The organism is Rania fehmarnensis (assembly GCF_056494185.1).
Genome location: NZ_CM151398.1, coordinates 4,919,531 through 5,150,216, shown reverse-complemented (window position 1 = coordinate 5,150,216; position 230,686 = coordinate 4,919,531). Strand labels below are relative to the sequence as shown.

Annotated in this window: 143 protein-coding genes and 1 riboswitch (2 of these 144 cut by a window edge); of the genes, 88 read left to right on the top strand and 55 right to left on the bottom strand. The window is 55.4% G+C overall.

The annotated features are described in order from the left end of the window. Both argF and alaS read right to left on the bottom strand, forming a co-directional pair. A protein-coding gene (argF, locus tag SH573x_RS17370) for an ornithine carbamoyltransferase (RefSeq protein ID WP_479348916.1) crosses the window boundary here: on the bottom strand, positions 1-642 show its 5' portion. It extends 333 nt beyond the left edge of the window; only the first 642 of its 975 coding nucleotides appear in the window; it begins with the start codon at positions 640-642; its stop codon lies off the left edge, out of view. Between the two features lie 227 nt (positions 643-869). Next, positions 870-3,701, bottom strand: coding sequence for an alanine--tRNA ligase (gene alaS / locus SH573x_RS17365; protein WP_479348914.1), 2,832 nt, complete (start codon positions 3,699-3,701; stop codon positions 870-872). Positions 3,702-4,055: 354 nt separating this feature from the next. Here alaS and SH573x_RS17360 point away from each other — a divergent pair, with 354 nt between their 5' ends. The 4 genes from SH573x_RS17360 (at position 4,056) to SH573x_RS17345 (ending at position 11,890) form a co-directional block, all read left to right on the top strand. Next, complete coding sequence (locus tag SH573x_RS17360) at positions 4,056-5,273, top strand: efflux RND transporter periplasmic adaptor subunit (protein ID WP_479348913.1); 1,218 nt, start codon at positions 4,056-4,058, stop codon at positions 5,271-5,273. A 65-nt stretch (positions 5,274-5,338) separates the two neighbouring features. Then, the gene (locus SH573x_RS17355; protein ID WP_479348912.1) at positions 5,339-8,584 is read left to right on the top strand and encodes an efflux RND transporter permease subunit; all 3,246 of its coding nucleotides are present in this window, start codon (positions 5,339-5,341) and stop codon (positions 8,582-8,584) included. A 143-nt stretch (positions 8,585-8,727) separates the two neighbouring features. Beyond that, positions 8,728-10,182 carry a DUF1501 domain-containing protein gene (locus SH573x_RS17350; protein WP_479348911.1) on the top strand — a complete coding sequence of 485 codons (1,455 nt, stop codon included), beginning with the start codon at positions 8,728-8,730 and terminating at the stop codon, positions 10,180-10,182. A gap of 796 nt (positions 10,183-10,978) precedes the next feature. Further along, the gene (locus SH573x_RS17345; protein WP_479348910.1) at positions 10,979-11,890 is read left to right on the top strand and encodes a hydroxypyruvate isomerase family protein; all 912 of its coding nucleotides are present in this window, start codon (positions 10,979-10,981) and stop codon (positions 11,888-11,890) included. Between the two features lie 139 nt (positions 11,891-12,029). Here the strand turns inward: SH573x_RS17345 and ruvB are convergent, their stop codons facing one another. After that, positions 12,030-13,067, bottom strand: coding sequence for a Holliday junction branch migration DNA helicase RuvB (gene ruvB / locus SH573x_RS17340; RefSeq protein WP_479348909.1), 1,038 nt, complete (start codon positions 13,065-13,067; stop codon positions 12,030-12,032). A gap of 306 nt (positions 13,068-13,373) precedes the next feature. Between ruvB and SH573x_RS17335 the strand changes: the two genes are divergently transcribed. Together SH573x_RS17335 and SH573x_RS17330 are read left to right on the top strand one after the other, a co-directional pair. After that, the gene (locus SH573x_RS17335) at positions 13,374-21,830 is read left to right on the top strand and encodes an FG-GAP-like repeat-containing protein (protein ID WP_479348908.1); all 8,457 of its coding nucleotides are present in this window, start codon (positions 13,374-13,376) and stop codon (positions 21,828-21,830) included. Positions 21,831-21,928: 98 nt separating this feature from the next. Beyond that, positions 21,929-22,318 carry a DUF2721 domain-containing protein gene (locus SH573x_RS17330; RefSeq protein ID WP_479348907.1) on the top strand — a complete coding sequence of 130 codons (390 nt, stop codon included), beginning with the start codon at positions 21,929-21,931 and terminating at the stop codon, positions 22,316-22,318. A gap of 133 nt (positions 22,319-22,451) precedes the next feature. On the opposite strand, the gene SH573x_RS17325 is transcribed toward SH573x_RS17330, so the two are convergent. Further along, entirely contained in the window at positions 22,452-23,186 is a 735-nt protein-coding gene (locus SH573x_RS17325; protein ID WP_479348906.1) for a (5-formylfuran-3-yl)methyl phosphate synthase, read from the bottom strand. A gap of 65 nt (positions 23,187-23,251) precedes the next feature. On the opposite strand from SH573x_RS17325, the gene SH573x_RS17320 reads away from it, so the two are divergent. The 3 genes from SH573x_RS17320 (at position 23,252) to SH573x_RS17310 (ending at position 25,262) form a co-directional block, all read left to right on the top strand. Continuing rightward, positions 23,252-24,505 (top strand): ribonuclease D, encoded by a 1,254-nt coding sequence (locus SH573x_RS17320; protein ID WP_479348905.1) that lies wholly within the window; start codon positions 23,252-23,254, stop codon positions 24,503-24,505. Positions 24,506-24,747: 242 nt separating this feature from the next. After that, a complete protein-coding gene (locus SH573x_RS17315) occupies positions 24,748-24,966 on the top strand; it encodes an addiction module protein (RefSeq protein ID WP_479348904.1) in 219 nt (72 codons plus the stop codon). Beyond that, on the top strand, positions 24,963-25,262 hold the full coding sequence (locus tag SH573x_RS17310; protein ID WP_479348903.1) for a type II toxin-antitoxin system RelE/ParE family toxin: 300 nt from the start codon (positions 24,963-24,965) through the stop codon (positions 25,260-25,262). Before SH573x_RS17315 ends, SH573x_RS17310 begins: the two co-directional genes overlap by 4 nt. Positions 25,263-25,852: 590 nt before the next feature. On the opposite strand, the gene SH573x_RS17305 is transcribed toward SH573x_RS17310, so the two are convergent. Beyond that, entirely contained in the window at positions 25,853-28,333 is a 2,481-nt protein-coding gene (locus tag SH573x_RS17305; RefSeq protein ID WP_479348902.1) for an ABC transporter permease subunit, read from the bottom strand. 58 nt (positions 28,334-28,391) lie between these two features. Then, the gene (locus SH573x_RS17300; RefSeq protein ID WP_479348901.1) at positions 28,392-29,405 is read right to left on the bottom strand and encodes an ABC transporter ATP-binding protein; all 1,014 of its coding nucleotides are present in this window, start codon (positions 29,403-29,405) and stop codon (positions 28,392-28,394) included. A 561-nt stretch (positions 29,406-29,966) separates the two neighbouring features. Here SH573x_RS17300 and SH573x_RS17295 point away from each other — a divergent pair. From SH573x_RS17295 to SH573x_RS17285, 3 genes are all read left to right on the top strand, one after another. Then, the gene (locus SH573x_RS17295; protein ID WP_479348900.1) at positions 29,967-31,703 is read left to right on the top strand and encodes a S41 family peptidase; all 1,737 of its coding nucleotides are present in this window, start codon (positions 29,967-29,969) and stop codon (positions 31,701-31,703) included. A gap of 3 nt (positions 31,704-31,706) precedes the next feature. Next, positions 31,707-32,588 (top strand): 16S rRNA (cytosine(1402)-N(4))-methyltransferase RsmH, encoded by an 882-nt coding sequence (gene rsmH / locus SH573x_RS17290; protein WP_479348898.1) that lies wholly within the window; start codon positions 31,707-31,709, stop codon positions 32,586-32,588. Between the two features lie 1,511 nt (positions 32,589-34,099). Further along, positions 34,100-34,912 (top strand): SIMPL domain-containing protein, encoded by an 813-nt coding sequence (locus SH573x_RS17285; RefSeq protein WP_479348897.1) that lies wholly within the window; start codon positions 34,100-34,102, stop codon positions 34,910-34,912. A 32-nt stretch (positions 34,913-34,944) separates the two neighbouring features. Here SH573x_RS17285 and SH573x_RS17280 read toward each other — a convergent pair whose 3' ends face one another. Both SH573x_RS17280 and SH573x_RS17275 read right to left on the bottom strand, forming a co-directional pair. After that, positions 34,945-35,436, bottom strand: a complete 492-nt coding sequence (locus SH573x_RS17280) for a hypothetical protein (RefSeq protein ID WP_479348896.1) — start codon at positions 35,434-35,436, stop codon at positions 34,945-34,947. 96 nt (positions 35,437-35,532) lie between these two features. Further along, positions 35,533-37,464 (bottom strand): hypothetical protein, encoded by a 1,932-nt coding sequence (locus tag SH573x_RS17275; RefSeq protein WP_479348894.1) that lies wholly within the window; start codon positions 37,462-37,464, stop codon positions 35,533-35,535. A gap of 196 nt (positions 37,465-37,660) precedes the next feature. On the opposite strand from SH573x_RS17275, the gene dcd reads away from it, so the two are divergent. The 4 genes from dcd to SH573x_RS17255 all read left to right on the top strand — a co-directional run bounded on the left by dcd (position 37,661) and on the right by SH573x_RS17255 (position 41,163). Continuing rightward, the gene (gene dcd, locus SH573x_RS17270; RefSeq protein WP_479348893.1) at positions 37,661-38,221 is read left to right on the top strand and encodes a dCTP deaminase; all 561 of its coding nucleotides are present in this window, start codon (positions 37,661-37,663) and stop codon (positions 38,219-38,221) included. Between the two features lie 495 nt (positions 38,222-38,716). Then, positions 38,717-39,769 carry a hypothetical protein gene (locus tag SH573x_RS17265; RefSeq protein WP_479348891.1) on the top strand — a complete coding sequence of 351 codons (1,053 nt, stop codon included), beginning with the start codon at positions 38,717-38,719 and terminating at the stop codon, positions 39,767-39,769. A gap of 367 nt (positions 39,770-40,136) precedes the next feature. Further along, positions 40,137-40,343, top strand: a complete 207-nt coding sequence (locus SH573x_RS17260; RefSeq protein ID WP_479348889.1) for a hypothetical protein — start codon at positions 40,137-40,139, stop codon at positions 40,341-40,343. Further along, entirely contained in the window at positions 40,336-41,163 is an 828-nt protein-coding gene (locus SH573x_RS17255) for a PIG-L deacetylase family protein (RefSeq protein ID WP_479348888.1), read from the top strand. The genes SH573x_RS17260 and SH573x_RS17255 overlap by 8 nt, the downstream gene beginning before the upstream one ends. 5 nt (positions 41,164-41,168) lie before the next feature. Here SH573x_RS17255 and SH573x_RS17250 read toward each other — a convergent pair whose 3' ends face one another. The 3 genes from SH573x_RS17250 to SH573x_RS17240 all read right to left on the bottom strand — a co-directional run bounded on the left by SH573x_RS17250 (position 41,169) and on the right by SH573x_RS17240 (position 44,509). Further along, complete coding sequence (locus SH573x_RS17250; protein WP_479348887.1) at positions 41,169-42,443, bottom strand: aminotransferase class I/II-fold pyridoxal phosphate-dependent enzyme; 1,275 nt, start codon at positions 42,441-42,443, stop codon at positions 41,169-41,171. Between the two features lie 230 nt (positions 42,444-42,673). Further along, positions 42,674-43,642 carry a tRNA glutamyl-Q(34) synthetase GluQRS gene (gluQRS, locus tag SH573x_RS17245; protein WP_479348886.1) on the bottom strand — a complete coding sequence of 323 codons (969 nt, stop codon included), beginning with the start codon at positions 43,640-43,642 and terminating at the stop codon, positions 42,674-42,676. Between the two features lie 9 nt (positions 43,643-43,651). Beyond that, positions 43,652-44,509, bottom strand: a complete 858-nt coding sequence (locus SH573x_RS17240) for a lipase family protein (RefSeq protein ID WP_479348885.1) — start codon at positions 44,507-44,509, stop codon at positions 43,652-43,654. 259 nt (positions 44,510-44,768) lie between these two features. Here SH573x_RS17240 and mfd point away from each other — a divergent pair, with 259 nt between their 5' ends. Together mfd and SH573x_RS17230 are read left to right on the top strand one after the other, a co-directional pair. Further along, the gene (mfd, locus tag SH573x_RS17235; RefSeq protein WP_479348884.1) at positions 44,769-48,041 is read left to right on the top strand and encodes a transcription-repair coupling factor; all 3,273 of its coding nucleotides are present in this window, start codon (positions 44,769-44,771) and stop codon (positions 48,039-48,041) included. 41 nt (positions 48,042-48,082) lie between these two features. Further along, entirely contained in the window at positions 48,083-48,916 is an 834-nt protein-coding gene (locus SH573x_RS17230; protein ID WP_479348883.1) for a tetratricopeptide repeat protein, read from the top strand. Between the two features lie 445 nt (positions 48,917-49,361). Here the strand turns inward: SH573x_RS17230 and SH573x_RS17225 are convergent, their stop codons facing one another. Beyond that, positions 49,362-50,360 carry an IS110 family RNA-guided transposase gene (locus SH573x_RS17225; RefSeq protein WP_479348882.1) on the bottom strand — a complete coding sequence of 333 codons (999 nt, stop codon included), beginning with the start codon at positions 50,358-50,360 and terminating at the stop codon, positions 49,362-49,364. A 306-nt stretch (positions 50,361-50,666) separates the two neighbouring features. Here SH573x_RS17225 and SH573x_RS17220 point away from each other — a divergent pair, with 306 nt between their 5' ends. The 4 genes from SH573x_RS17220 (at position 50,667) to SH573x_RS17205 (ending at position 61,106) form a co-directional block, all read left to right on the top strand. Then, positions 50,667-51,971, top strand: coding sequence for an MFS transporter (locus tag SH573x_RS17220; RefSeq protein ID WP_479348880.1), 1,305 nt, complete (start codon positions 50,667-50,669; stop codon positions 51,969-51,971). Positions 51,972-52,182: 211 nt separating this feature from the next. Beyond that, complete coding sequence (locus SH573x_RS17215; protein ID WP_479348879.1) at positions 52,183-58,638, top strand: SDR family NAD(P)-dependent oxidoreductase; 6,456 nt, start codon at positions 52,183-52,185, stop codon at positions 58,636-58,638. A gap of 8 nt (positions 58,639-58,646) precedes the next feature. Next, positions 58,647-59,975 carry an aminotransferase class I/II-fold pyridoxal phosphate-dependent enzyme gene (locus SH573x_RS17210; protein WP_479348878.1) on the top strand — a complete coding sequence of 443 codons (1,329 nt, stop codon included), beginning with the start codon at positions 58,647-58,649 and terminating at the stop codon, positions 59,973-59,975. Positions 59,976-60,110: 135 nt separating this feature from the next. Continuing rightward, positions 60,111-61,106 carry a zinc-dependent alcohol dehydrogenase family protein gene (locus tag SH573x_RS17205; RefSeq protein WP_479348877.1) on the top strand — a complete coding sequence of 332 codons (996 nt, stop codon included), beginning with the start codon at positions 60,111-60,113 and terminating at the stop codon, positions 61,104-61,106. A gap of 587 nt (positions 61,107-61,693) precedes the next feature. On the opposite strand, the gene bshB1 is transcribed toward SH573x_RS17205, so the two are convergent. After that, complete coding sequence (gene bshB1 / locus SH573x_RS17200) at positions 61,694-62,395, bottom strand: bacillithiol biosynthesis deacetylase BshB1 (RefSeq protein ID WP_479348876.1); 702 nt, start codon at positions 62,393-62,395, stop codon at positions 61,694-61,696. Positions 62,396-62,413: 18 nt separating this feature from the next. After that, the gene (locus SH573x_RS17195) at positions 62,414-64,042 is read right to left on the bottom strand and encodes a PQQ-binding-like beta-propeller repeat protein (RefSeq protein WP_479348874.1); all 1,629 of its coding nucleotides are present in this window, start codon (positions 64,040-64,042) and stop codon (positions 62,414-62,416) included. 117 nt (positions 64,043-64,159) lie between these two features. On the opposite strand from SH573x_RS17195, the gene SH573x_RS17190 reads away from it, so the two are divergent. The 5 genes from SH573x_RS17190 (at position 64,160) to ppk2 (ending at position 70,369) form a co-directional block, all read left to right on the top strand. After that, positions 64,160-65,104 carry an AAA family ATPase gene (locus tag SH573x_RS17190; RefSeq protein ID WP_479348873.1) on the top strand — a complete coding sequence of 315 codons (945 nt, stop codon included), beginning with the start codon at positions 64,160-64,162 and terminating at the stop codon, positions 65,102-65,104. Positions 65,105-65,116: 12 nt separating this feature from the next. Next, positions 65,117-65,674 (top strand): YqgE/AlgH family protein, encoded by a 558-nt coding sequence (locus SH573x_RS17185; protein WP_479348872.1) that lies wholly within the window; start codon positions 65,117-65,119, stop codon positions 65,672-65,674. A 278-nt stretch (positions 65,675-65,952) separates the two neighbouring features. Beyond that, positions 65,953-66,753 carry an ATP-binding cassette domain-containing protein gene (locus tag SH573x_RS17180; protein WP_479348870.1) on the top strand — a complete coding sequence of 267 codons (801 nt, stop codon included), beginning with the start codon at positions 65,953-65,955 and terminating at the stop codon, positions 66,751-66,753. Then, positions 66,750-69,047: an ABC transporter permease subunit/CPBP intramembrane protease gene (locus tag SH573x_RS17175; protein WP_479348869.1), complete on the top strand. Its 2,298-nt coding sequence runs from the start codon at positions 66,750-66,752 to the stop codon at positions 69,045-69,047. Before SH573x_RS17180 ends, SH573x_RS17175 begins: the two co-directional genes overlap by 4 nt. Positions 69,048-69,157: 110 nt before the next feature. Then, the gene (gene ppk2 / locus SH573x_RS17170; RefSeq protein ID WP_479348868.1) at positions 69,158-70,369 is read left to right on the top strand and encodes a polyphosphate kinase 2; all 1,212 of its coding nucleotides are present in this window, start codon (positions 69,158-69,160) and stop codon (positions 70,367-70,369) included. Positions 70,370-70,637: 268 nt separating this feature from the next. On the opposite strand, the gene SH573x_RS17165 is transcribed toward ppk2, so the two are convergent. From SH573x_RS17165 to SH573x_RS17150, 4 genes are all read right to left on the bottom strand, one after another. Then, positions 70,638-73,352 carry an MGH1-like glycoside hydrolase domain-containing protein gene (locus SH573x_RS17165; protein WP_479348866.1) on the bottom strand — a complete coding sequence of 905 codons (2,715 nt, stop codon included), beginning with the start codon at positions 73,350-73,352 and terminating at the stop codon, positions 70,638-70,640. A 246-nt stretch (positions 73,353-73,598) separates the two neighbouring features. Beyond that, positions 73,599-74,615 (bottom strand): glutamine synthetase beta-grasp domain-containing protein, encoded by a 1,017-nt coding sequence (locus SH573x_RS17160; protein WP_479348865.1) that lies wholly within the window; start codon positions 74,613-74,615, stop codon positions 73,599-73,601. Positions 74,616-75,146: 531 nt separating this feature from the next. Beyond that, entirely contained in the window at positions 75,147-76,352 is a 1,206-nt protein-coding gene (locus SH573x_RS17155; RefSeq protein WP_479348864.1) for a 2,3-bisphosphoglycerate-independent phosphoglycerate mutase, read from the bottom strand. Between the two features lie 44 nt (positions 76,353-76,396). Beyond that, positions 76,397-77,041 (bottom strand): cytochrome c oxidase subunit 3, encoded by a 645-nt coding sequence (locus SH573x_RS17150; protein ID WP_479348862.1) that lies wholly within the window; start codon positions 77,039-77,041, stop codon positions 76,397-76,399. A gap of 249 nt (positions 77,042-77,290) precedes the next feature. Here SH573x_RS17150 and lpxB point away from each other — a divergent pair, with 249 nt between their 5' ends. The 5 genes from lpxB (at position 77,291) to SH573x_RS17125 (ending at position 84,630) form a co-directional block, all read left to right on the top strand. Continuing rightward, on the top strand, positions 77,291-78,469 hold the full coding sequence (gene lpxB, locus SH573x_RS17145) for a lipid-A-disaccharide synthase (RefSeq protein WP_479348861.1): 1,179 nt from the start codon (positions 77,291-77,293) through the stop codon (positions 78,467-78,469). A 396-nt stretch (positions 78,470-78,865) separates the two neighbouring features. Beyond that, a complete protein-coding gene (locus tag SH573x_RS17140; protein WP_479348860.1) occupies positions 78,866-80,140 on the top strand; it encodes a glutamate-5-semialdehyde dehydrogenase in 1,275 nt (424 codons plus the stop codon). Between the two features lie 72 nt (positions 80,141-80,212). Further along, positions 80,213-81,301: a flagellar motor switch protein FliM gene (gene fliM / locus SH573x_RS17135; protein ID WP_479348859.1), complete on the top strand. Its 1,089-nt coding sequence runs from the start codon at positions 80,213-80,215 to the stop codon at positions 81,299-81,301. A gap of 94 nt (positions 81,302-81,395) precedes the next feature. Beyond that, a complete protein-coding gene (locus tag SH573x_RS17130; protein WP_479348858.1) occupies positions 81,396-82,997 on the top strand; it encodes an arylsulfatase in 1,602 nt (533 codons plus the stop codon). Between the two features lie 160 nt (positions 82,998-83,157). Continuing rightward, positions 83,158-84,630 carry a sigma-54-dependent transcriptional regulator gene (locus tag SH573x_RS17125; RefSeq protein WP_479348856.1) on the top strand — a complete coding sequence of 491 codons (1,473 nt, stop codon included), beginning with the start codon at positions 83,158-83,160 and terminating at the stop codon, positions 84,628-84,630. A 181-nt stretch (positions 84,631-84,811) separates the two neighbouring features. Here SH573x_RS17125 and SH573x_RS17120 read toward each other — a convergent pair whose 3' ends face one another. Both SH573x_RS17120 and SH573x_RS17115 read right to left on the bottom strand, forming a co-directional pair. Continuing rightward, the gene (locus SH573x_RS17120; RefSeq protein ID WP_479348855.1) at positions 84,812-86,791 is read right to left on the bottom strand and encodes an outer membrane protein assembly factor BamB family protein; all 1,980 of its coding nucleotides are present in this window, start codon (positions 86,789-86,791) and stop codon (positions 84,812-84,814) included. A 56-nt stretch (positions 86,792-86,847) separates the two neighbouring features. Next, complete coding sequence (locus SH573x_RS17115; protein WP_479348853.1) at positions 86,848-88,194, bottom strand: Gfo/Idh/MocA family protein; 1,347 nt, start codon at positions 88,192-88,194, stop codon at positions 86,848-86,850. A 288-nt stretch (positions 88,195-88,482) separates the two neighbouring features. On the opposite strand from SH573x_RS17115, the gene SH573x_RS17110 reads away from it, so the two are divergent. Together SH573x_RS17110 and SH573x_RS17105 are read left to right on the top strand one after the other, a co-directional pair. Further along, the gene (locus tag SH573x_RS17110) at positions 88,483-89,802 is read left to right on the top strand and encodes an outer membrane protein assembly factor BamB family protein (protein WP_479348852.1); all 1,320 of its coding nucleotides are present in this window, start codon (positions 88,483-88,485) and stop codon (positions 89,800-89,802) included. A 212-nt stretch (positions 89,803-90,014) separates the two neighbouring features. After that, positions 90,015-92,795, top strand: coding sequence for a hybrid sensor histidine kinase/response regulator (locus tag SH573x_RS17105; RefSeq protein ID WP_479348851.1), 2,781 nt, complete (start codon positions 90,015-90,017; stop codon positions 92,793-92,795). A 377-nt stretch (positions 92,796-93,172) separates the two neighbouring features. Here SH573x_RS17105 and SH573x_RS17100 read toward each other — a convergent pair whose 3' ends face one another. Continuing rightward, the gene (locus SH573x_RS17100; RefSeq protein ID WP_479348849.1) at positions 93,173-93,889 is read right to left on the bottom strand and encodes a 4'-phosphopantetheinyl transferase family protein; all 717 of its coding nucleotides are present in this window, start codon (positions 93,887-93,889) and stop codon (positions 93,173-93,175) included. Further along, a complete protein-coding gene (locus tag SH573x_RS17095) occupies positions 93,889-95,289 on the bottom strand; it encodes a hypothetical protein (protein ID WP_479348848.1) in 1,401 nt (466 codons plus the stop codon). Before SH573x_RS17095 ends, SH573x_RS17100 begins: the two co-directional genes overlap by 1 nt. A 444-nt stretch (positions 95,290-95,733) precedes the next feature. Here SH573x_RS17095 and SH573x_RS17090 point away from each other — a divergent pair, with 444 nt between their 5' ends. Next, positions 95,734-96,972 (top strand): 2Fe-2S iron-sulfur cluster-binding protein, encoded by a 1,239-nt coding sequence (locus SH573x_RS17090; protein ID WP_479348847.1) that lies wholly within the window; start codon positions 95,734-95,736, stop codon positions 96,970-96,972. Between the two features lie 205 nt (positions 96,973-97,177). Beyond that, a complete protein-coding gene (locus tag SH573x_RS17085; RefSeq protein WP_479348846.1) occupies positions 97,178-97,666 on the top strand; it encodes an ATP-dependent metallopeptidase FtsH/Yme1/Tma family protein in 489 nt (162 codons plus the stop codon). Positions 97,667-97,669: 3 nt separating this feature from the next. Here SH573x_RS17085 and SH573x_RS17080 read toward each other — a convergent pair whose 3' ends face one another. After that, on the bottom strand, positions 97,670-99,484 hold the full coding sequence (locus tag SH573x_RS17080; RefSeq protein ID WP_479348845.1) for a PVC-type heme-binding CxxCH protein: 1,815 nt from the start codon (positions 99,482-99,484) through the stop codon (positions 97,670-97,672). Positions 99,485-99,826: 342 nt separating this feature from the next. Between SH573x_RS17080 and SH573x_RS17075 the strand changes: the two genes are divergently transcribed. From SH573x_RS17075 to SH573x_RS17060, 4 genes are all read left to right on the top strand, one after another. Then, complete coding sequence (locus tag SH573x_RS17075; RefSeq protein ID WP_479348844.1) at positions 99,827-100,708, top strand: DUF72 domain-containing protein; 882 nt, start codon at positions 99,827-99,829, stop codon at positions 100,706-100,708. A 36-nt stretch (positions 100,709-100,744) separates the two neighbouring features. Continuing rightward, positions 100,745-101,650 carry a polysaccharide deacetylase family protein gene (locus SH573x_RS17070; RefSeq protein ID WP_479348843.1) on the top strand — a complete coding sequence of 302 codons (906 nt, stop codon included), beginning with the start codon at positions 100,745-100,747 and terminating at the stop codon, positions 101,648-101,650. A 168-nt stretch (positions 101,651-101,818) separates the two neighbouring features. Beyond that, a complete protein-coding gene (locus SH573x_RS17065; RefSeq protein ID WP_479348842.1) occupies positions 101,819-102,379 on the top strand; it encodes a hypothetical protein in 561 nt (186 codons plus the stop codon). A 229-nt stretch (positions 102,380-102,608) separates the two neighbouring features. Continuing rightward, a complete protein-coding gene (locus SH573x_RS17060; RefSeq protein ID WP_479348841.1) occupies positions 102,609-103,421 on the top strand; it encodes a Nif3-like dinuclear metal center hexameric protein in 813 nt (270 codons plus the stop codon). A gap of 66 nt (positions 103,422-103,487) precedes the next feature. On the opposite strand, the gene SH573x_RS17055 is transcribed toward SH573x_RS17060, so the two are convergent. Then, positions 103,488-104,951 (bottom strand): APC family permease, encoded by a 1,464-nt coding sequence (locus tag SH573x_RS17055; protein WP_479348839.1) that lies wholly within the window; start codon positions 104,949-104,951, stop codon positions 103,488-103,490. Positions 104,952-105,045: 94 nt separating this feature from the next. On the opposite strand from SH573x_RS17055, the gene SH573x_RS17050 reads away from it, so the two are divergent. Both SH573x_RS17050 and SH573x_RS17045 read left to right on the top strand, forming a co-directional pair. Further along, the gene (locus tag SH573x_RS17050; RefSeq protein WP_479348838.1) at positions 105,046-105,357 is read left to right on the top strand and encodes a DNA gyrase inhibitor YacG; all 312 of its coding nucleotides are present in this window, start codon (positions 105,046-105,048) and stop codon (positions 105,355-105,357) included. Positions 105,358-105,397: 40 nt separating this feature from the next. After that, entirely contained in the window at positions 105,398-106,516 is a 1,119-nt protein-coding gene (locus tag SH573x_RS17045; RefSeq protein WP_479348837.1) for a hypothetical protein, read from the top strand. A 77-nt stretch (positions 106,517-106,593) separates the two neighbouring features. On the opposite strand, the gene SH573x_RS17040 is transcribed toward SH573x_RS17045, so the two are convergent. Then, entirely contained in the window at positions 106,594-108,063 is a 1,470-nt protein-coding gene (locus SH573x_RS17040) for an aldehyde dehydrogenase family protein (RefSeq protein ID WP_479348835.1), read from the bottom strand. A 305-nt stretch (positions 108,064-108,368) separates the two neighbouring features. Between SH573x_RS17040 and SH573x_RS17035 the strand changes: the two genes are divergently transcribed. Both SH573x_RS17035 and SH573x_RS17030 read left to right on the top strand, forming a co-directional pair. Then, positions 108,369-109,520: a DegT/DnrJ/EryC1/StrS family aminotransferase gene (locus SH573x_RS17035; RefSeq protein WP_479348834.1), complete on the top strand. Its 1,152-nt coding sequence runs from the start codon at positions 108,369-108,371 to the stop codon at positions 109,518-109,520. 1 nt (position 109,521) lies between these two features. Further along, complete coding sequence (locus SH573x_RS17030; protein ID WP_479348833.1) at positions 109,522-110,145, top strand: acetyltransferase; 624 nt, start codon at positions 109,522-109,524, stop codon at positions 110,143-110,145. A 1,065-nt stretch (positions 110,146-111,210) separates the two neighbouring features. On the opposite strand, the gene SH573x_RS17025 is transcribed toward SH573x_RS17030, so the two are convergent. Together SH573x_RS17025 and aroH are read right to left on the bottom strand one after the other, a co-directional pair. Then, positions 111,211-112,089, bottom strand: coding sequence for a hypothetical protein (locus tag SH573x_RS17025; RefSeq protein ID WP_479348832.1), 879 nt, complete (start codon positions 112,087-112,089; stop codon positions 111,211-111,213). 360 nt (positions 112,090-112,449) lie between these two features. Then, positions 112,450-112,878, bottom strand: coding sequence for a chorismate mutase (gene aroH / locus SH573x_RS17020; RefSeq protein WP_479348831.1), 429 nt, complete (start codon positions 112,876-112,878; stop codon positions 112,450-112,452). A 181-nt stretch (positions 112,879-113,059) separates the two neighbouring features. On the opposite strand from aroH, the gene SH573x_RS17015 reads away from it, so the two are divergent. From SH573x_RS17015 to gatC, 7 genes are all read left to right on the top strand, one after another. Next, a complete protein-coding gene (locus SH573x_RS17015; protein ID WP_479348830.1) occupies positions 113,060-114,574 on the top strand; it encodes a sigma-54-dependent transcriptional regulator in 1,515 nt (504 codons plus the stop codon). Positions 114,575-114,578: 4 nt separating this feature from the next. Continuing rightward, the gene (gene mutL / locus SH573x_RS17010; RefSeq protein WP_479348829.1) at positions 114,579-116,657 is read left to right on the top strand and encodes a DNA mismatch repair endonuclease MutL; all 2,079 of its coding nucleotides are present in this window, start codon (positions 114,579-114,581) and stop codon (positions 116,655-116,657) included. Between the two features lie 6 nt (positions 116,658-116,663). Next, entirely contained in the window at positions 116,664-118,739 is a 2,076-nt protein-coding gene (locus SH573x_RS17005; RefSeq protein ID WP_479348828.1) for an ATP-dependent DNA helicase, read from the top strand. 169 nt (positions 118,740-118,908) lie between these two features. After that, positions 118,909-119,577 (top strand): hypothetical protein, encoded by a 669-nt coding sequence (locus SH573x_RS17000; protein WP_479348827.1) that lies wholly within the window; start codon positions 118,909-118,911, stop codon positions 119,575-119,577. A 45-nt stretch (positions 119,578-119,622) separates the two neighbouring features. After that, positions 119,623-120,240, top strand: a complete 618-nt coding sequence (locus SH573x_RS16995; protein WP_479348826.1) for a sensor histidine kinase — start codon at positions 119,623-119,625, stop codon at positions 120,238-120,240. A gap of 176 nt (positions 120,241-120,416) precedes the next feature. Then, positions 120,417-120,686 (top strand): 50S ribosomal protein L28, encoded by a 270-nt coding sequence (rpmB, locus tag SH573x_RS16990; RefSeq protein ID WP_479348824.1) that lies wholly within the window; start codon positions 120,417-120,419, stop codon positions 120,684-120,686. Positions 120,687-120,745: 59 nt separating this feature from the next. Then, positions 120,746-121,030, top strand: a complete 285-nt coding sequence (gene gatC, locus SH573x_RS16985) for an Asp-tRNA(Asn)/Glu-tRNA(Gln) amidotransferase subunit GatC (RefSeq protein WP_479348823.1) — start codon at positions 120,746-120,748, stop codon at positions 121,028-121,030. 204 nt (positions 121,031-121,234) lie between these two features. Here gatC and SH573x_RS16980 read toward each other — a convergent pair whose 3' ends face one another. Next, positions 121,235-122,200 carry a sugar phosphate isomerase/epimerase family protein gene (locus SH573x_RS16980; protein WP_479348821.1) on the bottom strand — a complete coding sequence of 322 codons (966 nt, stop codon included), beginning with the start codon at positions 122,198-122,200 and terminating at the stop codon, positions 121,235-121,237. Between the two features lie 272 nt (positions 122,201-122,472). Here SH573x_RS16980 and SH573x_RS16975 point away from each other — a divergent pair, with 272 nt between their 5' ends. The 3 genes from SH573x_RS16975 (at position 122,473) to SH573x_RS16965 (ending at position 129,979) form a co-directional block, all read left to right on the top strand. Further along, entirely contained in the window at positions 122,473-123,738 is a 1,266-nt protein-coding gene (locus SH573x_RS16975) for a copper amine oxidase (RefSeq protein WP_479348820.1), read from the top strand. Positions 123,739-123,833: 95 nt separating this feature from the next. Further along, positions 123,834-126,446, top strand: coding sequence for a YidC/Oxa1 family insertase periplasmic-domain containing protein (locus SH573x_RS16970; protein ID WP_479348819.1), 2,613 nt, complete (start codon positions 123,834-123,836; stop codon positions 126,444-126,446). A 383-nt stretch (positions 126,447-126,829) separates the two neighbouring features. After that, a complete protein-coding gene (locus tag SH573x_RS16965) occupies positions 126,830-129,979 on the top strand; it encodes a PVC-type heme-binding CxxCH protein (RefSeq protein ID WP_479348818.1) in 3,150 nt (1,049 codons plus the stop codon). 171 nt (positions 129,980-130,150) lie between these two features. Here the strand turns inward: SH573x_RS16965 and SH573x_RS16960 are convergent, their stop codons facing one another. Then, the gene (locus SH573x_RS16960) at positions 130,151-130,534 is read right to left on the bottom strand and encodes a hypothetical protein (protein ID WP_479348817.1); all 384 of its coding nucleotides are present in this window, start codon (positions 130,532-130,534) and stop codon (positions 130,151-130,153) included. Between the two features lie 26 nt (positions 130,535-130,560). Next, entirely contained in the window at positions 130,561-131,592 is a 1,032-nt protein-coding gene (locus tag SH573x_RS16955; protein WP_479348816.1) for a M28 family peptidase, read from the bottom strand. Positions 131,593-131,766: 174 nt separating this feature from the next. Here SH573x_RS16955 and uvrA point away from each other — a divergent pair, with 174 nt between their 5' ends. After that, positions 131,767-134,553, top strand: coding sequence for an excinuclease ABC subunit UvrA (gene uvrA, locus SH573x_RS16950; protein WP_479356752.1), 2,787 nt, complete (start codon positions 131,767-131,769; stop codon positions 134,551-134,553). 164 nt (positions 134,554-134,717) lie between these two features. On the opposite strand, the gene SH573x_RS16945 is transcribed toward uvrA, so the two are convergent. The 6 genes from SH573x_RS16945 to SH573x_RS16920 all read right to left on the bottom strand — a co-directional run bounded on the left by SH573x_RS16945 (position 134,718) and on the right by SH573x_RS16920 (position 144,864). Further along, positions 134,718-135,812, bottom strand: coding sequence for a GTP-binding protein (locus SH573x_RS16945; RefSeq protein WP_479348815.1), 1,095 nt, complete (start codon positions 135,810-135,812; stop codon positions 134,718-134,720). Positions 135,813-135,826: 14 nt separating this feature from the next. Then, complete coding sequence (locus SH573x_RS16940) at positions 135,827-139,207, bottom strand: aminotransferase class I/II-fold pyridoxal phosphate-dependent enzyme (protein WP_479348814.1); 3,381 nt, start codon at positions 139,205-139,207, stop codon at positions 135,827-135,829. Between the two features lie 437 nt (positions 139,208-139,644). Next, positions 139,645-140,853 (bottom strand): iron-containing alcohol dehydrogenase, encoded by a 1,209-nt coding sequence (locus SH573x_RS16935; RefSeq protein WP_479348812.1) that lies wholly within the window; start codon positions 140,851-140,853, stop codon positions 139,645-139,647. Further along, the gene (locus SH573x_RS16930; RefSeq protein WP_479348811.1) at positions 140,850-141,107 is read right to left on the bottom strand and encodes a hypothetical protein; all 258 of its coding nucleotides are present in this window, start codon (positions 141,105-141,107) and stop codon (positions 140,850-140,852) included. The genes SH573x_RS16935 and SH573x_RS16930 overlap by 4 nt, the downstream gene beginning before the upstream one ends. A 139-nt stretch (positions 141,108-141,246) precedes the next feature. After that, positions 141,247-143,406, bottom strand: a complete 2,160-nt coding sequence (locus SH573x_RS16925; protein WP_479348810.1) for a hypothetical protein — start codon at positions 143,404-143,406, stop codon at positions 141,247-141,249. Between the two features lie 198 nt (positions 143,407-143,604). Beyond that, positions 143,605-144,864, bottom strand: coding sequence for a beta-ketoacyl-[acyl-carrier-protein] synthase family protein (locus SH573x_RS16920; RefSeq protein ID WP_479348809.1), 1,260 nt, complete (start codon positions 144,862-144,864; stop codon positions 143,605-143,607). A 335-nt stretch (positions 144,865-145,199) separates the two neighbouring features. On the opposite strand from SH573x_RS16920, the gene SH573x_RS16915 reads away from it, so the two are divergent. From SH573x_RS16915 to SH573x_RS16900, 4 genes are all read left to right on the top strand, one after another. Next, positions 145,200-147,488 carry a DUF1592 domain-containing protein gene (locus SH573x_RS16915; protein ID WP_479348808.1) on the top strand — a complete coding sequence of 763 codons (2,289 nt, stop codon included), beginning with the start codon at positions 145,200-145,202 and terminating at the stop codon, positions 147,486-147,488. A 5-nt stretch (positions 147,489-147,493) separates the two neighbouring features. Next, on the top strand, positions 147,494-148,807 hold the full coding sequence (locus tag SH573x_RS16910; protein ID WP_479348806.1) for a DUF1552 domain-containing protein: 1,314 nt from the start codon (positions 147,494-147,496) through the stop codon (positions 148,805-148,807). A gap of 277 nt (positions 148,808-149,084) precedes the next feature. Continuing rightward, positions 149,085-149,341: riboswitch (cobalamin riboswitch) on the top strand. Positions 149,342-149,483: 142 nt separating this feature from the next. Next, the gene (locus SH573x_RS16905; RefSeq protein WP_479348804.1) at positions 149,484-150,365 is read left to right on the top strand and encodes a DUF4465 domain-containing protein; all 882 of its coding nucleotides are present in this window, start codon (positions 149,484-149,486) and stop codon (positions 150,363-150,365) included. Positions 150,366-151,621: 1,256 nt separating this feature from the next. Then, positions 151,622-153,034: a phosphoglucose isomerase-related protein gene (locus tag SH573x_RS16900; RefSeq protein ID WP_479348802.1), complete on the top strand. Its 1,413-nt coding sequence runs from the start codon at positions 151,622-151,624 to the stop codon at positions 153,032-153,034. A gap of 263 nt (positions 153,035-153,297) precedes the next feature. Here SH573x_RS16900 and SH573x_RS16895 read toward each other — a convergent pair whose 3' ends face one another. Continuing rightward, a complete protein-coding gene (locus SH573x_RS16895) occupies positions 153,298-154,530 on the bottom strand; it encodes a PP2C family protein-serine/threonine phosphatase (RefSeq protein ID WP_479348801.1) in 1,233 nt (410 codons plus the stop codon). 352 nt (positions 154,531-154,882) lie between these two features. Here SH573x_RS16895 and SH573x_RS16890 point away from each other — a divergent pair, with 352 nt between their 5' ends. Beyond that, on the top strand, positions 154,883-155,551 hold the full coding sequence (locus SH573x_RS16890; RefSeq protein ID WP_479348799.1) for a PEGA domain-containing protein: 669 nt from the start codon (positions 154,883-154,885) through the stop codon (positions 155,549-155,551). Between the two features lie 405 nt (positions 155,552-155,956). Here SH573x_RS16890 and SH573x_RS16885 read toward each other — a convergent pair whose 3' ends face one another. The 4 genes from SH573x_RS16885 to SH573x_RS16870 all read right to left on the bottom strand — a co-directional run bounded on the left by SH573x_RS16885 (position 155,957) and on the right by SH573x_RS16870 (position 158,442). Beyond that, positions 155,957-157,417, bottom strand: coding sequence for an arylsulfatase (locus tag SH573x_RS16885; RefSeq protein WP_479348798.1), 1,461 nt, complete (start codon positions 157,415-157,417; stop codon positions 155,957-155,959). A gap of 48 nt (positions 157,418-157,465) precedes the next feature. Further along, positions 157,466-157,714 (bottom strand): hypothetical protein, encoded by a 249-nt coding sequence (locus SH573x_RS16880; RefSeq protein ID WP_479348797.1) that lies wholly within the window; start codon positions 157,712-157,714, stop codon positions 157,466-157,468. Positions 157,715-157,777: 63 nt separating this feature from the next. Beyond that, positions 157,778-158,317 carry a 3-hydroxyacyl-ACP dehydratase FabZ family protein gene (locus SH573x_RS16875; RefSeq protein WP_479348796.1) on the bottom strand — a complete coding sequence of 180 codons (540 nt, stop codon included), beginning with the start codon at positions 158,315-158,317 and terminating at the stop codon, positions 157,778-157,780. A 26-nt stretch (positions 158,318-158,343) separates the two neighbouring features. Continuing rightward, the gene (locus SH573x_RS16870) at positions 158,344-158,442 is read right to left on the bottom strand and encodes a 50S ribosomal protein bL37 (protein ID WP_479348795.1); all 99 of its coding nucleotides are present in this window, start codon (positions 158,440-158,442) and stop codon (positions 158,344-158,346) included. Positions 158,443-158,588: 146 nt separating this feature from the next. Here SH573x_RS16870 and SH573x_RS16865 point away from each other — a divergent pair, with 146 nt between their 5' ends. From SH573x_RS16865 to mqnE, 3 genes are all read left to right on the top strand, one after another. Next, positions 158,589-159,200, top strand: coding sequence for a hypothetical protein (locus SH573x_RS16865; protein WP_479348794.1), 612 nt, complete (start codon positions 158,589-158,591; stop codon positions 159,198-159,200). A 94-nt stretch (positions 159,201-159,294) separates the two neighbouring features. Beyond that, complete coding sequence (locus SH573x_RS16860) at positions 159,295-160,347, top strand: DNA polymerase III subunit (RefSeq protein ID WP_479348793.1); 1,053 nt, start codon at positions 159,295-159,297, stop codon at positions 160,345-160,347. A 409-nt stretch (positions 160,348-160,756) separates the two neighbouring features. Next, positions 160,757-161,917 (top strand): aminofutalosine synthase MqnE, encoded by a 1,161-nt coding sequence (mqnE, locus tag SH573x_RS16855; protein WP_479356751.1) that lies wholly within the window; start codon positions 160,757-160,759, stop codon positions 161,915-161,917. A 133-nt stretch (positions 161,918-162,050) separates the two neighbouring features. On the opposite strand, the gene SH573x_RS16850 is transcribed toward mqnE, so the two are convergent. Next, complete coding sequence (locus tag SH573x_RS16850; protein WP_479348792.1) at positions 162,051-164,708, bottom strand: protein-disulfide reductase DsbD family protein; 2,658 nt, start codon at positions 164,706-164,708, stop codon at positions 162,051-162,053. 377 nt (positions 164,709-165,085) lie between these two features. Here SH573x_RS16850 and SH573x_RS16845 point away from each other — a divergent pair, with 377 nt between their 5' ends. The 6 genes from SH573x_RS16845 (at position 165,086) to SH573x_RS16820 (ending at position 172,156) form a co-directional block, all read left to right on the top strand. Beyond that, positions 165,086-165,841 carry a 3-keto-disaccharide hydrolase gene (locus SH573x_RS16845; protein WP_479348791.1) on the top strand — a complete coding sequence of 252 codons (756 nt, stop codon included), beginning with the start codon at positions 165,086-165,088 and terminating at the stop codon, positions 165,839-165,841. Then, positions 165,831-166,622, top strand: a complete 792-nt coding sequence (locus tag SH573x_RS16840; RefSeq protein ID WP_479348790.1) for a 16S rRNA (guanine(527)-N(7))-methyltransferase RsmG — start codon at positions 165,831-165,833, stop codon at positions 166,620-166,622. Before SH573x_RS16845 ends, SH573x_RS16840 begins: the two co-directional genes overlap by 11 nt. Positions 166,623-166,809: 187 nt before the next feature. Continuing rightward, positions 166,810-167,721, top strand: coding sequence for a sulfate adenylyltransferase subunit CysD (cysD, locus tag SH573x_RS16835; protein WP_479348789.1), 912 nt, complete (start codon positions 166,810-166,812; stop codon positions 167,719-167,721). A gap of 67 nt (positions 167,722-167,788) precedes the next feature. Then, positions 167,789-169,696: a sulfate adenylyltransferase subunit CysN gene (gene cysN, locus SH573x_RS16830; RefSeq protein ID WP_479348788.1), complete on the top strand. Its 1,908-nt coding sequence runs from the start codon at positions 167,789-167,791 to the stop codon at positions 169,694-169,696. 6 nt (positions 169,697-169,702) lie between these two features. Further along, positions 169,703-170,530, top strand: coding sequence for a class I SAM-dependent methyltransferase (locus tag SH573x_RS16825; RefSeq protein WP_479348787.1), 828 nt, complete (start codon positions 169,703-169,705; stop codon positions 170,528-170,530). 42 nt (positions 170,531-170,572) lie between these two features. Continuing rightward, positions 170,573-172,156, top strand: coding sequence for a CehA/McbA family metallohydrolase (locus tag SH573x_RS16820; RefSeq protein ID WP_479348786.1), 1,584 nt, complete (start codon positions 170,573-170,575; stop codon positions 172,154-172,156). Positions 172,157-173,178: 1,022 nt separating this feature from the next. Here SH573x_RS16820 and SH573x_RS16815 read toward each other — a convergent pair. Further along, positions 173,179-173,724 carry a DUF2141 domain-containing protein gene (locus SH573x_RS16815; protein WP_479348784.1) on the bottom strand — a complete coding sequence of 182 codons (546 nt, stop codon included), beginning with the start codon at positions 173,722-173,724 and terminating at the stop codon, positions 173,179-173,181. A gap of 232 nt (positions 173,725-173,956) precedes the next feature. On the opposite strand from SH573x_RS16815, the gene SH573x_RS16810 reads away from it, so the two are divergent. The 4 genes from SH573x_RS16810 to SH573x_RS16795 all read left to right on the top strand — a co-directional run bounded on the left by SH573x_RS16810 (position 173,957) and on the right by SH573x_RS16795 (position 180,003). Continuing rightward, entirely contained in the window at positions 173,957-175,000 is a 1,044-nt protein-coding gene (locus SH573x_RS16810) for a Gfo/Idh/MocA family protein (protein ID WP_479348783.1), read from the top strand. 385 nt (positions 175,001-175,385) lie between these two features. Then, complete coding sequence (locus SH573x_RS16805) at positions 175,386-176,303, top strand: sigma-70 family RNA polymerase sigma factor (RefSeq protein ID WP_479348782.1); 918 nt, start codon at positions 175,386-175,388, stop codon at positions 176,301-176,303. A gap of 488 nt (positions 176,304-176,791) precedes the next feature. Then, positions 176,792-178,546: a hypothetical protein gene (locus SH573x_RS16800; protein WP_479348781.1), complete on the top strand. Its 1,755-nt coding sequence runs from the start codon at positions 176,792-176,794 to the stop codon at positions 178,544-178,546. A gap of 11 nt (positions 178,547-178,557) precedes the next feature. Beyond that, positions 178,558-180,003: a polysaccharide biosynthesis/export family protein gene (locus tag SH573x_RS16795; protein ID WP_479348780.1), complete on the top strand. Its 1,446-nt coding sequence runs from the start codon at positions 178,558-178,560 to the stop codon at positions 180,001-180,003. On the opposite strand, the gene SH573x_RS16790 is transcribed toward SH573x_RS16795, so the two are convergent. Genes SH573x_RS16790 through SH573x_RS16780 form a run of 3 tightly spaced genes read right to left on the bottom strand, consistent with a single transcriptional unit; the run spans position 179,996 to position 182,056 of the window. Then, positions 179,996-180,649 carry an ATP-binding cassette domain-containing protein gene (locus tag SH573x_RS16790; protein WP_479348779.1) on the bottom strand — a complete coding sequence of 218 codons (654 nt, stop codon included), beginning with the start codon at positions 180,647-180,649 and terminating at the stop codon, positions 179,996-179,998. The two genes, SH573x_RS16795 and SH573x_RS16790, sit on opposite strands and share 8 nt — an antisense overlap. Then, complete coding sequence (locus SH573x_RS16785) at positions 180,630-180,992, bottom strand: hypothetical protein (protein ID WP_479348778.1); 363 nt, start codon at positions 180,990-180,992, stop codon at positions 180,630-180,632. The genes SH573x_RS16790 and SH573x_RS16785 overlap by 20 nt, the downstream gene beginning before the upstream one ends. An 8-nt stretch (positions 180,993-181,000) precedes the next feature. Further along, the gene (locus SH573x_RS16780) at positions 181,001-182,056 is read right to left on the bottom strand and encodes a hypothetical protein (protein ID WP_479348777.1); all 1,056 of its coding nucleotides are present in this window, start codon (positions 182,054-182,056) and stop codon (positions 181,001-181,003) included. 12 nt (positions 182,057-182,068) lie between these two features. Between SH573x_RS16780 and SH573x_RS16775 the strand changes: the two genes are divergently transcribed. Beyond that, on the top strand, positions 182,069-183,457 hold the full coding sequence (locus tag SH573x_RS16775; RefSeq protein WP_479348776.1) for an outer membrane protein assembly factor BamB family protein: 1,389 nt from the start codon (positions 182,069-182,071) through the stop codon (positions 183,455-183,457). 74 nt (positions 183,458-183,531) lie between these two features. Here the strand turns inward: SH573x_RS16775 and SH573x_RS16770 are convergent, their stop codons facing one another. Both SH573x_RS16770 and SH573x_RS16765 read right to left on the bottom strand, forming a co-directional pair. Beyond that, positions 183,532-185,274 carry an RNA polymerase sigma factor gene (locus SH573x_RS16770; RefSeq protein WP_479348775.1) on the bottom strand — a complete coding sequence of 581 codons (1,743 nt, stop codon included), beginning with the start codon at positions 185,272-185,274 and terminating at the stop codon, positions 183,532-183,534. Positions 185,275-185,585: 311 nt separating this feature from the next. After that, positions 185,586-187,988: a diguanylate cyclase gene (locus SH573x_RS16765; RefSeq protein ID WP_479348774.1), complete on the bottom strand. Its 2,403-nt coding sequence runs from the start codon at positions 187,986-187,988 to the stop codon at positions 185,586-185,588. A gap of 491 nt (positions 187,989-188,479) precedes the next feature. On the opposite strand from SH573x_RS16765, the gene SH573x_RS16760 reads away from it, so the two are divergent. Further along, positions 188,480-190,426, top strand: a complete 1,947-nt coding sequence (locus SH573x_RS16760; RefSeq protein ID WP_479348773.1) for a TolC family protein — start codon at positions 188,480-188,482, stop codon at positions 190,424-190,426. Between the two features lie 127 nt (positions 190,427-190,553). Here the strand turns inward: SH573x_RS16760 and SH573x_RS16755 are convergent, their stop codons facing one another. Next, positions 190,554-191,819 (bottom strand): HEAT repeat domain-containing protein, encoded by a 1,266-nt coding sequence (locus SH573x_RS16755; RefSeq protein WP_479348772.1) that lies wholly within the window; start codon positions 191,817-191,819, stop codon positions 190,554-190,556. A gap of 591 nt (positions 191,820-192,410) precedes the next feature. Here SH573x_RS16755 and SH573x_RS16750 point away from each other — a divergent pair. Beyond that, positions 192,411-192,857 (top strand): YkgJ family cysteine cluster protein, encoded by a 447-nt coding sequence (locus SH573x_RS16750; protein ID WP_479348771.1) that lies wholly within the window; start codon positions 192,411-192,413, stop codon positions 192,855-192,857. Positions 192,858-192,996: 139 nt separating this feature from the next. Here SH573x_RS16750 and SH573x_RS16745 read toward each other — a convergent pair whose 3' ends face one another. After that, a complete protein-coding gene (locus SH573x_RS16745; protein ID WP_479348770.1) occupies positions 192,997-193,734 on the bottom strand; it encodes a ferredoxin--NADP reductase in 738 nt (245 codons plus the stop codon). Between the two features lie 383 nt (positions 193,735-194,117). Here SH573x_RS16745 and SH573x_RS16740 point away from each other — a divergent pair, with 383 nt between their 5' ends. Beyond that, the gene (locus SH573x_RS16740) at positions 194,118-195,728 is read left to right on the top strand and encodes a PAS domain-containing sensor histidine kinase (protein WP_479348769.1); all 1,611 of its coding nucleotides are present in this window, start codon (positions 194,118-194,120) and stop codon (positions 195,726-195,728) included. 841 nt (positions 195,729-196,569) lie between these two features. On the opposite strand, the gene SH573x_RS16735 is transcribed toward SH573x_RS16740, so the two are convergent. Together SH573x_RS16735 and SH573x_RS16730 are read right to left on the bottom strand one after the other, a co-directional pair. Beyond that, positions 196,570-197,735 (bottom strand): IS3 family transposase gene (locus tag SH573x_RS16735; protein ID WP_479348768.1). Its coding sequence is split into 2 segments (ribosomal slippage): positions 196,570-197,474 and positions 197,474-197,735, totalling 1,167 coding nucleotides; the frame shifts between segments, so codons are not numbered across the junction. A gap of 67 nt (positions 197,736-197,802) precedes the next feature. Then, entirely contained in the window at positions 197,803-200,715 is a 2,913-nt protein-coding gene (locus SH573x_RS16730; RefSeq protein WP_479348767.1) for a DUF1553 domain-containing protein, read from the bottom strand. A gap of 331 nt (positions 200,716-201,046) precedes the next feature. Here SH573x_RS16730 and SH573x_RS16725 point away from each other — a divergent pair, with 331 nt between their 5' ends. The 3 genes from SH573x_RS16725 to SH573x_RS16715 all read left to right on the top strand — a co-directional run bounded on the left by SH573x_RS16725 (position 201,047) and on the right by SH573x_RS16715 (position 207,268). Further along, positions 201,047-203,527 (top strand): DUF1549 domain-containing protein, encoded by a 2,481-nt coding sequence (locus SH573x_RS16725; protein ID WP_479348766.1) that lies wholly within the window; start codon positions 201,047-201,049, stop codon positions 203,525-203,527. A 131-nt stretch (positions 203,528-203,658) separates the two neighbouring features. After that, complete coding sequence (locus SH573x_RS16720) at positions 203,659-204,987, top strand: c-type cytochrome domain-containing protein (RefSeq protein ID WP_479348765.1); 1,329 nt, start codon at positions 203,659-203,661, stop codon at positions 204,985-204,987. A 316-nt stretch (positions 204,988-205,303) separates the two neighbouring features. After that, positions 205,304-207,268: a M20/M25/M40 family metallo-hydrolase gene (locus SH573x_RS16715; RefSeq protein ID WP_479348764.1), complete on the top strand. Its 1,965-nt coding sequence runs from the start codon at positions 205,304-205,306 to the stop codon at positions 207,266-207,268. Here SH573x_RS16715 and SH573x_RS16710 read toward each other — a convergent pair. Further along, complete coding sequence (locus SH573x_RS16710; protein WP_479348763.1) at positions 207,249-208,163, bottom strand: hypothetical protein; 915 nt, start codon at positions 208,161-208,163, stop codon at positions 207,249-207,251. The genes SH573x_RS16715 and SH573x_RS16710 overlap by 20 nt on opposite strands. A 315-nt stretch (positions 208,164-208,478) precedes the next feature. Then, complete coding sequence (gene hemC, locus SH573x_RS16705; RefSeq protein ID WP_479348762.1) at positions 208,479-209,408, bottom strand: hydroxymethylbilane synthase; 930 nt, start codon at positions 209,406-209,408, stop codon at positions 208,479-208,481. A 245-nt stretch (positions 209,409-209,653) separates the two neighbouring features. Here hemC and SH573x_RS16700 point away from each other — a divergent pair, with 245 nt between their 5' ends. The 6 genes from SH573x_RS16700 (at position 209,654) to SH573x_RS16675 (ending at position 223,766) form a co-directional block, all read left to right on the top strand. Continuing rightward, a complete protein-coding gene (locus tag SH573x_RS16700) occupies positions 209,654-212,056 on the top strand; it encodes a PAS domain S-box protein (RefSeq protein ID WP_479348761.1) in 2,403 nt (800 codons plus the stop codon). Positions 212,057-212,096: 40 nt separating this feature from the next. Beyond that, complete coding sequence (locus SH573x_RS16695) at positions 212,097-213,608, top strand: hypothetical protein (protein ID WP_479348760.1); 1,512 nt, start codon at positions 212,097-212,099, stop codon at positions 213,606-213,608. A gap of 381 nt (positions 213,609-213,989) precedes the next feature. Beyond that, complete coding sequence (locus SH573x_RS16690) at positions 213,990-215,336, top strand: DUF1501 domain-containing protein (protein ID WP_479348759.1); 1,347 nt, start codon at positions 213,990-213,992, stop codon at positions 215,334-215,336. Between the two features lie 93 nt (positions 215,337-215,429). Then, complete coding sequence (locus SH573x_RS16685; RefSeq protein ID WP_479348758.1) at positions 215,430-217,967, top strand: DUF1549 domain-containing protein; 2,538 nt, start codon at positions 215,430-215,432, stop codon at positions 217,965-217,967. A gap of 482 nt (positions 217,968-218,449) precedes the next feature. Then, complete coding sequence (locus SH573x_RS16680) at positions 218,450-220,945, top strand: hypothetical protein (protein WP_479348757.1); 2,496 nt, start codon at positions 218,450-218,452, stop codon at positions 220,943-220,945. Between the two features lie 4 nt (positions 220,946-220,949). Continuing rightward, positions 220,950-223,766: a c-type cytochrome domain-containing protein gene (locus SH573x_RS16675; RefSeq protein WP_479348756.1), complete on the top strand. Its 2,817-nt coding sequence runs from the start codon at positions 220,950-220,952 to the stop codon at positions 223,764-223,766. 1,183 nt (positions 223,767-224,949) lie between these two features. Here SH573x_RS16675 and SH573x_RS16670 read toward each other — a convergent pair. Continuing rightward, a complete protein-coding gene (locus SH573x_RS16670; protein WP_479348755.1) occupies positions 224,950-226,620 on the bottom strand; it encodes an RNA polymerase sigma factor in 1,671 nt (556 codons plus the stop codon). 252 nt (positions 226,621-226,872) lie between these two features. On the opposite strand from SH573x_RS16670, the gene SH573x_RS16665 reads away from it, so the two are divergent. Beyond that, the gene (locus tag SH573x_RS16665; protein ID WP_479348753.1) at positions 226,873-227,373 is read left to right on the top strand and encodes a DUF6960 family protein; all 501 of its coding nucleotides are present in this window, start codon (positions 226,873-226,875) and stop codon (positions 227,371-227,373) included. Positions 227,374-227,407: 34 nt separating this feature from the next. After that, positions 227,408-230,686 carry the 5' portion of a PVC-type heme-binding CxxCH protein gene (locus SH573x_RS16660; protein WP_479348752.1) on the top strand. It continues 273 nt past the right edge of the window, so only the first 3,279 of its 3,552 coding nucleotides appear in the window; the start codon lies at positions 227,408-227,410; the stop codon falls past the right edge of the window.

The following is a 230,686-nucleotide window of genomic DNA, read 5'->3' as shown; positions in this document are numbered from 1 at the left end:
TTCGGCCAGCGCCACTTTCGCTTCGGTAAATTGTTCGATGTCGGCTTGCGGATAGCTCTGACGAATCTTCTTGATCCAGTTCTCGTCCATGTAATACTCGCGTGGCCCAAGCAAGCGAAAGCGCATGCCAACCATACTGGCTGCCAGCGCCAGGGAGCGAGCCACATTGTTGCCATCGCCCACAAACGCCATGGTCCGACCGGCCAGAGGACCGGCCAACTCTTGCATGGTCAGCACGTCTGCCAAAGCCTGGCAAGGATGGGACAAGTCGGTCAGGCCATTGATGATGGGGACACAATCGTAACTGGCGAGGTCTTCAACTGCATTGTGTTTTTTCGCGCGACAGACAATCACATCAGCGTATTCAGCCAGCACTCGGATGAAATCACCGGTGGCTTCGCGACTCTGCCAGCCAACTTCTTGTCCCAAAAACATGGCCGCACCGCCCAGTTGCAGAATGCCGGCTTCGAAGCTGACGCGCGTGCGCAAACTGGGTTTCTCGAACAGCATGGCTAACACACGGCGAGCCAGCCAGGGCGGACGACGACCGGCAACCAGCAGTTGTTTGATCTGCTGACTAAGCGACAGGACCGTATGCAACTCCTGTTGACTGATCTCAAACAGGGTGAGCAGATGACGCACTTTATTGAATTCCCCCGACCACCAACAAAATAACGCACCGGTCCCACACTCAGGCTCTCACGACGTCGGATGCCAGTCTCGGAGAGACTGGCCTACGTGGTTGGACGTGAGTGAAGGATCGATGCGATGGTGTACTTTTGGGTTGCGCGTGGCCCGTAAACTAGTCACGGGCGATGCGATCTTGTTAACTTGAAAGGGTTGAAAATAACTGGGTTGAGGTGACGGTGTCAAGCTCTGCCGGGATTTTCGAGCATTTCGCGCATGGCTTGTTTTGCAGTTTGGATAGCTTCGGGCAACTTTTCCGGCTGCTTTCCGCCAGCCTGAGCTAAATCGGGTTTTCCACCGCCGCCACCACCAACCACCGGGGCGACTCGACTTATCCACGTGCCCGCGGACATGCCTCGGTCGACCAAGGCTCGGCTAATGCCGGCCACCAACAGCACTTTGTCATCGCCTTCGCGACTGGCCAATAGCACAGCCACTGGCGACGCGCTCTGCTTGCGAATCTGATCGATCCACTGGCGCATCAGGTTGGGCGTAGCCCCACTGGTCTCGACCACAATCACCGAAGTACCACTGACCTGTTCGGCCTGTTCCATCAAGCTGCTGGCCGACACATCGCCAGTGCTTGTTAGCCGACCGGCTTGATCGGTCAATTTATCGAGTTCTTGTCGCAGCGCGCCCAAGCGTGTGGCAATCTCTTGCGGAGCGACATTCAGCAGTCTCGCAATATCGCGCAAAGTCGCCCGCTGGGCTGCGTAGTCAGTCAGAGCAATTGGCTGACCACCCGTGGACGGGCCGGTTTCGCCGCCGCTGCCACCGCCGGCCAACTGCTTCTTGAGATCGCGAACGCGTTTGAGCAACGCTCGAGTTTCGGTGGCCAACTTGGCTGGTACGGTACCGAGCACCTGAGCGGCCTGGCCTAAAATTTCTTCAACTTGCTGGCGATGTTCCGCGGCCCGCACGCCAGTCAGGGCGACCACGCGACGCGTGCCCGATGATACGCTCTCTTCTGCGATGACTTCGAATTCTTGAACCTGATTGGTGTTGGTCAAGTGCGTGCCACCACACAACTCTTTGGAGAACTCGCCCATCGACACCATGCGCACCGGGTCGACGTATTTTTCGCCGAACAGCATCATCGCGCCGGCCTTGCGAGCTTCGCTGAGAGGGATTTGCTGCCAAGAGATCGGCGCCGCTTCTTTCACTCGCAAGTTGACGATGCGTTCCAGTTCATCGACCTGTGCATCGCTGAGCGCCGCTTGGTTGGTAAAATCGAAACGCAACCAATCCGCATCGACCTTACTGCCTTGCTGCTGAGCATGCGCACCAATGCTGGTCTGCAGAGCGTGATGCAACAAGTGTGTAGCCGAGTGAGCCCGAGCGATAGCAGTGCGACGGTTGACATCGACACGCGCGGTTACCTTCTGACCTTCTTTCAATTCGCCAGAGACCACGCGACCTTCGTGAACGATCAGTTCGCCCACGCGTTTGGTATCTTGTACTTCAAACTTTGTGTCACCGCTAACGATCTCGCCAGTGTCGCCAACTTGACCGCCGCCTTCGGCATAAAATGGCGAACGGTCCAGCACCAAGCGCACTAGTTGATTTGCGTCGCCCCCAGCCGACAGACGTCCTAGCAGGCGATCATTATCTTTGGGACCGACGATGATGCCCTTCAGCTCCGCAGAGGCTTCAATCGAGTCGTAACCCAAGAAATCGGTGCGTAATAGCGCCTCTTTGAGCGTTTCGATCGGCCCGGTTTGGAACAGTTCGCGTTGATCGCCACCACTGATACGCTCGTGTTCGTGCATGGCTTCGCGATAGCCGTCCCAGTCGAACGTCAAGTTGCGTTCAGCAGCGATCGTCTGGAATAGCTCGGGTGGTACACCGTAGGTTTGATACAGATTGGCCGCTTCGCGACCGTCGACCATCACGCGATCGCTCGTGGACATCGAATCGAAGACCGACTCGATACGATTCAGACCAGCATCAATGGTGGAGAAGAAGTCGGCTTCTTCGCGTTTGATTACATCAGTGACGCGCGAAATGGTTTCACCCAACTCTGGATAGCAACCCTTCATTGCCTCGGCGACCGCGGGTACCAATTGGTGCAGGAACGGTGCGCGCATGCCCATTTGATGGCCATCCAGCACCGCGCGACGCAACAAGCGTTTGATAACGTAACGCGCCTTCTTCGGTCCAGGGATTACGTTTTCGTGAACCGCAAAGGTACAAGCGCGAACGTGATCGGTAATACGTCGCAGGCGGCGACCATTATCGCTTTCATATTCATACCGTTTGGAACAAACTTCGGCAGCCGCTTGCACGATCGGAAACAAGATGTCGATATGAAAGTTGCTGGGGACGTTCTGCAACACACTGGCGGTGCGTTCCAAGCCCATACCCGTATCAATGTTCTTACTTGGCAATGGACGAAGATTATTGGGAGGCGCGCCAACGCGATTGAACTGGGTGAACACCAGATTCCAGATTTCGACCGACTTGCCGTTGTCCAGCTGGAAATAAATCTCGCTGCAAGGGCCGCACACACCATCAGGTCCTTGGCTGGGCGCGCTGGCTGGCCAGAAGTTTTCATCTTCTTCCATCCGCGAGATACGCGTAAATGGCAGACCGATCTTCTCATGCCAGAAGTTGGCCGCTTCGTCATCATCTTTGTAGACCGTCACGCTTAAGCGTTGAGGATCGATGCCCAGCCACTTCTTGCTGGTTAGAAATTCCCAAGCCCAAGTGATCGCTTCGGGCTTGAAGTAATCACCAAAGCTGAAATTGCCGAGCATCTCGAAGAAGGTATGGTGATAAGCGGTGCGCCCGACGTTATCAATGTCGCCAGTTCGCAAACATTTTTGGCAAGTGGTTGCGCGGGTGAACTCCAGTTTGACCTTGCCCAGGAAGTGATCCTTGAACTGGTTCATGCCGGCAGGCGTAAAGAGTACGGAAGGATCCCACGTTGGCACCAGCACATCGCTCGGTTGCCGCGTGTGCCCTTGAGATTGAAAGTAGGAAAGGTATTTTTCGCGTAGTTCGTCCGTTTTCATCGTTATCCGTCCTTGCCGTCCGTCATTATGGAGATCGTGGCTGTCGATCGCGTAGGTTAAGAAAAGTTGCCAATTGTAGCGTCGATATTAAAAAACGCCTATTCCGCTTCCTGCGTTTGGTTTTTCCCGGAAATCCCGGCCACCGGGTGGTAAAGAAGGTTTAGAATTGGCGGTTAACGCCTTCGGCCTCAATTAGAATGAAGATAGGGCCGCTCGAAATGTCCCACCCGCTCATCCCACCAACCCGACCTCTGGCACATGCAATATCTCAGACACCGGCCCCAAAAACTGGTTCGTTCTTCATTTGTTAGCTTCCAATCCAAGGCAACAGGCATCCTGCAGTGGCGATCCGCAGTGGCATTTTGGTGTATCGCGCTAGCGGCCGGTTGCCAACACTCGGCCCCTGAACCGGTCGCCAAACTGGAAGTCGCCCCTGAACCGCTGAAGGCTGAAGTCACCACCGTGGATCTGCAGTCGTGGCCAGCAGTGATTCGTTGCCAAGGCAGCCTGGTGGCGGACGATCAAACCGTGCTCGGTTCGCGAGTGGCCGGCCTGGTCAGCGACACGCTGGTGGATGTTGGTGATCATGTTCAAGCAGGTCAATTGTTGGTCTCCTTGGACGATACTGAATTCAAACTGCAACTAGAAGCCGCCGAAGCCGCACTGCTACAGGCTCGGGCTCTTATAGGCCTGAAACCCGGCGATCCGATTTCGAAACTCGATCCGCAAAACTCGCCGCCGGTTCGCGAATCCCGCGCTACACTGGAAGACGCCCGCGGTCGCCGAGAAAGATGGCAGCAGCTGCGAAGTCAAAATGCGGTTACTGAAGAGGAGCTGCAAACGCTGCTGGCCGCCGAGAAAGTGGCAGAAGCTAGATATGCGTCGGCCGTCAATGGTGTGAACAGCAATATCGCTCAAGTTGCCGTGCGCACGGCAGAAGTCGATCAGGCCAAACAGCGCATCCGCGATTCGCAAATCGTCGCCCCGTTTGCCGGTGCAGTTCAACAACGCTCGGTTGCCCGCGGCACCTTTGTGCAGATTGGCAATCCACTGCTGATGCTGGTTCGATTGGACGCCTTGCGTTTTCGAGGCACCGTGCCTGAGCGCGCAGCCACCAGCCTCAAGATTGGCCAGCATGTGCGTTTGCTGATCGAATCGATCGATGCGCCCGTTGATGCTGAGATCACGCGTATCAATCCGGCCCTGGACATGGCCAGCCGTTCACTGACCTTCGAAGCTTTACTGGATAATAAGGCCGGCACTCTCAAACCTGGTCTATTTGCCGAAGCGGAAGTGACCATCGACCCACATGCACGAGCGATCGTTATTCACGAATCTTCGCTGGTCGAATTTGCTGGCTCGCAAAAGATTTGGAAAGTCGTCGAGGGCTCGGCCAAGGAACAGATCGTTCGCCCTGGTCGTCGTCACAACAAGCTGGTCGAGATTCTCGAGGGCTTGAACGTCGGCGAGCAAATTTTGGTCGACGGATCACTCGGTCGAGTCGCCCAAGTCATACCTGCCAGTGGTGAAAACACCAAGCTAACTGCCGCCAAAGAATACGCGGCTCCGTAGCAGCCACAAACGGACAGACACACACCTGGCGGCCACAGGCCACACAATTGGGAGCGCTGTTGTAGATGTATTGGTTAGCCGAAGTATGTGTGCGCCGGCCGGTGTTTGCGTTGATGTTGATCGCAGCCTTGCTGGTGGCCGGAGTGGTCGCCTTTCCAAAGCTGGGCGTGGATCGTTATCCCAGCATGGACATGCCCACCATCACCGTGCGCACGACTTATCCAGGGGCCGCTTCGGTCGAAGTCGAAGCTGAGGTCTCGCAAGTGCTCGAAGACGCCGTGGCGACAGTCGCCGGGATTGAGGAACTGCGATCGATATCCTCCGATGGTAGTTCGCTGCTGCTGGTCACATTCAATCTCAACCGCAACTTTGATGCGGCGGTCCAAGACGTACGCGACGCGGTCTCTGGCGTTTTGAATCGCTTGCCGACCACAGTCGATCCACCCATCATTCAGAAGCAGGATACCGACTCTTCACCGGTAATGTCGCTGGCTGTATCTGGACCGCGCACATCTTCCGAACTGTACATGTTGGCCGATCGATACGTCAAGAACGTGATCGAGAGCGCGCCGGGTGTTGGCCAGGTCACGATCTCGGGTTCAGCCGATCGAGCCGTGCAAGTCAATATCGATGCGCGGCGGCTGGCCGCTCATCAGCTGTCGATCTTGCAAGTGCGCGAAGCCTTACAAAGGCAAAATGTCGAAGTACCAGGAGGCCGCGTCGATGAGGGACTCCGCGAGCGCTCGCTCCGCACGCTGGGACGAGTGACCTACGCGCGAAATTTTCCAGACTTAGTGGTCAGCAGCGGCAATCATGCCACGATCCGCTTGAGCGACCTGGGCGACGTTCAAGATGCAACCAAGGAAGTTCGTACCATTGCTCGCCTGAACGGCGCACCGGCTGTGGTCTTGCAAGTGCAACGACAATCAGGCGAGAACACAGTGCGCGTGATCGAGGCGGTCAAAGCACGCTTGCCACGCAGTGAAACACTGTTGCCCGATGATGTAAAGGTGGCTGTCATCCAGGATCAATCGCGCTACATCTTGGCCGCGCTGCATGAGATCGAAGGCCATTTGGTTTTGGGCAGCATCCTCGCATGTTTGACTGTGCTGCTGTTTATGCGTTCGTGGCGCTCGACCTTTATCGCGGCCGTAGCCATTCCTACTTCGATCATCGCTACCTTCGCGTTTATGAAGTTGTTCAACTTCACTCTCAACAACGTAACCATGTTGGCTTTGGTGCTGATGGTGGGCGTGGTGATCGATGATGCTATCGTGGTGCTAGAGAACGTTTTCCGCTGTATCGAAGAGGAAGGTCTGGATCCCTTTACCGCTTCGATTCAAGGCACACGCGAAATTGGTCTGGCGGTATTATCGACTACGATTTCGCTGGTCATCGTCTTTCTACCGGTCTCGTTTTTATCCAGCATTACGGGGCGGATGCTGTTTCAATTCGGCGTCACTGCTACCGTGGCCATTCTGGTATCGATGTTTGTCAGTTTTACACTGACGCCGATGATGTGCAGTCGTTTGCTGCGCAGCGTACCCAAGACGGGCGAAGCTGCGCAGGCTGCCAAGTCGCGCGGCGGATTTTATGCCTGGATCGAAGCTTTCTACCTCTGGTGTTTGCGACTATCGCTGCGTTATCGACCGCTGGTTATGCTGCTTTCAGTCGCGGTTATCGCTAGCAATTTTTGGTTATACACGTGGGTCAAGCAAGATTACATTCCCACGAACGTGGATGAATCGGAATTCGAAGTCAGTTTGTCTGCCGGTGAAGGCACAAATCTGGTTTCGATGAACGAATGTATGTCTCGGGCCGAAGAGCTGCTCAAGCAAGTTGACGGAGTTGAGACGCTCTTGACCACGGTGGGCACACGCGGCTTTGGTGGCGTGAACCGCGGCGACATCTATGTGCGATTGGAAGATATCGACCAGCGCAGTTTTTCTCCCTCGCGATTTGTACGTGGACTATTCAAGGGTGATCCGGGCGAAGCGTTTCGCGGCAACTATACTCAGCGTCAAAAGATGGACGAGATTCGCCAGCTGGTCAAACAGATTTCCGGCGTGCGTGCTTCGGTCCGCAATTTAACCTCACTGCGCACCGGTGCGCCCGTCGATATTGACTTCTCGATCACTGGTACGGATGTGCAGCAACTGTCGGAGTTCAGCGAGAAACTGCGACAGAAGGCGTTGGCCCTGCCGGGTATCGTCGATTTGGACACGACGTTGCGCTTGGACAAACCAGAAATGTTGGCCCGCATTGATCGTGAAAGAGCCGCAGCCCTGGGTATCGACGCTCAGGAGATCGCCGATACGCTGCGCATCGCGGTGGGTGGTGACGATCGGGTATCGCGCTACCGCGACCTGTCGGTCGATGATGCTTACGATGTTGAACTACGCTTGGTCGGCGTTGATCGCCGGGACATCGAATCCATTTCGCAGCTTTATGTGCGGGCCCGACCGAGTCTGTCGAGCGAACCTAGCGCGGGTACTCAAGGGACCTCGCTCGCACCACCGGCGACCGCCTTGTCGCGCATTGACAACGTGGTCCAGTTTGAGTTTGGTAATTCGATTGCCCGCATCGATCGACTGGACCGCCAGCGCATGGTCGCAGTGCGGGCCAACGTCGCGCCAGGCTTTGCGTTGGCCGACCGCATCGATGCCATGCAAGCGGCGGCTCGCGATATTGGCTTGCCTCCCGGATTTGAGACGCGTGTGATGGGGCGCGGACGCGAGTTGGAACGCACCCTATCGGACTTTACCTGGACCTTCGCGCTGTCGTTTGTGTTCATGTATATCGTGCTGGCTGCGCAGTTTGAGAACATGGTGCATCCGATCACGATCTTGTTGTCGTTGCCACTGGCGGTGCCATTTGGACTGATCAGTCTGTACTGGGGTGGTGAGACATTGAATCTCTATTCGGCGCTAGGCATCCTGGTGCTCTTTGGCGTGGTCAAAAAAGCTTCGATCTTGCAGATCGATCACACCAATAATCTGCGCGCCAAGGGCATGGATCGTACAGCCGCGACCATCCTGGCCAACCGCGATCGCTTGCGACCAATTCTGATGACGACCATTTCGTTTGTCGCGGGGTTGTTACCGCTCCTGATTGCCACAGGTCCTGGAGCGGAAGAGCGACGTTCGATTGCTGTGCTGGTAGTAGGCGGGCAAACGCTCTCGCTGCTGCTAACATTACTGGCCGTGCCAGTCATTTATACCTACTTAGATGATTTGGGAGCTTGGATGCTGAAGTTCGGGGTTACGCGACCTGCTCAGCCAACCTGCGACGTAGCCGAAGTCGCAACGTAGCCGATCTCGCCAGAGATTGGATGAATCAAACGTAACGCTTCCAAAGTCTGGCGACTTCGGCTACGGAGCTTTCCCTTAGCTGGCAAGCGATCTACAATATGTGGCAGGCCTTCCTACCTTTCCTAAAGAGCTGACCCCGCCTTATGCAGCCGCATCAAAATCCCGCTTTTGGACTTACGCGCCGCGAGATGCTCACTCGCTCGGGCATGGGCTTTGGTGCCCTGGCGTTGCAACAGTTGTTGGCTGAAAACCTGGCCGCTGAGACTCCATCGGCCGCTGGTGGTGGTTTAGGTGTCAATCCGTTGGCGTCTCGCCCACCGCATTTTGCCGCCAAGGCCAAACACGTAATTCACATCTTCGCCAATGGCGGACCCAGTCACGTCGATACCTTCGACCCCAAGCCGTCCATTGCCAAATACGCTGGCCAGCCGATGCCCGGCGAAACGCCCCGCACGGAACGCAAAACGGGTGCTCTGTATCCCTCGCCGTTCAAGTTCCGCAAATATGGCGAAAGCGGTATCGAAGTCAGCGAGCTGTTCGAGAAGACCGCTGCGCATATCGATGACATGTGTGTTATCCGCTCGATGCACGCGGACGTACCCAATCACGAACCATCGCTGTTATTGATGAACTGTGGCGAGCCGCGATTGGTGCGACCGAGCATGGGATCATGGTTGACCTATGGACTAGGCACCGAGAATCAAAACTTGCCCGCTTTTATCGCCATGTGTCCAGGTGGATATCCAATTCAAGAATCGCAGAATTGGCAAGCAGGATTCTTACCTGGTATCTTCCAAGGCACCTATATCGACACCCAGCATGAGTCGATCGACAAACTGATCGAGTACATCACCAACGAACGGATCAGTACAGCGGATCAGCGCCGGCAACTGGACTTTGTGCAGCGCATGAATCGTCGTCATCAAGCGGCTCGCGATGCCGATCCTCAATTGGAAGCTCGGATTCAATCCTTCGAGCTGGCCTACCGCATGCAGCATGAAGCAGCTGAAGTGTTCGATGTCGCTCGCGAGCCACAGCATGTGCTGGACGCTTATGGACCAGGCGTTCACGCTCGGCAACTACTGGTAGCCCGGCGCATGATTGAACACGGCGTGCGCTACGTTCAAGTCTGGCACGGCGAAGGTCAGCCTTGGGACAATCACGACGATATAGAAGTAAACCATCGCCGCCTGGCCAAGCAATGCGATCAACCGATCGCGGCTCTGCTGGCCGACCTCAAGCAGCGTGGCATGCTCGAGGAAACGTTGGTGATCTGGGGTGGTGAGTTCGGCCGCACACCCACAGTTGAGCTGCCAAAGGAAGGCAGCAATGCGGGTAAGGTCAACGGACGCGACCACAACCACTGGGGCTTTTCTATGTGGTTAGCCGGTGGCGGAGTTCGAGGAGGTTATGTACATGGTGGCACTGATGAATTCGGTTTCAAAGCCATCGAGAATCGCATGCACGTTCACGATCTCCATGCCACGCTGTTGCAACTGCTCGGCTTCGATCACGAACGCTTCACCTATCGCTACGCCGGTCGCGACTTTCGCTTGACTGATCTCTACGGACGAGTCGTTAAAGAGTTGATTGCCTAAGCGCCGTCAACTCCACCGCGCAGCTGGGGGAGGTCGCCGACGCGGCGTTCAGCCGTCGTCGGCGGGAGGGGGCAGTGCGCTGGGCAAGACTCCTGCTGTACTAACCACCTGCACTGCCCAGACCCCTCCCGAATCTCGCGAAGCCTCGATTCGACCTCCCCAAGGCAAAGCCTTGGAGAGGTGACCGTCACCTCCCCCGCGCAGCGGGGGAGGTCGCAGACGAGGCGTTTAGCCTTCGTCTGCGGGAGGGGGCACTGCGCTGGGCAAGACTCCTGCGGTACTAACCATCTGCACTCCCAGACCCCTCCCGAATCTCGCAAAGCCTCGATTCGACCTCCCCAAGTCAAAGCCTTGGAGAGGTGACCGTCACCTCCACCGCGCCGCGGGGGAGGTCGCCGACGCGGCGTTCAGCCGTCGTCGGCGGGAGGGGGCAGTGCGCTAGGCAAGACTCCCGCGGTATTAACCACCTCTACTTCCCAGACCCCTCCCGAATCTCGCAAAGCCTCGATTCGACCTCCCCAAGGCAAAGCCTTGGAGAGGTGACGGTCACCTCCACCGCGCAGCGGGGGAGGTCGCCGACGAGGCGTTTAGCCTTCGTCGGCGGGAGGGGGCAGTGCGCTAGGCAAGACTCCCGCGGTAATAATCACCTCTACTTCCCCGACCCCTCCCGAATCTCGCAAAGCCTCGATTCGACCTCCCCAAGGCGAAGCCTTGGAGAGGTGACGTCGGGCGCTTTGATATATGATGACCGCTGGCTAGAATCTTAGGCCACAACATACTCTGGGGAGCATCGATTATGAATGCTGAGCAACAGGTGGATCGTCGGCGAATGATTTCATCGACACTGGGTGCCGCGGCCGCATCGAGCGTATTAAGTTTTATGAACGAGACTACCTTGAAATCAACTGCAGCTGAACAAACTTCGAATCGCAAAGGTCACATTCGTCAGTCGGTCATGGGCTGGTGCTTCAAACCGATGCCAGCTGCAGAATTGGCTGCCGCCGGCAAGCGTCTGGGGTTGGTGGGGATGGAAGGCATCGATCCGAAAGATTTTCCAGCCGCCAAAGCTGCGGGGCTCGAGATTTCGCTGGTCAATAGCCACGGATTCGTCGAAGGTACTTGCAATCCCGAACATCATGCCAAAGTCGAAAAGATCCTCCGCGAGTCGATCGACCTGGCCGTCAAATATGATGCTAAGAGTGTTATTACCTTCACCGGTATGCGCGTTCCCAACATGAGTGAACAAGCGGCCAAGCAGCACTGTATCGATTCATGGAAACGCGTGATCGGCTACGCCGAACAACATAAGATCACGCTGTGTCTGGAGCATCTCAACAGCCGCGATGACTCGCATCCGATGAAAGGCCACCCAGGTTACTTCGGTGACGATGTCGATTTGTGCGTGGACCTGGTGAAAGCTATGGACTCACCTTACTTCAAGCTGTTGTTTGATGTTTATCACGTGCAGATCATGAACGGCGATGTCATTCGTCGCATTCGCCAATACCATCCGTACATTGGCCACTATCACGTCGCCGGGAATCCTGGTCGCGGTGAACTGGATGACACCCAAGAGATCAACTATCCGCCGATCATGAAAGCCATTCTAGAAACCGGCTACACCGGCTATGTGGCTCAAGAGTTTATCCCAACCTGGCAAGACCACCTGGCCGCCCTCGATCACGCCATCGGTGTCTGCGACGTGTAGTGATCTCTGTGGCATAGGCTTCCAGCCTGTGTGGTTTACGAGAAGACCACAGGCTGGAAGCCTATGCCACAAATGAAAACACAGGCTGGAAGCCTATGCCACACGAGAAGAACACAGGCTGGAAGCCTATGCCACAATGTCATTCGGTCGGGAAAAGGGGATGATCTTCGCCTTTGCCTTTGATAGGCTTCATGTTCACATGTTGAAAGCCCTTAGGGGTTACGCAGCGACCGCGCGACGTGCGGATGATTAGTTCGGTGCGCAACAGAAAGGGCTCTACTTCGTCGACTAAGGTATCCGACGATATGTTCATGGTATTGGCGATGGCTTCGATGCCTGTTGGTCCACCTTGAAAAACGCGAATGAGCGTTTCGATGTAACGTCGATCCTGACGATCCAAGCCAATGTGATCGATACCGGTCATCTTCAGCGCGGCTTGGGCAATGGTCATGTCGACGTGCCCGTTGGCTTTGCTGAGCGCGTAGTCGCGCACCCACAGCAGTCGAGTATTGGCGACGCGTGGCGTGCCGCGGCTGCGACGAGAAATCTCCAAAGCCGCATCCGCGTCGAGGCTGACATTCAGCTTGCTGGCGTTGCGCGTGAGAATCTCCGTCAATTCTTCAACGGTGTAGAAGCCCAAATGTTGGCGAATCTGAAAGCGATCTCGCAGCGGCCCGCTGAGCATACCGGCTCGGGTCGTCGCACCGATCAGCGTGAAGGGTCGCAATTGCAGATTTAGCGTCCGCGCATTGACACCTTCGCCCAACACAATGTCGATTCGAAAATCTTCCATGGCGGTGTACAGATACTCTTCGACCGCTTTGGGCAAACGATGGATTTCGTCGATGAACAGTACCGAACCATCTTCTAGGTTGGTGAGATACGGCACAATATCTTTGGGAGCTTTTAGTCCGGGGCCGCTGGCCATCTGGACGCTAACGCCCATCTCGCGCGGAATGCAGGTAGCAAAGGTGGTCTTGCCCAGCCCTGGCGGGCCGTCGAACAAGATATGCCCCAGCGGATCACCACGCTTGCGAGCTGCATCGATCGCAATATCCAAGACTTCGACCACCTCGCGCTGGCCAACCATCTCCGCGATTCGCTTGGGGCGCAGGACAACTTGTTGTTCCGGCTCCGGACCACTTTCTTCAGGTTGAACAATCGATTCGCGAGCCACTTCTATAGTCGTCCTTGCTGAATTCCACTTTCGTCGCACTCAAACCCCGTAGCGGAAGCCGTCAAGGCTTTCGACGCGCACGAAACTCTTGACGAGTTCCGCTACCAGGCTTACGTCGTGCACGAAACTCTTGACGAGTTCCGCTACAGCCACTTCCGCATTTCTCGCATTTTACCAGTTTTCGTACTTGGCTCGAAAGGGCAAACTAGCCAATCCTGGCGGTGGTTCCAAGGGCTAAGACGGATTATTCTTACGGCGGACCACAAGCTAATCGGCTTTGAACCTGTCATCTCGTCCGAGAATTCCATGTCCAAGAAGTTTAGGCTGCGGCAAGTGTTGGCTGGCTTCGAGCAGCTCGAATCACGTCGCCTGTTGACCGTAGAAATCGAACCCAACAATACTCTCGCTACAGCGACCGTATTCCCAGCCGGCGAGACACTAGAAGGTCGCGTGTCAACTCTGGGCGACGTTGATCACTTCAAAATTTCCTTGACGCAAGGTCAACAGCTCTCGATCGACACGACCAACGTTCGAGATGCTCGATTTGCGCCCACGCTACCGCCGCCCATTGATCTACTGGATAGCAGTGGCAACCTGTTATCGACTTCCAGCGATGGACGTACTGTGCAATTGGTGGCGCCCAAGGCGGGCGACTATTTCGCGCGCATGGTTTCCAGCAGCGGTTTTGGCAAGTTCACTGATAGTTATGCCATGCGCTCGGTCGTCACCAATTTCAATGGCGTCAGCGAAGCCGAACCCAATAACGCGCCGTCACAAGCCACACCGGCAACTTCGGGCGTTCACTTTCGTGGCGATCTGGCCAACAGCGATGCGTCCGATATGTACAGTCTAACGCTAACCGCAGGTGCGACCGTAGTGGTCGACTTCGCCGGCTTGACGGCCAGCAATCCAGGGGTACGGCTACTGAATGCGGGCGGCTTCGTCGTTGCCAGCGGGCTGGATGGACTGGGCCTGGTTACACAGGCCCCGACCAGCGGCGTCTTTTATGTTGAAGTTGTAGCGAATGGTTCTAGCGGTGCCACCGGCCAATACGTGGGTGTTGTCAGTGGCTATACCACGGCCGTTTCGCTCCCGGAAGCGGGTAACAGTTTTGACCATCCCACTAAGTGGGACTTTCCGTTACAGGATACAATGCAAGTTGCCGGCATAATTAGTGGGCCAGGCGACTTGGATGTCTACCAGTTTGAGATCACCTCCAATTCGAATTTGAATTTCGATCTATCGCCGACCAGTAGTGATGCGATCTCGGGACAGAACAAGGTGTTGGCCTGGAGCAATCAGTTTGGGCAACTAATCGCTTATTCGACGACTGGCACGCTAGATATCTTGCGGGCCCATGGGCTTTCGCCGGGCACGTACTTCTTAACGGTATCGGCCACCAGCGAAATAGGTTGGGGAGCTTATGCGCTGCAGGTGTCGAGCATCCAGTTCTTTGCCGACCAACGCGATATTCCGCTGCACTTCATCGACTTCGACAAGCAGCAACCTAGCCATCAAGGCTTTACATGGGTCAATGCTTACGCAGTGCCGACTGCGGTACCGTTTATCGTCGGGATGACCGATGCGCGTTATGACATGTACGACACCGACATTACTTTGCAGCGGCCGGCGGCTGGTCCAGAGTTGGTCACCAGTGGCTACGGCGACTTTGGTGATATGGGCGCCGGTGGTTGGGGCGGTGGGTATTTTGGCCAGCGACGCAGCTCTGGCAGCACCGCCAATTCCGCACAGGAAACCTCATGGACTTCACTCTCTTACAACTCAGTTGAAGTGCTGACGCACGAGTTTGGGCATGCCACTGGTATGCCCCATGCGCGATCCCTCACTGGGTTGATGGGCTATGAAAACACGAACGAACTGTTGCCGATCGGCAGTAGTTTTCCATTCATCGGCACCGATTCGCGCCGGCCAGATACCTTCATCGTTAACGAGCGCAACTATCTCGACTGGTCATTGCAATCGGGCAGCCAGGTGTTCGGCGTCGAACCCAATGAGACTTTGGCGTCGGCTCAACCGCTCGATGCCAATCTGTTGGAAATGGGTGTTGACATGGTAACTCAACCGCAGCTGGACGCGGGCTTGCGGCCCAATCACATCATGTCTGGCGACTTCAATAACGATGGCCGTCCCGATGTGGTCGTGGCTGCGGTGGATTCGAACGACGTGCGCGTCTTCTTGGGCAACGGTGCTGGCGGCCTGACGCTCCGCAGCACCACGCCGGTAGAAGATCTGAACTTCTGGGAAGAGTCGCTGGCGGTGGGCGACTTCAACGGCGATGCGAGAACCGATGTGGCCGTGATAAGTCGCTCGAGCAGTCGCGTGGGGATCATGCTGGCGGCGGCCGATGGCAGTTTGCCCGCGCCTACCTGGTTGGACACGTCCAGTGCTCCACATTCGATCACAGCGGGTGATTTGAATCGCGATGGACGCATCGATCTGGTCATAGGTGGTGTGCTCAATGTCACTGCGCACTTGGGCAATGGTAATGGTACCTTTAGTACACCACGCTCGACAAGTATCGCGGCGTATCCACATTCGTTGACGCTCGTCGATTTTAACAGTGATGGCCACCTGGACGTAGCCACGGCCAACAACGATGTTGGGGTTAGCGTGTTGATGGGTGATGGTAGCGGAGGCTTCGGCGCACCGACGATGCTCAGCGGCGCTACTTCTATGCGCGGCATCGCCAGCGGAGATTTTAATGGCGATGGCCAGCCTGATATGGCCGCCGTCAATCGCACTAGCCACGACGTGTGGATCTATCTCAATCAAGGGGCTGGTACGTTTGGTGCGCCCACGAAGTTTGCTGGCCACCGCGAAGGCGAGTCCATTGTGGTCAGTGACATCAACCACGACGGTCACCTGGATTTGATTAGCGGTGGTTTCTGGGTGTCACTGGTGGCTATGTTAGGAAACGGCGATGGAACGTTTGGTCGGCCTATCACGCTCGAAGGCGGCGGGGACTCTGAGGCCTCGGCAGTTGTTGTCGACCTCAATGGCGATGGTCGGCAGGACATCGTCACGGCTAACTATTTTTCTGATCAAATCAGCGCCATGCTCATGCAGCCTGATAACCTGCGTAACAATCGGCTGGTCGTCTTCGGCGAGATCACTGGTCCTACAGACTACGATGTGTACTCGCTACAAGTAAAGGCCGGTGAAACGTATACGTTCGATATCGAAGCTGCCGAGTTTCAAACGACGCTTGATGCGATTATTCAACTCTATAGTTCAACCGGTACCTTACTCGTCAGCTCCACGGGCGGCATTGATCGCGACAGCGGCATCGATTCGTTCGATCCCTATTTGACATATACCGTCACCAGCCAGGACGCGATACGCATCCAGGTCAGTGGCCAACGCAGTTCGATTGGCCAATATCGCTTGAAGCTGACACCATCGACTGCCTACGCCATTGATCCTCCGCGGGTACTGGCAGCCTTGCCCGATAATGGTGCCTCGATCGATGGGACTAACGAACTGGTGTTCTTTTTCGATCACTTGATCGACTCGGCCACCATCAATAGCAGCAGCGTTATCGTCCGTGGACAAAACACAGGCGTGCGCTCAGGCACCGCCAGGTTCAACGTCATGGACTCGACGCTGGTCTGGTCCAGCAGCACGCGTCTGGGGCCTGACACCTATACGGTCACACTTTCAGGCGGCGCTAGCGGTCTGAAAGACCTGCGCGGCAATGCCCTGGACGGTGAGGTGGCTGCGGGCTTCCAGTTCCCGTCGATATCGGGCAATGGTGTCGCTGGTGGCGACTTCGTGACCAGCTTTACTGTGACCGCGGTGGACTCAACCGCGGCTAGTGTGGTGTTCAGCAGTTACACGCGTCATCCGTACCAGAGCGGCCAGTTTCGCATCTTCACTAGCGACCACCTCTCGATCGCTTCGCTAGAGTCCACCACCTTTACGCTGCGCGGCGCAGGCCCTGACCAATCATTCGATACCAGCGATGATCGCTTGCAAGCTTTGAACCTGGTCATCGACAAAATTGTGCACAACCAATTTCGATTTTTCGATCTGTTTACAGCTGGTATCCCCGACCCTGATCAGTATCGCATCGATGCCACCGTCCTGGATGCGGGTGGGAACGCGGTGCCGATTTCGCAGCGATTCAACGTGGGAGTGACTGTTCCTGAAAACGCACTGTTTGCCGATGCTGGGCTGACGCAGAGCGGACTGACTGGCACCTATATCAATCGCAGTTTACGCGCGGAGACCGCGCAGGCCGACTGGCGGACGACGCAGGCGGTGGCCGGGACGCGAGTTGATCCCAACATCGCATTTAATCAAGACAGCTGGGGCACAAGATCTTCAGTGGGCGTGACAGGCGGCAGTGACGCAAACTGGGACAACTTCTCAACCCAATGGGATGGCTGGATACGTATCGATGTCGATGGCACGCGGCTGCAGACGCAGAGCGATGACGGCAGCCGCATGTGGATCGACGTCAACAACGATGGCACTTTCAGCGCGACCAGCACCGAGTTCTTCAACAACAACTATGGTGTTGAGTTGCTCCAGAAGCTCCCGGGAACATTAAGTGGCCCTTTGCCCAAAGGTACCTATCGTATTCGCCTGCAATACGAGACCACCGCTGGCTCCAATGACATGGTGCTCGAATGGCTGACCCCAGATCGGTCCGGAGTGGATGCGGGCTATGGTCATGGTCCAGCCATCACCGGTGTGAATATACTCAACGGCTCTGTCGTGAGTGGAGAAGTAGGTAAACGCATCGAAGTCACCTTTAGCGGGGCCATTGATCCGGCCACGTTGACCGAGTCGGCGTTCTGGTTGCAATACTCGCGCAATGGTGACTTCACCAACACACTTTTGTCGGTGGGCGACATCGATGAGAACATTGAGTGGGATGCCATCAGGCACAAAGCCGTCTTCGAAGCGGGACGTCTCGAAAACGGCTATTACATGTTTGAAGTGTTCAGTGGTGGCACGACGGGTATCCGATCCACCAGCGGAGTGCCGCTGGACGGCGAATTCTTGAGTACTACGATCCTGGGTAACACGAATGTCCCAGGGTTGTATCAATCTCCCTCGGGCGACGGTTTACCGGGCGGTAACTTTCGCACGATGTTCGTGGTAGGTGACGCCGCTCTGCAGTTCCGCCTGAATCCAGAATCGATTTCAGAAGCCGGCGGCATGGCAGTGGCAACTCTCACACGCGTAAATGCTGCGGATATTTCGCAACCACTGGTCGTAACGCTCACCAATCCCAGTCCTGGAACCGTTTCCGTTCCAGCATCCGTGACCATTCCTGCAGGCCAGTTATCAATCACGTTCACTATCACTGCTGTTGACAATAATATCCTCGACAGCGACCGCATCGTGCGGATCACGGCCAGCGCACCAGGTTTTCCAGAATCGTCGCAGCCTCTGCGCATTACCGACTACGAGGCGTTAGGCATCGCCTTCAGTGAAACCTCAATATCGGAGCGAAACGGTTCACTTCAAGTCACCATTTCGCGGCCAAATTCAATTGGTACCGCCACAGTAGATATTGTCATCAGCAACAGTTGGCCGATTAACGCGCCCACGCAAGTCACGATTCCTGCGGGCCAAACGTCCATCACGTATACCGTTTCGGCTATCGACAATCAGACGCGGGATGGCGATCAAGGCTATACCTTCTACTTGAATTCCACCGGATACATACCAACTCAAGGTTCGTTCGTGGTCACGGACTACGAACCACTGACGCTCACCATTCAGCCCAGTGCCATCAGCGAACAGAGTGGACTTGGCAGCTTGATAGTTACGCGCACCGATACTCGGCTGGGACAGAGCTTTGCGCTCTCGGTTGATGCAGCCGACGAGCTTTCGGTCCCGGAGCTAGTCTTCATCCCTGCGGGTGCGGCGTCTTCCGATCCAGTCACGATTACAGGAGTCGATGATGATGTCCTGGACGGGCCTCAAACGGTCAACGTGCGTGTCACACGCAATGGTTGGATTGACGGCACAGCCTCGATCATCGTCTTGGATGCCGAACAAGTACAGCTCCAGTTGGCTCAGAGCAGTATTTCAGAAAAGAACGGCAGCACGACCATGGTGGCCAGGCGACCCGATTCGCGTGGCTCACTGACCGTTCAGTTATCCACCGACCTGTCAGGCTTGATTATGTTGCCGGAAACCATTGAGTTCGCCGATGGTCAAGCTGAAGCATCGGTGGTGCTCACGGCCATCGACAACGACCGGCTCGACGGTTCACGCACCGTGAAGATTGGTGCGACTGCAGCCAACTACTTGCCTAGCCAAACGACACTTACCATCACCGACTACGAACCGTTGATGCTCTCACTATCACCAACCAGTATTTCAGAGTTAGGTCAATCAACAACGGTAACTATCTCGCGCTTGGACGGCAGCGCCAGTTTGTTGGTAACTCTAACCACCGACGACGCTAGCGAGATTAGCGTACCAGACTCGATAACGTTCGAACCCGGCGAATTGTCGACGACTTTCGAGATACAGAGCGTGGACGATTTACTGTTGGATGGTACGCAGAGCGTTAGCGTGATTGCTAGTGCGACTGGCTACATCACTGGCTCGACCACAATTGATGTGACCGATTACGAGCAGTTGGAAGTTGGGTTTGCTCAAACACAAGTTGCTGAGTCGGTTCAAACGATCACGGGCACCGTTCGACGACTGAACACCGATATCGCACTGCCCATAACAGTCCATCTTAGCAGTTCCGATACTACGGAAGCCAACGTGCAGTCGCAAGTCATCATTCCGGCAGGTCAATCGTCGACCACCTTTACCATCACGACAGTTGACGACGACTCGCTTGATGGAACCGTGGCTGTGACGGTGGCAGCCAACTCGATAGGTTATGTCGAAGCTGCGACCACGATCACTGTTACCGATCACGAGACTCTCGAATTGGTGCTGGCCAGCGCTTCGCTGGCAGAAAACGAAGGCAGCACATCGGTAACATTGCGCCGCAGCAATACGGATGCAGATCAGGCGCTATCCGTCGATTTGGCCACCAGTTTACCTGCGCGATTAAGTGTGCCCGCCAATGTGACCATTCCGGCAGGTCAGCGCGAGACATCGTTCACCATCGTTGCCATCGATGATGATCTGCTCGGCCCTGCCACCGAACTGCAGTTAACTGCGAGTGCCAGTGGCTATGTCGATGGCAACGCTGATGTAACGATCACGGATTACGAAACGCTGAGCATTGCCTTCGATGCCAATTCGGTGTCAGAAAATGGCGGCGTGATCAACGGGCAAGTCACGCGCAGCAATTCGAATATTGACCAACCCATCACCGTGGTGCTTAGTAGCAGTGATGAAACCGAAGCGCTCGTACCAATGAACGTTGTCATCAATGCTGGAGAGCAGATCGCTAACTTTACGCTGACGCTGGTCGATGATGCCCTTTTGGATGGTAACCAGGACGTTACCATTGCGGCTCGGCTGAGTGGTTACATTCCAGCGGACGTCAGCCTGCTGGTCGAAGACTTCGAAGACGTGTCCATCATCTTGGATCAGCCGCAAATCGGTGAGAACGGAGAATCATTGAGTGGCACGCTGCGCCGCAGCAATACTGACATCGACTTGCCATTGACCGTCGAACTCTCGGCAGCTTTGCCCGGGGTGGTACAACTACCCGGCAGCATTGTAATTCCAGCAGGTGAATCGACCGCGCGGTTCTCGCTAACGACGATCGACGACAATCTGCTCAGCGGTGATCGGTCAGTCAATCTCATTACGCAAGCTCCGGGTTACCGCGATGCCACCCAGGCCGTCGTGATCCTAGATATTGAAGCGTTACTTGTCTCTTTCGATCAAAGCAGTGTCAGCGAGCAAAACGGTACTGTCCAAGGCCGTGTGCGTCGTACTAACTCCAATCTCGACCAACCGCTGGCGGTCGCCGTGGTTTCAAAGACTCCGGACAAGGCTTCAGTGCCAGCCAGCGTTAGGATCGCTGCAGGACAAAGCGAAGCCACCTTCATAGTCACCGCGTTGGATGACGATTTACTAGATGGCGACCAGGTGGTCACCATCGAAGGTCGCGCCGCGGGTTATGTAACTGGCAGTGGATCTCTGACCGTTACCGACTACGAAGCCCTGAGCCTATCGCTTAGCACGGGTACAATCGCCGAACGAGATGGTGCCACAACTGGCATCCTGCGCCGCACCAATCTCGATCGCAGCCAGCCGCTGGTCGTGACGTTGTCGGTCGATGCGCCGACCCAAGTATCGGTGCCCGCCACAGTGACGATTCCTGCCAACGGTTCCACGACCACCTTTGTGATTCTGTCGCTGGATGACTCGTTACGCGATGGAGATCAAACGTTCGTTATCTCGGCGAGCGCGGCTGGCTACGTGACCAGTACCAGCCAATTGGTTGTGACCGACGATGAAAGTGCGTTCCCCTGGAACAACCTGCGTAATGGGTTGGATGTCAACAATAACGGATCGGTAACGGCTCTCGACGCCTTGTTGATCATCAATCAACTCAACGGCGGCAGAGGCGGCAAGCTTGATCCACCGCCACCGGATAACAACCTGTTCTACGACACGAGCGCCGATGATTTTCTGACAGCCATCGATGCGCTGCTGGTGATCAACTATCTCAACTCGCATGTAGGCGGCGAAGAGGAATCAGCTAATCAAAGGCTCGAAGCGCTTACCCTGGATGCCCCAAGTCGCAGACGTAAAGTGTATGATGAGTTCTTCGCTCACTTTGATGAGCTTTCATACTGATCCTATACAGCCGAACTCGCACCAAGCACATAGAGGGACCAAGGGTTGACTCTATAGACCCTGCGTGGAAAGCTGGCTTCCGCAATCGGAGATTGCGCATGACCATTGATTTGACGACACCAGCCTTGCTCTTTTCGACGATTTCACTTTTGCTGCTGGCCTATACCAATCGCTTTCTGGCGCTGGCCACGATCATTCGCAAGCTCCATGCTGATCATCAGCAAACGCCCGATCCGATCTACCGTTTACAAATCGATAACCTGCGCCGGCGCATCATTCTCATTCGCGACATGCAGACGCTGGGCGTTGGCAGTTTGCTGTGTTGTACGTTGTGTATGGGAGTGCTGTTTGCCGGTTGGATCTTGGCGGGCAAAATGATCTTTGTTTTCAGCCTGCTGTTGATGGCTACTTCGCTGGTGCTTTCGCTTATCGAAATCCGCATGTCCGTGGGTGCACTGGATTTGCATTTGCGCGACATGGAACAGTGAGCCCTCATTCTCCTGTGGCTGTCAGTTACTTTATGTGTAAAGTAATTGAGATGTTTTGGTTTGTGATCTTTATGTGTAAGCTAGTGCGGCCCGCCCGGTTCTCCCCTTCTCCCCCTGCGGTTCCGCTACGCGCTCACAGCCACTCTAACCACTGCGCAATGCGCTTGGGGCAGAGGCTGCTGGATCGATCGTGGGCGGTTTGGCAAGCGGCTCCGCGAATGCCGATGACGACCGGCCCCAGTTCATCTAGTTGGCTCCAGTCACTGGTGCGCAGGCTACCGGCGACCACCAGGTTGGCTCCGATCTCGGCTGCCTGAGCTTTCAACCGCTGAACTTCATCCAGCCTCATCCACGAGAATAGGCCATGGCCATCTTTCTGCCAGGTATCGATGAGCACATAGGGTGAATGGCTGCGAGCAGCCAACTCCAGCACCCGCTCTGGCTCGGCCGCCCTGGCCCGCTGCCAATCGGCATAGATGGCCCACACAACTTGCACGCCTTGATCCCGAGTGTCTGCGTGTAATTGTTCCAGCCGAAAGTCATCGTTAGATTGGCCAACCGTTCCGGCCAGGCCGAGCTTGACGATGGGAAAGCCTAGTATTAGCGATTCGAATTCCAGGACGGATATTTCCGACCATTCGCCCCAGGCCGCGCTGCCTTGGATCGGCCGATCTGCCGAGAGTAGGCAGTGCAGCACTTCCTGACTGGTGGTGTCAGTGGCGCGGCCCAGTGAACCTTGACTGGGATCTTTCAGGTCGATCCAGCTGACCCCGGCCGCCAGCGCCGCGCGGGCTTCGGCCGCGTTTTGGACGCTGACTAGAAGCTGGCGGGTGGTAAGCGGGGGGTGATAGGTAGAGCCTATGGGCATAATACGCAACTTTTTTTGCTTCGATCGGCTTCGATGCCACGTTAGCTAACTTGGCATAAGTGGCGATGCCGAGTTTAATGAAAGCTTATCTGCGACGCGATCCCCTTGATTACAGCATCTTGAAACGTTTGACTTATAAACTGGTCGACCAGCAGTCACTGTTGGAAGAAATGATGGCGGCGCTTACTCAATCGCCGGTCATCGGCTTTGACACGGAGTTTGTCGCCGAGGACAGCTATCGACCCGACTTGTGCCTGATTCAGGTATCGACCGCCAATCTAATCTTTCTCGTTGACCCCAAAGCGGTCAAGCAGCTAGACGAACTCTGGCAAGTGCTGGTCGATCCGGCGCGCAAAGTCATTGTCCATGCCGGCCGCGAAGAGACCCTGTTCGTATACCGCGCGACCGGCAAGACTATGCCGGGCTTATTTGATATCCAGCTGGCGGTCGGTATTTTGGGTGGTGAATATCCCGCTTCTTACGGGAACCTGTTATCGCGGGTGCTGGGTAAGGTGCTCGATAAGGGCGAAACGCGAACCGATTGGCGAGCCCGGCCACTGAGTACGTCGCAGCTCGATTACGCGGCCCTGGACGTGCTCCATTTGCCTCAGCTGTACAAAAAGCTGGAGCAACAGTTGATCGATGCGCGGCGCTTGGAGTGGTTCACTGAGGAAATGTTCCGCCGGCAATCGGCTCTCATCGAAAGCCAACAGCGCGAAGCCTGGCATCGCATAGGCGGCGTCCAGTCAATGCGCGGTCGCCAATTGGCCATTGTACGAGCGTTATGGAAGTGGCGCGAGACCCGCGCTGAACAGCGTAACATGCCGGCTCGACGTGTCCTGCGCGATGACTTGTTGTTGGAAATCGCCAAGCGATCCTGGACCGATCCGGCCAAGATCGCCACGATCCGGGGCTTGCATCACGCTGGTATGCAGCGACTGCTGCCAGAGATGGCTGCCTGCGTTACCGAAGGCATGGATTCACCCGAACCGGCCTGGCCCGGCCAGCGGGTTTCCAAACGTGCTCGACCGCCTGCTCTGTTGCAGCAATTCTTGACCGCGGCCATGGCCTATATCTGCCGCTGCCATAACATTGCCACCGCCATCGTGGGCACCTCCGACGATGTTCGCGATTTGATTGTCTACTGGATGGAAGGGTCACCTGAACGCGACGAGGAGATGCCCAGCCTGCTATTAGGTTGGCGCGGTGAGTTGGTCGGCGAACCCTTGCATGACATCTACACGGGCCGCAAAGCCCTGCGTGTCTTGGACCCCACCGACGATATGCCCTTGGGATTGTGTGATACGAGTGAGGGTTGACCCTCTAAGCCTCAAGAGATCGTACAACTTTTAAGTCGACGCTGCGAACCGACGTGTGTGGTGACGTCCGCTGCCTTGGTAGCGTAGACGTAGTGGCTTTACTCAGAGCGCGACGCTTCGACACCATCCAAGTCATACATCCTGACGTTTTGTACTTGTACTACTTTCGTCAATCGCCAGATAGCGAAGTGACATTTGGATTGTCTGATACAACCTGCTAGAATCTATTCGGAGGAAATGCTATGCCAATCGAATTGCCACTCAATACCATGTCTGTCGGAGAGAAGGTCCAACTGCTTGAGCAGGTTTGGGACAATCTTTGTCATCAATCGGGTGATGTCCGCTCTCCAGAATGGCATGCCGCGATTTTGAACGAGCGAAAAAGACAAATTGAAAATGGAACGATGACGGTTTCGCCTTGGTCTGAGGCCAAGGAGCGACTACAGAAGCTTGGGAAATGATAGTTGAGATCTCGTCCAGTGCGGAAGCCGATGTAGCTGATGGCTACTGGTTCTATGAGCGTCAAAGTATCGGGCTTGGAGACTACTTTCGTAGTTGTGTCTTCGCTGACATTGAGTCGCTGAGATACTCTGGGGGAATTCATGAAATTGAATATGGATTCCGTCGATCTCTGTCGAAACGATTTCCTTTTGGCATTTACTACACAGTTGCCGGTGATTGTGTTACGGTCGTTGCCATTCTCGATCTTAGACGCGAACCGCTCTGGATACGCGAATCGCTCGACAACCGAGGGTAGGCAGAACCAAAAATGCACGCGAGTTGCGGATCGCGCGTTTCCTGATGGTAATTCAATTAGTAGCAACCGCGTCATCTCGGGCGTTACGTGACCGAATGAACGTTTAGTGCTCGCCATCACAGCGCTCTTGCTTGTTGGAACAACATACGGGATCTATTGTTTGCATGGCGTGGTCACCGTAGTTGTTCCGAATGCCTACGCAACCGATTGGAGCGCTGCCATTATAATTGAGCACCTTAAGACTCACGAAAACAAGTGGCCGAGGTCATGGGACGATCTGCGCGAACCATCCGAGACGCTGGCCTCACCGCAAAATTACCCCTGGTCCTTCGATGAACTGAAGCTTTGCTTGATGGTCCATCACTCGCCGCGACGGGGTGATTGGTGTCGTTCCAATCTACCCAATACTTCACATATAAACTATTCGGCAGATGCTCTCCACCGACCTTGCGTCGGTGGAAGCACGACTGGTGGGCTAGCCAATCAGTCATCGGTCCACCGAGACAAGCTCGGTGGGGCCGATCTCGCCAGAGATTGGAGATCGACCGGTGACGCATCCAAAGTCTGGCGACTTCGGCTACATGCCACGCTTAAAACTCTTTGCGCCACACGTAGATGCAGCCGATGCCCAGCATGACTACCACGAAGACCAGGTTGCTGATGATCGGCTGCCAGACTTCGATCTCTTCTCGGAAGGCGGACAGGTCGTTGTTGAAGAGTTGTGTCTGACCGGCCCGCTCGCGTTGCAGTAGCTTGGTCAACACTCCATTCAGCGACGATGGCTTGGGACCGAGTACGTACAACGGTCGCGCGACATAGTCGTAGAAGTAATTCAAGCGCGAAGGCGTTGGAGCCAGCGTTCGCTCGATCTTGCCGGCCTGCATGTCCCACAGGATCGCTCGACTCGGTCGAATACCGATCCAAACTTGGTTGTCGCTGATCCAAGTTACACCGGTGATCGCACCCTGAGATGGAACGTTGGCGGTCGATAACTTACCTGTAGCCGCGTCTAAAATCAGCAATTGATTTTCGTGATTGACAATCGAAAAGCGATCGGTTGTCCCGATAGGTTCAATCTGTCGCGGGTCAATCGCCATGGGTACGGTGGATACGATACGCGACAATTGACGGTCGATGATTGTCAGTGGTTTGCCTTCGCGACCAACTATGACAAAGTTGTTGCTGGCGGCTAGCAATGCCGGTTCACGTTTCTCTTCATCCACTGTCAGCGTGTGTTCCACCACAAACTTGCCAGTGGCTTCATCCAGTTTCAAACTGTCCAGACGATTGCTGTTGTAGATGATCAAGCTGTTTTGATCCGGCGTTCGGGTGACGCGAACGCTATCGCCAAAGACGTAGTCCGCAGGTTGCAGCTCTTTAAAGGTTTGTGGCTGTATACGATTGAAGAGTCCACCCAAGTCGCCGAAGATGCCGGGCGATGACTTGGCTGCGGACGTGGTATCCAGAGCTTTCCAGTCGATTTCGAATATACCGTTGCGAGTAACTGCCAGCGTCTTGTCGTGCAGTTCCAGCAGATCGATCATCAGCATGGGCGGTTCGACGCCGGACTCGCTGTTCCAATGTGGTTTGCGACGAGCTTCGTCGACATTCTTGGGAATGGACGCGTCGTCATCTGCGTCCGGCTTGCCCTGATCTTTTTTGTTTTCTCCACCGCCATTGTCACTCTCGGTGACTTTATCGTTCTCAGCCGGTTTGTCGGAGGTTGCCGTGTCGGCCGCGGCTTCGTTGGGCTGCTTCAAATCGACATACACTAGATTGCGCGAACGCGTTTCAAAATCGCCTAGACCATTAAAGAAGTCGGAACGAAACACAACGCGTTGGCGCTGCGAGTCAATGATGGGGCCAACGATTCGACCGGGCCGTCGAAAGTCAGGTAGATCCACGGCGGGTTGCCAAACTTTGAATTTGTCATTCCAGACATTGACCTGGCCTGAGTGTGTCATCGACAAAACGTCGTCACCCACAATCGCAAAGCGTACGATCTGCGGCATCCAGACGGCCGGCACGCGCATGACGCTTTCCAGAGCGCCCACCACAAAAAAGAGCAGCCAGAACAGGATACAAACCACCACGCTGATAATCGGGTTGTTCCAAATCAAACCGACTAAGGCCGACACACTATAGAAGATGACGAACGCAAACAGCAGTAGCGGAATGCAAGCCAACAGTCCGGCATTCCAAATCCCTAGTCGCCAGCCAACCAAAAAGTACATGCCAATCAGCAGGTAAGTGATATTGATCAGCACGAAAACCGTTCCGCCGACGAACTTGGTCAAGTAAACCAATGGTCGCGACACAGGTTTGCTCAACAGCAAATGCAAGGCGCCTGATCGAAAGGTCTCTGGGATCATCGAACTGGTAATGATCAAGCCGACAAAGACCACGATAAACGAGAGGCCAAAGCGGATGATCATCTGCAGGGCGATGCCTTCGATGAACATATTCACTTGCGCCCGATCAAATGGCAGTTCATCGCCGATTTTGATCCCGGCATAACCAAACCATATCTGCTCGTTGCGCGGCGCGCGCATATCGGCCGAATAGGTCATGCGCAAGATTTGCCGGTTCAAGTACTGCACATCCAGGTCGCTGCGCGCCGACGGACTCTTTTCGATGATCGGTTTGACGGCGTCTAATTTTGTGACCGTTTCAAACACGGCCGGATCAAACAAATCTTTGTCTTTGATGGTCTTGTTGAGTTCGTTAGCCAGGTCTCGGCGGCCAAACTTGGAGAGAGCTTCGTTGCGTTGGGCCAGGTCGGACTTGGCATTAATCTCCTTTAGATCTTTCTTGAACGACTCACTCAGCCGCGACGAGATGGCTTTCTGTCGATCGCTGGCCGCCGCGCTAAGACCTTTGGCCAGTTTCTGAGCCAAGCCAAGCGGATTGATAATGTCGCCACCGGTCAGTTGATAACCGACTTCCGTAACGTAGCCGAACGGCGCGAGGCCGCCCAACAAAAGTGTCCAACAGATTAGCAGTCCCCACAGAATCTTGCTGGAGACAGCTTCCCAGAACGAATCGATCAGGATCGCAAAGTATGGCTTCATGAATGCTTGGTACTATCTCTGAGAATGGCTGTCGGCAGCCGCGGGAAAAATGGCCAGCTTAAGCGTTGGTATGTTTTTGTGGTCCGACCATCGACAGGAAGACCTCTTCCAGGCTTGGTCGTTTGCGTTCCAGTCGAATGATACTGGCGCCGACTTGTCGGGCTTGATCAACCATGTGATCAACATCAGCTTGCGACCGCACGCCAGCCGTTAACAGCCAACGTTCATTGGGCAGCGTTTCTAGTTTGCCTTCAAAGGCGACCGCCACTTGTTCCAAGCTGGTACTGAGACTGGCAGTTGATATCGCTACGTCTCCATTGCTGGGTGCGCCGAGTTCCAGGAGGACGGTTTCGCCTAAGGCACCGTGAAACTGTTCGGTCAGTTCGCGCGGTCGACCCACCCCGCGAAGTTGACCTGCGACCAGAATAGCCACGCGGTCGCAAACCAGTTCGACTTCTTGCAGAATGTGGCTATTGAGAAATACCGTCTTGCCTTGATCGCGCAGCAGCGAGATCAACTGACGTATTTGTGAGCGACCGACTGGATCGAGGCCATCGGTGGGTTCGTCCAGCACCAACAGGTCGGGATTGTGCAACATGGCTTGTGCCAGCCCGAGTCGCTGCCGCATACCTTTGCTAAACCGCGTGACCAGTTCGCGATCACGTCCTTTTAGCCCAACCAGTTCGATTAGCTCCGCGCTGCGCGTCCGGATGGTGGCTTCGTCGAGATTGCTCAGTCGTCCGTAATAGCGCATAGCCCGCTGAGCCGTTTGGTGGCCAGCGAAATTTAAGTTCTCTGGCAGGTAGCCGATGTGCCGGCGAGCTTGTTTGCTGCCAGCCGGTTTTCCCAGTACGGCCGCCTCGCCGCCAGTTGGCCGGATAATGCCCAACAGAATCTTTATAAGCGTGGTCTTACCCGCTCCATTGGGTCCCAGCAGCCCGAAGACTTCGCCACGAGGAACTTTCAGATCGACGCCGGCCAGGGATTGGAAGCTTTTCGAGCCCAGCAGGCCGGACTTGTAAATTTTGCGCAGGCCTTGCACTTCAATAGCAGAGTCGCGAGCATCGAGCATAAGTTACCTTAGACGAATCAGTTTTTTCCGCAGGGACTTTGTGTCATATTGTAACAACGTCTACCCTTGCCAGCATTTCGCTCGGAACCTGCAATCATTTGAAATTCGCTTTCTCAAAACCGCAAATTTGACCAGTGGCTGGCAAATGCATACAGTTAGTCTGACGCCAGGGCAGCCACCGATTGGCTGCCAATCTCACGCGGGATGCGACTGTCAGAACCTTCTGACGGAGAGTCAAAAGTACTAAGGCCAGAAAGCGGCGCCCGAGTCGGTTTGCTGTGCATCTTCGGCATACCCGGTCTCGAGTTGACCGTTTAGCGCGGCTGTGCCGTAAACGCTCGCAGGAAATTTCGAGCGACTTTTTGACCGGGCATTATCCGTGATCTATATTCCCTCGGGCTGACTTCGTGCATGGACGCAGGCGCGGTTGTCACAGCCACCCAAGGATGTTGGTAAGCAGTCTGCCCATCATCCCCCCAGTGGCCAGCAACCGGCAATTTTAGAGTAAGCCCGTCTCCAGTCGTCACGAAGTTAGGCACCCCTGGGCCCTGGATCATCACGATGCGATTTCGCTCGCTCAATAAGTTTCTGTGTTTGTGCTGCCTGCTGTTTGCGTTTCCACACGCATACGGTCAGTCGCCGCGCGCCGTCGAAGCGCCCGCTGCCCCGACGACCAACGTCGCTGAGCAGTTGCGCAGGGGCCTCGAGCTGGAACAGAACCGGCAGTGGCTGGAAGCCGTTCAGCACTATGAAAAAGCCGGCCGCTTGCTGGGCGAGAATGCCGAGATCAAGCGACGCTTGCTGATAGCCCGCATTCACTATGATGTTGTTCGTCGCTGCCAGGATCCATCGCTACTGGATGCGATGGCAACTATTTCCGCTAATGACGGTCTTGAGCTCTACTCCGAAGTCCTATCGCGTTTGGAGATGAGTTACGTTGAACAAGTAGATATGACTGAGATCGTGCGCGGTGGCACTGCCTACTTGGAAGTAGCCCTGACTGAACCGCTGTTCGTCAATCATTTTCTGCGCGGTCAAGACCCGCAGCGCATCGAGCAGTTCCGCACCAACATTCATCACTATACGCTCGGCCGACCAATTCGTAGCCGTTTCGAAGCCCGCAATACACTCTCGAGCGTGGCTGCGATGGCGCAAGAACAAATCGGCTTGCCCACCTCTGCTACGATTATGCAGTTTGTGTGCGGTGCAGTCGGACTGCTCGATCCTTATTCGTCGTTCCTTTCAGCCGGCGAACTGGCTGAAGTGGAATCGCAGATCGAAGGTAACTTTGTCGGATTGGGTATCGCCCTGCAACCGCACGAAGTGCCGCTGCGCATTCTGAACGTCATCGCTGGTGGCCCAGCGCGTGAATCGGGCTTGCAGGTCGCAGATCGCATCGTCGAAGTTGGTTCGGTGCGTTGTGCTGATGTGGGCGCCGAACGAGCCGCCGATCTGCTGCGCGGCCCCGAGAACTCCAAAGTTCGTCTGGTGGTCAATCGTGAAGGTCGAGGAAATTTCGAAGTCTTCGTCGACCGACGTCGCGTCGAAGTTGCCAGTATCGAGAATGCTCATATCATCGATCAGGAAAACGGTACCGGTTATCTGAAGATTAACAGCTTCCAGAAGACCACCGTCACCGAACTGGATGCGGCTCTGTATAGTCTTGATCGCCAGCAAATGCGTAGCTTGATCATCGATCTGCGTGGTAACCCAGGTGGTTGGCTGGATGCGGCGGTCTCAGTGGCTGATCGCTTCGTCGGTGAAGGTGTGATCGTTAGCACACGCGGCAAGAATGGTATCGAAAATCAAAACTACACCGCGGTTCGCGGTGGCACCTGGCCAACACCTCTGGTGGTACTCATCGATGGCGATAGCGCTAGTGCCAGTGAAATATTCGCAGGTGCCATTCGCGATCACCAACGTGGGATGTTGATCGGCACAACTTCTTACGGCAAGGGCAGCGTTCAAGGCTTGTTCCACACCAAGAGTTTTCAAGCGGGCGTGCGGTTGACTGTCTCCAAGTTCTATTCGCCTAGCGGGGCCGCCATTAGCGAGCGCGGTGTACCTCCTCACCTGGCCATCGACGCTAAGGCACTACCCAAGCCCAACGAGCCGCTGGTGGGATTGGACAACCGCAACGTCTTGTCGCAGCCGTACAGTGCAGCCAAGCCGATCATTGGTGACGACGGCGCATCGCTAGCCACGGCCTCTGCTGGGAGTGATCCGGCGTTGGAAGCAGCCATCAAGCGGGCAGCAGTAGCAGCCACACGCTACACGGCTTCCGTGAGTCGCAACTGATTAATGTCCGGCTCAAGCGTTCACGTTCCAGTTCTGCTGGCTGAAATCCTTGACCTGGGGCAACCGCAACCCGGGCAAGTTTGGATCGACGGCACAGCCGGTGGTGGTGGCCACAGTGCCGCGATCGCGCAGCGCCTATCGCCAGGCGGTCATCTGCTGGCCATCGATCGCGATCCGGCTGCCGCCCAGCGGTTGGCATCCCTGCTGGATACGAACATCGCGGCCGTGCGCGAAGGTTCTTATGACGACGCGCCCGAGATGATAACCGAACTGGGTTGGCCCGCCGCTCATGGAATCCTGCTCGACTTGGGACTATCCAGTGATCAGCTGAGCGACCCGGAGCGCGGTTTCAGTTTTTCGTCAGACGGCGAATTGGATATGCGTTTCGATCCCACCAGCGGCCAGCCAGTCTGGCAATGGCTCGATCGCGCCCATGAGCAAGAGATCGCCGATACGATTTACAAGTATGGCGAAGAGCGCTTCAGTCGTCGCATCGCGCGTCGGATTGTCGAGCAGCGTAGAGAGAATCCAATTCGCACAGCCAGTCAACTGCGCGAGCTGATACATCGCTGTGTACCAGGCGCTCGACACGCACGACTGGATCCGGCCACACGCTCCTTTCAAGCCTTGCGAATCTTAGTGAACGATGAGCTGGGTATTCTCGAACGAGCCCTCGCTCGCTTGCCCGATCTACTGGCTCCAGGTGGCCAGTTATTCGTGATTAGCTTTCACTCATTGGAAGATCGCATCGTCAAGAACGCATTTCGCGACGACCCACGATTGGAAGTCGTCACCCGCAAACCCATCACTGCCGGTGACCAAGAGCTGTTAGAAAACAATCGCTCTCGTAGCGCTAAACTGCGCGTTGGCCGCAAGCAACTCTGACCCTCACCTCTCCCAGGGCATCGGAAGCCGTCCAGCTTTAGTCGGCGTGCGATGCAACGCTTGCGATGTCGCGTGGCGACTCGGAAATGCTGACGAACATCTACCAAGGTCTCCTGGTCTACCGATACTTTGGCATACATCCGGGATAGGTACTTATCCCGGTTTCGCGCAGACCGGGATAAGTGCCGCTCAACCGGGGATAATTAAGTTGACTAACCAGGGATAAGACCCCAAAATCCGGTTATCCAAACCCCAAACCGGGATAAGAACAAGTTCCCGATGTCAGATGCTCGCAATACTTTACGCATCAATTAGTGCTTAAGCTTGTTCGTACCGGCAGTTGCGCTGTTGGCCTGCCGGTGCCTTACGGCGACCGGCAGAGGTTCTATCGGCCTTTCAGGCCTGGACACTGAGTTGGCTTGACTCCCACGCTTCGAGCATTGAAACTTAGCTGCACAGACCGCTGGTCTGGAATCGAAGGGGTAAACGCTCATCAGCGAAAGTCCAAGCCTGGAGGGCCGGTACAATCTTTGCCGGTCGCCGTCAGGCACCGGCAATCGCGATCGGCAAAGGTGGTTGGCAAGTTCAAGACATGCTGCCGAACGGACAATCGATAAACCGTGGTTGTATTCCTCTGTGTTCTCTGTGCCTCTGTGGTTCAATAGGTTTTGGCTGATGCAGACACGCCTATGAAACTGGCAAAGCGGCCAAGCGAAGTTGCATCTGCAATTGTCGACCGGCTATACTGCAAGCTCGATTGCCTGGGTGCCCAAACATCGGGAACCAGGCAATTCACCGGAGCCGCCGCTCATCTCCAACTTACTAACAAAATCAACCCCGGCGGCCGCGGTGATTTTGGTCGTTACACATCCATAAGTTTGATCCGATGAACCGCTTCCGTTTTTCAACACGAACTGCGTTTGTCGCGATGACCGTTATCGCGACCTATTTTGTGGCATCGCGTCCCAACACAGCGGCGATGGCCTATCGGTTTTTAAAGTAACGCGTTCTCCTGCCGCTTGGAGAACGCCAACGTTCCCGATGTCAGATGCTCGCAATACTTTATGCATCAACTAATGTTTGCTCTTGTTCGAATCGCCACTTGCGCCGCCGCCCTGCCGGTGCCTTACGGCGACATGACGCGAAACGAGTGGGACTGGGCGCATTCTTGATTAGTGTTTATTAGCGGAGATTAGTGGTTCGCATCCTGCTTCGATCGAATGTGGGAACACTAATGGGCGCTAATCTTCACTAATCCATACCTGCTACCAAAGTTGATTTTCGCGTCAACAGTGGACGCTGGCCATTGGCAAGGTCGGTTAGCAGATTTCGTCAAACCGATGAAACTGGCGATCGGCAATATTACCGACTCTCAAGTGCATGCCCCTCCCTTCGCACTTGGTCATCGTCAACGTTCCCGCTGATAGCCCCCCATGCTGCGCATTGAAAGACGACTTACAATACAAGATGTTTCGACTTTGATCGGTACCTTGATAAATAGGAGTACTTTGATGAGTATAAATCGCATCTGCAATCGCTTGGCAGCTTCGGCCGGTTTAGTGGCTATGCTTTCGCTTAGCGCTTTGGGCGCGGACGACGTACCAACGATTACGGTCATTGGCGACGCGGAAGTCTTGGTAGCGCCGGATATCGTCAAGGTTTCGGTCGGCATTCAATCACGGGCTAAGACAGTTGCGGCGGCCACCGAAGAGGTCGACAAGAAGCTAAAAGGTGTGCTCGAATTTCTGAAGTCGTCAGGCATCGAGGATAAACACATCCAGACCCAATTCATCTCGATTGATCCCATCCTGCGCGACGAACCTGAACACGATGGCAAAGGTTACAACCAGCGCAACAATGCCAATGCAGATCCTTTTAGCAATCCTGCACCGAGTGCCGATGGCGAGCCGCCGATCGCTCCCATCGGATACTCAGCCAGTCGTCAATTGCTGATCACGGTCGTGGATCTCAAGAAGTTCGAGACGATTTATAAGGGCCTGGTCGAACGCGGGATCAATCGCACCGAGGGGCTGCATTTCACTTCATCACAAATCAACAAGCATCGCGATACAGCCAGGTTAGCGGCTGTGCGTGACGCCCGCGATAAAGCTCACGCAATGGCACGGGAACTGGGTGCCACGCTGGCTTCGATCAAGACCATGCGCGAAGCAGATCGACCATCCCCTTACGGCTATCGCGGAGGCATGATAGGAGGTGATCCGTTTGGTGGCGGTTCCGACGAGGCCCTATCCGGTGGAGAGATGTCGGTAAAGTCGTCGGTAGAAGTTGTCTTCGTGCTGGGTGGCGCGGAGATGCCCAAATAACGGATTGCATCGCGAGTCGTCGGCGTACGGAACTACAGATACATGCCCACAAAGCCGCCTGATTCGTCACTGGCTCGTTGAATCCGTTCCAGCCGCTCTTGGACTTTTCGCAGGTCGCCAGCTTGAATGTAACGATCGAATTCAAGCTGCACGGCTCGTTGAACGCATTGGCCCAACCACTGCACGATGCTCTGGTTCAGCCAACTGCAGGTCTCGCCCACCAGTTCGACTCGCAGATCACACGACTGCGATTGTAGATCGTTGGTATCGGTCAGTACGGTGCCATCGAATTCGAATTGCACCATGCCTTCGCGAGGGTCATTGGTCAAGTGATAAATGCAGTGCGCGTTGTGCAAGAAGTAGCTGTTCAGCGTCCCATGTTTCTCGATAGCCTGTTTGACGCGCAGCATCTTCTCCGCCAGCTTGGGCGAGGCGTCGATCGGGATATCGACGCGCGTCACGGTCCGCAGTGGCAAACAATCAAAGGCAATATCGACCCAGGTTCCATAGTTAACCTTGCTCATCCTGCAGCTCACTCTCGTAGCTGAAATCCAATTTAGAATTCCAGAAGCGTATGGTGATTCATCGGCCCAGCCGCCCACTTGGGCCTGGGATGTTCATTAGTGTATCGTTACCTGTGCCCAACCTTTATCGAAGGTTATATCGATGATGGCCATTCTCGAAACATTGGGGATTCGAGGAGTAGCAAAGACTCGCGCGCGGGGTTCCGTACGCTCGCGAAACAGTTTATCAAATTTACCCTTGAAGAACGAGCGCAGAGCAACCGAGCGTATGCCGCTGGCCGCCCGGATGAAGGTCAAGTCGACATCGCCGACGCGTTCGAAGATCACGTGCTCGTTGGTCAGCACCGGGCGATACTTGGCCGTCACCGTAGCCGGTTGATTCAACTCTTGATCTTCGTTGGCCATGCGAACAATCCGCAGTGTAACAGTGGCCACATCGTCTTGAAATTCAACTTCTACCGGTTGATGGCTGGAGAAAGTAATCGACCAAGGTTTGCCTTCCGATTCTTGAATCAACTCTTCTGGCACTTCCTCGGTGTACTGTTTCAGGAGGTCATCCATTTCCCAGCTGTGCAACGTGCGGCCAGCCAGTACGCTATGCGCCAGGTTGATTGGCAATGACTGATGGACCTCAGCCACGATTTCATTTTCGTCTTTGGGAAGCGGCGAAGGACCGGGAGCGGCTAGCTGGGTAACGTTGGCCTCTCTGACGTCGGCATAAACATGCGAGCTGCTAGAAGCCAGCGACCAGCTGGGCATCGGCACGCCCAAACGCACCAGTTCAACTCGTTCCTCGTTCAACATGGCCAAGCCGCCTACTGGGCCACCGCCCTGAGCTACTTGCTGTTCAATTTGTTCGTTGAACTGGGCTGCCAAACGCGATTCGAGCCGCTGTTGACCGATGGCATTGGCCAGCGGTTGTTGCTCGGCAGCTTTCTTGGTCGCAATGCGACGCACGATCTTCAAGCGATGGTCGATCGCGTTGATCTGCGTTCGCAGATCGGTATCGGCCATGGCTGGACCGGTGTAATTTCCTTGAGGCGTAATCGTCACCACTTTGGATGCGTACACGGGCGATTGCCCCGTTGTGTAAACCTTCACGCCGCGATTGTGACCGATGTTATCGCTCAGGAACTTGCCCGACAGTGTCAGCCGAATGGAAACACCATTGGATTGCGGTTCCAGTTCGGCAAGTAGTTTGCCGGTGATGAAACTCTGCCCCAGTACACGTGTGCCCAAGACACATTCGTTAACAGCGTTGGGTTGGGCAACTCGCCGACCAACTACGCGATTCACAAATTGCTCGCTGACCTGCATGCGCACGTTTGGCTGCGAATAGGCGGAGCGAATCGTGGCCACCAAGTCGGGCGCTTGATTGGCTGAGTGCAGGTAAGTTGCAATCTGGCTGATATCACGCATGCGTTCGAGTTCGCTGGCCGTGCTGTCGGCATAGGTCAGCTTGACCAGCCGCTCTAACTGCGTATCCAGAATTTTAATTGAAGCATCGGGGCTATCGCCGAAACGCACGGCATTGATGTAGTCGCCGATGGCTTTGCGCATGTCTTGGTAGGGAGATAGTTCGAAACCATCGATGTTTTGGTAGTAACGCAGTTGAACATCGGTGAGAACTTTCAGGTCAGGTTCTGCGGCGGCCAGTTGGACCAAGAGTTCGCGCCACTTCAAAAACTTCTGCCACGCGCGGGCATTTTCCGATTGGGACCCACCCAAATACGCTTCGAAGGACTGCATCTGGCTGATCAGGCGTTTTTTACTTTCGTCAGGCTTGGGCAAGCGCGCAGTGCTGAGCGATTGGCGAGCTCGATCGATGGCATACTTCAAGCCCTCCATCGTTGGGCTGGCATATGCGGGTGGCTGGAGTGGTTTGTTCGCTTGATTCTTGGCGTTCGTATCGGGTGCGGGCACGGTATCGGCAGTAGATTGTCCGAATACGCTGGTCGCGCTCAGGCCTGCGCAGAGCATCAAGCCGCCCAGGGGCAGTCGGGTTTGTAACCATCGGGCAATTGTCATTCGTTAAACTCCACTCTGGGGGCGCATCAAAGATGCCGCCATTGTACTTCCAGGACTCGTTGCCCGACACCCTTGAGGTCGCTTTGCAAAAATGGAGCCAAAGGCGAACTGTCCAGGCATAGACTACTTTTCTGATTCCAAATACCTTAGACTTGGCGCCTCCCACCTCATCACTCGCCACGTGGACGTGACTGCCATGATCTTGTCGGGCCAAGAAATTAAGCGACGCATGGGCACTGATATCCTTATCGAGCCGTTTTGCGAGTCGCAACTGAACCCCAACAGTTACAACTTAAGGCTCCATAATGAACTGCTGGTTTACGAAGAAGTCGTACTGGATATCAAGGCGCCCAACCGCTATCGCCGGCTGGAAATTCCTGAATCGGGACTAGTCATTAGTCCCAGCCAAGTGTACCTCGCCCGTACGATTGAGCGGACAGAAACGCACAATTTAGTACCGATGATCGAAGGTCGTTCGTCGCTGGGTCGACTGGGACTGTTTGTGCATGTGACGGCGGGTTTTGGAGATGCGGGGTTCTGCGGCTTTTGGACGCTGGAGATTTTTGCGGTCCAACCGATCCGCATCTATCCCGGAGTACAGATCTGCCAAATTATCTACCACACCCTGGAAGGGGAGTGCGATGAATACCATAGCAAGTATCAAAACAATACCGATATTCAACCCAGTCTGTTGTACGAAGAGTTCGGTGCCACGGCCGATGACCGCCAGCTCCGCTTGCCGTTTCCCCCGGTTTAAAGGGTAGCCGATCTCGCCAGAGACTGGAATCTTGTAGCTGATCTCGCCAGAGATTGGATGATTTAAAGGTGTCGCTTCCAAAGTCTGGCGACGTCGGCGTCGTAGGTTCTGAGTGGCACTGGCTATGCGGAGCATTGCCAGTGCTTGGAACGAAGTGGTTCGGTTGACGAGCCTGATCAGCAACCAATGTGAGCGAAGTTGTGCACGCACCTTTATGGGGGACTCTACGTTGACCGGTTGCCACCCAAAACCCTCAAGTCCGATCTCGCCAGAAAAATTGGAAATTCCCGTAGCTGATCTCGCCAGAGATTGGATGATTTAAAGGTGACGCTTCCAAAGTCTGGCGACTTCGGCTACGGAGCATCCGAAGTCTGGCGACTTCGGCAACGGGGGACTTCGGCTACAAAGCTGGGCAAGAAATAGTGGAGTCAAATCGTCCTTGGATGTATAATGGGTCGCTGCGGAACCGCTTCCTTGTGCCTAAGAGGCTGATGGATGACCCCTTGGAACGAGACATTCTCTCGAGTTCTGACCTGGAAAGGTGCACTGCCTAGAGCCCTGCGATTGCACAATGTCTTTGTGCATTCGTCAGTTATTCTGACATTGCCGTTAACTGCTCTGGTCCTGCTGATCTTGCTGAAGGTCGCTCCGACGGACGGTGATTGGAAAGCGGTGGCCATCACATTACCAACTGTCTGGTTGGGCAGTCTGCTTTTTCGAGTGTTGACTCAGTGGTTGGCCGTAGGTTGGCAAGGCGACGAGTTTGAATTAACGATTGGGCCCTTTGGTAACCTGTCGCATGATTATGAGCGTCTGCCGGCGCCGACCATGATGTTTTACGCTGGGTCTGGGCAAGCGGCCTCGATGTTCGCGGCTTTTATCGGCGTGTTCATTCTGGGCATCATCAACACGAGCCCAGATTCAGGCGTGACGGCTGCAACTCTAATGGACTTTCACACGGGGCTCAGCAGCAATGCCTGGGCGTCGCAGTTGGTGTGGGTCAATGGTTTGCTGTTTCTGATCCACCTTTTGCCGGCAGTGCCTTTCGATGGTCGCGCATTTTTTATCGGCTGGTGCCGCGCGACCAACCCCACGCTCGAGTCCAGCGAGATTCATCGCTTGCTGTCATCAACCGATTCGCATTTGGGAATCGGATTGGCCGGCATGTCGGTCGCCATGATTACCGCGTGTCTGGCCGATGGTGATCCGGTCAGCATGTGGGTCGTCGTCATGCTGATCTCGACCTATCTGCTCGGCATAAGTCACTTTGAAGCCTTTCAAGCTCAGCAAGAAGACGAACTGGCCGAACCACCTTCGCCGCGTGCCTGGCGACAGCGAACGCGCAGTGCGCATTATGCGCGTGGCTATGATGAACTGGACGAGTATGAATCTCTGGCCGAGGTGCCCGACCCGCATGAGATCTTAGACATCGACGAGATCTTGCGAAAACTGCATCGTGAGGGCCAAGACTCACTGTCGCCCTACGAGAAAGAGGCCCTTCTAAGCGCCAGCCGCGAACTACAAGCCCGCCGCCAGTCCGGCACCTGAACTCGCCCCTCGTACCCGATCTGACCAGAGAGTGATGAGTAATCGTTTAACCCGTAGCCGCAGGTTAGGCAAACGAAGCGATTGTTCGTGCAGGGTATGCCTCTGTATTAAGCATGTAAATGCTCAGCAAAATGTAGACTTGGGTTAGAGGGTGCACCTCGCCTGGCGGCTACGGGTTAAACGATTGCACCTCGCCTGGCGGCTACGGGTTAAACGATTGCACCTCGCCTGGCGGCTACGGGTTAAACGATTGCACTTGGCCTGGCATCGCCTGAGATTGGAACATGTTACGATACGCGTCCAAAGTCTGGCGACTTCGGCTACGAGTGTCTGGCGACTTCGGCTACCTTTTTTGCGAGCCTTCAACATGCAACGCGTCAAGATCTACAAGTCGATTGAAAGTGAATTGCAAACTCTTGAGGCGGAGATCAACGCCTGGATTAACAGTGAGCAACCGCGTATCATCTCGATCACTGGAAACATAGCGCCGCAGACCGGCAACCCACAGCAGGCGGGTTCGTTTTCGGCATCGGACGTATTGGTGATTGTGTTGTACGAGGTAGGGAATGGTTGAGCAGAGCACGGGTCCACGTTTGTTGGTTTTAGGTGCCCATCCAGATGATGCAGAGATTCAGGCAGGCGGGCTGGTGGTGCGTCACTCTGCGCTGGGAGCGACCATTCGCATCGTCTCGGTTACCGATGGCCGCAGCGGTCATCATGAAATACCACCTGCGGACCTGGTCACTATCCGGCGCGAAGAAGCGCGGGCGTCGGGTCACTTGATCAATGCTGACTCGGTGACTTGGGATTTTCCCGACGGCGGACTGGTAGCCGATTTGGCTTTGCGGGCAGCCATTATCCGCGAGATCCGCAGTTTTGCACCTGACCTGGTGCTAACGCATCGGTTGTCAGATTATCATCCCGACCATCGCGCGGTGGCTCAGGCCGTTCAGGATGCGTGTTACCTGGTGACTGTACCGCATATTGCCGCTGATGTGCCAGCTCTTCAGCGTGACCCGGTGGTGGCCTACATGATCGACATGTTTACACGCCCCCAACGTTTCCAAGCCCACGTCATGCTCGATGCAACTTCGGAATTGGACACGATGGTGCGTATGACCGCCTGCCATGCATCGCAAGTATTCCAATGGCTGCCTTACCATGACGGATTTCTAGAAACGGTGCCCGACCAAGAGAATGCGCGGTTGGTTTGGCTGCGCGAATGGTTGCTGTCGATCTCGGCTCGACGTCGACAGCATTTTGCTCGTGAGTTATCCGCCCGAGGAATGACCGGTGCCGAAGTCATCGAAGCTTACGAGATCAGCGAATATGCTCGTCAGCTGGATGACCACGAGAAAGCCAGACTGTTTCCAGGTGGGAAGTTTGAACTTTGAAGTTCTCACACCACCGTCGGAGTTTTCTCGGAGTACCTGGCTTCCATGCGTTCGAGGCACTTGCTGATTTGTCGAACGGCTTGACGCAAACGATTTTCGTTTTCAACCAGAGCCATGCGCAAGTAACCTTCGCCGGCCGGTCCAAAACCGCTGCCCGGGCTGACCGCGACATCACCTTCCTCAAGTAGCATCATCGCAAAATCTAGCGTGCTCATACGCTTGCGCCACTTCTCAGGCACGCGGCCCCATACAAACATGCCTGCGCGGGGTGGAGTGGCTTCCCAGCCGATACGATGCAAGCCATCGACCAACACATCGCGTCGACCTTGATAGATCTGCGACTGGCGCTCGACAGCGGCTTCGGTATCGCGCAGTGCGACGATGGCGGCAATCTGAATTGCTTGGAACATACCGTAGTCATAGTAGCCTTTGATCGTAGCCAAGCCACGGATCATGTCGGCATTGCCAGCGCAGAAACCGACGCGCCAGCCGGCCATGTTATAGCCTTTGCTCATCGTCGTGAACTCAACGCCCACATCCATCGCACCTTCAGCGGCCAAAAAGCTCGGCGGCTGATACCCATCGAAAGCTACATCGCTATACGCAAAATCGCTGATGACCATAAAGCCATAACGCTTGGCCAGCTTGACTACTTCCGGGAAGAAATCGGCTTCCACCGTAATCGTCGAAGGATTATGCGGGTAGTTGATAATCAGCAACTTAGGTCGCGGATAAAAGTGCTGACAAGTGTAAGCGATGTTCGACAAGAACTTCTCACTGTCCGCGACTTCCAACGCCACGACATTGCCTGCCGCCAGCACCACTCCATACATGTGGACTGGAAAAAACGGCGCGGGGATCATGGCCGTATCGCCAGGTCCCATTAGCGCCAAACACATGTGGCTGAAACCTTCTTTGCTGCCCAGGCACACGATTGCTTGCGATTCCGGATCGAGCCTGACGCCATACTTGCGAAAGTACTTATGAGCCAACTCGCGGCGCAGATTCAGCAGGCCATTGCTCTTGCTGTAGCCATGATTGCGAATATCGTGGGCCGCTTCGCTGAGCTTGTCGATGATGACTTGTTCGGGTGGATCCGATGGATTGCCCATGCCCAAGTCGATCACGTCATTGCCAGATCGACGTTTTTGATACAGCGTATTATTGATCCGACCGAACAAGTACGGGGGCAAACGTTGCACGCGATCGGCGTATTCAATGCGAAACGGAGCCGGTTCTTCTTGTTGAGCTCCATTGTTTTGATGGCTGCTATCAGACATTGCCCCAATCCTTGATTGACTTGCGTTGCGTTGTATTGTCGGAAACCACGTTCATTATTTCATCTTTCCCCAGTCTCTGCGAGCCCCTGGTTACCAGGCTCTGCCTGGTAACCCGCTGCCTTGCAGGCTCCGCCTGCGTCTTACATCCAGTACAAATACATTCCGCCGAAGCAGTTGCGCAGGCGGAGCCTGCGGAGCAGTGGGTTACCAGGCGGAGCCTGGTAACCAGGCTACATCTCGTTCAGTAACTGCAAAACTTCTGGTAACTGCACCACCGTCGGTTCCCGGGCAAGCTTTAGAGGGTCCCACCTGCTTAGAAGTTCGCTCAGTTCTACTTTTCGCGGCTTGTCGATCAGTCCGGCAGTCCAGGCCAGGTAGCCCCACAGCTGCCCGGCCGTGTAGCCCCCTTGGCGAAACCAGGATACGCGCGTGTCCCCATGGCGCTTGGCCAATCGCCGACCGTCCGAGCCGATCATCAGCGGCACGTGCATGTAATGTGGAGCCGACCAGCCCAAGCGACTGAGCAGGTCCAACTGACGAAATGTGCTAGGGATCAAGTCCTGTCCCCGAAGTACCTCGTTAACTTTCATCAAATGGTCATCGACAACCACCGCCAATTGATAAGCCGGCGTGCCGTCACCTTTGGCAACTAGAAAATCGCCCAAGGCCGTGGCGGGATTAATCGATTGAGTACCCATGACTGCATCTGGCCACTGGAGCATCGAGTCGCTGACGCGATAACGCCAGGCAAATTCATCGGGCTGAAAAAAGCTGGCGTCAGCCACCGAGCGCTGGCGACATGTTCCAGGATAGATGGGCCCTTCGATCGCTTCATGCGGCGCGCTGGCAGCGGCCGCAATTTCACTCCGCGAGCAATTGCACGGATAGACCAGCTCACGCTCGATCAACTCGTCTAGCCACTTTCGATAAATCGACAATCGTTCGGTCTGAACATAGGGCCCGTCCGGCCCACCTACATCCGGCCCGTGGTCCCAATCCAACCCCAGCCAATGCAAATCATCCAACGTCGCTTGACGAGCCCAAGGCTTGACACGCGGCGAATCGATATCCTCGATGCGCAGAATTAATTGCCCCGCAGACGAACGAATCGCCAACCACGCCAATAGAAACGTACGCGCGTTGCCCAAGTGCAATGCGCCGGTTGGTGAAGGTGCCAGGCGGCCAATGGATAGTGCCATAGATGTGAATTACACTGCTGGCATTTTCTTGACCGGTTTGATGCGACCACTCTCTTCATCTTGAATGGCGCGCTGGATGTATTCGACGTAACGCACCATTGAGTGGTCAGCCAGGTAATCGAATTCCCACTTGCGCATCGCCGTTAGCAAGCCATGCATGCGATCGCGAAAGCGGCGCCACGGTCGATACTTCCGAAGTCGTCCATAAGCATTCAAGTACAACTCGTGACCACCATGCCGATAACCCATCCAGGAGGGAGGCACGCGGGTGACAATGTCGTTGTTGTTGACCCAACGATAGTGATTGATTTTGACGTAATTGATGTAGCGTCGGCAACCGACTCGCGGACTGCCGAAGGTGAACAGGCCCTGCGGATTGGACGGGATGCTGGAGATCTTGCAACGACCGGCACAAATTGTAGCCATCGCGCCACCCAGCGAGTGCCCTGTGAACCACAAAGTATTCTCGTTGTCCTTCAGTGCTTGTTCGAGTTTAGGCCACAAGTCATCGACTTCCTTTTTGAAGCCCCGATGAACCCGTCCAACCGATTCGGCCACGACGCTCAGTGCATTCACATCGGCCTTTAAATCGTTCCACTCGCCCGGTTCGGTGCCTCGACAGGCGACAATGGTGTCGTACTGATGGCGAAAGATATAGGCTTGGGCTCCATCGTACTCGTAATATTGAGCTTCTTCGAACCCGACAGCAGCCACCGCTTCGCGCACCACATCGTCACGGAAGTACGCCAGCCTGGCTATCTCGGCAAATAATAAAGACTGTCTGAGCAAACTCAAGTCATCGATCGGCCCAGCGAGCGGATCGGACAAGATCTTGATCGCTTCCTGAACAGCACCTGTGGCAGACATAGTTTAGTAAAGCTCCGGCCCCTTGAATCGACTCCCATTCGCCCCAGATTATAGCAGGCCTCCGTTAGTCGGGTCCCCCGTAGCCGAAGTCGCCAGACTTTGGAGGCGTGACCTTTAAACCATCCAATCTCTGGCGAGATCGGCTACGTTGCATCCAATCTCTGGGGAGATCGGCTACGCCAATAGGATTCCCTCGCCGCAGGGCGACCGTTACAATTTGGATCAGATTTCAAATAGTTGGCTTAACCACGGGACAAGGATGCAGCCGCGTCGAGCTGTGCTCTCGGTGAAGAAGGCCGCCACGCCTCCATTGACACTGGCCGATGTAATCGCCCAAGTGGCCGATCAACCTGCGCTGATTCAGGCTGTCGATGCTGTCCAGCTAGAGCGAGTGGTCACGATCGAAGGCATCTGGTCGGGTGCCGTAGCCCCCACCCTGGCTGCTTGGATTCGTCGTCAGGCCAAGCCGCTGTTGGTGCTCTGCGCGCATGTCGCCGAATCGGAATCGCTGGCCGCGGAGCTCAGCGAACTCTCCGCGGCCGCCAAAGTCGAAGTGTTACCTCCGGGCAGCGAAGATCACGAATTTGAATCGCTGCAGCATCAAGAGACTGCGCAGCGCCTGCATGTGCTCAGCTGGCTTTATCATTTAAAAGATGCTGGTCACAAGTCTTCGGCACTGCCGGTCGTCGTCACGACGCTACCAGCCCTTCTGCAGAGCGTCCCAAGTCCCGAGACCCTCGAAGGTGACAAACGCGTCTTGGTCGCTGGCAAACAAGTCGATCTGGAGGACCTGCGCAGCTGGTTGATCAAAGCTGGCTACCATGCGACCAGTTCGGTTCAATTGCCGGGTGAGTTTGCGATTCGTGGTGGCATCTTCGATATCTATCCGCCAGATGAACCGATGCCGGTACGAGTCGAGCTCTTTGATGATGAAGTCGAATCGCTGCGCACCTTTGATATAGCTTCACAGCGCAGCATCGAAAGTCGCGAGCGTTTGCAGCTGATTGCCGTTCAAGGTTCGATTGCTCAAGATGGATCGGCGCTGGACTATCTGCCGGAGGATTGTCAGGTCGTAATTTACGAACAGAACGCCGTGCGCGCCGCCGGCGCAGCGTTCTTGGCTCGCGTGCCCTTTCCTGAACGATTTGTGGCACCCGAGACAATCTGGCAACGCATTACCGGTTTTCCACTAGTGCTCATCTCGCAATTGGCAGCCGACGGTTACTTGGGCCAGTTGATCCGTTTGCCACTGGGGGACGTTCAGCGTATTGGTGGCGATCTGGAACGTTTGGGAGCCGACATCGATCAGTACGCTGGAACGCGGCCCGTGGTCGTGGTCGCGATGAATGAAGGCGAGTCGGATCGCTTGAAAGAACTCTTGGGCTCCGCCAAAGCCACTTCGGAGGAACGGCTGTTCATCCAGGTAAGTCAATTGCAGAACGGCTTTGAACTCTTGGCCGATGGCCCATTCGTGCTCACAGCGGGGCAAATGTTGCGGCGAAGCCATGTTCGTCGAGCTGCCAAACGCACGCAGAGTCGACCGCTGGATAGTTTTTTGGATCTCCGACCCGGCGACCTGGTGGTACACCTCTCGCATGGTATTGGCATCTACCGTGGTATGTCCTTGCTCAATAAGCATGGACAAACCTTCGAACATCTGGAGATCGAATTCGACGAAGGCACCAAGATCTATGTGCCCACCTCGAAGATTGAACTCATCCAACGCTATGTGGGTGGAACCAAGAGTCGACCCAAGCTGGCCAAGATCGGCAGTCAGACTTGGGTTCGCCAAAAGAAAGCAGCGCAGGAAGCGGTCACTGACATGGCCGTCGAGCTGCTCGAATTGCAAGCGCAGCGTCGTAGCCAACCAGGCATCACCTTCGCTGGCGATAGTATTTGGCAAAGCCAATTCGATGCATCGTTTCCTTACATCGAAACGCCCGATCAACATTCGGCCATCGACGCGGTGAAGCGTGACATGACGATCAGTCGTCCGATGGATCGACTGATCTGCGGCGACGTCGGCTTCGGAAAAACCGAAGTTGCCATGCGGGGTGCCTTCAAGGCGGTTGACTGCGGCTACCAGGTCGCTGTGTTGGTTCCCACAACGGTGCTCGCCGAGCAACACTACAAGACCTTTGTGCAACGCCTGGCCGAATTCCCGTTTAGCATTGGCAAGCTCAGTCGTTTTGCCACTAAACGTCACCAGCGGGAAACTGTCCAGGGCTTGGCCACGGGCCAGATCGATATCGTTGTCGGCACGCACCGCCTGGCATCCAAGGATGTGAAGTTCTTCAACTTGGGGTTGCTGATTATCGACGAAGAACAGCGGTTCGGCGTAGAAATGAAGGAACGGCTGAAGCACATTCGCAACAATGTGGATGTGTTAACGCTGTCGGCCACGCCCATTCCGCGAACTTTGCACATGTCGTTGATCGGTGTGCGTGACATTTCCAATCTGGAAACACCCCCTGAAGATCGGCTGAGTGTGGAGACGCGAGTCACCCGTTTCAGCGATGCCGTCGTGCGCAATGCGATTCTGCGCGAATTGAATCGCGAAGGTCAAGTCTACTACGTGCACAATCGTATTCAGGATATTCACGAAGTCGAAGGCCGCTTGCGACGCCTGGTACCCGAAGCCCGAATCGCAGTTGGTCACGGTCAGATGGAAGAGGGGGCGCTTGAACAAATCATGATCGATTTTATCGAGCATCGCTTCGATATCCTCCTGGCCACGACCATCATCGAAAGTGGTTTGGATATTCCCAACGCCAACACGATCTTTATCGACGAAGCCAATCGATATGGTTTGTCGGAGTTGCATCAGCTGCGTGGACGCGTAGGCCGTTATAAACACCAGGCGTATTGTTATTTGTTGGTTGATCGCCACAAACATCTATCGCCCGACGCCGCTCGACGGCTGCATGCTATCGAAGAGTACAGCCAGATAGGGGCTGGCTTTGGCATCGCCATGCGCGATCTGGAAATTCGCGGCGCAGGCAATCTACTCGGCACGCAACAGAGCGGTCACATCGCGGCCATTGGCTACGAATTGTATTGCCAATTGCTGGAAGCTGCTGTCCGGCAGTTGACGAATCAACCACCCAAGATCAGTTTGGATGTAGAAGTTGATTTACCCATCGATGCGTTTTTGCCGGTCGAATACGTGCCGGACATGCGGCATCGCATCGACATTTATCGACGCATTAGCCGCTTGAGCGATGTTAATTCATTGGATGACATGCGCGCTGAATTGGCCGATCGATTTGGCTCGGTGCCTGCCTCCGTCGAGCGATTGTTACAGGTGGCTGAACTAAAGATCGATGCCACGCTGTGGGGAGTCAAAGCCTTGCAGGTGGAAGACAAGTATTTGGTGCTGACCTATACCAACAAACAGCGCATCGAACATTTGGCACGCATGCACGACAAACAACTGAGAGTTGTCGATCAACAAAAAGCGTATTGGGTCACCAGCCCTGGCAAGGTGATCGACTGGATAAAGGAAGCCAAGAAGGCATTTCGAGCTGCGTAACCCGTGACATGTCCCATCTAAAGTTCAAGTGGATTGCTCCCATGAAACCTCTCAAGCCAGATGACCTGCTGCTTCGCCAAACCCCGGTTGAGCAAGAACGCTGGGCGGAAGAGCCCACCAATCCGCATGCAGCCAAGCGGCCGCTACGCCTGGAACGCTTTCAGGAGCTCGAGCAAACTCTGCGCAACAATCCGATTCAATCGGAGCCGTATGTCGAACTGGCGCGGATCTACTTGCATCAAGAGCGCTGGGTAGATGCCAAGCGGGTCTTGGATCGAGCGGCGGAGTTGTTCAATCAAGATGAGGAAGTGCTGTACCTGCGTGAAGAGGCTCAGTTGGCCCGCTCGCTGCACTTGTTGGCGTGTGCCGAAGCAGAATATCGACGCGTGGCCAACGATGTTTCCGAAAAAGAGTTGCAGCGAGCCAAGCTGGACTTGAATGCCATGCGTGAAAAGGTCTGTCGAGCACGCCTGGTGCGGCACCCTGAGCAGTTGGAGTTGACCATCCCACTGGCCGACGCGCTCGAAGGTCTCGATCGCAGTGAAGAAGCCGTGGACTATCTGCGTCAAGCCTCTCAAGATCCGGGACTGCGCGCCGCGGCCAGTTTAAAGCTGGGCGAAATCTTCGAGCGCACCGGCCGCGTAACCGATGCGCTGGCTGCCTACCGACGGGCCGCCATGTTTCGAGTACCCCCGCCAACGCCAGCCGTAAAATTGACCGCGCTGACCAAAGCCGCCGAACTCTCTCTTGAGCATCGCTTGCTCGATTCCGCTTCGCGCTACGTCGCCATGCTCCGAGAAATGGAGCCTCAGAATTTGAAGTGGATTGAAATGGACGAGGAGATCGTCTCGCTGGAATCCTCGCTGCTGCCGTAGTGTACGATAGTCACCTCCACCGCGCAGCGGGGGAGGTCGCAGACAAGGCGTTAGCCGAAGTCTGCGGGAGGGGGCCCGGCGCCAGACAAGACTCCTGCTGTACTAATGACCTGCACTGCCCAGACCCCTCCCGAATCTCGCTAAGGCTCGATTCGACCTCCCCAAGGCGAAGCCTTGGAGAGGTGACTGTCACCTCCACCGCGCAGCGGCGCAGCGGGGGAGCGACCGTCTAGTTGGTAGTCAAGGAAGAATCTTAAATTTCTTCCCTTCGCTTGGGCATCTTGGGGGCCAGCCCCCAAACCCCCGGGATTTTTCAAGGCATGGCGCCGGTAACTCAATGTTTGATTTCCTACAGGCGCAGCATTACTATGAACTGTGCTAAGTGAAACATAGCAAAGCTCTGCGGGGACGCAACTTTGTAAGGGATAACTTAGTCGCCGGTGAGTCAATGACCCGCCGAGCACGTAGCGCCCGTGGCCAGGCTGGCGACAGCTTGGTCACGTGCCTTCTTCTCGGGGTCCCACATCGTTTGCGTACGTACCATCTCGTGAAGGATCAGGAGCAGCTTTCGCATGCTCGCGATCAACGCCAGCTTCTTCGGTTTTCCTCGGCTTAATAACCTCGAATAGAATTTCTCGACCACTGGATTCTTTTTGGTTGCCACTAAGGCCGCCATGTATAGTGTACGACGCACCGTTGATCGACCTCCGCGAATGCGTCTCTTGCCATCGCTCTGACCGGTTTGGTTGGCCATCGGAGCTACACCAACAAGCTTGGAAATTTCCGTACGAGAGATTTTTCCAAGTTCAGGAAGTTCAGCACACAGAGTGACTGTCGTGATGAGACCCACGCCTGGCGCGCTGGAGATGATCCTTACGTTAGGTGTCTCTTTGCTCATCTCCTTGGCTTGCTCCTTGAGCTGCTCGTTCAGAGCTTTTAGCTGGTTTTTCAGCATTTTCAAGCTCTCTTCAACGAATTGCTTGACCGTCTCATCCTCAAAACGCAAGCGATTCTTCTCTTGGTTGATCATCGTCATGACCTGTACTCGACGACGCGTAAGCGACCGAAGCTTCTTCTCTCGCTCGGTAAGCGGCTTGGTCAAATGGACTTTGACCTGCTCACCAAAATGCCGAATTACTTTGGCATCAATGGTATCCGTCTTTTCTAGATACCCGTGTGCCTTGGCGTAGTAGTGAGTCTTGCGCGGGTTGACCACCGCCACGTTGACCTTCGCCTCGTGTAGCAGGTCAACCATGATATTCTCATAACCACCGCTGCTCTCGCAAACCACAAGTGTCTTTTCAGGCTCTTGGATGCGCTCGATCAACTTGCCAATGGACGAGACCGTGTTGCTAATCGTTGAAGGCAGCTTGCCCTGGGAATCGGAAATGTCTAGCTTCTTGGAAGCTACATCAATGCCGATCACGCGATCATATGTTGTCATTGTAAACTCCTACCTAGTAAATTCAGGCTTCCTCGCACTTGGCGAAGAGCACTCAGCGACCGTTCGGATAGAAAACAATCAGCTGCCCGACTTCGCTCCCCCACGAGCTACAAATGTGTACATTCGTTCGGGGTCGATAAACTGTCTGGGTAGCTGAGTCCGACACCGTTGCAACGACGTCGAACATGAACATCTTAGTTGGCCGCTATATACTAGGTCGCAGACAAGGCGTTAGCCGAAGTCTGCGGGAGGGGACGCGTCCAAAGTCTGGCGACTTCGGCTACGAACACCAAAAGGGGCGATTCATTGGCGACTACGATACGCTACCAAATCATCGCTGCAGCCACGCTGGCTGCGGTCATGCTGTATGTCGACCGCGTGTGCATTGCCGAGATTGTCAAGCTGAAGGAGTTCCAGAGTCAATTAGGTTTGAACAAGGAACAAATTGGGCTGACTTTGTCGGCCTTCTTTTTTAGCTATGCGCTTTGCCAGGTTCCGGCTGGCTTGCTGTCGGATCGCTTCGGTGCGCGACAGATGTTGCCACTCTATATCTGTGTATGGTCGATATGTACTTTGCTGACCGGGCTGGCAACGGGGCTGGCCATGTTGTTGGCGATCCGTATGGTTTTTGGCATAGCCCAAGCGGGTTGTTATCCCACCGCCGGCAGTTTGATTCGTCGCTGGATTCCGCTAGGGGGGCGCGGATCGGCCAGTGCGATTGTGTCCTTTGGTGGACGACTGGGAGCGGCGATGACACCCGTGCTGACCGCCTGGCTGCTGAGAGACTATGTCAGTTGGCGCATGTTGTTGGTGATTTACGGCACGATTGGTTTTGGCGTGGCGCTCAATTTCTGGTGGGTCTGTCGACAGACTCCAGAGGAGCATCCACGTTGCGATCAGGCGGAACGCGACTTCATTCGCGGCTCGACTTCCTCGTCCACTCAACCGAGTTTGGATGCGCGCTTGGACGCTGAATCGGGGCCGTCGATCACTCCACTGTTAAAAAGTGGAACGATGTGGTTAATGTGTTTGCTGCAATACGGTATTAACATCGGCTGGGTGTTCTTAGTAACCTGGCTACCGACTTATTTGTCGGAAGTTAAGCATGTGGATCCCGCTTACGCTGGACTGATGTCTACCTTGACATTGACAGCTGGTGTAGTGGGGATGCTACTGGGTGGACCACTGACCGACTTTTTGGCAATGCGCATCGGCAAACGTTGGGGCAGATCGTTGCCGATGTTTGTGTGTTACCTGGTAGCTCTCAGCGCTTATCTATCTTGCCTGCTGTGGCAGACGCCCTGGGCGTTTGTAGCTGCTGCTGCGCTGGTGGCCTTTGCGACCGACCTGAGCGTCCCATCGATTTGGGCTTACATGCAAGATGTGGGTGGGAAGAACACGGCGGCCTGTTTCGGTTGGGGAAATATGTGGGGCAATCTTGGTGCCGCCACCACTCCGGTGCTTGTCCCCTTCGTCCTGAAGTACATGGACAAGAACAACGACTGGCACGAAGCTTTTATCTTTTTCGCTGCCGGTTACTTCGTGGCCGCACTATGTGCGCTGGGGCTAAATGCTGACCGAACGTTGGCTGAAGAATCGTCAGTCCGATAGCCAGCGCCTTGACGCATCCCTATAATAAAGGGTAGCGGATGGAAAAATCGGGTTCATTACTCTGCCTGACCTGTAGAGTGACAATGCACTGTTGGCCAATGCGCATGGTCGCGTATGGCTTTCGGTGCTTGTGTTCGTTCTGCGACGCTTGATCTGTAGGCGTCGCGCGTCAGGCATTATTCGATTGGTCCATTCGCATCTAAACAAGCATATGCCTTCGCGCCCGCAACCGATTGCAGTCGTTGGTTTTGCATTTCGTTTCCCCCAAGGCATAGAAAGCCTGGCAGCGCTGCGCCGCGCGCTGGAGGAAAGATTCAGCGGTATCGATACCGTTCCACTGCAGCGCTGGAGTGTTGAGCGATACTACTCCTCCAATGCCGTATCCAAAGGCAAATCGTATATCCAGCGCGGTGGCTTTCTCACGCAAGACATCAGCCAGTTTGATGCTGCCTTCTTCGGAATCTCGCCACGCGACGCGGAGAATATGGATCCGCAGCAACGTTTGTTGCTAGAGGTTGTGTGGGAAGCCTTCGAGAACGCGGGACTATCCTTGCCAGCGCACGCAGGTCGACAAGTGGGCGTGTATGTCGGCGGTTTCATGCTCGATCATATGATCTCGCAAATGGCTCCTTCCAATCGCTCGCAGATCAATCAGCACACCGCTGCGGGCATGATGATGACCATGCTCTCCAACCGCATCTCGCACACCTTCGATTTGCGCGGACCCAGTCTGTCGATCGATACAGCCTGTTCCTCATCTTTGGTCGCATTTCACTATGCCTGCCAAGACCTCTGGCGCGGCGCGGCGGAAGTGGCCATCGTCGGTGGTGCCAACGTCATGACGCGCCCGGAGTATCCGATGGGGATGTGCAAGGGTCACTTCTTGTCGCGCGATGGCGAATGCAAATCGTTTGATGCCCGTGGCGATGGCTACGGACGTGGTGAAGGTGCCGCGGCTGTGTTGCTCAAACCGCTCGACCAGGCCGTCACCGACGGTGATTCTATCCTCGCGACGGTTATAGCTACCGGAACCAATCAAGATGGGCGTACACCAGGTATCTCCATGCCCAGTCGCTCGGCTCAGCAAACGCTGATTCAACAAGTTTGCGAACAATACGATGTCGATCCGCGCCGCGTGCAATACGTTGAATGCCACGGCACGGGAACGGCGGTAGGTGATCCTACCGAAAGCGCCGCCGTGGGCTCCATTTACGGCGCCGCCCGCCGCGATGTCGGGCCAGTTGTCGTCGGTTCGATCAAGAGCAACATCGGTCACACCGAGGCCGTCGCCGGAGTCGCAGGTATCATCAAGACAGTTGTTACTCTGATGGACCGTCGAGCCTATCCGCTGGCCAACTTGCAAACATGCCATCCGGATATTCCGTTTGAACAGCTGAATTTGCGTATATCAGATGCGATCATTCCACTGGACGAGGACTGCTGCGCTGCGGTCAACTCGTTTGGATACGGTGGTTCCAACGCACATGTGATCATGCAAGCGACGCCGGCGTCGAACCAGGTGAATACTCGCTCGCCAGAGCCAGCCGTCCAGTCGCGACAGTGGCCCTATTTCTTACCCATCTCGGCTCGCGACCCGAAAGCGCTTCATCAGCTGGCACACAGCTATGCTGAACTGCTGAGCGACGAAAGCCTGGCGCTCGATGACGTTTTATACTCTGCCAGCCACCGACGAGCTCACTTAGAACATCGTGCGGTAATCCAAGGTCAGGATCGTGCCGAGCTGATCAGCGGCTTGGCGGCTCTACACGCTCAACAAGAATCACCCAACGTAGTCACTAATACTCGACCATTCCAAGGCAATTCTGCGCCCGTGTTTGTCTTCACGGGCATGGGGCCCCAGTGGTGGGCGATGGGGCAACAGCTTTATCAGCAGAACGCCACCTATCGCACCACGCTGGATCAAGCTGACCAGTGTTTCAAAGACTTGCTCGGTTGGTCGGTCTTGGACGAGATGCTCAAAGATGAGGCTTCGTCGCGCATCACGGAAACGCAATTCGCGCAACCTGCCAACTTGTTTATTCAACTTGGTTTGTTGGCGGTGCTGAAATCCGCTGGTGTCCAACCAGCAGCGGTCGTGGGTCATTCCGTGGGTGAGCTCGGTTCGGCCTTCGCCGCGGGAGTGCTGTCGCTGCGCGATTGCATAATCGTCTGTTATCACCGCAGTCAACTACAAGCGACCTGCGCGGGTAGCGGAGGCATGCTGGCAGCCGCAGTCGGTCAAGAGCGCGCGCAAGAACTGATCGCCGCTGTAGCAGATCGCGTCTCGATTGCGGCCGTCAATGGACCGAGCAATGTAACGCTGGCTGGCGATATTGATTGTTTGACGGAAATCTCCGCTCAACTTTCTTCCGACGCCATCTTCAATCGGCGCTTGGAAGTAGAGGTGCCCTACCATAGCCCGATGATGGATCCGATCATGGAGCCGCTTCGAAGTGCGCTGGTAGGTATCGAACCCAGTGAACCAACAATACCGCTCTATTCCACGGTCACTGGCCATCGAGTATCAGGAATTGCCTATGGTGCTGACTACTGGCCCAAGAATGCGCGCCAAGCTGTGTTGTTTGCGCCGGCCATCGCGCAACTGCTGGCAGACGGCTATACACACTTTGTCGAGATCGGTCCGCATCCAGTGTTGGCCACCAGTTTAGGAGATTGCATTCGCGCAGCCGGCAAAGAGTGTCGTACGCTCTTTACGCTTCGCCGCAATCAACCAGAAATTCAGTGCCTGCACCGTGCAATCATGTCCATCCATGCCGCCGGTTCACCGATCGACTGGAGCCAACTGCATCGCCACGGTCGCTCGGTGGCTCTACCTAACTACGCCTGGCAGCGGCAGCATTACTGGCTGGAGAACGATCGAGCGCGGCAGGATCGCATTGCCCAAGTCGATTATCCAATTCTGGGTATTCAAGAAGCGCCCGGCGCGCCGCATTATCGCAATGACTTCGATCACGAGCCGATGATGTATTTGCGCGATCACGTGGTGACTGGGATGCCTGTCTTGCCCGCAGCGGCTTACATCGAAGCCCTGCTGGAGCTCGGCGGTGCCCATTTGCCTGAAGCGGCCGCTTGGGCCATTCGTGATTTGCAGATCCTTTCGCCGCTGATCATGAATGCCGATAAAGGCACCGACTTCGTAACCGACTACGACCCGTTAACCGGTAGTGCCGCCATTCGGTCGCTTGAAAACGGACGACTGGGATTCGGTCAGTTGCACGTGCACTGCCAGCTCGGTCAATCGCCAGGACTACCAGCCGATCGATCCCAGCCGCGGGTCAACGTAAACCAATGGCGAGCAAGATTCGGTTTACCCCAGACCGAGGCCGAAGTCGACAGCGCTATGCATGGTCGCGATCCCGCTGCTTCTTCGCTGGCATGTCAGCACTTGTATCAATCGCTGGCCGCTATTGGGTTGACCTATGGACCTGCCTTTCAAACGGTGCGCGATATTCACGTGGACATTGCCCAGGGGCAAGTGCTGTCCTACATCGTCATCAAAGATTATCTAGTCAAAGACCTCGGCAAGTATCGGTTGCATCCTACGTTGTTGGACGCTTGTTTCCATTCGCTGATTACGATGCTGGGCGATACCGACGCAACCTACTTGCCGACTGGTTTGGAAGAGTTGTGCCTGTACTCGACTACTTCGCCCACTGCCATCTATTGCCTTGGCGAGCGCATCTATCAAGACTCGCGTCATATCGATTGCAATTTGACGCTGGTAGACGAAAGCGGCAATCTGGTGGCTATGATCCGCGGCATGCGCTCCACCATGGCCGCGCGCCGCGAGCGTACGGACAAACATGGTGATCGGGTGCGTCAACAAGTACTAACTTACGATTGGTTATACGGTGGTACGCTGGCAGAACCCAGACGCTTGGGCCACTGGTTAGTGATCGGCGGAAGTGATTCGGATCCTGCTGAAAATGCGTTGACCGACCTGCCGCAGCGTCTGACCGAGCGCTTAGAAGACTATGGCGTCGAAGTTTCTGGCTGTGTTCGCACGGGCCAGCTGTTCGAACAAGCCGGTCGAGACTTTACGATTCGGGCCGGTCATCGTGATGATATGCAGCAAGTCTTGGAAAGCTGTGGTCCACTGGATGGTGTCGTTTTCCTGCAAGGCCTGCAATCTACAATTCGTAGTGCTGATCCGACTGCCGAAGAGGCGATCGTGCATTTGACCCACTTCACTCAAGCGATTGCACAACGATTTGGTCAAAGACCGCCCCGTGCCTTTGTGGTCACACGCTGTGGTTTATGCGTCAAGGATCTCGACCGCCAACATGAACCAGGCCAGGCGGCTTTGAACGGCTGGGTGCGGGTGGCTTTAAACGAACTCGATGGCTTCAAGTTCACCACGGTTGATCTACCGACGGACGTCGACGAGGAACTAGTCGACATGCTCGCCTTGGAACTTTTGGCGGATGATGAACATGATGAAGTAGCTCTGCGTGGTTCATTGCGTTACGTCAGTGAATTGGCCGAAAGCATGCTGCTGGAAGAAGACCGGGTCGAGCAGCGCGCGATCACCGATCAGCAATGCGTCCAAGTGCGAGCTGTGTTGCCCAACATTGAATCGGTTGGTTCGGCTCGATTAATTGCGGTCGTGCCTCCGACGCTGGGTGACGCTGATATCCGCTTGCGCATCGAGTCGATGACCATTCCGCGCGACCTGCTGTTGGATCCTAGCGCCGATGCGATTTCCCAGCCGCTGGTTGAGATCGCGGCCCGCGTCATCGACGTGGGCGCAGCGGTTGCCGACCTGCGCGTCGGCATGCGCGTATGTGGTCTGGCTCCTTCTGACTTGTGCAGTCACATGTGCGGCCCGCGCGAGCGCTTTATCTTGATCGAAGTGGACGGAGAGGCTGCGGCACCCCAGCTGGCTGCCAGCCTCGCTCTGGTCACTCGCGCGATCGTGGCGATCAAACTTGCCCAACCAACTGCCGGCGAGACAGCGCTCGTCGAGCTGTCGCCGCTCGGTTCCATCGTCGCAGACTTGCTGGCACACCGAGGCGTAAAGGTCTGCAGCCTTTCGCCCGCAGCCAGCGGATTGGCTGCGAGCAGTCCTACTTCGAACCGCTTACACGATTCAGTCTACGGACAGACAGCCCCAGAGCTGCAACACGCTCTGAGCGAACATACATCTGGCAATGGCTTCGATTTGTTAGCCGTTGATCTAGCGCAGTGGCATCAGCGCTGCGGTTACTGGATGTTGGCCAAGGGTGGTCACATTGTCGACACGGGCTCTACGACGGCCAACCTGGCTACTCCGCCCCAAGCGGGGCTAGTAATTCGCACTGACCTGATCGCTTTAGCGCATCGACCACAACAGCTACAAGCAGCACTCGCGGAAGCGACCAGCTATATCTCGACCACGAGCGCTCTGGTGCTGCCAAGGTTGGATGTCTCGATCATCGACTTGGCGCTGCGCAAACTGCCGCTGCGTAATGATGCGTTGGCAATGACTTTGACGTTTGATTCCAAGGCGCGGACGCTACCAACGGTCGTAACTTGCTCGATGAAAATAGATCGCGAGGGGACCTATCTGATTACCGGTGGGCTCGGCGGCTTCGGATTGAAGACGGCGGCCTGGCTGATCGACAAGGGAGCCAGGCATCTGGTGCTGACCAGTCGTCGCGGCTTGGACAGTGAAGAGCGCCAAGCGGCAGTTGCCCAGTTGGAAGCCATGGGAGCGAGCGTGCGGGTGATCGCTTGCGATGGTGCCGATCGCGATGCAGTGGCTCAACTGCTGCAGACTGTCCACGCGGAGATGCCGCCTCTGGTAGGCATCTATCATTCAGCTGCAGTGATCATTGACCAGCTGATCACTGAAATGGACGAAGCGACCTTTCGCACCGTCATGCGCAACAAGGCCACAGCCGCGTGGAACTTGCATGAACTGACCAGGCATTTGCCGATTGAACAATTCGTGCTTTATTCCTCGGTGGCCAACCTGGTCGGTAATGCGCGACAAGCCGCCTATAGCGCGGCCAACGGTTTCTTGAATGGATTGGCTCAACATCGAGAACGCCTAGGCTTGCCGGCCACTAGCGTTAACTGGGGCGTGATCGGCGATGTAGGCGTTGTGGCTCAAGATGAAAAACTCGAGCAATATTTGCGTTACACCGGCATGCGTGGCATCGCCTCGCAAGATGCCCTGGATGTACTGGAGCAGGCACTGGCTCGCGATGTCACTCAGTTCGGCTTGACGCTGATCAGCTCTTGGGCGGACTGGGCCAGGTTTGAAACGCGTGGCTCCAAGTCGCCACGTTTTGCGACCTTGATCGCTGCTGATACTAGTGGTGTCAGCGCTTCGGTTCGCGATGCTCTGATCGCAGAGCTCGCCACGCTGGGGGCAAGCGAGCAAGTGGAAGTGTTGGCTGCACTGATACAAGAGATTCTAGCCGGCGTACTTAAATCCGAGCCGGCGTCGATCTCGATCGATCGCAAGATTGAACAGCTGGGCGTGGATTCGCTGATGGCAACTGAAATTCAAATGCTGCTCAATAACAAGTTGGGTTTAAGCGTTTCGGTGCTCGAACTGATTGGCGATGCCACGATTCGATCTCTGGCCCAGCAGTCGGTCAAATCGCTGCTCGATAACGCGGTTGCGCCGGAAGCCAAGTTAGCGGATGCTGCCAGGTAAACATCACGATGAACACACAATCCAGTCTCGATCGTTTGAAGAAGCAACTCAACCTCCGCGCAGATCCGGCTGTACCGCTTGAACCACGGCGCGCCAATGTTCCATTGCAAGAGTCGTTCTACGACTTCGCCCAGTTCCCGGAGTACAAGGACTTCGAGAACATGGAGTGGTTCTATCAACGCCAGAGCTATCCACAAAACCAGTTCCGCGAACACCTGGGTGCCAGCGATGCAACCGTGGAACTGGATGGCCGCCAGTTGATCAACTTCTCCAGCTACAACTACCTGGCCTTGGCCAATGATCCGCGCGTTAAGCTGGCCGCCAAGAACGCCATTGATCAATTTGGCACGAGCACTGGTTCAGGTCGCGCGATCACGGGTGAAATCGATCTGCACTCGCAGTTTGAGCGTGAGATATGCGAAGTACTGGGGGCTGAAGATGCTGTGTTGTCGGTGGGTGGTTACAGCACCAATGCGTTTACGATCGGCTACCTCTGTCGGCCTCAAGATCTGATCATTTATGACGAGCTGATCCATAATTCTGCCTTGGCCGGTTGTCGCATGACCACGGCTCGACGCTTTAGCTTTCCGCACAATGATTACGCGGCGCTAGATCGACTATTGGCCGAGCATCGTGGCGGTTACGAACGCGCGGTAGTGTTGGTTGAGGGCGTGTACAGCATGGATGGTGACATCCCAGACGTGCCGCGCATCATCGAGATCAAGAAGCGACACAAGGCCCTGCTGATGCTCGACGAAGCGCACTCGATGGGCGTGATCGGCCCGCGCGGTTTGGGTATCACTGACTATTTCAACCTCAGTGGACGCGACATCGACATTCATTACGGATCGATGAGCAAAGCGTTTGGCACATGTGGCGGATATGTAGCGGGTCCCAAACCGCTGATCGCCATACTGAAAAACTACGCGCCAGGAGTGTTGTTGTATGGCGCCGCCCCGACGCCGGCAAATACTGCCGCTGGATTAGAGGCACTGCGGATCATGCGTGCAGAACCCGAGCGCGCACAGCGGGTGCAGAGAAACGCGGCCTACTTCATTCAGTGCGCACGCCAGGCAGGCCTGGATACCTTTCACAGCCACGACTCCGGTGTCGTGCCACTAATGATGCGCGACTCCGAACTGGCGTTGTGGCTTTCGATCCAACTGTTCCAGGCTGGCATCTGCTCCTTTCCGATGGTCTATCCGATCGTCCCGCGCGACAAGTCACGTTTACGGTTTTTCATCAATACCAATCACACTCCATCGCAGATCGAGCGCACGATCGACTTGGTGTCATCAGCTTTGAAGCGCGCGCCCGCGTCTCAAGGAATTTTTTAACCCCCATTTTTTAGCCCCATCCTATTAACCCCACCTTACGTCAGCGTTGCCCGCGCTGTCTGAACCTCAACACACTTCGCGCCCACGAAGTGAACAACTCCACCCCAGCACTTAGTTCCCCAAAAGTACCCCTCAATGAAACTAGTTCAATTCTCCGCCTTCGGCGAGCCGAGCAAGGTTGCGCGGTTGGTCGATGTGCCCGACGTTGGTTCGCCCCTGGCCTGGGAAGTTATCGTAGCCGTCGATGCATTTCCCATTAATGTCTCCGATCTGGCCATCTTGTCGGGCAACTATGGGGTGTTGCCGAAATTGCCTGCTCCGATCGGGATGGAAGCTGTCGGGCATATAGTCCAATGCGGCGCATCGGTTACCGATTTCGCTGTGGGCGATCGCGTAATTTTTTTGGCCAATAATAATTGGGCTGAACGTCGCAAGGTCCCGATCGCCGCGATTCACAAGGTCAGTCGCGATGCCGATCCACTTCAGCAGGCGATGTTGAAAGTCAATCCAGCCACCGCGCTGCTGTTGCTGCGCGATTATGTCAAGCTGCTGGAGGGCGACTGGATTATTCAAACGGCGCCTTTGTCAGCGGTTGGCCAGTGCATTATCCAACTGGCCAAAGAAAACGGGTATCGAACTGTCAACGTTGTTCGTCGCCTTGAAACTGCTGCCCGCGTCATGGAACTGGGCGGCAGCATTGTGGTAGAGCAGGGGCCTGAACTTGCCAAACGTGTCGTGGAAGCTATTGGGCAAGAGCCGATTCGCCTGGCACTGGACGCCGTCGCCGGTCCGGGAGTCAACGAACTGGCCGGCTGTTTGATCGAAGGCTCGACGATTATCAACTACGGAGTGCTCTCAGGCGAACCGTGCGTTCTCAGTGGTACCCACACCATCTTTCGTGGCATCACGCTGCAAGGCTTCTGGCTGTCCAAGCTTCTCTCACGCATGTCGCGCAATCACCGCATGGCTTTGCTCGATCAACTGAATGACCTAATCCAACAAGGCAAACTGAAGATGGAGATCGACTCGGTGTTTCCGCTGTCTGACATCTCGCAGGCTCTTGACAGATCCATGGAAACAGGCCGCAATGGTAAAGTCCTTGTCACCACTGCGACGTATCAACCCTACTAACATGACACCTCGCCTGGCGGCTTGACTCGTTTAACCCGTTGCCGCAGGCTAGGCAATCGAAGAAGGCGACGATGCTTGGCCGAATCAACTCTTTAAGCACGCAAACGCTCAGTTAAACGCAACGTTGGGTTAGAGGGTGCTCCTCGCCTGGCGGCTACGGGTTAAACGAGGACGCTCAGGTAAACGCAACGTTGGGTTAGAGGGTGCACCTCACCAGTTCGGCGTCATCGTTTAACCCGTGGCCGCAGGCCAGGCAATCGAAGAAGGCGACGATGCTTGGCCGAATCATCTCTTTAAGCACGCAAACGCTCAGGTAAACGCAACGTTGGGTTAGAGGGTGCACCTCGCCTGGCGGCTACGGGTTAAACGAGACGCTCAGGTAAACGCAACGTTGGGTTAGAGGGTTCACCTAACCGGTTCGGCGTCATCGTTTAACCCGTGGCCGCAGGTCAGGCAATCGAAGAAGGCGACGATGCTTGGCCGAATCATCTCTTTAAGCACGCAAACGCTCAGGTAAACGCAACGTTGGGTTAGAGGGCGCGCCTCGCCTGGCGGCTACGGGTTAAACGATGAAGCACTGGACCACTCTAAAACAAGCTGGCTAGCGAGCTGAGGGCTACGGGTTCGCGGGTGGCGTAGGGTTCGCCATAGCGACGACCGATTAACTTGCCCCAATAAGCAGCTTCGTCGCGGAAACGGTCGAGCATCGAAGGGTTCATGGCTTCGCGGCCGACGACAAACTGGCTGTGATACGCGGCGATGCTGGCTTGTTTGGCTTCCCAGTAGTCGGAAATGTCCAGAATGAAGCTGGGCTGAATCGCTTGCCGCAAGTGAATGCAATAGTAATAAAAGATACGCTCTGGATGATACGGCTGGCCAGGCATCTCAGTCTTGGTCAGCTTGCTCCAAAAGCGAGCGGCTTCGATCAATTGCGTTGCTGCCACGTGGTCAGGATGAGCATCTTCCCAGTAGGGAGCGAAGAGCCAGCGCGGTCGCACGCGCCTGAAGACGGCAGCCAGTTGTGCTCGAGCTTCCAGCGATGGCTCGAGATACCGATTGCGCAAATCGAGATTCTCTCGCCACGTTACTCCTAGTGCCTTCGATGCGGCCGCGGTCTCTTCGGCTCGCAACATCTCGCTACCGTGCGGCGTTGGTTCGCCACTGGTCAGATCAAGAATGCCAACGCGCCAGCCTTCGGCAATCATCTTAGCGATCGCGCCACCCATGCCCAATTCCGCATCGTCGGGATGCGGGGCGATGACTAACATGTCGAGCGTATTGGTACTCATCTAGTTGCAGTCGATGTGCTATTGAATTTGTTCAGCTGCCAAGGGCAGTTCATAACAGGCCGCTTCGTCCGCGTTGCGCATCAGCAACAGGTTGCCTGCCAGCGCCGGCACATTCCAAGTGACGGCGTCAAAGACTTCGGATTTGGCCAGTTCTTTGTAGCCCTCGGGTTCTGCCGCCACCAGTACCAATTGACCATATTCGGCAGTGATCAGCAGAACATTGCCTACCAGCAGCAATTGTCCATGACCATATCGGCCATTCTTCCATTGTCGTTTGCCATCGACGATGCGCGTGCATTCGAGCGTGCCGTCACTCAATCCGTAAGCAAATTCGCCACGTTTGACCGCTGAGGTAAACTTTGTCTTGAGCACGGAAGTCTTTTGCCAAAGATCTTTCGTGAGCCACGTACCATCATCGGACTTCGCCAGTTCAATCAGCTTGGCCCCTTGTGAGTATCCCTTGGTAATCAGCAACTGATTGTCGCTGACGGTTATCGTTTGGGACACATTGGCCGATCCATTGCTCTGTCCATCCCACCGGGTGCGCCAGAGTTGCTGGCCGGTAGCCACGTCATGTCCAGTCACACTATTCTCGTTTACGATTACAATTTGACGCGTGCCTAGCAAAGTGGTCAGCGCAGGCGTCGAGTAACTGATCTGATCGTTACCCACTCGCCAGACGATTTCGCCGTCGGCTTGATTAAATGCAATCAGTGAGCGATCGGGCAAATCGCCTGGGCCACCAAAGGGCAGCACGACCATCTCATCGACGATCAGCGGAGAACCTGCTCGGCCCCACGAGATCGCGGATTCCGAAGCGGCTTGATCCCAGTTAGCCAGTTCGAGCAAGTCGCGTTGCCACACGATTTCGCCGGTTGACAGATCCATACAGGCAACTTGTCCCGTCGCGGTTTGTGCGTACACGCGATTGTTGTGGATAGTGGGTGTCGCTCGCGGGCCGGCGCCTCCCAGGACGTTGAAGTGGGAACCAGGAAAGACGGCATGCCAGAACAGCCGGCCCATGTCGGCTTGATATGCCGAAACCCACTGCTCTTGGTCGCGCTGCTCGAGCGTGACAGCTACTTTGCCTTGAACGGCGAATCCCGACCAACCCGCACCAATTGGTTGCTTCCACAGCATCCGAGGCGGATGCTTTTCCCAATCAGTTTCTAGTTGGATATTGGTCAGGACACCATCGGAATTTTTGCCCATGAACTGCGGAAAGTCAGTTCCCGAGGTGGCCAGCAAAGCCGGATCAATAAACGGGGCAATATGAAAGGAGCCCGACTCGGCTGGCAAGCCACTTGTCTGACGCCAGCGCGATTCGAACTGCGGCAACAGTTCCCCGTCGAGCCGAACGATCTTGTATTGGCTAAGAACAACGACGGCTAGCACCGCTGGCGTGAGAGCCACGATCCGCCACATGGACCTTGGCCAAGGCGATCGGGCCAACCCAATTGTTAGAGTCAACCAGGCAAAGAAACCCAGAATGAGGGTCAGGATATTGGCCACCGAGCCGTCAATCTGCTGCACAAATTGGCGAACAAAAACTGTGATCACAATCAGAAGTGGGGCCAATACGAGCAAAAAACGCCAGAGTTTTCGGGTCTTCGCGCTATCGTTGGCCGGGGAAGGTGTCGCTTCCATCGTCGACTAGTGCTCCTAACATGCCTACCACGTGTGGACGTTCACAGCTCTCAAGTTTACGATACTCACTGCATTAGAACCATTGGGTAAACCTATAACAGACGCACACTGCACCCTATGATTGATCCTCAACTAAGCGCCGACTTAACTGGACTGCAAGAGAATATTGAACGAGCGGTGTTAGGCAAAACGAGTGTCGTGCGAATGACGATTGTCGCCCTCTTGGCGGGCGAACATATTTTATTGGAAGATGTGCCGGGTGTCGGCAAGACGTTGATCGCCAAAGCCTTGGCCAAGAGCATTTCGGGACACTTCACGCGACTGCAGTTCACTCCCGATTTGTTGCCCAGCGATATCGTGGGCAGCAGCATCTACAACGCCAGCAGTGCCGAGTTCACTTTTAATAAAGGTCCAGTGTTTGCCAATGTTGTCTTGGCTGACGAAGTCAACCGCGCTCCACCGCGAACGCAAAGTGCGCTCCTGGAAGCGATGAGCGAAGGGCAAGTGAGCGTCGATGGTCAAACGCATCACTTGCCGATACCATTCTTGGTGATCGCGACTCAAAACCCGTTTGAGTTTGAAGGCACCTACTTGTTGCCGGAAAGCCAGCTTGATCGCTTCCTGCTGCGGCTGACCGTCGGATACCCCGCCCGCGAGTTCGAACGCAAGCTATTGATCTCGCACCGTCAGGGCGAGCCGGTCGATAAACTTGCCCCTGTGATTTCGCCTGATCGCATTGTCGAAGCTCAAAACATGGTCCGACAGGTACGCTTTGATGAGTCGCTGGTCGATTATTTGCTGAACATTGTGCATGCTACGCGCGAAAGCGAACTAGTGCAGGTTGGCGTCAGCACGCGTGGAGCCCTCAGCTTGTATCGCGCCAGTCAAGCCTTGGCCGTCGTCGAACAACGCGACTACGTCGTGCCCGACGATATCAAGCGACTGGCCATACCAGTTCTGGCCCACCGAATCGTTCCGCGGGGCATGTTGCCCGGCGCCGATCGCAGTGGCGCTGAAAGCGTTGTCCAAAAAGTACTCGAGACCATTCGCGTTCCAACTTAAGGCACCTCTGCTGTGACCATTGACTATATCGAAGGCCAAGCCTTGGTGGCATCGCCACTTTTGACGGATCGCAACTTTCGCAGAACGGTCGTCTACATCATCAAGCATGATGAGGATGGGGCGTACGGCTTGGTGCTAAATCGCCCCACGGAAATATCTGTCCGTGCGTTTCTACTGAAGTTCATAGAAAAAGATGTACATAGCGCTGAAGCCATCTATAACGGCGGTCCGGTAGAAGGTCCCATCGTCGTCCTGTATGAACATCCGACTTCCGAGGCAAACGCCATCGCACCGGGGCTCGGCCTGGCAACCGAGGAAGACGAGATCTCCGTCATCTGCCAACAGACGGAAAGTCGCTATCGAGTTTTCAACGGCTACGCAGGCTGGGCACCTGGCCAGCTAGAAGACGAACTCAAGCAGGGCGGGTGGCTAGTTTGGGACTTGGAGACCGACGATATTTTTGCCGGTGCAGAAGATGTGTGGCAAAACGCAGTGCGCCAGATCGGTCGCGAAATTATCTCCGACTCATTCCAAATCGCGCGCATCCCCAACGACCCCAGTCTGAATTGAGTAAGACCCGTAGCGGAAGCCGTCAAGGCTTTCGAAAATCGCTGCAATCGAAAGCCTTGACGGCTTCCGCTACGTTGTTTCCCAGGATCGAAAGCCTTGACGGCTTCCGCTACGGTTGGATGGTTTGTAGCGTCTGTGCCTTTGGGATGCTGCGCAATTCCCCCAACTCAATCGACGAAAGCGATGCTGTAATCCTGCGGTCGCTATCTACTGGCTATGTTTGTCGGGCAACTTGAGCCCATTGCCTGCCCCGTAGATCGGACGAGCGTGAGACGCGCATGATCGACGTCATTGAACTGACCAAAGCCTATCCGGACAGCCATGCTGGCCCGTTCAAGGCACTCGATGCGGTCAGCTTTCAGGCCAGGCAAGGTGAGATCTTCGGTTTGCTGGGCCCCAACGGTGCCGGTAAGACCACCGCCCTGAGAATCTTGAGCACCGTCTTGAGACCGACCAGCGGCATCGCTCGGGTAAACGGTTTCGACGTCACCACGCATCCCGACGAAGTGCGACATAGCATCGGGTTTGTTTCGTGCAATACAGCCATCTACGATCGTATGACGGCTTGGGAAATGGTCGAGTACTTCGGCCGCTTGTATGGTATTCCCGAACAGCAATTGCAAGCCCGCATGCTGCAGATCTTCGAAGATCTGTCGATGATGGACTATCGCGATATCGCGGGCGGACGCATGTCAACCGGTATGCGTCAAAAGGTGTCGATCGCGCGAGCCATCGTGCATGATCCACCGGTCCTGATTTTCGACGAAGCCTCTCTGGGGTTGGACGTCTTGGTGGCTCGAGCCCTGTTGGGGATCATTGACCGCCTGCGCCAACAAGGCAAGTGTATTATCTTTTCAACACACGTAATGCGCGAAGTCGAACGTTTGTGCGATCGTGTGGCTATTCTTTATCGCGGACGCATCTTGGCCAGCGGTACACTACCTGAACTGGCCGAGCAATATCAGCAGAATGATTTCGAAGAGCTGTTCTTTACGCTCTTGCATCAATCGGATATCGATCGTCGCGCCAAAGTTTCCGAAGCCATGAAGAGCCTGTCGCTTGGCGGAGCACCGGCATGAACTGGCGACACGTACACCTAATCTACCTGCGCGAAATGCGCGATCAACTTCGCGATCGGCGCACGCTGTTTACGATCACGATTTTGCCACTGCTGCTGTACCCGCTGCTGGGCATGCTGATGATGCAAATCGCGCAGTTCAAACGCGAACAGAACGTGCGCATTCGCATCGTGGGTATCGATAATTGGCCCAGCAACCCGCCGTTGATTACGACCAACGCCACTACCAATCAACCAATTTTGGTTCCTGGACTCGATGAAGAATCAGCGGGCGACGCGCTCGAAATTCAAACCGAGAACTGGCCAACGTCCGGTAACACCTCGCAGATCGTTTCCTTGGCGCGTCAGTCGCTGATGACCAACTCCTGCGATGTAATCTTAGTTGTTCAACCCGATTTTGCTGAGCAACTGGATGAAGTTCGCGGACAGGCGCAAGGCTCGCATACTTTCGCGCAACCCACGGTCCCAAGTGACGCGGATGTTCAGAAATCGGCCAACGATTCAGCTGTAGATAATTCTGGTCCTGGTGCTGAACACACTACTGTCTCGCCGGGATTGCAAGTAGTTGCCAACCTGGCTCGTGATCGAGCTCAAATGGCCGTTCGCAGATTACAAGATGTCTTGCGTTCATGGCAACAACGCTGGGTCAGCGATCAATTGTCGGCTGCCGGTATCAACCCCAGTTTGGTTCAACCTTTGGCCATAACGCAGAACGACACCTCAGAGTCGTCGATGCGCAAAGCCATGCTATGGGCCAAGATATTGCCGTTCATCATGTTGGTGTGGGCACTGACCGGGGCTTTTTATCCCGCCATCGATTTGTGTGCCGGCGAAAAAGAGCGGGGTACACTTGAAACGCTGCTCAGCAGTCCCGCGCGTCGTCGCGAGATTGTATGGGGCAAGCTGTTTACGGTAGCGACCTTTAGCATCTTGAGCGCGCTGCTGAATCTGCTCAGTATGCATCTGACAGCTGGCTTTATTCTCGAACAGTTGGTATCCCAAGGTACGCCGCACCTGGCCGAGGCCTTTGGGCGTCTGCCGATTCATGCCTTTGGTTGGCTGCTCCTACTATTGGTACCGATGTCAGCGTTCTTCAGTGCCTTAGCCCTGGCCGTTGCGGCCTTGGCACGCAGCACGAAAGAAGGTCAATACTATTTGATGCCGCTGCTGCTATTCACGATTCCACTGGTCACCTTGCCGATGATACCCAGCTTGGAACTAACGCTGGCCACCAGCATGGTACCAGTCTCGGGCGCCATCTTCGTCGTGCGTGCACTGATGGAGGGCCGCTACGCTGAGGCTTGTATGTACTTGCCAATCGTGATGAGCGTAACGGCAATTTGCTGCTTGCTATCGATTCGTTGGGCAGTGCGGCAGTTCGAAAGCGAATCGGTGATGTTCAGCGAAAGCGAGCGCTGGAATTTCCAAAGTTGGTTGCGACAAGTTTGGCGCGATCGCGGCACCGTCGCTTCGCCGAGCGAAGCCATGTTGTGTGGCTTGATCATTTTGGTCGCGATGTTCTTCTCGCAGTTTGTAGCCGCTCCGACCTCGATCAACTGGCCAGTATTGGCGCAGCGGGCGGTGGTGACTCAAATTGGACTGATCCTGACACCCTGCTTGTTGATGTCGATCTTCTTGACGCGCTCGATCCGACAATCACTGCGACTGCACCGCGTGCCGCTGGATCAAGTTGCGGCAGCCATCGTATTGGCCGTGGCCTTGCATCCAACTTATACGCTGTTGGGTGAAGCTATCGCAGGCACTATACAAATTGGTACCGGTACTCAGCGCATCCTGGAAAGCGTTTCGCAGTTGATTAGTGCCCAGCCTCTGTGGGCCGTGTTGCTGATCCTGGCATTGCTGCCCGCCGTGTGTGAAGAGCTGACGTATCGCGGGTTCATCTTTGGTGGTCTGCTACGCAACAATGGAGTTATGCGAGCCGTCTTGCTCTCGAGTCTCTTCTTCGGATTGGCTCACAGTTTTCTTCAGCAGTCCATTGCCGCCACCATCATGGGTATCTTGCTAGGCGTGATTGCTTGGCGCACGGGTTCGGTTGTGTGCACGATGCTCATTCACGTGATCAATAATTCACTGTCGGTGTCGCTCAGTTGGCTGGCGGATCGTCAAGTCGGATTGCCGTCAACGACTGAGTGGTTCGTCAGCCTGGACGCGACTGGTTGGCACTATCAGAGCGGTTGGATCACTGTCAGCGTGTTGATTTCGCTGGCCATGTTGGCCGTTCTCTGGCGTCGGTCGCCGGCCACGCAGAAGTTGACCGAAGCCGAATTGGCCTGAGCCCTTGCAATCGATGCGTTGACGTGCCCTGGTAGCCCAGCGGCGAAACGCAGCAGGTGGAAATTCAAGCATTGGATGGACTATAATAAAGGATTGGTTAAGTTTGCAGTATGGTTGTTGTCAAAGGGCGGAATGAAATGACTCAAGGGCCAGCGGCTGCCAGCGACGTGGATGCCGAAAAGAACGGCAACCCCAAAAAGACTTCTAAATCAAAGAAGCCTTCCAAGACAAAATCTGAGTCCCGCCCGGTATCAAAGGGCGATGTACCGCCGAACTTGACGCCCGCGGCCATCGAGCACTACGTGGTCAGTGATGCCATCGTAGCAGCCCAGCAAGCCAAGATCGAAGCAGTCAAAGACATCGTGGCTTCTGTACCTCCGTATGACATCGGCACGCTCACGAAAGTGCTGGAAGCCATCATGACTGGCGCATCGGCCGACGACGCTGCCATCTTGCGCGATGGACTCTTAGGCAAACATGAATCCCAGTTGCCGTTGCAGTTGCAACCCGATGACGAGCTCTCTCCCGACTGGCGATCGGGCGGCTATCCTTACAAGAGCTTGATGACGCGCAAGAACTATGAGAAGCAAAAGTATCGCTTGCAAGTCGAACTGCTCAAACTGCAATCGTGGGTCAAACAGACTGGCCAGAAGATCGTGGTCCTGTTCGAAGGTCGCGATGCTGCGGGCAAGGGGGGCACGATCAAACGCTTCATGGAACATCTCAATCCCCGCGGTGCGCGAGTGGTGGCTCTTGAGAAACCGAGCGATGTCGAACGCGGCCAATGGTATTTCCAAAGGTATGTCGAACATTTGCCCACCTGTGGCGAGATCGTCATGTTCGACCGTTCCTGGTACAACCGCGCTGGTGTAGAACGCGTCATGGGCTTCTGCTCTAACGACGAGTATATCGAGTTTATGCGGCAATCTCCTGAGTTTGAACGCAACCTGGTGCGCAGCGGTACATTCCTGGTGAAGTTCTGGTTCTCGGTCAGTCGTGAAGAGCAGCGCCGTCGATTCAAAGAACGCGAGAGCCATCCGCTGAAGCAATGGAAATTATCGCCTATCGATAAAGCGTCGCTTGATAAGTGGGACGAGTACACCAAAGCCAAGGAGGCCATGTTTTTCCACACCGATACCACCGACTCGCCGTGGACAGTCATCAAGAGCGATTGCAAGAAGCGAGCCCGGCTGAACGCCATGCGTTACATCTTGCACAAGATCAACTACGAAGGCAAAGACATCGATAAGATCGGGCCGCTCGACCCGCTAATCGTAGGCCGAGCCAACCTGGTCTACGAACGCGGTGAACATGTTTTGTAGAACCCGCGGGAGGGCGAAGGGTGCTTTGAAACTTCGGTTTCATTAGCCAGGTCAAAGGCAGCCCTACTATCAAGCGCTTCGTTTTGAGCACTGGCTATGCTGCGCATTGCCAGTGCCACCCAAAGCCCTAAATACAATGCTCGGCTTAAAAGCTGGACGATCTCTATGGAGATGTGGTGGGAAGAAGCATTGGTTTGAGGGTTCTGAGCAGCTGGGGACAGCTGCTCTACATTACCCTCCCCGCACCTATTCGCCCTCCCAAATGCCGCTAATCCACCAGGGTGTGCGGGGCATCGCCCCGCCGTCGCGCGGCTCGATTTTCCAGCAGGCTGGTGACCAGGCTGGTCCAACCGGTTTGATGGCTGGCGCCGAGTCCTCGACCGTTGTCACCATGAAAGTACTCGTGGAACAGCAGCAGGTTCTGCCAATTCGGATGCGACGCATATTTGGCTTCTTCACCAAAACATGGCCGACGTCCATCTTTGTCCGGAGTGAACATACTGATCAAACGTTTCTCGATCTCATCGGCAACTTGCCCCAAGGTGCAATACTTGCCACTACCGGTCGGACACTCCACCTGGAACGATTCGCCATAAAACGAATCATAGGTCCGCAGCGATTCGCAAATGAGATAGTTGATCGGATACCACACCGGCCCGCGCCAATTGCTATTGCCTCCGAACATGGCCGAATCGCTCTCGCCAGGGACGTAACGCACAATGTGGCCCGCGCCAGCGCATTCGAAGACGTATGGCTGCCGACCGTACACGGCCGACATCGAACGAATACCGTAAGGCGATAGGAACTCCTTTTCGTCCAGCATGGTAATCAGCAGGCGACGCAAGCGATCGGCACTGGGCAAAGCCAGCAAGCGCAAGCCGACTTTGCCACCATCAGCACTATCGCGTGTCAAGTACGTCATGTATCGCGCCATGCCTTGACGATTTTCCAGAAACCACAACATGCGTTTGCGGAAACCACCCAGCACCTGCAAGTGCTCTTCCTCCAGCACCACCGGCGTGCACAGTGGAATCAGTCCCACCAAGGTACGCATGCGCAGCGGAATCGACTCGGTACCGGTCAGCATGTGGTCGTAGTAGAACCCATCTTCTTCGTCCCACAAACCTGTGCCGTGTAACGTATTGGTGGCATCTACGATCGCCAAGTAATGCTCGAAGAATTTACTGGCCATGTCGGAGTAACCCGGTTGATCCACCGCCAGCTCCAGCGCCATGCGCAGCATGTGTCCGCAGTAGAAAGCCATCCAAGCGGTCGCATCCGCCTGGTTTAACCAGGCACCATTGGGCAGTGGTTTATTGCGATCGAACACACCGATGTTGTCCAACCCCAAAAAGCCACCGCTGAAGATGTGGTTACCGTGCAAGTCCTTGCGATTGACCCACCAGGTGAAGTTCAGCAGCAGTTTTTGAAACGTCTTGGACAGGAACTTGATGTTCCGCTGGCCTTTAGGACCACTGTTGAGATAAACGTTCCAGCAAGCCCAGGCATGCACGGGTGGATTAACGTCGTCGAGCGCCCATTCGTATGCGGGCAGTTCTCCGTTGGGATGCATGTACCATTCGCGCAAGAACAAAATCAGTTGCTCTTCGGCAAAGTGCTGATCGACGCGGGCCATGGGCAGCATGTGGAACGCCAAATCCCAAGCGGCATACCAAGGGTATTCCCACTTGTCCGGCATGCTAATGACATCGCGGTTGAACAAGTGCCGCCAATCCGAATTGCGACCAAATTTTCGCGAATCGGATGTCGGGGGATGGGCTGGATCGCCGTCGATCCAGGCTTGCACGACATAATGATAGAACTGTTTGGTCCACAGCAGACCTGCATAAGCTTGACGCGAGATCAGGCGTTCGCCAGGATTCAGCTCAGCGGGAATACACTCGTTGTAGTACTCGTCGGCTTCGCGCTGACGATCGGTGAAGACTTGCTCAAATTCGTCGCCGAACCAGGCAGTTGGTGTTTGCGCGGCGCTGGCCATCCGAGCGCGTAAGACGATCTGGGCGCCGGGGGCAATCGTGTGTGTCGAATACGCGGCGACCTTGGTGCCGATGTTCCGCGGGTCGACCACGTCGCGATTGGCGTGGACGACATATTCGTGGAAGGCATCTTTGAAGTACTCGCCGATCGACGGCGCATCGGGGTGACGCCGTGGATTGGTTTCGTTGTCCGTAAACAGATAGGTGTGGGCCGCGCCATCGCTGGGCAAGTCACATTGGATCTGCCATTCACCTAAGGTTTGATGATGGCAGACCAAGTGGCCATCCTTCAATCGCATGGTCGGCTTAGGCGTGCAGCCCTCGTGTGTGCAGTTCCAAGTCCAAGTGTTGCGAAACCACCATTGAGGTAACAAGTGGATCGTAGCTGCTTCGGGCCCACGATTAATGACCGTGATCTTAATCAGCAGGTCATCGGGCGAATCCTTGGCGTATTCCACAAAACAGTCAAAGTATCGCTCGTCGTCAAAGATGCCTGTATCGGCCAGTTCGTATTCGCCTTGAGCCCGATTGCGGTGCTGCGTTTCCTCTAACAAATTACTATACGGAAATTCGGCTTGAGGATACTTGTAGAGCGCGCGCATGTACGAATGCGTCGGAACTGCATCCAGGTAGTAGTAGCATTCCTTGACATCTTCCCCGTGATTGCCTTCGGGGCCTGCCAAACCAAAGAGGCGTTCTTTCAAGATTGGATCGCGACCGTTCCAGAGAGCCACGGCGAAACAGAGTCGACATTCGCGATCGCAAATGCCTAGCAGTCCATCTTCGCCCCACCGATAAGCGCGGCTGCGAGCGTGGTCATGTGGCAAGTAACTCCATGCTTCTTGACTGGCCGAGTAGTCCTCGCGGACCGTACCCCACTGGCGCTCGGACAAGTAACTACCCCAGCGTTGCCAGTTGGCCGTGCGATTCTTGGAAGCTTCCAAGCGTGCGCGCTCGGAAGTTTGACGATCCGCATATTCAGTCATAGATTAACCAACGCTGTAGAGAGCTAGCGGTGTCTGTCAGATTCGGGAGAAGACGCGTCAGCATACTGTGAAAAACGCACCGAAGTTTATGGCTTCAATGAGTTCCACGGCTTTATCCATGCCAATGTTGCTGTTGATGCTTCACCCTCCCCAATAAAAATCCAGGCCGACTTGAGGTGTCGGCCTGGTTCAGTATTAGCATATCGAGAGGATAAACACAGGCTGGAAGCCTATGCCACAGCAACTCTAGCTGATCGACTTGATAGTCTTGACAATGCGGCTGATGATCTTGTACGGATCAGCTTGCGAGTTGGGGCGACGATCTTCCAAATAGCCCTTGTAAGCGTTGTTGGCTACGAAGCTGTGCGGAATGCGGATCGAAGCGCCACGGTTGGCAACACCGTAGTTGAACTTGTCGATCGATTGCGTTTCGTGCAGTCCGGTCAAACGCAGATGGTTGTCTGGACCGTAAGCAGCGATGTGCTCGTCCCGATACTTCTCGAAAGCACCCATGAGCTTCTCGAAGTATTCTTTGCCGCCTTCGTTGCGCAGCTTGTCGAACGAAAAGTTGGTGTGCATTCCCGAACCGTTCCAGTCACCCTTGACCGGCTTGCAATGGAACTCGACGTCGATGCCATACTTTTCAGTCAAGCGGATCATCAAGTAACGGCTCATCCACAGGTCGTCACAAACCTTCTTGGAACCCTTACCGAAGATCTGCCATTCCCATTGGCCTTTGGCAACTTCGGCATTGATGCCTTCCAAGTTGATACCGGCATCCAAGGTGATATCGATATGCTCTTCGACGATTTGACGAGCGACATCGCCCACGTTTTTGAAGCCAACACCGGTGTAGTATGGACCTTGAGGTGCAGGGAAACCTTCTGCAGGGAAGCCTAGAGGCTTGCCGTTTTCGTAGAAGAAGTACTCTTGCTCGAAACCGATCCACAAGTCTGCCATGTCATCGACGGTGGCGCGGAAGTTGGATGGGTGCGGAGTATGGTCGGGCAGCAAAACTTCGCACATGACCAGAAAGGCATTCTTGCGAGTGCTGTCAGGGTACAAGGCCACGGGTTTGAGCACGCAGTCGCTGCTCTTACCTTCCGCTTGTTGTGTGCTGCTACCGTCGAATCCCCACAGACCACAATCTTCAGGGCTGGTGGGTGCCTTATCGACGACCTTGGTCTTGCTGCGCAAGTTCGGCTCGGGGAGGTAACCGTCGAGCCACACATACTCCAGTTTGAATTTCTTGTCAGACGACATAAAACGGGTTCTTCTCGAATGGAGTGCCACATCTTCGAAACACTCATCTCCACCCGCGTGTTGCCTCACTGCATCCCAAGGCCCGCATGTTGAGACTTGTCGCATCTACAAGCGACAAACTGATGACGAGTTGGAACCAAGTTTGCTGCGTGTGACATGAACCTACCCTGCCCTGTCACCAGCTAACTGCCGCCCGCCTCGACCTTGTCTTACCAAGGTCCTCGTCCTCAGCGAAGTCGGTCGATAAGCTAGCACGACTTCGTCATATCTTCAAGTTCCCAATGGGAAGATTTCTGCCATTCCCGGCCCGACATTTCCCGCCTGGGGCCATGCCTTACCATTAAATGAGTTTAGCGGGTTCAATCCCAACCCAGCGATTGAAAACCCACAGCGTAGCCGAAGTCGCCAGACTTTGGATCAATTTGTTTTAAACGCAGAGACGCGGAGAATCGCAGAGAATACCCATCAGCGTTTTCTCTGCGGGCTCTGCGCACTCTGCGTTTTAAATGCATTCATTCAACGCGGTACAGACTATGCCCCGAATTTGCCCATGCGACCGGCGTTGGAGAGGGCCAACAGCATTAGATACTGGGCTTCGAATTGCCCCAGGCCGCCGGTGATGGCGGTGGTTTCATTAAACGTTGTATGCGGATCTGGGCGACAACAATCGGAAACCAACAGCGTGGGCACCGGATGCCATGAATGGCTCTTCAAATAACTCGGCGTCGAGTGATCGCCAGTAACGATGAGCACATCGGGATTCAAACCTGTTAGTGCGGGTAGCGCACTATCGAGTTCTTCAATCCGCTTGACCTTCTCAGCGAAGTTACCGTCTTCACCGGTGCTGTCGGTATACTTGAAGTGAATGAAGAAGAAGTCGTACTTGTCCCATTCCTGCTTGAGCACTTCAAATTGTTCTTTTAGCGAAGTTGCTTGGCCGACAATCTTCATGCCGACCAGTCGAGCCAGACCTTTATACATGGGATAAACGGCAATCGCGGCCGCTTTCAAGCCATACACTTCATCAAAGGGAGCCAGATCGGGTTTGTTGGCAAACCCGCGCATCGTATGAAAGTTCGCTTTGGGATGGCCCTTTAATATCTCTTTAGCTTGCAACAAAAATGCCTTGGCGATCTCTGCCGTGCGCTGGCTGGCAGCATCTTCGGCGACAGGATCTAACGGTGGCACGCCCACGGCTTGCGGATCGGTATCTTTAACGTTGCCACCCAAGCCCGGAGCGCGGAAGACTACGACGAAACGATGTTCTTTCACCGGTTCGACAAAGATCTCGACGCCCGGGATTCCAATTTTACGCAGCGAAATTGCTAGCGGCGCACTTTCTTCACTCGAGATACGTCCGGCGCGGCGATCGGAGATATTGCCTTGTGCGTCGAGCGTACAAAAATTGCAACGAATGGCCACGTCGCCAGGCTGTAGTTCGAAACCGATGCCGGTCGCTTCCAGCGCACCACGGCCGATTTGATACTTCAGCGGATCGTAGCCAAAGAGCCCCAAGTGGCCTGGGCCGCTGCCGGGGGCAATTCCCGGTTTGACCGGAATGCTCAAACCTTGCACGCCACGCGTGGCCAGGGCGGAGAGATTGGGTGTTTTCGCTGTTTCCAGTTCCGTTTTGCCGCCTGCCTCCATCGGCAACCCGCCCAGGCCATCAGCTACCAACATGACGATCTTGGATTTATTCTTGACTTGCAATTCGCGGGTTAACTGGTGCATATCCATCGGAGCTGGCCTTTCAAAAACGTGCGACGACAACGGCACACATTCTAGGCACTAGTCGGCATTTTCGACAGGGCAGCAGCAGTCCCGAAAGCGATCAACATCAAGATCCACACGATGTCCAAAAAATGCCAATACAGCGCGTTGAAACGAATGGCGAAATAGCTCTCGTGATCGTACTTGCCCTTCCAGGCTCGTACGTAGACCACGCACAAACCAATCATCCCGCCCACCACGTGCAGGGCATGCAACATGGCCAAGACGAAGGTCATGCCATACAGACTGCGACTAGCTGACATGTCCTCGGCAAAACGCGAGACGATAACGGTCATACCATAGCCTTGCACCGCGAAGAACATCAGCGCCAAAATCACCGTCAACGTCAGATACCGCAGCAGATCGGTGCGCAGTTCGCGTTTGACTGCTTCGACCGACAGGTGCAAGCATGTGCTGATGGCGATTAGAATAACCGTCGTCCAGATGAAATTCAGTGGCAAAGAAAAGGGAGCGACCTTCTCAGTTCCACTGGTCAAACGCAGCACCACATAAATGGCATACAGCATCACGGTAGACACGAAGAAAACGCCCAGCGATATCAACAGTAGCCAAGCCCCTTGAGCTCGACGCTGATCATCCCCACGGATGCGAGGATTGAAGAAATTGGCCGTGATGCGTCGGGGCGATGGAACCATCGGTGTTAGGCTCGAACTTGACAGTTGGCAGCGAAAAAGCTTAAACCTACGGTTTGAGGCCGTTTAAGCATAGGGCAGGCGAAACGTAGAGCGGCTGTCCCCAGCCGCTCCGCACCCGGCAAGTCGTCTGGCGCTGTAGCGTACAATCGAGTTAGTGGTCGGTAGAACAACAATTAGCAGGTTCTGAGCGGCTGGGACAGCCGCTCTACAATAGCGGCTGAGTACAGTCGCTCTACGGTTTGGAGTGTTATGGAAGGCACAATTTTCTTTTCTGTCGGCGAACCCAGCGGCGATTTGCATGCGAGCAATTTGATTGCTCAGTTAACCAATCGCAGCGGTACACGGCTCAAAGTGCGTGGCTTGGGCGGCGCGCGGATGGCCGCCGCTGGTGCAACGATCGACTATGATTTGACGCAATTGGCCGTGGTTGGCATGCTCGAAGTGCTTCCCAAGCTGCGCGAATTTTTCCGCGTCGCGGACCTGGCCGAGGAGATCCTTCGCCAGCAGCAGCCCAAGGCAGTCGTACTGGTCGATTTCCCGGGTTTCAACTGGCACATCGCCAAACGAGCCAAACGACTGGGCATTCCCGTCATCTACTATCTGCCCCCGCAGCTTTGGGCCTGGGGCGCTTGGCGACTTGGCAAACTGAGACGCACAGTCGATCACGTCCTGTGCAACCTACCTTTTGAACCGCAATGGTATGCAGACCGTAACGTGCAAGTCGAATACGTGGGGCATCCCTTTTTCGACGAAGTCGCCGACAAACAATTGGACCAGCGGTTCTTGACCCAGTGGAGTCAACATGATGGCTTGCAGGTCGCTGTGCTGCCCGGTTCGCGCTCGCGTGAAGTCAGCAAGATTTGGCCCATGCAGTTAACAGCTATCCGAGAATTGGCCGCCCGTTACCCGCAAACTCGCTTTATGGTCGCCGCTTATCGCGACAAGCAATGCACGGAGTGCCGCGGATTGCTGACCGAAGCTGACAAGCGTATCAATCTGGAGTTCTTTGTAGGTAAAACCAGCGAAATTATCCAGCTGGCCGATTGCGCACTGATGAAATCAGGCTCGGTCAGTTTGGAGATGATGGCTCGCGGCACACCGGCCGTCGTCACCTACCATGCCAGTCGAACGCTGTATGCGATCGGGAGGTGCCTGACGAATATTCAATCGATGACGCTACCCAACATGATCGCCGGTCAAGTGGTCATGCCCGAGTTCTTGGCGGTCGGGTCGACGGCTAAAGCCACGGGGCAAGTGATTTCAGCCATGGATCGACTGTTGGGTGACCCCGATGCCCGCGCCGAGCAGGCTCAGCAACTGCGAGCCTTGTCAGCCAAATACGCGCAGCCCGGCGCCAGCCTGAAAGCGGCCAATGTGATCCTGAGTATCATTGGCCAGCCAAACAGCCAGGCCCGAGCAACTGCATAAGTTTGGCAGGGGCGCGCGAGGTCCTCCTCAGCCCAACACCGCTGAGATGAAAGGACAACGTCCCGGGGACTCTTGCTGCCAGCACGATCATCACTTTGATATGGAGATGAGGTGTGAAGAGGCTTTGGTTCGAGGGTTCTGAGCAGTTGGGGACAACTGCTCTACGTTACCTTCCCCAGAACCTACGTCCGTTGATCAAAACGGTGTTGGGCGCAGCCGGAGCATTCGCCCTCCCCCGCGCGGTGCGAGTATGCACAAGATCAAGCCCAACATCGTGTATTGCTGACATTGACCCCAAGTGGTCCTTTGGAGGATAATCGAGCGGAGAATCCATGCTTGTGACGCTGCGCCTTGGGCGGCGTAGAACCAAACATCCTCAACTCAGGCTCACTGCTCGTGTCGGTCGCAACTCCCGTAGATTTGGCCACTTACTGTGAATCGGTCGCTCGGCGTGCTAAAGCTAGCACCGGCCGTTTGGCCACGTTGCGCTCCGAGATCAAGAACAAATGGCTGCGAGCCTGCGCGCAGGCTTTGCGTAGCCAAGCCGGCAAAATAATTGCGGCCAACGAATTGGACTGCGATGCTGCGGATGGCTATGGACTAACGCCAGCTGCGATTGACCGACTCAGGCTCAGCCAAGCCCGCATTGACGAAATGGCAGTTGGACTGGAAGAGGTGGCCGCCCTGCCGGATCCGATTGGCGAAGTTATCGAAGGTTCGATTCGCCCCAACGGACTGGAAGTACGTAAAGTTCGCGTGCCGCTGGGTGTTGTGTTCTTCATCTATGAATCGCGACCGAATGTGACGGTCGATGCAGCCGCTATTTGCGTCAAGAGTGGCAACGCGGTCATCTTGCGCTGCGGTAAAGAAGCGATTCATTCGTCGAAAGCTTTGGTGGCGATCATCAATCGTTGTGCAGAGGAAGTTGGTTTGCCCAACGACTGTGTGCAGTTGGTTGATACGACCGATCGGGCAGCCGTGGGACATTTTCTCTCGTATGCTCAATACATTGATGTGGCGATACCTCGCGGCGGTCGCGGACTGATTGAACGCGTGGTCAACGAAGCCAAGATGCCCGTCATCAAGCACTTTGATGGCAACTGCCATGTGTATATTGATCGCTCGGCCGATCTAGATATGGGGCTAGCCATTTTGATTAACTCCAAGTGCCAACGCATGGGCGTGTGCAACGCCTGCGAAAGTTTGTTGGTGCACAGCCAGGTGGCTGCAGAGTTTTTGCCGCGCGTGGCCCACGAGTTCGCTCAGCGCAAGCTGATCATGCATGCCGATGTGCAAGCTCAAGCGTTTCTGCCTGGATCAGTACTGGCCACCGAAAGCGACTGGTCCGAAGAGTATTTGGGGCCAGAAATCAGTGTCGCCATCGTCGATGACGTGGAGTCGGCAATCGCCCATATCAATCGTTACGGTTCGCACCACACGGATGCCATTGTCACACGCGACCTCGAAGCGGCGCGACTCTTTCAATTGGAAGTTGACTCCAGCGCAGTGGTAGTCAACGCCAGCACCCGATTTAATGACGGTGGGCAGTTGGGCCTGGGAGCCGAAATTGGAATTAGCACAGACAAACTTCACGCGCGTGGACCATGTGGCCTGCGCGAATTGACGACGTACAAATATTTGTTGACAGGGAATGGTCAACTGCGAAGCTGAGCGTAGGGCACAATTGTGCCGACCAGCGAATTAGTTGCACGGTTTGAGTACCAAGGAAGGATATCCACGACCATGTCCGATGAGAGCCTGGGTCGGAACGAAGTCGAAGAGCTGCTCAAGTCGATGGAGGCCGGCGAGAAACGCAAGCCAACGCCTGCTAGCAGTCCGAGTGCGAGCGCTGGTAATAGCCCCAAGAGCGCGGACGCCGGTGCCGATCTCGCCGAATCCAAAGCCGATGCGCTGTTATCTAAGAAAGCTGGTCCCCGACAACGCGTAGTGGCTTATGATTTCAAGCGACCCGAGCGCGTGGGCAAAGAACAGATGCGGGCCTTGCAGTCGTTGCATGAAGGCTTTGCGCGAAACTTCGGCGCGTCGATGTCCGCCCTGCTGCGGACCATTGTCGAAGTTAAATTGATCAGCGTCGATCAATTAACCTATAGCGAATTCGTCTACAGCCTCGAGATCCCTACCTGTTTCAATCTACTCAAGCCTCAACCGCTGGAAGGCAACTGGATTCTTGATATAAGTCCCAGTCTGCTCTACCCGATCATCGATCGTATGCTCGGTGGGGTCTCCACAACCGATTCGACGCTGAAACGACCACTGAGCGATATCGAACTGAGACTGACCAGTCGGATCACTACGGTGTTTTTGCGTGAGCTGGCAACTGGCTGGGGTAACGCAGTCGAATTGAATATTGAAGTACAGCGGGTCGAGAGTAATCCTCAGCTTGTACAGATCGTGCCTCCGAACGAAGTCGTCATCCTGGTCAGTTTCGAACTGACTATGGGTAAGACACGTGGCATGATCAACTTGTGTATTCCTTTTAACACTATAGAACGCATTGGCACCAAGCTATCGAGCAATAGCTGGATAGGCTATGCCTCGTCACGAAGTTCGAACCATTCGCAAGCCAAGATTCAAGAGCACCTGGAACATGCCGTAGCGGAACTGATCGTTACGTTAGCGACCTCCAAGATCAAGACCAGCGACCTGTTCAACTTGCAAGTCGGCGATGTGATCAGCACAGAAAAAGATGTGCATATGCCACTAGAGGTTGAGGTGGAAGGCGTAGTAAAATTCTTAGCAGCGCCGGGCTCCTACAAGGGGCGAACGGCCATTGAGATTCACGAACCGGTCCACAAGAAAGCCTTGGGCTAATCACGTGGACGCGTCCACGTACTAGTTTCAGGTTTGAGATCGATTAGATTTCAAATTCCCAACATGCAATTTGAGATCTAAGGTACTGCTTAATATGCGCCACTTTGCGATTCTGCTATTCCTACTGGCGACCGGTTCTGCATTTGGGCAAACCGCTGCACCGCTGGCCGCCAGTCGGCCAAATGTGATGATCATCCTGGCCGATGATCTGGGTTTCTCCGATGTGGGTTGTTATGGCAGTGAGATCCGCACGCCGAATCTGGATGCCTTGGCTAGCGGCGGATTGCGGTTCACGCAGTTCTACAATACGGCTCGCTGTTGGCCCACGCGAGGTGCGTTGTTGACGGGTTACTACGCGCAGGCGATCAATCGCGATGCTTTGCCACGAGCCGCTGGCGGCTCTCAAGGCAAACGCCCAGCGTGGGCCAGCTTGCTGCCAGCCATGCTCAAGTCCCAAGGCTACCGCAGCTATCTATCGGGCAAGTGGCACATTGATGGCGTACCGGTCAAACAGGGCTTTGATCATAGTTATGTCATCGATGACCACGACCGTTTTCACAATCCTCAAAAACACTCCCGCGATAACCAGCCACTGCCACCCGTCCAGCCCGGCAGCGATTTCTATCTGACAACATTCATTGCTGATCATGCGATCGAGTGTTTGCAAGAGCATGCTGCCAAATACAGCGATCAACCTTTCTTGCACGTGGTAACGTTTACCTCCCCTCACTTTCCCTTGCATGCCAAGAGCGAGGACATCGCCAAGTACGCTGGTCATTACGATGTTGGCTGGGACCAGGTGCGGCTGGAACGTTATGCGCGCCAGAGAAATTTAGGGATCGTGACCAGCCCACTATCTGTCCTGGAGCCCACGATTGGTCCTCCGTACGCCTTTCCTGCGGCGATCGAAAAACTAGGTGCCGGTGAGGTCAATCGCGAACTGAATTGGCTAGACCTGAACGAAACCCAACGCGCCTTTCAGTCGGCCAAGATGTCGGTGCATGCGGCCATGATTGACCGCATGGACGTTGAGATCGGACGTCTGCTCGCGCAGCTGAAAGCCATGAATCAATTTGACGATACGCTGGTGTTGTTTCTTTCCGATAACGGGGCCAGTGCCGAGATCATGGTGCGCGGCGACGGGCACGATCCACAAGCGACTGTTGGTTCGGCCGGTTCGTTTGTATGCCTGGGGCCAGGTTGGTCACGGACTGCCAATACGCCCTTTCGTCGGCATAAGACTTGGGTTCATGAAGGTGGTGTCTCAACGCCTATGATCGCGCACTGGCCACGACAACTCAGGGGCGCTGGTGGCCAACTGCGTTCGCGACCAGGTCACGTGATCGATATCGTACCGACTATCCTGGAACTGGCTGGTAGCAGTTGGCCAGCAGGCCCTGAAGGTATTTCGGACGTTCAATCCCTACGTGGCGTCAGTTTTCTACCCAGCTTGACTGAGCAGCCCGAACAACCGCGATCGCAACCCATTTGGTGGTTGCACGAAGGCAATCGCGCGCTGCGGGCCGGACAGTGGAAAATCGTCGCTGCCAAAAATGAACCTTGGCAACTGTACGATTTAACCAGCGATCGCGCTGAAACGCACGATCTCTCCAGCGAGCAACCTGATAAAATGAATGAGTTGATCGCTCAGTGGGAAACGCTGACCAAGCAGATGGAACAGTTGTCGACCAAGTAGGTGTCAGGTCTATAGTTGGCACGAAACGCTTAACGCGTTCCGCTACGCTTTTACTCGGTGGCACGAAACGCTTGACGCGTTCCGCTACGGAGGCGTGGGTCGAAACGCTTGACGCGTTCCGCTACGGGCGTGTGGGTTTGGAACACTATTCAGTAAACATATGTCAGCCATCTTAGTAGTCGATGACGAACCCGCGATTTGTTGGGGCGTGAAACAGTGCCTGGAGCGTGACGGTCATCAGGTGACGATCCTGCCCACGGGCGAAGCTGCCTTGAGCAGCGTGCGCGAGCAGAAGCCTGATTTGATGTTGATGGATGTTCGCTTGCCTGGCATCAGCGGCATCGAGACGCTTGATCGGGTGCGACAGATGCATCCTCAGTTGCCCGTGGTTATTATGACTGCCTTCGGGCAGTTGGACATTGCCGTGCAAGTCATGCGGCATACGGGCGTCGACTACCTGGCCAAACCCTTCGACTTGGATCAAGTTGCCGGCGTAGTGCACCGGATGCTCAGCGAAGTGGGTGCGCCCGCGGGCGACACAGCCAACACATCCAGTGTTAACAACCAGGATTTGCTGGGCCGCACGCCGGTCATGCAAGCCCTCTTCAAACAGATCGCGCTGACCAGCGCAAGCGATTTACCCGTTTTGATTACCGGTGAAAGCGGAACCGGCAAGGAATTAGTCGCGCACTGGATCCATCAGCACTCTCGTCGTTCGGCCAAGCCCTACATACCGATCGCGCCGATCGCGCTCAGCCCGGCACTGTTTGAGAGCGAGATGTTTGGTCACGTCAAAGGTGCGTTTACCGGTGCCGTTGAATCTCGCATTGGTGTTTTCGGTCGGGTGGCCGGCGGCACGGTTATGCTAGATGAAATTGGCGACTTGCCACTGGAACAACAGATCAAACTGCTGCGCGTGATTGAACTGAAACAATATACGCCAGTGGGCGATACGACCGCCAAAGCATGCGACGCGCGCATCATCTCGGCGACCAATCGGGACCTGTTTCGCGCCATTGAAGAGGGACGCTTTCGAGAAGATTTGTACTTTCGCTTGGCTGGAATGCACATTCACTTGCCGCCGCTGCGCGAACGTGTTGAGGACATTAAGTTACTGGCGATCCACTTCCTTAAACGCTTAGGGATTTCAGATCCTGAATCACGTTTAACACCAGAGTTGATCGAGGAGTTAAATTTGCGTCCATGGCGCGGCAACGTGCGTGAGCTGCGAAATGCCATCGAACATGCATCCTTGATGGCCCGCGGTCGCCCCATACGCCCCGAACATCTACCATTGACCGCCAATTACCAACCCCATTCCCCTACTGCGTCCAAGTCGCAGGAGCCGCATGAGAGCCTGGCCACTGCAGTTGCGGCCGCTGCCCATGATGAACCGCAATTGGCCGCGCAGTTGGGTGAACTGGTTCATCAATGGCTGGCCATTGCCGCTCGCGACCCAGATTCAGCGACCAACCTGTACGAAAAACTCATGATGATTATCGAACCGCCAGTTTTGCGGTTCTTGCTGGAAAAACACCACGGCAACAAAAGTGCCCTGGCTCAACAACTCGGCTGGCATCGAGCCACCGTGCGCCGCCGGTTGCAACAATACAAGATCGATGACTCTGAGTAGCAATTTCACGTAGCCACCGCTGCCAAGCGGTGGACAGTCGTATCGTGCTGCATCCACCGTCTGGCGACGGTGGCTACGAGCACGTAGCCACCGCTGCCAAGCTGCCAAGCGGTGGATGGTCGTAGCGTTCTGCATCCACCGTCTGGCGACGGTGGCTACGAAGCGACGGTGGCGACGGTGGCTACTTGAATCGGTACAGATGCGTTATCGTTCTGACCACCAGGCTGTCGTCGACGATCGCCGGTGATGCTCGGCAACCATCCGCCAGCGTATTCTCACTGACCACTTCAGGCTCGTCTGCCACGGTCAATGCGTAACTCTTGCCATCATGATCAAAGGCGAAGAAGTGATCGCGCGTGGCGACCAACGACGAACTGAAGTTACCACCCAGCCGCTTCTGCCATGGAATTTCGCCAGTTGACGTATCGATCCTGGATACCACACCATCATCGGTGATCGAAAACAGTTTGCCTTGAACCAATACCTGGCTGGGTTTAGAACCGATGCCGCGTTTTTGCGCCCATAGCACTTTGCTGTCTGTTACATCGCCTTTGCCATCCGGCAGCACACACAACATTTGGGCTTTGCCGAAGCCGGTATTGAGAAACAAATGTTGGCCATCAAAGATTGGTCGCGCCGTGGCTGAGAACTCGGGATAGGTTACGCGCCAGTATTCATCGCCGGTCAAGGGATTGAGCACCAGCGTAGCCTTGCTGGTACTGCTGACCAGCTGATCGACGCCACCTACCTGGATGATCAGTGGAGTCGAATAAGCTTTGTAGTAGTCACCGTTATCCGTACCGTAGTCGATATCGCGATTTTTCTTCCACACAGTTTCACCGGTGGATTTGTTAAGGGCGACAACATACTGATGATCAAAGCCATCCATATGGAAGATCAGCAAGTCACGATAAAGTATGGGCGAACTACCGGGACCACGAAAATGATTGCACGGCAAGTCGCGCCGCGTCCAAATCACTGCCCCACTGTGACGGTCCACGCAGGCAGTCCCGTACGCACCGAAATGTGCGAAGACAAACTTGTCATCCAGGACTGGTGTCGGCGAAGCATAACTGTTGGTCACATGATGGTCAGGCTGGACCATTTCATTTTCAAACAGCAGCAAATCATGCACGATCTGTCCGCTATCAAGTGATACGCAAATGACCGACATCTTCTTGCCATCTTCGCTGGCTGTGTTTAGCCAAATCTGATTCTCAGCCACTACAGGTGAAGACCAACCTTTGCCATGAATGGCAGTCTTCCACTTCAGATTCTTGTCTTCGCCCCATTGCAGTGGCGGATGCTGATCCAGGGCGGTACCATCGTGGGCATCGCCACGAAACTCGTGCCAGGCGACCTTGGATTTCTCAGTCGCCGTATGTTTGAGCACAAAATCAACGATCGGTTGGGGGTCGGGCAAACTGTGTGGATGATGTCCGCAGTTGGGTTTGGCAATCAACTTCATGGTGCCGCCTAGCGCCTGGTAGCGCGTGGCCACTAGTTGCGAGTTTTCCTCCAGCGGGACAACCTCATCATCTGCTCCGCAAACGTGCAGCAGAGCGACATGGGCTGAGGCCAGCGGTTGCAAGTTATCGACTGGGTTTAGTTGGTACGCGAGGGCTTCATCGTCATTGGCAAATCCGTAGACGGCTTTGCAGCGTTCCCAGTCGGCTGCGGAGCCCGGCCCTTTGCCTTTGCCCCCTGGCCAACTTTTGAAATCACACACCGGAGCATCATTGTAGATGCACGCAACTTTGTCTGGATTGCGTGCGGCCCAGTTCAGCGAGAACAAGCCGCCGCGGCTAAATCCTTCCAGCACGGTTTTATTGGAGAGCTTGAATTCCGAAGTGACTCGCGCGTACATGGCGTCCATAGCTGCCATGGCCGGCGGACCACCGTACAAATTTTGCATGTCGATATAGGCGACATGAAAGCCGTGATTCAGTAAAGCAATATCGGCTTGCGGCTCATGTCCAAAGAACTCAGTGCGCCAGATCCACGGTCGGTGGTCGGCGGGCGATTTGGGTTGGATCAAAAACGCCGATCGACCATCCACTTGGAACTCGATCTTGTTCCAACCTTCCCAAGACTCAGCTTGACACCAGGACAGGCATGAGCAGGCGATCGCGAACGCAACTAGCAAACTTCGGCTGAGCATTATGGAATGGCTCTGAAGGTTAGAGAACAGGGTAGGCCAACTGCGCTGGCACGACTTCACGCAATCCAAGCAGGTTCCCAACCACTGCGATACGGCTTGCTCAGCCACTGCTCAGCGGCCGGCATATTGCTGAAACGCATGGTCTCTGAACTCCACAGCAACTTTTGTTCGGGTACTCGAATGGCTACAGTACCGAGCAAGACTGTTTCAGTAAGTGGACCTGCATATTCGAAGGCAGAAGTCGTTTCACCTATACCGCGACAAGCATCTGCGAATTGAACGTAGTGATCGACACTGTCCAGCTTCGGTAGTTCCGCCGTCTTGAACGACTCGACCGGGAACAAAACCGGGTCGGCTACGTGCGGAATCACCAGTGATCCCTTCTCGCCTATCAGCACGCTGCCAGCGGCGGGCAACTGGTAGTCGGCCGGAACATGTGTCAGCTTCTCGCGCGGCGGGTAGACGTCCACACCGTCATACCAAGTGAGAGGCAAGGTGCCCTCGACGGTATGCTCGGTGGTGGGAAAGCGATAACGTACTTCCGCGCGGTCAGTCCAGGTGTCGGCCAAGAGCGCGGGCGCACTGGCGGTCAGTTCAACAGGAGCCGTCAACTTGAGGGCTTTGAATACTGGATCAAGAATGTGACAACCAAAGTCCCCGAGTTGGCCTGTACCATAGGCTTGCCAGCCGCGCCAATTGAACGGATGGTACATACCTTCTTTGTACGGACGTTCGGAAGCGACGCCTTGCCATAAATCCCACGCTACATGTTCAGGAACTGGATCCATACCATCGGGTCGTTCGATGTGGCGCGGCCAGGTTGGGTTGCCGCTCTGCCATGAGTGGACTTCGCGAACTTTGCCGATCAACCCCTGATGGACCCAATCCACGGCAGTACGATAGGCCGCATGCGATTGAATCTGGTTGCCCATTTGCGTGACGACTTTGTGCTTCTGACTGGCCAAGCGCATTTGGCGGGCTTCATACACGGTATGCGTCAGTGGCTTTTGGCAAAATACATGCTTGCCCAATTGCATCGCCGCCATAGCGATCGGCGCATGCATGAAGTCGGGCGTTGACAGGGTGATGGCCTCGAACTGTTTGGATTTATCTAGCAGTTTGCGCCAGTCGGTAATCTGCACTGCCGCTGAGTATTTTTCGGCAGCCCACCCCAAGTGCTTGGCTGAGCTATCGATGTCACAGAGCGCGGTCACTTGCACCGAAGGACTGGCCGCCACACCGGTCAAGTCGCTAGCGCCTTTGCCACCGGTGCCGATTGCCGCCAGGCTCAAACGTTCGTTGGCACCATATACACGCGAATAACTCACCGCTGGCAGGGCCAGCGCACAGCCGGCCACGGCCACTTGTTTTACGAAAAGACGGCGGGAAGAAAGCCTGGGCATAGTTCGATTCCTTGGAGGGCGAAGAGGCGGGTCGCTGAGAATGGTAGGCATCATGTATGATAAACCCTCGACCGACCGTTGTCACCTTAGCCCGCCGCTTCGTAGCGGAAGCTGTCAAGGCTTTCCGAACAATCCGTAGCGGAAGCCGTCAAGGCTTTCGAAACACGGCTTTTTCGGACCCAAAAATGTCCACAGTATTGCTTGACCCGTTCAGTTATGACACTAAAGTTCGAAATGCTTGACGCATTCCGCTACGTCCTCTCCGCTTTATTACCCCAGAGACTATTGATGAAACACATTTCGAAACTCGGTGCGTACTTTCTTCCAGTCAGTCTGCTGGTGGCCAGCAGCGTAGCTACATCCTGGGCTGAGGATTGGCCGCAGTGGCGTGGTCCACGGGGTGATGGGATCTCGATTGAAAAGTCCTTGCCCATCGAGTGGTCCGAGGGAAAGAACATCCGCTGGCGGACTCCTTTGCCAGGGCAGGGTGGAGCTACGCCTGCCATCTTCGGCGATCAGATCTTTTTGACGTCTGCCAAAGGCGATGATCTGATGCTGATGTGCCTCAGCGCCAAAGACGGCAGCGTGCAGTGGGAACAGAAAGTTACCAGTGGCAATCAAGACGCGCGGGCCGGTGAAGGTAACTCCGCTTCACCTTCGCCTTGCACCGATGGTCAACATGTGTGGTGCTTCTTCGGCACGGGCATCCTGGCTTGTTACGACACTTCAGGCAAAGAAGTTTGGAAGTTCGATGTGGGCGAGCGATTCGGCGCGCTGGATATCCAGTTCGGCATGACGTCCACGCCTTACTTGGATGGCGACTACTTGTACATGCAGTTGATCCACGGACCGATGCGCCGCGACAACGACGCGCAGACTGGCCAGGTAATCAAGCTGGACAAGAAGACAGGCAAAACCGTCTGGCAGTTCGATCGCAAGACGGCGGTCGATTTCGAATGCAAACACTCGTATGCCTCACCCTTTGTCTATAACGATGGGCAAAAGAAGTTCTTAGTAGTCCACGGCGCCGATTGCACTACGGGACACGACTTGGATACGGGCAACGAACTTTGGCGATTGGGTGAATTGAATGGTCCGTCGCGGTTTTTTGACAAACATGACAGTACGTATCGCTTCGTGGCTTCGCCGGGTATGGTCAAAGATTGGATCATTGTGCCCACGGCCAAAGAAGGACCAACGCTGGCACTAAAGGTGAACGATCAACTCAAGGGTGACCAGGTGGCTACGTCTAACAATGTGGCCTGGAAGCATGAACGCACGCCTGACGTATCGATACCGCTAATCGCCGATGGGCTGGTGTACTTGTTGCGCTCCGACGGCAAACTGCTGTGCATTGAACTAGCTAGCGGCAAGGAAGTTTACTTTGAACGTACCCACACTTCACAGCACCGCGCCAGTCCCGTCATGGTCGGTGACGCTATCTACCTGTGCGCTAAGGATGGAATGGTTACGGTTGTAAAGGCGGGAAAGAAGTTCGAGATCGTAGCGCAGAACAAGATGGCCGAACAGATCACCGCTTCACCTGTCCCCAGCAATGGCACTCTGTATATACGCACTTATGGTGCGCTTTATGCAATCGGAAAGTGATGAACCGAGAAATCAAGTGACTGAGTTCGCTGCGCGCAAGCGACGATTTTCGGCGTGTGGGCACTGGTGACCGTGCTGGTGCCCGCACATGAGTAGGCAAAATGAAATCACTTCCGTCGTGTGGGACGACACTTTATAATGTCGGGCGGCTCACGTGATTTTGCTTTTTCAGCAATGCGTCTGCCAGTTGCCTACGCGAGATCGGAAACGCAATGCGTTTGGCCTATCGAAAGTTATTGGCTGCATACGGTATCGCGCTGGTCAGTGTATTGGTTGCAAGCCGCGTAGGCTTGTTCTTTGAGCCAACCTTTGGGGACGGCTTTCCCTTTGCCATGATGATCGTGGCAGTTTTGATATCAGGTTGGTATGGTGGTTTTGGGCCGGGCCTGCTGACCTCGCTGTTGGGCGCTATCTGCCTGGTGCAGTTCGTGCTCAGCCCGTCCGGATGGTTAGCCCCCGAAGATGTCGAGTCCCAAGCCGGGATTGCGCTCTACCTGGTTGTAACCGTAGGCATGGCTGCTGTTTGTGGATTAATGCGTGGCGCGGTTGATCGCGCACAGCAGCGCACACGCGAAGCCATCTTGGCCTTGGAAGAGAAAGACAGCGTCGAACGCAATCTTAGCCGGACAGCCCATCAGTTAGAACGCAGCGATGCTTTCCATCGTTTGATTACCGAGCTGACTAGCGACTTCACTTTTCGTCTTGAGCTACAGGAAGGCGTCGCCCGGCTGGAGTATGTCTCGCCTGGCTTTACGAAAATTGCTGGCTACAGTTTTGAAGAGCTGAACCAGCCCGATGGCTGGAAATCGATCATCTATCCTAGCGATATCCACATTGCCCAGCGCACCGTGAATCTAGCACTCAGGGGTCTGCCCGATCAATCCGAACTACGCATCGTCAATCGACAGGGCCAACTGTGCTGGGTTCGATATTTGACACAAGTTCAGCGGAATGCTACCGGTGAGATCGAAGCCCTGGTTGGTGCGGCAGAGCATATTACCGAACAACGCGAATTGGAAGTCGATCGCCAACAACTACTCACAGAATTGGCGGACAAGAATGCCTTTATCGAAGCAGTACTGGGCCAGGTCCCGGTGGGCATTGCGGTCGCCGATGCCAGCACGGGCCAACTGATTACCTCCAACCGCGCCGCCCAACGCATCACGAGCCTGGTGCTCAACACCGGCGAGCAAATCGATCAGATTATCCAGCAACACAACGTTACGGGATGGCGAGCTGATGGCACCACCTACGAAAGTGGTCAATGGCCCATGCAGCGCGCCCTGCGCGGTGAGATTGTCGAGAATGAAAAGGTTCGCTTCGAGGGTAACGGTCACGAGCCAATGCACTTGAGCGTCAACGCGTGTCCCATTACTGACCGCGAGGGGCGCGTGATTGCCGCCGTATCCGTTTTTCACGACGAAACGCAGCGCCGTTTAAGTGATCAACAAGTGCTCGAGTCACAGCGCTTCTTACGCTGCTCGTTGGACTCTCTCTCCAGCCACATCGCCGTACTGGATGAACAAGGGAACATCCTGGAGGTAAACCAAGCCTGGCGCAGGTTCGCCGTGGAGAATCATTTTGTGTACTCCGATTATGGAGTGGGAGCCAATTACCTCGAGCCGTTTGATCGCGCGGATATCAGCTGTGGCGATGGACCCATGATCGCCAAAGGCATTCGCGATGTCATTTCAGGTATCGAAGAATCGTTTGAGTTCGAATATCCTTGTCATTCCCCTGAGGAACAACGTTGGTTTCTAATGCGCGTAACGCGTTTCAGTCCGCCGGGACCGACCCGCGTCGTGGTCGCTCATGAAAACGTGACCAAGTTGCGTGAGGCCCTGGACTTGCTGCGCGAAGCCGACCGACGCAAAGACGAGTTTCTGGCCACCTTGGCTCACGAACTTCGCAACCCATTGGCACCTATTCGCAACGCCGTGCAGATTCTCAAAATGCCGCAGTGCGACGAACAAAGTAAAGCCAAGACGCTCGACATGGTCGAACGTCAAGCGTCCCAATTGACGCGATTGGTCGATGATCTGCTGGACGTGTCGCGTGTCATGCGTGGAAAGATCGAACTTCGCAGACAAAAGGTGGATATCACTAGCATCATTCATCAGGCTATCGAGACAGCCGGACCATTGGTGGCCAACCGCCAGCATTCGCTGAATACTCAGTTTCCGGTGCAGCCGTTGTACGTGGATGCGGACCCCGTGCGCCTATCGCAAGTGCTAAGCAACCTGCTGACCAACGCTGCCAAATACACCGAACCCAATGGCCACATCGAAGTCAACGTGCTGCGTGAAGATGACCAAGTGGCGATTCGAATTGCCGACGATGGTATCGGGATTCAGCAGGAACAATTGAATGGCATTTTTGATTTGTTCATGCAAGTCGACCATGCAACCACGCGAGCCCAAGGTGGATTGGGTATCGGACTGACCTTAGCCAAGAACCTCATTGAATTGCATGGTGGCTCGATCAGTGTCGAGAGTCCCGGTCTGAGTAAAGGCAGTACCTTTACAGTGCGTATGCCACTGTCCGTGCGCGATTCTGCTGGCGAAGATCATGCTTCGCCAACATCCAGTGCGCTGCAGCTGTCGGCGAATGGTGCGTCGTGTCGTGTACTAGTCGTCGATGACAATCGTGATGCCGCCAACAGTTTAGCCATGTTGCTCAGAACACTGGGGCACGCTGTCGAAGTTGCCCATAGCGGCCAGGCGGCACTGGATCAAATTGTCAGCGACTGCCCCAACATCGTTTTTCTGGATATCGGTATGCCAGGCATGGATGGGTACGAAGTCGCTCGCCGCCTGCGCGCCGATGCTCGTTACGAAGATCTATGCCTGGCTGCGCTAACAGGTTGGGGACAGGCTGAAGATCGCCGCCGCACGGCCGAAGCCGGTTTCGATCATCACATCGTCAAGCCACCAGAACTGGCCGCTCTGATAAACGTCATTGGTAACTCAACCAAACGCTTGCAGCAGATCTAATTTAGGTACATTTTGTGTCGACCACACCGAGGTCACGGCCACGTTCTGACCGAGCGCAGGCCTTGTCGTCCCGGTACTTGTGTCAGTTATGTCGCTTATAAAGGCTGGTGACCGTCAAGCGTTGCTCGGAAGACGTAGGGCTTGCAAAATGATTCGCATTCGTGCGTGTTATCGATGTGAGGTTTTGTTCCTGGTTTTAAGTCGCAATACTTTACATATAAAGTAAACAGCCAGTCGAAGGGTCCCCCCTTCTCCCTCAATGTACTCATTGGGGGAGAAGGGGAGACACTTCGATTAGATCCTATAGTTATTCAAAATATCCTAAGGTCAGTATATAACTAGTTTACATGTAAAGTAATCTCAGCGCGCCCCAGGGCTCACACAGCTGTTACAGCTTTTATACTGGAAAGTTCAAATTCACCCTGGCTGGCGACCGCGACGGAGTAGTCATCGAACAGTGGAACGCTGCGCACGCTCCAAGTGTGTTGTGAGTCTAACTCAGGCTGCGGATGACGAAGGGGTCCGTCGGGAACAAGCGCAAAGCCGGTGAGGGGATGCCCCAGTCCCACGCCCAGCCCCTTCAGATAGGCTTCTTTGGCTGTCCAAATTTCATAAAAGCCGATGGCTTGCAGCGATGCAGGTTGATTCGATAGCCATTGCTGCTCGGCGGGATGAAACTGGTGCTTGGCAATCATCTGCCAATCACGCGAGTTGTCGATTTGCTCGGTGTCCACACCCACGGGATGTCCACTAGCCACCGCAATCACGATCAGTTCGCCGCTATGCGAGACATTAAATTCCAGAAGTGGATCGGTCGCCAGGTAAGGTTTCTCGTTGGCGGTGGTTTTGATTTCGACTGCCGCGGGCGGCAGGTTACAAAGCTCAGCCAGTATCTGACGCAGCATCCAGCGGGCGACAATAAAGCGATTTCGGGGCTCAGCAAAGAGATACCTACTGGCGCGTTTGGCCTCATCAACGGTCAAACACGCAGCATGCGACGCGAAGTTGGTTGTAGGTTCCGCAAGTCTGCTTTTGGGAACGCGCGCAAACCACAGGGCAGGCGTTCCCGGATTCGGCCGCTGACTTGGGAACATTAGGTGCGCGGAGTGTCAGAGCCCGATGAGTTGTTCAGATCGAGCGATTCGGACTGGGGTGTCTTGGTAGCATCCGAGTCGGCTTCCTTCTTCGAAGGCAGCTCTTCACCAATTTCGACCTTTTTGACCTCCTGCTTACTGGCACCATTTTCACTGCTGCCATTGCCTTGGTCGCTGGGGGAGGTCGAGGGCGAACTGACGATAGGCGTCATGTTGGCTGCACCTTGTACCACCAAAGCCGCCGAGTACGGATCGTAGTAGTTCAGCGTAATCGGACTGTATACAGTTCGTGGTCGCATGACGCGCACGGTTTCAGGTACATAGCGCGTTACTGGTCGAGCAACCTTGACAGGCGTACGGTACTCTTCTTTTTCGTAGTACCCAACTTGGACCGTCTGTTCAACCGTCTCGGTTTTGTAGGAAGTTCGAGTTACCGTTCGCGGACGAACCATTTCGCGTGGTTCCATGACTTCGCGTTCGATTGGTACTTTGCGCTCGACGTACTGGGTTACTGGTTTGGATACGTTGTACGGGACAATGCGTTTCTCGGCGACTTGTTCGTAACGAGTTACTTGCACTGGCACTTGTTGTTGCAGGACTTCATTCTCGGTGCGCGTGACCTGTACTGGAACTTGAGTCTGCTGCACCTGAGGCATCATCGTCGTCTGCGGTATGGACACTTGTTGTGGATTGGGTTGGTACATCAAAGCGGTGTAGGCCAGGCTGGGCGCTGCAGTGGGTACCCAACCGAACTGCGATCGATGATAGAAAGGCATGCCCGTCGCCGTGTCCACAGCGGTGCCACCGGGCAAGTAACCCAAGCGATAACGGCTAGCACCGGGCACGACGTAGTTCTGAGCAACATAGCCACCATTATCAACCGTAGCCGTTTGATAGGTGGTCACCGGCGAGTAGGTCATGTATTGCTGAGTTTGATACTGCGTTTCAGTCACTGTCCTCGGCACGACCACGTTCTGAGTTTGATACTGAGTTTCCACGACCGGGCGTAGCGTTGTATAAACTTCTTCACGCTGGGCAGTTTCGGTCACATAGTCCGTCTTGTAGTAGCTCTGATCTTGAATCTCTTGCTTCTTGACCGGCACCATCACCGTGTACTTCTCTTCGAGCGTACTGGTTTCAGTAACGGGTTTGGTGACCGTTACTTGCCGGGTTTCGGGGCGATACTTGAGCACCATGCGCTGCGAGACCACTTCGCTTTCGACGTATTCCACGTCGTGAACAACGCGATAGCGGGTTTGCAGTTCTTCTTCCATGATGACTTTGGGTTGAACGGACAGAGCTGGAGTGCAGCACTGAGCCATTAGTGGAGCCGTGGAGATGGCAGGCACGGCCAAAGCTGCTAAAAGAGCTGCTCGCAATTGAAGCTTCATCGTGGACATGTCCCGCACCCAAGAGTTCAAAACTGAGTAAATACGACTACACCCATGTCGCGCACAAACCCGGACAGTGCCATTGTGGCGCCCACATGCAGCTTTTTCAAATCTAATTCACGCCAACGCATGGGGCTGCCGCGCAGCAAGTGTAAGTGCACTAAAGCTTTAGAGTTTTTTAAAATTTTTTTCGAGTTAATGGATCGATGTCCATCGTCGTAAACCACCTATCCATCATAGTTTGCGCAAACGTCCCGGCTATGTGATACAAGCCATTTGACCGCTAAAGTTTCGCGCGTCCGCTGTCCAAGGCTTTGCCGTAGCCGATCTCGCCAGAGATTGGGAATCGATTGGTGACGCGTCCAAAGTCTGGCGACTTCGGCTACAGGTCGTCCGGCGCACTGGCCAACTGTGACCTAAGCTTGGAGATTAGGTCTTTGGGGAGCGTAGGTAATGGACTTGGTGGCTTTGGCTTCGGCGTCGGTGGCAGCAGGCTTGCTGGCCACCTCTGCCTCGCGACTGGCGATAGCTGGTTGGCGAGTCGTCGGGGCTGGGCTGCGCGATCGGTTGGCCCGCATTTCATACAAAAGCGAATTAAGCCGCGCCACCGAGCACGTGCGCCTGTCGACGGCTCTGCGCAGCCAGACCAATGCCAGCCCCAGCGGCGGTTGGCGAGTCATGGAAGTCGTCGAGACCAAGCTGGAATCCGACGATTGTTTGTCTGTCTACTTGCAAGATCCATTACATCGCAGAGAAGTTGCCAGCTTCGCCGCTGGTCAATTCTTGCTGGTGCGGCCCGCCTTGGGCGGAGCGTCGCTGCCCAGTCGATGTTACTCGCTGTCGGATTGTCCAGGTCAACCCTGGTGGCGCATCACCGTCAAACGATCACCGCAACAGAGCGACGCAAATAAAAGTCTCAGTTGTTGGATTCACGAATACTTGCGTGCGGGCGACTGCTTGCTAGTCAGCGGTCCTCATGGCCAATTTACTCTCGATACGCAAACGGATCAGCCGCTCCTGTTGCTGGCGGCAGGCGTGGGCATCACGCCACTATTGTCGATGTTGAAAACTAGCCTGGCCGTTCAGCCTGATCGCCGGGTTACCTTGCTGTATCAAGTCAGCGATGACCAACACTGGCCCTTTGGCGCCCCAGTCCATCGATGGAGCGAGCAATTTACAAACTTGCAGGTCATCACCTACATGAGCCGGCAACCAGATGTGCCCAGAGTGGCAGGTGGCCAGGTGCGTGACGGCAAATTCACTTTGCACGATGCGCTAGACAGCATCGACCCTTCGACGCTCGTCTACATGTGCGGACCAGAGAACTGGATGGCACGCTTCCAAGTCGAATTGCATCGAGCCGGAGTGGATGCCGATCGTGTCCACTACGAATCCTTCGCCAGCGACACGGACGCTCATGGCGACGAACGGGTTACCGACTGGTCGATTCGCTTTGCTCGTAGTCAAATCGCTACGCCCACCAGCAACCAGGCAAGCAGTGTCTGGCAAGCCGCCAAGGCCGCTGGTATTAGTCTGCCTGCCGGCTGTCACTCAGGCGCGTGTGGCTCGTGCAAACTGAAATTGCTCCGTGGCTCCGTGGCCTATCGCAAAACTCCAACCTGCGCGCACAATGATGACGAAGTCGTAGCCTGCGTAGCCCAACCGATTGGCTGCGTAGAAGTCGACGCTTGATGTGGCATAGGCTTCCAGCCTGCGGATAATTTTGGCATCGGCTTCGGAGCCTGTGGTTGCAGAATGCCCTCAAGACACTCGGTGTGCACTTCTGCGGACGCCACATGTTCAGAGCTGTTTTGATTTAGAATACACAGGCTGGAAGCCTATGCCACACTGGGGTACACAGGCTGGAAGCCTATGCCACATTGGAAACCTCTGCGACATGTCTGATGATTTGAAATTGACTGCGTATCACGAAGCGGGACATGCGGTGATGGCTTTGGCTCTAGGCCGAGCGGTGCATCGCGTGACCATCGTTCCCGGCAAGACGCATTCGGGCGTGGATACCTTGGGACAATGCCATGTACAGAAAGGTCGATTTAAACCCAGCAAGGATTGGTTGGAGGACGAGATGTTGATCTTGCTGGCGGGTATGGTAGCCGAATCGCAATTGACTGGCACCTACGCACCAGCCAGCGCTGCTCAAGACTTGCGTGGCGTCCGCCGCCTGGCTCAGTCGCGCGCTGGTAGTGATCGCCAAGTGGAACGCGTCCAGCGCCGCGCGTTGGACAAAGCGGAATATCTGCTGGCTGACCCCGGCAATTGGTCAGCCGTAACCACCATCGCTGAACTACTGATCACGCAGCAGACCATTTCCGGTCGCGCTGCGCGTCACTTGTTTGATGAAGCGATTCGCAAAGCTGAGCAATAAAGCTCAATTCTTCTCCGCCACCTTGGTCAGAAAATCTGCTAACCCAGGCGCTTTCTCCAAGTCGACCTTCTCGACCAACTCCAGCAGTCGATCGCTCTGCGCGGGTAATTCAGGATGCAGGTTTTGCCATACGATGTGTGGAATCAAGGTGTCGTCACCGCTGTGTGCCAACACATCAATCCACACGGCCAGTCGATCAAGATGCTGCAACTTGCCGGCCGCGATGGCCACTTGCAGAAGTACATCTGGCGAGGCGTCAGCCGAGAGCTTCGCGACTTTATCGGCCAGCGGCTTCGAATCGGGGTAGAGATTGGCTGCGCCGCGCACGGCCCATGCCCGGATGGAAGGCTCACTGTGCTTGCACAGTTCAATCGCTTGTTCGACCGTCAGTGCTTGGCCAGCGACTAGCGCATGCATGGCGCTCAGGCGATGCTTCATCGGTGTCGCTTGAGCGCTAACCAAAGCTAACAACTGCGCTTCGACCGACTGGCACTTGCGTTCAGCCAACATACGGACAGCCATTTCGCGGATCATCACATTGGCATCACCAAGTGCGTCCACTAGTTCCGAACTTGAAACACCCTGCAAGCTCTTGGCCTTCGGCCGCTCGCCATAGACCAGGCGATACAGTCGACCATGTCCGCGATCAACACCGGCTGGATCGGCTGATGCATCTTGATAGCAGTGATATCGATCGTACCAGTCGAGAATATACAAACAGCCATCGGGACCAATCTTCTGCACGACGGGCATAAACCAGACGTCATGGGCGCTCAACAGATCGGGTCGACCAGTGCCAAAGTACGTTGAACCGGCTCGCTCGAGTTTATCGATGTTCAAGCAGCTGCCGTGCAGGTTGCCCATCACCAATACGTCACGGAACTCTTCGGGATACGCGCTAGTGTCCATGTAGCCGATCCCGCAGTAGGCTGCCATTTGATGTTTGTGTTTGACAATCGAATCGATCTTCCATGTATGCGGTGGATAGGGCCCGCCCTGTCGCAGGTAGTATCCGGTCTCAGTTAGATGCCACAAGTGATCGATCACACATGCGCTGACAAATGCGCTGCCTTGTGGATCGAAGGCGATACCCCAGGGGTTGCTAGTCCCTTCGCAAAACAGCGAGAACTCTTTGGTTCGCGGATCGATACGGAACATAGCGCAAGTAAATTCGTAAGTCTTCTTGGGAGTTTGTACCTTGCCCGGATTGAAGACGCCATTGAGTCCATACAGATATCCATCCGGTCCCCACGTTAAACTGTTGGGCAATTCGTGGGTATCAAAGCGCCCAAAACCGGTGGCCACTACCGTTTGTTTATCTGCTTTGTCGTCGCCATCGGTATCCTCCATAAACAGGATATCCGGTGCGTTGGCCACCCAGACTCCACCATGGCCCACCGCGATTCCAGAGGGGATATTCAAGCCATCGGCAAAAATCTTGACCGAGTCTACGCGACCATCTTGGTTGGTATCTTCCAGAATCTTGATGCGATCGCGGCCTGGGCCCGGTTCGTGCCGCGGATACTCAAAACTTTCGGTGACCCAAATGCGACCACGTTCGTCAAAAGCCATGGCTACCGGGTTCTGTAAATCTGGCTCGGCGGCGACCAGCTCTACGTGAAAGCCCTCGGGCACTGTCATCTTCTTGATGGCATCTGCTGGCGACAGCGGTGGACCAGGAGGCTTGCTCTGTGTCCGCGGTATGAACACCTTGGGCTCGCCCTTTGGTTCTTGCGCCTGAATGTCTGGTCGTGCCAGCACTGCAGCGCACAAGCACGCACTCAACAGCCATCGCATACCCCAGCCAGTGGAAGTCATACTGCACCTCTTGTTGATCGACAGGTTCACCGACACAGTGTCTCGATAATACAGTGCCTCGATGATACAGTGTGTTGGTCCTACATTTTCCGACGCAGCGCGCCGGACTACAATGCACGATAATAATCGTGTGGCCAGCGTTTAGGAACAGCCTGCACGCACCAGGTGACTCCTTGGTGTGCTGCGGCGCAGCCGTAGCTTTGATGTGATAACCAGACGGTACCGTAGCCTGTACGCACCAGGTGATGCGGGCGTTTCGAGTGACTCAGGCTGCGGCATAAGACTTGACCTACATCCAAGCGGTGCCCGATGGCACCGCAGTCCAAATCATTGGCAATCACTATGAATGGCAAGCTGCACATTGGCTGTCCGGTCTGGGCCTGCGAAGCTTGGAAAGGCTCAGTCTTTACCAGCAATGCACCTCGGCATGAGTGGCTGCGTCAATATTCCCAAGCCTTCACCACGGTGGAGGGTAACAGCACCTTTTATGCGTTGCCTAGTTTGGAAACCGCCGCCAAATGGAGCGAAGCTGTCGAGCCCGATTTCCGTTTTGCGTTAAAAGTGCCGCGGTCGATCTCGCACGATTGTCGGCTGCTGGATTGCCAGGCAGAGCTGAATGAATTCTTGAAAGTGGCCGACGTGCTGCATGCGCGCGGCGTCTTGGGGCCCTCCTTTTTGCAACTGCCTCCCGACTATTCGCCCCGAAACTTGCCTGACCTCGAAAGCTTTTTAAGGCGCTTGCCCACGCACTTGCCATGGTCGGTCGAGTTGCGTCACTTGGGTTGGTTTGATGCCGGGCCACAAGAACAACGACTCGATCAAATGCTCAGCCAACTCAAGATCGATAAAGTCATCTTTGATTCGCGCCCGCTGTACTCCAAACCACCCAGCGACGCGGTCGAACGTGCCGCACAGACGCGCAAGCCCAAGACGCCTGTTCGGCAGACCGTGACTGCTCAGCATCCTTTTTTGCGTTTGATTGGCCGCAACAGCGTCGCAGATTGCCAGCTCTGGATCGAAGAATGGGCGCCGGTGATCGCCCGCTGGCTGAAAGTTGGTTTAGAGCCGTTCGTATTTACGCATGCACCCGACGATCGCTTTGCACCACTGCTGGCCCGCCAGCTGCATCAAGAAGTGGGTAAACATTTGACTGAACTGGAACCGATGCCCGCTTGGCCTGGCGAAAAGCAAGGCCCGGCTGAAGTACAATTAACGCTGTTTTGAAGTTTGAAGTTTGAAATCTGAAGTTTGAAATCTGCAATGAAACATCTGCTCGCCTTCGCCCTGCTGCTTTCTTATCTTTTCGCTGCTAGCCTCTCTGCCGACGAACCCAAGCGATTGATCATTCATGCCGATGATGCAGGCATGTCGCATTCAGTCAATGTAGCCACTATCGACGCGTTGGAAAAAGGCATCGTTACTTCGGCCAGCATCATGGTGCCCTGTCCATGGTTCAAAGAGTTTGCTCAATATGCCAAGGCTCATCCTCAGTACTGCTATGGCATTCACCTGACTCTCAATTCGGAATGGGAAAACTATCGTTGGGGGCCAGTGGTGGGTCGAGATCGTGCGCCCTCGCTGTGTGATCCGGAAGGATATTTGTGGGGTGGCACTGACAAAGTTGCTCAGCATGCCCAGGCTGCAGAAGTGCGTATGGAACTAAAGGCGCAGATTGATCGCGCACTGGAGTTTGGAGTGCCGCTATCGCATTTGGATACGCACATGGGTTCGGTGATGACTCGGCCGGACCTGGTAGAGATCTATGTGCAGTTGGGGCTCGAGTATAAACTGCCCGTGCTGTTCTTCAAGAAACTGCCAGCTGAGATAGCGGAGGAGTATGCCTCGCTGGCGGCCAAACAAGCCTCAGGTTCCGATCGGCTCGCCCAAGCTGGGTTGCCGATGCTCGATCATCTGATGCAGTTTTATGGTGGCGACATACCGGCCAAGCGATTGGAAGTTTATCAAGACGCGATCAAGAACCTTAAGCCGGGGCTGACGGCCCTGCTGATTCACTGCGGCATTGATAACGAAGAGCTGAAAGGGATCACCACCAGTTCGCCGCGACGCGATCAAGACTATCGCATCTTCACTGACCCGCAAACTCGCCAACTGATCGAGCAGCAACAAGTTGAGCTAACCAGCTGGAAAGCTCTGCAAAAACTGTAAAAGCGTGTGGGTTGTTCGGGTGCTGCGGGCAGGCCGGTCCGCGATTCGGCTGGTTTGAGCATTTTTCTTCAAGCCGACTATTGAGCCGAGGCAGGCGATGGCTAAAGTCGTACGTGTGAGCGCCACTGAGCGTTTGCTCGTACGGAGGTTAGACCATCAGGAATCGTCATGAGTAATCTGCCTTTCCCCGCTGCTGAAGAACAAATCGATCTGCTATTGCGCAATGCCCGGTTGCGTGATGAACTGGAACCCTATGTCGATGAATCGGTCGACATCGTGCAGTCCCGCTGCATGACGTTGGCGGAGGAAAATGAATTCCTCGAATCGATGTTGGCTTGGGAGCGTGCGCCGGCCCTGCCAATTAGTCGTTGGTTCGAACCGGCACTTACCATTCCATCACCTGACAAGCTGGACGACGACGTGCTAAGTACACTGCTGTATGACACTATCGATCGTTTGTTTTCGTGTCGCATCGTATTGCAAGACACCGAGCATCTCACAGATCGCCAGCTGTACACCTTGATCTATCGGGACATCTTGCCGAGTTGGGAAAAGAAGGTCGACCTGCCTGGCAATCGACTGTCATGGCGCTGCTTGGACGACAGCGACACCGATACCTGGTTGCGATTCTATGCGACCGAAGAAGAACGTTTGCAATGGCTGGAGACCAACGAAGGTCCACTGCCTCCAGGCGAGCCACTGCCTTTCCCCAGGCATCTACCCGAGTAAATCGACCATCCGTAGCGGACGGCGTCAAGGCTTGCGTTTTGTGGAATTCACGAAACGCTTGACGCGTTCCGCTACGGATACGAAACGCTTGACGCGTTCCGCTACGAGTTCGAGACGCTTGACGCGTTCCGCTACATATCCTATTGCTATTGGCTCCTGGGTGGCACAGGATAGTGTGCGGCCTTGATTCGCCGCACCTGCCTACTTCTGTCGCTTGAGGTTCACTAGCTTGTCGTCCTCGGAAAACCAACTGCCCGTGCCCACGATCGGCGAACTTGTCGGAGTGATGGAGCAAATCGCGCCGCCTGCACTCAGCGAGTCTTGGGACAATACGGGTCTGCTGATGGGCGACCGGAATAGTCAAGTCAATCAGCTGATGACTTGCTTGACATTGACGCCCACCAGCGTGTGCGAAGCCGTCGAGCGTCATGCGAAGTTGGTGATCAGCCATCATCCGCTGCCCTTCAAACCCTTGGCGACTATCACCACCGATACCTACGCTGGTGGTCTGCTGTGGCAACTAGCCAGTCACGGTATCGGCATATACAGTCCACACACCGCCTGGGATTCGGCGCCCGACGGCATCAACGCGCAATTGGCTCGCAAGATCTCTCTGCACGATATCGAACCACTCCTGCCCAATGAACAATATCCGGAACTAGGTGCAGGTCGAATCGGTACGCTGTCGCGACCCACTGAAATGATGCGTATCGTCGAGAAGCTGATTCAAACTGTGCCTCACTGTCGACCGCGAGCCGTCGAGGTCACGCGCCCTATCCAACGCATCGCTTTAGGATGTGGAAGCGGAGGATCTTTCGTGGCCAAGGCCGCCGCCAAGAAATGTGATCTGCTGGTCACCGGTGAAGCCACCTTTCATACCTGCTTGGAAGCGCAAGCGTTGGGAATCGGACTGCTGATGATCGGTCACTTTGCCAGTGAGAAATTCGCCATGGATCAACTGGCCACGCGGTTAGCTTTGGCTTTTCCGCAAGTAACAGTGTGGGGCAGCGAGCGAGAGTCGGATCCCGTGGTGCAGTTCTGAATCGCATCGAAATGCTGGACGCATTTTGTTACGGACTCATACGAACGAAATGCTTGACGCATTCCGCTACTTGCGATTTCTGAAGCCCAGGTAGAGCGGAATGCCAGCTGCCATCAATCCCAATCCGACAACCGATTCGACGCGTTTGGTAAAGAAGGTGTTAATCACCAGCCACAGCGCGACCAAGACAAACACTAGTGGCACGACCGGATAACCAAACGTGCGATAAGGGCGGTCGGCCCGGGGCATTCGATAACGCAATACGAACACTGATGAAGTCACCAGGCCGTAGAAGATCCATGAGGCAAACAGCAGGCAGTCGGTCAATTGATCGAATGTGCCCGAGAGCGCCAGCACGCTGGCCCAAAAGGCTTGCACCAGCAAACAGAACACGGGCACGCGTGTCGTCGTATTTAGCTTGGCAAAGGCCGGAAAGAATAGTCCATCGCGAGCCATGGCAAAAGGCACGCGGGCATTGGACAGTATCGAGCCGTTCAGCGCTCCCAGAGCAGAAATCACAAATACGACGGATATGAATTTGGCACCGTAGCCTCCCAAGAACGAGCCAGCTGCTTTGCTGGCCACGGGCATGGCGTCGCGATATTTGGTCGAGTTACTGGAAACTACTTCGTCAAATGGCAACGCGTAGAAGTAACTGAGATTGGCCAGGCAATAGATGGCCATGACGATGACCATGCCAAAGATTAAAGCCAGTGGAATGTTGCGCCCTGGATGACGAACTTCGCCCGCAGCCATCGGCATGTTGTTCCAGCCATCGTAACCCCACAGCGCAGCCAACATGGCGGTACCAAAGAGCGACAGTCCGCACCACTCCGGTGTGGCTGCAGGCGTAGCCAGGTGTGTCCAACTGGCTGACTTCGAGGCGAAGAACACGCCCAGGATGACAAAGGCCACTCCACCGCACTTCAAGATCGTCAGAATCAGTTGGACTTTGCCACCTACCAGAATGGTCAAACAGTTTACTGCGCTCATCAGGAAGATGACGGTCACTGCTACAACTTGCTTGGCTCCAAATTGCCAGTGGATCGTTTGGCCCAATAGCGTGAAGTCACGCGATAACCATACGGCGTCCAGCGGTAAAAACGTGGACAGAAAGATGGCCAGGCCTGTGCCCAGGGTGGCGATCGAGGCGCTGCCGGCCACGATGAACCGCTGCCATCCGAACAAGAACGCTACGGCCTGGCCGTAGCTCTTGCGCAAGTACACATACTCACCGCCAGCTTCGGGTAACATGGCGCCCAACTCCGCATAGGTCAACGCTCCGGCCAAGGAGAGTAGTCCCGCGGCGATCCACGCTAGCAGGACCAGTGTTGGTGAACCAACCGTCTGCGCCATCGTGGCGGCTTTCAGAAATACTCCGGTGCCGATCACGGTGCCGATCACCAGCGCAGTCGTATCCACCAACGACAATCCGCGCAACAACCGCGTCGGATGTTGCGCTGGATCCGGAGGTGTGTCAGGGGGCGCGTGGTTAGGCCAGTCCTGTGGCTGGTCGGCCGCTGTGTTCATCGATTGGGGTATCCCTGGCCTACTTATACAGAAATGGCAATCTGGTAAAATCTACAGCAGCATTAGCTTAGCAGCCCACATTCCCAGGTGTGACATGACAGCTCAACAATTGCCATGCCCGACTTGTGGCCGACTGACACCGATATCGTCCGCCAAACACCTACCCTTCTGCAGCGATCGCTGCCGCTTGGTCGATTTGGGCCGCTGGTTGGATGAAGAACATGCTGTGCCAGCCGCTTCCACCGATGATGAAGAAGCCAGCGAAGCCTCGAGCGTCAAACCGAACTCCACCGAATCCCCCTCAAAAACAGGGACGTCGGCAGGTAAAAAAACCAGCGGGTCGGAATACTTAGAGGAACCGGAGCGACGACCAGTCCGCTTGCCACCTGGTTGGCACGACGCTTAAACACCTGAGCACTGCACCCCCAGCGAGAGAGACCAGCACCATGGAAGAAGTACCGTTCGAGGATCGATACGTCCCCAAATCCGAAATCGACTGGGGCCGATCGCTGTGGTGGTGGTATCCAATTACACGCGCGCTGCATCCAGCCATGCGCATCACCGCTCTGGTGACCAGCGCTATCGGCGTCTTATGCATGTGGCAAGGCATTCGGTTTGCCGATTGGTTGTTCGCGCCGCGCTTTCGCCCTGAGTACGAGAACTGGTACATCCGCTCGCTGAACAATGTTCGCTTTGCGCCCATCGAGAGCGGTCAAAGCCAATTATTTATGGACTTGGGATTGCGCGAGTTGGCCTACCTGACTTTCTGTGCCCTGTGGCTAACGCTCATACTGGGATGGTTCGGTGGCATTCTTACGCGTCGCGCGGCGATCGAACTGGGGCAGCGGACGATCGCGCCTTGGGGTGAAACGATCAAGTTGGTGACATTTCGTTTGCCCAGCTATCTCTGGGTAACCGGTATGCACCTGGTTACGTTGGCTGCGCTGTTGATATTGCCTTATTTGTTTGGCTGGTTGGCTCGGCTGGGACCCCTGGCCCATGTGATGGGCGTGGTGTTGTTGCTGATGTGGCCACTGGTGTTTGCCGTAGGGCGGATGGTGCTGAGCATGTTCGTCTGCTTCCCACTGGCTGTAGCCGCGATTGGTTGCGAGCGCAATGCGGATGCCTTCGAAGGGTTCAGCCGCTCGAACAACTACTTCTTCCAACGCCCAGTGATTGTGGTGCTCTGCGCACTGGCACTGTACGGCATTGGTTGGGTCGGTTACCAAATTGTTTATTGGTGGCTACTGGCTGGTTGGCACTGGATGCGCGATGCTTTTCTCTCCGGTGCAGGACTGACCGTGGGAGAGCTATTCACCGGGCCCAGCGATCCGGAGAATTTGAAAGCCTCACGCCTGTTAACCTGGATTGTCTACGGCGCAGCTGTAACGTGGTGGTTTATCGGCGCCTACTGGTTCAGTTACTTCTGGAGCGCCACGGCCGCGATTTACTTGATCGTGCGTCGCAGTGTCGATAGCACCGACTTGGATGATATCGACCCAGCCACAGACGGACCGGCGGTGGCCTTGCCCAGCCTACCGCCAGCCCCAGCTTCGCACGCATAGTATCTACTGTGGCTTGGTAGCCACCGTCGCCAGACGGTGGATCCACCGCTTGGCAGCGGTGGCTACGAGTGGAGCGATTACAGGGCGATCGTCACGGTCTTGGATTCCGTGTAAGCCTTCAAGCCTTCTTCGCCCAGTTCGCGTCCTTGGCCGGACATCTTGAAGCCGCCAAAGGGTGCGGCGGCGTCGAAGACATCGTAGCAGTTTACCCAAATCGTGCCGGCGCGAACGCGCCGGGCGAACTCATGCGCCTTCGAGACGTCGCGCGTCCAAATGGCTGCGGCCAAACCATAGAAGGTATCGTTCGCGCGGGTGATCAGTTCGTCCCAGTCGCTGAACTTCAGTACGCTCATGACGGGTCCGAAAATTTCTTCCCGCGCGATCGACATGTTGTCTGTCACATGGCTAAAGATGGTCGGCTGCACAAAGTACCCGCGATCACCACTTCGAGCTCCGCCGGTGCGGCACTGAGCGCCCTCTTGGTTGCCCTTCTCGATATACGACATGATCTTGTCGAACTGCGCCTGATCGACTTGCGGGCCTTGGTCCGTATCCTGCGACAAGGGGTTGCCGAGTCGGCGACCAGCGGCCAACGTGGTCAGCTTGTCCACAAATTCATCGTGCACGCTTTCGTGAACATACACGCGGCTACCGGCACAGCAGCACTGGCCTTGATTGAAGAACAAACCAAAGTTGGTACCGGCCGCAGCTTTATCCAAGTCGGCATCGGGCATAATCACATTGGGGCTCTTGCCACCCAGTTCGAAGGTTAAGCGTTTCAGGGACTCAGACGCATCGCGCATGATAATTTGCGCGGTGCGATGTTCGCCGGTGAACGCCACTTTATCGATTAGCGGATGTTTGACCACGGCCGCGCCAGCGGTCGGTCCGTAACCCGGCACGACGTTAATGACGCCATCAGGAATGCCGGCTTCTTGAGCCAATTGAGCCATCCGCAAACAAGTCAGCGGCGTTTGTTCGGCTGGTTTCATCACGATCGTGCAGCCCGCTGCCAGGGCAGGTCCCCATTTCCAAGCGACCATCAGCATTGGAAAATTCCAAGGAATGATTTGACCGGCAACTCCGACCGGTTCGCGGCGTGTGTACGAGAAGTAGTTGCCGCGGATCGGCAGCGTCGCACCTTGAATCTTGTCAGCAAAGCCGGCGTAATATCGCAGGCAATCGATCACCAGCGGCAAGTCAGCTGCCCGCGCGTCCTTCACTGGTTTGCCATTGTCGAGACTTTCCAAGGCAGCCAGTTCATCGATCTCTTCTTCGATCAAATCGGCCAGGCGGTACATCAATCGGCCGCGATCGCGCGCATCCATCTGGCTCCATGGTCCAGTCTCAAAGGCTTTGCGGGCCGCTTTGGCCGCGCGATCGACATCCGCCGCATCACCTTCGGCCACTTCGGCAATTGTCTCTTCAGTTGAGGGGTCGACTGTGGCAAAGGTCTTGCCGCTGGCCGCGTCTTGCCATTTGCCATCGATGAAACACTGCGTGTGACGAACTTTGGGTTTACGAACAGATTCAACGATCGTAGCCATGGGATGAGACTCCTCGTGGGTCAAGTAGAATTGGGCATGGTGGCCTTCGACGCCGTACCCATTGATTCTACGGCACTCGGTTTCCCGGAGATAGTGCCGTGGCTTAAGCCCAGTTTTGGTTGGACAACGCCAATTGGAGCGTAGGCAAGTCCCTAGGGTGGCACTGGCAATGCTGCGCATAGCCAGTGCCACCCCAAGCGATGGAAAGCCAATGGGAGCCGAGCGACTTTTTCAAAAAACCTCTTGCCTTGGAGGGGGCGGGCTTTGTACAGTGTCCGCGCGTCAGTTCAGAAAGGATGCTCGGAATGACACAACCCCAAATTCGTGTGGCCGAACCGGTGTTGGATGGGCATGAAGCCAAGTACGTCATGGATTGTATCCAGGAGACTTGGATTTCATCTCGAGGCAAATACATCGAACAGTTCGAACAGATGTTGGCTGAGTATTGCCAGGTGGAAGATGCAGTGGTGACCAATAACGGTACCACTGCTTTACACTTGGCCTTAGTCGCATGTGGTATCGGCGAGGGCGATGAAGTAATTTTGCCGACACTGACATATGTCGCTACCGCCAACTGCGTGCGTTACTGCAACGCCACGCCAGTGTTTGTCGATAGCGAACCCAACTACTTTAATGTCGATGTTCGCAAGATCGAACGCGCGATTACTCCGCGGACCAAAGCGATCATGACCGTGCCTCTGTACGGTCATCCGGTCGACATTGATCCTATCTTGGATATCGCCGAGCGACATGGCTTGACGGTAGTCGAAGATTCAGCTGAAGCCTTAGGAGCTCGCTACAAGGGTAGCCCGGTTGGTTCGCTGGCGCGCTGTTCAACGTTTAGCTTCTTTGGTAACAAGCTGATCACCACGGGCGAAGGTGGAGCGATCGTGACCAACGATGCCGAACTGGGCAAATATATGCGCTTCCTGCGTGGTCAAGGCGTGGATCCCCATCGTCGTTACTGGCATCCCGAAATTGGCTTCAATTATCGAATGACCAATGTGGCTGCGGCGATTGGCGTGGCTCAAATGGAACGCATCGAAGAACATCTCGAGCGTCGCCGCCAGGTTTCGCGTTGGTACTTCCAACGCTTGGAATCGCATCAAGATCTGTTGCAATTGCCCTACGCGGCTGATTGGGCCGAGCATTCGTATTGGATGTACACCGTGGTATTGCAACCCACCGTCGACGTCGATCGCGACCAATGGATGGACGAACTGGCCATGCGCGGTATCGAAACGCGACCGGTCTTCTACCCAGCTCATTGGATGCCGGCTTACAAAAAATATGCCGGGCATTTCCCCGTTGCCGATCAATGTTCCTCGCGCGGTGTCAATCTGCCGACGCATGGCAAGTTGACCGAAGCGGATGTCGATTACGTATGCAACCAGGTCGTTAGCTCGATCCAACACATGCGTGGTCGCCAATCGACAGGCATCAAGAGGGCCGCTTAATATGTCGCGGCGCCTGGTTATCCTCGGCGCAGGCGGACATGCCAAGATGGTTATTGAAGCCGCTCGCACACAGGGGCAATACGAGCCTACTGTGTGCCTGGCGCAATCCGTGGAGCATTCCAACATCTTGGGTGTTCCAGTGGATATTGAGTCGGAGGCGATCCTACGTGAGCTGCGCCAGGGCGAGTGCTGGGCACTGGTCGCTGTAGGCAGCAACCGCTTGCGCGCCAAGTTGTGTGAGCAAATAGTATCGATCGGCTTTCCAATGGCGACGGTCATTTCCACCCAAGCTTGGATCTCGCCTTCAGCATCCATCGGGCCAGGCACGGTAATCATGCCTGGCGCAATCGTCGGTGCCAGCGCTGCAGTAGGGCAGGGGGCCATCATCAATACGGCCGCCTCGGTCGATCACGACTGCGTTATCGGCGACTACGTGCACATCGCCCCTGGTTGCCATCTGGCTGGCAACGTTACGGTGGGGCAGGGTAGTTTCTTAGGGGTCGGCGTGAGCGTGATTCCCGAAAAACGCATCGGTGTTGGCTCGACGGTCGGCGCCGGAGCCGTAGTTGTGCGCGATGTCCCAGACCAAGAAACCTGGATCGGCTGTCCGGCCCGCCCCATGTAGCCGAACTCGCCAGACTTTGGATCTGCCGACAACTCTCATTATTTATAACGCGGAGACGCAGAGGATCGCAGAGAAAACCAACTGGTCTTCTCGGCGATCCTCTGCGTCTCTGCGTTGAATGAGATCCAAAGTCTGGCGACTTCGGCGACGGGGAATGCGGCTTTGGCTACGCGCAATCGTTACAGCTTGTGTAAGTGGCCTGGGAAACTTTGCTTATCAGCGAAAATGTGCGGTACTGGCCTGCATGGCGCGAAATCAGATGAACAATTGTCTGCAAGAAACCATTGTGGGCGTTCATCGAAGCTGGCGAGTTCCCGGACCTGCGAACAGGCCGTTAGCCAACGGGGGGTGAAGCCCGTCAAAGATCTATACGAGGATCGAAAATGCTAGTTCGTCTGTTTGCTCCTGTTGTCGTTGCCGCTTCGATGCTGTTTGCTTCGTCGGCTGACGCTGGTCTGTTCCATCGTGGTTGTTGTGACGCAGCTCCTAGCTGTGGTTGCGAAGTCGCTCCTAGCTGCGGATGCGAAGTCGCTCCTAGCTGTGGTTGTGAAGTCGCTGTTGATCCTTGCTGCGGACCTAAGTTCGGTCATCGTCTGCACGGCCTGCTGAGCAAGTTGCATGCACGTCACAGCTGCTGTGCACCTGCTTGCGATGCATGTGCACCTGCTTGTGAACCAGCTTGCGCTCCAGCTCCAGTTTGCGCTCCAGCACCTGTGTGCTGCGAACCAGCTCCTGTATGCTGCGATGCAGCTCCAAGCTGCTGCGAACCAGCTCCTTGCTGCGGTCATCGCCACATTCTCCGTAGCCTCATTGGCAAGCTGAAGGCTCGCCATGCATCTTGCTGCGAACCAGCTTGCGACAGCTGCAGCACCGGCTGCGATAGCTGTGGCGCACCAGCTGGCAGCTGCGGTTGCGGCATGTAAGCTTTGACTGAAAAGTCAGCATAGCTTGACAAGGCAACACTGAAGCGAAGCCTTGGCCAAGCCTTAAAACGATTCATGACGGCAGGGCTCGACTGGAGCGCCTGCCGTTTTTCGTTTCATCCTCGTGCCAGGCTAGACAATCTCAAACCATCATTTGCGCCAAGCCAGAGAGCCGGGTTCGCCAATCCCACTGGCCTTCAGTAGATGTCTCCCACCAGACCGCCAGAATTTCCGCCATCTGCTGGCTCCGCTCAGCTGGCATGCGTACCCATAGAGTCAGCGCCAGTTCCAATCGCGCCGCATTTAATTCACCCAACTGCACTTGCTCCGCCGCCGCGAGCACCACTGGGATCAATGCAAACTCTGCGACTTCACCCAGCACGTGGCCATGCACTGGCTCACTAAAAATCGGGCGATCAAGGTTCAGTTGCCCGAGCAACCAAGCCAGCCGCAAGACTTCGGGCAACTGCGGATCAACGTCCGTCAACATAGCCTCCATGTGCACGCGATTGGTATGCAAGTGCGCCAGACCATCACCACCAAATACCGGTTGAACGAGCAAGATACCAGCCGACTCAACCAGGAAATCGGGTTCGGTGGTCGACGCCATCATGGCAATCAAGCCGGGGCCACGAGCTTCCCATGCCGATTGCAGTGGAGCGACGCGCAAGGCGAGCTCTTCCAGCAAATTAGGAAAACGTCGGCGCAAACAGGCTTCGCATTCCGCAATCGTGTTGGCCAAACGACTAACGGCCGAGGGCGAGAAGTCGCCGCCCACCAGCCGCTTCATAACTCGCTCAGCCAGCTCAACGTTGACCGGCAAATCCGCGGCCAGTCCAATTAGCTGCCTCCAATAGATGCCGGGCGGAATTTGCCAGGTTTGCGCAAACCTGGCAAGTTCATCAGCGCTGCTCTGCATTTCAGCTTGCAACGTTTGATCGATTAGCGACCGACCGCTGGCGAGCACCCAAGCAGCATGCAAAGCAGAGACATCGACGTTCGGTTGCCAGCGCAGTTCCATTGTCTTCTTTCGTTCGATGACCGTAGAGTAGCTGTCCTCAGCTGCTCAGCACCCTCTAACCAAAGCATCATCCGACCGTAGAGCGGCTGTCCTCAGCTGCTCAGCACCCTCTAACCAAAGTATCATCCGACCGTAGAGCAGCTGTCCTCAGCTGCTCAGCACCCTCTAACCAAAGCATCATCCGACCGATTGACCGACATTACAAGCAAGCGACCTGCCGGGTGCCGAGCGGCTGGTGACAGCGGCTCTACATTACACGAGAGCGACTTGCCGGGTGCCGAGCGGCTGGTGACAGCGGCTCTACATTACACGAGAGCGACTTGCCGGGTGCCGAGCGGCTGGGGACAGCCGCTCTACGACCTACGACTTGCCCATCTGACCCGATATCCAGCTCTCCAGTTCGTTCCAGTCCACCGGCGGCAGCTTGGACAAATCCGGCCGCAAGCGGACCGCATCGTGAATGTATACGTGATGAATCTCACTCTGCGATCTAGTGGTGTTCCAGTGTACTAGTACGCGCACACACATGGCTAGCGAGTTGGGGACTTCGATTTCGTAGCCGCACAGCAATGGCACTTCCAGCCAACCGAGTTGACGAGCGGCCAGGGCTGGGAATTCGGCGTTGATGTCTTTGGTTACGGTAAAGATCGCGCTGGCGATATCGGTCGAGACCATTTCATTGCGTCGCACGAGCAGAGCCAGCATTTGCCGTGTGGCCTGCAGGATGGCTTCACGCGAATTGTCAGTAACCGTCGTCGCCCCGCGGACGCCTCGACACACCATGCTCATGCTGTTTCATCGCTTTCGTATTGATTTGTGGCATAGGCTTCCAGCCCAAACCTATGTGAAATTAGCCATGCATCAACCAGCGGGTTTGTCAAGGCGGCTCGCACAGGCACTCTGGTAGGGGCTACTATAACAAGGCTAGAAACCGGTGAAAGTACCACTAGAGCTTCGAAGTGCGCCTGCTATGAGCGAAACCAGCTACCCTCACGAAGTCGAAACCAGTTTTGATCCGCGCGAGTTTGCGGTGCTGATCGTCGATAACGATCGAGCGCACGCTCGGGCTATGTCGGAAAGTCTCGAACGCGTGGGCTATCGTTGCACAGTGGCCACCAGCGGTCCAGAGGGTACCGACGCCATCGAGCAGAACACCTTCGATGTGATCATTACCGATTTGGTCATGAACGATATCGACGGCATGCAGATCCTGCAATCGGCTCGATCTGTTCTGCCGGACTGTGAAGTCGTCATGGTCACTGGCCACGCGACGGTACCCAAGGCCGTGGAAGCCATGCAGCATGGCGCGTTCAACTTCTTGGAAAAGCCGATTACGCCCGGTCGTCTGCGAGCCGTCACGGCCAAAGCCATCGAGGCGGTGCAGCTGAAACAAACTAACCTCGAACTCCGTCAGCGACTGGATGAGAAGTTTGGTTTCGAAGGCATTATCTTTGCCAGCGATCGCATGCGGGATGTCATCGAGCGCATCAAGCGCATCGCGCCTACCGATGCGACCGTGCTCATTACGGGCGAAAGCGGTACCGGCAAGGAAATGATTGCCCAAGCCATCCATCAAAATAGCCCGCGTAAACAAAAACGCATAAAGGCGCTGAATACTCGGGCAGTATCTGAGAACCTGGTTGAAAGTGAACTGTTCGGCCACGTCAAAGGCGCGTACACCGACGCGGTCAGCGATCGCGTCGGCGCGTTTGAATACGCCAACGGCGGGACGTTGTTTTTGGACGAAGTGGGTGATATGCCAATGAGCACGCAGATCAAGTTGCTGCGCGTGCTGGAAGAACACAAAATTACGCGTGTAGGTGATAACAAAGCCATCAAGGTGAATGTGCGGTTGCTCAGCGCCACCAATCGTCCACTGGAGCAACTGGTCGAACTAGGCCAGTTTCGCAATGACTTGTTCTATCGTTTGAAGGTGGTCACGATTCACTTGCCGCCACTGCGCGAGCGCCGCGACGATATTGTGCCGCTGATGGATCACTTCAAAAAGATCTTCTTGCGGCGCCACAACAAACAACCGGCCAGTTTCTCGCCGGCGGTAACCAAGCGGTTCTTTGGTTATGCCTGGCCCGGCAACATTCGCCAATTGCGTAACTTTGTCGAGACGATGGTTGTCCTGGATACCGATCGCGTGTTGGACTTGGACGACTTGCCGCCGGAACTGATGGAAGACGGTGATCCCCAGTTGACGGTGCGCTCGGCGGGACAAGATCGACCCTCGGCCACTCCGACAGCTCACATTGAAGGGGCGGCAGGCGATTCGCATCTGATAGGTCAATCAATGGAGTCGATCGAACGCTGGGCGATCGAAGAGACTTTGAAGTTAACGGCTGGCAACCGTGAGGAAGCGGCCAAGATTCTAGCTATCGGTGCACGTACGCTGTACCGCAAGCTAGACAAGTATCGACATGATGATCACGCAGGTGAATCGCCTTCCGATTTGGCCTCGCAATCCGAGGATGATTAAGATCATGCCCACCATCCGCCAACTGTCCGCCAGTATTGTCAACAAGATTGCCGCCGGTGAAGTCATCGAGCGACCAGCCAGCGTCGTCAAGGAGTTGTTGGAGAATAGCATCGATGCTGGGGCTACGCGTATCGAGCTGGCCATCGAAAGCGGCGGGCTGGATATGATCCGCATCAGCGATAACGGTTGTGGTATCGTGCCCGAGGAATTGCCGTTGGCGATTGCCAGTCATGCGACCAGCAAGTTGCAAACGGCCGATGACTTGTTCGATATTCACTCGCTGGGCTTTCGCGGTGAAGCCTTGGCTTCGATCGCCGAAGTCAGTCACTTAACCATGCGCAGTCGCGTGGCCAGCGAACAGGCTGGGGCCGAGTTAGTCGTGCGCGGTGGCCAGGCCGAGCCGGTAGCACCTGCGGCGGCAGCTGTAGGCACAGTGATCGAAGTGCGACACTTGTTCTTCAATACTCCCGTGCGCCGCAAGTTCTTGCGGGCCGCGCAGACCGAAGCCAGTCACGTGGTCGAGGCCTTCACGCGCATCGCCTTGGCGTTTCCACAAGTGCATATGACGTTGCAAAGCGGCACGCGGCAGATGTTCGATTTGCCCAGCACGCACAACATGGTCGAGCGTATCGGCAAATTCTTCGGGCACGAGATCGCCGACGCTTTGATCTCGGTTGAAAGCCAACATGAAGAGATTCGCTTGCACGGCTTTGCGACCGACCCGGCCGTTAGCCGCAGCAACAATCGCATGCAGTATCTCTTTCTAAACGGTCGCCACATACGCGATCGTTCGCTACAACATGCCCTGGGAGAAGCCTATCGTGGTCTTTTGATGGTCGGCCGCTTCCCGGTCTGTTTTCTGCATCTGGAAATGCCGGCTCAGCTGGTCGATGTGAATGTGCATCCCACTAAGTTGGAAGTGCGTTTTCAAGAAGGTGGCAAGATCTATTCGCAGCTGTTGCAAACGTTGCGACATCGATTCTTGTCGACAGATCTGACGGCTCGCGTTCGAGGTGCTGACATCGAGCGCGCGCAGATGAATACGCAGTCAGCGCTGGGCACTGCCTCGGCTGCCGGATCGTTCGATGCATCGTATGGGCCGCCGCCCTCACGCGATGATGCTCGTTGGGAAGCGCATGCAGAACGCATGACCGCACCGGGTGGTGGTGTCGGTATTGGTACTGATAATCGTACTGGCATAGGCATGGGCGCTGGACAGCCGACCTTGACGACTCAACGTTTGCCACTGACGGCGACTCCGCCCGAGTTTCGTCCGTTCCCCAGCCTGGCTTCGCCGCTGTCACCGCATGCTGGATTCGAACCAGGGTCCGGATCAACTGCGCTGGCTAACCCTAACCAGGTTCAGTTTCCCGCGTCCGCATTTACTTCGAGCGACATGCCTGCGTTGGGAGGCGCCAGCGAAGCGCACTTTCCGAATTCGATAGGGCCGGCCGGTATGCCAGCGGTCGATCAGCGCATCGATCCTGCTCACCTCGATGTGCGCAGCGGCAGTAGTCACTTGGGCTTTCAGATTCATAATCGTTACTTGATAACGCAAGACGAACAGGGCATGGTGGTTGTTGATCAACATGCGCTGCATGAACGCATTCTGTATCAACAGTTGCGGATGAAATTGGATGAAGGCGCCTTGGAAAGTCAGCAGTTGCTGGTGCCCGAGCCGTTGGATTTAACACCGGCCGAAGCGGCGGCAGCGTTGGACTCGCGCGAACTGCTAGCCAAGATTGGTATCAATGTCGAACCTTTTGGTGGCGATACCGTGTTGATGACATCTTATCCAGCGATGTTGGCCAATATGCGTCCGGCGGATATGCTGCGCCAAGTCTTGCAACCGTTGATGGAAGGTGGCAAAGAACCCAGCGCTCGCGATTTGCTGGATGACCTGTTGAACATGATCGCTTGCAAAGCGGCGATCAAAGCGGGTGATAAGTTATCGCCTGAAGAGATTACATCGTTACTCGAGCAGCGTTATCACTATCAAGACACACATCATTGTCCGCATGGTCGACCAACTGCCCTGTTTTTCTCGCGTGAGCAACTGGACAAAATGTTTAAGCGGACATGATTAACGATGGATGTGGATTCGATTCTTGGCCCCGGCGGCAACGTAGCCAGGCGGCTGGGGAATTACGAGAACCGACCCGAACAGTTGGCGATGGCGCACGCCGTAGCCAAGGCCATCCGCGATAAAAAGCACTTGATTGCTGAAGCCGGAACTGGGGTAGGCAAAAGTTTCGCTTACCTGGTTCCAGCGATTCTACACGCCACGGCTGACCAGGCCGAGGATGCGGCTCCACCTGCCGATGGCCAAGAGAAGAGCAGTCATCGCATCGTGGTCAGTACGCATACGATTGCCCTGCAAGAGCAACTGATCGCCAAAGACTTGCCGCTGCTCAACAGCGTGATTCCCCGCGAATTCATTTCGATTCTAGTCAAAGGCCGCGGTAACTACCTCAGCCGTCGGCGTCACGATTTGGCTCGACTGCGCGCCAGTGCGTTGTTTGACGATCTGGAACATCAACAGCTCAGGCAGATCGGCTCTTGGATCGAATCGACCAGCGATGGATCGCTCAGTTCGCTGCCGTTTCGACCGACATCCGGGTTGTGGGATGAACTTTCCAGCAACGCTGATAACTGTTTGGGGCGCAAGTGCCCGACGCATGGCAAGTGTTTCTACTATCAGGCTCGTAATCGAGTCTGGAGTGCGCATATCATGGTCGTCAATCATGCGCTCTTCTTTAGCGACCTGGCGATGCGGAATGGCACCGGGTTTGGGTTGTTGCCCGACTACGATGCGGCCATTCTGGATGAATGTCATACAATTGAAAGCGTGGCCAGCGATTACTTGGGCATGGTCGTCACCAATGGCCAGGTTGATTACACGCTGAACAAGCTCTTTAATCCGCACACCGGTCGCGGGCTGCTGGTGGTCCTGGAATTAAAAGCCCTGCAAGACAAAGTGCAGCGCATCCATCGCGCCATGGATCAGTTGGTTTACGATGTTGATGTGTGGCTGGGTACAGACAAAAACGTCAAGACCTTGCGAGTACGCAGCAAACTAACCATTCCCAATCATGTTTCGACGATGCTGGCGGAATTGGGCAAGCAGCTGGAGGGCATTGCTGAGTTATCTGAGGAGGTGTCGCGTAAGACTGAACTGACTGGTCTGGCCAAGCGCTTGAAAGGCTTGGCTGATTCGCTGCACAGCTGGTTTGATTTCGCCGATGAGGGGCTGGTCTATTGGGCTCAGCGGGCGGTGACGCGGCGCGGGGATCTACGGATTGAGCTGCATGCGTCCCCGATCGATATCAGCACCTACTTGCGTGAGATGCTGTTTCAGAATGTGCCGAGTGTCATTATGGCCAGCGCTACCATTGCCGTCGGGGGCGACGCGCCCAGCCCCACACCGGCGCGCCCGGCAACCAAGAGTTCGGGTGGGCGAGCGAATGCCGATCAATCGAGCGCCAAGAATTTTCAATTCTTTCAAGCTCGCGTGGGGGCCAGCGGAGCGCGGACGATTCAGCTGGGTAGTCCCTTCAACTACGAGCAGCAAGCTGAAATCATCGTCTTGCCGCGGGCTCCCGATCCATCGTCAGAACCAGCCAAGTTCGAACAAGCGTTACCAGAGTTGATCAAGCATTACGTAGGCCGCACCGATGGTCATGCGTTTGTGCTCTTCACCAGTCATCATCTGCTGCGCAAAATGGCCACGCAACTCGGCGGCTGGTTTGCCCAGCAGCAGTTGGCGCTCTTCAGTCAAGCGGAAGGCTTGCCACGAACGCAGCTGCTCGATCAATTCCGACGCACTCCGCGTTCGGCTTTGTTTGGTACCGATAGTTTTTGGCAGGGAGTCGATGTGCCGGGCGATGCGCTGCGCAACGTGATCATTACCAAGCTGCCCTTTAGCGTACCCGATCATCCACTGCTGGAGGCTCGACTTGAAGCGATCCGGGCGGCTGGTGGCAATCCCTTTCGCGACTATCAGATTCCAGAAGCAGTCATCAAGCTGCGTCAAGGATTCGGGCGACTGATTCGCACGGCCACCGATTCCGGGATCGTAGTCATCCTCGACTCGCGTGTGGTTACGAAAGCGTATGGTCAGATTTTCTTGGATTCTTTGCCGAAGTGTCCCATTCGTCGGCACTAAAGTGTCTCCTTTCGCTCCGCGAAAGGATACCAGCCTGCCTTTCGCGGAGCGAAAGGAGACTAAGGCCTTTCGCGGAGCGAAAGGAGACCGAGTGCTGGTCGGGCAGGGGGTGGGCTAGTATCATGAGGGCCGGCGCAGTTCAGCTACATCCAGAAGCTTAAAGAAACCTATGGCGGCACGTTTACCTCTGATTGTTTCGCAACCTTCTCGGCGCGATGCCTCCGCTGTGGACTTGATCGAAAACCTGGTGGCGGGAGCCTTGCTGGTTCCGCGACTGGATGCCAACCTGGTTGGCGATATTGGTTCGATGGAGTTGGGCAGTACCGATTACTTGTGTTTGCAAGGGCTGACACGCGATGTGATCTTGGCGAGTTATCTGGAGCTGGGGGCTGCGACTGAGGCCTGGACGCGGTTAGGACAGTCGGGACATTTTGTTGATTGTGGTCTGCCGGTGAATGAATTGCGGCGGGTCGCGGCCACGGCTGGGAACCAACGACGCATCTTCTATTTTCGCTTGACCGCGCACACACGCGTACCGGTTTTGTTGGATCAATGCCAAGAACTGGTCAATTCTCAAGCAGCTCAACTGGTTTCAATTCAATTAGGCGGCACGCTGCCGATTACGAGCAAGCAGTCACCGGCTGCGGGCAATGGGAAACGCGACAACTCCGTTCCGCTGGCCAATGTTGCCGGCGATGACCAGCCGCCGAGGTCAGAACTTAACAAGCCAGCGCTCAGCCCTGGGTTTGTGGTTCAGGCGGCCAGGGACGAACCTGAGCAGTCAGAGTGGTCGGCTCTTGATAAGTTGGTAGACGATTTAGACGCGCTCGATCTGTAACGAGCTGCGAGCCTTGGCCGCTGTTCAGTTGTCGAATGGATCACAATGACCGAACCACGCTGGATCGCTTATGAATTGCATGATGGTTTGATGCAGTGGGTTATTGGAGCCCGCATGCACGTGGCTGGCCTGGTGGCCGCTTTGAATGAACAGCGCTCCTCGGGCGATGTCCAGCAAGACCTTTCGCAAGTTCTGGCCTTTCTAAATCAAGCCACCGAAGAAGGGCGGCACTTGATTCGATTCATCGAAGGTCTGGAGGATGGCCAAGAGGCCGACGTGGTCAGTTCGCTGGCGGCGACCTGCGAGATTCTGTCGCGAAAGATTCGAGAGGGTCAGCCGCAGATCGAATTCCGTCGACCGACGGCGGACTGGCCGGAGTTGCCGCCGCCGAAAGCCTGGTCGATTGTCCGGATCGTTCAACAAGCGGCTCAGAACGCGGTGCGTCATAGCCAGGCAGCACTGGTGACCGTCACCATGTACCGCAACGCAGACGCGCTGCGCGTGGTGGTTCAAGACAACGGGATTGGCTTTGATCCTCAGGCTGAGTTCCCCGGACATTTCGGGCTGAAGAGCATGCGGCAACGGGCGCGTGAGGCCGGCCTCGATTTGCAAATCGAGTCTACGAATACAGGGACATGCGTTACCCTGGTGGTGGGGTTGTAGAGCGGGCGGCCGGTGGAGAAAAAAATCGCGAAAACAGATGGTATATCCAGGGAGTAAACGCAGCATTTGGCGTTGCGGGATCGCGTGGTTTGGGTATACTTTGGCCCTTTCGGGTGGCGATTTTTGCTTGGCCATCGATGTTCATTTTCGGATAGATGAGTTTGGGAGCAACGTAAATGGCCCGCCATTGCGAAGTCTGCGGTAAAACCGCCACGGTTGGAAATTCCATCGAAACACGTGGTAAAGCCAAGTATTTGGGCGGTGTAGGTACCAAGGTAACTGGTATCACGCGCCGTAAGTTTCAGCCCAATTTGCAGACGATTAAAGTCGAACTGCCTAGTGGACAACACAAGACCCTGAAGGTTTGCACCCAGTGCATTCGTTGCGGAGTCGTGCGGAAGGTTGTCAAACAGAAACCATTCCAACTGCCAACAGTTGCCAAGTAACGCCTGCGGGTCAATCTGATATTGGCTCAGTCTGCATTTGGAATTCAGCAGGTACAACTGTGAGTATCTCGACCGACGACGTACGCAAAGTAGCCAAGCTGGCCAAGTTGGACTTGTCAGCCGAAGAGCTGGCGATGTTTGCTGGACAGCTGAGCCGCATCGTCGATTTGGTCGAGCAGTTAGGCGCTGTCAATACCGAAGGTGTTGAACCGCTAGCTCATGCCATGGACGTGCACTCGGTCTTGCGCGCCGACCTTGTGCAGCCCGGCTTGGATCGGGCTGCCGCACTGGCCAATTCTCCGCAGCACGACGACGAGTGCTTCCGCGTCCCGCCGGTGATGTAGGAATCTTCGTAGCGGACTTATCGTTAGCGGACTTGTCGTAGCGGAAGCCGTCAAGGCTTTCGTCTTGAGCGCGTTACGAACACCAAAATGCTTGACGCATTCCGCTACGAACTTCGAAATGCTTGACGCATTCCGCTACGAACTTCGAAATGCTTGACGCATTCCGCTACGGATACCGCAATGCTTGACGCATGGCGCATCAAGTTAAGCCCAGTCGACGGTGCCTTTGGGTTCTTGCAGGACGATTGACTGCAAGAAGCTGATGGCTTTTTCCAGCCCTTCGCGGGCGGTCATGAGGCTGTCTTCGTGTTCGATCGAGAGAGCGTGATCGTAGCCGATCATGCGCAATGTTGAAACGAAGTCACACCAGAACTGTCGCGGGCTGCCATAACCCACGGTGCGGAAGAGCCATGAACGATTCAGTTCATCGCCGTAATGTTTGGTGTCGAGCACGCCGTTGGTGAGCGAGTTCCACTTCTGAATCGAAGTATCCTTGGCATGCACATGGTAGATCGCGCCTTGCAGAGCTCGTACGGCGGCGCACGGGTCGATGCCTTGCCAAATCAAGTGCGACGGATCAAAGTTAGCCCCGATTTCCGGACCGGCGGCGGCTCGCAGTTTTAGTAGTGTCTCGGGGTTATACACGACAAAACCAGGATGCATCTCGAGAGCAATTTGGCGAATGCCTTCGCGCCTCGCAAACTCAGTCGTTTTGACCCAGTAGGGAATGACGACATCTTTCCACTGGTAGTCGAGAATCTCTAGATACTCAGGTGGCCATGGACAAGTTACCCAGTTGGGCTGACGGTCACCGGGCGCGCCACCTGGGCAACCGCTGAAGGTGGCCACGACTTCCACACCTAACTTGCTCGCCAAGCGCACACAGCGCTCGAACGCCGCATGGTGCTCAGCGGCTAGTTGGGCGTTGGGGTGAATTGGATTGCCGTGTACGGACAAACACGAGATCTTCAGACCACGCGATTCGATCTTGTTCAAAAACTCTTTGGCTTTGGCGTCGCTGGCCAGCAATCCTTCCACGTCGCAATGATCGACACCCGGATAGGCACCCGCTCCGATTTCGACTGTTTGTACGCCTAAGCCTGCCAGATAATCCAGGGCTTGATCTAGCGGCATCGATCGCAAAATAACCGTAAAGACGCCAACTTTCATAGTAAGTCTGCTCGTGAAAATAGTGTGAAAGGTTCTGGGGGAGCCCCTGGATTGAACACTATGCGGCGGACAATATCAAGCATGCGCCGTAGCCACCGTCGCCAGACGGTGGACTGGGCAGGCAACGCATCCACCGCTTGGCAGTGGTGGCTACCTAGAATCGTTAGCCGGTTCTTTCCGCCATGACGCATGCTGGCGTGTTAAACTACAAGTTCAAGCATATGGACGCGTCGACGTGGTTAACTCGATGCCATACCTACCGAGGTTGATCTATGTTGTACCGACAACACTGGCTGCTGCTGTTTATCTTCTGGCTGTCGTGTATCTCCAACTCAATGGCGCAACAAGCTGATCCGATTCCTGCGGCCCCGGTAGAGAAAACTAGCGACAAGCCAACCGCGCCTTTACAAGATCCGCCTGATTATCTGGCAGGTCAGTTAGTTGAATGGGAAGGTTGGAAATTTCGTTGGCAGTTCCGCGATATCGAAGGGCTGATCTTAACTGACGTTTACTTTCGCGATCGCAAAGTACTCAAGTCGATCGGGCTGGCCGAAATCTACGTACCTTACGCACCGGGTTGGCCAAGGCCGCAAGACTTTGCACTGGGTGGTTTTCATGCTAATCCGATGCCCTTGGAGGTGGGACGCGATTGTGTGCCCGGTAGCGGTCAATGTCGAGCCTTCAATCGCGGCGGTGAGCGTTCCAAGGATAAGACCGCTGATGTGATGATTCACGAAGAGTCGTTGGGGTTGATGTATGCTGGTACGCAGGGCCGAGCCACGGGCAAGATGCTGGTTTTGTGGTGCATGGTGCATTTTCCCGGCCCCAAAGATGGTTACACATACATCTTGCGCTGGAAGCTCCAGTCCGACGGCATGTTATTCGGCGAAGTTGGCGCGACCGGCGGTCTGCAACATCTGGGCGTGGGTCAAGATACAGGCCGCGGCGTCTACGTGGGCTTTGATGAAGAAGAACCCGTCTTTGCACCATCCCATATCCATAACTTTTATTTTCGCATCGACTTCGACATCGATGGAGCAGAGAACAATGTTATCGAAGAGTTCAACTACCAACCGGACACCGAAAATCCGCTAATGGCCGCGCCGACCTGGCAACGCGGGTTCGCCGAAGGCTATCGATTCTCCAACGATACGACCTTTCGGTCGTGGCGTGTGATCAATACCAAGTCGCTCAATAAAATGGGGCGGCCGCGATCGTATCATCTGATCCCTGGCAGCAAAGGGTCATTCCGCGACGGTCAGAATTTGGCGGCTCTGCAAGGCGACTTCTTTGTCACACTTTACCATCCCGACGAGTATCCCTATACGACCAAAGATCCCCGCAAAATGCTCGATGCCCTGCAGAACTATCTCGATAACGAAAAAGTGGTCGAGACGGATTTGGTCGTGTGGTATCGCCTCGGCTTTGCCCATCATCCGCGCAGCGAAGACTATTCCGCTCAGCCGGTGGTCTGGCACCACTTTGAACTGATGCCCCGAGATTTCCTGGATGGGAGCCCGCTGACCCCGGCCAAGTAGGATCAGCACTAGCCAAGATTGGTCTCTACAGTGAGAATAGTTGGCCAAGAGCACGTATTTGTCCGTTTCTGTTCCGTTGTCAAAGAGACCGTCTAGTGGACCGTAATTTCCGCACGTTCCTGGTCATGAGCCTGGCTATGCTCCTGATCTTCGTCGGCCTGCAACGCCTATTCTTGCCCAACGTGCCCCCCAAAGCGGCTCAGCAAGTCGCCAACAAAGAGCAGGCAGACCAAGCCGCCGGCGATAGTGAAGGTCCTAAAGTCGACGCTCCGGCAGCCGCTGATCAACCTCCAGCCGCAAACCCAGAGAATCCAGAGGACGTTAAGCTCGACGAACCGAAAGCCGACGAAACCAAAGTTACCGAAGCCGAGGCTACGGAACCTAAACCTGCCGAAGCTGTTCCAGCCAATGCCGATGCAGCCAAACCCGATCCAGCCCAGCCGGCGCCCAAACTCGAGCAAGTTATAACGCTCGGTTCGATGGATCCGGCCAAGGGGTATCGCTTGCTGGTGACCGCGACCACGCGTGGTGGAGCGATCGAACGCGTTGAGTTGGTCGATGAAAAGAAGGTGGATCGGTTTCGTTACCGCGCGCTGGAGCATCGTGGTGGGTATCTGGGATATCTGGGTTGGCGGCCGACCGATGGCGGCGTCATGGTTATGACCGTGCCCGATAACTCACCCGCTCATCTAGCCCAAAGCCCGAACGTCGCTGGTGGTCTGCTGGCTGGTGACGTGGTGACAACAGTTAACGGTGTCCAAGTTCGTTCCTATGATGGTCTGCAGCGTGCTCTGAAAGACGTCAAGGCGGGCAAGACAGTCGAACTAGAAGTGATTCGTCAAACGGCTGGTGTGCCCACCCAGTTGAAGTTCACCACCGATCTTTCGCAACCGCCTTTAGATGTTCTGCGCACGCAGGAGTATCTGGCCGAGCAGGTGCCGGGTAACTTGCAGCGTCTGAGTTGTTTGACGACGCTGGCTTCGATCGATTCCTTGGCGATTCCCATCGGCATGCGTTCGATCAAGGGACTGGAATCAACGCTGGTAGATAACTGGGAGATGGTTCCGCTAAATGTGCCGGGAGGGCAGGGCGTTGAGTTTCGTTTGCCGCTGGCCGAAGCACTCAAGAGCGCCGGTGTGCCTGCCGACTTGGTGCTGGTCAAGCGTTATCGTCTACTGCCTTTCGATAGCCAGGCCACCAATGCGCAAGCTGCCAATGCGGATGCTTACACGTTGGACTTCGAGACAGTGGTTGAAAATCGTAGCGCTCAACCAGTGGATTTGTCGATTCGTCACGAAGCACTGGCGGGTATCACGTTGGAAGGCTGGTGGTATTCCGTAAAAGTCAGCCCTGATTTCTTCCGCGGCGTTGGTCAGCGCGATGTGCGCTATTGCGATGGCACCGATAATCACTACATCGTGTCGGCGCGATCCATATTTGATCGCGAACTCAAAACTCCGGCCGACGAAGGGCTATTTATCAATCCAGGTGGTGCACCGGCGGCACGCAGTTTGAAGTATGTAGGCTTGGACGCGCAATACTTTGCGGCTGCATTCCTACCGCACCCGGAAGATCCCGATGGATTAAAAGAGTTAAAGCAGGCTGGCAGTGACGCGGTGGCTCGGGTAACGAAGGTCGTCGCTTCGCAAGCTCAAGCGGTTAACACAGCTTTCTGGTTTGAATCCAGCAAGCACACGGTGGCTGGCAATGATCAATTCGCCACGCGTTACCGCATCTTCGCTGGCCCCAAGGATCCGCGGATGCTCAATTATTTTGGGCTGGATCGGTTTATCGAATACGGTTGGATTCCGTGGATTGCCAAGCCGCTGTCATTTGTGCTGTACGCCTTCTATAGCGTCGTACGCAACTACGGCATCGCCATTATCATGTTGACCATTTTGGTGCGCGGTTGCATGTTTCCGCTTGGACGCCAGGCAGCGATCAATGGTCAGAAGATGCAAGAGCTGCAGCCCGAGCTGAAGCGCATCAATGACACTTACAAGGACGACATGCAGAAGCGTGCTGAAGCCATGCGCGAGCTGTATGCCAAACATAACTTCCGACCGCTATCGGGGTGCTTACCTCTGTTCATTCAGCTGCCGATCTTCACGGGGTTGTATCGCTGTTTGAGCGTTGACATCTCGTTACGGCAAGAGCCACTGATACCTGGATTGTCCTGGTGCTCGAACTTGTCCAGTCCTGACATGTTGTTCGATTGGAGCGGATGGATGCCGGAGATCATCGCCGGCCGGGGCACAGGTTATCTGGGGCCCTATTTCAATCTGTTGCCAGTGATCACGATCGTGTTGTTCTTGGTCCAGCAAAAAGTGCTGATGCCCAAGGCCAATGACGAGCAGATGCAGATGACTCAGAACATGATGCAGATCATGACCATCGTCATGGGTGTGTTGTTCTTCAAGGTGCCCAGCGGTTTGTGTATTTACTTCATCACCTCCAGTTTGTGGTCGCTGGCCGAACGTCAGTTGGTCAAACGCCTGGTGCCCCCCAAGCCGCCTGCCACGGCGACCGTCACGCCCACGCCGGTGATTACTGGTCCATCCAATAACAATCGCAAACGCGAACCAAAAGAACCCGCTAAGACGAGTAACTTCAGCAAGAAGCTGAACGAGCTGAAAGAGATGCTGGAAAAGCCAGCCGTAAAATCCGGCACGCAACGCCGCGACGACAAGAAGAAAAAGAAGCGCTGATACCCGGGAGGGCGAAGGCTCCTGCTGAGCTAAACACGTCCCCGAAGACAAAGCATAGTCTCGGGGAAAGATAGTGGTGGACATTGCGCACGCTTAACGGGTTCATTTTTTAAAACGCAGAGACGCAGAGGATCGCAGAGAAGGCGCTGAAGGCCGCCTGTGACCTGCGAACTCTGCGTTTAAAAAAGTGCCTGCTGGGGAGGACCTTCGCCCCTTCGCCCTCCCGGACACTCGGTCGGAAGAGAAATTGTTTAGCAGGTTCTGAGCGCCTGAGGACGGTCGCTCTACATCGCTCCACCAAAGGCGCACGGCTTGCTATCGACTAGAATCAGGTGTGGGTCGAGGAGATTCTAGGTTCGCGGGATCTAACGAGGGTGGCTTCGATGCGCAATTGGCTTCACGGCGGTGTCATCTGTTTCTTGGGGCTAGTTTCGCTAATGTATCTGCAAGCGGACGAGCCAGCGCCTCAGTTAGGTGTTCGCGACCAACCGCTGTCGCCTCAAGATTCCAAAGACAAGCTCGAGCTAGCGGCCGGCTATCAGCTGAAGCTAATTGCAAACGAGCCGGATGTGGTCAGCCCAGTGGATGCGGCGTTTGACGATCGCGGCCGACTGTGGGTAGTCGAGATGATCGATTATCCGTTTCTAAGACCCGATCAGGCCGAGCCGCGCGGACGCATTCGCATCCTGGACGACAAAGATGGTGATGGTCGTTTCGAATCGTCGGCCACCTTCGCTGACAAACTGGTGATGCCCACGGGCATTGGTCTGTGGCGCGATGGGGCTTTGGTTACGCTGGGTGGTCAACTAGTGTGGATGCGCGATACCGATCACGATGATCAAGTCGATGAGCGTCAAGTCTGGCTGGAAGGATTCGCGCAGCAGAACGAGCAATTGCGAGCCAATCATCCGCGTCTGGAAATGGATGGCCGTTGGTACATCGCCTGTGGACTGCGCGGAGGCAAGGTACAAGTCGGCGAGGCTCTCCGAGGGGAGACGCCCGCCGAACCTATCGAACTCGGATCACGCGACGTACGCTTGGACCCACGCACCGGTCGCATTGAAGCAATTACCGGTCCGGCTCAATTCGGTTTAACTTCCGACATCGTCGGCAGTCGTATGTTCTGCAGCAATCGCAATCCATGTATCCAATCGGTACTGGAGCAATCATTGCTGACTGATAATCCGTTGGCCGGAATCGTACCGGCAATTCACGATGCTCTGGCCGCGGGCGAAGCTTCGCGCATCTACCCATTGGTCGACGCCTGGACAACCTCGAACTTGCATGCTGGTCAATTCACAGCCGCGTGTGGCGTGCATTTTCAACATGTGCCGGTAACCGAGGCCATGCCAGATGAACTCGTCAAACGCATCCACCGCGATACGCTGGGCAGAGTGTATGTCTGCGAGCCGACCGGTAGTTTAGTTCATCTGCAAAACGTAACGCATGCAAGTGCGCTCTGGCAAGCAGAAGAGTCCGACGTCGAGAGCAAAACAGAGTGGCTGGCCAGTCGCGATCCCTGGTTCCGTCCCGTCAATGTACTTAGCGCACCGGGCAGTGGTGTGTTGGTCATCGACATGCAGCGAGCGGTGATCGAACATCCCGAGTGGGTGCCTGATGAATTGAAGAATCGCCCCGATGAGCGTTTCGGAGAACAAGCAGGTCGACTGTACTGGATTGCAGAATCGGCCAAGGCCTGGCCAACTGACATGTTGAAGGAACTGCGCGATCGACCACTGGGTCAGCGTTCAGTGGATGAAATTGTTCAGCTCTTAAAGAGTGACGATCCATGGCTACGTAGAACTTCAGCCAGACTTTTGATCGAGCGCGACGCGGTCGAGGCCATTCCCGGACTCTTGAAATTGGTGGGTGTTTCCAGCCAGGCGAGTGTCGAGACACAAGTTCTTGCCTGGCAGTTGCTCAGCTTGTTTGATCCAGCGGCGCGTACGCACTTGGAACCGCAATTGACCGACATGCATCGCTTGATTCAGATTACGGCGCTCCGCATGTTATCTCGATTGCCAGTTACCACTGCAGCCGATGGATCAGAACCACAAGCGGAGGCTGCCACGCGAACGGCATTGCAAATCGCCACGACCACCGTTGATCCATGGTTGCGATTAGAAGCCATTATCAGTGCTGCTCGTAGCGTCGATGCGCTAAATGACCAGGAGGCTGCTTTGGCTGCGGAAGCTCTCGGTAAAACTGTTGCCGCACACACCGATGATCCCCACCTGCTGGTTGCAGCTGCAGGCGCTTCGAAGAAGTACGCGGCTAAATTCATGCTTCATTGGCTAGACGGGCTCGCCGAAATTGAACCGAACGCCGCAGCCGGGCAAGTGGGCATCACCAGTGCGCGCGACAGATGGATGGTGGCGGCAGCTCGACAATTAGTAGCACATATGCAGAAGCATGAGCAGGTTGAACTCGCCAATCTCGTCGCCAGGGTGCGTTATGTGTTGACCGAAGCTGAGCCGGTTAGCGATATCTCGCGACTGATTGCCCTCAGCGCCCTGCATCAGCATGCCAAGCTGCTGGTTGCCGAACAGCGCGCCAAGGAATCGTCCAGTGGAACCTCGGCGGACGCTGTGGCTGCGCTTGACCGACCATTGTGGCGTAAAGTGCGTGAGACGGCGCGCCTTACCGACAATGCCTTGCCCGTTCGCCTGGCTGCAATTGAACTCCTGGGACTATCGCAGCGCCGCGGCGATCGACAATTACTGACTGAACTATCGACCCAATCGCCCGATGGCCCCTTACGCGCGGCGGCGATCAAGGCCTGGGGCGAGCAAGGCACGCCCGCAGCCGATGATTTCTTGCTCCGGCAAGTTGGTACCGCAGGACCTGGGCTACGTCCTGTTTTGATCGAACAACTTCTGGCCACGCACAATCGGCAAGTTGCGTTACTAGGACTATTGAAGGATGGCGCGATTACGGCCAAGCAACTGGGTGCGGTGGAACTCAAGCGATTTGTCGATCGATCGCAAGGCGAAGTCAAACAGGGCTTTCAACAACAACTCGATTCGATTCTTAATTCCAATCGTGCTGCGGTTCTGCAGCAATATACGGCGTGCATGGAACTGTCTGGTGACGTCGCACGTGGCAAGCAAGTCTTCATCAAGCAATGCGCTGCTTGTCACCGAGTAGGTGACGTAGGTGTGCAAGTCGGACCTGATATTTCGGACTCGCGCGTGCACACAGCCGATAAACTGCTAACCAATATCCTCGATCCCAATCGGGCCATCGATAACAACTACTTTCGTTTCGTGGTGTTGACGAACGACGGTCGGACCCTCGACGGCATCATTGCCGAAGAGACATCGGATAAGGTGGTCTTGCGCTCTCAAAACGATCAACGGCATGTTCTCAATCGAGCTGACATCGATCAGTTGAAAGCGACCGGTGTTTCCATGATGCCCGAAGGGCTGGAATCGCAAATTGACCAGCAGTCGATGGCCGATTTGATCGCGTTCATCAAGAATTGGCGGTATACAGGCGGACAAGTGCCCAGTACAGTGAAGGCTGGAAAGTAACGCATGAACCGCAAATATCTCTATCTGCTGTGGGCGGCGCTGGCGATTTGGCTGCTGCTGTTATGCATTGGTACATCCCTCTATGCCCCAGCACCTGGACGGGGCGTCGAGCGGAGCGTTGATTGGCGTCGCGGAGCATTCGTCCTGACGTTTGTGGGTGGCTTCCTGGCTTTATGGATTGGTCTCGTAGCTCGAAAGCGATTGCCGCGCGTTCTCGGGGATAGCTTGACGGTACCCGATCATGGAAGCCCAGGCATCCAGGGCGGCCAAGAAGAGCACGGTCAACAGCCCCAGGAAGATAAACAGCCATAGCGCCAGTTTGGTGCGATCTTCGTCAACAAAGGCCGCTGCGAACACGCCGCAGCCAATCGCAGCTAACAAGATATTGTTGGATCGTCGTACGCCGCGTTGAAATCGAGCCCAGACCATCAGCGTCTTGCTGCGCGGTGTCTCTTGCCAGTTGGCACTGTGCCACTGAGGCGAACGCAGAAAACTCAGCCCAATTGCGCCCAGGATCGTAGCGATTCCAGTAACGATGCACAGTGTTGATTCCATTGTTGCACTCAGTGATTGGAGGTGTACTACTTTTGTGCTCTCAGCCACTCCATCAGCACATCAGCGACCTTGCGCAGCGAAGCACCCGAGCAATTTTCGGGGACATCAGCTTCGGTATGCCAGTAGGATTCACGCGAACCCGGTTTGGGGTAGTCAAAATCGATCAAGTCGATCGTGGGAATCCTGGCGATTTCATTTAGGGGCAAATGATCGTCGCGCACATTGTGCCGCGAACGCGGTATGAACTCCGTTACCTTGGCCCGTTTGGCTGCGGCCCAAACTTCTTTGACCACGCTCTCGGCCAGCCTGACACTATTTTCTTCTTTGTAGATGCTCAGTTGTTTGTCGGCCACCATATCGACGATCACACCCTTAGTGTATTTGCCCGGCAACTCACCCGCGGCTACTTGAGATGCGAAATGTTTCGAACCCAGAAAATAGCGTTCGCGGTCCCGATTGTCATCGAACAGAAATTCTTCGCCATCAAACAGGACCAAATCTACGCCGACTGCTAACTTGGTTTTTCCTAACACGTGAGCCATTTCCATGAACAGGGCCACACCACTGGCTCCGTCGTTGGCGCCGATAAAGGTGCCGCGAGGATTCACTGGATCGCGATCTGGAAAAGGCCGCGTGTCGTAGTGGGCACCGATGATGATGCGATTTTTGATTTCAGGTTGGAAGCGAATGATCAGATTGATCATTTCAACCGGTGAGCCGTCTTCTGGATGGCGCGTGGAGAATTTCTGTTGGTCTACTTTGGCGCCCAGCTCTTCCACGTGACTGATGATCATCTGTTGTTGCTTGGTCATGGCCGGCGAACCACTTGGGCGTGGACCGAGCTTGCATACTTCTTTCAAGTAGCCGTACGCTCGATTGTCATTGAATTCACTTTTTGGTAGCGGCTCGTTGACGGCTTCGACTTCTGTGCAGCCGGCGGTGAACAATCCGGCCAGCGCCAGCGTGAACCAGCTCAAGCTCGATACGAATTCTCCAGTCGAATTGAATCGGTTTGGTTGCGAAGAGTCGCGGTCATGCAGTTGATACAAACGGGCCATTGAGCTGGTTCCTGGTTGGCAAGATACATCCTTGCCCTCTAAGATAGCAGCTACCAAGGTATCTTGGCCACACCAGCCGATAGGACGCAACCGTTGGATTCCACTACTGTTACCGAAAAAGATTCCGCCTCACCATTTACCTTACCCAGATCCGAAGCCGTCGAAGCCGTTCGCCTGCGCGGCGTTCGGACCCATAATCTGAAGGGTTTCGATCTAGACCTGCCCCACAATCAACTGACGGTGATCACGGGCGTCAGCGGCAGTGGCAAGAGCTCGCTCGCCTTCGACACTATTTTCGCTGAAGGCCAACGGCAGTACGTGGACAGTCTGTCGGTTTACGCGAGGCAATTCCTGGACCAATTGCAGCGCCCCGATGTGGAGAGCATCGACGGTTTGCAACCAACTTTATGTATCGATCAACGCTCGGGCACCGCCAATCCCCGGTCCACGGTCGCGACGATTACGGAGATTTACGATTATCTGCGTTTGTTGATGGCCAAGGTGGGTTTGCCGCACTGTTTTGCCTGTGGTCAGTCCATCCAGCAGCAATCACCCGATCAGATCCTGGCAACTTTGATGGGCTTACCCGCAGGCTCGCGACTAACGGTGATGGCTCCAGTTGTGCGGGGACGGCCCGGTGGCCATAAAGATATCCTGGCGCAAGTTCGCAAAAACGGCCTGGTCAAAGTCCGAGTCGACGGCCAGATGTACGATATCGAAGCCGTCCCAGAACTGGCAGTGCGCAAGAAACACACGATCGATGCCGTGGTCGACCGCATCATTCTGCGCGACGGCTCGCAAGCTCGATTGGCTGAATCAATACGCCTGGCCCTCACGCTGGCCGATGGTTTGGTAACGATCAGTAGCGTCGACAAGCCGAGTACTGACAAGTCCAGCGACGCCAGCGCCAAGGCTGCTACAGATAACAGTACCGCCGACGAACGTTTGTTCAGCACGCGTTATGCATGTTCCAATTGTGGGGTCAGCTACGAAGAACTGGAACCGCGGACGTTCAGTTTCAACAGTCCTTACGGCGCTTGCCCTGATTGCCAGGGGATGGGGACTCAATTGCAGTTTGATGCTGACAGTGTCATCGTCGACTGGGATCGTGCTCCGGCCAGTGGAGCTATCTTGCCCTGGCACTCGGCCCCTACCAAACATAAGCGAGCCCTACGGACTGCGCTGGAGACATGGCTAACCGAAGTTGGTGGCACATGGGACGAGCCGCTGGCCAAATTGAAAGTGCCCGCGCGGCGACGATTGTTGTCAAGTATCACGGAGCACTTGACGCAACTGTATCATGCGGCCACTGCCCGCGAAGATACCGGCCAGTGCCAATGGTTAGACGCATTTCGCCAGGCACTGCCCTGTCCGACGTGCGGTGGTTCGAGACTGCGTCGCGAAGCACTGTCGGTTACCGTGGACAACCACAACATCCACCAGATTTGCAGTAAGAGCGTCGGCGAGGCCCTGAGTTGGTTGAGCGCCTATCGACCCGAGCCTGGACGCGAGCTGATTTCTACGCCAATCTTGAAACCAATTGCGCATCGCTTGAACTTCCTGGCCAAAGTTGGACTGGGTTATCTCACCTTGGAACGAGGTGCGGACACGCTCAGCGGCGGCGAACTGCAACGCGTGCGCTTGGCGGCCAGTATCGGTAGCGGACTGGTCGGCGTCTGTTATGTACTAGATGAACCGTCGATCGGTCTGCATCAGCGCGACAACGATCGCTTGATCGAATCGCTGCGCGACCTGCAGACGCAAGGCAATACGGTGATTGTCGTCGAACACGACGAGGCGATGATGCACTCCGCCGATGTCTTGATCGACATCGGTCCTGGGGCGGGTTCACGCGGTGGTGAGCTGATTGCAGTTGGCACGCCCAAGAAAGTGGCTGCGTGTCGACATTCACTAACTGCTGAATACCTGCGAGGCGAGAAAAGTGTCTCGCTGGGTAAGCAGCGGCGCGCACCTCAGAGCGGCAAATGGTTGAAACTGACCGGTGCCAATCATCACAATTTAAAGAATGTCTCGACCGAAATTCCTTTGGGGCTGTTGATTGGTATCACAGGCGTCAGCGGATCGGGCAAGAGCAGTTTGATTGGCCAAACATTGGCTCCAGCTGTGGCTCGAGCGCTGGGACAATCGGCGCGCAAACCCGGCCCCTTCAAAGCGATTGAAGGCATCGAGTGGGTGGACAAACTGATCGAGATCACGCAAGATTCCATCGGTCGCACGCCGCGCAGTACGCCTGCAACTTATTGCGGCGTCTTCGATATGATTCGTACCGTATTTGCCACGACGACCACTGCCAAGCAACGCGGCTTCTCTGCCAGTCGTTTCAGTTTCAACACCGGTAATGGTCGCTGCGCTCAGTGTCAGGGCCAAGGTCAAGAGAAAATCGAAATGAATTTTCTGGCCGACATGTACGTAACGTGTTCGGCTTGTGGTGGAGCCCGTTACAATCGCCAAACTTTGCAAGTCCGATTCAAAGAAAAATCAATCGCCGATGTACTGGCGATGAGTATCGATGAAGCCACGGAGTTCTTTGCCAACTTCAGCAAGATCCATCGCTTATTGAGCAGCCTGGAACAAGTTGGCTTGGGCTATCTGTCGTTAGGCCAAAGTTCTACTACGCTCAGCGGCGGCGAAGCCCAGCGTATTAAGTTGGCCACCGAATTGGCTCGCAGTGAAACGGGCAGCACGATCTACTTCTTGGACGAACCGACCACGGGATTGCACTTCGACGATTGTCGGCGATTACTGGGAGTGCTCGATGGACTGGTCGAGCGCGGTAACACGGTCATCGTTATTGAGCACAACCTGGACATCATCCGCGCCTGCGATTGGCTGATCGACCTCGGTCCCGACGGTGGTTCGGGCGGCGGTGAACTGATTGCTGCTGGTCCTCCAGAAGCAATCGCCCAGAGCGCGCGTAGTATCACCGGCAAATACATCTGAACCGGTAGCCACCGTCGCCAGAGGGTGGAGCAAGGTAGCCAGCGTCGCCAGACGGTGGAACTGAGTAGCCACCGTCGCCAGACGGTGGATGCGGTTCAACTGATCGTCCACCGCATGGCAGTGGTGGCTACGTATGGCAACCGTGGCTACGTAAAATCGCTGAACTACTGGACGCGATGCGTTGGCACTGGCCGACCAGGACGGAAGCTCTGGAGCGAATCAATGGTGGCAGTCACGCCACGATCGGCGGTTAGTTGAGCCACCGCAGCTTCGATAGTTTGTTGAAGCGATTCGGGATCAACGGCTACACGAGCGTTGATGACGATCTCGCAAGTTGTGGCCTGACAGTGACTGGCCAGGGACAATGTGACGCTGCTTTCGCTACTGACCAGATTAGCGACGGCCGAGTTACCATCGGACTGAGCAATAGCCTTTAAGTGAGCCGGTTCAACGTTTAGTTTGCTTAGTCTTTGTTTGATGTCTTCGATCAAACCCACGACATACTCATCCATATCGATTGGCGATTGGCTAGCGACACTTACGGTAGCGTTCAGCCAGCCCAGTTCGGCTTCGCCTTCCGCGTAAACATCGTAATCGACTTCCATCATCTGACTGCGATGAGGCGCCGCTTGCGCCAGGGCGCTAACCAGGCTATCGATGTTCTGACCGGTCTTGCCTGAGACACGCAAAATTTGGCGGCCAGGGAATTGGTCGGCCAGCAGTTGTTCGAGAGTATCAACCGTGGCGGGATCGAGTTCGTCGACACGATTGATCAACAGCACATCGGCTTCTTCTAGTTGTTTGCGAAAGATGTACTCGGCTTTCGGCGAAAAACCCTTGCCAGTGCCAGAAAGGATCTTCAAACCGTGCGAGGGTTTCAATACCACTGCGTAGGGTGTAATCTCAAAACGTTCACCCAGCAGATCCATCATCGGTAGGGCCACGGTGGCCACCAGGTCAGTACAGCTGCCTACCGGTTCAGCCAAAATGATGTCAGGGCGTTGTCGCTGGTTAAAGCTGGACATGGCATCGGTCAAGCCATTGAAGTTGCAGCAGAAGCAAGAGCCAGCAACTTCGGCAACTTCATAACCGTAGCTTCGGAGGAGTTGTGTATCGACCAGGTCAGCCGCTTGATCGTTGGTCACGATACATACATGCTTACCCTGGCTCTGATAGTAGCTGGCCAGTTGAGCAAGAATGGTTGTCTTGCCGGCGCCTAAAAAGCCGCCGATCATCACGAAGCGAATACGCGGGGTCATGGACGCTTCTCGAGTTATATGGCAGTGCGCATCACTTCGGCCAGCGAATCAGCAGTGGCTGAAACGGTATAGCGAATTTGTTCTTCGCTATGCGTGGAGTTGATGAAGAATCGCAAGCGTGCGGCTGTCTCTTCAACAGCTGGATAGAGAATGGGCTGAACGTTGATGCCTTTTTCGAACAGCTTGCGCGAGAGCAACAGGGCATGGAGCGAATTGCCGGTGATCACTGGAATAACAGCCGTCTGTCCCGAATCGCCAGTATTGAGTCCACGTTTCTTGGCTTCAGCCAGGAATAACTTGCTACGTTGCTGCAAGGTAGCGACGCGGTCAGGATGCTCGCGCAATGCTTTCAGGCTAGCCAGACTGGCGGCAGCGTTGGGTGGTGAGAGTCCGACGCTGAACACAAAGCCTGGTGCTGTGTAACGCAAGTACTCGATCAGTTCTCGGCAACCTGCGATGTAACCGCCGCAACTGCCGAACGACTTGCTAAGCGTGCCCATCCAGATGTCCACATCGCGTGGATTGACACCAAAATGTTCGCCGATACCGCGCCCCGTCTTGCCCATCGTGCCCATCGAGTGAGCTTCGTCGACCATCAGCCATGACTTGTGGCGCTTCTTGACTTCGATAAAGCGCGGCAATTCTGGGAAGTCGCCGTCCATGCTATAGACGCCTTCGACCACGACCAGAATGCGGCGATAGCTGGCGCGGACTTCCGCCAAAATGCTTTCCAGGGCCTGCCAGTCGTTATGTGGGAACGGACGACGTCGCGCACCTGAAAGGATTGCACCTTGCACGATACTGTTATGGGAGAGCGAATCGTGGACGATCAAGTCGCCGGGTCCTACCAGATGACCAATGGTTGTTTCATTGGTGGCATGGCCGCCGACCATGACAACCGAGGCATCGACTCCAACCCATTCGGCGATCTCACGCTCGAGTCGACCGTGTAGATCTTTTTCACCACTGACCAAGCGCGAGGCACTGACGCTGGTGCCGTATTTGTTCACAGCATCGATCACCGCCGTGTTCACGTCGGGGTCACCGCTCATGCCGATATAGTTGTACGAAGCAAAGCTGATCAGATCGCGACCCGCAATGCGCGTCGTATCGCGCGTGGTACCTTCATGCACAGTGAAGTACGGATTCGGTACACCGGTGAGTGCAAACTGCGCCATGGTACGCTTCAGCTTGCGATATTCTGGCAACTGATCGAAGCGATACTCTTCCGGCAATACTTCGCGACTATCGACCGGCTTGAGGCCAGTTTGCGTGGGCACCAGGTCGCGTCGAATGCGAACCTTGCCAAAGTGAGCTTCGATGGCACTAGCGATCTCGCGAATAGTCTCGATCTCTTGGATGACTTCTTCCGGGAAGCGACCGCTGAAGGTTTGCTCCAGCGAATGCGCAATCTGCATGCGCTCCAGGCTATCCAGGCCCAAGTCCAAGATGATATTGGTGTCGAGCGTTAGATCTTTGGCCCGTTCTTGTGCGACCGCTTTCACCGCATCCATGACAATGTCGACGATTTCATGATCCAGTTGGGCACCGGTGGTGGCCAGGGCTTCGGCGGATGCAGCGGAATCAAGATGGTTGACGGTGGAGGCAGCGATCATCACATCGCCGCGTGGCAAGTCGAGTTCCCAGACTTTCCAGTTGGCGACATCTTTGAGCGTGCCCTCGACATATTCCAGCTTGGCTGCATGCCGCTGCACTTTGCCGCTGGAAGTGCGTGGCAACGTGCCCATGCGAACCAACAAGACGGCATCGGGCGGTAGCTCATGTTGCTGAGTCACATCGCGACGAATGGCTTGGATGATCGAGCTGAAATCGGTGCCTTCTTTCTTGGGCACTTCCGCGCAAATAATTAAGCGCTCGCGATCAGCAGCGTTAACTGCAAAGGCAGCGACCAGGCCGCCTTTGAGCATCTCGTGAGCTTCTTCTGCGGTTTGTTCGATATCTTGCGGGTATCGATTGACTCCGCGAACGATGATCATGTCCTTCAGGCGGCCGGCGACGAAGATCTGGTTCTTGTAGATGAAACCCAGATCTCCTGTGCGCAGGTAGGGGCCCGAACCATCGGCAGTTTCTGCATGAAAAGTTTCGCGGGTGGATTCGTCCTTTTCCCAATAGCCGCGACCGACGCTGGGACTGTTGACCCAGATCTCACCGATCTCGTCTTCGCTCAAAGGCATACGCGTTTCGGGATGTACGATTATGACTCGTTCGCCAGGCAGTATCTGTCCACACCCGACCAGTTCACGTGCGCCGTCGGCACCCGTTTCTGCTTCGACAACTCGATTGGATTCTAATTGGCGTGCATCAAAGCAGGCCGTCAGCGGTTCCTCAGGCTGGGGACCACCGCTAACGATCAGCGTGGTCTCAGCCATTCCATAACACGGCAGAAACGCGCGGCGCTGGAAGCCAACTTTCGCAAAGCGTTTCGCAAACTGATCGAGGGTCGACGGACGAACCGGCTCAGCACCATTGAAAGCCGTTTGCCAACTGCTCAGGTCGATTCCTTCTAGTTCATCATCGCGAATCTTGTCCACGCACAATTGATAAGCGAAATTTGGTGCACCGCTGATGGTGGCTTGGAATTTCGATATCGTCCGCAGCCAACGAATCGGTTGCTGCAAGAACGTCATGGGACTCATCAATGTCAACGGGCAACCGGCAAATACCGGCATCAAAATGCCCCCGACCAAACCCATGTCGTGATAGGTGGGTAGCCAACTGACACCGCGCGAATTCTGGCGCATGTCAAAGGCGTGCATGATCATTTCCGTATTGCGCACCAGATTGCCATGCGTCAACATTACGCCCTTGGGGCTACCGGTAGATCCGGACGTGTACTGTAGGACCGCTAGGTCTTCTGGTTTATTGCGGGGATTGGTCCAGTGTTGCTTGTAGTCCGTCGTCAACGAATCAGTGGCCACAATCGCAATTGATTCCCACTCGACCCAGTTGGCGTCGCCTTCGATTTGCTGACGCACATGTTCGTTGGTCAGCGCCATGTGAGCCTGGCAATCATGGGCAATACCGTGGATGCGTTGGCCTTTGCGATTGCGGCGCGGCGGATACGCAGGTACCGCTGTTGCACCGGCATATAGGCAGCCAAAAAATCCAATCACGAAGTCCAGCACGGGTGGATAAACCAACAACACACGCTGACCGGCGGCGCCGTGCTTTTGCAGATACCCCCCAACATTGCGAGCAGCTGCATCCAACTGTGCGTAGCTGAGTGATATCTCTTCTTGTTCACTATCGGTGAAGTAGAAGGCGATGCGGTCGGGGCGATGAACAGCCCAATGCTGCAAAACGGCAGCCAAATCAGTACGAGGAGGTAAGGGGGCACCGTGAAAATAAAGCGAAAAGTCAATTTCGCTTGTCATAGTTTTCATTTCCAAAATCCGACCCTACGTTCGTCTTCGAAGGTTTCCGCTGAGGCCGCACACCCACAGAGTGTACCAAAACTTTGCCAAGCTTGCGCAGGGTTCCAAACTGCGCCCAAACATGCTTATCGTTACCCCCCATGCAGGCGGCATGATAGCATGCGGACCCAAGTATTCATGAGACATATATCGACACAACCCAGCCAGAGGCGCTAGCCGCGAGTGTAGAAACGCTGGATTATCCGCCAGCGTCGGTGTGCAGCGGCGTTAGCCCTTGGAGTGCTGCGGCGCAGCCGTAGCTTTGATGTGATAACCCAACTGTACCGCAGCCTGCACGAACTAGGTGACTCCAAGCTTTCAGAGCGACTCAGGCTGCGGCATGAGGCTTCGCGTACATCAAAGCGGTGCCAGATGGCACCGCACTCCAAAGGTTGCGGTCAGTACGCAGCTTGTAGAATCGCCCGCAGGTCGGCTTCGGTGGGGGCACGTGGGTTGGTGTCCATTAGCCGCTTAATATTAAAGGCTTTGCTGGCAACCGGAGCCAACTGATCTTCATTCATACCGAGCTGGCGGAGCTGAGTGCGAATGGCAAGATCTTTTTGCAACTGTTCGACCAGGCGAACCGCATGCTCTGATTGCTCAGACTCATTCATCGCCAGTACTGCGGCATCGTCACCGGACAAGTGTCGAGCGATGGCAGCAAAATCGCTTATGCGCGTTTGCAAGTTGTATCGCATCACATGCGGCAACAGCAAACCGTTGCCTTCGCCGTGACTACAGTGGGTCAGCACACCGATGGGATATTCCAGGGCATGCACCAACGCCACGCCACTATTGGAAAACGCCATACCTGCCAGCATGGCGGCCAGCGCCATATCATCGCGCGCTGCCCGATCGCCACCATGGTCGACGGCTTGTTTGAGGCTTCGGCCAATCAAACGCACCGCTTCAAGTCCCAACAATCGCGTAAAAGAATAGGAGCCGACGTACGGGCGTTCTAGTTGAGTGGCCCCGGGTATCTCGAGGCTCGAGCGGGCTGTAATGCCTTCTATGGCGTGCACCAGCGCATCAATGCCACTGTGAGCCGAGACATGGGCGGGGCAGGAGTCGGTCAAGTCTGGATCGACGATGGCCGCCGCAGGTCGCAGGTAATGTGTAAGCGAACTGACTTTAGTCGCCGCAGCATGATCAGTCAGCACCGACGAGTTAGAAACTTCACTGCCAGTGCCGGCAGTGGTCGGACAAGCAATCAGCGGTCCAACGGGTCCTGGTACTTTGTCAAAACCAAAGTAATCCGGTGGCGCGCCACCATGTTTGAGCAGGATGCCTACCATCTTGGCAATATCGATGTTACTCCCACCACCGACCGCGATCAGCCCATTGGCACCAACTTTAGAGGCCAACTCGGCGGCTTCAACAGCGCACTCTACAGGCGGCTCGGGCTGGCAACCGTCATACACATGACATTTCAGTCCTGCAGCCTCAAGCAGCGAAGTGACTCGATCGGCCAGACCCAGTCGAGTCAAATTTGTATCCGTGATGATGAGCGCGCGACTAACTTGCAATCGCGCCGCCAGAACGCCCAGTTCATTCAGCGTGCCACGTCCAAACAGGATGCGACCCGCAGTTGCAAATTGCCAGCTCACAGTTTGCCTTCTAGCATCTTGACGACCAACTCGGGGTTGTCTGATTTGCGCAAATGTTCAATGTGTTCGGCCGCCATGCCAAGTTTCTCAAGATTCTTGACTAGGGTGTCCCAGACTTTGGCTCGCTTCTTACCTTCAGTCAAATAGAGCTCTGTTACTAACTCTTGTGCGCGTTGCAAGGCAATATCATCGCGGTTGTTGTAGTAACGCTTGATGATCGATTGCTGATGACGACTGAAGTTTTCCATTCCCATATTAACACCTTTTACAGCCAACCTGATTGCCTTGGGATCGCTCGCACTTGGGTTAGTAACTAAAACGCTACCAGCCAAAAGTTAGAGGACGCGCCCATCGCCGGGCAACGTCCTCTGTTATCTATCGACATGCCAGGCGTTATTCGCCTACGAGAATCCAGTGTGAGACGGTAACACCTTGGTTATCGACTACAGTGGTCCCGGCAGCTTTGCCTAGCTTCTTGAAACAATCCCAAATTTGCAAGACATCATTGCCAGAGGGGATCGGTGGGCCGCCTTCTTCCTCTGGGCCCAGCGGAGCGTCCATGTCCTCGGTGGCAGTGGACAGTCCATAGTGCACCCAGGGCTTGATGGCCGTGAAGATTCCAGCGAAATCGACAAAGCCCACTGCCGCAACCGGTTCGTCATCGCTGTACCAGGCTGGTCGCGCCGCCAGTGGGCGATCGGCAAACATGTCTTTAACTTGACGAGAACTATAGCCAAAGACGGCGACGTCTTTGTTGATGGCCATTTGAATCTCGAACTGATCCCACGGTGGTGGGGCACCCATCGGGAACCAGTAGCGCATGCCACCATCGGCCAACGTTTCTTCACGAGCGTCGGGAACTTTGGCATCAGGAGGAATCTGTCCTGGATTCTCTTCGCGAATGAGCGCGATGATGTCGTTAATGCTCGCGATAATCTCGTCGCAACCGGCCAAGAACAAGTCTTTATTCTTGAGCTTGACGGTCCAGGCTACTTCAGGCAACGGCAATGGAGCAGGCGGTGGTGGCGCGTCTTCGCTCAGCTGCGTCGCAGTCGTCAGCGCAGTAATCGCCATCAGCGATTCGTTCTGATCCATACCCGCGCACAGTTTGTCTTTTACCGCGCTAATCATCTTTTCGATGATCGGGATGACCTTGGCGGCACCCGCGGTAAACTTCTCCGCGTCGCCCTCTTCCATCATGCCCGAGTCGGCAATCAGTTCCACATGTTTAGGAATCGCTTCCATAATGGCCGTCATAATTTCGCCGGGTTGCTTCAGCCACTTTTGACGCATGGCGATAAGCACCAGCGGCGAGCTGCCACCATGTTTGGTTACCGCCAGAGGCTTGGCATTTTCAAACATCCAGTTGGGCGTCCAATCGTAGGCAAAGGACTCAAATCCATCAGCGGATTGAAAACCGTAGCCCAATGCGTCCTTGAATTCAGGCATCATTTCCGCGACCTTCTCATCGAGCCACTCGCAATCGTCGAGCAGTTTTTCGCGCCAGTCGTCGAACTCATCGGAATCGAACTGGGCAGCCATGGGGGTGGTCGCTTGCAGAGCGATACGCTGGAAGTAATTTCCAAATTGCATCTGCATGGCCGCGTCGCGAAAAGCACCCGAGGTATACTGAACGGTGCGCAGATTGTCGGGCTGGTTATCCACCAGATGTTTGATCGCAGGCGTCGTCAGCAGGTTGGTGGCTTTGCCAAGTTCGGTCAGCGTATTGGCGCTTTCGCTGACGGAGAACATCAGTCGATTGCTCACTACACCCAACGACAAGACCAACTTGCGTCCCTCCAGCAGATCGGCCACATGGTCGACGATCTCTTGAGCATCGGCATTGGGAATCGGAATCTCTTCCCAGGGAATGTCTTTCGCATCGAACGTCATAGTCAGCAGTTGGCCGTTAGCCAAATCAGCATGCTTCAGTTGTTTCGCAAACGGCTTGAGTTGCTCGGCCTGCGAAAGCGCCAATTGCAGAATGCCCTCCAGTTGATCCAACTGAGAACGCGCATTGGCATCTTCGCTCAATTTGAACCCGATGACCGTCGTCGGAATGGGGATCGCATCGAATTGCTCTTTGGTCATCGACAAGAAGTGATCGCGCATGGCATCGGGATCTTCGGCATCAAGTCCTGCCATCTCGTACTGCAGGTTCGAAAACGCTGCTACAAACTTGGTCCAACCTTCTTCGCCGATCACGAAACACTCTTGAGCGACCATGTCGCTCATCAACGACAAAATATCGCGGGCAATACGACCGGTCAGAAAACTCTTGACTTGTCGCGTACGAGGATCGGGATCATCCCACTTGTCTTTCAAGTAAGCTTCCAGATCCTGCATATAAGGAACCTTGCGCAGTGTTCCGATCCAACCGGATTCATACTCTTGGATCATCGACTGACGAAGGTTCAACGTCGAACTGTAGAAAGCGGCCTGGCTGGTTGCCAGCGACAGGCCAGTGGTATCCAGCGCTACCTTGCCTTCAGCCTGTGCGGTGGCTGTCGCCTGCGCGCTGGCTTGCCCGGTTAAAAGAATGAAGCACAGCATCAAGCCTAGTGACGCTCGCAGCCCGGCATTTCCTATCCGAACTATCCAACGACCACACTCCATAGTAGCCCCTCGCTATTTGATTTGTTTGATAAACCGATACGTCCCCGGATTGTATCAAATGTCGTTGCCAGCAACCCTGGCAGACAGGATTCGAAAACTAAGTTTTCAAAATTCGCGCAAGCGAACAGGCGACTCTCACAGGCTGCGCACAATCACTACGCTGTTGATACCCAGCATGCCAAAGGAGTTGTTCAGAATATAGCGGACGCGTTTGACTTCGCGTGGTTGATTGACAACTAGCCCCGGTAGGGCACAGTCGGGGTCAAGGTTCTCGACGTTGATCGTGGCATGGCAGACGTTGTCGTTCAAGCTTGGCAGGTTGCCGGCAAGTTCCAATGCGCCCGCCGCGCCCATCGTGTGACCGATGAAGCTCTTGGTGTTGTTGAAGTTGATTTGCGGGCAACCTTCGAACACATTGCGCAAAGCTTCGCATTCTTGTGAATCGCCACTGGAGGTGCCGGTGGCGTGCGTGCTGACGATATCAATCTGGTCGGCGGCCAGCCCACCACGTTTGAGCGCCAGATTAACGCATTCGGCTTGGCGAGTCGGATTGGGCAATACAAAGTCGGTGGCGTCGGTATTGATCGCATACGATACGACTTCAGCCACGATATTGGCACCCCGCTTGCGAGCATCGCTGAGTCGCTCTAAGACATAGATACAGGCACCTTCCGATACCACGATTCCATTGCGATCGCGATCAAATGGTCGCGATGCTTTGGCTGGGTCTTCATGAGTGGCCAGCGCGCCTTGACTTTTGAAGCTGGCAAAAATTCCAAAAGTATGAATGCTCTCCGACACTCCGCCTGCCAGAGCCAGATCGCATTCATCCAAACGCAACATTTGGACACCTTGAATGATGCCCGCATTGCCAGCTGCACATGCTGCGCCGATGGTGTAGTGCGGACCGGTGATGCCCATATTCAGCGCAATCTCACCAGCTGGGTTGTTAGCCACGGTGCGAGGGTTGTGGTGATGGGACCAGTACTGAGTGTCGTAATCGAACGCTTTGATCTGATAAATTTCGTTTTCAGTTTCGACATTACCGTGTTCGGTCACGCCAATGTAGATACCGACGCGTGAACGATCGAAGTTGGCCCAGTCGATGCCACTGCGCTGAATAGCTTGATTGGCTGCCCACACGCCGACGCTACCGGCGCGTGTGCCGCGACGTACATCTTTCTTGGATTGATACTGAGTCGCTGGAAATTCGCATACACCAGCTAAGGTTTTGCCGACATAACGAATCTCGTAGTCTTGAACGCCGCTGCGGCCGGCCAACAAATTTTCGCGGTACTCTTCCAGACTGTTCCCGTTCGGACTAGTCAGTCCTATCGCTGTGATAACAATGCGCTGTTCGTCGGGTAATTGGGCAGCTTTGTCGATGGCAATCATGGGCAGGCCAGGCAAGGTCAAACATAGGGTGGCAGAGACGCCCGAATTATAGCAAAGCGGATAATTTGAGTAGGTGCGATTCCGCGAAATCGATTTTCCCAGGGGCAGCCCTAAGTCATTTTGCCCTAGACAATTCACCTGGGTGCCATTTGACGGGGCGATTCTCGCTAGCGTAAAATAGGACTGGCAGCCGATATGTCGATTGTCGGTGCCTGGTCAAGCCACTGCTGGATCACCCACCTCCCGTCCAAATCCCGCCTATAATGTTCAGTCACCCGTTTCTCCCTCCTGCACAACCTGGGTGGGTGGATGACGGTCCGTGAGAGTGACTACCAATGCTTAAATCACTGACATCATTAACGGTCGCTGCCTGGGCGACTGTCTGCGCATCGGTTTCGCTGGCTCAAGACGCCTCTCGTGGCGAGGCCGTATACAAGGCGCAGTGCGTGGCGTGCCATGGATTGGATGGACAGGGTACCAAGGACAAATACAACGAACCGCTAGCCGGTGATTTGTCGGTCACAGAACTGGCCAAGGTGATCGACGAAACGATGCCTGAGGGAGCACCAGAGAAGTGCTCGACTGAAGACTCTGCGGCAGTAGCTGCTTATATCCACCAGGCTTTCTACTCTGAGGTAGCCCGCGAACGACTGCGGCCAGCTCGCATTGAACTGGCCCGTCTGACCGTACCCCAGTACCGCAACGCCATCGCGGACCTGTTCGGCAACTCTGACTCGACGCAGTACATCTGGGATAGCCCCGAAGGACTCAAAGGGCATTACTACGATGCGAAGCATTTTCAACATGAAAAGCGGGTTTTCGAACGCGTCGATCCAGTCGTCAGCTTCGACTTCGGTGCCGGTCGACCCGACGATGAGAACTTCCGCGATAAGAATTTCGCGATTCGCTGGGAAGGATCACTGTTGGCCGCTGAGACAGGCGCTTACGATCTGGTTGTTGAAACGGAAAACGCGTTTCGCCTCTACCTAAATCACGACCGCAAGCCGCTGATTGATGCTGGTGTACGCTCTGGCGATGATCGCATCTTCCGTGGATCGATCTTTTTGATCGCAGGTCGGGCTTACCCGATTCGACTGGAATACCAGGCCGCTGAATTGACTTCTTCGGTTCAACTGAAGTGGAAAACGCCTCGCGGCATCGAGCAGTTAATTCCTTCGCGAAATCTGCGCAGTTCACGAGGCGGCGAGGTGATGGTCGTCGCTGCGCAGTTCCCACCGGATGATTCCAACGCCGGATTTGCGCGTGGCAATTCCATTAGTAAAGAATGGGATCAAGCCACCACTGAGGCCGCGCTATCGGTAGCGGATATGGTCGCTGCCAAACTGAATCAATTGGCTGATACGAAAGTTGATGATGCAGAGCGGGTGGCGAAGATCAAGAACTACTGTGGTCAGATGATGGCTCGCGCCTGGTCGCGACCGTTGAGCGACCAAGAGCGAGCCGAACTGGTTGAGCGTTTCTTTACTGAAGGAGTCACGCCTGAACTGGCAACAAAGCGTCTAGTGTTGGCCACGCTAAAAAGTCCGAGTTTCTTATTCCGAGAAATTGGACAAGCCAAACATGCCGACTCGCGGGTAGCGACTCGTTTGAGTTTTGGCATGTGGGATTCGCTGCCGGATCGACAGCTGATCGAAGCGGCCCAGCGCGGTGAACTGAATACACCTGATCAAGTCGCAGTCCACGCCGAGAGGATGCTGAGCGATCCACGAACTCGTGCCAAGATCCGCCAGTTCGTCGGTTTGTGGTTGAAGCTGGATAGTGAGATGGAGTTGAGCAAGGACTCAGCCGTGGTGCCACAATTTGGCGACCGAGTCGCCCATGATTTGCGCACGTCGATCGAGTTGTTTGTGGAAGAAGTGGTTTGGAGTTCTGGCAGTGATTTTCGTGACTTGTTGCGGGCCGATTACTTGTGGCTGAATCGTCCGTTGGCGGAGATCTACGCACCAGAGTTTGCGGCCAGACAAGGCGACAAACTGGGCGATCACTTTGTTAAGGTGCCCAGCGGAGCGGATCGATCTGGCGTACTGACCCATCCCTTTATCATGTCGACCTTGGCTTATCACGGCAGTAGTTCGCCGATTCATCGCGGTATCTTCGTGGCTCGCAATTTACTGGGCCGATCGATCAAGGCGCCGCCCGAAGCCATCACGCCGATTCCTCCTGAACTACATGCGGGTCTGACGACGCGTGAGCGCGTCGCGCTCCAGACCAGCCCTGCGTTTTGCCAAAGCTGCCATACGATGATCAATTCGCTGGGCTTTGGCTTAGAGAATTATGACCTAATTGGTCGGCTGCGAGCTCTGGAAAAGGATAAACCTGTCGATGCTAGCGGGACTTATCGCGATCGAACTGGTAAACTAGTCAACTTCAACGGCAGTCGTGAGCTGGCGACTTTCCTCGTCGAAAGTCCGGAAGCACAGATGGCGTTGATCAATCAGTTGTTTCAGCACTTGGTCAAGCAGCCACCGGCCGCCTTTGGACCGGACACCATGCCGGGTTTGCGCACGCGGTTTGTGGAAAACAATTACAGTATCCGAAAGTTAATCGTCGACATCATGCGTGTTTCGGCAGTGCGTGGCGTTGAATTGCAAAATGAGGGCTAACGGTTATGAGAAGCTGGGATCGTCGTTCATTCTTGCGTGATCTAGGTATTGGCGCCGCGGCCTTGCCATTTGTTTTGAACCTGCCGAGTTTGGGTTGGGCGTCGACCACTCCAGGTCGCCGTCAACGCCTGGTGGTTATCTTCAGTCCCAACGGAACCTTTCCTGACCGCTTCTGGCCCGACGCTGAAGGCGAAGACTTTCAGCTGAAAGAGATCCTGCAACCCTTAGCACCCTTCAAGAACCAAGTGGCTACGTTGAAGGGCGTATGCGACAAGATTCGCGGCGATGGCGACAGCCACATGCGTGGCATCGGCTGTTTGCTAACCGGCATCGAGTTGTTCCCTGGCAACGTCCAGGGTGGCTCCGATACGCCCGCCGGTTGGGCCAGTGGCCATTCGATCGATCAAGAGATTGCTCGTTACCTGCAAGCCAACGAAGCCACGCGCACGCGCTTCGGATCGCTCGAGTTTGGTGTGGCGGTACCCGAACGCGCCGATACTTGGACGCGGATGGTTTACTCGGGTCCCAATCAGCCGATCGCTCCGATCGACAACCCGTATCAGATGTTTCGCAAGCTGTACGGAAGTGTTGAAGATCGCGCTAGCTTGCTGAGCGTGCTTGATTCCGTAGCCGGCGAACTGACCAAGGTGCAATCGATCGTCAGCAGCGAAGATCGACAACTGCTCGAGAAACATACGACGTTGGTTCGTCAGCTCGAACAAGAACTGGCCGCGCCTCAAACGCAGCTGGATCATCCAGTTCCCGAATTACCCGTGGGTGTTAGGGATGACAATGACAACATCCCCACGATCAGCAAGATGCAGATTGACTTAATGGTCAACAGCTTCCTGGCGGACTTCACCCGCATAGCCACGTTCCAAATCACCAACTCTGTGGGGCAACCCAAGATGAAGTGGATTGGTATCGAAGAAGGCCACCATGAGCTGTCTCACGAACCGGACACTAATCAAGAAGCCGTCGACAAACTGGTCAAGATTAATACATGGTATTGCGAACAAGTTGCCTACCTCGCCAAGCGTTTAGCCGAGACGCCTGAACCAGGTGGAGAAGGTTCGATGCTGGACAATACCTTGATCGTCTGGACCAACGAACTAGGCAAGGGCAACTCTCACACACTAGACGACATACCATTTGTACTGGTAGGTGGTGCACCCAACATGAAGCTTGGACGAGCTTACAGGTTTGATCGTGTACCGCACAATCGCTTGTTGCTCTCGATGGCTCATGCGTTTGGTCACCACATCGAACGTTTCGGCAACGCCGACTACACCGGCGAAGGCCCGCTATCGCTAGGCTGACCCACAAACCCCGGCATTAACGGAATTTGCCCTGGTTCGTGCAAATCGTATTGAAGCGTTTAACCGGTCCGGTTTCTAAACGCAGAGTGCGCTGAGTCCGCAGAGAGAACGCTAAAGATCAGACATTGATTGACAAACCTTCTTCTCTGCGATCCTCCGCGTCTCTGCGTTTTAAAGATGAACCCTCTAACCGTTTGCGCGATTTGTCTGACAGTGCCACAAGCGTGCGCGGCCACAACAGCCAAGCTACTTGACTTGGCTGCTGGCTGGCTATAATCTGACGCTCAGCCACTTTGGTGACGCGGGAGATGCCGATTTCGCTCCGCGCGTGAACAGGGAACTCCGGTTTAAATCCGGGACGGTCCGGCCGCTGTGAGCTACCGCGGTGGGAAATGCTGTGCCTTAGCACGGTTTGCCCATCCACTCGAGCTTCATCTAAGAATGCCATTGCTTGCCCCGAGCAAGTGAGAAGGCTGGCGAAGCACTTCGAGCAGCGTAGCAAGTCAGAAGACCTACCAAAGGCGAGACGATAAGTGCCCTCCTGGGTTGGGGCGGTCGTTGCAGTCGACCATCGACTGATTTGCTTAGCTTTCCAGTAGCGGAAGCCGTCAAGGCTTTCGAGTCGACCGTCAACTGCATGTCGCCGATGGCGGTCGAAGTGCTCGAGGAGAATCTCGTGAATAAATTCTTTCGTCGCGTAAGCGCCTGCGCGCTCGCAGTCTGGGTAATCAGCCAGAGTAGTTTGGTCACGCGGGCCGATATCGTTGTGTCCACTTTCGAAGAACCGGGCTTGGCCGCGAACCTCAACGCGGATTTGTCATACGAAGGACAGAGCGAAACGGCCAGTCAATTTCGTTCCGGTGCGGTTACTTTTGACAATGATGGTGTCTTCTTTGGTGGCAGTTCCTGGAGCGGCTTTGGCTATTCGCGCCGCACGGTACCTGGAGTTGGACAGAACTTGTACGACAGCAGCAATGACTTAATCGCTCGGCCGGGGACCGGAGCGGATGGCTCTGCTACGTGGGCAGTTGTCGGTTCGGGTGGAATTATGACAGCTGACGCTGGATATCATTTTCAGTCGATGAATCTGGCCAACGCGCTTTACACATGGGACTCGATGGCCAACGGCGATCCGTTTGCAGGTCCAGCCTTTAGCGATGGCGGCGGCACAGGACGTTTTACGGGCCTCGACGATTTCTTTACGGTGCGTTTCACCAATACTTCGACGGCAGCGTTTCTGGACTTCAATCTGGCCGACTATAGACCGCCAGCTCAGCCAGGCGATCCCACTGACTACGTCTACACCGGCTGGGAGCTCTTTGACGTGTCGAATCTTGGAGCTTCGCAACTGAGCATCAGTTTCCTCGGTTCGCGAGAATCCAACTTCATTCCGCCTCCCGATCCTCCGCAATGGTTCCTTGACACACCAGCCTATGCTGCTTTGGACAATATCAGCGTAGCCAGCATCGTCGCTGTACCAGAACCCACGAGCCTGATGCTAGTTGGCGGCGCGCTGATCGTCGCAATCCGACGTCGATTGGCGAGTCGCACCCTCTAACCCAAGGTTGCGTTTACCTGAGCATCTCGTTTAACCCGTAGCCGTCAGGCGAGGCGCACCCTCTAACCCAAGGTTGCGTTTACCTGAGCATCTCGTTTAACCCGTAGCCGTGAGGCGAGGCGCACCCTCTAACCCAAGGTTGCGTTTACCTGAGCATCTCGTTTAACCCGTAGCCGTGAGGCGAGGTGCACCCTCTAACCCAAGGTTGCGTTTACCTAAGCATCTCGTTTAACCCGTAGCCGTGAGGCGAGGTGCACCCTCTAACCCAAGGTTGCGTTTACCTGAGCATCTCGTTTAACCCGTAGCCGTCAGGCGAGGCGCACCCTCTAACCCAAGGTTGCGTTTACCTGAGCGTTTGCGTGCTTAAAGCGATCGTTCGCCGTTGAAAACTCGCCTTCTTCGATTGCCTGGCCTGCGGCCACGGGTTAAACGATGACGCCGCGTGAGGCGAGGCGCACCCTCTAACCCAAGGTTGCGTTTACCTGAGCATCTCGTTTAACCCGTAGCCGTCAGGCGAGGTGCACCCTCTAACCCAAGGTTGCGTTTACCTGAGCGTTTGCGTGCTTAAAGCGATCGTTCGCCGTTGAAAACTCGCCTTCTTCGATTGCCTGGCCTGCGGCCACGGGTTAAACGATGACGCCGCGTCAGGCGAGGCGCACCCTCTAACCCAAGGTTGCGTTTACCTGAGCATCTCGTTTAACCCGTAGCCGTCAGGCGAGGTGCACCCTCTAACCCAAGGTTGCGTTTACCTGAGCGTTTGCGTGCTTAAAGCGATCGTTCGCAAGCGTAGTCACCTCCTTCGATTGCCTGGCCTGCGGCCACGGGTTAAACGATGACGCCGAACTGGCTAGGCAAACCCTCTAACCCAAGGTTGCGTTTACCTGAGCGTTTGCGTGCTTAAAGCGATCGTTCGCCGTTGAAAACTCACCTCCTGCGATTGCCTGGCCTGCGGCCACGGGTTAAACGATGACGCCGCGTCAGGCGAGGTGCACCCTCTAACCCAAGGTTGCGTTTACCTGAGCGTTTGCGTGCTTAAAGCGATCGTTCGCCGTTGAAAACTCACCTTCTTCGATTGCCTGGCCTGCGGCCCTGCGGCCACGGGTTAAACGATGACGCCGAACTGGCGAGACGCACCGTCAAGCCTGACGCAAACGAGTGCATCCATGGTTTCGCTGGGGGCGCTGAGTCTATATCCTTTAGAGCGTCGGTACAGGATATTGGTTGAGTACCCCTTAGACTCTTTAGGTAGAAGACATATGCAACTCTTGCGGTTTGATCCATCGGCGGCTTTTCTGAGCGGTTCTGGTCTTGATCGAGCTCAAGTTCAATCGCTGGAACCAACCTTGGAAAAACTGCGACAAGAAGTCGTTGAAATTGATCTCGAGATGCTCGCCGGCAAGATCCCCACGCCTGCCAGCAAACAGCCATTGGACGCGGCCTTTTACATGCTGCCGGAACGTTTGCTGGCCGAGTATCAACAAGACCGACGCGGTAGCGAACTGGCTCGCATTCTGGCTGTGGCCAAACAATTTCAAGAATCATTGGATCGAGTTGTCGTGTTGGGCATCGGTGGCTCGTACATGGGCGCTCGCGCCCTGATGGATGCGTGTTGCCAACCGTATTGGAACGAGTTGTCACGCGGTGCGCGGGGCAGTCGACCACGTATGTACTTCGAAGGTAACAACGTCGATAACGATGCGTCGCAAGGTCTGTTGCGACTGTTGGCAAGCGAACCAGCAGCCGATGGCCAGCCGAACTGGGGTATCGTGGTCATTAGCAAGAGCGGCGGTACCTTGGAAACTGCTGCCGCCTTTCGACAATTTTTGGCGGCCCTCGAAAAGGCGTGTGGTGGAGATGCCGAGCGCGTGCGTCAACGAGTGATACCGGTTACCGGCGATAGTGGCAAACTGTTCAACTTTGCACAAGAGCTGGGCTGCAGCGACGTATTTCCAGTTCCCGATGGTGTTGGTGGACGCTTCTCGGTGCTCTCAGCCGTAGGCCTCGTGCCCGCAGCTATCTTGGGTCTGAATGTTGTGGAATTGCTGCAAGGCGCAGCGGCTATGAACAAACATTTTCGTGAAGCACCTGCGGCCGAAAATGTGGTGCTGCAATATGCGGCTGTCAATCACTTGATGGAGTCCAAGCGTGGCGCGCATGTTCGGCTGCTGAGCGTGTGGAGCAAAGCTCTGGAATCGGCCGGCATGTGGTATGACCAATTGATGGCCGAAAGCCTGGGCAAGTTTGAGAAAGGGGCCACACCGCTAACCACGCTCAACACCCGCGATCTGCACTCCCGACATCAACAACATCAAGAAGGTCGTCGCGACAAACTGGTCAACAATGTGATCGTTGAAAACTATCGCGATGATCCGCTGCCCATCGGCTCGCGATCCTCAGATCCTGATGGACTGAACGAGATCGCCGGCAAGACTTTACCAGAAGTGATGCATGCGGCTATCGAAGGCACCAATCAAGCACTCCGCGACGATAATCGACCTTCGACCAATATCTACTTGCCGCGCACCGATGAAGCTTCGCTGGGGCAATATTTTCAAATGATGATGCTAGCCACGGTGATCGAAGGCAGACTACTGGGCATCAATCCCTACGGCCAGCCTGGGGTGGAAGCCTACAAGAAGAACATGAATCGATTGCTGGGCAGGAAGTAAGCTCCCCCGCCCGCAGACTTCGGCTAGCGCCTCGTCTGCGACCTCGCCCAGCGAAGGAGATCGTACAGCTTTTAAGTCAGTTGCAGCGAAACAATTTGTATGACGCATTCTGCTGCGAACACTTCGACTTCGGTAACGAGCCCCCTCCCGGAGCCTAGCTTAACGCTGGCTCCGACCTCCCCCAAGCAAAGCTTGGGAGAGGTGACAGTCACGACTGCGTCGTGGCAAAGAGTTCCAGCTTGAAACATCAAATCGCCAGTGGCTCACAGATCAATTGCTGAGTCGCTGGCGTTTTCATTTCGCTGCTTGCGAATCTGCTGCATCAGTTCGATGATGACTTGCGACTGAATGCGAGCGGCGGTCGCAAAATCCTTGGCATCAGCAGCGGAGCGTGCAGCGTGAAATTTCTTCTCGATCGGTGGCCAATCAATCTTCCACTTCCGTTCGACCGCTGCTTCGCGCAGAGCTTTCATCGTACCGGCAAGATACTCGAACAGCGCTAGTGTGGGCGTGGCTTTGAATTGTCGATGCGGGCCTTTGCCGTAGCGCGAACTGTTGTCTTCGCTCGGTCCTTGGCTCTGCATGATCTGCAAAAATCCAGTACCTAGTGCGATCAGACCTAGCACAGCGGCTACGATCGCCACTGGCGGTGCCCAAACTGAGAGTATTAGCGCGGCCAGTAAACAGACTCCGGTGACTACGGCCAAAGCCGGCGAGAACTTACTCCAGTCCATCGGCTGTTTGCGATTAAACGACGCGCGTTGATCGTGACTGGCGATCGAATGTTCGACGACTTCCACTACGATGGCTGTAATGTTATCGGGGCCACCGCGCAGATTGGACAAGTCGATCAAGATCTGTGCGGCTGTGTCAGGTGGTAACACACGCAAGAAGGCAGCGATCTCTTCATCGCTAATCTGTCCGCTTAGTCCATCCGAGCACAATAGGAATCGATCACCGACAGCGACGGGAAATGGACCTTCCAAATCCACTTGAACTGCTGCATTGGGGCCCAGCGATCGCGTGATCACGTTTTTGGGAATGACGCCGCTGCGAGCCGTTTCATCGGTGACTTCACCGGCCGCTTGCATCTCCCAAACCAACGAGTGATCAAAGGTCAATTGATACAGATAATCACCGTGCAATTGATAAACGCGACTATCACCGACGTGGCCTAGCACTGCTCCTTCCGGCAGGAGAGTCAGCACACTGGCAGTGGTGCCCATACTGCGGAATTCGATGTTGGCTTGACCGCGTCGAAAGATCTCAGCGTTGGCTTCAGTGAAAGATTTTCGCAGCGCGTCAACTGGCAGCGAGTTTTGCTGTTTGATGTACTGATGAGGAATTAGGTCGGCTGCTAGTCGCGAAGCCATTTCGCCGGCGGCGTGAGCTCCCATGCCATCGGCCACGAGGAACAGGTGACCATATTTTTCCCACCCTGTTTGCGACTCGGCCAACATGACCGCAAAAGAGTCCTGGTTGACGGCTCGGCGCATACCGATATCCGAGAGCACCGAATATTTAACGGTACACTTCCAGTCGGTCTTGGAGGCTGGTGGGGTTGGTTCGCTGACGGCCAAGTTTTTGCTAGCTGAATCTCATCATGCGCCGTTTCGCCGTACACTCCGCGACGGATCGGGGCTGGTTAAGCTCTTCCCTGACATGCATTAGCAAAGTTTAGCTATCTCAGCGCGCAGTTGCCATAGAGCGCAGGGCCGCAGAGGCTCGAATTCGACCATGTAGTTGGTCAGCAGGCGGGAATTCGACCTAGCCCTCAAAGTTGACCCTCGGTAAACTTCGCCCCGCGAGAGTCTCGCTTTGGAGCTTTCGAGTAAGTTGGAGACCGCCGTGGCCTGGAATTCAAACGTTTCAAAATCGGTTATCCTCCTGACGCTGGCTCTCAGCCAAGTTGGGTGCGTGCGCCGACGCTTGACCGTGCGCACCAATCCGCCGGGGGCGTTGGTCTATGTCGATCGCCAACTGATTGGTCCTAGCCCGGCTTCCACTTCAGTCACGTACTATGGCACGCGACACATCGAAGTGGTCGGGGATGGATATCGCACAGAAAAAGTATTGCGGACCTTCAATCCACCTTGGTACCAGGTGCCTCCGCTGGATTTCGTTTCTGAAACGTTGTGGCCCTGGGAACTACACGATAATCGTGTTGTTGATATCACTATGGTGGCTCAGCCCACGGTCCCGACCGAAGAGCTGATCGCCCGGGGTGATCAGATGCGCACGCAAGCTGCGGCTGGCATCGCTGTGCCATTGACTCGCACGCAAGGACCGCCCGATCCGCCACCGAGACAGATTCTTCCCCCTGAACCACCACCCTATGTACCACCCACTGGCGACTTCACCGCGGATCCAGGCAGAATGCCCGGCACCGTCGTGCCGCCTGAGATCAACCAACCCTGGCGTCCAGGTTCTATCCTGCGCAACATTTTTACTCCTGGACCAAGTATTCCCGAAGTCGGCGGACTGCAAGGTGGCGGCTATCGACCACCCACACCCTAAGCCGTAGCCGAAGTCGCCAGACTTTGGACGCGTCACCATATAGATTCATCCAATCTCGGGCGAGATCAGCTACAGGCAATTTCGGCACTGGCAATGCTGCGCATAGCCAGCACCACCCCCGCTAACCTGCGGCCGTTAGCAGCATTAGCCCCGGTTGTTGCTCGACACATCGTGGACGTTCAATAACCGAGGCTAACGCCTACGGCTTAGTCATGCCATTTTTGAACGCAGAGAAACGGAGGATCGCAGAGAAGACAGCATTTACTCCGCGGGCTCTGCGAGCTCTGCGTTTCAAAAAGAAACGTTGTAGTGCGGCTGTTCCCGGCCGCTCAGCACCTGGCAAGTTGCTGGCCTATACCGCTGGTCGGAAGTCAACCGAGGCTAACGCCTACGGTTTAGTCGCGATTAGTCGATACCCGGGAGCGGAAAGAGTTGGCTGGGAGTGTGCTGCTGGACCAGCATGGCTTCAAGCTTGGCGACAATGGCTGGATTCGAGATCGCTAAGTTGTTCGTTTCGTTGGGGTCGGTGGCCAAGTCATATAGCTCGGTCGTCGGCGGCAGTTGTTTTCGCTTGGCTGCGCTCATCTGTTGGCGGACCGCTTTCCAGTTGCCAACGCGAATCGCTTGCTGACTACCATAACCCGGCGATTCCCAATACAAAAACGGATGCGGCTCAGTAAGTTCTTCGCCCCGCAGCAGGCCAGCAAAACTCTGTCCATCCAGTCCGCTCGGTGTGGCCAGACCCGCCAGTTGGCATAACGTCGGATAGAAGTCCCAGTGGGCCCCTGCCCAATCGCTGGTTCGACCCGGTGCTATCTTGCCGGGCCAACGTACGATCAGTGGCACGCGAATGCCACCTTCATATAAACTGCCTTTCAGTCCGCGCAGCTCACCGGCAGATCGGAAGTACTTGGAATCACTTCCACCCAGTCGATTGTAGGTTGGGCCATTGTCACTGGTGAAGATGACAATGGTCTTCTCGTCGAGTTTCAATTCCGTCAAACATTTCAAGATTGCCCCGACGCCAGCATCCATATGCGTAACCATTCCCGCGTAAGCAGCGCGCGGGGTGGGATGTTGCAGGTACGCGGTGTGTTTGTAATCTTCTTCGGCAATGGTTTGGCGATAAGGTGCCACGGCTGATTCGGGTGCTTGAATCGAGAGGTGAGGCACAATCCATGGCAAATAGAGCAAAAATGGTTGCTCACGGTTGGCTTGGATGAAGGCTACTGCTTCATCCACAAAGCGATCTTGTGAATAGCTGTGGCCATGCAGCGTAGCTGTGTTGCCACTCTGCAGTTCCTTCTGATCATTGCGCCATAAGAACTTGGGATAATGATTGTGCGCGTGCACCTGGCAGTAGTAACCGTAGAACAAGTCGAAACCATGTCGAGCCGGATCACCGGTGGTGCCAACATGGCCCAAGCCCCATTTGCCCATCGCACCCACGCGATATCCAGCTTCCTTAAATGCGCGGGTAAATGTCTGGCTCGACTCAGGAATGGGATACTGCCCCGGAAACTCCCAGCCATACTGGGCCTTTAATTCGTCCATACCCATGGGGTTGGCGTTGTCACGAATGAAGGCATGTCCGGGATGCAAGCCGGTCATCAGGCAGCAACGGCTCGGTGCACAAACGGCGTTACCACTATAGAACTGAGTGAACTTCAGGCCATCGCGCGCCAGGCTATCTATGTTCGGAGTCTGGATAACTTGCTGGCCATAACATCCCAACTCACCCCAGCCCAAATCATCGGCCATGATGAAGATGATGTTGGGACGCTCAGCGTGGCATGGCGAAAAGAGTATCGTCAGCCAGGTTAGAACGAGCAGCGTTGCTCGGCCGCATTGAAACTTCCATTGCATAAGTCAGCGCAATATCAAATTTCAACTTCCAGTATCAAAGATGGATTTCTAGGAGCGGTTTTGCTTGCTGGCTCGTGCGTACGCAGGTGCAAGACGTTTGACGGATCGTGCCAACACAACGGCGACCACTGCAGCGATACCGATGATCATCCACTGGGCCAAGTGATCCGGATGAGTGATATAGTGGAGTATGCTATTGCTGGAGCCGGCATCGGCGGCGTGGCCCGGATGAGCCCAGGTGGCTTGAGTCAGGCAGCCAACACACAACGTCGCCAAGAGGGCAGATCGGATTCGCATAACGCTTCCTCGCACAATGTGGTAAGAACGGTGTGAAACGCAGAGGCAGCGAAGCACTGATGGCTAAGCCTGGTCGGGCGTTTCTTTGGCTTTGGACAGTTGAGAGTTTAACATCTCAATGGGGATCGGGATACCTTTGAGTACCCCTTCCACCACCATTTGGTTTCTTACGAATCCCTGGAACTTGGTAAAGACAATCCGGCCGCGTCGCAGACGGGTCATTTCGCAGGCCAGTACTAAGCGATCACCAGGGATGACCGGGTCACGGAAGCGAACATCTTCCAGTCCGCCAAAGCCCACCATGGCCGCGCCGAGCAAATCAAACTTTTGAGAGAAGTAAGAGCACATTTGCGCGGCGGCTTCGAGCATCATCACGCCGGGCATCAGTGGCATATTGGGCATGTGTCCGCGCACCCAGAATTCATTCAGAGTGACGTCCTTGTACCCAACACAAACGTGACGCTCCAAGTCCTCGTGAATAATCGCCGTCAACTGTTCCATTTCGAAACGTTGCGGGTTGTATTTACGAATCTCGGCCACATCCGCAATAATGTTGGAGAAATCCAACGTTGCGGGATCGATAATCAGCTCGCGCACCGCCACAGACCAGACTTTCCAGAGTCGCGGGTTTAAGTACGAACCTTTTTACGCTTTGCCTTGCGAGCCTTGGCATTGGCCGGTCGCTGGCCGTGGTTAGCTTTCTTCAATTTATGATGTGGCTTGGTCATCGCTTCCTCTAGAATTCGTATACTGTGGCACTAGTTATCTGGCACTAGTTATCCTGCACTGAGACTCTGTGCGAGTCCCTAGAGTAGCAGGTAGTGGCTCCGGCGAAAAGATATCTCGGCAACGATTTGATAAAGGGTCGACATCTATGGGACTTCTACGTGGCCTTTTCGGTCCCGATATCCGCGAAATCTGGCAAAAACTGTGCGCCGAGATCGGCGGCAATTTCGTCGAAGGTGGGGTTTGGCAGGGTGATCGAGTCAACGTCATCCATAATCAGTGGACGATTACGCTGGACATCTACCACGTGCACACTGGCAAAGTTCCCGTGGCTTTTACCCGTCTGCGGGCGCCCTATGTAAATCCAGATCAATTTCGATTCCGTATCACTCGCCAAGGAGTGCTGAGCACCTTGGGCAAAATGTTCGGCATGCAAGATGTCGTGGTGGGCCACGCCGGCTTTGACCGCGAGTTTATCATCAAAGGTACAAGCGAAGAAAAGTTGAAAGCCCTGTTTGCCAATGAACAACTTCGTCAGCTTTTGATGGCTCAGCCCGATGTTCACTTTCAAGTTCAAGATGACGAGGGCTGGCTGGGCCCAGACTACCCAGCCAATACCGACGCGCTTCTGTTCCTGGTCAAAGGAATCGTCGACGACGTCGGCCGTTTGAGAAGTTTGTTTGATCTGCTGGCGGTGACCCTGGACCAACTGTGCCTGATCGGCTCAGCCTACGAAGGCGAGCCACCGATGAAGCTCTAGTCACCTCTCCATGCGGAGCATTGGGAGGTCGGAGCCAGCGTAAGCTAGGCTCCGGGAGGGGTAAGTCCACAAGGTTTGAGTTGAGAGTATTATCATGCAGTGGCAGGACTTAATCGGGCACGCACGTCAGAAGGAATGGTTCGAGCGCGCGGTAGCCCGAGGGCGACTGGCGAATACTTTTTTGTTCTTGGGGCCAGAGGGTGTAGGCAAGCGTACGTTTGCCAGGCTGTTAGCTAAGTCGCTGCTGTGCCATCGTTGCCCACCCGACAAATTGGAACCGTGTGGCGCCTGTGAAGATTGTGCCCAAGTCGACGCGCGAACGCACCCTGATCTAATCGAAGTTTCCAAACCAGAAGACAAAGCCACGCTGCCACTCGAAGCGATCATTGGTCCACCGGAAGCTCGGCGTTCCGAGGGCTTGTGTCACGATATCGGTTTGCGGCCATATAGTGGCCGCCGCAAGATGGCGATTCTCGATGACGCAGACTTTCTGGCCGCCGAAGGTGCCAACGCACTCTTAAAGACGCTGGAAGAACCCCCGCCCGATTCGGTTTTGATTCTGTTGTCTGCTAGTCTGCAAAAGCAGCTGCCCACCATTCGATCTCGCTGCCAGGTAGTGCGCTTTCAGCCGCTGACCGCTCCGCAGTTATCAGAACTGATTCTGCGCGAGAACATTGTGGATTCGCCCGCTCGAGCCCTCGATATTGCTTTGCAATGTGATGGTGGATTAGCGATGGCCCGCACACTGGCGGATGAAGCCCTGGCCAACTTTCGGCAAGACTTGCTCGAGCGATTGTCGGCCACCCAGCTAGACTTCATCGACTTGGGCAAGACGGTCGGTGCGCTGACGGATGCAGCCGGTAAGGAGACGATCCTGCGCCGCCCGCGAACCAAGCTGATGCTGAAAATGACAGCCGACTTTTATCGCGAGCTAACCATGCATTTGCAGGGTGGTCCGCCTAGCGCGGACCCACAGCTGCAGCAGGCCATCACGCGACTTGCCAGCCACTGGACCGGGGGTGTCTCCGCCGCCATCCATTGCTGGACACGCAGCCTGGAAGCCGTCTCGCAAGTCGATCGCAACGCCAATCAAACCGCCTTGCTGGAAGACTGGAGCGCCAACCTGGCGAGCCTCAGCCGCTGCTAGTCACCTCTCCCAGCGAAGCTGGGGGAGGTCGCAGACGAGGCGTTTAGCCGAAGTCTGCGGGAGGGGGCCGGTGCTACGCAAGATTTCCGCGACACAAAACACCTGTACTGCCAAGACCCCTCCCGAATCTCGCTTTGGCTCGATTCGACCTCCCCATGCTGCGCATGGAGAGGTGACGCAGACCGTAGCCGAAGTCGCCAGGCTTTGGACGCGTTACCGATTGCCTTCCAATCTCTGGCGAGATCGGCTACATGCCAAGACCCCTCCCGAATCTTGCTAGCGCTCGATTCGACCTCCCCAAGGCAAAGCCTTGGAGAGGTGACCGTGCCTTGTCAATCTGCGGGTTAATTGGGATGCTGGCGAGCGGTTCACATCTAAATGAACGTCACTTGATCTGAGTAACCTGATGATGATTGCTACGCAAACTAACGTCCGCTTGGCTGAAATCGAAGAAAAAGTCCATAACGGCCAGCGGCTGACTAAAGAAGATGGCATGGTGCTGTTTGATCCAACAACGCCCCTGGCCGAGGTTGGACGACTGGCCAACATCGTGCGTGAACGGCTGCACGGAAATGTGGCTTATTACAACATCAACACGCACCTGAACCCGACAAATGTTTGCGTTTATCGCTGTCGGTTCTGCGCTTTTCGCGCCGACTTGCGCGACGCGCGTGGGTACGTGATGAACGATCAGCAGATCCTGGAGCGCGGTCGCGAAGCGGTCGATAACGGCTGCACCGAAATGCATATCGTGGGCGGGTTGCATCACAAGATGCCCTACGAATGGTACCGAGGCATCCTCAGCCAACTTCATGGCGCGTACCCAACTTTGCATTTGAAAGCGTGGACGCCGGTCGAGATTAACTGGTTCGAATTCCTGACCAAGAAGAGCACCAAAGCCATCCTGGAAGACCTTCGCGAAGCAGGTCTGGGCAGTTTGCCAGGTGGTGGCGCAGAGATTTTTCATCCGGAAGTTCGCGATCAGCTGTGCGAACACAAGGCCAACGCCCACAAATGGTTTGAAGTCCACCGCGCGGCCCACCAGATCGGACTGCGCAGCAACTGCACCATGCTCTACGGCCACGTCGAGACCGCTTATCATCGCATTGATCACTTGCTTCGCTTGCGTGAGTTGCAGGACGAAACGGGTGGCTTCCAGACTTTTATCCCGCTAGCTTTCCATCCCGACAATACCAAGCTGGATCATATCGCTAAGCCGTCGGGCCTGGTGGACCTGCGCGTGATGGCCGTCAGCCGCTTGATGCTCGATAACGTACCGCACATCAAAGCCTACTGGATTATGCTGGGCATCGAAACGGCACAGCTTGCGCTTAGCTACGGTGCCGATGATATCGACGGTACCGTGCGGCACGAACTGATCTATCATGATGCCGGCGCTACGACCCCGGAGATGTTAAGCGTAGAACGCATCTGCCAGTTGATTTCCGAAGCCGGCCGCGATCCAGTCGAGCGCGATACGCTCTACCACCGCATCGAGCGCGACCCCAACGACATGCGTCAGTGGCGACGCATGACCCACGTAGCCGAGTCTCTCCGAGACTCGAACTGATCAGCGTCTCGGAGAGACGCTGCTACGTGACCCACGTAGCCGAGTTTCTCCGACACTCGGTATTAGCATCGTTCAGCATCGTCACGTCCACCTTTAGTGGCTCAGCGTCTCGGAGAGACGCTGCTACGTGGCATTACTTCTTGAGCGATGTCAGCTTGGTGTCGCTGCCATCTTTGCTAGGGCCAGCCGTCTTCAAGGCGGCGACCAATTCACTTTTGGTGAAGGTACCGTTGAGAATGATCGGCTCGGCATCGGGGTCCGCTGGATAGATCACCAGGAACGGAATCACCGTGGTACCGGAGAGTTCTTCCAGCTTGGCATCGATCTCCGGTGAGGACTCGGTCTTGTCGGCCAGTAGTGGAGCGACACCGTTTTGTTTAATGACTTCCACGACGCTGGGTACTTCGATTGCCAGGTGCGTATTGGCCTGGCAATTCAAACACCAGTTGGCGGTGAAATCAATCATGACCGTCTTGCCTTCGCGGCGTAGCTCGGCCAGTTTGGCTGCGGAGTACGGCTGCCAGGGCAAGTCGGCGCGGTTGGGGCCCAGCCATGAAAAGCTGATCATGCCCCACACCACGGCTACAGCGATCGCCGCACTCCATGTCTTCACTTTGACATGACGATCTGCATAAATGGGCACCTTGCCAATCAACCAGCAAGCGAACCAAACAGCGATCAGGGTCGAGAACGTTGCTATGCGATAATCGCTGCCGATGGCTGCTACGAAGTAGACCACGGTTAGTAACAGCGGGAACGACAAGCCTTCTTTGAGCGTTTCCATCCAGGCACCTGGCTTGGGTAGCATCTTGACCATGCCTGGATTGAGGCACAGCACCAAGAACGGCAAACCCATGCCCAGTCCTACCATCGTATAAACCACAAACACGCCGATTTGATCCAGCGTGACGGTTACTGCAAACACGAAACCTAGGAAGGGACCTGAGCATGGCGTGGCCAGGATGGTAGTGAACAAGCCTTTGGAAAAGGCACCGATGACGCCTTCGCGTTCCATCAGTTGATTTGATTTGTAGCTTGTGGCAAAGCCGGGAATGGGAATTTCCCAAACCCCCAAGAAACTCAAGGCCATCGCAAACACCAGGGCGGCCATGGCTAGTTTGAATTCGAACTTTGTAAATTGTTGACCCCAGCCGAATGAATTCTGGGTAGCGACGGTGATGCCCGCCAAGACCCACATGACGGTGCAGATGCCCAGTACATAAGCCAGGTTCAGTTTGACAATGTCACCGCGCGAACTTCCCGCTTGCTCCACAAAGCCCAACACTTTCAGGCCAATCACAGGCAGTACGCAAGGCATGAAGTTCAGAATGAATCCACCCATCAGCGCGAACAGAATGGTCATGAAACTCAAGCGGCCCGTTTCCAGACCCCCGGTCGCTTGACTGGAAGCGGTCGACGCTACTCCGCTTTGGCCCTTGGTGGCAGTGGACTCTGTGTCGCTTTTGGCATCAGCCGCATCGAAGTCAATCCAAGAACCCAGGTTGGGTTGCTTGGCGGCCAGATTCGATTTGGCAGCCTGCACGGTGAAGGCGGCCATGGGCGTGGAACCTGGTGCGCTCACAACTTTCAAGGTTCCCGTGGCAGAAATGCCTGCCGGCGGATCGCAAGTGCTATCGTTACAAGTCATGAACCCGAGCGTCACTTCCAATTCTCGATCGCCCTCTTTTGCGTCGGCCGGAACGCGTATAGGGATCTGCCACTGGACGTTGCCGTCATAGTATTTGGCTTCAACTCCTGCTGCCGAAGTGCTATGGGGTGAACTGTTGGCCGTCGGCTTACCCCACAAGACGTCCGCTTCTTTTGTCGGCACGATCAATGTTTTGAATTGCGAATCAGTGTTGCCAGGCACGTACTCGTAGATGTGATACTCCGGATCCAATTTGACTTGGATCACCAGTTCCGCTTGTCCACCAGGTTTTACTTCCGCCGGTCGCAAATAAACGCCAATGTCAGCATGTGTTTTGGGTGCGCGGAAAGATTGAATGGCAACTTCGGCAGGAGCGGCTACGTATTTCGCGACTAGTGTTTCACGAATTTCATTGCATACGTCTGAACAGATCAGGCCATCGTACTTGACTTTCAGTTCACTTTGGCCCGGGGTGAAGTCCGTTGTGAATTCCAGGGGAGCCGTCCATACTACCCGCTCGTGATGTTCTTCAACCGGCACGCCGGGATAGAGATCGGTTTGCGAAATCTTGGGCGGGGCATCGCTAGTGAATGGGCCGGCCAGCTTCACACCTTCGGTGGCCAGCTTCATAACCGATTTCTTCGGTCCGCCTGCAGGTTGCGTGACCGAGTAGGTGTGCCATGGTTCGCTGAGCGTGGCGGTCACGATTAATTGACCGCTCTTGCCATCGGCTGAGCTGGTGTATTCGGCTGTCAATGACATAGGACCGTCGGAGGCCGCGGCCGGAGCTGGAAAACCGCCCGTTGACTTGCCTACTTTGGTAAATGGACTGGCCGAGTCTTCAGCGATCACCTCGGATTCGATGGGACTTTCGTCAGCGCTTGCCGGGCCAGCATCTTTGGTCGTGGATGATTTAGGTGGAGCTGCCGCTTCGGCTGGCACCTCGGGCACATTCAGAGAGCTCAAGTCCAGGCCAATTCCATCGGCCTGCTTCTTGATGGCTTGCCCAAATGTTGGCGCTACCAGCAATGTCAAAATGGCCAGCAAGCATAGAATCGGTGGCCTGCTCATGCGCGAAAGGTCGGATGTCACTGCGCAGCCTGAGGTCGCCAGCCAAGAAACCAGGCGTTTAGCAATAATCATGGGCAGTCCCTTGGTACTCGAAAAGAGTTGCGAGCTCGAACTAATGGTGCTCGCCAATACTTGCTATACTATTTACCCTCGGATCGGTGCCCGGGTCAACGTGGGCTCTGGCTAGCTCCCAGCTAGCTCCGATGGTTCCCATAGCATTCCATTAGCTTCGTCGTCGACTAATTTGTCCGCCATGGTCTAAGTCACTTAGATCCAGTAACGCCGCTTTGGTTACGCCAACGCGCCACTTTGGTTCTAGTCCTTATCGACCGATTTCCAATCCTTTGCCAACTCTCGTACGCGAACTTATTATGCCAAATTTCAAGTGGGGCATGGGCCCGCAACTTGCGTCTTGCCTAATTTGCCTGGTCTTCGCCAACCTCGGGCTTATGCCAACTCCTGCGTCGGCTGCGGAGCCTGTCAAGGCGAGCGACTGGGTTCAACTGTTCAACGGAAAAGACCTAACCGGGTGGCGACCCAAAATTCGTCATCATCCGCTGGGCGAGAACTATGGCAACACCTTTCGGGTCGAAGACGGCCTGCTGAAAGTGCGATATGACAAGGATAAATACGAAAAATACGACGAGAAGTTCGGTCATTTGTTCACTGAGCAGTCGTATTCGCATTACCGTCTGCGAGTTGAATACCGTTTTGTGGGTGAGCAATGCCCCGGAGGACCCGGTTGGGCGCTGCGCAATAGTGGCATGATGCTCCACTGCGAGGATCCAGCGGGAATGGACTTGGACCAGGATTTTCCTGCTTCGATTGAATATCAATTGCTGGGCGGAAATGGTAAAGAAGCCCGCACCACAGCCAATTTGTGCACGCCGGGCACCAATGTCGTGCTGGGAGACAAGTTGTTTCTACCCCATTGCACCAACTCGACATCCAAGACATATCACGGCGAGCAGTGGGTCACCGCTGAGGTGGAAGTACACGGAAATGGCAACGTGGACCACATCATGGAAGGCCAGAAAGTGCTCAGTTATTCGCAGTCTCAGTTGGATGAGCGCGATGAACATGCCAAGAAGCTGGCCGCTGCCCAGGGTGGCGTAATGTTGAAAGCTGGGTACATTGCTTTGCAATCCGAAAGCCACCCCATCGATTTCCGCAAAGTAGAGATCCAAATCCTTGATGCCCCCTGATCCCGCCGAACTTCCCCCCAGCCAGTCGCTGGCCGAAGCCATCGCGCGCTTGAATGATTCTGGCCTGGGCTCGCAGCCTGTGTCATCTGAAACGGACGATGCTGAGCCAGCCAGCCAGCCGGAGCGGTCCGATCCAACGACCGCTGAAGATCCAGAATCGCCACCTACGACACTGCCGGCAAAAATCGTAGTCAACGCTCAGCAGCTAACGCAGCTGGACGCTTACTGCCAGGCGCTCTGGAGCCTCAACGAATTCATCAACCTCACGCGACATACCAACTATGACTTGTTTGTGCGGCGCGATTTGCTGGACACCTACCAACTAGCCCAGTTCATTTTGCCCGGCGAGGAAGTTCTTGACCTGGGCACCGGCGGTGGCGTGCCTGGCATCCCACTGTCCATTCTGCGACCTGATGTAAAAGTCAGCTTGTGTGACAGCGTGGGCAAAAAGGCTAAGGCCGTCGATCAACTGGTTCGCGATCTCAAACTGCCGATCTATGTCCATGCCGCGCGAGTTCAGGATGTACTTGAAGAAGTCAGCTTTGATACGCTGGTAACGCGGGCGGCCGGTTCGGTGACCCAGTTGTGCAATTGGTTAAAGGAGTATTGGCACTGCTTCAATCGCTTGCTGGCCATCAAGGGCCCCAAGTGGGTTGAAGAGCGCGGCGAAGCCCGGCATCGCGGCGTGCTGCACGGCATCCGCTTGCGGCGCATACACGGATACAAAATGCCCGGCACCAAGAGCGAGTCGGTAATCCTGCAAATGGAGAAACCACGCTAGCGCCGCCAAAGGTGCACGGATCAAGTCGACTCGCACCCACGGCACTTTGAAAAAACCAAAGTATTAGACGGAAAGATTTAATTAAAGCCAGATCGCGTAAGTTCTTCGCTGAGCATACAACTGAACAGCCGCGCGACCGGCCTATCACCGGATTTAGTCAACGATAACCACCACGACCAAGTAAGCCATGTCAAGTTACTCACTAACGCACCTCAAGCAGCTCGAAGCCGAGAGCATCCACATCATTCGCGAAGTGGCCGCTGAATTCAAGAATCCAGTCATGCTGTATTCGATCGGCAAAGATTCCTCTGTGATGACGCATTTGGCGCTGAAGGCTTTCTATCCTGACCGGCCGCCGTTTCCTTTTTTGCATGTGGACACGACCTGGAAATTCCAGGAGATGATCGCCTTTCGTGAGGAGTACGCCCGCAAGGAACTTGGATTGAACATCCTGGTGCACATCAACCAGGAAGGTTTGAAACTGGGCATCGATCCAGCTGAAAACAGCGAAAAGCACACCGAGGTCATGAAGACCGATTCGCTCAAGCAGGCTCTGAACAAATACGGATTTGATGCCGCCTTTGGTGGCGCTCGGCGCGATGAAGAGAAGTCACGCGCCAAAGAACGCGTGTTTTCCTTCCGCGATAAATTCCATCGCTGGGATCCTAAGAATCAACGTCCTGAATTGTGGAACCTATACAACGCCAAGGTTAACCCCGGCGAAAGTATTCGCGTCTTTCCGATCAGCAACTGGACCGAGCTGGATGTATGGCAATACATTCACTTGGAAAAGATTCCGATTGTGCCTTTGTACTTTGCCGCTGATCGCCAGGTCGTCGAGCGTGGTGGCACACTGATCATGAAGGACGACGAGCGATTGACCCTGCAACCGGGCGAAGAGTTGATTACCAAGCGAGTTCGATTCAGAACGTTAGGTTGTTATCCGCTGACTGGCGCGGTCGAATCCGATGCGAACACGCTTCCGCAGATCATTCAAGAAATGTTGTTAGCCAAAACCAGCGAGCGTCAGGGACGCATGATTGACAAAGATGCTGGCGGCGCCGGCATGGAAGAAAAGAAGAAGCAAGGTTACTTCTAGTTTTTTTGCAGCCATCGTTCACAGGCAGTTTGACAACTCCCACACAACCATCGCATCTGAAGACACTATGAGCCATCAAAGCGACTTGATCGCCACCGATATCGAATCCTACCTCGCCCAGCATGAACGCAAAGAGTTGCTCCGCTTTATCACCTGCGGTAGCGTCGACGATGGCAAGAGCACGCTTATCGGTCGACTCCTGTACGACTCTAAGATGTTGTACGAAGATCAACTGGCCCAGTTGGAATCCGAATCGAAGGTTCACGGCACCACTGGCGGTGGCTTTGATCCGGCGCTGGTTACCGATGGACTGAAGGCTGAACGCGAGCAAGGCATCACGATTGACGTTGCTTATCGCTACTTCTCAACCGCCAAGCGCAAGTTCATCATCGCTGATACGCCGGGCCACGAACAATATACGCGCAACATGGCCACCGGCGCGTCGACGGCTGACCTGGCAATTATTCTGATCGACGCGCGGTACGGAGTCCTCACGCAAACTCGGCGCCATAGTTTCATCGTGTCGCTGCTGGGCATTCGTCACGTGGTGGTGACGATCAACAAAATGGACCTGGTCGGATTCAGCCAAGCGCGGTTCGACGAGATCTGCGACGAATACCGCGACTTTGCCTCGCGCCTGGATCCCGATGATTTGCACTTTATTCCCATCTCGGCGCTCAATGGCGACAACGTCGTCGATCCGAGCCCGAATATGCCGTGGTACCACGGCAGTACTTTGATGAGTTTCCTGGAGTCTGTTTACATTGGTTCAGACCGTAACCTCCAGGATTTTCGTTACCCAGTGCAGTACGTGAACCGACCGAACCTCGACTTCCGCGGTTTCTGTGGCACGATTTCGTCGGGCATCATTCGCAAAGGTGACGAAGTCATGGTCTTGCCCTCGCGGCGCAAGACGCATGTCAAACAAATTGTCACCATGGATGGTGAGCAAGAAGAAGCCTTCGTGCCTCAATCGGTGACGCTCACCTTTACCGATGAAGTGGACTGCTCGCGGGGCGATATGATCGTCAAGCCCGGCAATGTGCCCAAGATGTCACACGACTTCGATGCCATGTTGGTCTGGATGAGCTCCGAGTCGATGGTGCCGGGTAAGACCTACCTCTTTAAACACACCACATTGACTACCACCGGTCAGATTGAATCGCTGCGTTATCGCATCGACGTCAATACGATGCACAGTTCGCCTGCGCCTGATTTGCAGCTGAATGAAATTGGTCGTTGCACCATTACGCTCAGCCAACCGATCTTCTACGACGCTTACAAACGCAATCGGTCAACGGGGGCCTTCATCATTGTCGATCGCATTTCCAATGTGACCGTGGGTGCGGGCATGATTATGGATCGCGAATTGTCTGCCCACTCCAAGCTGCCTGCTTGGGAAGTTGATTCGGCAGTCTCGGCAGGTAGCGAAACGACCGCGGTGAAAGTTGTAACCGGGGCCGAACGCGAAGCCCGCTTTGGTCAAAAGCCCACGACGATCCTGCTGACGGGCCAGAGCGGTTCAGGCAAGTCCACCATTGCTCGCGGCGTTGAGCGCGCCTTGTTCGACCTTGGGCGCACAGCCTTTGTGATGGACGGCGAAATGCTCCGCAGCGGCTTGAGCAATGATCTGGAGTTCTCGCTGGCCGATCGAGCCGAGAACCTGCGGCGCTCCGCACATATTGCCCGCATGCTGAACGATAGTGGGTTGATTTGCGTCATCGCCATGGTGGCGCCCGATGACTCCATGCGTCAGAAAGCCGGCGAAGTCGTTGGCCCCGAGCGATTCTTGGTCGTGCATTGCGATGCGCCACTGGAGGTTTGTCAGCAGCGTGATCCGGGCGGTCGACAGTCTGAGACCGATTACGCGCCGCCCACTTCTGCCGATCTGCGCCTCGACACCGCCGGCTCGCCGATTGAAGAGAATGTCGAGCAAGTGATGAATCTCTTGCGCGATCGAAAGATCCTTCGCTAAACAGCTATGTGGCCTGCCGATCAATATCAGTTGCTGGACTTTGGTCGAGGCCGCAAACTCGAACGCTTTGGTCGACTGATCCTGGATCGCCCTTCGCCCGCAGCTGAGTCCTGGGATCGCGTCCAGCCATCGCTCTGGAGTCAAGCGGATTTGCGCTTGAGCGATGAGGAGACATGGCCAGCCATCGATGATTGGTTCGTAGATTATCGGGGTGTAGTCTTCAAGCTGCGTTTAACTCCCTTTGGGCACGTTGGCTTATTCCCCGAGCACGAGCAACACTGGAACTGGCTACGCGAGGTTACCTCGCGCACAGCGCCAACAGGGCAACTGCTGAATCTATTCGCCTACACCGGTGGAGCGTCACTGGCCATGGCGGCTGCTGGTTGGAGCGTGGTTCATGTCGATTCCTCGGCGCCCACGGTGGCATGGGCGCGCGAGAATGCGGCGGTGAGTAATCTGCAAACCGCACCGATTCGGTGGATAGTCGAAGATGCACGTGTCTTCGCCGCCCGTGAATTGAAACGGGGCCGAAAGTACGCCGCGATTTTGCTGGACCCGCCCAGCTATGGTCATGGACCCAAAGGCAATGCTTGGAGCATCGGCCGCGACTTGCCTGAGCTGCTGGATATGTGCTGTCAGTTGCTTGCCCAGGGTGGAACACTTATGCTGACAGGACACAGTGCCCAGTTACCCTTCCCCAAATCGCATCTGCAAAAGTGTCTTCGACTGCATGGACACGGCCTGGAAACAGTAGCAGACGGTCGCACTTCGCTCAGCGACCTGTCAGGCAGAAAGTTGGATTTTGGTTGGTACCTGCGCGCGACCACAAAATGATAACCCCACCCATCACTACTCTCGAATCTCAATTCTATTCCCATGCGATTTCTTATTCTGTTCCTCGCGTTCAGCGCGCCCTTGATGGCTCAAGAGCACTTCGTCGAGTTGAAACTGAGCGGTTCACCCGACAAAGCATCTCGGGTCAGCATCGCTCCGGTTGGTGATGCGCCCAATTTCGACATCAAGTCGATTGCACCGGAGCGCGCGACCATTCGCAAGACTTCACGCGGTGAAGAGTACTTTTATGTAGCTGAAGATTTTCGGCTGAAGTTATCCGGCACTCCGGTTCGGGTGACCATGTCGCAAGGCATCGAATCGATCCCACAAGAACTTATCTTCGACGGAAAAGATGAAGCCAAGCCAGTCAATGTTCAATTGCAACGCTGGACGGATATGGCGGCTCGGAATTGGTACTCGGGTGATTCGCATATTCACATCAACACAGGCGGGCCCATTCGAGCCACGATCGGCGATGCGTTGCTGGCCGGTCGCGCAGAAGGCGTCAACTATTTGAACTTATGTGTCTCGAACAATCTTGGTGATGACCTGCGTGATGCGGATCGAGTTACTGGTCGCTTGGAACCTGAATCGACCGAGCACGTGCTGCTGTCTTATGGCGAAGAGATGCGTAGTTCCATCTACGGGCATATGCAGTTCTTTGGTATCAAGCAAGTAGTGCTGCCGCAGTACACGGGGTTTGATAACACACCCAATCATCTTGACTTTCCGTGTAACTACACCATGGCACGCGAGGCGACCGAGCAGGGCGGAGTGGTTACTTATGGCCACCCCATGCTCAAAAATTCTCCCGATGCGTTTGGTACCAAGCTGACAGACGCTAACGGTGCCGCCCGCGAGCTACCGATCGATGCTGCCTTGGGAGTTGTGCAGGCGATGGACTTGATGAGCTACAACTGCGACAAACACTTGTCGAGCGATCTTTGGTATCGACTGCTCAACTCGGGCATCAAACTATCGGCGTGCGTGGGTACCGATGCGCTGTTGGATCAGTCGACCGATCCTTTGGGCGGCGCACGGGTTTATGCGCATGCACCGGATGGCTTGACGATCCCAAATTGGTTGGGTGCACTTAAGGCGGGACGAACGTTTGTCACCAATGGTCCTATGCTGGAACTCACAGTCAACGACCAGCTGCCTGGCAGCACGGTAGCGTTGAATGAAGCTCAAATGATACGAGGCCGCATCCTGCTACGCAGCCTGGTGGCGGTCGATACTCTGGAGGTCATCGTCAACGGTAAAGTTGCTCAGCAGATCCCAATACCGGTTGTAAAGAGCGAATTGCTCAAATCGGATGACTTCCGGCCGCTGGAATTTGATCCACTCGATTTCGAGTTAACGTTGGAGAAAAGTAGTTGGGTGGCTGTGCGAGTTAGAGGCCCTGATGATGAGAGTTTGTTTGACGGACCCGCCTGGGCTCATACCAGTCCGATCTATATCGAGATAGCGGGCCAGCCCATTCGAGTAGCCGAAGATCGAGCCTTTTTTGTTGAGTGGATCGAACAGATGATTCGCGTTGTCAATACGCGCAATCGCTACCCCAGCGATCAGGCTCGCGAAGAAGTCGTGGCACTCTTTAGGAGAGCCCAGGAGTTTTATCGATAGGGTTGTAGAGCGGCTGTCCCCAGCCGCTCAGTACCCGGCAAGTCGCTTACCTGTAACGCTGGTCCATTGGTCCGACGTAGAGTGGCTCTCCATGGCCGCTCAGTCATAACGCTAGTCGTTTTCGGTCGGTAGCTCCCGTGGTTAGAGCGTTCTGCTATTTAAATGCAGAGACTCAGAGGATCGCAGCGAAGACGGCATTTCCTCTGCGGACTTCGCGGACTCTGCGTTTCAAAAAGGGATCAGCCGCTCAGCACCCGGCAAGTCGCTTACCTGTAACGCTGGTCCATTGGTCCCACGTAGAGCGGCTCTCCAGGGCCGCTCAGTCATAACGCTAGTCGTTCGGTCGGTAGATACGGTGGTAAGAGCGTTCTGTTATTTAAATGCAGAGACGCAGAGGATCGCAGCGAAGTCGGCATTTCCTCTGCGGACTTCGCGGACTCTGCGTTTCAATAAGGGGTCAGCCGCTCAGCACCCGGCAAGTCGCTTACCTGTAACGCTGGTCCATTGGTCCCACGTAGAGCGGCTCTCCAGGGCCGCTCAGTCATAACGCTAGTCGCTTTCGGTCGGTAGATACGGTGGTTAGAGCGTTTTGTTATTTAAACGCGGAGACGTAGAGGATCGCAGCGAAGACGGCATTTCCTCTGCGGACTTCGCGGACTCTGCGTTTCAATAAGGGGTCAGACGCTCAGCACCCGGCAAGTCGCTTACCTGTAACGCTGGTCCATTGGTCCCACGTAGAGCGGCTCTCCAGGGCCGCTCAGTCATAACGCTAGTCGTTTTCGGTCGGTAGCTCCCGTGGTTAGAGCGTTCTGCTATTTAAATGCAGAGACGCAGAGGATCGCAGAGAAGTCGGCATTTCCTCTGCGGACTTCGCGGACTCTGCGTTTCAAAAAGGGATCAGCCGCTCAGCACCCGGCAAGTCGCTTACCTGTAACGCTGGTCCATTGGTCGAAACATGGGTAAGGGGTTCGGAGCAGCTGAGGACAGCTGCTCTACTAACTTTCGCGGAGCGAAAGGAGACACTAGTGCAACTCGACGGTAACTTCTGTTGTGGCGGGAGAGAATTCGAAGGCTGCTGAGGAGAAATTGAAACCGCTCTGACCTGTTGAGGGGACGGTCGAGGAGGTCATGGTGATGCCTTGCTTCTCGGTGGCCGGGTCGACGGTTTCGTTGCCATCGAGATCTTGAAAGGCATAGATGGCGTACTTGCCATACGCAAGATTATTAATGATCCATTCAGCTTGTTGGTCGTTGATCGACAGGGTTTCGAGCCGAGTTGGTACAGATTGTTCGCTGAAGGTGACGGCATCGTACAACATAGCTACGACATCACCTTGGTTGCCCTCGCATCCGACGATATGGACCGTCAGCTTCTTGCCGCCAACCCAGGCATTGGAGCTGGGGCGACGCACGGCGCTGAACTCGGGCAACAATCGGAAATAACCCACTGCCCAAGCCAACGTGCTCACGATCAACCCGGTGGCCAATAGCCAGTTGCCTCGATTCTCGCGCCACACGCGGCGCATCTGCATACCGAGCGTTTCAGTTTTAAATTCCGTTTGAGGCATGAGTTCGTTTGTGGGTAGTACCGGGAGCCAAAAAAGTGATGAACGCGCTCTGGCAGCTTTTATCGACCACGTTTTATCTTAGGCAAGAGCGTAATATAGTCCACCAGTCTACCCATGGGCCCGGTGAGGCGAATTATTTTTGCTCAACCGCTTAGTTGCGATTCACCGTTGGCTGCATTACATTCTCAGTCAATCATGATCGGCTACTATTCGCTTGGAAAAAGGTTGCAAGATGTTGCGAGTTGGCCTGGTGGGCATCGGTTTCATGGGCTGGATTCACTACCTGGCCTACCAGAGAAGTCAGAAGTCCAAACTGGTGGCCTTCGCGTCGCGCGATCCAGGCAAGCGCAAAGGAGATTGGCGCGGCATCCAGGGCAATTTTGGACCTCCAGGCGAGCAGATTGATGTCAGCTCGATGCAGGTTTTCGAGTCGTTGGAAGAGATGTTGTCCGACGACCAAATAGACTTGATCGATATTTGCTTGCCACCACATTTGCATGTGCCCGCTGCGTGTGCCGCTCTGCGGGCTGGCAAACATGTCCTGTGCGAGAAACCTTTGGCACTGAATACCGCTGGCTGTGATCAAATTCTCGAAGAAGCCGCCGGAGCCGGACGTATGGTGTTGGTCGCGCAAGTTTTGCCATACATGGGACAATATCAAGCGGTCTACGAGATGTTGCAGGGCGGCGACTACGGCAAGCCGTTAGGCGGTTACTTCAAACGCGTGATCTCGCCACCGGATTGGATTCCCGACTTTTACGAAATGGACAAAGTCGGTGGACCCTTGGTCGACTTGCATGTACACGATACACACTTCATTCGTATGGCCTTTGGCATGCCTCAGCAGGTTATGTGCGTGGCCGAGATGCGCGGCGGGACCGTCAAGTTCTGCCACTCGCTGATGCGCTTCGACGATCCTCGCGTTATCGTTTCGACTTCCAGTGGTGTGGCCAATCAGACCACACGCCCCTTTACCCATGGACTGGAGATGCAGTTTGACAAGGCGACCATGCAGTTCGAGCTGGCTGTCCTCAGTGATGGGCTGGACGTGATGCCGCTGAAGATCATGACCAGCGATGGTCGGCTAATTCGGCCCGACTTGCCCGCCTCCGATGACATCTCCGCTTTTGCTGCTGAGATCGACGATGCGGCGGAAAGTGTGCGCCTGGGCGCTTCTGCTCCTAGGCTCGATGGTCGAATCGCGCGCGATGCCATTCATCTGTGCCAATGTCTGCAGACATCGGCTGAAACCGGACAGTGGGTCAACTGCCAGTAGAGACGCCCCTCCCGAATCTCGCAAAGCCTCGATTCGACCTCCCCAAGGCAAAGCCTTGGAGAGGTGACAGTCACCTCCCCCAAGCTCGCTTGGGGGAGGTCGCAGACGCGGCGTTCAGCCGTCGTCTGCGGGAGGGGGCAGAGCGTTACGTTAGACTCTTGCGTTAAAGGACTGACACTCAGGTTTGACCTCCCAAGGCAAAGCCTTGGCGAGGTGACAGTGAGCTCTCTGTGCCATATTCTGTTTAACCGGCACAAGCTGTTTATTCATCAATGTTTTGCATGCCTTCTAGTTCTATCATCGGCCAAGACGATAGCTAGCATTGCCTGAAAATGGTAGCGGTTGATAAATCGCTTTTCAATTCACACTGCTAGCGGAATGCGCCATGTCTGAAGAACGCGAACCCATCGACGGCTTTGAGAGCGCACACGAAGAAGAGTTGCGAATCAGTCGTCGTCGCCCAAAAGACGAATCGACCGCCCAATCACCGCTTGAGACGTACTTGCGGGAGATTAACGAGACGTCGTTGCTGACAGCCAAGGACGAGCGCGAGTTAGCAAAACTGATCGAGCAAGGTGATGTGCGTGCTCGAGATCGCATGGTGCGTGCGAACCTGCGCCTGGTAGTCAATATCGCTCGAGGCTATGTCGGTAAAGGCTTGAGCCTCCAAGACTTAATTGAAGAAGGCAACCTCGGGTTGCTGCGAGCTGTCGAGGGTTTTGACCCGGACATGGGCACACGCTTTAGCACCTATGCCAGCTACTGGATCAAGCAATCGATCAAACGCGCCTTGATCAATTCGGCCAAGACCATTCGAATCCCTGCGTATATGGTTGAGCTGCTGAGCAAGTGGCGTCGCGGTTCCGCACGCTTGAGCGAAGAACTTGGTCGCACCCCAACGGCCGAGGAAATCGCGCGTGTGCTGGGAGTGCCCAAGAAAAAATTGTCGATTATCAAGAAAGCGATTCAAGTTTATAACAGCGCTCCTCAAAGCGATCAGACCGACGCCGGCTGGTCTTTGGGCGAGATGGTTATGGACGAACGCTTGAAGGCACCCGACGAAGAACTACTCGATCACGACGTGCTGAGCACCGTACTGGAGTTGCTCGAAACGCTCGAATCGCGCGAAGCGACCGTGCTGCGTATGCGCTTTGGGCTCGGCATGCCTCAATCACATACGCTCAAAGAGATCGGCACTCAGCTCGGCTTGACGCGCGAACGCGTGCGTCAAATCGAAACGGAAGCCTTGGCCAAGTTGGCCGACGGACTGCGCGATCCGAAGGAACGAGCCGGCCTGGCTTGATCAACATAATAGCGGGAGGACTCGGCGGCTGGGAAAACTAGTCCGGGGGGATGATTTTTGCCGCCGCCGATCCTCTTCGCTTCTTTTCTATCGCGTCGCCGATCGACTCGTTTAACCCGTAGCCGCCAGGCGAGGCGCACCTGCTAACCAACGCCGCGTTTATCTGAGCGTCTGCGTGCTTAAGATAGAGACTCACCACTGCACGTGAACTCCTTCGTTTTCCTCGCCTGCGGCTACGGGTTAAACGATTAGCCGCCAGGCCAGGCCACCTCGGCTACGGGTAAACTTTGACGGTTGTGCCTGAAGTGCCAGTGGGCTTCTGCTCTGCTGGGTGCCGGGGCGCTCAATTCGGTGCAGCTAAAATTCCATACAACCGATTCTTCAGAAACAGGCCGCATGTGTAGGCGTAAGCCATGCACTCGGCTCATTGAATCTATTGGCAGCGAGGGATCGCTGCAACCCATTCGAAACTATTGCCAGGTAAAGCCATGGATGGCCGAAAAGCCCTGTTGCGTAGATTGCTGATCGCGACGCTAGCATGCACTAGCGCCCCGGGTTGGCTCGCAGCCGACGATTTTATTCGTCCACCCAGCAAACCGCGACTCACTTCGCCGCGGCCCGAACAGGCCATCAAACAGCCGGCCGCGCCACAGGTTTCACAGCCGGTCTCTCAGCCACCGGTCACACAGCCACCGGTTACACAGACAACCGGTCCGTCCGAACAGCCACCGGCTGTGGCAGCCCCCTTGCCAGTTCCCGCGGCTACACCATTCACCAGCGAACCGCAGACTTCATCCACTGCCGTAGTACCTACAGCTCTGCCCAGTACACTCGAGCTAGACGCACCCAGCGTACCTCAGGCTGTCCGAGCACAGGCTGGTAAGAGCAATACCAGCGAAGGCTCGCGCTCGCGCATTTCCGCTAGCCTGGCGTCGCGGCCGGCAAACGCTTCGATTCCTACGCAACCAGTTTCCAATCGCACTGCCAATGTTCCACAGTTAAATTGGCAACCACGCGGCGGAAACAATCAAGCAACCACAAGCAGTCGCTCTGCCAACCCGAGCAGCGAAGTCTCACCACCAGGCTCGGCAACTTCATCGGTCTTTCGACTACCAGTTAGCGCGCAGATTGCATCGCGATCGAGCGATGTACGCTTGGAACCAGAGCCGGTGGCAGAATCGATTCCAGTGGACGAAGAGAAATTGGCTCGTCAACAACTGGCCGAGCGCATCTCCAAACAACTAACTACTGTGCCAGTCGCGACGGGCACCAGCACAGCACCGATTGAACCGGGCGAAGGCTGGCAATCTATCGGTGACGAATTGAAAGCTCACGTTTCTCGCTGCGAGGAATTGCTGTCGCGCCGCGCTTACCTGTCTGCTGTAGAAGAAGCCAACCAAGGTATTCTACGATTGGCTCGGGCTCTCGACTTGCGCGAGAATCGCCCGGTCAGCGAACCAGCTTGGACAGCCGCACAACAAAGCTTCCGCGAAGCCTTGGACTTCACTCGCGTCGAAGGCATAGCCAACAATACGCACTTGCTGACCCAGCTTATTCAATCTCATGAAACCGATGTGCTGCGCGGTGCCAACATCGACGAACTAACACCGCTGGCCGCTGCTCAGCATTATCGTGCGCATGCCGAGGCTTGCCTGGTTGCTACATCCCAAGGGCACCCCTGGTTTAGCGAACTGTATTATTGTTTGGGACGGGCCATGCAGGCTCAAGCCGAAACCGCCCGCACGAAGTCCGACGTTTTGACGCTGCAAGCGTTATCGTACTTTCGCGCGGCAAGCGCTATTGATCCGTCCAATGCCACCAACTCCAACCAGCTGGCTTATGTGCTACTGCGTTTGGATCGAGCTAACGAGGCCATGTTGCAATTGCAGCAAACGGTCACTCTGCCGGGTTGTCCACTGGAAGCCTGGCAGAACCTGGTGCAAGCCAGTTCGCGTTTGGGCGACAGCCAAACGGAAAAGTGGGCCATCGATCAGTACATGACACGCAAAATGCAAGGTGCAGAACCGAGCGGTCCTGCCAATACGCTCCTGCAAGTGACACCTGAACAGTTTATGGCGATGAGTCCTCGGACAGTGGGACCAACGATGCCCATCAATGGTGCCACGTTTCCTGGGCCCATGATGGCGCCAGCGACCACCATGCCAATGGCGCCCGCGCCAGTACCAGCGCCCAGTGGTCCAGATCGGACTGCTAACAACTCAATCTTTGGAATCTTCCGCTAATGGGCAGCAACATGAGACATTGGACGATTGTGCTGCGTTGCACGGCTCTCCGAGTTGTTGTGCGACCAGCCGCATTAGTTCTCGGTCTGGCCACGGTCACAATAGGTCTGGTGGTCGGTCCAGCGGCTAAGGCGCAGACTTACTATCCGCAAATTGCTTATCAACAAGACTTGGGCAAGACCGCAGACGGCCCGGCTTCGTCGCGGCAAGCTGGCAAAGCTGCTCCGAAACCCGAAGAGTTACCAAGCAAAGCGGCCAAGCCCGTTAAGCCTGAAGATAATCGCCTGTACACACCGCCCGCGTCCAAACCTCCAGCATGGCAACTACCTCCTCACCTCGGTGGCAATTGCAACTTCGATGCGTGTAACTTGCCAGCTCAACATGATGCGCCCGTGGGACGTTGCCAGCCATGCATCCGTGCGATCGACTGCGCGAATTCACCGTATCCACAAAAATGGTGCGATGCATTGCCCTACAATTTCGGACCGCTAGCGCATGGGGAGCACATTGGACCTGTGCGTTTGCCATCGCTCAATCAACAACGCCTGCGCGTCAACGACAAACTGCGTTTTGTTTATACGCGCAACTGCAGCTTGCAATCCAATCCCTACCGTTTGATCGTCGGTGACGAACTGATGATTGAATCGGTGACCGAAGACAAAGTACGTCAAGGCGATCTGGCGACCAAGGGTGTGCAAATCCAACCCGATGGCTTCCTGTATCTGAAACAGGTTGGTGCGGTTCGCGCCGAAGGGCTCACGATTCAACAATTGCGCAAAAACCTGGAACAAGCCTATTTGGATATCGGCTTGAAAACTCCGGCCATTTCGGTCATGCCAGTCCGCACCAACGTGCGCTTGGATTACGTGCTGGCGTCGGTCGATACGCGTGGTAATGTCAGTGGTGGTCAAACGTACCAAGACACCGTTCACTCCGATGGTACTGTGCGTTTGCCGACCATCGGCTCGGTGTGCGTGCTGGGTATGTCGCTGGACGAAGTCAAACGCGAAGTCAACCTGCGCTACGCTGAAGAGGTTTGGGGTTTGGAAGTCGATGTGACGCTGGAACAGGAAGCATCGCACTTTGTCTTTGTCTACGGCGAAGTGAACAAGCCCGACCGTTATCAATTGCAGGGACCAACCTCGGTAACTCAAGCTTTGGCTTTGGCCGGTGGTATCAAAGTAGGTGGAAATGCTCGGACCGTGGTGATCTTTCGACGCACCGAAGACTGGCGACTGGTCGCCACACAACTCGATTTGCGCGGCGAACATCTCGGTCGCATCCTGACACCTAAAGACGAGATCTGGTTGCGCGATAACGACCTGGTTATCGTGCCGCCCATGCCAATCAAAGTATTTGATAACTTCGTCAAACTGGTCTTTACCGATGGTATCTACGGCATCGTACCATTCAGCGGATTCAGCATCACTCGCTTCCAGCAAGCCGGAATTAACTAATCGTATCGTAGAGGTCCATGAACACTTCGCGCAGGTTTCCTTGATGCCTGCGCAAGAGTTCTTCAACCTTCGCCGGTTCTAGTAAGTTCGAACGATTAGGGAAATTGTCCGGGACCAGTCGATCCAGCGTGGCCAAGGCGAGGTCCACGGTGATGCGTGTTTGAATTAGGGTTTCCAACCAAGTCGATTGATGCGTGGTGATGAGGATTCCTTGACCCCGCTTGCGCGTCACCAGCAACATCTTCAGACGCATCATCCACGGTATCTGTTCATAACCATCAACGACTAGTAATAGGTTAGGCTGCGTCGCGGTCTTCAATGCGCTGTGGACTAGTTGCAGACTGGGCAGTTTGCCGCGCAGCCTCAGCCAGATAATATCTCCAGCATGTAACTGGAAGTCGGGTAAAGATGTTTGCTCGTAAGCAGCGACCTTGCAGCGGACGGTGCCGAGCGTGGGGACGAAATGTTCCAGCAAAGTTGATTTGCCGGATCCATGTGGACCCACGATGGCTCCGCGACGGTCGAGTTGGTTGACGAATCGATCTCGCAGCGCGTCGAGCGTTCTAGTCTCGTCGCTAGCGATCCAAGCCAGTTCGCCTGGAGCTACGAAGCGCGTGGCAAACGGGTTAGACTTCCCGAGTGACATGACCAAGATAGAAAGGTTGTTCAGCGCTGATATCGCGACCACCTTTAAGGAACAATCGCAAGCGTACGCACCAGCGAATCTTTAACAGACGACCTTCGTAGCTGAGCGGGCACAATGGCAAGCGCGTGGAAAGCATGCGTGGTTCAGGCAACGGACGATCCATCAACTGACTGCCAGTCAAGCGTTCGAAATAATGAACGCCTATATCTTCAGAGCCTTTCCCCTCGGTCGACCAGAGCACTGAAGCCTCTAAACCATCGATGTTCTCAGCCGGAACGCGATGGATACTGAACTCAAAGTCCAGTGTGTCACCGGGCTCCAACCCAGGGTGCAGCGAAAGCAAACGAAGTCCTATGGCAGGTTCGGTGCGACGCGAACTACGCTCAATGGAGGATGAACCACGACGGGAAAACTTCGGCAAAACGATGGCCACCGAGTGCTGTCTCCTTCTACAACAACTTTCCAGACGATTGCATTATGCTGCCCCTGGAACGAATGCATCGTATCAGATGGTAGCCTGAATTGGCAATCGATTTCCAAGGGATGTTCGGGTTCCGCCCGACAATTCTCTTGTTCACTCACAATATGCCGCACTACTGGGACACGTTCGGTCCGCACGTCAGTGCCTTGCTGATAAGTGCTCTCTTCGTAACACACCACCGCCAAAGTCAGGCGGCGAAATGCGACGCGTCCATACTGACATAGATATAACGAGAATTCCTCGCCAGGCAACAATGGTATGTGACTAATTTCAGCAATGGTGGGCCCTAGCCCGCTAAGCCGGCGGAAAAGGTTGAAAAACCACCGTGCCGAGTAAAAGCCGATCACAGAAAATGGGATCAGTAGCACGGTCAAAAACCAGTTGGGCGTGCCCCGGGCAAAATATCCCACTGCAATCACCACCAGCACAGACAGTAATCCGTTCCAGGCTGCCGCAAACGAGAAACTTAATACGAGCGGTCCAATTTCACTGCGCTGGCCCGCTAGTCGATACGCCAGCCGTTCGCCCGGACTATCGGTAAAGGATTGTAAGCTGGGGGTATTGGGTAGTTCGTCCAAAGCCGTCGGGCCGCGCGATCGACGTTGATGTTGACGTTCAGCCTGCTGTGCCAGAGCCGATCGCAACTCGGGAGAGGCGACCGTTTGAACCACGCGCAAGATCAAACCGCTCAAGCCGATGGTCACAAAAGACAAGCTGGCGATGATCATCAGCCAGAAACCGAATCCAACGCGTATAATCTGCGACTCAGGCCACAACAGTTGCCGCGACCCGAGGATCGTAAGCGAGACAACGCCCAACAAAAACAGCGTTCCGAAGAAAGCCGCTTCGCCAGCGCTGCCCATCACCCACCAACCGCTCATGCGGCTCCCGCGCTTTTTACCAAACAATCGCACCAGTTTCGACACTCAGAGGCTCCTATGTCCTTACACCGCAATCCATCCATTGCGCCGGCCGCCACCCGCTTGCGCGCCTGTCGCAGACACACTTCGTCATGGGCTGTCCCTGGCAAACGCGTCGGGTTGGGATGGGCGATAGCCATCATACTGAGCTTTGGGCCGATCGGGACGGGGAGCGGTATTCTAAATTCGTTTTGCCAGGCTGGCGATTGGCCTCAAATTCTTGGTCCGGACCGGAGCGGTCAAGCCCTACAAGAGCCGGCCTTGGCCACTGATTGGAAAACTCAGCCGCCCAAAGTTCTGTGGCGCTTGCCGGCCGATCGCGGCTACTCAGGCGCAGCCATCGTCGGGCAAAAGGTCTTTGCTTTGGATCGACGAGCCGATCAGGAACGCCTCTCGGCCCTCGACCTGCAGAGCGGCCAACAACTCTGGCAAGCTACTTGGCCCGCCTCGTATCGCTCCGGCATTAATCCCGATAACGGTCCGCGGGCTGTCCCTTGTGTTGTAGGTGATCGCGTCGTGTGTTATGGAGCCGGTGGTGAACTGGTGTGCATCGCCACCGACAGCGGCAAGATCCAGTGGCAACGCCCTCTGCGCAAAGAGTTCAAAGCGGAAGATGGGTACTTCGGCGCTGGTACTTCCCCGATCGTCATCGGCAATGTGGTCATTGTCAACATTGGTGGCAAGCAAGCCGGCATCGTCGGCATCTCGCTCAATGATGGCCACGATGTGTGGAAGGCAACCAACTTTGATGCCAGTTACTCATCACCGATCGCAGTTGATGCAGGTGGAGTGCCCGCGGCGCTCGTGGTGACGCGCTTGCAGACTGTGCTGTTGCGCGCCGACGATGGCACTGTACTTGGTCAAACTGACTTTGGTTCGCGCGGACCAACGGTCAACGCCGCGACGCCGATCGGTATTGGCCCCAAGGGCTTCTTACTAACGGCCAGCTACGGCATTGGCACCAAGACTGTTTCTATAGCAGGTGGCAAACTGGTCGCCGACAAGAAAGATCCAGACCTGCTGGCTAGTCAATACAATACGCCAGTCTTCATCAAGAACTTAGTTGTCGGTGCTAACGGTCGCGAAGATATGGGCGGAGTGACTCTGCGTACCATCGATGTCGGCTCATTCAAATTGGTCGACGAACAACCGCTGCCCGGTCCCACCCATCTAATTGCAGTCGGTAATCAATTGCTGATGGTCAGCAACGACGGCACATTGCAAATCGCCTCCATTGCCGGCGGTACACCGAAGATCGAATCAACCTTCAAACTAACCGACACCGCCAGCGCTGAACATGTCTTTCGAGCCTTACCGGCATTCTCTAGCGGTATCTTCATTACCCGCTCAAGCAAAGAAGATGGCAGCGGCGGACAGTGGATCGCAGTTAACCTCCCACGCACTTGAACACCCGCGTAGCGGAACGCGTCAAGCGTTTCGAAGATCGCGTAGCGGAACGCGTCAAGCGTTTCGAGAAATCATTACGTCACCGCAGTATCTTCCGTTCGTTTAGCGCGTTTGATAGAAAACCAGCTGACCAAAAGGTTAGGTATCGCCGTGACTGCGACAAGCGCGATGATGACAAGTTTGATATTGCCTTGAGTCCAATCCATCCACATCTTCAGTTGTGACTGGTCGAGCACTTGTCGTGCGGCTGGTGTATTGAACTCAAGGGCCCCACCGCCGCCACCAACGGCGAAGTCGTGGGCCAAAGCGTAGCCACCGAAGGCAAGGTGATGCGCGATTGCCGCGCCACCAACAGCCGTGTGCCAGGCAAACGCGCCACCGCCCAGGGCTTGCCAACCGATGGCCAGCCCGCCGCATGCCAAACCGCCGATCGCTGCACCGCCGATGGCCAGCAATCCCAGCGCGCCGCCACCGAGTGCCACAATGCCTATCGACAAACCACCCGTGGCGATGCCGCCAATGGCGATGCCACCACTGGCGAACAGTCCCGTGGCAATTCCCCCGATGCCTACCAGGATGCCATAAGCGCGATCGCCAATCGCAATCCAGCCACGGGCCACGCGAGCCTTGGCTGGACCAGTTTGTACATACTCGGCCAGCGGGTTGCTCATTTGAATGTCGATTAGCGGGATGTTGGCCAAGGACCAACGACTTGTGTAGGAACGTCCTTCGAACTTGGATGCGGCTGCAATCATTCGCTGTCGCAATCGCGATGTATTAGGTGAGTCATCGGCGGATTGTTCAGCTTGCAGTGACTTCGCCGTGCGATAGGTCTTGAAGCTATGCATCAAGCAGGTCGCCAGGAATAGGGCTTGCCAGCCGAACACGACAACCAACAGCGCTCCGCCTCCCGGTTTAAATGTGACCAACAGGTGGATGGCGACAAACAACACCACGCAAAAAACGATGCTGATCAGCAGCAGTTGGCGGGCGCGCATCCGCATGTAATCGCGTTGTTTGAGGGTGGGTGCAAATTCGGCAGACAGATAACCACCTAAGTAGGCACCGGCCAGGCCGCCCGCGGTGCCCGCCGCTGCCCCTAGTGCGCCCGGGGCTATGGCGCCCACCATGGATTTAGCTGCCCCTGCAGCCAGTGGAGTCGTTGCAGCCGCGGCAGCTTTGGCCGTGGACGCTACGCTCGCCGCGCCTACTGCCACCAGTGCCGACATGACTCGCGAAGTAAAATGTTTGCCTGGTCGCGAACGCAATAATGTTTCTTCTACCAGGCTGGTCAAGTCCTCACGCAACATGGAGCGAGCTCTCGATAGCCGCTGCTTGACGGTGTCTTCGGTGACATCGAGCGCACCGGCGACCTCTGCCACCGACTGCTCTTGTCGATAGAAGAGCACCATGGTCTCGCGATACAACTCTGGCAATTGTTCGACCGCCTTCCAGACCACTTCGGCTTCATCACGTTTGACAGCTTCATCTAACTCCGACGTCGCTGCTTGGATCTGGTCCAGCGGACATGAGGCGGCCAGCGGCGACTGCTTGCGCGTTTGCTGATGCGATAGATTGCGTGCAATACCACATAACCAGGCGGCCAGCCGCTGGGGATCGCGCAGTTGATCTCGAGTGCTCCAGGCCACCCAGAAAGTTTCCTGGGCTACATCTTGGCTGCCTTCGAAACTCCCTAACCGACTATAGGCGATCGCACTGACCAGCCCCTGATAACGCTGAACGACTTGTTCAAAAGCAGCGGTTTGTCCCTGCAGGACAGCCTGCCATAAGTCGGAATCGCTTGGTGAATAAGCCATTTTTTGCAGTCGCAGTAGGTAGGATATGTAAGTTACTGCAAGATAGTGGCAGTCCAAGCCCAATTGGTGACAAAATATTGTAACCAAACGCTGTAGCGGAAGCCGTCAAGGCTTTCGTCAGCCAAGAAAACCGCCAGAGCTCCTACTCGTACTACTCCTACTCCTACTCCTACTCGTACTCCTACTCGTACTCCTACTCGTACTCCTACTCCTACTCCTACTCCTACTCCTACTCCTACTCCTACTCCTACTCGTACCCGAAATGGTTTTGAGCACGAGTACGAGCAAACACTGCTGCGCGCCGACCAAACTTATACGTGAAGTGGGCGGGCTCCCAGGTCTCGAATGTGGGCTCGTTGAATCGATAGACACATCTCGATCAAGTCTTGGACGATTGGCAGCAGTTCTTTCCACTCTTGTTCGTCGCGGATGTCGGCCAGTAGTGGCGTGAGCTGACTGGCCAGGCCGGCGATCGCGGGAAGATCGTTACCTTTAGCGGTGCGGCCCAGTTCGTTTAATTGCTCGACCAATTCGGCGCGTTGCCGCGATTCGAAACTGCGAATGATACGTTCTGTTTGTTGACCGATCGAGATGGCCAATCGTCCAGTCAGGTCGCTCTTGCCGTGGCGACTATCCAATCGCCAGCCAATTTGCAGGCTGATGAAACGTTCGACCAGTTCAGCATCGAATTGGCTGCCTGCACAACGGCGTAGTTCGTCGAAAGCTTCCGCGGCGGGGCGGCCCTGGCGGTACACTCGGTCGGTCACCATAGCATCAAAGGCGTCGACGATGCAAACGATGCGGGCGCCTAGCGGAATGTCTTGGCCTAGCGGCATATCGGGTGTTTGCCGCGCGCCATCAAATCGACAATGATGCCAACGCAGGATATCTGTCAACTCTTGACAGTCGAACGAAGAATCGACAATCTCAACACCCATCCTGGCATGCATCTCCATGATCTTCCACTCTTCAGGAGTTAAGCGATCAGGTTTGAGCAAGACAGCATCGGGCACACCAATCTTGCCGATGTCATGCAGTAGGGCGCCGGTTTCCAACACGTACAACTCGGTTACCGACATTAGACCACGACCCAAGGCCACGGCCATCTCCGCTACTCGCTGACAGTGCGAAGCGGTGTCGGCATCGCGATAGGCGAGTGCTGCATGCAAGGAGGCAACCGCGTGATACGGAATCGCTTGCACTTCCGCGACCTTGTGGGCTGCGGCTTTTTGAGTCTTCTTGGTTTCAAGCTGTTCCAAGTCAGCCGACCAACAGCGTACGGCGTTTCGTCCGCCATGTTTGGCTGCGTACAACGCCTTGTCGGCTTGTTCAAGTAGCTCTTGGAATGTATGCGCGCCGTGAATCACGTGCGAAACGCCCACGCTGGTCGTTACGCTATAGGGAGTAGCCAAGCCAACCGCGATAGCGCGTCGAACCGCTTCTGCAATTTCGGCAGTTAGGTCCGAACTTAGTTTGGTAACCACACAGAACTCTTCGCCACCATAGCGGGCCACGAGGCCACGTGTCCCGACCGTTTGTTCGAGCGTGCGCGCCACGCTCTTGAGCACCTGGTCGCCGACGGCGTGGCCATGTGTATCGTTTAATTTCTTGAAGTGGTCGACGTCCAACATCATACAGCCCAGCGGATCGCCGTGGTCTTTATGTTCGACCCAGTGTTGCTCCAATTGCTCAAACAGCTCGCGACGATTCATGATTCCGGTTAGTGCATCGCGCGAAGCCAATTCGCGCAAGCGATTGTTTTGGGCGCGAATCTGCTCACGCGAAGCTTCTAATTCCTGCATGGCTTCGACCAGCGTCTGACGTTGCTCTTCCAGCATCGTCACATCTTCAAAGCTGATCAGCGCCCCGGCCAGTTTCTCGTTGCTATCGTAGACTGGCGTGGCATTGACTACAAAGAATTTATGCACTTCTTCGGCTGTTACCAATGACAACGTCTCACCGGAGAGCTGTTCATTGCGTTCGATCGCGCGATGCCATGGCAAGGCCTTGGGGCGATCGGATTGCCAGGCAAAGGAGTCCAGCGTCTCACCCGCCAATTCATTGGGCTCTTTGGCAAAGTACCGCGCAAAGGCTTCGTTGGCCAACACGATACGCTGTTGATGATCCAATACAACAACTCCACCGGCAATCGTATCGAGCGTGTTTCGGACACGCCGCGGAACCGAGTTACTCGGATCCAGCACTTTCAATGTGCGTTTGAGAATCAGAAAGAAGGCGACAAAGTTTACGCTGGATGCGGCCAGCATCAACAGCATGCCGTGGCGTAGCGCCGACCACTGATTGCCTTCAGTACCAAAGGCGGCCTCCAGATTACCCCAGTCTCGACCATCGCGACGGATGCTGATCCGAATGTTGCTAACATCGGATCCTTCGTCAGGTTTCAAGTGCCAAGACGCGTCATGTTCACCACATGATGCCACCACGTGACCATCAAAACGTACGATCCGCGCGCTAGTGGCATCGGGCGTATGCTGGCAGAAATGCTCCAATTGCTGCCGCACGGCCGACTGATCTTGCCTGCGCATGTGGAGCGAAGCGGCCACAGCCAATTGCTGACACACCCCTGCTCGACCTTCCGCCAATCGCTGCAATCGCACACCTTCGATTCGATCCATCCCAAAAATGTAGTAGGGCAAGAGCGACAAGCCCGCTAGCATGAATGAGAGTCGAATTGTGGTCTTGAAACGCTTCATGAGGTTCGCATTGAGGTTCAAAGCTGTGGCATAGGCTTCCAGCCTGTGTGGTTTTGAGCGACTAGTCTGTGTCCCAGTGTGGCATAGGCTTCCAGCCTGTGTAGAAGCCTATGCCACACAGGCTGGAAGCCTATGCCACCAGTGAAACGTTACCTACGAAATGCAAAGCACAAAAGCGGCGGGACTGTTAATTCAGCAAAACTGCGACTTGGTTAGCGACTGGACAAATCGCAGCGCCTGTAGTGGAAATGAAAAATAGACTCATGTTTGGTAGCGATCGAAACGACAACTGGGCAATTTCTCCTGGCCAGGTAAAGACTGACGTTCGGGCAAGAGGACGCACTTGTGCGTGGAATGATACGTATTCCGAGATTGCGAAACGGGAAGCACAACTCGCCGGTAAGGTTCCAGGCGGACATCGGCCGAATCTTATCCATACGTGACAAAGGCTGTAGTGACAGCCACACGATTGCACGGCGGATGGGATTACGATGCGTAGAGGGGTGCTTCGTAACGCCTGCCCGGGCCTGGCTGCACTTGTATGCGTACATGTGCTGTTGGGGACGGCGCATGCGCAAAACCGGGTAAAGGAGGTCAGCGACCTAACCTTTCCCCATCACTCGACTCCGGCCAAGGAGGCGAAGCGATCGCCTATTGTCTCGCGGCAAGTTGCTGTGCTGCAGCCGCCTCCCACGTTGCCACTGCTGGGTACGATTGACCAATATCGTCCCGACCCGCCAAGTCTGCCATTGCCGCCGGATCTACCACTTCCTGCCTTAGTGGGTAGCAAGGCAGAGTCGGAGTTGATGCCGCCCAAGTACACCCAGATCGATATTCAATTGCAGGCAGGCCCAACGGTCCAAGACGAATTGCACGGAGATCAACCTGGCGACCTGCCAGCATCATCACCAGTCGTCGGAACAGCCGAGCCACTTGCTCCATCGCTGACGCAACCATACTGGGTGGCCGATGTACTCAAACTAAGTCAGACAGGCGACAGCGAATTGCGCATCATGCCAATCGACTACGAGCGCGCCATCTGGGATGCACTAACTCACTCGCCCTACGTCAAGGCGCTGCAGCTGGTACCTCAAATCAACGAAGCCAAAATCACCGAAGCGCAAGGTCTATTCGACCCTTCGCCGTTTGTCGATTCGATCTTCAACGATAACTCCGACCCGGTGGGCAGCACGCTCACCACCGGCGGACCAACTCGGCTGAATGAGCGTCGTATGGATAACGGTTTAGGTGTCCGAGCCAAGAATCAGTTAGGTGGAACCGCTGAAGTGGCTCAGAACATGGCCCTCCGCGATAATAACTCTGTATTCTTGGCGCCAAAACAGCAGGCCGATTCCAAACTACTGCTGAAATTGAATCAGCCCTTAATGCGCGGGGCAGGGCGGACCTATGCCACATCTTCCGTGCGGCTGGCTCAACTGACGGTCGGTATCAGTCGACACGAAGCGACTCGCAAACTGCAGATGCACGCCCAGTCGATCGCTTCGGCATATTGGAATTTGTATGCAGCTCGCAGCGTCGAATTGCAAGCTCAGCGCGGTATCGAGCGGCTGACAACTCTGCGCGATGAATTACAAAAGCGTGCTGCGGTCGATGGCTTGGAAAGTCAACTCAAACGTGCCGAAGCCGCCGTCGCGCGGCAAACTTCGAACCTGGCCCGCGCACGAGCCGATGTGATCTCCGCGTCTGCCAACTTGCGCGCGTTGGTCAATGCGCCTGAATGGTCGGATATGGGGTTGAACTTTGTACCGGCCACGCCGCCCATCGATCAGAAATTGACACTCGATCGCGGCAGCGAACTGGAAGCGGCATTGGCATTTCATCCCGATTTGCTGGCGGCCCGCGATCGCATTAAAACCGCGGCCGTGCGGCTGAAGGTGGCCGAGAACGAATTAAGGCCGACCCTGAACCTGGTCATGGAAGGTTACCTGCGTGGGCTCAACGGCGATTACGACGCTGGCAACTCCATAGCCGACCAATTCAGCCAAGGTCGCCCCAGCTACTCGGGCGGCCTGAGTTATCAGCGACCCTATCGCAACTTGATCTCGAAGTCCATTCTGAAACAGCGCCGACTGGAAATGCAGCAGATCTTGTTCGACCTGGACAATACGATGTTAGTGATCACGGCCGATGTCGAACAAGCCTTGGCCGGGGTAAGTGCGACCTATGCCGAGTTGGAAGCCTCGGTCAAATCGACGTTGGCTTTTGATGAAGAAGTGCGCTACCTCGATGGTCGCTGGCAAAACGCCTTCGTCGAATCCACTGGTCCAAGTTTGCTGCTAGATGAATTACTGAACGCACAGAATCAGTTGATCCAAGCCGAAAACGCTTGGGCCCGAGCCCAAGCTGAACACATGGTGGCCTTTGCCAAGTTGCAGTTGGCCACCGGCGCTTTGCTCAACAGCGCGCTGGTCGACTAACGACCCCGCATAACCAATCCGTAGCGGAAGCCGTCAAGGCTTTCCTCAGATACGATGTTATCACGTAGCGGAAGCCGTCAAGGCTTTCGTCATCGCAGTAAAACGATCGCGCAGCCACACCTCGTGTCTAGTCGCGACGGAGGTCACCGCTGTAGCTGCCGTGCTCGCGTTCGTACCAGTTCAACCAACCCGGCTTGTCGTACTGAAAATCTTCATTGGTAAGCGAGGTCAGAGCCAGATGCACGCCAATGTTATCCGAAGGCAAGTCACGGTATTGAATCTTTTCACTGCCATAGGTGAACCCGGCGTTGCCATTGGTCATACCTACGTTGGTCTGGCCGGGAGTCCCTCCTCCGGAGACGGGGGTCCGATGGAACGTTCGCACGCGTTCGATCAAGGGTAAGACAGCCCGCTCGTCACCTAGCAGATTCAGCGCATATCCGGCTACATTGATCTCCGGAGTTTTCGACGAACCCAGTGCGCCGAGAAAGGCCATGAGGGCAGCATCAGGCGCGATCTCTTTCAACACGGCTACGCTGCGCTCACGCAGTTGAGCCACGAGAGCATTGCGGGTGACGTCTGGTTCTTCGGGTGTTAAAGCGAAACGAATCAATAACTGAACAGCACCAGCATCCTTCAATCGCGCCAGGGTGGGCACGAACATCAGCTTCAGTTCCGTTTGGCTCTCTTTGCGCATGACAACCGAGCGCGGAAAGAGCACTTCGGCGATCGCCGCCGAAGCGAGAGGACCATCCAGCTGGTCTAGCGTGTCTTGGGCTTTGGCTTTGATGTCAGCATGGATTCGAGGATTAGCCAGGTTGTTGAGCGCCTTTTTCAGTTCGTTGGCTAAACGCGTTCTATCTTCTTTGGCCTTCTCCTCGGCTTCTTGCAATTCCACGAGTTCTGGGAAGCGATAGCGTTTACCGCCGATAGAAACCTTACCGCGTCCCTCGGTCATCAGTTTATCGCGTTCGATCCAGCGACCGTTATCGTCCTTGGTAAAACCCAAGCCGGCTCGAGCCGTGGCGTTGTCAGGTTCTAAATCCAACACGCGCCGGTAGTGGGCCGCTTCGTGTTCAGGCAAGCTATTCCTCTTGCACAGACTCGCTTGACGCAAATGGAATTCGATGTTGTCTTCAGCATCCTTCATCGATTCGACGTAGGTTGCCTCGTTTTTGCTGGTACGCAGGTGCTGTTTAATTTCGTCCTGCTTGATCAGCATCATGTTGCCAGGTGCCAATTCCACCGACAGCATTTTGTCCTTGGTGGCTTTGAGGTTACCGACAATGCGTCGACCGTCCTTCAGCACGAATTCATCGCCCACGGCCATTGTGCTGCAGGCAGCCCACAATCCAAGTCCACAGCTGAGCCAAAATCGATGCGATATCCTCATTCGAGTATTCTCCTACCTTTCAATCTCTACCGCCCCAAGTGGAATGTCAATCGTTTCCCGCCAAAAACCGGCCTCGAATCGCACCGTCACCTCTCCAAACGCAGCTTGGGGAGGTCGGAGCCAGTAGCCGAAGTCGCTAGACTTTGGACGCGTCGGAGTCACCTTTCCCAGGCTTCGGAGATCGTCCAGCTTCTAAGTTGTGCAATTGCCTGGAGTTAAGCGTTCTGGGTGGCACTGGCTATGCGCAGCATTGCCAGTGCTCAAATCGAAGAATTTGATTTTCGGTCTGCGCTTGTATAAACCGAGGAAATCGAAGTTGGTGAGCACCCAGGCGATGGTTCATTCTCGAAAGACCAAACCGGTCACAGTAAACCGGTCGTCGTACTCCTACTCCTACTCCTACTCCTACTCCTACTCCTACTCGGATTGGTTGCAGGAGCAACTATCTCACTACGCTAAGTAGGAGTAGGAAGACTTATAGACAGTCACCGGCTTTGCGCTTCTAGTTTCGTTCCGTACACTGACACATCGTGAGTCTTACGCAAAATACAGTTCCCGCCTGATGTGCCGGCGGAAAAGCAGGATCCAACAATGGCGCGACGCGGTTCAGCGGAACAGCCCTGGTATCGAGAGGGCTTGCAATTTACCTGCACGCAGTGCGGTGATTGCTGTAGTGGCGCGCCGGGTTTCGTATGGGTCAGCCCTGCGGAAATCGAGTCCATGGCTCAGGTGATGGACATGGAGATCGAAGCCTTTCGCGACAAGTTCGTACGCCGCGTAGGTGATCGTGAGAGTTTGATCGAATACTCCGATGGCGATTGTATTTTTCTTGATCCACAAACGCGTGGCTGTATGGTCTATCAGGCGCGGCCCGTTCAATGTCGAACCTGGCCGTTCTGGGATTCGAATTTGCGCAGCCCAACCGCGTGGAAGAAAACCTGCGAAGTCTGCCCAGGTGCCGGCCAAGGAAAACTCTATTCCCTGGCTCAGATCGAACAAGCCCGCAGTCGATCGCTGGATGTCGATGGCGAACTATAAGGCCAGTCACCGTAGCCATCGCTGCCAAGCGGTGGAATGGAAGCCAGGTGCCTGGACTAACCGCTGTGGGAGCCGGTACCTCACGCGTCCACCGTCTGGCGACGGTGGCTACGAGACGTCCACCGTCTGGCGACGGTGGCTACCAATAGCGTTCGACGACTATGTTGCCGGGACTTTTGGAGCGGTGGCGTTTTAGTCCGCGGTCTTCCAAGAGTTTTTCGGTTTCGTTCAGCATGTCTGGGTTGCCGCACATCATCACGCACGACTCGGCGGTTAGCGGCAAACCTGCCATGCTTTCCAGCGAACCGTTGGCGATACAGGTCGTAATGCGGCCGGGTAAACTGCCAGGCACCTCTTCACGCGAAACCACTGCAATGGAATGGAATCGATTGCCGTACTTATTGCGATGTTCGGTCAGTTCAGATTGATAAGCCAAATCGGATTTGTGACGCACACCGTGGACGAACACAATTCGGTCGTAACGTCGCCATGGATCGGAGGTACGCAGCATGGCAATATAGGGTGCAATGCCGGTTCCGGTCGCCAGCAACCACAGGGTCTTGGCATCCGGACTATGGCTAAGCGTGAAACTGCCAGCCGCCTTTTCCGACACATCCACTCGGTCGCCCGGGTTCAGCCGCCATAGATGTGGCGTCAACTGACCTCCTTCGACCATTACGATGAAGAACTCCAAGGACTTGCCGTGCGGAGAAGCGACACTGTAGGGACGATTAACCCGCTTGTCATCGAGCATCAATCCCAGTTGGAGGAACTGACCAGGCTCAAAAGGCAAAACTTCTGGAGCCGCGATCGACAAGGTAAATAGCCCTGGTGCCCAAACGACCTTGCGTTCAACTGTCGCGTTGACCCAATGCATTGGCTTCGGGCTTTCTGGGGTAAGAGCAGTTCTGTGAGATCGTCAGAAGAGAATTGCGACAAGATAGCGTGATACCACCCGAATGTCCAGCGCTGGGACGCCAATGCCCTGAGATGAATTCAGGGGGCCCTTTTGGAAAGGCAGCGACTCGGCACTATCTCTGCGGACTCAGCGAAGACTGCGTTTTTGAGAAAGGGATCTGCTCAGCGCTTGATTGGCCGCTGCCCCCCTGCCCCTGGCGGCGAGTTTTTGCAATACTTGGGGTATCAGTCATATTGACGGGCCGAATCGCACACATCAACTTCATCTACTCGACGCGGGCCGGCAAGGAACCGACCACGTGGAGCTATGTTGGTTGACTAACATAAGGCTCGATGGTTTTCATGCGTCAGCATCCCCTCATCTTTCGCCCACCGAGCGAAGAGCTCGACATGTATGCCGCCAGCGCCATCGTTACCCAAATGCCCGATCGATTGCGAGACGTCTTTGAAAACTTAATTGTCGGTTGCCAGATTCTCGACCGCGAGCTGCGCTATATTTACATGAATGCCAATGCGGCCCTTCACGGGCGGCGCACACGCGACGAGTTGCTCGGGCGACGGATGGTCGATGCGTATCCAGGCATCGAGAATACGGAAGTCTTCGCCAAAATCGTCCACTGCTTGCAGTCGGGTAGTTCGGAGAGATTTGATAACGAATTCGCCTATGAAGATGGCACCACTGGCATATTCGAGTTGAGCATCCAAGGCATCGCCGAAGGCGTCTTGATCGCCTCGGTAGATGTGACGCAGGAACGAGAACTGGCCAAGCGATTGGTGCAAGTTCAAAAGTTAGAAGCCGTGGGACGATTGGCCGGCGGCGTCGCTCATGACTTCAATAATCTGCTTACGGTCATCAAAGGGCATTGCGATTTATTGGACTCCGGATTGACCTTGTCACAGCAGCATGAATCGATCGCCGCTATTCGCAACGCTGGCCAGCGAGCTGCGCGGCTGACGCGTCAGCTCCTGTCCATCAGTCGCCACGCGCAAGTCCAGCTCGAAGTGCTCGATCTGGCTGAACAACTCGAGCGTTCTCAAGAGTTCATTCGCAGTCTGTTAGGCGTGAATTGTCAACTACAGCTCGAGTTCGATCGACCCTTGTCGAAGGTCAAGACCGATTCGGGACAGTTCGAACAGACCATTATGAATCTGGTTCTGAACGCGCGTGATGCTATGCTCGAAGGTGGCAGCCTGCGTTTTAAAGTCGCTGATTACGTTCAGGGGGAATCACCCTCGGGACTGGTGCCCGAAATGCGGCCCGGCCGTTATCTCTACCTGCAAGTAACCGACACTGGCTCCGGCATACCGCCTGAGATATTGCCCCGGATTTTCGAACCCTTCTTTACTACCAAAGAAGTTGGACGCGGCACAGGCTTGGGGCTGGCCGTAGTTCATGGAGCGGTGCGACAGGCCGGCGGACACATTGCGGTAACCAGCGAACTAAACGTTGAAACCACGTTTCATATTTTCTATCCTGCTGTTGTCGAACTAAACGTGATGAATGCCGCTGCAGGCACGTCACTCGATACCACGCGACCACGATCGATTTTGCTGGTGGAAGACGAAGATTCAGTTCGCAAGATTGTGCGCTTATCGCTGGAAAAACAAAACTGCCACGTAATTGAATGCAGCAGTCCCGAGCAAGCGATTGCCATGGTTGAACCGACAACACAGATTGACTTGTTGGTAACAGATGTCGTGATGCCTAACATGCGCGGACCTGAGTTAGCTCAAGCGCTCCTGAACGTCTTACCCGACTTGCGTGTCTTGTACATGAGTGGCTACGCCGACGAGTCGATCGGACTCAAGCACGCGCTCCGCTCCTGCGACGATTTCCTGCAAAAGCCCTTCAGCCCCAGCGAACTGGTGCTCCGCGTTAAGTGCCTGCTTGTAGAGCGGCTGTCCCCAGCCGATCAGCACCCTCTAACCAATGTCTCTGCCGACACATTGTAGAGCGGCTGTCCCCAGCCGCTTAGCACCCTCTAACCAATGTCTCTGCCGACACATTGTAGAGCGGCTGTCCCCAGCCGCTTAGCACCCTCTAACCAATGTCTCTGCCGACACATTGTAGAGCGGCTGTCCCCAGCCGCTTAGCACCCTCTAACCAACCACTTGATCGAAATTGCGGACACCTGGTTTGAAGAAGCTTATGTTAGAGGGTGCTGATCAGCTGAGGACAGCTGCTCTACATCACACATGATCGAAATCACGGACACGCGGTTTGAAGAAGCTTATGTTAGAGGGTGCTGAGCAGCTGGGGACAGCTGCTCTACATCACACATGATCGAAATCACGGACACGCGGTTTGAAGAAGCTTATGTTAGAGGGTGCTGAGCAGCTGGGGACAGCTGCTCTACATCACACATGATCGAAATCATGGACACGCGGTTTGAAGGAGCTTTTGTTAGAGGGTGCTGAGCAGCTGGGGACAGCTGCTCTACGTCACACATGATCGAAATTGCGGACACGCGGTTTGAAGAAGCTTTTGTTAGAGGGTGCTGAGCAGCTGGGGACAGCTGCTCTACATTAAAGCTTTTGTTAGAGGGTGCTGAGCAGCTGAGGACAGCTGCTCTACGTTGTTGCGATGCCTCAGTCCAGTGATCTTCCCCACAAAAAGTGGACAGAGAATCGGTTGAAATAAGAGAGTAAAGTTTGCCGGACGAACGGCTGCGGTGGCTCTCTCGGAATCCACCAACAAAGGCAGGGTGTCCTACCTTCATCTGCGCCATTCGTCGGTCGCCTTTATGGGCGAGCGACCGACGAATGGCTCCGACGAAGGCAGGACTTAGCGGGTTCATTTCGACTCTTGGAGTCGCAATTCGAATTCGATTGGACTCAAGTAGTTGAGTGCCGAATGCATTCTGTTGCGGTTGTAAAACCGCTCGATGTAATCGACGACACTGCGGGTCGCATGCTCATGCGATTGGAACTTTTTGTGGTGGACCTCTTCTACTTTGAAGCTTCGATAAAAGCTTTCCATAGGCGCGTTGTCGTAGCAGTTTCCTTTACGACTCATGCTTTGCCTGAACGAATGCTTTTCGAGCCTCTGGCGATACGCCAGGCTTGCGTATTGCGATCCACGATCGCTGTGGACGATTAGCCCCGCAGGTGGCTGTCGGATGGCTATCGCTTGATCTAACGCGGCCAGGGCCAGCTTGGTATCGATCTGTTGGCTGGTTGCCCAGCCAACGATACGACGCGAGCAAAGGTCCTCTACAACGCATAGGTACGTAAAGTCGTCTAAGACTGGAATGTACGTGAAATCCGTAAGCCAAACGCTGTTGATCGCTGTCACGGAAAAGTCTTGTTTTAGTAGGTTTTCTGCGATTGGCAGGTCATGTTTAGAGTCGGTGGTACTAACACGAAACTTCTTAGCACCAACAGCCCGAATCCCTGCCTGCCTCATCACTTTGGCAACTGTGTTTTCAGAGCAACGAACTCCAAGCTTCGACAACTCGCGAGCCATTCTAGGGCTTCCGTACGCATCCAAATGAGGCTGCGAGTGAATAAGCCTGATGTGACTCTCAACGCTCGCACGTCGCAGCTCAGTGGTCGTAGGCCCCGCATCCGCAGAGACCTGCCACTTGTAAAACGCAGCTCTACTAACACCCAACAAACGGCACATCGTACTGACCTTCCAGCGATGACAATTCTGAGCGATGAATTCAAACCTCAGCCGTTTTCCTTCGCGAAGAAGACAGTGGCTTTTTTTAAAATATCTCGCTCCATTTTGAGCTGACGATTCTCAGCTCGGAGACGTTCCAGTTCGCTGTCTTTCGACAGCTCATCGCTCTTCTTAACGTCCAACGTACCGTCAGCCTCAAAAGACTTCCGCCAGTTGTAAATCATCGATTCCCGGACCTTCAGATCACGCGCCACCTCAGAGCAGCTCAAGCCCAAATCAACAACCTTCCTAACCGCCGCGAGCTTAAACTCTCGCGTGAATCTTCGACGTTCCATACCAAGTCCTCCTTGTCATACCTATCATGACATAAGGAGACTCACTGTCTACCAAACTTGGGGAAGTCTACAGATACCTGAAGTCAAGCGAAGCAAAGACGCCGTGCACCAAACGGGCAGCTATCTCGGTGTCGGACAACTGCTGCTCGCGTAGCTCTTCGATCAGCGTCATCGCGGTATAGCGTTCCAGCTCTGTGGCAGTGCGACTTAGACAACGCACGATGACCTGGTCACTCAAACTTCGCCACTCGTCTAGCGTTAATGGGCCTGCAACGGCCTGTTCCGTAAGCATTCGCTCTGCCGCCATCCGGGCTCGCTCCAGGACCCACGGACTGTTCAGCAATGCCAAGGCCTGGGGCGCCACGGTGCTCTGCGAGCGCACGCCGCTAGAGACGCTCGAGTTGGGAAAATCGAAAGCTTCGAATAGTTCGGGTAAGCTGTTGCGTAGCACGGGCAGATAAACGGCTCGCAACGTTGGTTGATGTACGTAGCGATAGTCTTCCTTGACTTCAACCCGCAGCGTCGAACCTGGACCTGGCACAAGCAGTTCGCCGCTGATCGCCAGCATGGCATCACGCATGGATTCAACATCGAGGCGCTTCAATGGCGCATGACTGAAGTAGCGATTGTCGGGATCAATTTCGCTGGCGCGCTGGTCGGGCAACGCACTGCGGCGATAGGCTTGGCTGAGCACTAGTCGACGAATCAAGGCTTTGGCCGACCACTGGTGCTCCAGTAGATCGGTAGCCAGGTAGTCGAGCAGTTCGACATCCAGAGGTGCCTCTCCGGTGGTACCAAAGTTATCCACTGTGCGTACCAGTCCCGTTCCAAAAAACCAAACCCACAGGCGATTGCTCATGACGCGTCGCGTGAGTGGATGTTCTGGATCGGTCAGCCACAGAGCCAACTCTTTGCGACCGCTGGCGTCGGCGGGTAACACCGACGGACGATCGATTTTGGCGACTTGCAAAAATCCGCGTGGCACGACGCTACCCAGATTGTGTACGCTGCCGCGAATGTGAACAGGTACATCGCGGGGCGGCATCTCTTCAGCAATGCTCAGCGCCATGGGTCGCGCGGCCAGTTGAGCTTCGATCTTGGCCCGCAGTTCCTTGGTTTGTTTCAGCTCAGCTTGAATCGATGCCAGGTTGATCGCGGTTGCCTTGCCTGATGCGTCCGCCGTGGCAGCGACCGAAGCGGCAGCCACGTCAGTGCCACGATCTTTGGGCAATACACGATCTTTGGGCAAGAACTGCACGGCATCGGCGATAACATGGCCATCTGCATCTTCATTGGAGATCAGCACAAATGCTTGGCCATCTTTTTCGAAGCGATAGTCGCCCAGCGAGATCCATAGTCCATCGATCGGTGGCGCCAGTCGCTGATTGATCGTGTGCTGTTGCTCGCCATCGGCGCTAAAGACACGCACGACTGTTTTCGTATTGCGATTGCTGGAGGCCGTGTAAGCCATTCGGACTGTGTAGGCACCCGGTGGCAACGATTTGGGCTCGAAAGTGATCGTCTTGGCGACCCCCGATTCGTGAAGGTCATGAATGTAGCCATCGCCGACGTATGGCTTTTCTGAGGTTGACTCGCGCCATTGTCCGACTTTCTGCGCGGCGCTGTCATCGACAACCACTCCCGCTAATGAATTAACAGCGACCGGGGCAGCTTTTCCAGGTGGTACGCTCGCCTTGACTTGCTTCTCTAATTCGGCTTGTTGACTCTTGACCGTCTCAAGCTGTTTGGCCAGCGATTCATAATGCGCGAGTTGTTCGGGGGCCAATGGCAGCGGTCGCTCGATCCACTTGGAAACGTTGTCATGGTCCATCGCGCGGGTGGAACGAAAGATGCCTGCCAGGGCATAATAGTCGCGCGTGGGTATCGGATCGAACTTGTGATCATGGCACCGGGCGCAGCCGATCGTTTGCCCCATGAACGCTTTGCCGATCAATTCCAGTTGTTCATCGATATAATCCATCTCGAGTTGCGTTTTGTCTTGCTCTTCCAAGTTGGTATTGCCCATCGCCAGAAACGATGTCGCCACGACCTGCTGGGCTCGTCGCTCCAGATCGGGATGTTCCAGCAGATCACCCGCGATTTGTTCTTGGATCATCTCAGCTAGCGAGCGATCTTCGTTAAAAGCAGTAATCAAGTAGTCGCGATAGCGCCAGGCCTGCGGCAAAACAAATCCTCGCAGTGTTACCGATTCAGCATAACGGGCCACGTCCATCCAACGCCGAGCCATGCGCTCGCCGAAGCGCGGCGAGGACAACAGACGCTCCACCAGGCGCTCGTATTTATCGGGATCGGAGTCTTCGACATAACTAAGCACGTCAGCCTCTGTTGGAGGCAAGCCGTGCAAGTCGAAGGACAATCGTCGAATCAAGGCTCCGTCATCGGCCAGCGGTGCGGGCTCGATCGAGACCTCGTTCTGCTTTCGCCCTAGAAAACTATCGATGGGCGTAGTGCTGGACGCGACATCTACGGTTGCAATCGGGACATCAGGACGAACGATGGGTCGATAAGCCCAATGCTGATTGGCTTGTTCCAGTGACAAGGCGACCGAAGTGGCCTTGGGGGTGCCTGTTGACTCGCGTGGATCCGCCGCTCCCGCGGCGATCCAGGCTTTGAATCGATCGATCACTGCCGCGGGCAGTTTGCCTTCCGGAGGCATTTGCAAGTTCGAATTGGTGAACTCAAGCGCTTCGATCAAGCGACTGTGGCCGGGATCGCCAGGCAGTATCGCCGGTCCAGAATCACCGCCTTGCTGCCAACCCGCTCTGGAGTCCAGAGCCAATCCGCCATTGATCTCTTCGGCAACCGCATGGCATTGGTAACATTTTTCGACCAGCACCGGTCGAATGTGAGTCTCGAAGAATTCGATCGAAGAGGCTTCTTGAGCTGCATCCTGAGCCTGCGACGTGGCCAGCCACAGAAACGATGCAATCCATGCGGCGAGCGTAGCGGTCAGTTTCATAGCAACACGCGTTAGAGGCGGGAACAAAAGCGGCATTCCAGAATTATAGTCGATCCACCCGTTGCCGACCGTAGCCGATCTCGCCAGAGATTGGAAGAATTAACTTCAACGCATCCAAAGTCTGGCGACTTCGGCTACAAGACGCATCCAAAGTCTGGCGACTTCGGCTACAAAACGCATCCAAAGTCTGGCGACTTCGGCTACGGGTTTTGAAGGTTGGTGCCGGATCTGCTATGATGAAGGGCTCCTACCTGCCACATCCCTCCCCGCAATTCGGCTTGCCGCTACCGCCATCCAGCCCTGCGCACAGACCATCAGAAGGACTGCTGATATGCTCTGCACCTCCCGTTTGGAATCACTCTTAGCCTGCTCGCGTCGAATGACGGCAGGTGTGATGACCGTTTGGTTGTCGCTGGCGGTCGCTGTAGTTTCGGCTCAAGACGCACCGCAATTCACGCGGCTGGACGTCTTCCCAGCGAAGATCCAACTCGGCGATGCGCGGGCAGCCAATCAACTGGTCGTATCCGCCTATGATGCTGGCGGCAATGTGTACGATGTAACCGACAGTTGCCAGCTAGCCCTGGTCGATGCCAACGTTGCACAGCTCGAGCAGGGTCGCATTCAACCCAAAGCGGACGGTAAGACTCAACTCCAAGTGCGGTTGGGTGAACTGGTGACGCAGATCGATGTCGAAGTCGCGGGTGCTCAGAGTCCGCGACCGATTGCCTTCGAAAACGAAACCATGGTTGCTTTATCGAAACAGGGCTGCAATTCCGGCGCTTGCCATGGATCGCCTAGTGGCAAAGGTGGCTTTCGACTTTCTTTGCGCGCTTTTGATGTCCAACTCGATACGCTCACCCTCACTCAAGAAGAGTTTGGACGGCGATTGAACTTGATGGAACCCGAAAAGAGTATCTTGCTCGAAAAGCCGCTGATGATCGTGGCGCATGGTGGTGGTCAGCAACTACGCAAGTCGAACGTGGCCTACGGAGTATTGCGAGACTGGATCGCCGAGGGAGCCAAGCTTGATCCACCCGGCACTCCGCGCATTACCAAGGTGGAGATCTTTCCTAAAGAACGACGCGTGCTGCGGGCGCCATTTCACCGGCAACAGTTGGCCGTCATTGCTCATTACGCCGACGGACAAACGCGCGACGTCACGCGTTTGGCCGCTTACTCTAGTTCCAATATGAACGTAGCCACAGTCTCCGATGATGGACTTGTCAAAGCAACTCAGCGTGGCGAAGCAGCGATCTTGGTGCGAGTGCTTGAGCACATCGAGTCGCTGCCATTGATGTTCGTCGAGGATGTGCCGAACTTCAAATGGCCGGAGATTCCAGAGAGTGGTCGCTTGGACGAATTGGTCGATGCCAAGTTGCGACAACTCCAATACGTTCCGGCAGAACGTTGCAATGATGCGGAGTTCTTGCGCCGAGTCTCGTTGGATGTCACCGGCCTGTTACCGAGTTTAGCTGAGACCAAAGAGTTTCTCTCTAGCAATGATCCGCAGAAGAGAGCGAGGCTAGTCGATCGCTTATTAGAGAAGCCAGAATACGCCAAGTTCTGGGCGCTGAAATGGGGTGACTGGCTGCGACTGACCGGCAAGCGCATCGGTGACGAAGCGATCTACAAATATCATCGCTGGATCGAGAATGCGCTGGCGGAGAACATGCCTTACGATAAATTTGCATCGGAACTATTGGCTGCCAGCGGTAGTACGCTTTCCAATCCACCTGCCAATTTTTATCGCACCGCCGGTGATATGCATGAGTGCGTCGAGACGTTCTCGCAGTTGTTCTTGGGCGCCAGGCTGCAATGTGCCAAGTGCCACAATCATCCTTTTGAGCGTTGGACACAAGACAACTATTATGGATTGGCCGCGTTCTTTGACCGAGTGCAGCGCAAAAAGACTGCGCGGCCGGGCGAAATGTTTGTGTGGGTCAATGATTCGGGCGAAGTGACCCAGCCGCGAACTGGCCAAGCCGTCAAACCTTGGCTGCCGGTCGCTGGCTCGCAAGACATCGCTCCCACCGATGATCGACGCGCTACGTTGGTCAGTTGGCTTACACGCGTCGACAATCCCTACCTGGCCAAGATCGAAGTCAATCGCATTTGGGGCGAACTGTTTGCCCGCGGCATCGTTGACCCAATCGATGATTTTCGCGATTCGAATCCACCGTCCAATTCGGAACTCTTGGACTGGCTGACCGAACAGTTTGTTAGCAGTGGCTTTGACCGTAAACACGTGATGAAGTTGATCTTGAATAGTCGCACGTACCAAGCCAGCTATCGCACTTCCGAAAACAACCGCGATGACTTGCTGTACTTCTCGCATCAAGAGCCACGTTTGCTCAGTGCCGAACAACTGCTCGATGGGATCAATCATGTCACCGGTTTGAGCGATGCACTCGGCGGCTTACCCGACGGTACCAAAGCCACGCAGTTACCGGCTCCGGATTTAGTCAAGCTCGACTTCTTGAAAGTCTTTGGTCAACCGGAACGCTCGACGGTTTGCGCGTGCGAACGCACCTCGGAGTCGAACTTGGGAATGGCCATCGAGTTCTTCAATGGACCGTTCATACATCAAAAGCTGCGCAATGAAAACAATCGTTTTCGCAAAGCCATGGCGGCCGGCAAGTCGGACGAGGAGATCATCAAAGAACTCTACTTGCTCGCCGTTTGCCGCGAGCCCAGCGCTGCTGAGTTGGATGTCTCGATTAAACAGATCGCTCTTCGCGGCGACCGCGCCGCCGGGTTTGAAGATATCTGCTGGGCGCTACTCAACACCGATGAATTCCTGTTCCAGCACTAATGTCTCTTTTCGCTCCGCGAAAAGCGAGATCACTGTCTCCTTTCGCTCCGCGAAAGGCAAAAACCACCTACCCTCTCACGCCGTGCCAACAGTAATTTCCTTCGCCTTTCGCGGAGCGAAAGGAGACAATCATGCGTAACGCCATCCTAAGTCTCGTGGTCCTGACCTGCTTGACGTACTCAGCCTCAGCAGCGGCCGAGCCAGTTAGTTTTCGTAACCAAATTGCGCCGCTGCTGCTAGATAACTGCGCCAGTTGCCATGGTCCCAAAAAGGCCGAAGGCGGCTATCGGCTGGACTCGTTTGCGCAGCTGTCCAAGGCCGGTGATTCTGGAATTGTGCCGCTGACGATTGAAGGTGACCACAAACACAGTGAACTGGTGCGACGGTTGCAAACGGACAATGAATCCGAACGTATGCCGGCCGAGCGTGAGGCATTAACAGCTGAAGCCATTGAGTTGATTGCGCGGTGGCAATCCGAAGGCAGCGTTTATGACGGGGAAGATCCCAACATTCCGCTGTTTGAATTGGTACCGGCCCAGACCTATCCTGCTGCACCAGAAAAATATCGATCAGCGCTTCCCATCACAGCCCTGACATTTTCGCCCGACGGAACCCAACTGGTAGCCAGTGGTTATCACGAGCTAACTGTCTGGGAAGTAGCTAGTGGCAAGCTACTCAAACGTATCGGTAACTTGCCGCAAAGAATATTGAGCCTCGACTGGAGTGCGGATGGCCACACATTAGCAGTGGCCGGTGGTTCGCCCAGTCACATCGGTGAAGTGCGACTCGTGAATTGGGAAAGTGGCGCCGTCAGCCAGAGCTTTGGTCGAGCTGGTGATATAGTTCAATCAGTTCGTTACCAACCGGGCGGAACTTTGATCGCCACGGGAAACACCGATGGTACGCTGCGTTGGTATAACACGACGGATTTCAAACTAGTTCGCAGTGTGGCTAGTCATGCAGACATTGTGTACGACGTCGCCTGGAGTCGCGATGGCAAACGCTTGGCATCCGCCAGCCGCGACAAAACTGCCAAAGTATTCGTCATTGAATCTGCCGAACTAATTTCAACCTATTCAGCTCATGGTGAGGCGGTAACGGCCATTGTCTTGCAGGAAGGCGACAAGGAAGCGACTACTTTTGGCGCGGACCGCAAGATCCATCGTTGGCAGATCGAAGACGGCAAGAACTTGGCCAAAGTTGATCTGCCTGGTACGACCATGCGCGTGATCGTCGATGGTCCCAATGCGTGGCTGGTGGGCACCGACCGATCGGTACGTCAATTGGAATTAGCCACGAGCAAGCTTGTTCGCGAGCAGACAGGCCACACTGCCTGGTCGACCTCTGTGGCCGTGCATCCCTCAACCGCCCGCGTGGCCTCGGGCAGCTTGGATGGCGAAGTGCGCCTCTGGAACTCTGCTGATGGTGCCTTAGTCCATCACTGGATCGCTGTGCCCTAGTGCCGTTACTGACGCCTGCCCTATTTGGCGTGCTGAAGCGGTTAGCAGATCTCTTATTGAAACGCAGAGTGCGCAGAGCCCGCAGAGAAAAGTGCTCTTCTCTGCGATCCTCGGCGTCTCTGCGTTGTAACAAAAGGGGAAGCATCTAACCGCTTGCAATCTCTTGCGGCAGTGATTTTCTCGTAATCCGCCAATTAGCAGCTGGAACACCGTGCTGCTGTACAAATGGACTTTGGCTGCTCATAATACGCACGACCCCCGTTTAGTTTCGCATTCATATGAGTCTGTCTATCTCAAAATTGTTGGGGAGGTTTCTATGCGCCTGATGGGAAGGCTGCTACTGGCGGCGACGTTGGTTACAGGGTTGAACGTTTATGGACAGACACCTGAGCAAGTTGACATGGAGATGGTCAATAAGATCAAGGCCGAAGGTCTTGAGAAATCCAAGGTCATGGAAACCATCAGTTTCCTAACCGACGTGCATGGTCCACGCTTGACGGGTTCACCAATTACTAAAAAGGCAGGTGAGTGGACGTGCAAGCAACTAAGCGAATGGGGACTAGAAAGCGTCCACATGGAACCCTGGGGACCGTTTGGTACAGGCTGGACACTAGAAGCCTTCACCGCCAACCTGGTTGAACCCAGCTATTCAACTTTGATCGGTTATCCGAAAGCCTGGTCGCCCAGTACCCCTAAGACCATTCGTGGCGAACCAATCTACATCGAAGCGGAAAAGTCCGAAGATCTCGACAAGTATCGTGGCAAGCTGCATCGCGCAATTGTGCTCATTAGTCCGCCGCGCGAACTGAAGGCTCAGTTCGATCCGCCGGGCGCACGCAAGACCGATCAAGAATTGCTCGAACTGGCTAACTCAGATGGCGGTTCACGTCGGCGCGGAGCCGGCGGACCTGGTGGGCAAGGGCGCGCCGGTGGTCCAGGGCGCGCAGGTGGACCCGGTGCACAAGCAGCGGCTGGAACTCCGGGCGCTGCTGCAGCTGGCACCGCAGGCGATGCCACTCCCACCGCTCCTGCCACGCCTGGAGCCGCGGCAGCCAATGGTCAACCTCCGGCCAATGATCAACAATCAGAAATGCGTCGCTTTATGGAACAGAATCGCGGCAGCATGCAACTGCAAGCCGACAAGTGGCAGCTGGCCTACGACGAAGGCGCCGCTGTCGTGCTCGAACCTGGTCGTGGTGATGGCGGTACTGTCTTTGTGGCTTCGGTAACCATGCCGCGCAAAGCGGACGCTAATCGTGGCAGCGATTCACCATTCAGTCGTGGTCCTCGCCCTTGGGCTGCCGAAGAAAGCGAAATTCTGCCTCAAGTTGTCTTGTCAGCAGAACATTACAATCGCTTGGTTCGCTTGGTTCAAAAAGATGCGCATCCTGAAGTGGAAATCGACATCGCGACCCGTTTCCATAAAGATGATCCCAACACTTTCAATATCATCGCCGAAATTCCGGGCACGGATTTGAAGGACGAGATCGTCATGCTCGGCGCGCACTTCGACTCCTGGCACTCGGGTACTGGGGCGACCGATAACGCCGTCGGTTGTGGTGTGGCGCTTGAAGCCGTGCGCTTGCTAAAGGCCGTGGGTGCTCAGCCTCGGCGCACAGTGCGCATCGCCCTGTGGACCGGCGAAGAACAAGGTTTGCTGGGTTCTAAAGCTTATGTGACTGAGCATTTTGGTAAGTCACTGAGCCCGGGTGGCGGTGGTGAATTCCGTGGACCGCGTGGCGGCGGCGATGGCGAAGGTGGCGGACGTCGCGAACGGCCCAAGACCAAATACGAGTTGACCGCCGAACACGAAAAACTATCAGCCTATTTCAACCTCGATAACGGTACCGGTAAGATCCGCGGCATTCATTTGCAAGGCAATGAACAGCTGCGCTCCATCTTCCGATCCTGGCTATCTCCGTTCAGCGACATGGGCGCGTCGACGATCACGATCGCCGGCACTGGTGGTACCGACCACCTGTCCTTCGATTCCATTGGTCTACCTGGATTCCAGTTTATCCAAGACCAAATCGAATACGACACGCGTACGCACCACTCGAGCATGGACGTATACGAGCGCATTCAAGCTGATGATGTCAAACAGGCGTCGATCATCATGGCGACCTTTGTGTATCAAGCTGCGATGCGCGACGAGAAGCTACCACGCAAGCCGTTGGATGGTGAAGTTGTCACTCCAACTGCCGCACCTGTGGAAGCTGCCGCCGCTCCCGTTGAAGCCGCACCGGCGGAAGCCGCTGCTGCTACTGCAGGCGGTCAGTAGAACTACCGGTTTCTTCTAACGACTTAAAACTACTGCTGTTGAGTTCGAGCTCGGACTCAACAGCATTTTTTATTGGCCGAGGCTGATCCGGTATGCGACTGGATATTGTGCGCCCCATGACGTGTCCACCGATCACGCTGCCGTAGTACAACGGAGAAGCGTAACGAGTCGCGCCCACGCCCATGGCTGAGCCAACATAAGTCCCATAGGCCGGGTATAGCACATTGTAGGCCTCACGCTGTTCAGCCGGCGTACGATTCAATTCCATCCAGTCCAACGCATCTCCAGTGGCCAGCGATTCGTGAACCAGCGGCACCACAGGCAGCGCATACACAGCCGCATATGTGCCTTTGTACTTGCGGCGTCCGAAATCCTTGGCATGAGCTGCTTCGTGAATGGCAATTGCCGGGACATCGGAATAGAGGTGAATCGTATCCGTATACGGATTGTAATGGTCTCCACCAAAGACCCGTCCTGGGATGATCGTTTCATACAAAGTTGTGACGGCACCAAAGGTATATCGCCACGGCGCAGCCACGCGTTTGTTCTTGACTAGCCGTCGCCAATCATCGCCCGGAGCGTATTGATTGATACGCACGCGTGTGGTGTCCAGCGAGTTGGCGACCAGGTAGTCACTGATCGCTTCTTCAGTGCGCGGGCTGATGTTGTGGTTATCGATACGGCGGTTCCACAAAACGATCTTGCTCGGAATGCCCAGCACCCAGCCCACCGCATCGAGAACTTTGCGAGGCTGGCCGCGCTGGATTTGTGGACTACCATCGCGCAGTTGCTCGGACAATATCAATCGCGAGCCATCGATAGGACGTGGACGCAGCGGCGCACAGCCGATCGTCCAGCACAGCATCCAACAGACTACAAGCAGCTTCAATCGCATTGAGAGCACCCATTGCATGTTTCCGTAGCGGAAGCCGTCAAGGCTTTCGTCTTACGTCGATTGATCGAAACGCTTGACGCGTTCCGCTACCTGTTGGTAGCCGATCTTGCCAGAGATTGGAAGATCAAACGTGGCGCGTCCAAAGTCTGGCGACTTCGGCTACGGGGAGATTCGTAGCCGATCTCGCCAGAGATTGGAAGGATTGACGGTGACGCGTCCAAAGTCTGGCGACTTCGGCTACGGGGAGATTCGTAGCCGATCTCGCCAGAGATTGGAAGGATTGACGGTGACGCCTCCAAAGTCTGGCGACTTCGGCTACTGGGGAGATCCATCCGAGTTGCGGGCGGCGGCGATCAGGGCGGCGGCGCCTTGTGCTAGCATATCTTCAGCCAGTTGCTTTCCCAGGGCTACAGCGCGACTTTGGGCACCGCTGACCGAACCGGAGATGATTTGCGATCCGTCTAGTGCTAGCACTCGTGCGGTAAGGCTGATGTGGTCTTGGTGGGCTTGGCCGCGGGCGGCTACCGGGGCCAGGCAACCTGCCAGCAGAGAAAGTAACAAACTGCGTTCGGAAGCCACTTCGGCGTGCGAAGGCGCATGATCGAGCAGTTGTAGCGTCGCCAGGGTTGGATGGTCATCGGCTCGGCATTCTAAGCCCAGGGCGCCTTGGCCGACGGCGGGCAACACGCGATCTGGCGGAAGCACTTCCGTGATGCGGTCTTTCAATCCCAAACGTGTTAAGCCGGCGGCTGCCAAGACGATGGCATCGAAATCACCGGCGGCTAACTTGGACAAGCGTGTATCGACGTTGCCGCGAATGTCGAGGACTTCTACATCACTGCGCCAGTTGCGCAACTGAGCAGCCCGTCGCGAGCTGCCGGTGCCGATTTTAGCGCCGGCCGGTAGCCCCTCAAATGTTAATCCAGAGCTGCTAACCAGCACATCATCGGTCGTCTCGCGTTCAGGCACAGCGGCCAACACCAAGCCAGGGACTGGCAAAGTGGGTAGATCTTTCAAACTGTGCACTGCGACGTCGACACGGCCAGCCAGCAATTCGCGCTGGATCTCTTTGGTGAATAGTCCTTGACCACCAACCTGCGACAACGGTTGCGTGGAGATATCGCCATGGGTAGATATGATGTTCAACTGGACATCATGACCATGGGAGCGGAGGGCTGCCGCTACCCATTCGGCTTGCCACAGAGCCAACTTGCTACCGCGCGTTCCAATGCGAATTGTGGTCAAAGTGTGCTCGTCCTGGTTACAACTGGGCTAACGAACGTCAAAGTGAGCGTCTTGGCCGCGCAGTTTATCCCGAAAAATGGTAGGCTAGAAGGGCAGACGATCCGCAGCCATACTGATCCTAGGGCCGGATTGGCAACGTGCGTGCGTCGAGCCATTCACTTTCGGGGTAATGGAAACCCGCCAACGGCGTGTATGCTGTCGGTACGATGAATCGTCTTCTGAACTGAATTGTGGAGCCCTGGCGAGTGTCTAACACGGCCTACGATGCGACCGGCGAATCTTGCGAATCGTTGGCCGCCCGTTGTGAACAACTTGAACGCGAAGTTGCGGAATTACAGCGTCGTGTTCGTTTGTATGAAACAGTCGTCTCCAATACCGATGACTTTCTATACGTCTTTGATACAAATCATCGCTTTATCTATGCGAACAAAGCTCTGTTGACGGTGTGGGGCAGGAACTGGAACGAGGCCATTGGGCTGAATTGTCTGGAGCTGGGCTACGAACCCTGGCATGCGGAAATGCATAGCCGCGAAATCGAAAAGGTCATCGCCACGCGTCAACCAATTAAAGGCGAAGTGCCCTTCGCAGGCACGGCGGGTAGGCGGCTGTACGAATATATCTTTGTACCGGTCATCGATGCCGATGGTCATGTCGAAGCGATCGCTGGCAGTACGCGCGATGTCACCGACCGGCGCCATCAAGAAGACGTACTGCGGGAAAACGAAGATCGATTGCGCAAAATCTTCCAGCATGCCGGCACCGGTATTGCCATCACCGACATCCAAGGTCGTTTTGTGCAAGTCAACCCGGCTTATTGCCGCACGACGGGCTACGACGAGCAGTCACTGCAGAACGCAAGCTTACCAACACTCATTCACATTGATGATCGCAGCGCATACCTGAGCCTGGTAAGGCAACTGATTAGCGGTGCGATTCCATCGTTCGAATTCGAGCATCGCTACGTCCGTCGTGACCTTGAGTGTGTATGGGTACACAAGTTCGTCTCATTGCTGCGCGATGATACGCGGGGCACAGCCCACTTTATCGAATTGGTCACCGACATTACCGAGCGCAAAAAGGCTGAAGAGAAGCTCAGGAGCAGCGAGAGCTTTAATCGTTCGGTCATGGATGCCAGCGCTGACTGCATCAAGATTATGGATCCCAGTGGCCGACTGTTGAATGTGAATACGACTGGCCTGTGTCTGATGGAACTCGACAGTACCGACGAATTGCATGGACATCCCTGGGCCAAATTTTGGCCAGCGGATGCCTTGCCCGAAGTTCGTAATGCCATTGAGCATGCAGGTCGTGGTGAAACCTATCGCTTCACCGCTTTTCGACCGACGGCCAAAGGCACGCCCAAATGGTGGGACGTTCAGGTGTCGCCTGTGCGCGATAGCCAAGGTCATGTCGTACGTCTGATGAGCGTCTCACGCGATATCACCGAACGCAAGAATGCCGAAGAGCATCTGCGTCAGACGCAACGTTTGGCCGAAGCAGCCAATCGTGCCAAGAGCGATTTCCTGGCCAACATGAGCCACGAAATTCGCACACCCATGACCGCCATCTTGGGCTACTCCGACTTAATTGCCAATCGCTTGCAAGACCCCGATGACCTGCAGTGCATCGAGACGATTCGTAGTAACGGTCGCTTCTTGTTGGAAATCATCAACGACATACTCGACTTGTCGAAGATCGAAGCGGACAAGATGGAACTGGCGATGGAGCGCATCTCGCCCGAGCAAGTCGTTACCGATGTCGTTTCCTTGCTGGAAATGCGAGCTCAGGAAAAGAAGATCACTCTCGGCGCAGAGGTGGTCGATCAATTGCCTGAAACGATCCTGACCGACCCGGTGCGTTTGCGCCAAATCCTGCTGAACTTGTTGGGCAACGCCATCAAGTTTACTGAACAAGGTTCGGTGCGATTGACGGTTCGATTAAATGACGCTCGCGAGCGCATGGTCTTTGAAATCATTGACACCGGAATCGGTATTCATCCGGAACATCGCGTGCGGCTGTTCCAGCCATTCATGCAAGCCGACGCTTCGGTTACGCGTAATCACGGCGGCACTGGTTTGGGGCTAGCCATCTCTCGACGCCTGGCACTGCTGCTGGGCGGAGATCTTACTGTGCACAGTGAACCTGGCCAGGGCAGTATCTTTGCGGTGGAGATTGCTACGGGCAGCTTGCAGGGCGTACCACGTATCGACTCGCGACTTGCGCGTGCCGATCAATCGCCGGTGCGCACCGAAGGACCGTTGCCGACGATCAACTGCACGGCCCTAGTCGTCGATGATCGTCGCGAAGTCCGCTACCTTGCGCAGCATTTCATTGAAGAAGCTGGTGGTACAGTGGTCGTAGCACAAAACGGCGCAGAGGCCATCGACTTCGTTACCAGTCAACGCTCGGCGCCGATCGACTTGATCGTAATGGACATTTCCATGCCCATCATGGACGGTTACACCGCTGCCCGCCGCTTGCGGCAACTCGGCTTCACGCGCCCCATGATTGCCTTGACCGCCAACGCCATGCAAGGTGATCGTGAGAAATGCATCCAGGCCGGGTTCGACGACTACGCCACCAAGCCCCTTGACCGCCGCGCCCTAGTTGAAAAGATAAGTGATATGCTCAGGAAGTCTCAGGTGTGACATTGAGAGTCCGGACCTTTATTTTTTTACGGTTCCAAAATTGAACAAACTACTCGCCCTCTCGATTCTGTGCATCAGCCTTTTGCCTCTGGGCGAATCGATGTTGAGTGCGCAGGATGCCAAGCCACCGCAACCGACACGTCAGGAGGCCGAGCAGTTAGTGACCGATGGCGATCGACTGGCCGACCAGACCGATTACGCAGGGGCGCTCGAAAAATACACCGAGGCGTATCACGAAGTCGTCTCACGCATTCGCGGCCAACAGTTTACGCATCAAGTATTGCCCAAGCTGTTAACGCGAGCCGAGTTGGGTGAAGAAATGCTGCGGGTGATGGATCGCGAATACGACCAATCCGAGTGGGCTCTGATTGATTCCACCTACAAAGTGTTCGGACTGATGCCCAAGGATATGAGCTCCAAGGACTTGATGGCCAAACTCCTGACCGAAGAAGTCGCTGGGTTCTACGATCCTGACACCAAGCAAATGGTGCTCATTCGCGAAGATGGCGGCACTCAAAACCCGGGTTTCTTCGAACGTCTGCTCGGTGCCAAGTCAGCTTTTGACAAGCAAGAACAGAAGACTACTCTGGCCCACGAGATGACTCATGCCCTGCAAGATCAACTGTATGATTTGAAGAAGCTGCAGAAGTTGATCGAGAAAGATGATGATATGACGATGGCGTTTTCGGCGATTGTCGAAGGGGATGCCACCTTGCTGATGATGGCCGAGATGGATGGCGGCGGCAGCGACATTACCGAGTTGGATCCAGAAGTGATTCGATCGACATTTTCGCTGATGAGTTTTATGTTGCCCGTGGCCGGTGGGGCGACCTACCGCAAAGCTCCGCCCATATTTCGCGACTCGCTAATCTTTCCTTACTTCCAGGGCATGGTCTTCGCAGTCAGCGTGACCGGTAAACGCGGTTGGCCCGCGATGCACCAAGCCTACGCGGATTTGCCCACTAGCACCGAACAAATTCTACACCCAGACAAATACAATCTCAGCCCGCGTGATGTACCTCAGCGCGTGATCGTGCCTGAGCTAAACGGTGCCCTGCCGGCGGCCTGGAAACATCTGGGCGGCAACTGCCTGGGCGAGTTTCAAACGAGCATTCTCTTCAAGAAACTACGCTCAGCCAGGCGAGCTTCCGAAGGTTGGGATGGCGATCGGTACGAAGTTTTTCAAAAAGATGATGGTCGACTGGCGCTGGTTTGGGTTAGTGTCTGGGACACCGCTCAAGACGCTCAAGAATTTGCCAAGAGTTACAAACAACTCCGGCAACCTGCCAGCTCTGCGGCCAGCCCGAGCGAGACACAAGAAACTGATGTCACCGGCGCAGATTCTGTTGCGGATTCAACTGAACAGCCAAAGAGTGAGACCTCGGCAACCCAGACCGGTGGCGGCGAGATTGTGTTGGGTAGCCAGCTAGTTGTTGAAGTTCATGAGGATCGCGTCTGGGTTATCGAAGGCTTCCACGCCGATGAAACAAAGGCAATTGCAGGGCGACTGCCGGAAACCCGGTACGAGCCCAAACTGTTTCCTGAACATTAATTTAGGTCAAAAACCGGTCAGAATGCTGGCATTTCAGCGTTTCCGGACTTGCAGCGGCCTTCTTTTGCTGCCCAAAATAAAGGGTGAGGCACAAAAGCGCGTGCCCGAAAGAAAGTAGAACGGCTCTCCAGGGCCGTTCAAACAAGAAAGTAGAACGGCTCTCCAGGGCCGTTCAAACAAGAAAGTAGAACGGCTCTCCAGGGCCGTTCAAAAACAACAGCGGCCGATCCCGCCTTAAAAAATGAAACAGTAACAGGTAGCTGACGCGCCAGCGGACAGTGAACTGCCTATCGATGACGCGGTCAACCTTATGTGGTCCTGCTAAGCGATAGATCCATCCCACCTTACCACCTTCCTACCTTGCATTGATACGGACTCACCATGCTCACCATTCTCGGTGGTCGTCAGCGATTGTGCGATGGCATTACGCGTCGCAGCTTTCTGAAGATCGGCGGATTGAGCTTTGGCGCAGGCGGATTGGGGCTTGCCAATATCCTTCGCGCACAAGCCGCCAGCGGCAACGCTGGAAGTAGCCACAAAGCCATCATCAATATCTTCTTGGGTGGCGGACCTCCGCACCAAGATATGTGGGAGATCAAGACCGAAGCCCCCAGCGAGATTCGCGGCGAGTTTCGTCCGATCAACACCAGCGTGCCCGGCATCCAGATCTGCGAAGTCTTTCCGCAACTGGCGCAGCTGATGCACAAGTCGGTCGTTATTCGTTCCGTGGTTGGGTGCAAAGATCGACACGAGTCCTTCCAGTGCATGAGCGGCTGGTTCCCCGATGACCTGCGGGCCGTCGGCGGTCGTCCTTCGATCGGATCAGCCGTATCCAAGCTGTACGGACCGGTCCATCCAGCCGTACCACCCTTTGTAGGCTTGGCTGATAAGACGCAGCACATGCCCTGGTCGGAATCAGGTCAACCAGGGTTCCTGGGCGCAGCCTATTCGCCCTTCAAGCCCGACGGACCTGGCATGGATAACATGAAGCTCAACGGTATCTCGCTGGATCGATTGCAAGATCGCAAGCAGTTACTATCTAGTCTTGATAACTTGAAGCGTGACATCGACAATACGGGTTCGATGGAAGGCCTCGATGTCTTCGGCCAGCAAGCACTCGATGTGCTGACCAGCAGCAAACTGCTGGATGCCTTGGACCTCTCTAAAGAAGACCCCAAAATTGTCGAACGTTACGGCGATGGCAAACCTTACAAGTATCAGTACGACGGCGCTCCGACCTGTAACGACCATCTTTTGATCGCTCGACGTCTGATCGAAGCCGGCGTGCGGGTAGTCAGTCTGAGCTATGGTCGTTGGGATAGTCATGGTCAGAATTTCGATTTGGTGCGCGACCACGGTGGCAAACTGGATCAATGTTTGAGCGCCTTGATCGAGGACCTCGACTCGCGCGGCATGCTCGATGATGTCTCGATTGTCGTGTGGGGTGAGTTCGGACGAACTCCGAAAATCAACAACGGCGCCGGTCGCGATCACTGGTCCAAAGTCAGCTGTGCTTTTATGGCGGGTGGCGGTATTCGTGCCGGCCAGGCCATTGGAGCGACCAATCGACTCGGTGAATACGCCGTTGAACGTCCGGTACGTCAACAAGAAATCATTGCGACTCTGTACAACAATCTCGGCATTGATGTGGCTACCACCACGCTGCCCGATCCTGTAGGCAGACCGCAGTATTTGATTGAAGACGTGCCGATTGCTGAATTGATTTAGGTTAGGCTCGCTGTTGACTGCCCTGCCATTCCCACCGTTTGCTTCCCGCTCGCTTCTACAACAAATTTCCCGCCAGTGATTGTACGGTTCCTTATGCCACGACGATTTGCTTCGACATGGAATGTTTGCCTGACCCTGGCCATGCTGGTACCAGCTTGCAGCGCCTACGCTGTCGAGCCGACCAAGAGTGTGCCCACGTTGGGTATCGCGACTGAACTATTGGGTTCGGTCAAGGAACTGCGCATCGAGAATACGGTGGCAGGCGAAGGTGGCGTACCCACCATTGTCTTATCAGGCAGCGACGCGCGAGCCCAGTTGTTGATCACGGGAATAGTGCAAGGCGCCGCAGACAAGCGATCGGAAGTCGATGTTACTCGCCAAGTGGCTTTCTCGGCCGCTCCGGCAGGTGTTCTCGATATCTCGAGCGATGGTCTGATGAAGCCGCTGGCGGGCGGCCAAGTGACCCTGAACGTGAGCTTGCCCAATGGCGTGGCCGGTAACGTTGCGGTAGTTGTCAAAGGCTTTGATGATCATCCAACTGTAAACTTTCCGAATCAGATCATTCCGATCTTTACCAAGTACGGCTGCAATGGCGGTGGATGCCATGGCAAAGCGGCTGGTCAAAACGGCTTCAAACTTTCCCTCTTGGGCTTCGAACCCAAAGAAGACTTTGAACACCTGGTGGTTGAATCGCGCGGCCGCCGCCTGTTCCCCGCCGCCCCCGAGCGTAGCTTGCTATTGACCAAAGCCATAAACGAAGTCCCACACGGTGGTGGTCAGCGAATTGAAAAAGATTCGCACGAGTATCGTCTGCTGTCGCGCTGGATTGCCCAAGGCATGCCATATGGCAGCGACAAAGATCCTGTGCTGGCATCGATTACCATCAATCCCACCCAGCGACTATTGGCCAAGCAGGCTTCGCAACAGTTAGCAGTGATCGCTACATACTCCGATGGCTCGACGGAAGATATCACGCGCACGGTTCAATATGAATCGAACAACATGGACATGGCCAATGTCACGCCCACTGGCTTGGTTACCTCATCCACCGGCGCTGGCGATGTGGCCGTGATGGCTCGCTATCAAGGTCGTGTAGCAGTCTTCCGAGCTAGTTTGCCGCAAGGGGCTGAGATCGCCCAGTGGCCGACACCGCACAACTACGTGGACGAACCCGTGTTGGCCAAGCTGAAGACGCTCGGCATACCCATGACGCCACTGTGCAGCGACACCGATTTTCTACGGCGCGTAACGGTGGATATCACCGGACGCTTGCCGACCTTAGAAGAGACACGCACTTTTATTGACGATCCCGCGACCGACAAACGTGCCAAGCTAGTGGATCGTTTGTTGGATTCCCCGGACTACGCCGAGCATTTCGCGCTCAAGTGGAATGCCATTCTGCGCAATCGCCGCATCAGCCCTGGTCATCAAGTCGGTAGCTTTGCATTCCATCAGTGGATTCGAGAGAGCTTCGAACAGAACAAGCCGTATGACCAGTTTGTGCGCGAGATCATCACTGCTTCGGGCAGTCCCGAAACCAATCCTCCAGTGGCCTGGTATCGCGAAGTTGCCAATACTGAAGCCCGCACCGAAGACGCCGCACAGTTGTTCCTCGGTCAGCGTTTGCAATGTGCACGCTGCCATCATCATCCGTTCGAGAAATGGGCGCAAGATGATTACTATCACTTCGCCGCCTTCTTCGCCAACGTCGCCACCAAACCAGGTTCGACACCGGAGCAACCGGTATTTGTCAGTCGCGGCGGTTCGCCTCGCGCTAGTAATCCCAAGAATGGTAAAGCTCTTGAACCGGCTGGACTGGATGCCGAGCCTTTGACTGGAGAGGTGCAAGGCGATCCACGAGTGAAGCTGGCTGACTGGATGACCAGTCCTGACAATCCATTCCTGTCGCGCATGTACGTCAACCGCATGTGGAAGCACTTTTTTGCGCGGGCGCTGGTTGAACCCGAAGACGACATGCGCGTCACCAACCCAGCCTCCAATGAAGAACTGTTTGATGCGCTCGCCAAACATTTCGTTGAATCCAAGTTTGATATGAAGGGTCTGCTGCGCGATATTTGCAACTCGCGCACCTATCAATCGGCTTCGGATGTGGGCGAACAGAACGCCTCGGATCAAACGGCATACTCTCGTTATTATCCCAAGCGTCTAACGGCCGAAGTTTTGTTGGATGCCATCGATCGAGTCTCGGGCACCACGACCGGCTTTGCCGGTATGCCTTCAGGCACACGCGCCGTTAGTTTACCGGACACCGGTTTCAACTCGTACTTTTTGACTGTCTTTGGACGACCTGAGTCGACCACTGCATGTGAATGCGAGCGCGTGCAGACCGCCAATCTTGCACAGAGTTTGCACTTGCTCAATTCGAAAGAGGTCCAAGCCAAGTTAGCGGACGACAAAGGTCGAGCGGCAATGTTAGCAGCAGAGACCAGTCGTACGGCTGCGGAAAAAGTTGAAGAGCTGTATCTGCTGGCCATGTCGCGTAGGCCTACAGCCGAAGAGACCCACACTGCAATCGCATATCTTGAAAAGAAGAAAGACAACCCCCGCGCCGCCTTCGAAGACCTGATCTGGGCAGTGATTAACAGCAAAGAGTTCTTGTTCAATCATTAGTGCAGTAGAGCAGCTGTCCCCAGCTGCTCAGCACCCTCTAACCAAAGATTCTTCACACCGCCTGTCCGCGATGGTGATCGTGAAAGCTGTAGAGCAGCTGTCCCCAGCTGCTCAGCACCCTTTAACCAAAGTGTCTTCACACCGCCTGTCCTCGATGTAGAGCAGCTGTCACAGCAGCTCCGAACCCTCTAACCACAGTGTCTTCACACCCAATGTCGGTGATGGCGACTGTGCAAGATGAATAGGACTCTCGGTCGGATGAGATAACGGTTAGTGGGTTCCAAGCGGCTGGGGACAGCCGCTCTACAACGTCGAGACAACGGTTAGAGGGTTCCAAGCGGCTGGGGACAGCCGCTCTACAACTGCCCCTTGCCTGTTTAATTTGCATGCCCAGCTGACTATAATTCAGGTACTACTCACCCGCCGCTACGTGCGTCGGTACTCCCGCCTTTAACATCCTGCCTGATCCAATGTTGTATGGAATGAAATTCGGCCGCTGGCTGTGCGCGGCGATCTTGGCTATTGGCCTGGGCGACTTCGCACTTGGCCAGCTACCAGTTACCCAACTTCGCACGCTGTATCCACCAGCCGCACAGATCGGCGCGACGACATCGGTCGAAGTGCTCGGTTCGGCTCCGCTGGAGGATGTCGAGCGGTTGGTGTTTTCTAATCCTGGCCTGAGCGCCAACCTGGTGGCTGGTGAAAGCCAACCGATCACGGGTGAAACTCAACCGGCCTACGGCAAATTCACGCTCAGCGTGGCCAGCGATTTGGCACCGGGCTTCTATGAGGCTTGGGCGATTGGCCGTCATGGGGCTTCGTTTCCTAGAGTCTTTTGGGCTGCTCCCAAACCAATTGTGGTTGCGCCGCAGCCCGCCAATGAAGCGGGACCCTATCCGGCTTTGGCCCTCGATAGCATCGTCGTCGATCGTTATGCGGCGGCAAGGGTGCAACGTTACGAATTGCCACTGACAGCCGGCCAACGCGTGCGTGTGAACGTACTGGATGCCAGGCTGGATTCGCGTGCTCTATCGAACCTGCGTGTCTTGGCACCAAGCGGACGCTTGATCGCTACTGCACGCAGCGAAGGTACTAGCGGAGCGTTTGCCGAGATCGTGGCAGAAGTGAATGGCAACTATCGTATTGAACTGCGCGATGCAGTCTATCGTGGAGGCGACGAATTCTTTTATGCAGTGTTCGTCGAACCGGCCGAGTCGCGCATGGTCGAGCCTGCCAAAGCGGAGTGGAGCGAACGCGCTCAGTTGCTCAGCGCCATGAAGCCACCAGCTGGCCAACTGACACCTGCGCAGAGTCTAGCTGCGGCCGCGCTCGGTCGCTGGCTGGCTGCCGAAAGCAATTTCTATTCATTATCCGCGCCGCGTGCGGAACCACTCGAGGTTACGTTGCCCTGTATTGTGCATGGATCCTTCAGCGCTTCACCAGCGGGCGAATCATTTCAGTTCAGCGCCAAGAAGGGCGAAGTCTATTGGTTCGATGTGGCTTCCGACAGTCTAGGTGAAAGCACTGATCCGATTTTGAGCATATGGAAAGTGACGCCAGGTGAGGGCGCTCCGCAACTGAGTCGACTGATCGAACAAGATGATGTGCCTGCCAACGGTACTCCGCCTTTTCGCATCGCACGCCGCGATCCTTCGCAGCGCTGGGACGCACCGGAAGATGCTGTCTATCGTGTGCAAGTACGTGATCAACTGGCAACCTCGAGCGCTACGGCTAGCAAGAAATACATCTTGGCTGTGCGCAAGCCACAACCGGCCCTCGATTTGTTGGCCGCTTGGGCTTATCCCATCAACACTGCACCTGCCTCCCGGCCGATCGGTAACAACTTACTGATCGGCGGTTCGGTGGCAATTCGCGTCATCGCGGTGCGGAGCGACGGCCTGGCAGGACCCATCGAAGTATCATGCGAAGGCTTACCGGCCGGCGTGATCGCTCCCCCGATCATCATTCCGGCTGATCGCGATGAAGGTCATCTGATCCTTTCGTGTCCCGCGCAAACACCTAACGCAGCTGTGCCACTAAAGATTGTCGGCAAAGTACTAAATGAAGCCAACCCACTGCAAGTCGAAGCCCTGTCGGCAGCACTGACGTGGGAGGCTATTCCAAGTTGGAATACGATTACTGGCCGGGTCAGCGGGCAATTGATGTTGTTCGTCAATGACAAGGATAGCGTACCAGTGACCTATCAAGTGGGGACTGATGCGCCGTTGGTCATGGCGCGCGGCGGCAAGCTTCCAATTCCTATAACCGTTACTCGTAGACCGGGCGGCGCGGATAAAGCTGTCTTACGTGCGCAAGGTTTACCGCCCAAGTGTACCTTGGCCGATGTCACGATCGAAGGCAACGTCAATGAATCCAAACCCGAGATGGTCATCGCCGCTGACGCACCACTCGGACAGTGGAGTGTCTGGTTCCAGACCGAAACGAAAGTAAAATTCCGCAACAACCCTCAAGCCCTCGAGCGGGCGGAAGCGACCAAAGCAGCCTTGGAGAAAGTCCAAGCCGATCCGGCGCGGGCAGCGGAGAAAGACGCTGTAGCCGCCGCGCTGAAGACGGTTACCGATCGCGTCACGCAACTGAAAGATCAAACCGGCGAGAAGGATATCGCCGTGTTCCTGCCTACCAATTCATTGCGCGTGGTCATTGTGGATGCACCGCTGGAACCGACCGCTGCCTGGCGCATCGAAGCCAAACGCGGTACCGAGTCTGATCACGTCCTGGCGATCAAGCGACTGTTTGGACTCGATTCGCCAATCGACATAAAACTCGAACCAGCTTCGGCCGGAGTGGAACTGGCCGCTCCGCCAATAGCCACCGGCATGGATCAAACACTATCTCACATGAAACTGGCCGCCGACGCCGCCATTGGCGAGCGCCCGTTGACATTGAAGGTCAGTTACAAATTCAACAACCAAGATCTAAGCGCCAACCTACCGTTGGTATTGGTGATAACGGAATAGAATTATGAAAACCATCTCAACCACCACGCGAATAACCGCGGTCACCAAGATAGTGGCCGCCGTTGTGTTCTCGTCAACGTTCTTTAATTCATCAGCTTCTGCAGCTGATTACGCCAAGGACATCGCGCCGCTGTGGAAACGCAGTTGTGTGGCTTGTCACAATGGCAAGAAAGCTGAAGGCGGGCTGAACCTGGAATCCGCAGCCTTACTCTTGAAAGGCAGTGACAGTGGACAAGCTGTCATGGCTGGCAAAAGCGCCGAGAGCGAACTGCTGAAACGCATTCTGGCAACGGATGATTCGGCGATGCCACCCAAGGACAACTCGGCGGGTGCTACACCGTTGACACCTGCGGAGATTGAGTTGGTTAAACAGTGGATCGATGCCGGCGCGATGCCTGGTGACGATAACATGTTGGAAACCATTGCCTGGCAACCTGTCCCGGGCAGCTTCCAACCTATTTATGCCGTCGACGCCTCCATCGATGGACAGTTCGTGGCGACGGGGCGTGGCAATCAAGTCATCGTTCACAATTGGCCAATGCAAGCCAACGCGACCACTGCCATTGCCTTGGTTGATCCACAAACTGTTTCCAGTGGTGGCCTGCCGACAGCTCACTTAGACCTGGTGCAATCAGTGGGTTTTAGCCCCGATGCCAGCACCTTGGCTACTGGTGGTTATCGGTGCGTCAAGATTTGGAAACGCGATGTCTCTCCAACGGCCTTGGTGGGCCTCAAGGGTACGACCGGTGTGATTGCCAATTCCAACCATGGTCAACTGCTGGCCATTGCCCGCGATGATAACTCGATTGATATCGTCGAATACAGCACTCGACAAGCTGTGTTGAAATTACCAGCCGCTGCCGGCGCGATTACGGCGATCGAGTGGACATTTGACGATACATCAGTGGTTACTTGCGATGCGGCCAATAATGTGACCAGTTGGCAATTGCCCCCCGCAGGTTCGCCAGCGGGTACTGCGCCTAAAGCCACCACGTTTGCTGCTGGTGCACCTGTCAGTGCGATCGCGGCCTTGGCCTCTGACCGTGTGGCTCTGCAATTGGCTGACGGTCAAGTTCAATTGTTTGTGGCCACAGCGGGCGAGGGCGGTGTGCTGGCGTTTGCCAAAGTCGATTTTGCGGAAGCGATTCCGCCTGCCACGGCGATTGCGGCGATGGCCGGTGACCCAGTGCGATTGTTGGCCGCGCAGGCCGACGGCACGATTCGCGCGATTCATGCCTTGGAAGGCAAAGTTGTGGCGACTTGGAAAAGTCCGGTTGCAGTGACGCGTTTGTCTGTTCATCCCAAAGCGCCGCAGGTTGCTTCGCTGGGTAACGACGGCTCGGTGCGATTGTGGAATGTGGCCGATGGCAAAGAGCTGGCTCAACTTGTTCCAGAAACTTCTATGGGTCGCGATGTAGCTCGCACTCAGCGAGCGGTAGCGCGGCAGACCTCCGAAGTCGAACGCTTGACTGCGGTGATTAAGGAACTTGAAGCAGCGCATGTCAAAGAGCAAGAAGCCGTCAAGAAGGTAACCGAAGAACGTGATAAGGCCACCGCGGCGTTGACCGCCAAGGTTGCCGAATACGATGCTAACACTCAAGGCATCAAAGACAACGAGCAAGGCATCGAAGCTGCCAAGGCGATGATCGCCGAACAAATGAAACGCATTGAAACGTTGACCGCTGATATCGAAGCCAAGAAGAAGAAAGAGCCGGAACTGTTGGCTGCCAAGAACACGGCCATGGAAGGCGTGCAAAAACAAGAGCAAGCTCTGGGCGCCGCGACTGATTCAGCCACTCGAGCTGCGCAGGCCATCCCCGCTCAGCAGGCGGTTATCGAGCAGGGGAAAACTCAATTGACCAGTTTGCAAGCTGGTGCCACTGCGATCGCCGAGCAAGCCAAGGTGGTGCGTGAGGAAGTGCCCGTGGCCTTTAACTTTGATTCTACAGGGCGAGAACTGATCATCGGCCGCAAGCAAGGCGCGATCACGGTCGTTAACGTGGCCGCTGGCCAGGTCTCGATGGAACTGAAGTATGCTCCCAATTTGGTTTCGGCCATTGGGAACGGGCGCACCTTGATGGCTGCTTCCAGCGGTACATTGCTAAGCGTATGGAACAGCGACTCGAATTGGATCTTGCAGCGGACCATTGGTAGCGAAACCGATCCCACGTCACCGCTGAGCGATCGAGTTACGTCACTCGCCTATTCGCCCGATGGTCAAACACTAGCCGTCGGCAGTGGACCAGCCAGTCGCTTTGGGGATGTCAAACTGTATCGCGTTACGGATGGTTCGCTGATTAAAGATCTGGGCGAAGTTCACAGCGATACGGTGCTCGACATGGCCTTCTCGCCCAGCGGCGAAGAGCTAGCTACGTGTGGTGCTGATAAACTAGTGCGTGTGTTTAATGCCTCGACAGGCAAGCAGCGACTGTCGCTGGAAGGTCACACACATCACGTGTTGTCGGTCGCCTGGCAAGACAGTGGCAACATCCTGGCATCGGCCAGTGCTGATGGCACGGTCAAAGTGTGGAGCACCATCACCGGTGAACAACAACGAACCGTGGCCGGCTTCTCCAAAGAGATCACCAGTCTTTCGTACGTTGGCCAAACCAGTCAGTTCTTGGCCGCCTGCGCCGACAACTCGCTAAGACTGGTCGAAGGCAACAACGGTCAAACGGTCCGCAACTTCGGCGGCTCGACCAGTGCCCTCTATGCACTCTGCCTCACGCCAGACAACAAACAAGTCATGGCCGGCGGACAAGACGGCAAGCTGATTATCTGGACTGTCGAGAACGCTCAAGTAGTCAAGCAATTGGACTAACTGTGGCTGGCTGTGGCATAGGCTTCCAGCCTGTTTGTGGCATAGGCTTCCAGCCTGTGTACATCGTTTAACCCGTAGCCGCCAGGCGAGGCGCACCCGGTGTAGCGACTAACCATTGCAACGCACGAATAGCCAGGTTTGGTTAGCGGGTTCGCCTCGCCTGGCGGCTACGGGTTAAACGACTGGCGCCAGGCGAGGTGCACCCGGTGTAGCGACTAACCATTGCACTGTGGCATAGGCTTCCAGCCTGTGTGCATCGTTTAACCCGTAGCCGTCAGGCGAGGCGCACCCAGTGTGGCGACTAACCACTGCAACGCACGAACAGCCAGGTTTGGTTAGCGGGTTCGCCTCGCCTGGCGGCTACGGGTTAAACGACTGGCGTCAGGCGAGGCGCACCCAGTGTAGCGACTAACCATTGCACTGTGGCATAGGCTTCCAGCCTGTGTGCATCGTTTAACCCGTAGCCGTCAGGCGAGGCGCACCCGGTGTAGCGACTAACCATTGCAACGCACGAATAGCCAGGTTTGGTTAGCGGGTTCGCCTCGCCTGGCGGCTACGGGTTAAACGACTGGCGCCAGGCAAGGCGCACCCAGTGTAGCGACTAACCATTGCACTGTGGCATAGGCTTCCAGCCTGTGTGCATCGTTTAACCCGTAGCCGCCAGGCGAGGTGCACCCAGTGTGGCGACTAACCATTGCACTGTGGCATAGGCTTCCAGCCTGTGTGCATCGTTTAACCCGTAGCCGTCAGGCGAGGCGCACCCAGTGTAGCGACTAACCATTGCAACGCACGAACAGCCAGGTTTGGTTAGCGGGTTCGCCTCGCCTGGCGGCTACGGGTTAAACGACTGGCGTCAGGCGAGGCGCACCCGGTGTAGCGACTAACCATTGCAACGCATGAACAGCCAGGTTTGGTTAGCGGGTTCACCTCGCCTGGCGGCTACGGGTTAAACGAATGGCGCCAGGCGAGGTGCACCCAGTGTAGCGACTAACCACCCCAACGCACGAACAGCCAGGTTTGGTTAGCGGGTTCACCTCGCCTGGCGGCTACGGGTTAAACGACTGGCGTCAGGCGAGGTGCACCCAGTGTAGCGACTAACCATTGCAACGCACGAACAGCCAGGTTTGGTTAGCGGGTTCGCCTCGCCTGGCGGCTACGGGTTAAACGATTGTGTCGAGTGTCGTTATTGACGCAAGCTCTTTTGGAGACCGGACAATAGTCTTTCGACTTGGCGATGACCCGGCTCATCGCTGGTAACTACTAAGACGTTGCCAATCAACTGACACTCTTCGCACAGCCCTTGAACGCCGGAAACGATGTCTTCTGTATGTAAGTTGTTCGGCAAAACTTGCTTCAAGTCGTACATGCGCATGGTCGGCACAGGATTCTCGGTAATGATCACATAGCGCGGATGGACTTCGTAACTTAGCAACAGCGGCTCCAAAATCAAATCAAGTGCGTCGCGCAAAGTCACATCCGGTAGCGAGATACTGATTGGTTTGTCGATCAGTTCTTCTTTGTTATGCGGGTGGAAATAAAAGCCAATGCCATGCTTGTCCCCCAATTCGTGCAGAACTTGCTGCAGTGGCGTGCCTACGAAGTCCAACTCGGTCGCTTCGTTGAGCACATTGCGGAGCTTCGCTTCTCTTTCCAGTTCCTGGCGTGCATCCACCAGCCAGTCTCCCGATCCAACGGACGTGCGACCAGCCGCGGGCTGAATGTTGCCGCTAGCCCCACCGCCTGCTGCTATACCGAAGCCGCTGCCTTCTGCCATCATACCTTCGCCACCGCCCTCACCCATGCCCGAAGCGCCGCTGGCGCCCTCAAGAAATGAATCGCTTGCACCGGACCCGCCAAACGGATCGCTCTTATCCGCTACTTGCAATTCGCTCGTCGGCTCATTCTCACTGGCCGGCACTGCGACCACTTCCGTTGGCGTCGCCGCTTGACCACCACGCTTTTGGCCAACTCCCTGAGCGGCGACGGCGAGAATGGATAGAGTTGCCGTAGTAATCATCAGCGTAACCCAAAAGCCGGTCGATTTTGCGATGGATGTCGTGACCATCAGTCTTTCTCCTTCGATGAGTGTTTGTAGATAAGGATCGATTACCAAGTGTGGTTGATTCACACGGTCGAGATGAGATTGCGAAAACGTGTCTTGGCAGGCCGAGGCGAATTGCTCCAGTTCATTTTGGTGGCGCATCCAATCGATGCCGGCAGCGCAAACCGACAAGCTTGCACCGCGCGTTGCCAGGCGACTGCGCAACATCTGTCGGCCGCGCCTGATGCGACCTTCGACTGCGGCGATCGACAAATCCATGCGGTCAGCGATTTGTCGAGCCGTCAATCCCAGGATGTAGAACTCAAAGAGCGGTTCGCGCATTGCGTCGGGCAGCTGCTGCAATTCACGGTCGAGATTGCCCAGTTCAATTTGTCGAACCAATCGGGCAATAGGATCCTCCGTAGACTGTTCATCTACCATTTCGACCGAGTCCACGCTGGTAGATTGACGCCGTGATTTTGAACGTACTCGGCACGCGGTACGATAGGCGACACCGTATAACCATGCCGCCACCGAACACCGCGAACGAATTTTTTTGGCCGACTGCATAAATATCAACCAAGTCGCTTGAAAGGCATCCTCGGCATCTTGCCTATGACTGACCACGCGTTTGATGACGCCGGCCACCATTGGGCCATAGCGATCCATCAAAGCCATCAGTGCCTGAGGCTGTCCGGCTAGCGCGTACAAGTCCACCAACTCGGCATCGTTCTGCAAGCTGGCCTGGTACTCCGGGTCGGTCAATTGCTTCAGGTGGTTATCAGCCGCAGGCCGTATTCGGTTGGTGCTCATGAGAGAATAGTGCAACGAGAATGAGTTTCCGGGCGCGATTTGTTCAACCCGGCAACGCAGGCCAAACAGACCCAGTCTAGCCACTGGTCATTCGGGTGGGCACCGGTATTCTCTGCGATCCTCTGCGTCTCAGCGTTTTCAACAGAGAACCCGCTAACCGCCTTCCAATCCTGCGAGACTCAGAACCAAAAGGTCGCCACGAGGACACAGGCGTGTGCCATCGGTTAAAATGTGGGACGAGGTACCCACGCCATGTATCGACCTGATCTACCTGACTTCGGCGCGTTTTTGTCTTGGCCTGAACCGGGCACGGCTTGGATTCATCCCGACGATGTTCCATTGGTGACCGAGTTGGTGCCGAGCCGCCGGGTGTTTTGCCGCACCGCGTTTGATGGCACGTTTTACAGCCTGGCATATGGCGCGACTCAATTTCGCGTCAAGCCGACGCTGTGGACCTCTCTGCCGAAAGCGGACGTTTTGCCCGGTGATCGCGTGGAAGTGCTTAGCCATTTTGGTCAGTATGATCCAGGCTTGGCTACGGTGGTCGATGTCTTGTGCAACAAGGTCGGCGACGGCTTTGTATACATGCTGCGACGCGGGCAAATGACAATCCCGCAAGAATTTTCTCGGGGGCATTTTCGGTTACTTACCCTCCGCTATCGGCTACGCAGCGGCTATTATAGTCATCAGCCGCCGAAGTTCGTTCCGCCCGACGACCTCCAGTTGTTAAATGTCGGCGAACTGATTGGTTGACGATTGATCCCACCCTTATCCCACCTCGAGAACTATGTTGCGACTGAAATACTCGGCTTGTCTCGTGCTCGTGTTGACCTCCATGTCCGGTGCCCTTGCCAGTGATCGCGGTGCCGATGAACCCAAGACACCTGCAGAAATCTATGGCCAAGGGGTGCGCGAAACGCCCAAGCTTACCCCTGAACAAGAGCAAGCGGGCTTTCATCTGCCCACCGGTTTCGTGGCCGAACTGGTCGCCTCGGAACCGCAAATCTCCAAGCCACTCAATATGGCGTTCGATGCGCGGGGACGTTTGTGGATTACCGATACCATCGAATACCCCTATCCTGCGCCCGCCGATCGCGCTCCACGCGACTCGATAAAGGTTTTGGAAGACAAAGACCACAACGGTAGTTACGAAACGGTCACCACCTTTGCCGATGGGCTCAATATTCCTATTGGCATCTTGCCTGTCGACAAAGGCGTCATCTGTTTCAGCATCCCCAATCTCATGCTGCTGACGGATAACGATGGTGACGGGAAATGCGACGATCGCCAAGTGCTGCTGGGACCCTTCGATACGACCCGCGACACGCACGGCATGATCAACGCGCTGCGTCGTGGCCAAGATGGTTGGATATACGCCTGCCATGGCTTCAACAATCAATCGCATGTCAAAGCCGCCGATGGTTCCGAGATCCATCTCATATCCGGCAACACCTTTCGCTTTCGTGAAGATGGCTCGCACGTCGAGCAGTTTACGACTGGCCAGGTGAATCCTTTCGGGATGACTTGCGACGAGTACGGCAATTGGTACACCGCTGACTGTCACAGCAAACCGGTAACGATGCTCGTGCCCGGTGGTTTCTATGAGAGTTTTGGTCGGCCGCATGATGGACTCGGCTTTGTGCCCGCGGTCATGGACCATTTGCATGGCAGCACCGCGATTTGCGGTATTAGCTACTACATGGCCGATCAGTATCCCGCAGAATTCCGCCGCAAGTTCTACTCGGGCAATGTGATGACCAGCCGCATCAATTGCAATCGCTTTGAAATGGATCGCGATCGCATTCGCCTGGTCGAAGAACCCGACTTCATGACCAGCGAAGATCCCTGGTTCCGACCAGTGGATATACAGCTGGGGGCCGATGGTGCGCTGTACGTGGCAGATTTCTATAACAAGATTATTGGACACTACGAAGTGCGGCTGGATCACCCGGAGCGCGATCGCGATAGTGGCCGCATCTGGCGAATCGTCTATCGTGGCGACAAGCCAAGCAGCCAACTGGGCAGCAACCGTGTTCAAGGACCAAAGGTCCTTTCGAAAGAACACATCGCTCAACTAGCCAGCCCCAACGCGACCACGCGCGAGTTCGCCTTGCAGCAACTGGCCGACGCCAAAGTAGGTCCGCAGCCATTGATCAAGCTGCTCGAATCTCATGACGCTAATCAACAGATTGCAGCCATGTGGGCCCTGCATCGGGCCGGTCATGATTCGCTGCCTGCCTTAGCTGCCAAAGCCCGCGATAAGAATGCGGAAGTTGCAGTGGCGGCGTTCAAGGTATGGACCGATTTGCCGCGTGGCAGTGGCCATGATCCAGCGCTACTTGAATCCGCTCGCGCAGCCTTGACCAGCGATAATCCGCATCTTGCAATTGCGGCGGCCAGCGCACTGGCTGAACATGGAGGCGAGCTTGAAGTGGTTGCCATGCTGGACCAAGTCGCCCAACGGGCTACCGATGTGGCCATCGTTCCGCATGCCATGCGCATCGCCGTGAAGCAAATTCTCAGCACTCCGAAGGTTGCCGATAGCATTCTCGCCCAGGCTAAAGAGCTAAAGGGCAATCAGCGCCAGGTGTTTGCCGCGATTCTACCGGCTGTGAACACACCTGCGGCCGCTTCAACCATGCTCGATTTGGTCATTGCCGATAAAACTGGATTGGCCGACCTGCGCGGTCCGGCTTTGCAACTCGCTTGCAAACATATGAAGCCAGAGTTTGCTGACCAGGTTCTGCAATTGATCCGCGGTTTGCCTGCCTCGGATGATTCAATGACCAGCTTACTCGATGGTGCCCTCGATCAACAAACTACGTTCGGTCTTGAAGCGTTGGCGACGCTACGAGCCGATCGCCAACCGGTGCCCAAGCCACTGCTAGAGTTAATCGATGCCAAGCTGGTCAAGGTTGCCGATGCTATCGCCGCAAAACTGTCGGAGACGGGTGCAGTCAAGCCGCTGGATTGGCAAAGCAGTGATGGACGCAAGTGGAATAGCGAACAGCGCCAGCGCTCGGGCAGTGGCCAGCCGACCAAAGTCATTTCCAGTTTAACGCTAGGTGAAGCCTACACCGGTACCTTCTCGACAGCCACCTTCGATTGTCCGGAGAAGTTAACGTTCTGGCTGTGTGGTCATGATGGGCCGCCGAATATGCCGGCTCCAGGCAAGAACCTGGTGCGATTGGTGCTGGCCAATAGCGGTCAAGCGATCGCGCAAGCCGCACCGCCGCGTCATGATGCCCTCAACGAAATCGTCTGGCAATTGAAAGAACATGTTGGAAAACCGGTACGCCTTGAATGCGTTGATGGCGACGATGGCAATGCGTATGCTTGGCTGGGTGTCGAAGGTTTCTCGTTGCCCGCCCTCAATCCACCGTCAGCCGACGCGGCGATTGCCAAGCTGAGCAGACTGATAGAAGGCACCGGAGCTGATGGCTTGGGAGTGGTCAAGTCGCAACTGCAACAGATCGTCACCGCGCCAGCACTAACGGACGAAGGTCGTGCTCGGTTGGTATCTTCGATCAATGCCGCGCGGGGTAATGGACTAGGCAAGCTGTTGGCCGACGCGGCTGTGCAACGCGGGCAATCTTCAGCGGTAACGCCGCAACTGGCCCTTGGCAGTGGTGATGAATTCAACAAAGCCTGTAAGGACCTGGCCACCGAAATCGCTTCGCGCTTGACGTTGCCACAGCAGTCCATCATGGTTCGCGGTTTGATTGGCAGTACCGATGGTCGACGATTGCTTCTGGAGTTGGTCGATGAGGGTCGCGTTTCGCCCCAGAGCTTGCGAACGGTAAAAGAAGTTCTGACTGCGACCAAGGACGATCGCGATGCCATGCGTTTGGTTGAACTGAGCGAAGCGGCCAGCGCTGCCCCGAGTGACGCTGAGCAAGCCATCGTCAATCGTGTCGCAGCTTTCAAACTGCTGACTGGTGATTTCGACAAAGGCAAAGTGATCTACGAAAAGAATTGTGCCAACTGCCACAAACTGCGCGGAGTGGGACAATTGGTGGGACCGCAACTGGATGGCACGGTTGCCCGTGGTCCCGAACGGCTGGCC

Bases quoted from the DNA above. Each gene is read 5' to 3' on its own strand.
- SH573x_RS17150 (WP_479348862.1), bottom strand. From the start codon at position 77,041: ATGGTTCCATCGCCCCGACGCATCACGGCCAATTTCTTCAATCCTCGC.
- aroH (WP_479348831.1), bottom strand. From the start codon at position 112,878: ATGAGCATGGTGTGTCGAGGCGTCCGCGGGGCGACGACGGTTACTGAC.
- SH573x_RS16775 (WP_479348776.1), top strand. From the start codon at position 182,069: ATGTCCTTACACCGCAATCCATCCATTGCGCCGGCCGCCACCCGCTTG.
- SH573x_RS17075 (WP_479348844.1), top strand. From the start codon at position 99,827: ATGAATGGCAAGCTGCACATTGGCTGTCCGGTCTGGGCCTGCGAAGCT.
- mutL (WP_479348829.1), top strand. From the start codon at position 114,579: ATGCCCACCATCCGCCAACTGTCCGCCAGTATTGTCAACAAGATTGCC.
- SH573x_RS17205 (WP_479348877.1), top strand. From the start codon at position 60,111: ATGAAACTAGTTCAATTCTCCGCCTTCGGCGAGCCGAGCAAGGTTGCG.
- SH573x_RS17120 (WP_479348855.1), bottom strand. From the start codon at position 86,791: ATGCTCAGCCGAAGTTTGCTAGTTGCGTTCGCGATCGCCTGCTCATGC.
- SH573x_RS17110 (WP_479348852.1), top strand. From the start codon at position 88,483: ATGAAACACATTTCGAAACTCGGTGCGTACTTTCTTCCAGTCAGTCTG.
- SH573x_RS17030 (WP_479348833.1), top strand. From the start codon at position 109,522: ATGTCGCGGCGCCTGGTTATCCTCGGCGCAGGCGGACATGCCAAGATG.
- dcd (WP_479348893.1), top strand. From the start codon at position 37,661: ATGATCTTGTCGGGCCAAGAAATTAAGCGACGCATGGGCACTGATATC.
- SH573x_RS17085 (WP_479348846.1), top strand. From the start codon at position 97,178: ATGTCTGATGATTTGAAATTGACTGCGTATCACGAAGCGGGACATGCG.
- SH573x_RS17070 (WP_479348843.1), top strand. From the start codon at position 100,745: ATGAAACATCTGCTCGCCTTCGCCCTGCTGCTTTCTTATCTTTTCGCT.
- SH573x_RS16865 (WP_479348794.1), top strand. From the start codon at position 158,589: ATGGGACTTCTACGTGGCCTTTTCGGTCCCGATATCCGCGAAATCTGG.
- mfd (WP_479348884.1), top strand. From the start codon at position 44,769: ATGCAGCCGCGTCGAGCTGTGCTCTCGGTGAAGAAGGCCGCCACGCCT.
- SH573x_RS17090 (WP_479348847.1), top strand. From the start codon at position 95,734: ATGGACTTGGTGGCTTTGGCTTCGGCGTCGGTGGCAGCAGGCTTGCTG.
- SH573x_RS16870 (WP_479348795.1), bottom strand. From the start codon at position 158,442: ATGACCAAGCCACATCATAAATTGAAGAAAGCTAACCACGGCCAGCGA.
- SH573x_RS17315 (WP_479348904.1), top strand. From the start codon at position 24,748: ATGCCAATCGAATTGCCACTCAATACCATGTCTGTCGGAGAGAAGGTC.
- SH573x_RS17305 (WP_479348902.1), bottom strand. From the start codon at position 28,333: ATGAAGCCATACTTTGCGATCCTGATCGATTCGTTCTGGGAAGCTGTC.
- lpxB (WP_479348861.1), top strand. From the start codon at position 77,291: ATGGAAGGCACAATTTTCTTTTCTGTCGGCGAACCCAGCGGCGATTTG.
- SH573x_RS17210 (WP_479348878.1), top strand. From the start codon at position 58,647: ATGAACACACAATCCAGTCTCGATCGTTTGAAGAAGCAACTCAACCTC.
- SH573x_RS16720 (WP_479348765.1), top strand. From the start codon at position 203,659: ATGCGTAACGCCATCCTAAGTCTCGTGGTCCTGACCTGCTTGACGTAC.
- SH573x_RS16975 (WP_479348820.1), top strand. From the start codon at position 122,473: ATGTTGTACCGACAACACTGGCTGCTGCTGTTTATCTTCTGGCTGTCG.
- SH573x_RS17160 (WP_479348865.1), bottom strand. From the start codon at position 74,615: ATGTCGTCTGACAAGAAATTCAAACTGGAGTATGTGTGGCTCGACGGT.
- SH573x_RS16840 (WP_479348790.1), top strand. From the start codon at position 165,831: ATGCCCCCTGATCCCGCCGAACTTCCCCCCAGCCAGTCGCTGGCCGAA.
- SH573x_RS16885 (WP_479348798.1), bottom strand. From the start codon at position 157,417: ATGCAATGGAAGTTTCAATGCGGCCGAGCAACGCTGCTCGTTCTAACC.
- SH573x_RS16910 (WP_479348806.1), top strand. From the start codon at position 147,494: ATGAGAAGCTGGGATCGTCGTTCATTCTTGCGTGATCTAGGTATTGGC.
- SH573x_RS17230 (WP_479348883.1), top strand. From the start codon at position 48,083: ATGAAACCTCTCAAGCCAGATGACCTGCTGCTTCGCCAAACCCCGGTT.
- SH573x_RS16945 (WP_479348815.1), bottom strand. From the start codon at position 135,812: ATGACCCCGCGTATTCGCTTCGTGATGATCGGCGGCTTTTTAGGCGCC.
- SH573x_RS16795 (WP_479348780.1), top strand. From the start codon at position 178,558: ATGAGACATTGGACGATTGTGCTGCGTTGCACGGCTCTCCGAGTTGTT.
- SH573x_RS16765 (WP_479348774.1), bottom strand. From the start codon at position 187,988: ATGAAGCGTTTCAAGACCACAATTCGACTCTCATTCATGCTAGCGGGC.
- SH573x_RS17190 (WP_479348873.1), top strand. From the start codon at position 64,160: ATGATTGATCCTCAACTAAGCGCCGACTTAACTGGACTGCAAGAGAAT.
- alaS (WP_479348914.1), bottom strand. From the start codon at position 3,701: ATGAAAACGGACGAACTACGCGAAAAATACCTTTCCTACTTTCAATCT.
- SH573x_RS17195 (WP_479348874.1), bottom strand. From the start codon at position 64,042: ATGGAAGCGACACCTTCCCCGGCCAACGATAGCGCGAAGACCCGAAAA.
- SH573x_RS17215 (WP_479348879.1), top strand. From the start codon at position 52,183: ATGCCTTCGCGCCCGCAACCGATTGCAGTCGTTGGTTTTGCATTTCGT.
- SH573x_RS16790 (WP_479348779.1), bottom strand. From the start codon at position 180,649: ATGTCACTCGGGAAGTCTAACCCGTTTGCCACGCGCTTCGTAGCTCCA.
- SH573x_RS17260 (WP_479348889.1), top strand. From the start codon at position 40,137: ATGCAACGCGTCAAGATCTACAAGTCGATTGAAAGTGAATTGCAAACT.
- SH573x_RS16670 (WP_479348755.1), bottom strand. From the start codon at position 226,620: ATGAGCACCAACCGAATACGGCCTGCGGCTGATAACCACCTGAAGCAA.
- SH573x_RS16665 (WP_479348753.1), top strand. From the start codon at position 226,873: ATGTATCGACCTGATCTACCTGACTTCGGCGCGTTTTTGTCTTGGCCT.
- SH573x_RS16715 (WP_479348764.1), top strand. From the start codon at position 205,304: ATGCGCCTGATGGGAAGGCTGCTACTGGCGGCGACGTTGGTTACAGGG.
- SH573x_RS17125 (WP_479348856.1), top strand. From the start codon at position 83,158: ATGTCAGCCATCTTAGTAGTCGATGACGAACCCGCGATTTGTTGGGGC.
- SH573x_RS16845 (WP_479348791.1), top strand. From the start codon at position 165,086: ATGCCAACTCCTGCGTCGGCTGCGGAGCCTGTCAAGGCGAGCGACTGG.
- SH573x_RS17295 (WP_479348900.1), top strand. From the start codon at position 29,967: ATGCGATTTCGCTCGCTCAATAAGTTTCTGTGTTTGTGCTGCCTGCTG.
- mqnE (WP_479356751.1), top strand. From the start codon at position 160,757: ATGATTGCTACGCAAACTAACGTCCGCTTGGCTGAAATCGAAGAAAAA.
- rpmB (WP_479348824.1), top strand. From the start codon at position 120,417: ATGGCCCGCCATTGCGAAGTCTGCGGTAAAACCGCCACGGTTGGAAAT.
- SH573x_RS17255 (WP_479348888.1), top strand. From the start codon at position 40,336: ATGGTTGAGCAGAGCACGGGTCCACGTTTGTTGGTTTTAGGTGCCCAT.
- SH573x_RS16760 (WP_479348773.1), top strand. From the start codon at position 188,480: ATGCGTAGAGGGGTGCTTCGTAACGCCTGCCCGGGCCTGGCTGCACTT.
- SH573x_RS17175 (WP_479348869.1), top strand. From the start codon at position 66,750: ATGAACTGGCGACACGTACACCTAATCTACCTGCGCGAAATGCGCGAT.
- SH573x_RS16680 (WP_479348757.1), top strand. From the start codon at position 218,450: ATGAAATTCGGCCGCTGGCTGTGCGCGGCGATCTTGGCTATTGGCCTG.
- SH573x_RS17065 (WP_479348842.1), top strand. From the start codon at position 101,819: ATGAGTAATCTGCCTTTCCCCGCTGCTGAAGAACAAATCGATCTGCTA.
- SH573x_RS17055 (WP_479348839.1), bottom strand. From the start codon at position 104,951: ATGAACACAGCGGCCGACCAGCCACAGGACTGGCCTAACCACGCGCCC.
- SH573x_RS16750 (WP_479348771.1), top strand. From the start codon at position 192,411: ATGGCGCGACGCGGTTCAGCGGAACAGCCCTGGTATCGAGAGGGCTTG.
- SH573x_RS17345 (WP_479348910.1), top strand. From the start codon at position 10,979: ATGAATGCTGAGCAACAGGTGGATCGTCGGCGAATGATTTCATCGACA.
- SH573x_RS17275 (WP_479348894.1), bottom strand. From the start codon at position 37,464: ATGACAATTGCCCGATGGTTACAAACCCGACTGCCCCTGGGCGGCTTG.
- SH573x_RS17280 (WP_479348896.1), bottom strand. From the start codon at position 35,436: ATGAGCAAGGTTAACTATGGAACCTGGGTCGATATTGCCTTTGATTGT.
- SH573x_RS16740 (WP_479348769.1), top strand. From the start codon at position 194,118: ATGCGTCAGCATCCCCTCATCTTTCGCCCACCGAGCGAAGAGCTCGAC.
- rsmH (WP_479348898.1), top strand. From the start codon at position 31,707: ATGTCCGGCTCAAGCGTTCACGTTCCAGTTCTGCTGGCTGAAATCCTT.
- SH573x_RS16955 (WP_479348816.1), bottom strand. From the start codon at position 131,592: ATGGCCCGTTTGTATCAACTGCATGACCGCGACTCTTCGCAACCAAAC.
- SH573x_RS17355 (WP_479348912.1), top strand. From the start codon at position 5,339: ATGTATTGGTTAGCCGAAGTATGTGTGCGCCGGCCGGTGTTTGCGTTG.
- SH573x_RS17325 (WP_479348906.1), bottom strand. From the start codon at position 23,186: ATGCCCATAGGCTCTACCTATCACCCCCCGCTTACCACCCGCCAGCTT.
- SH573x_RS17025 (WP_479348832.1), bottom strand. From the start codon at position 112,089: ATGGAACTGCGCTGGCAACCGAACGTCGATGTCTCTGCTTTGCATGCT.
- SH573x_RS17035 (WP_479348834.1), top strand. From the start codon at position 108,369: ATGACACAACCCCAAATTCGTGTGGCCGAACCGGTGTTGGATGGGCAT.
- SH573x_RS17005 (WP_479348828.1), top strand. From the start codon at position 116,664: ATGGATGTGGATTCGATTCTTGGCCCCGGCGGCAACGTAGCCAGGCGG.
- SH573x_RS16900 (WP_479348802.1), top strand. From the start codon at position 151,622: ATGCAACTCTTGCGGTTTGATCCATCGGCGGCTTTTCTGAGCGGTTCT.
- cysN (WP_479348788.1), top strand. From the start codon at position 167,789: ATGAGCCATCAAAGCGACTTGATCGCCACCGATATCGAATCCTACCTC.
- SH573x_RS16965 (WP_479348818.1), top strand. From the start codon at position 126,830: ATGCGCAATTGGCTTCACGGCGGTGTCATCTGTTTCTTGGGGCTAGTT.
- SH573x_RS17040 (WP_479348835.1), bottom strand. From the start codon at position 108,063: ATGGCTACGATCGTTGAATCTGTTCGTAAACCCAAAGTTCGTCACACG.
- SH573x_RS16880 (WP_479348797.1), bottom strand. From the start codon at position 157,714: ATGCGAATCCGATCTGCCCTCTTGGCGACGTTGTGTGTTGGCTGCCTG.
- SH573x_RS16930 (WP_479348811.1), bottom strand. From the start codon at position 141,107: ATGGGAATGGAAAACTTCAGTCGTCATCAGCAATCGATCATCAAGCGT.
- SH573x_RS17095 (WP_479348848.1), bottom strand. From the start codon at position 95,289: ATGTCCACGATGAAGCTTCAATTGCGAGCAGCTCTTTTAGCAGCTTTG.
- SH573x_RS16725 (WP_479348766.1), top strand. From the start codon at position 201,047: ATGCTCTGCACCTCCCGTTTGGAATCACTCTTAGCCTGCTCGCGTCGA.
- SH573x_RS16860 (WP_479348793.1), top strand. From the start codon at position 159,295: ATGCAGTGGCAGGACTTAATCGGGCACGCACGTCAGAAGGAATGGTTC.
- SH573x_RS17285 (WP_479348897.1), top strand. From the start codon at position 34,100: ATGAGTATAAATCGCATCTGCAATCGCTTGGCAGCTTCGGCCGGTTTA.
- SH573x_RS16810 (WP_479348783.1), top strand. From the start codon at position 173,957: ATGTTGCGAGTTGGCCTGGTGGGCATCGGTTTCATGGGCTGGATTCAC.
- SH573x_RS16915 (WP_479348808.1), top strand. From the start codon at position 145,200: ATGCTTAAATCACTGACATCATTAACGGTCGCTGCCTGGGCGACTGTC.
- SH573x_RS17015 (WP_479348830.1), top strand. From the start codon at position 113,060: ATGAGCGAAACCAGCTACCCTCACGAAGTCGAAACCAGTTTTGATCCG.
- SH573x_RS16820 (WP_479348786.1), top strand. From the start codon at position 170,573: ATGCGATTTCTTATTCTGTTCCTCGCGTTCAGCGCGCCCTTGATGGCT.
- SH573x_RS16690 (WP_479348759.1), top strand. From the start codon at position 213,990: ATGCTCACCATTCTCGGTGGTCGTCAGCGATTGTGCGATGGCATTACG.
- SH573x_RS17240 (WP_479348885.1), bottom strand. From the start codon at position 44,509: ATGTCTGCCACAGGTGCTGTTCAGGAAGCGATCAAGATCTTGTCCGAT.
- SH573x_RS17115 (WP_479348853.1), bottom strand. From the start codon at position 88,194: ATGCCCAGGCTTTCTTCCCGCCGTCTTTTCGTAAAACAAGTGGCCGTG.
- fliM (WP_479348859.1), top strand. From the start codon at position 80,213: ATGTCCGATGAGAGCCTGGGTCGGAACGAAGTCGAAGAGCTGCTCAAG.
- SH573x_RS17180 (WP_479348870.1), top strand. From the start codon at position 65,953: ATGATCGACGTCATTGAACTGACCAAAGCCTATCCGGACAGCCATGCT.
- SH573x_RS16770 (WP_479348775.1), bottom strand. From the start codon at position 185,274: ATGGCTTATTCACCAAGCGATTCCGACTTATGGCAGGCTGTCCTGCAG.
- SH573x_RS17155 (WP_479348864.1), bottom strand. From the start codon at position 76,352: ATGGATATGCACCAGTTAACCCGCGAATTGCAAGTCAAGAATAAATCC.
- SH573x_RS16825 (WP_479348787.1), top strand. From the start codon at position 169,703: ATGTGGCCTGCCGATCAATATCAGTTGCTGGACTTTGGTCGAGGCCGC.
- SH573x_RS17080 (WP_479348845.1), bottom strand. From the start codon at position 99,484: ATGACTTCCACTGGCTGGGGTATGCGATGGCTGTTGAGTGCGTGCTTG.
- cysD (WP_479348789.1), top strand. From the start codon at position 166,810: ATGTCAAGTTACTCACTAACGCACCTCAAGCAGCTCGAAGCCGAGAGC.
- SH573x_RS16925 (WP_479348810.1), bottom strand. From the start codon at position 143,406: ATGCTGTGCTTCATTCTTTTAACCGGGCAAGCCAGCGCGCAGGCGACA.
- SH573x_RS17045 (WP_479348837.1), top strand. From the start codon at position 105,398: ATGGAAGAAGTACCGTTCGAGGATCGATACGTCCCCAAATCCGAAATC.
- SH573x_RS16675 (WP_479348756.1), top strand. From the start codon at position 220,950: ATGAAAACCATCTCAACCACCACGCGAATAACCGCGGTCACCAAGATA.
- SH573x_RS16980 (WP_479348821.1), bottom strand. From the start codon at position 122,200: ATGAAAGTTGGCGTCTTTACGGTTATTTTGCGATCGATGCCGCTAGAT.
- bshB1 (WP_479348876.1), bottom strand. From the start codon at position 62,395: ATGAGTACCAATACGCTCGACATGTTAGTCATCGCCCCGCATCCCGAC.
- SH573x_RS16995 (WP_479348826.1), top strand. From the start codon at position 119,623: ATGACCGAACCACGCTGGATCGCTTATGAATTGCATGATGGTTTGATG.
- SH573x_RS17165 (WP_479348866.1), bottom strand. From the start codon at position 73,352: ATGACTGAATATGCGGATCGTCAAACTTCCGAGCGCGCACGCTTGGAA.
- SH573x_RS17350 (WP_479348911.1), top strand. From the start codon at position 8,728: ATGCAGCCGCATCAAAATCCCGCTTTTGGACTTACGCGCCGCGAGATG.
- SH573x_RS17335 (WP_479348908.1), top strand. From the start codon at position 13,374: ATGTCCAAGAAGTTTAGGCTGCGGCAAGTGTTGGCTGGCTTCGAGCAG.
- SH573x_RS17310 (WP_479348903.1), top strand. From the start codon at position 24,963: ATGATAGTTGAGATCTCGTCCAGTGCGGAAGCCGATGTAGCTGATGGC.
- SH573x_RS16800 (WP_479348781.1), top strand. From the start codon at position 176,792: ATGGATGGCCGAAAAGCCCTGTTGCGTAGATTGCTGATCGCGACGCTA.
- SH573x_RS16730 (WP_479348767.1), bottom strand. From the start codon at position 200,715: ATGAAACTGACCGCTACGCTCGCCGCATGGATTGCATCGTTTCTGTGG.
- SH573x_RS16960 (WP_479348817.1), bottom strand. From the start codon at position 130,534: ATGGAATCAACACTGTGCATCGTTACTGGAATCGCTACGATCCTGGGC.
- SH573x_RS17265 (WP_479348891.1), top strand. From the start codon at position 38,717: ATGACCCCTTGGAACGAGACATTCTCTCGAGTTCTGACCTGGAAAGGT.
- SH573x_RS16685 (WP_479348758.1), top strand. From the start codon at position 215,430: ATGCCACGACGATTTGCTTCGACATGGAATGTTTGCCTGACCCTGGCC.
- SH573x_RS17330 (WP_479348907.1), top strand. From the start codon at position 21,929: ATGACCATTGATTTGACGACACCAGCCTTGCTCTTTTCGACGATTTCA.
- SH573x_RS17225 (WP_479348882.1), bottom strand. From the start codon at position 50,360: ATGACAACATATGATCGCGTGATCGGCATTGATGTAGCTTCCAAGAAG.
- SH573x_RS16710 (WP_479348763.1), bottom strand. From the start codon at position 208,163: ATGCGATTGAAGCTGCTTGTAGTCTGTTGGATGCTGTGCTGGACGATC.
- SH573x_RS16920 (WP_479348809.1), bottom strand. From the start codon at position 144,864: ATGATTGCCATCGACAAAGCTGCCCAATTACCCGACGAACAGCGCATT.
- SH573x_RS17130 (WP_479348858.1), top strand. From the start codon at position 81,396: ATGCGCCACTTTGCGATTCTGCTATTCCTACTGGCGACCGGTTCTGCA.
- SH573x_RS17250 (WP_479348887.1), bottom strand. From the start codon at position 42,443: ATGTCTGATAGCAGCCATCAAAACAATGGAGCTCAACAAGAAGAACCG.
- SH573x_RS16850 (WP_479348792.1), bottom strand. From the start codon at position 164,708: ATGATTATTGCTAAACGCCTGGTTTCTTGGCTGGCGACCTCAGGCTGC.
- SH573x_RS17105 (WP_479348851.1), top strand. From the start codon at position 90,015: ATGCGTTTGGCCTATCGAAAGTTATTGGCTGCATACGGTATCGCGCTG.
- SH573x_RS17000 (WP_479348827.1), top strand. From the start codon at position 118,909: ATGGCGGCACGTTTACCTCTGATTGTTTCGCAACCTTCTCGGCGCGAT.
- gluQRS (WP_479348886.1), bottom strand. From the start codon at position 43,642: ATGGCACTATCCATTGGCCGCCTGGCACCTTCACCAACCGGCGCATTG.
- SH573x_RS17300 (WP_479348901.1), bottom strand. From the start codon at position 29,405: ATGCTCGATGCTCGCGACTCTGCTATTGAAGTGCAAGGCCTGCGCAAA.
- SH573x_RS17100 (WP_479348849.1), bottom strand. From the start codon at position 93,889: ATGTTCCCAAGTCAGCGGCCGAATCCGGGAACGCCTGCCCTGTGGTTT.
- SH573x_RS17320 (WP_479348905.1), top strand. From the start codon at position 23,252: ATGCCGAGTTTAATGAAAGCTTATCTGCGACGCGATCCCCTTGATTAC.
- SH573x_RS16745 (WP_479348770.1), bottom strand. From the start codon at position 193,734: ATGCATTGGGTCAACGCGACAGTTGAACGCAAGGTCGTTTGGGCACCA.
- SH573x_RS16805 (WP_479348782.1), top strand. From the start codon at position 175,386: ATGTCTGAAGAACGCGAACCCATCGACGGCTTTGAGAGCGCACACGAA.
- SH573x_RS16815 (WP_479348784.1), bottom strand. From the start codon at position 173,724: ATGCCTCAAACGGAATTTAAAACTGAAACGCTCGGTATGCAGATGCGC.
- ppk2 (WP_479348868.1), top strand. From the start codon at position 69,158: ATGGTTGTTGTCAAAGGGCGGAATGAAATGACTCAAGGGCCAGCGGCT.
- SH573x_RS16755 (WP_479348772.1), bottom strand. From the start codon at position 191,819: ATGAGGATATCGCATCGATTTTGGCTCAGCTGTGGACTTGGATTGTGG.
- SH573x_RS17050 (WP_479348838.1), top strand. From the start codon at position 105,046: ATGACAGCTCAACAATTGCCATGCCCGACTTGTGGCCGACTGACACCG.
- SH573x_RS16940 (WP_479348814.1), bottom strand. From the start codon at position 139,207: ATGACAAGCGAAATTGACTTTTCGCTTTATTTTCACGGTGCCCCCTTA.
- SH573x_RS16895 (WP_479348801.1), bottom strand. From the start codon at position 154,530: ATGCGCCGAGCCGTCAACCAGGACTCTTTTGCGGTCATGTTGGCCGAG.